This is a genomic window from Enterobacter sp. Tr-810, from assembly GCF_011752765.1.
GTDB classification, from domain to species: Bacteria; Pseudomonadota; Gammaproteobacteria; order Enterobacterales; family Enterobacteriaceae; genus Enterobacter; species Enterobacter soli.
Genome location: NZ_VWWW01000004.1, coordinates 227,266 through 431,825, shown reverse-complemented (window position 1 = coordinate 431,825; position 204,560 = coordinate 227,266). Strand labels below are relative to the sequence as shown.

Below are 204,560 nucleotides of genomic sequence, written 5' to 3'. Positions count from 1 at the left end.
TAAACTTCGTAATGAATTACGTGTTCACTCGTTGAGACTTGGTATTCATTTATTGTCCGAAGACATTAAGAATCCATGTCACTTTGAGTGCCCACACAGATTGTCTGATAAATTGTTAAAGAGCAGTGCCGCTTCGTTTTCGCTGCGGCGCGGGGTGTGCATATTACGCTTTCCCGCTACAGAGTCAAGCATTTATTTTCGCTTTTCTCCGGGATTCTTCAGCGACTTTCGCCGGAGAACCCTGCTGACCCGGCGGCTTACTTGCCGTTGTTCCGTGTCAGTGGAGGCGCATTATAGGGAGTTATTCTGAAGCTGCAAGTGCAAAGTGAAAATTATTTACTGACTGCTCATTTTCCAGGCGAAACGCACTCCAGACATTCATTTTCGCCTGGTTTTTAAACAAAAACGAGCCGCAAGCGGCCCGTTTTTGATGTTTTGTGACTTACTGCACTGCCACAATTCGATCGTCATTCACTTCCAGACGAATCACTTTTCCTGGAATCAGCTCTCCGGAAAGGATTTGCTGAGCAAGTGGGTTTTCGATCTGCTGCTGGATAGCACGTTTCAGAGGACGTGCACCATAAACAGGATCGTAGCCATTCTCACTAAGCAGTTTCAGCGCGTCATCAGAGATGTGGATTTCATAACCACGCTCTTCAAGACGTTTATAAAGACGCTGGAGCTGAATCTGCGCAATAGAAGCAATGTGTTTTTCACCCAACGGGTGGAATACCACGACTTCATCGATACGGTTAATGAACTCAGGGCGGAAGCTGTGGCTCACAACCCCCAGCACCAGATCCTTCATATGACCATAATCCAGTTCACCAAAACGTTCCTGAATCAAATCGGAACCCAGGTTAGACGTCATGATCACCACGGTATTGCGGAAATCGACGGTTCTCCCCTGCCCATCGGTGAGTCGTCCATCATCCAGAACCTGCAACAGAATGTTGAACACATCCGGGTGCGCTTTCTCCACTTCATCCAGAAGAATGACGGAGTAAGGACGACGACGTACCGCTTCAGTCAGATAGCCACCTTCTTCATAGCCAACGTATCCCGGAGGCGCACCCACCAGACGTGAAACCGAGTGTTTTTCCATAAACTCAGACATATCGATACGGATCATCGCGTCATCGCTATCAAACATAAAGTTTGCCAGCGCTTTGCAGAGCTCTGTTTTACCTACACCCGTTGGGCCAAGGAACAGGAATGAGCCAATCGGACGATTTGGATCAGACAAGCCCGCACGGCTACGGCGAATGGCATTCGATACCGCCTCAACAGCTTCATTCTGGCCGATAACCCGGTGGTGCAAGTCCTGCTCCATCCGCAGCAGTTTTTCACGTTCACTTTCCATCATGCGAGCGACAGGGATACCCGTCCAGCGCGCCAGCACTTCAGCGATTTCCGCATCGGTCACTTTGTTACGCAGCAGACGCATGGTTTTGCCTTCTGCCTGCGTTGCAGCTTCCAGCTGTTTTTCCAGCTCCGGAATTTTACCGTACTGAAGTTCGGACATCCGCCCCAGGTCACCTACCCGGCGAGCCTGTTCAATGGCGATTTTTGCCTGCTCCAGTTCTGCCTTAATCGTCTGAGTCCCCGAAAGCGATGCTTTCTCCGCTTTCCACTCTTCTTCTAACTCAGAATACTGGCGCTCTTTGTCATCCAGTTCCTCATTAAGCATATCCAGGCGTTTCTTACTGGCTTCATCAGACTCTTTCTTCAGCGCCTGCTGTTCCAGTTTGAGCTGAATGATTCGGCGGTCGAGTCTGTCCAGCTCTTCTGGTTTCGAGTCAATCTGCATACGAATACTCGACGCAGCTTCATCAATAAGGTCGATGGCTTTATCCGGCAGCTGACGATCGGAGATATAACGGTGCGAAAGCGTTGCCGCGGCAACAATAGCCGGGTCGGTGATCTGCACATGGTGGTGCAACTCATAACGCTCTTTCAGGCCACGTAAAATCGCAATGGTGTCTTCAACCGTTGGCTCAGCAACGAATACTTTCTGGAAACGACGCTCAAGGGCAGCATCTTTTTCTATATACTGACGATACTCATCGAGCGTTGTCGCACCGACGCAGTGAAGTTCACCACGCGCCAGCGCAGGTTTCAGCATGTTCCCGGCATCCATTGCGCCATCCGCTTTACCGGCACCGACCATCGTGTGCAGCTCGTCGATAAACAGAATGACGTTACCTTCCTGTTTTGCCAGGTCATTAAGCACGCCTTTCAGACGTTCTTCGAATTCACCACGGTATTTCGCCCCGGCCACCAACGCGCCCATATCCAGAGCCAGCACGCGGCGACCTTTCAGGCCTTCCGGAACTTCTCCATTGACAATACGTTGCGCCAGCCCTTCAACGATGGCGGTTTTACCGACACCCGGCTCACCAATCAAAACAGGGTTGTTTTTAGTACGACGTTGCAGTACCTGAATGGTACGGCGAATCTCTTCATCACGGCCGATCACCGGGTCAAGCTTGCCCTGCTCGGCACGCTCGGTCAGATCGACGGTGAATTTTTTCAAAGCCTGACGTTGGTCTTCGGCTCCCTGATCGTTCACGCTTTCACCTCCGCGCATTTTTTCAATCGCCTGAGTCACGTTGGCGGTTGTTGCTCCGGCAGTTTTCAGCAGGTCGGTCAAAGTACCGCGTGATTCAAGCACCGCCAGAACAAACAGCTCCGACGATATAAAGTTGTCGCCACGTTTTTGCGCCAGCTTGTCGCAAAGATTCAGTACACGCACCAGATCCTGGGACGGCTGAACATCACCGCCCGTTCCTTCTACCTGCGGCAAACGGCTCAGTGCCTGATCGATGGCCGCGCGTAACTGGCCAGCATTAATACCGGCGGACGTTAATAATGGACGTACCGAACCCCCTTCCTGATTCAGCAAGGCGCTCATTAGATGAAGAGGTTCGATGAATTGGTTGTCGTGCCCCAGTGCGAGGGACTGGGCATCGGCGAGTGCAAGCTGGAATTTATTAGTAAGACGATCCAGACGCATAACTCCTCCCATAACAGGTCAAATTTGCTACTGGAGATTAAATGAGGTCATCCCTCAATTATTCAAGGTTAATGACCTGAATTATGTGAAAAGAAAACGGCACGTACCGGATCGTCTTGATTCTTTAGGTTATATCAGCCAAATAAAACTTGCCATACGACCCGTCGTCTTGTCGCGGCGATAAGAGAAAAAATCACCCTTTTCGGTGAACGTACAGCGATCGCCACCGAAGATTTGCGTAATACCCACGCGATTCAGACGCTGGCGCGCAAGCTGATAAATATCGGCCAGATATTTTTCACCCACCGGCTGAAACGCGGTGACAGCTTGCGGGTCTTTATCCATAAAGGCTTCGCGTACCTCAGGCCCGACTTCAAAGGCGCGAGGGCCAATTGCCGGGCCAAGCCAGGCAATAATGTTGGCAGGGTTATCGGCGAAACAGGCGACCGTCTCCTCCAGAACCCCTTCGCACAAACCACGCCAACCCGCGTGTGCGGCCGCGACTTCGGTTCCGGACTGATTACAAAAGAGAACCGGCAGGCAATCGGCGGTCATCACGGCACACACTGTCCCGGGAGTATTACTGTAAGAAGCATCGGCACGTTTAGAAACATAGGGTTCACCCGTCAGTTTCAGTACGTCCTTGCCGTGCACCTGTTCGAGCCAGACGGGTTTTGACGGTAAGTTTCCGGCCGCAAACATACGCTTGCGGTTTTCCTCAACATGTTCCAGAACATCACCGCAATGCGCGCCGAGATTTAATGACTCCCATGCGCCCTGGCTTACCCCGCCGACGCGGGTCGAACTACAGGCGGCCACGCCCTCAGGCAGTGGCCACTCCGGGACAATCAGTTTGGTCATAACCAGTCCACCTGGTCCTTATGCTCTTCAAAATCAGCGCGTAATGCTTCGATAAGCTCCACCATATCCTGTGGGATAGGCGCGTGCCATTCCATCTGGATGCCGGTAATCGGATGGTAAAGACGCAGCATTGTTGCGTGCAGTGCCTGGCGGTCAAACTTACGCAGGACGCTGATGAATTCATCAGATGCGCCTTTCGGCGGACGCGGACGGCCACCGTAAACCTGGTCACCCACCAGCGGATGAGTGATGTGCGCCATATGGACACGGATCTGGTGAGTACGACCCGTTTCAAGGCGCAGACGCAGGCGTGTATGGATGCGGAAATGTTCCATAATACGGTAGTGCGTTACCGCCGGTTTCCCCATTGGGTGCACCGACATATGCGTACGTTTGGTTGGGTGGCGGCTGATAGGTTCTTCTACCGTGCCGCCCGAGGTCATATGACCAATCGCGACCGCTTCATATTCACGGGTAATTTCACGCAGCTGCAACGATTCCACCAGACGCGTCTGGGCAGGAATCGTTTTCGCCACCACCATCAGACCCGTGGTGTCTTTATCCAGACGGTGAACGATACCGGCGCGCGGTACGTCAACAATCGGCGGGTAATAATGGAGGAGCGCGTTTAACACTGTACCATCAGGATTACCGGCACCAGGATGAACAACCAGATCGCGCGGTTTGTTGATAACCAGAATGTCATCATCTTCGTAGACGATCTCTAGTGGGATATCCTGCGGTTCAAAACGCACTTCTTCTTCGATTTCAGCATTGATGGCGACAGCTTCCCCACCTAACACTTTCTCTTTTGGTTTGTCCCAGACTTTGCCGTTTACCATCACGCGCTGGTCAAGGATCCATTCTTTTATGCGTGAACGCGAATAATCAGGGAACAATTCGGCCAAAGCCTGATCTAAGCGTTGACCGAGCTGATTTTCGGAGACTGTTGCGGTGAGTTCTACTCGTTGTGCCATAAACTGCTTCTTCGTTTAACGTTGGGTTTTACGGCTTTGCCGTTTAATATAGTGTGCTATTGTAGCTGGTCTTAATCGGGAGCAGGAACAGAGTTTCTCCCGGACAAACATTTGAGGAAAGTCAAAACGTCATGACGCGCATGAAATATCTGGTGGCAGCGGCCACGTTGAGCCTGGCTTTGGTGGGCTGCTCCGGTTCAAATGAACAGGTCCCTGACAATCCGCCGAATGAAATCTATGCGACTGCACAACAAAAGTTGCAGGACGGTAACTGGAAACAGGCGATAACGCAACTGGAAGCGCTGGATAATCGCTATCCATTTGGTCCATATTCGCAGCAGGTACAGTTAGATCTTATCTACGCTTACTATAAAAATGCCGATCTGCCGCTGGCTCAGGCGACTATCGATCGCTTCATGCGTCTGAACCCGACTCATCCTAACATCGATTATGTCATGTATATGCGCGGTCTGACCAACATGGCTCTGGATGATAGCGCTCTGCAAGGTTTCTTTGGTGTTGATCGTTCCGACCGCGATCCTCAGCATGCGCGTGACGCCTTTAACGACTTCTCCAAGCTGGTACGTGGTTATCCAAACAGCCAGTACATTACCGATGCCACTAAGCGTCTGGTATTCCTGAAAGATCGTCTGGCTAAGTATGAATACTCCGTTGCTGAATACTACACCCGCCGTGGCGCATGGGTTGCCGTAGTTAACCGTGTAGAAGGAATGCTGCGCGATTACCCTGATACGCAAGCCACGCGTGACGGTCTGAAGCTGATGGAAAACGCATACCGTCAGATGCAGATGAACGCACAGGCTGAAAAAGTCGCGAAAATCATCGCCGCAAACAGCAGCAATACCTGACTTTCCGCTTAAAGCAAAACGGCAGCCCAATGGCTGCCGTTTTTTTATTCGTTTCTGTCATAAGCTGAAGCGGTTTAGCTTCAACACATCCTATCAACTATGGCCTCAATTTCTGAGTTCGACAAGGTAAAAATCGCCTCTTCCTGTCCTGCCTCACAAAAAAGATTCCCTGACAAAAACCGACAAAATAACGTGATCTAAATCACACATTTTGACATTAGGACAGGTATGCTGGAATCACCAAGACGGAAAGACAAGAGGTAAAATTTATGACAATGAACATTACCAGTAAACAAATGGAAATTACTCCGGCAATTCGCCAGCACGTCGCAGACCGTCTCGCCAAACTGGATAAATGGCAAACTCATTTGATTAATCCACATATCATCCTGTCCAAGGAGCCACAGGGTTTCATCGCTGACGCAACTATCAATACTCCAAACGGCCATCTGGTCGCCAGCGCTAAACACGAGGATATGTACACCGCAATTAACGATTTGATCAACAAGCTGGAACGGCAGCTCAATAAAGTGCAACACAAAGGCGAAGCCCGTCGCGCCACAACATCGGTGAAAGACGCCAGCCTCGCGGAAGAAGTTGAAGAAGAGTAATCCTTTAAATTGAGTGTACCGCCAACGCGCCTTCGGGCGCGTTTTTTATTGACAGGGTGAAAACAGTGCAGGTACTTTAACGGTATCAACCACAGGATGACTCAATGAAACTAACGCCGTTTTTCTTCGCATTCTTTTTTACCTTCCCCTGAATGGGAGGCGTTTCGTCGTGTGATAAAGAATGCGAAGACGAACAACAAGGCCTCCCAAACCGGGGGGCCTTTTTTATTGATAACGATAAAATGAGACAGGCAACACTATGACACCGGAAAACCCGTTACTGGATCTGCGAGTAAAAATCAGCGCGCTGGATGAAAAATTACTGGCACTGCTGGCAGAACGCCGCTTACTCGCTGTCGAAGTGGGCAAAGCCAAGCTGGACTCCCACCGCCCCGTGCGTGATATCGACCGTGAGCGTGATCTGCTGGAGCGCCTGATTCAGCTTGGAAAAGCGCACCACCTGGATGCCCATTACATCACCCGTCTGTTCCAGCTTATCATCGAAGATTCCGTTCTGACCCAACAAGCGCTGTTACAGCAGCATCTGAATAAAACCAATCCGCACTCTGCCCGTATCGCGTTTCTGGGCCCGAAAGGTTCGTATTCGCACCTGGCGGCACGTCAGTATGCAGCCCGCCATTTCGAAGAGTTTATTGAAAGTGGATGCGCGAAGTTTGCCGATATTTTCAATCAGGTTGAAACCGGTCAGGCCGATTACGCCGTAGTCCCGATTGAAAATACCAGCTCCGGCGCCATCAATGATGTCTACGACCTGCTGCAACACACCAGCCTGTCGCTGGTTGGCGAGCTGACTATTCCAATTGACCACTGTGTTCTGGTTTCAGGCTCCACTGACCTGAGCAACATCGAGACGGTGTACAGCCATCCGCAGCCGTTCCAGCAATGCAGCCAGTTCCTGAACCGCTATCCGAACTGGAAAATTGAGTACACCGAAAGTACCTCTGCGGCGATGGAAAAAGTCGCGCAGGCAAATTCCCCGACCGTTGCCGCACTGGGTAGCGAAGCGGGGGGCGCGCTTTACGGATTGCAGGTGCTGGAACGTAACCTCGCCAACCAGACGCAAAACATCACGCGCTTTGTGGTGCTGGCGCGCAAAGCCATTAATGTGTCCGATCAGGTCCCAGCGAAAACCACGCTGTTGATGGCCACCGGCCAGCAGGCAGGTGCGCTGGTTGAAGCCCTGCTGGTGCTGCGTAATCACAATCTGATCATGACCAAGCTGGAATCGCGCCCGATCAACGGCAATCCGTGGGAAGAGATGTTCTATCTTGATGTTCAGGCCAATCTGGAATCTGCATCCATGCAGAAAGCTCTGCGTGAGCTGGGTGAAATCACCCGCTCAATGAAAGTGCTCGGCTGCTATCCGAGCGAAAACGTTGTTCCGGTCGACCCGGCTTAACGTTCGATAAAGCGGCTTTTCTTCATCCCTGCCACGCTGACGGGCAGGGTGAAGATAGCCCCGGAAAGCGGATATTTCGCTGTCTCAGCCTCGTCCATATTTTCCCGGGTGGTTGTGATAAACAACGTTTTCATGTCGTCCCCGCCAAAGCAGACCATCGTCGGGCAACGAACCGGAAGCCGGTATTCCTCAAGCTGTTCACCCTCTGGTGAAAATCTGGCGATGCGCCAGCCATCAAACAGCGCGCTCCAGTAACAGCCTTCCACGTCCATCGCGGCGCCGTCAGGTATCCCCTCACCTTCCTTAAACCGCCGGAATACATCTCGTTTGCCAGGCTCACCCTGTTCGTCCAGCGGCGTGCGATAGATAACACCATTCGGCGTGTCAGAGGTAAACATCCATTGCTGGTCATGACTGAATGCCAGGCCGTTATGCCCGTGGATATCGCACTGAAGTACCTTCGGGGTCAGGTCGTTGTCGATACGCATCAGCATTGCGCCGTTATAGTCCCCAGGCCCCCAGAATGTCCCCGCATAGAAGCGGCCACGGTGGTCGGTTCCACCATCATTAAACCTCGCCAACTGCGGGTTGGAAGGGTTGTCGCACACCTTGCGCTGAAGTAGCCCGTGCTTATCCGTCAACCAGATGGCAGTTCGCATTGCGACAATAAAACCGCCGCGCTCTCGCAGGGCAAAACACCCCACCTCCTCATGAAATGACAGGACAGTGTGCTCAGCCGTTGGCAGGTGGTAACGATGGATCTCACCTTCCAGAATATCAGCCCAGTAGAGCGCATTTTCATCTTCGCTCCACGTTGGGCATTCCGGTAAGTGCCCGGTGTAGTTCAATAACAGCTGCGGTTCCATCATGTCATTTCCCCAAAAGAAAAAAGCCAGCATACGCTGGCTTTTAGTATATACATCATCACATTACTGGCGACTGTCATTTGCCTGGCGCAACAACGTGCGACTTTCGCTCTGGAAGCGCTGTGCATAATCACCGAACCAGTGTTCAACCTTACGGAAACTGTCGATAAATGCTTGTTTATCACCATGCTCCAGCAAGGTGATGGCTTCGCCAAAGCGCTGATAGTAACGTTTAATCAGTGCCAGGTTGTTCTCTGACGACATAATAATGTCAGCATACAGCTGCGGATCCTGCGCAAACAGACGCCCAACCATAGCCAGCTCCAGGCGATAGATTGGCGAAGAGAGCGCCAGCAACTGCTCAAGCTGAACGTTTTCTTCCGCCAGATGTAGGCCATAAGCAAAGGTTGCAAAGTGGCGCAGCGCCTGGATGAATGCCATGTTCTGATCGTGTTCAACCGCGCTAATGCGGTGCAAACGTGCACCCCATACCTGAATCTGTTCCAGGAACCACTGATAAGCTTCCGGCTGACGGCCATCACAATAGACCACCACCTGCTTGGCAAGGCTACCGCTATCCGGGCCAAACATAGGATGCAGACCCAGTACCGGGCCAGTGTGAGCGGCCAGCATCGCCTGCAATGGACCGTTTTTCACCGACGCCAGATCCACCAGAATGCAATCCTCCGGCAGCGAAGGAAGTTTCTCGATAATCTGTTCCGTCACATGAATTGGCACGCTAACGATCACCATGCCGGCATCTTTCATCAGTTCCGGTGCACGAGCCCAGTCCTCTTTTTCCAGAATGCGCACCTGGTAGCCAGAAAGCGTCAGCATTTTTTCAAACAGACGCCCCATCTGGCCCGCACCACCCACTATCACTACCGGGCGCAGCGATGGACAAAGGGTTTTGAAGCCTTTGTCGTTCTCGCTGGAATAGGACTCACGCATCACGCGACGCAGTACATCTTCAATTAAGTCTGGAGAAACCCCCAACGCCTGCGCCTCTTTACGGCGGGACGCAAGCATGGAAGCTTCACGCTCTGGTACATAGATAGGCAGGCCATATTGACTCTTTACCTCGCCCACTTCAGCAACCAGAGACATACGGCGTGCCAGCAGGTCCAGCAACGCCTTATCCACTTCATCAATTTGATCGCGTAATGCGGTCAATTCAGCAACCATAACTACCCTCTTATGCCAGACGCGTCGCCAGCTGGCCGTTCAAATCTTTGTGGATCTCACGCAGCAGTGCATCTGTGGTTTCCCAACTGATGCAGGCATCAGTAACAGACACCCCGTGTTTCATTGCGCTACGCGGTTGTTCAGATGACTGATTGCCTTCATGAATGTTGCTTTCAATCATCAGGCCGATAATAGAACGATTGCCATCTTTGATTTGCGCGACAACGGATTCAGCCACCGCAGGCTGACGACGGTAATCTTTGTTCGAGTTACCATGGCTGCAATCTACCATCAGAGCCGGACGCAGTCCCGCCTGTTCCATCTCTTTTTCACACTGGGCGACATCTGCCGGGCTGTAGTTTGGCGCTTTACCACCGCGCAGGATCACATGGCCATCCGGGTTACCCTGCGTTTGCAGCAGACAAACTTGCCCCGCCTGGTTGATACCCACAAAACGGTGTGGCATTGCCGCAGCACGCATTGCGTTAATCGCGGTTGCCAGGCTGCCGTCAGTCCCGTTTTTGAAACCAACAGGCATAGACAAGCCAGACGCCATTTCGCGGTGGGTTTGCGACTCAGTGGTACGCGCACCAATTGCAGACCAGCTAAACAGGTCGCCCAGGTATTGCGGGCTATTCGGATCCAGAGCTTCGGTTGCCAGAGGCAGCCCCATGCTGACCAGCTCAACCAGCAGGCGACGAGCAATCTTCAGGCCTGCTTCCACATCAAACGAGCCATCCATGTGCGGATCGTTAATCAACCCTTTCCAGCCAACAGTGGTACGTGGCTTTTCAAAATAGACGCGCATCACCAGATAGAGGCTATCGCTGACCTCCTCCGCTAATGTTTTAAATCGACGGGCATATTCAATGGCGGTTTCAGGATCGTGAATGGAGCATGGACCACATACCACCAGCAGACGCGGATCGCGCCCGGCGATGATGTCGGAAATGGTCTGGCGAGAGTGCTCAATTTGCTCCTCTTGCGCAATGCTCAGCGGGAATTCCGCTTTCAGTTGATCCGGGGTAATTAAAATCTGTTCGTCAGTGATATGTACGTTGTTCAGCGCGTCTTTTTGCATGATTGCGATCCTGTAGAGCTCGTTTGCGATAGTTGTTTTCCTCTAAGAGGTGAGACAACGATACCACAACAAGTAAAGATTTCAATCCAAAATACGTACACATTACTTTACAGAAGCCAATTTATTGCAAAAATCAGCCGATAAAAACGTAAACTTAAAATTACACTCCACTTATCTTCCGCCAGGCTATGCTGAAGAAAAAGGAGAATGTCTATGCGTTCAATCGCGTTAGCGTTACTGGCCCTGTCTTTATCAGGCTGCCAGATCAATCCCTACACCTTCCAGCCCGACTGGACAAGCCCTGACTGGTTTGGTGCGGGAAAAGAAGACGCCATGAACGGCGTGCCGGTTAAAGATAATCAGGCGCTGGCCGATAATTTTAACGATCCGAAAGTCGATCGTAGTGAATATCTCCGCGGTTATGCGGATGGTCAGAAGAAAGTTTGTGAAGAAGGATTTATTCACGCATGGGGTTTAGCAGGCAAATCATTTCCAGCCAGTTGCGATACCGTAGAAAATGCAGCAAAACTTCACGATGCCTGGCAACAAGGGATGGATGAAAGCATGAAGGCCAGCAGGCTTAATTGATTTTTATCTTTTACCATCGGAATAAATGTAACTGTGAGATTTAACCTAAGTCAACGTAGTTGCATTTCTGACATAATGACGGCTTTGACAAACAATGGTATTCTGCCGACAACTCTTAAGGACATCTATTTCCAGAGCGGTATGGCGGTTTCTGGTGAGAATTTCATTCTTGATCTCTTTGTACCGACTGACTCTGGCATTGATGCTGTTTCTTACTGCGGGCGCAACGGTTGCCGGAACGCAAACGGAAACCGATAAATCGGTGCGTTCAATTGTTTCGGGTATTGTGAGTTATACCCGGTGGCCAGTGCTTTCCGGCCAGCCGAAACTCTGTATTTACGCCACATCGCGCTACGCGCAGACACTCAGCCGCGAAGATGGGCATAGTGAGTTACCCTACACTCCTGCTATCGTGCGTAACGATCAGGAAGCACTGGCAGCCATGTGCGACGCTATATATTTCGGGACCGAATCCCCAGCCCAACAACTTGATTTAATAAGTCAGTATCAGGGCCGAGCGTTGCTATTAATTTCAGAACAGAATCCGGAATGTGTTATTGGAAGCGCATTTTGTCTCATTATAGAAGACGACCGGGTTAGGTTTTCCGTAAATCTGGATGCACTGTCTCGTAGTGGTGTAAGAGTCAGTCCGGATGTATTAATGCTTGCACGGAATTCGAAGCATGAATAAGGATTTCACTTCACCTCCACGCCCTACGTTTAAAAGAACATTGAGGCGTATCAGCATGATAAGCGTCATAATAACAATGACGCTTATATGGTTGTTGCTTTGTTTTGCTTCCGTAGTGACGTTAAAACAATATGCGCAAAAAAATCTCGAATTAACCGGCGCAACCATGAGCCACAGCCTTGAAGCCTCGCTGGTTTTCAACGACTCACTGGCCGCGAATGAAACACTCGCCACCCTCGGTAAGCAGGGACAATTTGCGGAAGCAGAAGTCCTCAATATCCATGAAAAACGTTTTGCCTGGTGGTCATGGAACCCTGAAGATAATACCGATACGCTGGGTGCGCTGGTCAGCCGCTGGTTGTTCCCAACCCCCGTTGCGCAGCCGATTATGCATAACGGCAATAAGATTGGTGAGATTCGCCTTACGGCGCGCGACAGCCTTATCAGCCACTTTATCTGGATGTCGTTTGCCGTTCTTACCGGCTGCATTCTTTTCGCCTCTCTGGTGGCATTAACCATTACCCGCTCTCTGCACCAGGGCATGGTCACCGCGATGCAAAACATTACCGATGTCGTCCATGACGTGCGCACCAACCGTAATTTCTCACGCCGGGTCAAAGAAGGCAGGATCGAGGAGTTCCACCGTTTCGGCGAGGACTTCAACAGCCTGCTGGACGAAATGGAAGAGTGGCAATTGAAGCTCCAGGCCAAGAATGCACAGTTACTGCGTACCGCGATGCACGACCCATTAACCGGCCTGGCTAACCGGGCGGCGTTTCGCAACAGCATTGCGGCATTAATGAATGACTCTTCCGCAAAATTGAACTCTGCCCTGCTTTTCCTGGATGGTGATAACTTTAAATTTATCAATGACACATGGGGACATGCCGCAGGCGACTGCGTACTTATTGAGGTCGCCAGCAGAATGGTGGAGTTCGGCGAAAGCCGCCATCAGTCGTACCGTCTGGGCGGCGATGAATTTGCGATGATCCTGTATGGCGTACATTCAGAACCCGATGTCCAACACATTTGTGCTGCACTGTCGCAGCAGTTTATCCGCCCGTTCGATCTGCATAACGGACACACAGCATCGATGTCACTCAGCATTGGCTTTGCTCTGGCGTGGGAAAATGCTTCGGTGGAAGCATTACTGGAGCAAGCCGACCGCAATATGTACCTGGTTAAAAACCAGCGTTCAAAAACAATATCCTAGAAAGGAATACGATATGTTAAAGCGATACCTCGCGCCGCTCTTACTGGCATCAATGGTTCTGGCTGGATGTCAGACCCCGCCACAAGGAAAATTCACCGCAGAGCAAATCGCCGCCATGAAGTCATACGGATTTAACGAACTTAATGGCGACTGGTCACTGGGGCTTTCTGACACCATTCTGTTCGGCAAAAATGAAGCGCAGCTGCGTCCTGAGAGCGAAAAACAGATCCAGACTATGGCAACACGTCTGGCTGCGACCGGCTTAACTCATGCGCGCATGGACGGTCACACCGACAACTACGGCGAAGATAGCTATAACGAAGCGCTATCGTTAAAACGAGCCAATGCCGTTGCCGACACCTGGGCAAAAGGCGCCAGCATCCCGCGCAGCAATCTCACCACCCAGGGATTAGGTAAAAAATACCCGGTAGTGAGCAACAGCACATCGAAAGGACGTGCTGAAAACCGCCGCGTTGCAGTGGTCATCAGCACGCCATAGACGTTATTTAACGGATGATTCGGCGAGCGACACATCTATGGCCGCTCGCCAGCGCAGCCAGTCAAACAAAATAAACAGCACCAGACTGCCTCCCATCACCGGAAGCGCCAGCCCAAGCAGTACACTCAAAACCACAGTGACTAACCTTCCCGGAAGCGATAACGCCAGCCAGCTCTGACAGAGTGTCTGAACCGGGTTTGCGCTCGACTGCGCAGGACGACGCATCCACCACAGGCGATATCCCCAAAGGATCATCACGCAGAGCGCCAGACCAAAAGCGATAAGCAAAAGCTGGTTTGCCAGACCAAACAAAATCCCCATATGGAAATCCACACCCCAGCGCGTCAGTTTAGCCATGAGCGGGAAATCGTCGAACCGGGTTCTGTCCAGTACCTGCATAGAGTGAGGATCAACCGACACGCTATCTACCTGAGTCGGCCAGCTGCGATCGATTTCGGTGACCGTCCAGGCTTGATTAGCTGCTTTGGCCGGGCGGATCTCCAGCTTACTGGCATCGATTCCTGCCTTTCTGGCGACATGTAACACACCGTCAAACTGCGTCAGATCCATGTCCATCTCAGGCATCACCATTCCGCCATGATGACCGTGATGTTCAGCGTGCTCATCCATCTGCTGAGGCGCACCTGAAAGCTGGGTGTTAACCTGCGGAGTGAGCCAGTTCATTTCAGCACGCAGTTTATCGACATTCCCCCCCGCCCACTGCGACCAGGTCAGCCCGGTTGCCGAGAACAGCAACATCCCGCCCAGCAAGATCCAGCCGAGCGTAACATGCAGGCGCCGACGGTTCTGGAAACGATTATTGATGCGGCGCTTTGGCCGGGTATAAAACCACAGAGCAATCCCCCCCAGTGCGGCAACCCACATCCATGAAGCAGCCAGCTCGCTGTAAAGCCGCCCGGTATCTCCCAGCATCAGGGAGGTATGCAGATAATCAATGGTCTGACGAAGCGGCAAAATTCCGCTGGTGCCGTATACCGTCAGATCGCCACGCACTTCAAGGCTTACAGGATCGATAAAAATCGCCCGATTCTCTGATGGCCCAAGTGAAGGGTCGGCGAACATCACACGCGTCGTTTCACCTTCTGTCAGGCCAGGGCGAACGGCATGTAGCCTCAGTTCCGGTCCCACGTTTTTTTCTGCCACGGCAATTTGTTCTGCCAGGGGCTGCGGTTCCCCCACCGCATCCGTATGAAGCGCGTGCCGGTATAACGCATTTTCCAGCTGCGGCGTTGCCACATACAGCGTGCCGGTCAGGGCAGCGAAGAAGATAAACGGGCCGACAAACAGCCCAATATAGAAATGAAGTCGACGCAGCAGGTTTCCCCATGCCGCGCGCGGAGTGCAGGTGGTCATACTTTTCCTTTTTAAGGCAAAAAGTTATCGAATATTTTTTTAAAGGGAAAAAGCAGACCAGCGCGGCGGCGCGCGGGTATCAGGATAAAGCCAGGGGAAAAAGTGCCAGTGGCTGACCGCCTGACGAGGCGGCTTCACCCGCAGTCTTTGCAGTACCACGCTGAGCAGGACGATCAGCGCAAGCATCATGCCCGGGACATGGGCTAACAGTACGCAGTAACCGCACGCTTCAGCATGATCGACAGGCATGGAGTGCTGCATCTCGCCATGATGCTCATCCATCGACATCATGCTCATGTCATGATGCATTCCCGGCATCGCACTCATGGGATCTTTTTGCAGCGAGACGGAGATAAGCGGCGCTACCACGATCAGCAGGATCGCAAACAGCGCGGTCAATGCCGCTGCGCGTTTCCAGTTATGCTGATGCAGTACGTTATCCACTTAGCCTCCACGGAAGAGGCAAGCATTGTAAATGATTTATGACGAAAGGGTTAACGCGTGAGATGCGATGAGATAAAAAAAGGGCCAGCCTTTCGGCCAGCCCTTTTTAACAGGATGTCGCTTAAGCGAATCTTAGTTCAGACGCTCTTTAATACGAGCTGACTTACCAGTACGCTCACGCAGGTAGTACAGTTTAGCTTTACGTACAGCACCACGACGTTTAACAGCAATGCTGTCAACTACCGGAGAGTGAGTCTGGAAGACACGCTCAACGCCTTCGCCGTTGGAAATTTTACGAACAGTGAATGCAGAGTGCAGACCGCGGTTACGAATAGCGATAACCACGCCCTCGAATGCCTGCAGACGTTTTTTGGAACCTTCAACAACCCATACTTTCACTTCCACGGTATCACCCGGACGGAAGGAAGGTACGTCCTGCTTCATCTGCTCTTGTTCAAGTTGCTTAATAATGTTGCTCATAATTTAATCTCTTATCCTGGGTAAACTGATATTTGGGGGCCTCAGGCCATCCCATCATGTTCATGCTGCTGGTGCGCGTGTTCAGTTTTGAACTCGGCCAGCAACTTTGCTTGCTCTTCAGTCAGAGCCAGGTTTTCCAGAAGTTCAGGTCTTCTAAGCCAGGTTCGGCCCAGCGACTGCTTCAGACGCCAGCGACGTATCTCGGCATGGTTTCCGGACAGTAACACTGCCGGTACTTCCATCCCTTCTAACACTTCAGGACGAGTATAGTGTGGACAGTCCAGCAATCCATCAGCAAAGGAATCTTCCGTTGCTGAGGCTTCATGGCCCAGTACGCCCGGAATGAACCGGGAAACTGAGTCAATCAGCGTCATTGCTGGTAACTCACCACCGCTGAGTACGTAATCGCCGATAGACCATTCTTCGTCAATCTCGGTTTGAATTACGCGCTCATCTATCCCTTCGTAGCGACCGCACACCAGAATCAGCTTTTGATTCGTTGCCAGTTCGCTCACGCCCGCTTGATCAAGCTTGCGTCCCTGAGGTGACAGATAAATCACCTTTGCGCCTTCACCTGCCGCGGCTCTTGCTGCTGAGATGGCATCCCGCAAAGGTTGCACCATCATTAGCATCCCCGGTCCGCCGCCGTAAGGACGTTCGTCCACGGTACGGTGCCGGTCATGAGCGAAATCTCGTGGACTCCAGCTCTCGATGCTCAGCAGGCCATTTTTTACTGCCCGGCCAGTTACCCCATAATCGGTAATCGCGCGGAACATTTCAGGAAACAGGCTAATTATGCCAATCCACATAGCGCCGTCTTTTACCGTTTTCAGGAGAATTTAAAAACCAGGATCCCAATCTACTTCAATAGTCTGAGTAGCGAGATCGACTTTCTTGATAACCTGCCCATCGAGGAACGGAACCAACCGCTCCTTGATGCCAAACGCATCTTTCAGGTTTGCCTTGATGACGAGAACGTCATTTGATCCGGTTTCCATCATATCAATGACTTTACCAAGACCATAACCTTCAGTGGTCACTACCTGGCAACCAATAAGGTCTTTCCAGTAGTAGCCATCATCCAGTTTCGGCAACTGCGACGAATCAACGACAATTTCACAATTAGTCAGCAGATTCGCGGCATCGCGATCGTCAACGCCTTTCAGCTTGATAACGATGTCCTGATTGTGGTGACGCCAGCTTTCCAGCTCGACCTCTTCCCACTTACCGCCTTTCTGGATAAACCAGGGCTGGTAATCAAAAATGCTTTCGGCGTCTTCGGTGGAGGAAAACACTCTGAGCCAACCACGGATACCGTAAGTAGAACCCATTTTCCCCAATACGATCGGTTCAACAGGTACTGGTGCGGCGTGTTGCTTGCTCATCATGACCACCGTGACAGATTAAGCTGCTTTGTTTGCTGCTTTGATCAGCGTAGCAACGCGATCGGAAACAGTAGCGCCCTGGCCAACCCAGTGAGCGATACGATCCAGATCCAGACGAGTTTCTTCTTCTGCGCCAGCGGCCAGTGGGTTGAAGAAACCAACGCGCTCGATGAAGCGACCGTTGCGTGCATTACGGCTGTCAGTAACAACAACCTGGTAGAACGGACGCTTTTTAGCGCCGTGACGTGCTAAACGAATAGTTACCATAACATCCTCTTGTGTGAATAAAACAACCGGGCCCCATCGAGGAACGGAGCCCGGGTGTCATATTAAAAGCCCGAAAATTTTACTGATTTCTGGGGAAATTGCAATCAGCAGTTGCGAAGTCTGCCAGAAAAGGCCGTCGGCGGTGCAGTCAGTTCGGTGCCGGCGTGCGCGCAGCCACCGGAACGTACACGTAGTACGTGAGGATGGCGAGCACACCCCGGTGCCGAAATGGCAAACAAGCCAGGCCGCTTAGCGGCCAGGGAATCCTGGGGGCATCATCCCCTTCATCCCACGCATCATCTTCGCCATGCCGCCTTTCTTCATTTTCTTCATCATGCGCTGCATGTCGTCGAACTGTTTCAGAAGACGGTTAACGTCCTGTACCTGCATCCCACAACCGGCTGCGATGCGGCGTTTACGGGAACCTTTGATGATGTCCGGGTTAGCGCGCTCTTTGAGGGTCATCGAGTTGATGATGGCCTCCATACGCACCAGCACTTTGTCATCCATCTGCGCTTTTACGTTGTCAGGGATCTGGCCCATGCCCGGCAGTTTGCCCATCAGGCTCGCCATGCCGCCCATGTTTTTCATCTGACGCAGCTGCTCCAGGAAGTCGGTCAGATCGAAGCCGTCGCCTTTTTTCAGCTTGCTGGCCAGCTTCTCGGCCTGCGCGCGGTCAACTTTGCTTTCGATATCTTCGATAAGCGACAGCACGTCGCCCATCCCGAGGATACGAGAAGCAATACGGTCCGGGTGGAACGGCTCCAGGGCTTCGGTTTTCTCACCCACGCCGAGGAACTTAATTGGCTTACCGGTGATATGGCGAATCGAAAGCGCCGCACCACCACGCGCATCACCGTCCACTTTGGTCAGCACCACGCCGGTTAACGGCAGGGCTTCGTTAAAGGCTTTTGCGGTATTCGCCGCATCCTGGCCCGTCATGGCATCGACAACAAACAGGGTTTCTACCGGGTTGATAGAAGCATGAACCTGCTTGATTTCGTCCATCATCGCTTCGTCAACGTGCAGACGACCGGCGGTATCCACCAGCAGCACGTCGTAGAATTTCAGCTTCGCTTCTTTCAGCGCAGCGTTAACGATGTCGACAGGTTTCTGGGCAACGTCAGACGGGAAGAAATCCACGCCAACCTGCTCTGCCAGGGTTTCCAGCTGTTTGATTGCCGCCGGGCGGTAGACGTCCGCAGAAACAACCAGCACTTTTTTCTTGTGCTTCTCGCGCAGGAATTTACCCAGCTTACCTACGCTTGTGGTTTTACCCGCACCTTGCAGGCCGGCCATCAGCACCACTGCCGGTGGCTGAGCCGCCAGGTTAAGCACCTGGTTCTCTTCGCCCATCGCCGAAACCAGTTCGGTACGAACGATTTTGACGAATTCCTGACCCGGGGTCAGGCTCTTGTTAACTTCGTGGCCAACCGCTTTTTCTTTAACGCGGTTGATGAAATCACGCACGACAGGTAACGCAACGTCTGCTTCGAGCAGCGCCATACGCACTTCGCGCAGCGTTTCCTTAATATTTTCTTCGGTGAGGCGTCCACGGCCGCTGATGTTGCGCAGCGTGCGCGACAAACGATCGGTTAAATTATCAAACATTGTCTCTCGCCTGAGGTAGAAACGTTGGGTCGCATTAGCGACACATACACAGAATTTTGCCGGAGTATAACATGAAGGCGGCTTTGTTGTTATGCAACGGTTGGAGCACGCGTCACGTAACGTTATACTGCTTCTCTTTCTTATTAAGACAACTGTCGACGCCTATATGCCTGTTTTCGCACTGATCGCCCTTGTTGCCTACTCTGTCAGCCTCGCGCTGATCATTCCTGGCCTGCTGCAAAAAAACAGCGGCTGGCGGCGTATGGCTATTCTTTCGGCGGTCATCGCACTGATAAGCCACGCTTTTGCGCTGGAATCGCGCATAATTCCCGGCGACGGTAGCGTGCAAAACCTGAGCGTGCTTAACGTCGGCTCGCTGGTCAGCCTGATGATCTGTACGGTGATGACCATCGTAGCATCCAAAAACCGTGGCTGGCTGCTGCTGCCGATTGTCTATGCCTTTGCGCTGATCAATCTGGCTTTAGCCACCTTTATGCCAAACGAGTTCATTACCCATCTGGAAGCCACGCCGGGAATGCTGGTGCATATTGGCTTGTCGCTGTTCGCGTATGCCACGCTCATTATTGCCGCGTTGTACGCGATGCAGCTGGCCTGGATTGACTACCAACTGAAAAACAAAAAGCTGGCCTTTAACCATGAAATGCCACCGCTGATGGTCATCGAACGTAAAATGTTCCACATCACCCAGGTCGGGGTAGTGCTGTTAACGCTTACGCTCTGCACTGGCCTGTTTTATATGAAAAACCTGTTCAGCGTGGAGAATATCGATAAAGCCGTCCTCTCCATCATTGCGTGGTTTGTCTATATTGTCCTGTTATGGGGCCATTATCATGAAGGCTGGCGCGGTCGCCGCGTGGTCTGGTTCAACGTTGCGGGTGCTGGCATTCTTACTCTTGCCTATTTCGGTAGCCGCTTCATACAGCAATTTGCTGGCTAAGTAACAAAGGAGTTCCCCCTGGAACACATCTCTACCACCACGCTGATCGTCACGCTGATCATCATGGTGGTCATATCTGCCTATTTCTCGGGCTCGGAAACCGGCATGATGACGCTAAACCGCTATCGGCTGCGTCACCGCGCTAAACAAGGTAACCGCGCCGCACGTCGTGTAGAAAAGCTGCTGCGTAAGCCGGACCGCCTGATTAGCCTGGTCCTCATCGGTAACAACCTGGTCAATATCCTCGCCTCGGCACTGGGGACTATCGTCGGGATGCGCCTGTACGGTAATGCCGGTGTTGCCATTGCCACCGGTGTGCTGACGTTTGTGGTGCTGGTATTTGCCGAAGTGCTGCCAAAAACCATCGCCGCGCTTTACCCGGAGAAAGTCGCCTACCCGAGCAGCTTCCTGCTGGCCCCGTTACTGATCCTGATGATGCCGCTGGTCTGGCTGCTGAATATGGTGACGCGTGTTCTGATGCGCATGGTCGGCATCAAAGCAGACGTCACCATTAGCAGCGCACTCAGCAAAGATGAACTACGCACCATCGTGAACGAATCCCGTTCGCAAATTTCCCGCCGCAACCAGGACATGCTGCTGTCGGTGCTGGATCTGGAGAAGGTCAGCGTTGACGACATCATGGTGCCTCGCAACGAAATCGTTGGTATCGATATCAATGACGACTGGAAAGCGATCGTCCGTCAGCTCACGCACTCACCGCACGGGCGTATCGTGCTGTACCGCGATTCGCTGGACGATGCCATCAGTATGCTGCGTGTACGCGAAGCTTACCGCCTGATGACGGAGAAAAAAGAGTTCACCAAAGAGATACTGCTGCGCGCTGCTGACGAGATTTACTATGTGCCGGAAGGCACGCCGCTCAGCACTCAGCTGGTGAAGTTCCAGCGCAATAAGAAGAAAGTCGGGCTGGTTGTCGATGAATATGGCGATATTCAGGGGCTGGTGACGGTAGAGGATATTCTCGAAGAGATTGTCGGGGACTTTACCACCTCAATGTCGCCATCGCTGGCAGAGGAAGTGACTCCGCAGAACGACGGTTCAGTGCTGATTGACGGCAGCGCCAACATCCGTGAGCTGAATAAAGCCTTTAACTGGCATCTGCCAGAAGACGAAGCCCGCACGATGAACGGAATGATTCTGGAAGCACTGGAAGAGATCCCGGCGGCAGGCACGCGGGTACGCATTGAACAATACGATATTGATATCCTGGACGTGCAGGACAATATGATTAAGCAGGTGAAAATCCTGCCTGTGAAACCACTGCGCGAAAGTATCGCTGAGTAATGTTGTAGGCCGGGTGTAAGGCGAAGCCGCCACCCGGCACTACGGAGCGGAAAATTACGCTTTCGCTTTCGCCACGGTCACCATAGCGGCACGAATGGTACGGCCGTTCAGGGTGTAACCTTTCTGCATCACGCCCAGCACTTTACCGGCTTCAACGTCTTCAGATTCCACCATAGCAATCGCCTGATGAACGTTCGGATCCAGCGGCACGTTGGTATCAGCAATCACTTCAACACCAAACTTGCGTACCACATCCAGCATGGATTTCAGCGTCAACTCGATGCCTTCAATCATGGCGGCGTTATCCGGGTTTGCTTTATCAGCCACTTCCAGCGCGCGATCCAGGCTATCGATAACCGGCAGCAGTTCGTTGACGAACTTCTCCAGCGCAAACTTATGCGCCTTTTCCACGTCCAGCTCAGTACGACGACGCAGGTTTTCCATTTCCGCTTTGATGCGTAACACGCCATCGCGCTCGCGATTCTGTGCTTCTACGACCTGGGCTTCCAGATTCGCAATTTTCTCATCGCGCGGGTCCACCTGCTCAGCAGAAGCTTCTGACTCTACGGCCTCAACTTCATCGTGCTGTTCCGTGATAATTTCTTCCGGGGCTTGCCCCTCAGGCGTTTTCTGTTCTTTACTACTCATGAATTTCTCCGCGTTTTTCTGCATTCATCTCGCTAACTTCGCTTATTATGGGGATCAGTTTCCGGGATTCAAGGGAACAAGACAGATTGTCATCATTCATTAGGCACAAGGACCTCCAGAAAATGAATAATCATTTCAAGTGTATTGGGATCGTCGGGCATCCGCGTCACCCTACCGCATTGACGACACATGAAATGTTGTATCGCTGGCTGTGCGCCAAAGGCTATGACGTGATGGTCGAACAGCAAATCGCGCAGGAGCTACAGCTCAAGAGCGTCAGAACCGGTACGCTGGCAGAAATTGGCCAGCAGGCGGATCTCGCCGTCGTGGTCGGCGGCGACGGCAACATGCTGGGCGCAGCCCGCACCCTGGCGCGCTACGATATCAAAGTTATCGGCATTAACCGTGGCAACCTTGGTTTTCTGACCGATCTCGACCCGGACAACGCCCAGCAACAGCTTGCCGACGTTCTGGAAGGCCACTATATCAGTGAGAAACGCTTCCTGCTTGAGGCACAAGTGTGCCAACAGGACTGCCAGAAACGCATCAGCACCGCCATTAATGAAGTGGTTCTCCACCCTGGTAAAGTGGCGCATATGATTGAATTCGAGGTCTATATCGATGAGATCTTTGCGTTTTCGCAGCGTTCGGACGGGCTGATTATCTCAACGCCGACGGGTTCTACCGCCTACTCGCTTTCTGCGGGCGGCCCCATTTTAACGCCGTCGCTGGATGCGATCACGCTGGTGCCCATGTTCCCGCATACGCTTTCTGCGCGTCCGCTGGTCATCAACGGCAGCAGCACCATTCGCCTGCGCTTCTCGCACCGCCGCAATGACCTGGAGATCAGCTGTGACAGCCAAATCGCGCTGCCTATACAGGAAGGTGAAGACGTGTTAATTCGCCGCTGCGATTACCACCTGAATCTGATCCACCCGAAAGATTACAGCTATTTCAATACATTAAGTTCTAAACTCGGCTGGTCAAAAAAATTGTTCTGATTTTGCATCCAGCACTTTACTGTATATAAAACCAGTTTATACTGTATGAAAACACAGTTATGGTTTTTCATACAGGAAAACAATTATGCTGGCACAACTGACCATCAGCAACTTCGCCATTGTTCGTGAACTTGAAATCGACTTCCACAGTGGCATGACGGCTATCACCGGGGAAACCGGTGCAGGTAAATCCATTGCCATTGATGCTCTCGGCTTGTGCCTGGGCGGGCGTGCTGAAGGCGACATGGTGCGTACTGGCGCAAACCGCGCCGATCTCTGCGCCCGCTTTTCACTGAAAGATACCCCCGCCGCTCAGCGCTGGCTGGAACAGAACCAGCTTGAAGATGGGCGTGAGTGTTTACTTCGCCGTGTGATCAGCAGTGATGGCCGCTCTCGTGGCTTCATCAATGGCACGGCCGTACCACTTTCCCAGCTTCGCGAGCTTGGCCAGTTACTGATTCAGATCCACGGCCAGCACGCTCACCAACAGCTTGTTAAGCCCGAGCAGCAAAAAGCCCTGCTCGACGGCTACGCGGGTGAGTATGCACTTACTCAACTGATGGCAGAACACTACCGCCAGTGGCACCAGAGCTGCCGTGAGCTTGCTCAGCACCAGCAACTGAGTCAGGAGCGTGCCGCACGTGCTGAGCTGCTTGATTATCAGCTAAAAGAGCTGAACGAATTTAACCCGCAGCCAGGGGAATTCGAGCAAATCGACGAAGAGTACAAGCGTCTGGCCAACAGCGGCCATTTGCTCTCAACCAGCCAAAATGCCCTGAACCTGCTGGCGGATGGCGAAGACGTTAACCTGCAAAGCCAGCTGTATAACGTACGCCAGTTAGTCACCGAACTGGCAGGCATGGACAGCAAACTTTCTGGCGTACTGGATATGCTGGAAGAGGCCGCCATCCAGATTTCTGAGGCGGGCGATGAACTGCGCCACTATTGTGAGCGACTGGATCTCGACCCTAATCGCCTGTTTGAGCTTGAGCAACGCATCTCTCGCCAGATTTCTCTGGCGCGTAAACATCATGTATCACCGGAAGAGCTGCCAACCTTTTATCAGAGCCTGCTGGATGAACAGCAGCAGCTCGACGACCAGGCCGACTCGCAAGAAACCTTAACGCTGGCGGTGAATCTACATCATCAGCAGGCGCTGGCGACGGCAAAACAGCTGCACGACATCCGTCAGCACTATGCGCAGGAATTAAGCCAGCACATCACCGAGAGTATGCACACGCTGGCAATGCCGCACGGTGTGTTCACGATTGATGTTCGCTTTGAAGAAAACACCCTGACGGCTGAAGGTGCGGACCGTATCGAATTCCGGGTGACCACAAACCCTGGTCAGCCCTTACAGGCCATTTCTAAGGTGGCGTCTGGCGGTGAGCTGTCCCGTATCGCCCTCTCCATCCAGGTGATTACGGCACGTAAAATGGAAACCCCGGCGCTCATTTTCGATGAAGTGGATGTGGGGATCAGCGGCCCAACGGCGGCCGTGGTAGGCAAACTGCTGCGCCAGTTGGGTGAATCCACTCAGGTAATGTGTGTCACCCACCTGCCGCAGGTGGCTGGCTGTGGTCATCACCACTTTATCGTCAGCAAAGAAACTGATGGCGAAATGACCGAAACGCACATGAAGCCTTTAGATAAGCGCTCGCGTTTACAGGAGCTGGCGCGCCTGCTGGGGGGAAGTGAAGTGACGCGCAACACCCTCGCGAACGCGAAAGAACTGCTGGCTGCCTAAACTTTTTCGGGATCTCAGAGTCATAGAGAACAACAAAAACGCCGCCAGACCAGTTTCAAAGTGGGGCAAGGTCTATTATCATCGGCATATTACATATGAGCCGCGTACTGCTCGGGCCCGAAAAGGAATCAAATCACTATGCGCTGTAAAACGCTGACCGCTGCCGCAGCGGTTCTTCTGATGTTGACCGCAGGCTGTTCCACTCTGGAGAAAGTGGTTTACCGTCCTGACATCAACCAGGGGAACTACCTTACCCCTAACGATGTGTCCAAAATCCGTGTAGGGATGACACAACAGCAGGTCGCTTATGCACTGGGAACCCCGATGATGTCCGATCCGTTCGGCACAAACACCTGGTTCTATGTATTCCGTCAGCAGCCTGGTCATGAAGATGTGACCCAGCAGACCCTGACGCTGACCTTCAACAGCAGCGGCGTGTTGACTAACATCGACAACAAACCTGCGCTGACCAAATAATCAGGTCAGAAATGCAAAAAGGTGCTCAATGAGCACCTTTTTTGTTTTCTTTTATCCCCTCGCCCCTCTGGGGAGAGGGTTAGGGTGAGGGGAACAAAACTACTTACCCGATTTCTCCGCACGCTGGCGACGCAGCTCTTTCGGGTCGGCAATCAGCGGTCGATAAATCTCCACCCTGTCGCCCTCTTTCAGCACACCTCCCAGTTTTACCGGGCGGCTGTAGATACCGACTTTGTTTTTTGCCAGATCGATATCACTGCGAAGCTCAAGCAACCCCGAGGCACGAATGGCGTCCTCAACCGTTGCATTCTCTTCAAGCGTAACGCGTTGCAGATACTGTTTTTCCGGCAGCGCGTACACCACTTCTACAGCAATCTTATGCGACACTGTAGACCTCTTTGGCCCGCGAGGTGAACGCCTGAACCATGTTTGAGGCCAGCTCTTTGAAGATACGGCCAAACGCCAGCTCTATCAGCTTATTGGTAAATTCAAAATCGAGATGGAATTCAATGCGGCAGGCGTCAGCGCTCAGTGGCGTAAACTTCCAGCCCCCCATCAGGGTTTTGAACGGGCCATCGACCAGATGCATCAAAATACTCTGATTATCGGTCAGCGTATTGCGGGTCGTGAACGTCTTACTGATCCCCGCTTTCGAGACATCCACGGCCGCCGTCATCTGCGTCGGGCCAGATTCCAGTACCCGGCTACCGGTACATCCCGGAATAAACTGCGGATAAGACTGAACATCGTTCACTAACTGATACATTTGTTCCACGCTGAAGGGGACAAGCGCAGTACGGCTAATCTGAGGCATAGCATTTTCCATGGTCACACAACGGACAAATAATAACATTTATCACCTGTTAAAAAAACGCTAAGCCTCATCTCGTGCTAATATAGCGCGTTAGACCTCACAGGACGCAATGAGGTGACTTTTTGAAATCAGATTACCGACGGCTTTACGACACCTATGACGAAGAAAAAAGCACATAAACCAGGTTCGGCGACCATTGCACTTAACAAGCGTGCTCGCCATGAGTATTTCATCGAAGAAGAATTCGAAGCAGGCCTTGCATTGCAGGGCTGGGAAGTAAAATCGCTGCGCGCCGGCAAAGCCAATATTGGTGATAGCTATGTGATCTTCAAAGACGGCGAAGCCTTTTTGTTTGGCGCAAACTTTACGCCGCTGACGGTCGCCTCTTCGCACTACGTATGCGATCCAACCCGCACCCGTAAGTTGCTGCTGAACAAGCGCGAGCTGGATTCCCTTTTCGGGCGCATCAATCGCGAAGGTTATACCGTGCTGGCCCTGTCTCTGTACTGGAAGAACGCCTGGTGCAAAGTGAAAATCGGCGTCGCGAAAGGTAAGAAGCAGCACGACAAACGTAACGATGCTAAAGATCGCGAATGGCAGGTCGATAAAGCGCGTATCATGAAGCACGCAGGTCGTTAATTTCAGGATACTTATTGAGCGATTCAATAAGTTAGCGTTCCGGGCTGGTATCCAGGAAGTGAAATCTGGTATACTCAGTTCAACACTATTGGGGCTGATTCTGGATTCGACGGGATTTGCGAAACCCAAGGTGCATGCCGAGGGGCGGTTTGCCTCGTAAAAAGCCGCAAAAAAATAGTCGCAAACGACGAAAACTACGCTTTAGCAGCTTAATAACCTGCTAAGAGCCCTCTCTCCCTAGCTTCCGCTCTTAAGACGGGGATCAAGAGAGGTCAAACCCAAAAGAGATCGCGCGGATGCCCTGCCTGGGGTTGAAGTGCTAAAACTAATCAGGCTAGTTCGTTAGTGGCGTGTCTGTCCGCAGCTGGCGTGCGAATGTAAAGACAAACTAAGCATGTAGTACCGAGGATGTAGAAATTTCGGACGCGGGTTCAACTCCCGCCAGCTCCACCAAAATTCTCCATCGGTGATTACCAGAGTCATCCGATGAAGTCCTAAGAGTCCGCACGGCGCAAGCCCTGCGGGCTTTTTTGTGCCCTCAATTTGTCCCGCGAAGTCCGAAGAGAACTAATTAAATCCGAACATTTTAGGCCCATTGATAGGCCCAACGAAAAGCTCTATTGTTTTCGTTGGGCCTAAACGCATGGAGACTCCCATGGCAAGAAAAACCAAGCCGTTAACCGATACGGAAATCAAAGCCGCCAAACCTAAAGATGCCGATTACCAGCTGTATGATGGTGACGGGCTTACTCTGTTAATCAAGTCCAGCGGTAGTAAGCTCTGGCAGTTCCGTTACTATCGACCTCTGACAAAGCAGCGAACCAAGCAGAGCTTCGGTGCCTACCCTGCTGTCTCACTTTCTGATGCGCGTAAACTCAGAGCCGAATCTCGAGTTTTATTGGCAAAAGATATTGATCCTCAGGAACACCAGAAAGAACAGGTGAGGAATTCACAAGAGGCCAAAATCAACACCTTCTTGTTAGTTGCCGAGCGTTGGTGGAATGTGAAGAAAGCCAGCGTAACAGAGGACTATGCCGACGATATCTGGCGTTCGCTTGAGAGAGATGTTTTCCCAGCAATCGGTGATATCAGCGTCACTGAGATTAAGGCTCATACTCTGGTTAAAGCTGTTCAGCCGGTTCAGGCCAGAGGTGCATTAGAGACTGTTCGCCGCCTTTGTCAGCGTATTAACGAAGTCATGATTTATGCGCAGAACACAGGCCTGATTGATGCGGTTCCCAGCGTGAACATCGGGAAAGCATTCGAGAAACCGCAAAAGAAGAACATGCCAAGCATCCGCCCGGACCAACTTCCGCAGCTAATGCAGACCATGCGTACTGCAAGTATCAGTGTGTCCACGCGGTGTCTGTTCATGTGGCAGCTTCTCACCATTACCCGTCCTGCCGAAGCCGCGGAGGCTCGATGGGATGAGATCGATTTTGATGCTAACGAATGGAAAATTCCTGCTGCTCGAATGAAGATGAACCGGGACCATACGGTTCCACTATCCGATGAGGCTCTCTCTATTCTGGAAATGATGAAGTCACTCAGTGGTGGCCGAGAGTTTATCTTTCCCAGTCGCATCAAACCAACCCAGCCGATGAACAGCCAGACTGTGAATGCGGCACTCAAGCGCGCTGGTTTAGGAGGCGTACTCGTATCTCACGGTTTGCGTTCTATCGCCAGTACGGCACTCAATGAAGAAGGATTTCCTCCTGATGTTATTGAGGCAGCACTGGCTCATGTAGACAAAAATGAGGTACGTCGCGCTTATAACCGTAGTGATTATCTTGAGCAACGGCGACCGATGATGCAATGGTGGGCTGATTTGGTAAGCAAGGCCGACAGCGGAAGTAGTGTTGAAAACGGGAAGAGGGTGTTCAAACTCGTTGGCTAAGTTTCTAGTTGGACTGGTTTGAATGACTAGTTTCCCTGTAAAAAATAGCATTAGCCCTGACCGATTTAGTAGGTAGATTACAATCGAATCAGGGTGGTCAGCTTTGACTCAAAAGGTCTCTTCGCTTTGCAAGTATAGCCAGAGCCTTCTCTTGACAAAATCGGTGTATCCTGTAATTTGATCGCGCGCTCCCCGGCTCTCGCGCGCGATCATACCTACACGCGCTTCTCAGGTATGTGTTTGATCTCAAAGGCATTTATGTCTGCGAGTAGGACAGGATTGTGAAGAGGGGGGACGCGCCCTAATTCTTCGTTGTTTTCCTATAAATGCTTTCCAGCCTAAGCTCTTGAAAGACTTTCTGCCTAATCAAAGCTCTTTCCTTCCAGTTGTCTTCATAGATGATTTGCTCATCTAGTCTTACATATACTACGCAGTTGCCTTTATCTGAGAAATGCACGTTTCTATACACCGCCAGCACTTTTCTATTTACGAAGATCTTGTTTCCATTCTGCACTGTTGTTCCAGGCAGAGTTTGGATCTGGTGCGGAGTTTTTCCGAGTATTTGTTTGGCAAATGGCAAGACTGTCAAGCTATCTCGAATATGCGATTGGGCTCGTGTTATTCTTGTTAGATGTCGCCATGCATAATTGCTGATGGATATCGTTCCAAGGCAGCTGGATACAATTCCTCGGATTTTAGAAAATCTAGGACGAGACCATTCTCGTACTTGAGCAGTAGTGGTGAATACTGGAACGGTAAACCTTCCCATTCCACGTATAGGTTCGCGCTGTTTATGTATAAGTCGCTCGATTTCAAATCTGGAGGCTGGTGTCAGAATGTGATTTTCAGAAACTGATAAGGTCTCAATTGGCGTTTTTTTGTCGATGAGCTTCCAGTAAATCTTTGTTTCTGGATCAAGGCGTACCCAAATTAAAATTACGGGTTGATTGGTAGCTTTCCACTTTCTCAAGTGATCTTTATCAATATTCTGTAAGCGCCATCGATTTTTTGTCGGCGTCCACCGCCCGAAGCTTGATCCGGTTTTAACTTGCACTGCTACTTGTGCGTGGGTTGGGCTGGGAAAATTGACTGGATACTTCAACTGAAGATCAAGGGCCCCTATTCCTTCTCCACGCATGGTCTCACGTAGAGCTTCTCCATTGAAAATTAGAGATAACACACTTGCAGCCAAATTCTCACCAGCATTGCCTTGGTCGAAATCAAAGATGTTCATCAAATTTCCGTGTAATTATCATGCTGAACTTATCAGCACTTTTGAATACAGCGACAGTAGAATCTAATCGACTGTCTAACACATATTAGGATCAACTTAGGGATGCTAGGGAGTGACTGCTGTGTGTTACGACAGCAAACACATGGCAGTTTTCTGCTTGTCTTGACAGGCTGTAAACGACCAATTGCATCCGTTCAAGAATGGACCAGGAAAATCCTAAGCCCCCGGTAAATGGGTGCTTTCTCGCCGCTTCAGCTCTTCCAATCTCCCCACCAACGCATTTTTATACTTCCCTGCCTGGCACGCCTCCAGCGCGGCCTCCGTTTGCTCGATTGCAGCCTCTGTTGCCCCCAATGCTTCATGGCATTTACTAAGCAACTCATGATAACTAGCGATGCGCTCAAGCCCTTTTTTATCGTCTTTGGCAAGCACAAGAGCACGTTCAGCGGTCTTCAATCCATCGCCAAGTTTGCCAACTCCTAATTCTGCCTCTGCCTTGCGATACAATAGCCAATGGTCCATGTTGAGGACTTCAGGCGGAATCTTCAAGATTGTATCCAACGCCTCATCCGACATTCCGGCTAAAAGGTACATTTTGGCGATTGCGCGTGCGTCATAACTCCTGAATCCAGGTTTACTCCCTAGTGCCGTCGCAAATACAACCCCGGCCGCCGTGATTCTATCGCGTAAATCAGTCTTTCCTGCTTCGCCTGCTGCTACTGCAGTATTACCAAGCGACTCGCACGCACTAATCCATTGGCTCTTATCAACCAATTCGGGTGGCATGGAGAGAATCTCTGGGAATCCCTCAGCCAGCGCCACGCAAATCTCCGGATGCTGATAGGCAAAAATGGAGGTGAAAGACAGGTAGGCCTCATAAAATTGGTCTAGTCCTTCTAAAGCCGACAGAGCAATCACATCTGCAAGAGACTGCACCTGCTCAGTATTGCTCACCGCCTCGTTGGCAACTTTCCAATAGGAGCGAAGTCGCGCGACGGATGCTAATGAGACTCGTAATGGAACATCCCACGGAGCTGCGATAACTCGCTCGACGAGAGTTTGCATTGCATGCGCTCCCGCCATTTTAATTGATTCGTCGGCCTTGTTCTGTGTCCCCATATGCGCAATCTGCAGATAAGTTGCATGCCACTCGGGACGAATCTCTAGAAGCTTTTGAAAGCAGCTCAGAGCCTCTTCAAATCTACCGCAGCGGCGCAATGCCTTGCCCTGATGGTGCAAAAGCTCGAGATTCTCTTCAGATGCTGGATCTCCTTGCTGAGCCTTGCCATATTCTTCTGCACAAGCACTGAAGTACTGAAGTCGAGCGTCATGATCCAGTGAATAGGCAAATGCCTCTTGCGCATCGATGACACAAAGCAGCTCTTGCAATGGCGCTCCGCAGTGAATACTTCGGCGATGAAGTTCCTGATCTTTTACAAGGTTACGGCCACTATCCAGTTGCAACAAAGCGTAAGTCAGCCAATCTGGCTGCTGGGTCTGACGTCGCTTATAGCTTTCCGTAAGCTGAGATGTGCATAAGTGAATCTGTCGAATTACACTAGGGAGCATCTCCCCCGAGTGCTTTTCAACATACTGCGAAACGGCGGTGGCAATGAGTTCGACATCTGGTTTGTCACGAACGGCTTGGCAGATGAGGTCGTGCACAGACAGAAGCCCTGGCGCGACTGCAGGTTTTAGTATCGACAGACGCTGAAGGTGAAACTTTACGGCGTGCCCTAAGAAATGCCCGAGAAACTTGGCGTCATTCGAGAATGATCCAGAGTTTGCAATCTTTTGCAGACCAAGGAGATATCTTGAGTCCAATCTCTGCAAGATATTGCCCATAATTGCTGCGCCATTACTATCTGAAATGACCTGCGGTTCGGCGAGTATTTCTTCATAGACTTCTTCGCGCGGTACGTTTTCGGCTTCGACCAGCTTACGAACAGTTGCGAGAATAAGGGGGGAGAATCTACAAGCCTCGATAAATTTTGCTGCTGTTGCACTTAGCCTATTACTGTCCTCGCCCAAAATGGCGGCAGCCACCTCCGCCGAGGCTGTAGGCATATGAAGCACTGATTTGCTCGCTGGATTGAGCTGTGAAGTTACTATTACATGACCACCTCGCTCGAACCCCTTCGAGAGATCATCAAGTGAGTTCTCGACTAACTCACGCTCCAAGCTGTCGATAACAAGCAACGTCTTATAGTTATTGAAGATGCCCGCCACATTAACAGCGACGCCACCTCTAGCGCGTTGAACTGAACTTAGCGAGGAGTCCGGCTTCCAGTCCCCCCCAGAGATCCATAAGTAGTTTTCGTAACGCGAACCTTCCTGATGCAGGTAGTCGATAGTCGCCTGCGTCTTACCAGAGCCGCTGATGCCGGTTAGTAGACAAACACGGTTTCCCTGAGCGAAGTGGTCGCGTATTGCAACCACCACAGCAGCATCGGAGACGTGATTTTCACATGATGCAGGAGCCTTGCCATAATAGGCATAGTTGTCGAGGTCTTGGGAAAAACCAGGGAAAAAACCGGTATAGAAAGCAGCAGCCGTGTGATTCTGCGTGGAGAACTCGAAGATTAGCCTTGCCAACTCGCGTGCATCAAGAATGTTAAGACGCTCTCCATGCTCCTGAGCGATCGCCGTGCAATTGAATTTCGCGCGAAAAGATTCTGGCTCCTCCTGGCTACATATCAGATAGATTTTTTGGGGCAACTTACCTGCTGCATGGTCAAGGACATGCTGAACATCTTTCTCGATCTTAGCGTAAGTCGTAACGGGGGCTTCGGGATTGTCGCCCTCTGTATCTTGCCCGGCTGACGCTTTGCTAACCTTGCCATGGAAGTACTCTTTCTCTGCGCTGTATTCACCGGCGACCGTGAAACCTTGCGAAAAGGTGTCGACAGTGTATCCAACAGGCCTATATTCTTTATTAAGCCCGTGATGGATTAGGCGATTTTCCTCGAGCAATTCAATGAGACTATGTCCAACGATTTCGAGAGAAGAAGCATCCAGCTCGACGACCTCGCCGATTAGGTTACCAATGATTCTTTTTTTAATAAGATCTGACTGCATATGCTTTCTCTCTCTCGAGTTAGGACCAGCCAGCTAAACGCTGATAAGCTGGGTACGACAGGTGGAAGTGCGGCTTCACGATAGTAACCACTCACCTGCATGGTAGCTAGTGCATGTAATTATTGGAAGTCAAGACTGTAAAGATTAACTGGCCGATACCCTCATAAGCGTCCGCTTTAGATTCCCCCAATGTGAGAATGCATGCGCCGATTTGCAATTTACGTTACTACGTAAAATGTGTCAGTGTTTGGCAGCCCCGCAAATCTGGAATTTACGCAACAGCATAGTTTTCGTCCATATTTCCGATACTGATTTCCGATACTGCTGACGCTTAAAAATGTGTCTCCATAGCTCCAGTAAGAACCGGTCGTTCGTGAACGTCAACTCTTGACACAAAGAGACAGTTACTGCCTCGATGAGTTTAAACTTGTATCGATTCAGTGATGCTGAACGGCGTGGATTTGAGTATGGCTGTTGACCTGCCCCCAGTATTAGATACAACCGTCAGTTAGTAATGTCGGTTTGTTTACCTTCACATTTTTCATTTCACCACCGTGCTGCAAACTCTGATGACGTTTGATAATTCAGGGCTGTATGTGGACGACACTCGTTATAATCCTGCCGCCAGTCATTAATGATTTTCCTGCCGTGAACGATATCGCTGAACCAGTGCCCATTCAGACATTCATCGCGAAATCGTCGTTAAAGCTCTCAATAAATCCGCTCTGCGTTGGCTTGCCCGGCTGGATTAAGCGTAACTCAACACCATGCTCAAAGGCCCATTGATCCAGTGCGCGGCAGGTGAACTCCGGCCCCTGGTCCGTTCTTATCGTCGCCGGATACACGCGCTTGTGATTAACATGAAGGCCTTCACGGCACAGTAACTGCCAGATACGGCGGTAGCCAAAACACCTGCGCTCCAGTGCCAGCTTAGTGATGCGCTCTGATAAATGCACATCAGCCGCCGGACGCTGAGCCTCATAGCGGCAGTTCGACATGGACAAACCTGTAAGCCTGCAGGCACGACGTTGCGACAGACCGGTCGCATCACACATAAACTTAACGGCTTCCCGCTTCTGGTCTGTCATCAGTACTTTCGCCCCAGAGCCACCTGAAGTGCCTCACTATCCAGCATCGGCAAGCAGCTTCTTGAGTCTGGCGTTCTCTTCCTCAAGCGACTTCAGGCGCTTAACCTCGGGTATCTGCTTTCACTCATGAACAGGCCTGGGAAGTTTCAGGCCTTTTTTCAACATCTGCGCTAATAAACAGAAAACTATTAGCTTGGACGTATTAGCTCAGATTTAAGGTGCCAGTGTTAACCAAACTTTCATCAAAAATTTTTTAGAGCATTTACACAATGCTAATAACGCAGCAAGTTATTGCTGCTCTCTCCAGTCCTTATTGTATAACAATTCATTATCGCTCAATTTAAGCACAGTGTGAGTACGCAATAATCCCTCTGCCATCGCCCCAAATTTTGGTGCTTCATCAAACGCAAGGAATATCTGCTTACGCTTCACTGATGCTAATATTCGAATGATGTTTCTTGTCGCTGGCACCTCAATATTCTTGTAGAGCACCGAGTCATGGATGATGAATGGTAGATGAGTGAGTGAAAGCATAGCGAGATCAAAGCCAACTAAACCAGCGTAAGCCTTCCCGGTACCTGTGTCTTCAGGAGAGATAAAACTGAATGAACTTGCACTTTTTATTCTAAGTTGCGACGCATTTCGCTTCGGCCCATAAACAACTTGATTGAAGCCTTTCAGTTTTTTATTCAATGAAGTCTCAATATCAAGAAAAATACTGTCGTAGATATCTTCCAGACGTTTTTTTGATAAAGATACATCTATCTTAATAGCTTCTTTTTTATCATAAAACTTGTTCTCTTCAGAGGCTTTGTCCACAAACTCTTTTAGCTCAAAAACTCGAGCAAACAAGTCATCCGGTGTTCCTTTGGAAGCTAAACTGGTACGTATATTGTCCTCTAAATCGCTAATTTCAACATTGAGATTTGATATCTGCTCAGAATATGAAGCAAGATCCTTCCTAAGCTCTTTCTGGACCGTTTTACTAATATTTTGGTGAAAAGACTCAACCAGTTCAAGTCGTTTAGCATCAACATTGGGGAAAAACTCCTGAACAAGAGCAATATTAGCACTCAATTTCGGTGTTATCCCTAAGAGATCTCGTTCGATACGGTCTTTTTTTGTCAGTATTTCGTTTCGTTGGTTAGCCAGTTGATTTTTCTGCTGTTGCAGTTTACGTAGGCTCTCATCGAAAAGTGCTTCATAAGCACTAAGAGCTCCTGTAAACCCCTGCTTTAAAGCTTCAATAGTATTCATCTTACTTGTAATAATACTTTGATTGGCCTTGTATTGAGTTTTATTAATCTTAGGTATTATTCCCTCACTCATCGACTTAGAAATGATTTTTTTTCTTTCATTATGTGCATCCAGAATAGATTTCTCTTCAGCTATATCATCTGAACGTTCAAAAAGATCGATAAGTCGTCCAATAGCAACTCCTGCGGCCTCTCTAGCATCACTGAAAAATGGTTGTTCTGGGTCCAAAGCACCTTTATTCCAGATTCGACTAAAAGGACTCACCAGCGAGCGAAAGCTATTTCTTAAATATTCTAAATCATATAACTTTTTAAGTTTAGCCGTGTATTCTTCAATACTTATCTTACCTGTAACTTGATAGTCCTTAGTACAAACCAGGATAATACTCGGTTCATTAGTTGAACGACTGAAAAAAGACTTCACCCCATTAAAATCAAATTCAAAAATATAGGCATGATGCCCCAATGACTTGATAATACCAGCCTTATCCTCCAGCAGTGACGTTCCTCCCATAGCAAAATCAATTATCATTAATGCAGAAGATTTTCCAATGGAATTTTTGGCATCATCATCACCAAGAATAACATTCAACCCAGCATGAAAAGATATTTCACCACGATTTAATAATGAACAGATTATTTTAGTCAGCATAATTTATCGTTCCAGTCGAGATATCAAAATCAATCAAACCTAAAACATAAAGGATGTCTAAAGCATGTAGACACTCTGAAACATCCTGGAACCTCCCCGCAGTTCTAACTAACAAATCAGATAATATCTCGCTTTTTTCTTCATTCTCTAAAATTACATGCATTTTGAAAATAGTGGACTCTTCAAGTGTTGTAAACTTAGTTGGAATTAGCATCGAATACCTCACAATTTTGAACAAAAAAAGAAGCAAGGATTTGAGATGCTAAAAGAGATTTTCCTGTTCTTGAACATATCCATGTTGAGATATAGTTAAAAATAAGATCTTTGTTTTCGGGATGCAGCCTTTCCATAACTAGATAATATGAATTTATTTGATTCTGCAATATTCTTATCGCCGCCTGATCCCGCTGCTCGATTAGACGAATATGGTTTCTGATTGGTACGAAAAAATCGATAACGTTTTTCCGAATCTCTCTCTTTTGTAAAGGACTGATACCAGTCTTAAGCTTTTCATTTAGTGAACTAACATCTAGTTTAGTTTCAGACAGGTCCCCATAACTTTCATCACCAGTAGCTATAAGATCCAATATCTCTTTAACCTCATCCTGAAGGACATACTGGGATGCGGTAAGCCTTGCCTGCGTCTCGCTAAGAAAGCCATCTTTAATATCACGGAGCCTAGAGTATTCTTCAATCTTAAAATCTTTGTCATACTTTGTGTGACAAGTTGGACACAGTAGAATCACGTTATCAAGAGCATTAATATCATCTGGAGCTGAATATCGTTCCAAAGCTTTTGCTTGTGCAGGGTTCGGGTTTAAAGGATAAATGTGAGCAATCTCATAACCGATAGTTGGATGTTTAGAGTTTGCCTTTTTAAACATCATAGATAGTCTACAGAGCGGGCAACATCCCCCTGTTTCCCCATACAAAATGCTATGCTCGTTAGCATGGTACTTGATCCTTGCTTTGGCCATTTCCTAAACCCCGTCCGATTTATTTAGATGTCCTTACCGTCATCTACATTCAAATAAGTGCAACGAGAGAATGAATCTCGCGCCACTGAGGCTTACAACTCAGCGTTCCAGTAACAACACAAGCTATTGATAAGCCACTGTATTTACTCCTAATTTATTAACGATAAAGATCCCAGAATTTGTAAACAAGCGCAAGAACAAAATGAGAACAGCCCCCCCTCCAGAGAGAGGGGTTACAGCCGATATGAGCATTCCTGCATATGCTACATTTTCGTTTCTTTAAGTGCATAAGGTGATCTGTGGCGATTCAGTGCGATATCTTCCAACTAATATCAAATATGTCTGAAGCATTATGTGATTATTTGTATTTCATCTTCAGCAAACCATTGACTCTCCTTGATTCGAGCCATTGCTGCAGCTGGATCGGACGACCAAAGCACTAAGGCGAGCGATTCTTGCGCCCTGCTACAAGTCACGTACAGCAAACGTAAAGTCCGGTCAATTGTTGTCTCCTTACCAGCCTCTGCATTCTTTTTATCTGTTGGACTTAACTGCGTACCACCAAAAATTTTGTCGTACTTGATGAGAGTCCCACCAGCAAGAGCATCATCCATTACAACCATGACGTGATTGAACTCAGAGCCTTTAACTACCTGATGTGTTGCGAGCTCTGAAATCCCAGCAAGGTAATTCCGATAGCACTTAAGTTGTTTCCATGGAGAAGCAAACAGTGCACACCATCCGCGGCGCATTCTGGTTTGCTTTGACTCATCCTCACCACGTCCAGGAGCTTGCGGGGCTGGTGACTTGTCGACATAAGCCTCTAGGAGTCGATGATCAACCTCGAATAAGTTTGCACTCAAGACTGGCGCTAACACCTCAGCGATCGTTGACTCAGAGTTGGCGCAAGCCATTGCAAATATCGCTATCGCCTCGAGCATTTCATCAGTACGTTCAACTCTTGCTTCTGAGTCCTCAGGCATATTGCCTAAACCGCCATAACGTCGAAAAACCTCGGTGGCCTTAAACTCATTAACGATTCCTTCATCACTGACGCAGGCTTCTAAATGCGCCAGCTCATTAAGCAAAATTTGTACTGTTGAAGGCCCCTTATTGTCCCCACTGCCAGATGGTGCTGCAGCGTTGGGATCTAACAGAACCATTGCCTCATAGACATCAAGAAACGAGCCACGAGTGGCGACAAGCTTATGCTCAAGCGCAAGCAACTGATATTGCCCTTGATTCCAATCTGCTAAACCACTAATTTCAAACATTCGCTCAGCGCACCAGCGTTCACTAAGCACTTTATCTTCTGGACTTCGTGATGTATCCCCCAAGAAGAGCCGAACCGTTCCACCAGCTTTTTCCGTTCGGGGATGTTGTGCTGACCCCTTTGTTGGTTGTGTCCTGCCTTCAAATTCAGTTTCCCAGATTTTATTAATCAGTGTGACTATCCGTCGTTGACTGCGATGATTCATTTGTAACTCAGGCGTTGCCCAGCTTTCCGGAACAATGCTTGGAAGATCGGCATGACCATCCATATAAATTCGTTGTCGATGATCTCCCAGCAGACCAAGAGTCAAATCTCTCTCACTTTTTTTGGCAAGCTCCATCAAGGAGTCCAGTACACCTTTCATCGTGTCCTGCGACTCATCAATCAGTATGATTGGATGTCGATCTTTGAGAATGGATTGGAGTGTTGGCTTATTTTGAAGCAACCAAGCTGTAGCATCGAGTACGTAATTGTGTGGTAGTGCACCAGGTCCATATGTATTGCGATCGGGATGGTATTTGAATACTTCAGTTGTCCGAAGAGCCTCGATTTCATTCGTGATTTCGTCAAGGTCACGCTGTTTTGCTGCAGTAATACCCCTCGGTTTCGCTTGTGCCTCTGCAGTCTCTTTAGCGAGTTGAGCTTCTTTTACTGCTATAAGGGACTCCCGAATGTCATCGTTGAACCCATTAATTAACTCCCAGCAAAACGAATGGATGGTAGACACACTGACTAAATTATTGTCCCCAAGACGTCTGTTGATTACAGAGACAGCATTCTTGGTGTAGGTCACAACTCTAATCGAACGCCCATACATCTTCAGGGACCGTGCTAATTGTCCCCCCTTCTCATGCTCAGTCACACCAGTAAGGCGACGCAAAACTTCTACCAAAGTTCGTGTTTTACCAGAACCAGCCCCTGCAAAAAGGAAGTAGTTACGGGGTGGTATGTCTGTAAGGTAGCCGCAAATCTCTTCAACTACCCCTGCATCGCGATCATTGTCGTCAAGGGCTGATGAGTTAGTCATGGCATCACCTCCTTGCTTGGCTCAAGCTGTGTCTGGAGCCATTCCAATGCATCCTCGATATATTTAGGACAGACTATCGGCTCATCCGCAGCAACCATTTCAAAGATACTTGCGGCAAAGTCTCCTTTATTAAAAGATCCATGCATTAATTTATGCAGAGCTGCGAGCAGTTCTGGAATATTATCATTTTCAGCGACCTGTCTTGCTACTGAGCCCAGTGCTCCCTTCGGCGGTTTGATTTGCTTCCCATCGCCATCGACTTTTTCATCAATAAGTTGCTTAAACCAAGGGATATTTCTCAGAATTAGAGAGTCTTCAAAAGTACTTGGCCATTGACCATCAGCTTCAACTACAGGCAACTGCCATGCAAAACGTACAGAACACTCGGCAATTTCTTTCCAGACAAGATGCTCATTTTTCGGGTTCTTGTAATCCTCAAGCTGTTGCAACTTAGGGTGCCATCCGCGAAGAGTCGGGTTCCCACATTGCAGTCCGGGTTGTCCTGTATTAGCCACAGCAACTAAGGTTGTAGTCGGATCCCCATTTTTTTTAGGCTTACCTGGTCTTTCTTCAACTGGATCGATATCAGTAATAATTACAGTTGGAATACGGAGTCTTTCAACGAGAGCTCTTAGCCGATGAGCATGGCTGCCACCAATATCAAGGAAGGACAGATAGCGACTGTTGAGTGTTGCAAAATCTCTTTCAATGAAAAGAGGTAACAGCATTCGTTCAGCAACCCCCTCGACAAAGATTGCAGCATTGGCAAATAAAAGATCTGTGTGTTGAACGCGAAAATAACGTTCAGCGAATTGACGGGTTGTTTTATCATCACCAAAAACTTGCCCAAGATTAACCACCTCAGTGGTAGGCATGTTTTGTTCTTCACTCTTGGCAACGCGGCGAACATATCGTAGCCGGTCAAAATTCTCAGCATGAGCTAAATGGCTAGAATGAGTACTGATAATCAGTTGGCTTTTAAGACCTGACTCATCGCTACCGTTAGGACTGATGAGCTTATGTGCCTTACCCGAGAAAATACGTTGTACCTGTACGTGCAAATGAGCCTCGGGCTCCTCAATCATAACCAGATGAACAGGTGCGGGAGCGCCCTTTTCAGGATTTAGGCGAGCAGCTTTGAAAGAAACTAGTTGGTAACTAAGGGACTGTAAATTCTGATAACCGAGACCAATGGAATATTCCGGGAGAAGCTCTTCTAGTGAATCCTTCTGCATGCTGTATTGAACAGCTGTCCCATGGTCGAGTAATTCGGCTGTCTGTATGCGCGTTCGGAAACGAATCTCTTGGGGGTCATGCAAGCCGGGGTACCCAAGCTCTTTAACCTCTTCTACCGATGGACCAATAGCCTCATGAATCTTTTTATCTAGTTCCTGCTGGGCATCAGCAACAGCTTTTATGAGGTCAGCTCGGTGCCCATGACCTGTTGCTGCCACATTAAGATGCTGTCGAGCAAATTTGAGAAGCTGATTGGAGAATAAACCTATGCGATGGGTGCCAGAAGCAGACCGGGAATCAGCTTCCTCACTACCAAGGCCACGCTGTGCAGCCACAAAGTCTACTTTTATAAGTTTCTGAAGATGCTTACGATCAATTGGGCTTGAGTCAGCATCCAGTACCTGGCTAACGTAGGTCTTTATCCCGTCCAAAGGGTTGTTATCGGCATCTAACTTGTAGGCCCGAACTTGGCCGAGTTGAGAAGGTTCTCGCAGCCAAAAATCAAGAAGATCAATCGGCCACGCAAGCGAATCCTTTCCCATATCCTTCACAGGTATTCTCGTCAGGTGATACTTCCAAGCCAACTGCTTCAGATCCTCAATGTTCGTAGCAGGTTCCAGACGCAATCGGACACCTACCCCGCCCCCCTTCCAACTGAATTTTGACAAGAACGGGGAGACATAGTGGAACATGCCGGCCTTAGCATCGAACCATAGATCTAGCGTTGGCATCGCCGAAATTAAGGTTCCAAGTTGCTCTTCCCATTCACCTTCGGATGCGCCAGACGTAGACGGGTCTTCTTCTAATGCGTCCCAAACTCTTCCAAGTTCCCGCAATTTTGGCCATTGAGAAACACTGATGTCGAAAGCACCAAATGACGAGCCATCTGCGAGGAAGTGGCGCAGCGCTGCCAGAATTGATGTTTTGCCGCTATTATTAGCACCGACGAGAATAGTAGTCTTAGGATCAATCTCAAGCTGGACCTTACCAAGTCGGCGGAACTGGCAAAGCTCAACAAACCGAAGGGATATCTGTCCAGATAATGATGTAGTGGCGTCTGCTGCTGACATTGTGGCTCCTCTCAATCCGTATAGGGACGCGCCAACCTGTAGCAGCTTAGCGCCACGCCGTAAGCTCGAGTCCTTCCACCTTGATGCTGTTGAGGCACAATTAGAAAGAATTGACACGGCAAGTCATATTACCGCTTCGCTAAAAAATGCCAATCCTTAAATATACTCTAACTGATTCATGTCACAGTGTTTTTGGGCATCGGGTTAGCAATCGGCATGGCCTGTAGATTCGCGTAATGACGTAAACCCACTTGTTTAAGAACTATGTTCAAATATAAATCCTTCCTGAGAGTGATCCTCCCCCAGCGCCAGAAGGCGCTGATAAGTACCAGCAGACACATAAAACAGTTGTTCGACGGAACACTGATGTTGCATGACTACGACGGTAAGGCTGCAGAGGCTTTGGCCATGATGCGTGCGCCGAGCAAAATGACGAAGACGGGGATGCTTGAAGGCCTGTGTATCGCCTGAACGAGAATCTTTTACAGTGGACTCGCCTTAAATTTTATTTATCCAGCAAAGTCTTGATAACCATCAAACTCCAGAGCCATGTCGTAACAAATATTGTCATTAAGATACCAGGGGAAGATGCATGGCTGATTCAATAAAAGGACATAATAATATCGAATTTTAGAGTAACTATTTTTTCTTATCGTTTTATGCCGCAAATACAAGTTTCTAGCTGATACACTAAAACCAAACCCCATAAACTTAGATCTGATTTTTTCTGAAATTGTAAGACTATTATTACCCTCGTAATAAATCGCCAATTCTGGTTCTACCCAACGGCTAACCTCAATATCAAATGCTCCCAGTGTTCCCAGCCAGCTTCCCTGCGTACCATCAAACATTCGTTTATGAAAATAAAATCTGCTCATATTTTTAAGAAGTTTTTTAGCATCTAAACCCGAAACATCGTTTTTACACTGAAAAACCACAAAGGAACCAGGCTTATCTTCCAGCAACCAAACATCAACAAGTCTTTTATAGTAATCAGCTACGTTCTTTCGCTCTGTAAAGGACATTCGGAGATCTGCAGCGGGTAAAACAAGAGTACCATTTTTATTGAGGGAGGTTATCACCTGTACTGCTCTTTGCAGCATCTTAAACTCAAAAAGTAAGCCTGTACGAATGAACAAAAGTGATAATTCTGAATCAGACCTCTTCACAAATTGGTCACGATGACGTGAGTATTTTCCACATAAAACAATACCCTGACTCACCAACTCACGATAAAAAAAGAGAGGTGCATCAGGATATTCCAGCGCATAGCAACATTCGGTAAGACGATATCTGATAAAACGCGGCATGGTAGATAATATCTTATCATTAAATAACTCTTCCGTTGCCTGAAAAAAGAAATCCCTGTCGACACCATTAAAATCAGCAATATTGCAAAGTAAAGCGATACTATAATTTCGGTTGTGTTCAACCAATTGCTCGAGAAGTTCTCTGTTATAAGGTGCACCACCATCAACACCTTTATTATTGTGCTCAACTATATCCGAAAAATAGTTGCTATCAATAGACAAGTGGACTTCGAGTGCACTCAGTAAATAATGCTTGGCTATCTGGGCCTGTTTTGCAGTTATCCCTGCCTTCTGAAGGATACTATTGATTCTGCCAAAAATACGGCGATACCACTCTTCTGCAACGGGGTCTGCGCATATGAGACTCATCATCACCTGACTGAAGTGAAGACTGTCGATAGCATCAAACGCTGCTTTCTGTACGGATGTTGTGGCTGGCATAAGTTAGTGTCAAAAAAAGTAGTTAATAATTGCCAATTTTAGACACTATTCGACTTCATTACCATCCATCGTATACCAGCCAGTCGGCTCAGGTATTGAATAACGGAGAGCCGTTATTAAACCAATAACTTACATCCATATAGTTCAATGAGGTAGAAAGATGACCACCGACGCCCAGACGGTAAAAATCCTACGCATGCGAGCAGTTGCGGCCAAACTCGGCATCGCACGCTCCACCATCTACGACTGGCTTAATGCCAAATCACCACGCCATGACCCGGCGTTTCCTAAGCCCTACCCCTTAGGTAAGCAATCCGTTGGATGGCTAGAGTCCGAACTGGATGAATGGGTTCTCCAGCGCAGAGCTGCATAGACCCCACCTCTCGTTTCACAAGGCGAGGTGTTTTCACCGACGCCCCCATAATCCACCTCAACTGTATGCCCTTATCCTGCGGGATAAGGCGCATCAGTTGCGTTTCATGACATAAACTCAGGATAGGTAATATGACTTACAACCCAATTACGACTCTCTCTCAGCTGGTAAGCCAGTCAGAGGAATCGTCCCTTCCCATCACAGCCTTCCCGCAAATCTTACAAGATGTTATTCGCTATCTTCAGGATGGCAGTAAATATTCAGCCGTGTTAGCAGCCAGCACGGTATTAGCTGCCGTCTCAAACAGCTGCCAGTCACTGATTGAGGTTTTCAATAACAATCACGGCTCATCAGAGCCGACAGCACTTTACTTTATGACACTTGGTGAATCGGGTTCAGGAAAAACGACCCTCAGCAAACTGGTTATGAAACCCTATGATGCATTGAAGGCTGAACTGGCGCAGGAATACCTGGAAAGACTGGCCACCTATGGACGTGATTTTGCCGTCTGGAAACCAGAATTGCAGGCTCTGGAAAGCAAACTCCGCACCGCAATCAAAAAGGATGACAATCCTGAGGACATCCAGGCGAGGTTACAGCAACATATCGCTCGCAAACCCATTCAACCGATTATGCCAATCCTTGTATACAACGACACCTCGCTTGCGGCTCTGCTTGATGGGTTGAGCATATATCCGAGCGCTTTTTTACGGTCTGAAGAAGGAAGTCGCTTTTTCGAGCATTGCACTATCGCTCAGCAGGCATTCTATAACGAGGCCTGGGATGGAGGGGTTTATGATTATAAGCGCAGCAATCGCGAGCCCTGTAGTTTCAAACCAACACTGACGGTATCGCTCATGTTGCAGCCATCTCTTTTTCTCAGTTATATGAAAAAACATGGAGCTGAAGCATTAGACAGTGGTTTCTTATCTCGCTTCCTGTTTGCCAGCATTCCATCCAACAATAATTATCCTTCCGGAGGCATGAGCTATCGCTACCGCCAGGATACGTTTTCCCGTGATGAGGAAGCTTTATGCGCTTTTCATACCCGGATTACTGCATTGCTGGCAAAACAAAAAGAACTTATTTGGTCCGCGGAAGTAAAGAAGAAAACACTCAAACTCTCACCTGATGCGGTTGCATATTGGGAAGGTAAACACGATGAGTGGATTTCAAGAGCAATGACTGAATCGTCATGGTCATTCATTAAGTCGATGGTAATGAAAGCAAGTGGGAATACTTTGCGCATCGCTGCATCGCTTCACTACTTCGTTAATCAGGACGATGAGACTATTTCTCTGGATTCTCTTCATCGAGCAGCGGCTATTATGGAATGGTATCTCAGTCATACTGCAGAGTGGTTTTATCAGTTCACTCCACAATACAAATTCCAGCAAGACGTTCAGGAGCTCACCAAATGGATCCATAATAAATTCGCATCCAACAATGGTTTGCCGTTCAAAAAGAATTACGTCATCAAATATGGTCCGTACAGGTTTCGCCGGAGTGATATACTGGAGCCACTTTTGGACTACATTATGAGTACTGGTATATTTGCCTACATCCACAAAGCCCCTCCTCATTCGGCGGTGTATATTACCTGGCGTATGCCTAATGGATACTTCGCCCCTATTGCAGAACACAACGCAAATAAATACTCACCACCAAAACAAGATGATAACCCCATTAGCTAGCCGTTCTCAAATGTACTGCTGACACTAATTTTAATTTTTTCGCAATGATGCATAATTGTTATCAATAACCCGTATTCAAAGGCTCGTGATACTCAAGTATCAACGAGCCTTTTCTTTTGAAAAAGTTTCCGGTGTCTGTTTTAGCTCTGCTACCATCGCTACAGTAGCGAGCTGTAGCGGTATTTTGAAAGATATCCGCAGTGGAAATAGATCAAATTGCTCAATTATCATCCATCACTGGCTATGACATTTCAATCGCTACAGGCCTGCTACAACAGATTACAGCGTACGCATGTTAACGTTTTGCTAAGAATAAAACCGCTACAACGCTGCTACAGCCTCTTTAAAATCGCAATATATCCATACCAGTGAATAATCAGGACTGACTACAACCAAAATTACGCATGCCATCAGAACCGTCTTTGGTGGCGAGTTTAGTCAAATACGACAAACTGCGTCCCAGTTGACCGTAATAGTATTCAAACTTCTCACCATTTTTATCCAGTCTGAAATCTCCCTCCTTAACAAAATGCACAAGTTGATAATGCTTCTGATAGTCAGGCGTGACATTGAGACTCAGCGTTCTCATCCAGGCCTCCATAATCATTAATGCCAGGTTATGGATATAAAGTCCTTCTATGGGATAATAGGTACCCGCATTACAGTAAACATCATTATTCAGCATCAATGCCACATGGTAATGCTTCTTGCCTTTTTCCTCACCAAACTCTCTTGACCAGACATATCGAACATTACAGGAGCGAATACGTTTTCCCTGTGCGGCTTTACGTTTCTGTGTATGCTCAATCTGAGATTTTAAAGATTCAATAAATTTTGTTATTAATTTAGGATCTGCCTTGTAATACTCATAGTTCTCATCAGGTAATCTCAAGATGATATTTAACACAAACGTCCTTGGGTATTCCTGTAAAGACTTATCAAGTGTTTCACGAATACGATCCATATGATGCTGATTACTTATCCCGAAGGGACTGATGAATATTTTCACTTTTAACTCCTGATATTAATCATCTCAATATCATTTTCTGGATATGTAAATAACTACTATTTTTATATTCAAAATTATTGCCATAGGAGAGTGATATAGATTGTCATGATACTAAATACAGTACTTCTTTATTATTATAATACCAATCAGCCACAAATATTCTCCTGCATGTTAAAATTGCAATAGAAGAAGGAAACAACTAAAAACGTCAATTAACCTACATAATATATCCAGTAATTACTCCGAAGTTAGTACCTTTAAAACAACTAATACAAACCTGTATTAAAGTTGTTGATTCTTAATATCTTGATTAGAACGTATCCCAAAAAATTTCACACCTATATCACTCAAACGAACCGCAACAGACATTCGTTTCCGGCTTGTATCTTGTTGATCTGTGGCACCGATCGATACTCAAATCATGATAGTCAAAAACTATCAATTACATTCTATTGATCGTTTTTATAATAGATAATAGCGATCAATTTCAGAAAACCGATCTGTATTAACGATTATCCCATCCCCTGCCAAATGCATACGATTGGATAGCCTCAGACAAAGCTCAAAGGCCATTTTTATCTTATAAAACACTCAGTAAGGATTTTTTTATGTTGAAGATAACCTCTGCACTGTTCTTGAGTGCCACGCTGTTCAGCACCGCTTCGGACGCCATGGGCCGGGAGCAACATTGGGGTAGCTGGTTTGGCACTATCAATGTGATGGAGTTTGAACTTAACACCGACAACAGCGCAGGTGAACGCCTGACTCTGACCTGCCGAGACAATCAGCTGGTCGTGGGTTACAGCGCACCAGATAAAGCTCATGCGGAATTTCCCGACGACGGACAAAAAACGGTGGGACTGAATATCAACGCAGTGCATTACCAGCCTGGCGAGGCGGCCTTTATGGCGCTTAAAAATACAAATGATGATGGTCAAATTGAAGTCACCCAGATGAACGAGCCGTCATCTCACCCCTTTAAAGCAGTTGGGCTGCATGACGCGTTGCAGGACCTGACCTGGGAAGACTGCATTAGCCATTAATCCCCTCTCCAACTACAAATTCACCCGTATCGTTAACAATAATGAATAAGGATGTCTTTATGTCGACATTACTCTCACGCCTGGTTTTACTCCCGATCCTTTTGTTCCCGGCACTTAGCTTTGCCATCACTATCCAGGGGCATATTCACCCTGAGCGGTACACCTTCTTTCTGACGGAAAACGGCGGTGAAATGCTGCGTGATATGAACAATGAGGCAGTCAGCGTCAAACTCAACAATAAAGCCGGTTTCAACGCTGAGGCGCAAAATATGGCTGCGGCGGCAAATATATCTCCCTTGCTGTATGCCGCCTCACCGCTTGAACAGAACTTTATCCGCTACGACGGAAAGCCTGTAAAAGCCCTGACTTGCCTCATCACCACCCGCACCATGCCGGGCCAGAATAAAAATTATGCATGGGAGGAAACCTACTGCCTGGATGAAACCGGTGCGGCCTACATTAGCACTAAAGGCTGGCCGTCTCGCACTATTTTCAGTAAGAGCTGTGTCGTGGGCGCTGCTGATTGCCCTGTTTACCTGAGCATGAACAACGACCCGCCAACCTTGCGTAATGACTCGGTGCAATATGTTCCTTACAGCCGCGAGCGCGTAGGTGGGCAGAAAGAACGTTATCCTGAGCCAAAACCAACGCCTGCGGAAACCGTCGCAGAGCAGGACGGTTATGTGGTGAATTTTGTTAAATCCAGTAACTGCGCCGACAGCAAGCTCATTGTGAAAAACACAAGCTCAGGGAAAAGCGCTGTAATTGCAGGACTCAATGGGTGCACGTTTGATCCAAAGACCAATGCAGTCATCATCTTTACCCAAAATGAATACGTCGGCGTTTACAGTGGCCCCACTAACGCTTCTCAGGAAATAGCCTCCGCAGATCTTCCCTAATCACTCACCCTGTCCGGTATACGCTTCCTGCGATGCCGGACATCTTATGGACTTACCAATGAAAAACGCAAAATCGCCGGACGATACCGTGCCAGAAGAGCAACCGCTGGATCTGACCTGGCCCGTTGTTTTCAGTGTCACCGGACTCACGCTGCTGCGAAGCAAATCGGTTGTATGCCAGACGCTCGGGGCCACGCTGACCACACTCAGCCTGATACGCCTTATAAAAAAACTCGCCACCCTTGCCTGAAAAATTCGTTGTCAGGAAAGCGGTCTATATCTGCGCCTAAAACTCAATCGCTGAAGAAATATCGAGGCTGGCTGCAACGCGCTGCTATCAACGGACTCTGCGCCGTTGCAGAGGACACACTCAATGATGATGTCTTTGTGTTATCAGTATGCAGCAAAGTCTACCGGCACTTACCGCTGCCCATCCAGAGGATCGCTACGTGCGAATGGTGTCTTCGATACCTCCAGTACGGCAAGCCCATGATTCTGAGGCGAATACAGCGTCTTCGGGCCTACAGCGACAATTCGCCTGCGTTACCTGACGATAAAGCAGCAGGACAGCAGGAACAAACCCCGCCCCAGCACTGAATACTTTCCCTCAATCCAGAACCACTCTTCGGAGTGGTTTTTTATGCCCATTCAAAGGAGATACCCATGAGATTAGCCAGCCGCTTTGGCCGTATAAACCAGATACGCCGAGACCGACCTCTGACCCACGAAGAGCTGATGAGTCATGTCCCAAGCGTTTTCGGGAGTGACAAGCATGAATCTCGTTCAGACCGTTACACCTACATCCCGACCATCACCATCCTCGAAAGCCTGCAGCGGGAAGGCTTTGAGCCGTTCTTTGCCTGCCAGACGAAGGTTCGCGACCAGAGCAAGCGGGAGCACACCAAGCATATGTTGCGTCTGCGTCGAGCCGGACAACTTATCGGGCATCAGGTGCCGGAAATCATTCTTCTCAACAGCCATGACGGTTCGTCGAGCTACCAGATGCTACCGGGACTGTTTCGTGGCGTCTGTACTAATGGTCTGGTCTGTGGCCAGTCATTCGGGGAAGTGCGGGTACCGCATAAAGGTAATGTCGTCGAGAAGGTAATTGAAGGGGCTTACGAAGTGCTCGGGGTCTTTGACCGGGTGGATGAGAAACGCGATGCAATGCAGTCACTGGCGCTGCCTACACCAGCCCAACACGCAATGGCGAATGCCGCACTGAAGTATCGCTTTGGTGAGGACCACCAGCCGGTCACGGTATCGCAGTTGCTGACCCCGCGTCGTCGGGAGGACTACAGCGATGACCTGTGGACCGTTTATCAGCGCGTGCAGGAGAACCTGATGAAAGGTGGTCTGTCAGGGCGAACCGCACAGGGGAAAAGCAGCCGCACCCGGGCTGTTACCGGTATTGATGGCGATATGAAGCTCAACCGCGCCCTGTGGGTTATGGCAGAAAACATGCTCGAGTTTTTCGGGCGTTAAACAACCGTTCCGGCATAAGGAGAAAGTTTAATGAATACACAAAACATTCAGCTCGCTGAGCAGACAGCTATTGCGGCCTCAGTGGTCCCTGACGACTTACGTATAGGCTTCTGGCCGAAGCACTTTGGCTCCATCCCACAGTGGATAACCCTTGAGCCTCAAATCTTTGCCTGGATGGATCGACTATGTACCGATTATCACGGTGGTATCTGGAACTTCTCGACGCTCAGTAACGGTGGCGCTTTTATGGTTCCTGAGGCAGAGCACGATGAGAAGTGGACATTGTTCAACAGTATGAACGGCAACGGTGCGGAACTTACTGACGAAGCTGCGGGGATAGTCGCTTGCCTGATGGCATACAGCCATCACGCGTGCCGTACCGAATGCGATGCGATGACTGAGCATTATTATCGCTTACGAGACTTCGCGCTGAGCCATCCAGAGTGCACCGCCATTATGCATCTCATTGACTGAGGAAAGCCGAACATGAGTACCGCAATATCCCCACTGTTATCGCAGCCTGAACTCTTGCCGGTGTCGGTCATGGCTCAGCATGGCTGTTTACTCCCTACGACTTCCGGACTGACACCATACGCCCAGCGGACCATTCGCCGCGCTATCAACCTGCTGGATAAATATCTGCGTCAGCCCGGTATAGCCTTTACCTCAAGTACTGCAGCCCGTGACTGGCTCCGGTTACAACTGGCCAGACAGGAGCGGGAAGTGTTTATGGTGCTCTATCTCGATAATCAGCATCGTTTACTGGAGAGTGAAACGCTGTTTGCCGGTTCGGTAAACCATGTGCAGGTTCATTCCCGTGAGGTGGTGAAGTCGGCGCTTCGTTTCAATGCTGCAGCTGTCGTGCTGGCGCATAACCATCTCTCCGGCGATCCGGAGCCCAGCAAAGCCGATCGCCAGTTGACGGACAGGCTAAAGGAGGTGCTGGGACTAGTCGATGTGAAGACGCTCGATCACCTGGTTGTCGGCCAGGGTGGCATTGTGTCGTTTGCAGAACGAGGCTGGATATGAAAACCATCAGTAAACGCCAGGCCATGGCCTTGTACCGACAGCATCCAGACTCCCGGCTGTTTCGCTTCTGTACCGGCAAATATAAATGGACAGGCAGTATATGCCATTATGCTGGCCGGGAAGTTCAGGACATACGCGGCGTTCTGGCCGTGTTTGCTGAACGTCGTCAGGACCGCCATGGTCCCTATGTCATTCTTCGAAGTGTCACTCTCAATTAATCCTTCCCTTTAATCAGGAAAAATAATGAACAATCACTCAGAATCCGGTACTAAGCCGGAGAGTCCCGCCCGCCAGTTGTGGGGACTGAAGCGCGATATAACACCTTGTTTTGGGGCTCGTCTGGTTCAGGAAGGCAACCGACTGCACTATCTGGCTGACCGAGCAGAATTTAGCGGGGCGTTCACCGATGATGTTGCAATGCGCCTTGACCAGGCATTTCCGCTCATGATGAAACAACTTGAGCTGATGCTGACCAGTGGAGAACTTAACCCTCGCCACCAACACTGCGTTACGCTATACCACAACGGCCTCACCTGCGAAGCCGACACACTCGGCTCCTGTGGCTATGTCTACATTGCTATCTATCCTGAGCAGACTGAGCTGCAATAACCCCCTGCTTATTCCCTTAACATCACAGAGTAAACATAATGCAAACCATATCATCACACCCGACACGGGCGACTCAGCCCTGCCTGTCACCTGTTGAAATCTGGCAGCGGCTGCTAACTTATCTGTTGTTGCAGCACTATGGCCTGACACTGAATGACACACCGTTCAGCAATGACTCCACCATCCAGGAACATATTGATGCTGGAATATCGCTCAGTGATGCAGTGAACTTTCTGGTAGAAAAATACGGGCTTGTCCGTATCGATCGGAAAGGATTTTCGTGGCAAGAACAAACTCCGTATCTTTCCGTAGTGGATATTTTGCGAGCAAGACGCTCTACCGGCTTGTTAAAAACTGACGTGAAATAAACGCTTAAATACAGAGCAGACTAAAGGAAAGCAAAATGCTAATCTCGTAGACAAAGAGACCTCTGCTGTAACCTCCCCTCCCCTGCAAAAAACCTGACATTTTCTTTTAGGACCAACAATGGGACCAAAATGAAAATTGAATTGATTATTAGCACATATAAAACAAATAGTTATAAAACCAATTCAGACTCCGCCAGCCCACCAAAATTCTCCATCGATGATTACCAGAGTCATCCGATGAAGTCCTGAGAGCCCGCACGGCGCAAGCCCTGCGGGCTTTTTTGTGCCTGTCGTTTTCCGAGAACATCCGGCTAAATCCAGTGATTATTGGTATACGGTAGGATGTATACCTAAAAGCGTATACCAATTCATGAAGGAGCGGTCACAGTGGCATGGACAACACGCTCCCTAATTACCGAAGTTCTGTGCGCCAAAGCGTTAGAGAAGGTTCTAACGCTGCATGATGGCGATGGGCTTTTCCTGATAGTGAAAACCAGCGGAAAAAAGCTCTGGCGTTTCCGTTATCAACGTCCGGCAACAAAGCAGCGAAAAATGATGGGGCTACCCTTTCGCTTGCTGATGCCCTAGGGTTACGAACTGATTACCTTGCCTTATTAGCCAAAGGAATCGACCCGCAAGTTCAAGCTGAAGTTGCAGAGGAACAGCAGCAAGATGTGCTCGAAGTGATGAAACCTATCAGTGCTCATCGAGAGCATGTTTTTCCTAGCAGAAATGACCCAAAGCAACCGATGAATAGTCAGACCGCTAATGCTGCAATAAAGCGGATTGGCTATGGCGGCAAACTAGTTGCCCACGGGCTACGCCCTATCGCAAGTACTGCAATGAATGAAGCAGGTTTCAATGCGGATGTAATTGAAGCGGCTTTAGCTCATACTGATAAAAATGAAGTTCGAAGAGCTTATAATAGATCTACATATATAGAGAAAAGAATAACACTTATGGATTGGTGGGGAACGGAAGTAAAGAACCTATAACTAAAGGCGCGTTTTTACACGCCCTTTATTTTAACGTAAACAGCATTTTTTATACTTTTTGCCACTCCCACAGAAACATGGTTCATTTCTCCCAGGACGCTTTGCTTGAGTCATAACACCACCAATTTTGACAAGAGTGTTTTGAAGTCGGCCAGGCTCAATAACGCTTTCAATCTCGGATGAATACTTCCATTCAAAATCCAGCATAACCCCATAATTTACATTATATGTTTTAGGTGTAACATGTATGCCAATCCATTTTTTTACTTTAGTTATGTATTTTCGTTTTAAACAATGCCCGTACAATTGTTTTTCTGCAGCGCCTTTATTATAGTAATTACAATGAACAGTAAAACCAGCATCTCCAATTACAGTAGAAAAATCATGGTGTTTTTCATCTATTGAAGATAAGAAAATTGTTTTTCTGGCAATTTGATTAATATCCTCAATAGAGTCACTATCCAAAGAAAGCAAGAGCAAACCTAGTTCCACTGCCAACTTATGATTTTCAGACTCCAATGATTTAATTATTTTTCTAATAAATCCATCTTGGTGCATTGTTAAAATACCATCAGGAGTCTGTTTACCTGCTATCCCCCTCCTACGGGCTAACATAGCGATATCGAGATCAGCACATATATCGTCATGTAACATGACAAGACCGTATTCTTCATCAATCCATAAATTTTGTTTTAAATGCAAAGAAAAAACTGTTAATTCATGAGAAGAAAACACTCTCATATTATAATTCGACCGACGGTCAATGTAAGATAAAAAATGCAGAGGTGTATCCAAAAACTCCGTCAGAACATCTAAAAGAAAAACATCCATTATGAATGGTGGGTAAATTCCATCGGTAACTGTTGTATTTAAGTACTGACGGGTCTGAAAACTTAAAGCCGGATAATGTTCAGATATAATTGGAACAATATAACATCTTGAAACAGCAGAAATGAGGTTAAACCGTTTGAAACTTTGATCAGCTAAGCTTGCGCCAGATAAAATGAGTTGTGCACAGGATACACCTTGATCATAAGCATCCTGTATCGCACATTTAAAATCTTTTTGAATTGCGTTGTCATTCCCTTTCCGAGCCTCAATAGTCAATTTTTTGGACTTTGCTTGATAAATTATTACTGAATCAGAAAAGGATACAAGCACGTCTATTTCGCCCAGTGTTTCATTGTTATCATTAACAATAAACACATTCTTAAAGACATTCCCCGCACCAAAAACCGAGATCATTTTCCTAAATACATAATCCTCTACAAACTGACCTCGATGCTCTGCAGATATTGACTTGTATTTTTTGTCGTTATTCATCCAAAAAAATGGTGTTTCATATATAGACTGAGCCAAGGAATAAGCGGAAAAACAGAAGTATGTGTTATTCACACATATGATTGGCCTGGCATTATAAACATTAAAACTGCTCATATCACAAAAATTCTCATTAGAGAGTTTTTGTGATGAAAACAAATCAACAATAGCTTTCACCTTACTGCTAATCAAGCCGGTTTCGGTAGCTATTAAATCAATTGAAAGTTCGTAAACCTTCAACAACCCTTCATTAAACACTCCTAAACCACGCCTTAAAAAATTACTAACTTGCCTTCCTATTATTGACTCTATACATCGCCCAACAGAAACCATTTCACTACATGAAAACCCGATACACTCTAGGAACCATGAATTATCCTGAGCATATTTTTCCTCTGCCATATCTAGGTATTGAAAATCGTATGCAGATTCTCCTGAGTAAAAAACACTCTCTTTTATCATCTTATTGTCGTATTCACCATCCCTATCACCAGAATACATGGCACTATGCAAAACAGCCAAAGATGAGTTTACATCTTCGGTCAATTGAGACAATACAGCCTCACCAGGATATGCCATATTAACTTCGGACTTTAATAATAACCCTGCAATAGTAGAAATTTCAGTTCTTATCAATCTTTCTTTTTCGTACAAATGCTGCATATCCGTGGAGGAAAGCTCCTCCTCATAGAAAGTTGTATTATTCATACAACTCAATAACGCTAACACATGAATAAATCCGTCAGAAGAACACAATGATTCCAGTTTGGAAAAAATCTCAGACTCTGATTTTTGTATCATGAATACCCTCTCATATCCTTAATATTATTTATTCAACATAGTTAGTTTTTAAAGCCCCAGTATCATACGCCATTTTAAATTTTAATAAATTGATTCAACGTGCGCGCGCAATGCTCTCCCCGCCCCGCCTGCCCGCTTAATGGGTCGCTTTTAATGCAGGTGCATGGGTGGCCTCAGACCGCGCTGGCGCTGGCGGGGAAGTCAGGGACGTGAGAACGGATGCATGGCTTAATTCGGGAAAAAGAGCGGGATTTACGGTTTTTTTGACGGGCTACAGCGCTGCCAGTTCAGCGCGTTTTCGGACGTAATTCTGGTTTTGCGCAGGTGTGAATTTTTCACGATTATCATCCCGCGAAGCCACGTCAAGTCTGAATCCGATGGCTGTTAAAATGTCATTATCCTGCGCAGAAAAATTAATTTTTTCACCGGCGGCCAGCCAGACATTAAGTGCCTCGCGCAGATAGTCGACCGAGTGCTGCATGGCGCAGTTTCTGACAGCGGGATGCTGGCTGTTATAACCCATTAATTCAGGCGCGAGCGCTGCGGCCAGCCCACCCCCTCTATTGGCAATCACCAGAGTCGACCGATGAAGTCCTGAAAGCCCGCACGGCGCAAGCCCTGCGGGCTTTTTTGTGCCTTCAATTTGTCCCGCAAAGTCTGATGCCAACGAATTAAACCCGAACCTTTCAGCCATTCATAGGAAATTTTCTTTGCCGAAATAGATCGATTAACCTGACATTTAGCATGACATCAAGTAACGAAATTACTACGCGGTAGTCCTACAGGATTATGTAATGATCAGAATGGTATCAGAACGAAACTTCTTCCAATGTGAATCAGCAGGTTATCTTCCTTCTGAATCGAGGGGGAGCTATGCGGGGGAATCGGCGCGTTTAGAAGACAACATAATTTTATGCCCAATAAGCATAGTGCTGAGAGCATTTTCTAAAAATTTCATCTAAAGCTCCACTGTACAGTAATAACAAACACCGAGGGTATTATCAAACCAACATCCATACCAAAATATGATGTGAAATTATACTGAAGCCCATGGTAAATATAAGGTGAGAAACCAACCCCAGTCACTTTTTTAAAGTCATGATAAGAACCATGGTCACCACAATCGCTAAAGGCATCAAAGAAGAACTCACCTACATACCCATATATCCCTTTGAAAACCAGTCCATCGCCAAGATTCGCCCAATCTTTTCTGACTCCAGCAGCTAAGCATCTGTCATTAAAGCTATTATTCATAGTGCCAAGAATATAACTATATTCTGATTGTTCTGAAAATTTTCGCTCTACTGATATAAATTTGTTGTCAAAATGTTCTGTATATTGCCCATGATTATGCGTCAAATGGTAAACATAAGATCCTGTGTTTATCGAATAAAGATTTATGTCATCTGCCTGACAAGTGAATGTCGCTAACCATACCGCCCCGCATAAGTAATGACGTATATCTGGTTTGATTTTATTCTCATGCTTAGTGTTCATGGTTAGGCTCTTAAAGAGTAAATGTTTTACATTTCAAAGAACTTTAAAGTCGTTTGTGATAGCAGGTGGATGTAATGTTTTACATCCACCTGCGTGGTGATATTTGTTTTAGCGTTCCACAACTCTCCATCGCTTCGTTAATTGTTTTTCCACTTCAACAATCAAGAACATAATGAATCCAATACTGAACGTTATAACCCAATACCGGAACGGCAGCGCTTCGGTGCCAAACAGCATCTGCATGAACGGTGCGTAAATGATAAGAATTTGTAGCGCTAACAGTACGCCGCTCACGATCCAAATCCCTTTATTCGCCAGCAGGCCTTTGCTCAGTGAGAAGCCGTCATTCACGCGGCAGTTAAGCATGTAGAACCACTGTGCGGTCACCAGGGTTTGCAGCAGCACGGTACGGATAAATTCAGCTGAGTAACCGCGCGGCTGTAGCCAGGCTTCCAGCACGAAGGCGCTGATGGCAATCATCAGACCGACAAACACCACGCGCCAGATGGCGTAGCCGTCCATAACATGGAGATTCGCCTTACGCGGTGGGCGGTTCATGATGTCCTTCTCGCCTGCTTCAAACGCCAGGCCAAACGACAGCGTTGCCGATGTCGCCATGTTCATCCACAGGATCAGGACCGGCGTCAACGGGATCAGGTTCCCCGCCAGCAGTGCAATGATGATCAACAGAGCCTGTGCGATGTTGCTGGGGATAACGAACAGAATGGTCTTTTTCAGGTTATCGTAAACCCGCCGTCCCTCATGTACCGCACGGGCAATGGTGGCAAAGTTGTCATCCGTTAACACCATGTCGGCGGCTTCCTTGGTGACTTCCGTCCCTTTAATCCCCATGGCGATCCCCACGTCCGCCCGCTTGAGCGCCGGGGCATCATTGACGCCATCCCCGGTCATGCCCACCACTTCCTGTTTACTTTGCAGGGCCTGCACAAGGCGGAATTTATCTTCCGGGCTGGTTCGCGCGAAAATATCGTATTGCTGCGCGGCGTCGCTCAGTTGACGATCGTCCATCGCCTCCAGCTCGCGTCCGGTGATGGCGCTTGCGGCGTTACCAATACCCAACATTTGCCCAATGCTCATTGCCGTTTGCGGGTGGTCGCCGGTGATCATTTTCACGCGGATCCCCGCTTGCAGGCAGTCGGCAATGGCGGTAATGGCCTCCGGACGCGGCGGATCCATCATTCCGGCAATCCCAAGCAGGATCACGCCATCCTGTAGATCTGGATGATCCAGCTCTCGTTGCCCGTCGCGAGCGGGTTTCCAGGCCGCAGCCACCATGCGCAGCCCCTCACGGGCATACTCTTCAATCTTCCCTTCCCAGTAAGGCTGATCGAACGGCTGTAGTCCGTCATTCGTCTGCTGGAACTGACAGAGGCGGAACAGGACGTCCGGCGCGCCGGTAATCAGAATCACCTCTTCATCGCCAAGACGGTACAACGTGGACATGTATTTATACTGCGAATCAAACGGGATTTTACTGCGCATTTCGGTATCGAGCGGTGGAATCGGGATTTTCGCCGCCAGCACCTTCAGCGCGCCCTCGGTCGGCCCCCCGGTGATTTTCCACAGTCCCTGCTCGTCTTTGATCAACTGACTGTCGTTACAGAGGTCAATGGTGCGCAGATAGCGTTCCAGCAACGACCCCTGCGTTACGCTGACGGGCGTCGGGTCATCAACGGGGTGAATATTCCCCACCGGTTCGTAACTATCGCCCTCCACACGATAAGTCGTGTCAGCGGTAATCACCGCTTTGACCGTCATTTCGTTCATGGTCAGGGTGCCGGTTTTATCCGAACAGATCACCGTCATCGCACCCAGCGTTTCCACCGTAGGCAGCTTACGGATTATGGCCTTGCGACGCGCCATAGCCTGTACGCCAAGCGAAAGGATGATGGAAATAATGGCCGGCAGACCTTCCGGCACCGCGGCAACAGCGAGGCTGATGAGCGACAACACCAGCTCGGAAACCGGCATATCCCGGAACAGAAGACTAAAGACAAACAGCACCACCATCATCACCAGGATAGTGATGAAGATGGTCTTACCGAGCTTATCCATCTGCACCATCAGTGGCGTACGGTGTTTTTCGATATCGGACATCATCTGGTTGATATGGCCAAGCTCGGTTTCGCCCCCGGTCGCCACCACCACGCCTTTCCCGCCGCCGGAGCTGACGGTGGTGCCGGAATAGAGCAAGTTATACCGGTCGCCCAGAGGCAATTCCCCGCTTAACGCATCGCTGTTTTTCTCAACAACGGTGGATTCACCAGTCAGAATGGCCTCCTCCACGCGCAGGTTATGCGCTTCAATCACACGCAAATCCGCAGGAATACGATCCCCGGCACGGATCACGACGATGTCCCCCGGGACCAACGTCGTGGTGGGGATCGTTTCATGATTACCTTGTCGAACCACCACGGCTTCGCTGGAGAGCATATTGCGAATACTTTGCAGCGATTTTTCTGCATTGCTCTCCTGGATATGGCCAATCAGCGCGTTAACGATGGCCACCCCGAGGATGACAAACATATCTACCCACTGGCCCATAAAGAGCTTGAGTAGCGCAGCCACCAGCAGAACATAAATCAGCACATCGTTAAAATGGGCCAGGAAGCGCAGCCAGGCGGGCTTGCCCTTTTTCTGCGGTAAAGCATTCTCACCATACTGCTGGAGGCGGGCCGATGCCTCAGTGCTGCTCAGCCCCTCCACGGCGGAGCTGATATTCGCCAGGGTGTCGTCAACAGTTTGTTGATAATAAGGACGTTCAGGTTTTCCTGTTTTCATCGTTCCTTCCTCAGGTTCTTTTCAGAAATCACCTTGCTTTCATGTAATTAACGAATAACAAAAACAGGAACATGTGCGTAACGCACAATACTTGCCGCCTCTGACCCTAACAGATGGGTTTGAATATTGGGATTTCGGGAACCGATAATAATTGCCCCGGCAGCAAGTTCATCCGCAAGCTTAATAACCTCATCGCGAACATTCCCGCTACGGACATGGAGATGAACACGTTCTGCTGGCAGATTCAGTTTTTTGACCAGGTCAGCCAGTTTTTCTTTCGAATTATTAATCATATATTCATCCATCTTGCGCGCATCTGAAATAAAACCACGCGTCAGTTCGGCTGAAAACCTGGGCATGACATGCAGCAAATGAATGTCACCCGATGCGCTTTGCGCCAGAAACTGTGCATGGTGCAACGCTTTATCCGCCAGGCCCGTCTCGTAAACATCCACAGGAACCAGAATATTTTTATACATATCGAGCACCCTTTTTATAACCAACACGGTAGTGAGAGAAGCAATAAAACGCATTAAATGCAGGGGGTTACCCTTAATGCCAGTTACGGAAAAAAGAGATGAGTGATATTAAACGTAGCACAGGAATATCAGGTTTAATGCTTACCCACTGATATTGGTTATTTAACATTTATCTTTTCTCCAACTATGCTCATAGAAAGATGCTCCTTACGGCGCATGGAGGAATGAATGTACGGTTTAAGCCTTTTCCGTCTTGGTTTGTTTATCGCGCTTGCCATTATTGCCAGCACGGCAATTGGCCTATTTACCTATATGGTTGTCACTGTTCTGGCTGAATAGTGTCACTCCCTGCCCTTGCTACGGAATAAATAAAACAGTTATTTATTAGGGGAATACAGTGAACCGCTACCTCTCTCTTTTACCCTTCGTTATGTTAACGCTCACGGCGTGCGACCCGAAACACGAGCAAGCTTCTCCCCTGCCGCGAATGGTAAAAGTGGCGGAGGTGACTGTCCCCGGTCATGCCCAGCAGCGTGTTTTCCCCGCCCGCATAGAGTCGGGTGATGCAACAGATCTTTCCTTCAAGCGCGCAGGTCAAATTGAAGCGCTCGATGTACGTCAGGGTGCCGCCATCAAACAGGGGCAACAGCTTGCCAGACTGAACGCCCGTGAAGCCCAGCAGCGTGTTAACGACAGACAAACGGCAGCGACGCTGGCCCAGCGGCAATTCGATCGCTTCCAGACGCTGGCTGGTCGCCAGGCGATTTCGAAGGCCGAAATGGACGTGCAGCGCGCGAACCGCGATTCGGCGAATGCGGCGTTGCAGATTGCCCGAGAAGAGCTGAATCAGATGACGCTCGTCGCCCCCTTCAGCGGAACGGCGGCCAGCGTGCATGTGCGAAACCATCAGGTGGTGTCTGCCGGTCAACCCATTGCGACCCTGACCCGCACCGACCTGCTGGACGTGGTGTTTAGTATTCCTGAGAACCTGTTCAAAACCTTTGATATCCGTAACGCGCAGTATCGTCCCGTGGTGCGAATTAACGCCTTCCCGGATCGGGAGTTTACCGCTGTCTACAAAGAGCACTCGGGCAGCAGCGACAGCAACACCCTGACCTGGCAGGTCATCCTCACCATGCCGCGCCCTGATGATTTTCCCGCCGTGGGAGGCGTAAGCGGTACGGTGACGATCAATTTAACCAACCTCCCGGCTGGCGCTGGCGCTCAGGCGCTGGTCGTACCGGTTGAGGCAGTCTTTAACCCGGACAACAGCCCACGTAATGAACCGCACGTCTGGGTCGTGGCCGGGGAAGGTGACGCACTCCATCTTGAAGACCGCAAGGTCAGCGTGGGGCAAGTGACCGCAGAGGGTGCGGTGATCACCAGCGGGCTTAAGGCCGGTGAGCGCGTGGTGGCGGCAGGTGTGGGTGAGCTTCATGCTAAGCAGCCGGTGCGTATCTGGACGCGTGAACGGGGACTGTAATGGATATCTCTCGTCAGTTTATCAATAACCCCATTCGCGTCTGGCTGACAATCCTGCTGCTGGGTGTGGGGGGCATTTTCGCCCTGCTCAACATCGGCAGACTGGAAGATCCCGCCTTTACCATCAAAACTGCCGTGGTCATCACCCACTATCCCGGCGCCTCTGCTGAGCAGGTTGAAGAGGAGGTTACGCTGCCGCTGGAGAATGCCCTTCAACAGTTGCCTTATCTGGATAATGTCAGCTCTATCTCTTCAAACGGCCTGTCGCAAATCACCGTGAACATTGCCTCACGCTATCATTCGAACGAACTGCCGCAGATCTGGGACGAACTGCGCCGTCGCGTGGGCGATGCTTCGCGCCAGTTCCCGCCCGGCGTCGTTACGCCCTTTGTAAATGACGATTTCGGCGACGTGTTCGGCTTTTTCTTCGCAATTTCTGGTGATGAATTCAGCAATCCAGAACTGGTGAGATATGCCGAACAGCTGCGTCGCGAACTGATTCTGGTCCCCGGCGTCGGTAAGGTTGCCATCGGTGGGGCCATCAGCCAGCAGGTCAACATCGATATATCACTGACCAAAATGGCCGCGCGCGGCATTACGCTGAACCAGCTTTCCGCCCTGCTCAGCAGGCTTAACGTCGTTTCCAGCGCCGGAGAAATCAGCTCCGGAACAGAATCCATTCGCCTGCATCCGACCGGTGAGTTCGAAAATCTTGACGAGCTGGCAGATCTCATCATCACCCCTTCCGGCACCGGGGCGGCAACGCGGCTGCGGGATATCGCCACGCTATCGCGCGGGCTGAACGAATCGCCGGCCAGTATCTATCATGCCAACGGCAGAAAAGCCGTCACCATGGGCGTCTCGTTTATTCCCGGCGTGAACGTGATTGATGTGGGTCACGCGCTGGAGGCGAAGCTAAACCAGATGTCGGCGGAAAAACCGGCAGGGATACACATCGACCTGTTCTACGATCAGGCCGCCGAAGTGGGCCACTCTGTTAACGGTTTTATTATTAACTTCCTGATGGCGCTGGCGATTGTCATCGGCGTGCTGCTGATCTTTATGGGCGTGCGCAGCGGGATCATCATCGCCTTTTCCCTCGCGCTTAACGTGCTCGGCACGCTGCTGATCATGTATCTGTGGGGCATTGAACTACAGCGCATCTCGCTCGGCGCCCTGATTATCGCCCTCAGTATGCTGGTGGATAATGCCATCGTGATTGTTGAAGGGGTGCTAATTGCGCGTCAGCAGGGCTCCCCGCTGTTGACCGCCATTAACTACATCATCCGTCGCTCCGCCCTGCCGCTGCTGGGGGCGACGGTGATCGCCATCCTGGCGTTTGCGCCTATCGGGCTGTCGCAGGATTCGACCGGGGAATACTGTAAATCCCTGTTCCAGGTACTGCTGATTTCCCTGATGCTGAGTTGGTTTTCGGCGCTCACCATCACGCCGGTGATGATCAAGTGGTGGTTGTTTAAAAACGACAGCGCACCCGAAAAAAGTGACGAGTCAGACCCTTACGACAAACGCCTCTACCGCCTTTACCAGCGCCTGCTGAATACGTTGCTGCACTGGAAAGCACCGACGCTCATCGTGATGGCGGCGTTGCTGGCCGCGTCAGTCTGGGGTTTCGGCGCCGTGCGGCAAAACTTTTTCCCGTCGTCAAATACGCCGATTTTCTTTGTCGACCTCTGGTTACCCTACGGCACCGATATCAAATGGACCGAGAAAATGACCAGTGATATCGAGAAAACCATTAACGGCCAGCCGGGCGTAGAAACCACCGTTTCAACCATTGGCCAGGGCAGTATGCGGTTTATTTTGACCTACAGCGGACAGCGGCAGTACAGCAACTACGCGCAGATCATGGTGCGCATGGATGACCAGCGCAACATCTCCGCACTGACGCGCCACGTCGATGAGTACATCGCCCGAAACTACCCGCAGGTCAATGCCAGTACCAAACGTGTGATGTTTGGCCCCTCCGGCGACAGCGCCATTGAAGTGCGCATCAAGGGCCCCGACCCTGACAGACTCCGTCTGATTGCCAGCCAGGTGGACGATATTCTGGCGCGCGACCCGGCCACCGCAAGCGTAAGAAATGACTGGCAAAACCGCAGCAAGGTGATCCGTCCGCAGTATGTCGCCGCACTGGGACGCGAGCTTGGCGTAGATAAGCAGGACGTCGACAACGCGCTGGAGATGAATTTCTCCGGCAGTCGTGCGGGGCTGTATCGGGAAGGCAGCGACCTGCTCCCGGTCGTGGTACGCCCGCCGGAAAGCGAGCGACTGGACGCAAATCACCTGAACAACGTGCTGGTCTGGAGCCAGGCCCGACAGCAGTATATCCCGCTGAGTAACGTCGTCAGCCGCTTCTCGCTGGAGTGGGAAGATCCACTTATTCTGCGCCGCGACCGCTCGCGGGTGCTGACGGTTCAGACCGACCCCGATTCGCTTAGCCAGCAAACGTCAGGTGACATTCTCGCCCGGGTGAAACCACAGATTGACGCCCTCGCCCTGCCCCACGGCTACAGCATTGAGTGGGGAGGCGATGCAGAAAACTCCAGCGAAGCACAGCAGGGGCTCTTCACCACGCTGCCGATCGGGTTCCTGGTGATGTTTGTCATCACCGTTTTGATGTTCAGCTCGGTGAAAAACGCCGTCGCCATCTGGCTGACCGTGCCTCTGGCGCTGATTGGCGTCACGCCGGGATTCCTGGTAACCGGTATTCCGTTCGGCTTTATGGCGTTGATTGGTCTGCTGAGCCTGAGCGGGATGCTGATCCGCAACGGCATTGTACTGGTGGAAGAGATCGAGCAGCAGAAAGCGCATAAAGACCAGCATGAGGCGATCGTGTATGCCGCCACCTCGCGCCTGCGTCCTATCTTGCTCACCGCATTTACCACCGTTCTGGGGCTGGCGCCGCTGCTGCTGGATGTTTTCTTCCAGAGCATGGCCGTTGTGATTATGTTCGGACTTGGGTTTGCTACAATCCTGACGCTGCTGGTACTTCCCGTGATTTATGCGTGCTTCCATCGTAAGGACAAAGCGGAACAACAATGAATGCGACAGGCCTGAACATTATCAAGACGCTGGGCTGTATGACGGCGGTCACCTTCTTCACCATCTACAATACCTGGGATCATTATGATTATGACTATCACTGGATCCTGGGATTTTTAACCTTTATCTCGACCATTGCCACGCCGCTGTTTTTTGTGGTCTCGGGCTATCTCGACGGCCAGTCCCGGCACGGCACCCGCTGGCAGTTGGGCAAGATTAAAAGCCTGGTGATAGTCTTTCTGTTCTGGATAACGATCTACTACCTGTGGGAACCGTATCAGCGCGGGTATTTAATCCAGCCGTGGTTCGTATTTGCGTTTGTCGTGATTTACACTTTCCATCCGGCGGTGGAGTGGCTCAGCCAGCGGCGCACGCTGTTCTGCGGCGTGATTGCCTGCCTGCTTCTCTTCTCCTACGGGTATGATTTGCTTTCAGCGCTCTATCCGAACGTCCACGTCTTTTCCCTTTCGCCACAGTACCGCCTGTGGACGTGGTTACTGTTTTACCTGACAGGGCAGCTTTTCTGCGATCCCAACATCGCCGAGTGGATAAGCCGCAGGAATGTGGTCAGGGCCGCGGTTATCGCCATCCCGTTTATTTATCTCTTCACCTGGTTTTACGAGCGCCACTTCTTTTTTGCCCTGTTCAAAGCTGACAGAAACGCTTTTATTCTCACGGGCTCGCAAATCTACATTCTGATCATTGCGCTGGTGATCGCGGCGAACGGCGTGCGCTTTCGCCGCAATGCAGAATTCAAAGAATCCATTCTGGCCGCCATCAGCAAAACGATGACCGGCGTGTACATTGTGCACTACTCGGTGTTTCACCTGCTGACGGCGCTATTCCCGGTGACATCCCTCGGTATGAAGTTGACCCTGATCGTGCTCACTTTCATCACCTCGGTACTGTTCTCCATGCTGGTGCTTTCTAACGCCGTAGCAAAAAAGGTAATCACCCTTTAAAAGCCTAAGCGCAACCAGGCAAAGAGCACGTTACCGTTGTTATAGGTTCCGGGAATATAGGTGAACTGGACGGTAACGCGCTTATACCCGGCAGAGAACAGCGGGAAGATAAACGGCAAGGGCACATAGTTTGCAAAATCATCGCGCGCCGTGATCCCCGCAGCGGCACCGAGCCCAAGCCGGAAGTCTTTGGCATTATCCAGATACCAGCCCTTCTCCCAGCCATAGCCCATCGCGGGCTGCCATTCATTGTGCGAGTCTTTGAACATCATCGCGAAAAGCGCGCTCCAGTTGCCCTCTTCGTTATAGCGGGAGACACCCAGCCCGCCGCCCCACGGCATTTCGTTGTATTTGTCCGTTTTTTCTTTGTCGTACATAAAGCGGGCGTGCCAGCTCAAAAATGGCAGGTAGAGATCGTAACGTTGAGGCTGCTCCCAGGTTTGCGAAATATCATCCGTCAGCGCATTCCACCAGCCGCTGATGCGCTGTTCACCATAGACGCCAGGCTCCGCATGAAGCGGCGCGACGAATAAAAACAGGACCATCCAGAATACCGAAAAGGTGCGTTGCATCATTATTCCCTCAGCTTAATTCACGCAGCGGTCACTATTACTGTAAACCATTCAACACTAATTATATCGCCGCTGGTGTAGATGAAATTTATCTCTTCAGCATCTTTGCAGACATTCCGCGCACCAGCCCCCACGTCTTTAAATTTCTGCCAACCCTCCGCCATTTATGGCAAACAGCCAAAGGCGGCACGACGACCATCTCTATATAGTTGTCCTTAACACAACACTAACACCCGCCCGGGTGCAGTAGAGGTAGTCATGCGTAACGTTGAATTGAACGCGGCCGTTCGTGCTGAAATAGAAAAAGTGATCGAAGTCTCCGCCTACCTGTGGCAACGCGAATGGGCAGAGCGTAATGGTGGCAACATCTCGGTAGATTTGACGGATATCTTCGGTGAAGTCCCCTTCAATCTTGACCAGTTCCCGCACTGCCCGCTGTCGATGGTGGGTGGTAGCAGCGCCTTCCCGGCCGACAGCGCTGGTCATATTTTCTTTGTGAAAGGTACCGGGGAACGCATTCGCGAACTGCGCGACCCGACACTCGCAGGTTGTGTGCTGCGTATTGACGACAAAGCACAAGGTTATCACCTGCTGTGGGGCGGTCGCGGTCAGTCTGATTACAAACCCACCAGCGAATTTATCTCTCATGTCGAAATCATCATGGATAAACAGCGCGCTGGCCGTCCTGACCGCTGTGTGGTGCACACGCATCCACTTGAGCTTATCGCCCTTTCCCACCATCCAAAATATGCCCATGACAGCAAAGCCTACACCCAGGCCTGCTGGCAGATGCTCCCGGAAGTGCGCGCCTTCGTTCCGCGCGGTATTGGCATCGTTCCTTACTGTATGCCAGGCAGTCAGGTAATGGCGGATGGCACAACCACACAGCTGCGTCATCACGATGTGGCCATCTGGGAAAAACACGGCGCCGTCGCCACCGGTATTGATGCGTTGCAGGCCTTTGATTTTGTCGATGTCGCCAACAAAGGTGCCAAGCTGCATTTGATGTGTCTTGCAAGCGGCTTTGAGCCTGAAGGCGTAAGCATGAACGATATGCGCGAGCTGGAAGAGACGTTCGGGCTTTAATCCTCCAGCAAGCAACAATGCTGTTCCCCGCAGGCAGTGTAAGAAATACACTGCCTGCGTCGTATTGCCCCCTCCCCTCTATCCGCGTCGCGGTACAAATTACCCGAAGAAATAATCACACAGGTAAATAACAACGCGCCTGAATTACCAAATAATAATAATCTAAAATACTAAATTGATTTATATCAAGGCTCTTTAAAGCAGCAGGTGGAAAATCATCAGCACTAGGAAAATTCTTATCTGATAAATAATGGAACTGGATAGAGAATAATATGGACATTACCCTCCAACACCTTGATTTTTGTGCGCAATCGCTGGCAATTATGGATGAGATTACGCACGATACGCATCTCGCTACTGACCACGGTAAAGAGGCAAAAACGATGCTGAAAACCTACGCAGTATCAACCTCTGCGGCCATGAAACGGCTGAACAAAGTGTTCCTCAAAAAGGGGCAGAAAGTTCACAAAATACGGGATAAACGCGCCCAGGACGTACTGGGTAAATATTGCATAAAAGATATCATGACCGGCGATATTATTTCATTCTCCAGCCAGCTGACCGACTGGTTAAAAGAGGAGTGGCTGCTGGGGTATGAGGAGTTCGTCACCGACGAAATTACCAACATGGATGGATATCAACAATGTACAGGCCAATAGTGGTTGTTCTGTTCATTCTCCTGACGCTCGCGGCCCTGGTCGAAATAGGTTATTTAACACTCGGGTGATCAGGTACTGAAATATCATGCGCGGGAAGTCGCTGACCATTTACAGTTTTTTCCTAAAGCCTTCCCGACATTCATTATGCCATTCTTAATCACGCTCATAATACGAAAACGTTAATTGAGGATGAATGATGAAAAAAACAATTATTGCATTATCTGCCGTTCTGCTGGCTTCTCCTGTTTTTGCCGCGACCACACATGCAACCGACGATACCGTTGCTGCCGCTGCGGCTAATGCCAACGATGCGAAGCAAAAGCTGCACGAAGAGCAGAACAAAGGCGAAGAGCTTAAGCTGAAAAAGCAACATGCCGCTGAAGGTAAGAGCGATAGCTTTTCCAGCAAGGTGAGTGAAGACTCCCAGAAAGCCTGGCATAAAACCAAAGAAGGCACCGAGAAAGGTTGGGATGCAACCAAAGAAGGGGCTGAAAAAGGCTGGAACAAAACCAAAGACGGTGCAGCCGAGCTGGAAAAGAAAGTCACTGAATAATGTCCGGAAAGGTCGCGAAAGCGGCCTTTTTTATTTCCCCGCCCTTTTCCCTTTATCCCGCCAGAAACCGCTACTATTGAAGCGTAAAGACCGCACGTTCTTCATCCCCTGAAGAGAGGTACACGCCGCCTGAAAGTAGACCCGGCTTTTTATGCCAGGTTTGCTGCTGCGGGCTGAATAAAATCTCTGCTCCAGGCGTTAACACTATGCCGGATTGATGGAGAGCCTTGTATGACGCGTTTTGCCACCCTGTTGATTGTCATTTTATTCAGCCCGATGCTGCTTGCGGCACCCGTTCACTATGACATCGACCAGCAGAAAACAGGCATTGTGCTGTCGTGGCGTGCATTTGGCGGGATCCTTTCCCAGGCGTGGCTGAAGGACGTCACCGGAAAAGTCACCCTCGATCCTGATAACGAATTTAATGACCAGATCCAGGTGACGATCCCGGTGGCGACGCTGGTGGCGTCCAACAGCCTTCTCACCTGGCAGCTCAAAAGTAATATGTTTTTCGACGCCGCGCGCTACCCGACAATCGCCTTTATCAGCGACCGGGTCGTTTCCCTTCAGAAGGGGCATTTTCGGGTGTTTGGCGTGCTGGACGTGAGGGAGATACGTCGTCCGGTCATTCTGGACGTCGCGCTTGAAGAGCAATCTCCGTCGTCTTTGACGCTGAATGCCACCACCGCCATCTCGCGTTCGGCATTTGGTCTGGACCGCTTTGCGCTGGTTGTGGACGACCGCATTGCTATCGATATCAATATTGGCGCGCATCCGCAACCCGGGTCAGCCAATCACCCGCAGTAGCGCCTGCGCCGTTGCCTGGAGTTCGGAGGCCGGGTTTCGGCCAATCAGGACATACTGATACCCGCGATGATTCCACCAGGCAAGGTTCATGCTGTGCCGTTTTTCCTGTTTAACCGGCGTTGTATCCCCTATTTCCGTGGCGGAAATACACAGCGCCATCGGGCCATAATCGTGATGGAGCCAGGCAATCTGCGCAATCGAGGTGCTTTCGTAACGTAAAATACGCACCATCTTCAGTTCTGCCCCCGGCAGCATCAGCTGCTGTTCATTCAGTTGCAGCCCCAGATCCTGCGCGGTGCGGGCCAAACCACGTTTAAGCACCGGCGCGGCGCTGTCGGCGTCCACCAGCGTTTCGGTACTGTAAAGCGACATGTATTGCGCCTCCAGATCGCGGATCTGCGCACTCTCGTCACCCTCTCCCGACGTTGTTCGCACCAGATATCCCACGCCGGTTCCCAGCACCAAAAAGCTCAGCGATGCCGCAATCAACGCACGGCGGCTGACGCGTGCCTGCGGCGGTGGATTGGCGACCAGATGTGCCTCCAGCCGTTCCTGCATTCGGGCCAGCGGCGCTTCATCAAGTAACGGGGCAAACGCACGTTGATAATCCTGATGGCTTTTGCGTAATTCTTCCGTACGCCCGGCAAGCTGCTCATCATGTTGCAGATACTGTTCAAACTGACGCGCATCCTCGCTTTCCATCTCGCCATCCAGCCAGGTGACAATGGCATCGTCGTGATACGGGGGAGTAAAACGGGTCGCTTTCAAGAGCGTTTCTCCTTTGCAGTGGGCGGCAGGTCAAACGACTTCACCAGCGTCGCGCGCGCGGTGGCTAAACGGCTCATGATCGTGCCAACCGGCACCGCTAACGTCTCCGCGGCCTCCTGATAGGTAAAACCTTCGACATACACTAAAAACACGGTATTGCGCTGCGCCTCGGGAAGCGCATTCACCCGCTGCATAATTTGCCGGTAACGCAGGCTGTCATCGTTGCTTTCGCGGGTATCTGGCGCTTCCAGTTCATCGCTTTCCACAAACCCCTGTCCCTGACGGACACGGCGCGCGCGCAAATCGGACACCCATATCGAATGCAGAATAGAAAACAGCCACCTGTCGATGCGCGTACCCGGCGTAAACTGCGCGCTCTTTTCGAGCGCGCGCACGCAAGTGGACTGAACCAGCTCTTCGGCAATATCACGATTTCGCGACAACACCAGCCCGTAGCGCCACAGGCGCGTCAGGTGTGCTGCAAGCTGCTGGCGAACGTCACTGGTTGTGATTTTCTGCTCCTCCCACGGGACTCAGGACTCAGGGTGCCCGTTAATGGCGGCCTGCAAATCGCGATACTCTTCGCAGCTTTGGCCGCATATACCGGCAATAACTTTCAGCTGTTCTTTTGCGAGGTCAGGGCGACCTTTTACCATCCAGGCTTCGCCCAGGTATTCCCGGGCTTTGGCGTAGTTAGGCTCCAGGGCAAGCGAACGCTGGTAATAGCCAATCCCCTCATCCGTACGGCCAAGCTTACGTGTGGCGTAGCCCCGGTAGTTCCAGGCTTCTGCCGTATTGCTGTTTTTCAGGGTATCGAGCAGGTTCAGCGCCGCCTGATACTCGCCTTTTTTCGCCAGATGATAGGCATAGTTGGTTTTGTCCTGATCGCTCAGACTGCTGGTTTTATCAGGTACACATTTCTGGCTTACGCTGTCGTAGACCTGCCCGGACGGGCAATCAGGCGTTTTACTCTCAGTACTATTATTACCCATCGCCAGCGCAAGTGGGGATTGCAGGAAAAGCACCAGTGCTGAAACGGCCAGGTAACGAGTCGTGGTCAACGTGTTCATGTTCTGCTCCATGATGAATGCACAGTGGATGTTCATGCCGTTAACGCGCAGACTGGATTTTTTATTCATCATCGGGTGCATTTTTTTCAGCGGAAAAACGAAGCGGTACCCACAACAGGCAATGTGTATTTTTAATACATATTCATGCTAATTATGATTTAAAAAAATGTGCTAGCAGATTATATTTATCACGCCACTATACGATTAAATAATTTAAAACATAATATATCATATTCTCCCATTAATATAATGAGGCTTAAACATCTGTTAAGCTGCCGTTAAGTACTATATAAATAAAATAAGCCAGCATCACAAAAACAAGGCTCCCTATCGCAAATTCATCACTTTACCTCTAGAGCTATAACGGCATAAAACAAACATAACCAACTGATAGTTAATGATAAACATGTCACCATCATTATCCCCCTCATTCGACACTTATTCGCTGGCGCTAAATTTGCGCAATCGTCTTTTTATAGCTATATCCTTTTTACAGGCAATTAAATAATAACAACATTCATGAAAGGGCTTTACCGAAAAATAAATACTGAGAATATCGCCATCGACACCAAATAATATGTTTTACGCGCATAGCCACTCTTCAAACTGGCGGGCCTCGCTCGCTCTGAAGAAACCAAAAGAGAGTTGCTAATCCAAATAGCATCGCTGCCGGGAGCCGTTACCCTATGAGCAAAATATCTGTCATCTCAAAACTGACTGGCGTGGAGTCAACCACAGAAGGCGCTCAGGTCACTCTGACCCACTCTTCTGTCATTAAGCTTCACCTTGAGCGCTCCGATATTGATCACTTTGCCCGCAGTAGCAACGATCTGGTTATCACCCTGCACTCCGGTGAAACCATCACCATTAAAAACTTCTACGTTGCGGATGCGCAGGGACTTAGCCAGCTGGTACTTGAAGAAGATGGCGGCCTGCTGTGGTGGGTTGATGATCCTGCGGTGGTGCATTTCGAATCCATCGCCTCCACGGATGCGCTGCTTGCCGCGGCGGGTACTGAGTCCGCAACCGGTGGTGCCGTGTGGCCCTGGGTACTTGGCGGTGTGGCCGCGGCAGGGGGCATTGCCCTTGCCGCAGGTGGTGGTGGCGGCGGCGGTGGTGGCGGTCACAGTAGTGGCGGCAATGGCGGAAACCCTGGCACCGATCCAACAGATCCCACTACGCCTGTAGACCCGACCGATCCTGATACCACCGCCCCTGCGGCCCCGACGATCACCGGTGCCAGTGATAATGTTGGCTCAATTCAGGGGGCACTCTCTCGCGGTCAAAGCACCGATGATACGCGCCCTACCTTCAGCGGTGTGGCGGAAGCCGGCGCGAAGGTGACGATTTATGATAACGGTAAGGCCATCGGCACCGTGACTGCGGGCAGCGACGGTAAATGGCAATTCACCCCCTCTTCAGATTTGGGCGAAGGCGCGCACAGCATTACCTCAAAAGCCACCGATAGCGCGGGTAACACGGGTCCTGCGTCTCCGCCATTTACCGTGATAATAGATACCACACCACCCGCCACACCCGGCGTGCTGAGCGCCAGCGATCACACAACTTCCAGCGCCATCCCGATCCTGAGCGGCCAGTACACCCATGCTGGCAAGCCCGTGTTGAGCGGAAAAGGTGACCCGGGCGATACCATCACCCTGTATGACAAAGGGGTGAAAATTGGCGAAACCACGGTAGATGCGAAAGGTAACTGGAGCTTTACCCCAGGTAAGGCGCTTTCAGAAGGCGCGCACTCCTTGACGCTCACTGAAACCGATCCCGCCGGGAACACCAGCGGCATGTCCAAACCCCTGAGCTTTATTATCGACACTCAGCCACCTGCCACCCCGGTTGCGCAGATTAACGGCACGGGGGATCAGGTCACCGGCACGGCCGAAGCGGGCAGCATTGTGACCATCAAAAACAGCGCCGGAACGGTGATTGGGACTACCACCGCAGACGGGACTGGCCACTTCACGATTACGCTCTCTCCTGCCCTCACCAACGGTGAAAAGATATCGGTAATCGCCACTGACGAAGCCGGTAACCCGAGCGCCCCGGCAAGCCTGAATGCCCCGGACACCACACCACCGGCTATTCCTGATGGCGTCGCAGTATCTCAGGATGGTGCTCACGTTACCGGTACAGCCGAACCGGGCAGCACCATTATCGTGAAAGGGGAAAATGGCCAGCAAATTGGCACAGGAACCACCGACAATAACGGTCACTTCGACGTGACCATTTCCCCGCCGCAAAAAAACGGCGAGCTGCTGGACGTCACGGCAACTGACGGCGCAAACAACACCAGCCAGCCTGCCCATGCCACCGCGCCCGATACCACCCCACCGGCCGCGCCAACCGACCTGGATGTCTCATCAGATGGCACAGTGCTAACCGGTAAAGCGGAAGCGGGCAGCACCGTCACCGTGACCAACAGCACGGGCACCGTGGGAACCGCGCTGGTGGACGATCAGGGTAACTTTACAATCACGCTCAACCCGGCGCAAAACAACGGTGAAACCTTAACCGCGCGGGCAACCGACCCGGCAGGCAATACCGGCGATCCGGCCAGCACCGTTGCGCCCGACACGACACCGGCGCAAACGCCAGAGATCATCGGCGTGACCGATAACGTCGCTGACTTCACCGGCAGCGTGGCGAACGGCGGCATCACAAACGACAACCACCCTACCATCTACGGTAAAGGCGAAGCAGGCACCACGCTGGATCTGTACACCAACGGCAATAAAATTGGCTCGACGGTTATTTTGCCTGACGGGACCTGGAGCTTCCCGGCGGATGTGCATCTGGTGGAAGGCGGGAACGTCATTACGGCAAAAGCGGTAGACAGCAAAGGCCAGGAGAGCGGCTGGTCCGCCACCTGGAGCATCACCGTTGATACCCAGGCACCAAACACCCCTGTGATCAGTCAGGTGATTGACGATGCCGCGGCCAATACAGGGAACATTACCAGCGGGCAGCTCACCAACGACACCACCCCAACCTTTAACGGCACCGGGGAGGCCGGTGCAACCATTAACATAATGGAAAACGGCAATATCATTGGCACTGCGCTGGTTGCGCCAAACGGGTCATGGACATGGACACCGTCCGGTGCCTCTGCCTTCACCACCGGAACACACAACCTGAGTTTTGTGGCCGTGGATGCCGCGGGTAACCACAGCACCACCGCCGCCAGTTTTGTGCTTAACCTCTCAACGGTGGCCCCTGGCACACCGACAATTGATAACGTCACCGATGACGTGGGCAGCGTGAAAGGCCCGGTCACCAGCGGTAAGCCGACCGATGACACCCAGCCCCTTTTCGAAGGGAAAACGGATGTGGGTAGCACTGTTGCTATTTACGATGGCAACAAGTTCCTGGGTAACGCCACGGTCGACGCCTCCGGCAACTGGAGTTTTACGCCGTCTCTGCCGCTTGGCGAAGGGTCGCACAGCATTACGGCGGTCGCCACTAATGCCGCCGGGAACACAACCACCTCCAGCGCGTTTAACGTGGTGGTCGATACCATTGCGCCAGATGCCCCGTCCACCCCGGTGGTCACCGTAAACCCGGACGGCACGGACGTCATACTCCCGCCGGGGCAGCCAACCCGTGATACCACGCCGACCCTGAGCGGAACAGGCGAGAAAGGCGATGTGATCACCATCTACAACGGCAGCACACCGCTGGGTACTGCCGTGGTTGATGATAATGGCCACTGGAGCTGGACGCCTGCCACGCCGTTACCGAACGGAACCTACAACATTACCCTGACCGCCACCGACAAAGACGGCGCGGGCAACGAGAGCGCCGCCTCGCACGGGGCGACCATTATTATTGATACCGATCCGCCGGCCACGCCGTCGGCCCCGACCATTACCGATAACGTGGATGCCTTTACCGGGGTGATCGCCAACAACGGCACCACCAACGATCCGCGCCCGGTACTGAGCGGCACGGGTACAGCGGGCGATGTCATCACGATTTACGACGACTATAACGGCACCAAAAGTCCGATTGGCACGGCAACGGTCGATACCAACGGCAACTGGAGCTTCCAGCCATCAACGCTGGGCCAGGGGGATCACACCTTTAGCACCACCGCCAAAGACGAAGCCGGAAACGTCAGCGCGAGCGGCGCGCCGATTACCGTGACGGTCGATACCTTAGCGCCCGCACAGCCTTCCGATATCAGCATTAACGTGCAGGGCACGACGCTTTCCGGTACGGCCGAAGCAGGCTCTACGGTGGAAATCCGCGATGCCAACAACAACCTGATTGGCACCGGCACTGCCGATTCCAACAACCACTTCAGTATCACCCTGACCAGCCCACAGACGTCAGGGAATAACCTGACCGTGACCGCCGAAGACAAGGCCGGGAACACCAGCGATCCTGCCAGCTACCAGGTCACGGGCACCGTTCAGCCACCCACCATCGACACCATTATCGATGACGTTGGCACCCTGGTCGGTAACGTGAAAGGCAGTACTTCGGACGATACGCTGCCGGTACTGAACGGTACGGCTGCCGCAGGCAGCACCGTAAACCTGTACCAGGACGGGGTTCTCCTGACCAGCTTCACGTTGGGCGCCAGCCAGACGAGCTGGAGCTTCCAGCTGACCACGCCGCTTTCTAATGGCACACACAACTTTACCGCCACGGCCACGGTGGGTTCTGCCACCAGCGATCTCTCCGCCACCGCCAGCGTCACTATCGATCCGATTTCTGTGGGCATTCCGGTTATCGATGCCGTCACTGACAATGTTCCGCCTTACACCGGGCCGCTGACCAACGGGCAGTCCACTAACGACAACACCCCAACCCTGAGCGGTACCGCAGGCGTGGGTGATACCATCACCGTCTATGATAACGGGCTGCCGATCGGCATCGCGTTAGCCTTGGCAAATGGGGCATGGTCCTTCACCCCGGGTACGCAACTGGATGGGCTTCACACCTATACCATTACCGTGACTCACCTGGGCATTACCAGCCTGCCTTCCGATCCGTTTGCGGTGGTGATCGACACCACAGCACCGGCTAAACCGACGATTGATACCATCACCGACGACGTCCCGCTGAACGTGGGTGGCATCGACAAAAACGCGTCTACCAACGACACCACGCCAACCCTGAGCGGTAAAGCCGAAGCAGGCAGCACGGTGACCATCAGCGACAACGGCACGGTGCTGGGTACGGCGCTGGCCGACGTCAGCGGCAACTGGACCTTTACACCGTCGAAAGCGCTGGGAGACGGCCAGCACAGCTTCACGGTGGTGGCAACCGATCCGCTGGGCAACCAGAGTACGGCGTCGGACAACTACGACATTACCATCTCAACCACCGCGCCCGCGCAGCCAACGCTGGATGCAGTCTATGACGATGTGCCGGGAAGCGTGGGTAATCTCACTAACGGCCAGTTGACCAACGACAACCTGCCGACCCTGAGTGGTACGGGCAGCGAAGGCAATGTCATTCACATTCTGGATAACGGCGTGCAGATAGGCACAGCGATCGTGACCGGTGGCGTCTGGAGCTTTACCCCAACCACAGCGCTGGGTGATGGCGTGCATAACCTGCGTATTTATGCCAGTGACGACGCGGGTAACGTGTCCACCACCACGCCTGTTTTCGCCATCACCGTCGATGCCACAGCACCGGCCACACCTGCCGTCACCGGCGTGCTGGATGATGTCGGTTCGATTACCGGACAGATAGCGGCCAGCGGTCGCACCGATGACAACCGTCCGACCCTGAGCGGCACCGGGGATGCAGGCAGCACAATTCATATCAAGGATGGCGCAAACGAAATCGGCACCGCTGTGGTCACGGCGGGGGGCACATGGACCTTTACTCCGACCGCCAATCTGGCCGACGGGCTGCATAACCTGGTCATCACCGCCACCGACCCGGCCGGGAATACCAGCACCGGCAGCACAACCGTGACCTTCACGGTAGATACCAGCGCGCCTGTAGCTCCGATAATCTCAAGCGTCATCGACAACGTGGGCACGACGGTGACCCTGGGCAATGGCGATTCCACCAACGACACCACACCATCCTTTAGCGGCACCACGGAAGGCAACGCCCTGATCACCGTTTACGACAATGGCAAGCAGATTGGCCAGATCGCGGCAGACGGTACAGGGAGCTGGAATTACACCCCCGCCGCACTGGCAGAGGGCAGCCACAGCTTCACCTTCACCGCCACCGATGCGGTCGGAAACGTTGGCCCGGCTTCCCCACCGTATGTGCTGGTGGTTGACCTGACGCCACCTGCCGCACCGGCCATCACCCAGGCAGTGGATGATTTCGGCACCATTCAGGGGCCACTGGGCACCGGGCAGCTCACAGATGACGCGCAGCCTCTTCTGAAAGGCACCAGCGAGCCGCTCGCCACGGTCAACATCTATGACGGAGCCACGCTCATCGGTACGGCTAACGCCGATATCAACGGCAACTGGTCGTTGCAGCTGAGCAGCAACCTGAGCGAAACCACCCACAGCTTCACGGCACGGGCGGTCGATGCTGCCGGTAACATCAGCAACCCGTCTGCTCCGTTCCTGCTGACCGTCGATACCACGCCGCCCGCTCCGCCGGTTATCGTCACCGTGGCTGATGACGTAGGCCCGAACATTGGCAATCTCACCAACGGCCAACTGACAGATGACAACAAACCGACCCTGAGCGGCACGGCGGTGGCAGGCTCGGTGATCCGAATTTACGATGGCAGCACCCTGCTGGGCAGCGTAGTCGCCACCAACGGCAGCTGGAGCTTTACCCCAACCAGCCCGCTTACGGATGGTTCGCACACGCTCAGGGCCACCGCCAGCGATCCGGCAGGCAACGCCAGCGGTGATTCAAATACCTTCACCCTGGTGGTGGATGCGACCGCACCGAACGCGCCAGCCATTACCTCCATCGTGGACGATGTGGGCAGCATCACCGGGCCAGTGACCAGTACAACCCCGACCAACGACACGCAACCTACGCTGAACGGCACCGCAGAAGCCAACAGCGTGGTGAGAATTTACGATGGCACCACGCTTGTCGGCCAGGTTACCGCAGATGCAAACGGCAACTGGAGCCTGCCGCAAACTACCACCATCCTCAACGACGGGCAGCATAACTTTACGGTTACCGCCACGGATGCAGCGGGCAACACCAGTGCCGCATCCCCTGTCGCCTCTATTGTGGTGGATACCGTTGCGCCATTGGTGCCGGGCGGGCTGGCGGTGGTTAATGTCGGGACTCGCGTAACGGGTACAGCGGAAGCAGGCAGCACCGTGACCATTACCACCAGCGGCGGCACGGTGCTCGGCACCGCCACGGCGGACGGTAACGGCAACTTTACCGCCACCATCAACCCACCGCAGACCAATGGTGAAACGCTGCTGGCCTTTGCCACCGATAAAGCAGGCAACGTCGGGCTGTCTTCCCCGGTCATCGCACCGTTTACCACTCTGCCGGGCGCACCGGTCATCAACACCGTGACCGATGATTTCGGTACGGTGAAAGGCACGCTGAGTAACGGGCAGAGTACCGACGACACCACCCCAACGCTTGCGGGGACCGCGCAGCCAGGCTCAACGGTGACCCTGTTTAACAACGGGGTGTCGATGGGCACGGTGGTTGCGGACGTAAACGGTAGCTGGAGCTTTACCGCGCCCGCCCTGAGCGAAGGCACGCATACGTTCACGGCAACCGCCTCCAACGGCACCGGCACCGGCCCGGTTTCGGGCAGCATTGCTGTGGTCGTGGATACCACCGCACCAGGCATCCCGACCGGCACCTTTAACGCCGATGGCAGCGTGCTGACCGGCCAGGCCGAAGCGGGCAGCACGGTCACCATACGCCTGCCGGATGGCACCACCTACACGACGACCGCCAACGCCAGCGGTGTCTTCACTCTAACCTTTGCCAACAAGCAAACCGAAGGGGGAACACTGACGCTGAACGCGACCGATGCCGCAGGTAACACTTCACTGTCGGGGCAGGCCATCGCCCCTAACCTGCCGCTGTCTGCCGCGAATAACCTCGACGAGCTGAACTTCACCACCACGGCGACGGTGACCGATGCCCAGTACAGCGATTACGGGCTGCTGCTGGTGGGCGCAGTCGGCAACGTGCTCTCGCTGCTGGGGAACAACAGCGCGCAGGTCACCTTCAACATTGATCCGGGGGCGTCGGCCAATATCAGCATTAACGCCTACGGGACGGGCGCGGTGCTCAGCCTGCTTAACACCATGCAGATTGTGGTGCAGCACTGGGATGCCACCAACAACGTCTGGACCACGGTGGTGGACTCCGGGAATGGCAGCACGCTGAATCTGTTAACCCTCGGGGCAAACGGGGTTTCCCTGAACCTGACCGGGCTTTCTGAGGGGCAGTATCGGGTGCTGACCTACAATACCAGCCTGCTGGCAACCGGTGCTTACAGCAGCCTTGATGTTGACGTCACGCAAACCAGCGCGGGCACTATTGTCGGCACCAACCTGAACGTTGCGGGTAACGTGATCACCGACAACGATGCCGTCTCCGGCAGCGACAATGCACCATCCGGCACGCTGGTTACCCAGGTGACGAACGCGCAGGGCCAGACCATTGCGATCAATGCCACCGGCACCACCGTGGTTCACGGTCTGTACGGTGATTTGACCATCAGCGCCAACGGGACTTACACCTACACGCTGACCACCACCAGTGCCAGCGCCAACGGCCGCACGGAAAACTTCACCTACACCATCGCGCACAACGGATCTACCGCCAGCGCCCAGCTGGTGATTTCGCTCGGCACCAGCTCTGGCGCGACGGTCGCCCACGCCACGGCGGTGGATGACGCGGCAAGCTTCACCTTCGATACCAGCGTTCATGCCATCGACAACGGAACATCATCCCAGGGCGGGTTCACGGTGGTGGGTGTCGGGCTGGGGAATGTGCTCACCCTCGACGTGCTGAGCAACCTTAGCAACCCGATTATCTATAACGTCGATCAGGGCACCACCCGCACCATGACCTTGCAGGCAAGCGTTGGTGGGGTCGCCATCGGCTCGGTGTTTGACCTTTACGTCTATAAGTTCAACGCCGCGACCCAGACCTACCAGCAGTATCGTTACGATAAAAGCTGGCTGACCGCGCCGCTGCTGGGCGGCACATCCGGCAAGCTGACGCTGGATCTCCCGGCCGGGCAGTATCTGTTCCTGCTGAATACCGCATCGGGGATCACCGCCCTGACTGGCTACACCCTGAACGTGCTTGAGGATCACGTTTACACGGTGTCCAGCACCGACGGTTCCACCACCGGCAACGTGATGGCGGACGACATCCTGCCAACCGGCGTGACCGCCACGGTCACCGAGGTGAACGGCGTTCAGGTTAGCGCAACGGGCACCACAACCATTCAGGGGCTGTACGGCACGCTGACCATTGATTCGCAAGGTAACTACAGCTACACCCTGAAAGCCGGCACCGGGGCAGACAAAATCCGCACTCCGGATACCTTTGTCTACACCATTACCGACTCGACCGGGCACAAGGACAGCGCGTCGCTCAACATCACCCCAACGCCGCACGCGCTGGATGCCATCAATGATGTCAGCAAACTGGTGACCGTTGATGCCACACAGCACATCGCGGCCTGGAGCGATACCTCCGTCGGCAGCGCAAGCTGGACGGCGGCCCTGCTGAGTACCACCCGCGCCTCCGGCAGCGGCTCCTTTACCGTCGACCCGAATACCGCGCTGCACAACGTGGTGCTGCATTTTGACATCGCATCCTTGCTGCCGCTGGGCGGGTTAGGTGTCACCTGGTCGATTACCCTGCAAGGGGCTTCTACGCCGATTGCTTCCAACTCGTTTACCGGTGGCTCCACCACCATTAACCTGAGCGGGCTGGATCTGGATGCCGGGACATACATCCTGAACTTTACCGGTACGGCGGGGCCACTGGGTATAGGGGGGATCACTATCACGCCATACGTGACGGGCACCTCGGTGTTCCTCAATAACTTCGAAACCACCGCCGGGCACCTGGTGACGGGCAATATCTACGATGGTACGGATTCGCAAGGGGCGCTGGATCAGCTGGCATCGGTGAACACCCGTCTGAGCATCACCGGCTATGACGGTCATGTCACCACGCTTGATCCGTACACCACCAGCAACGCCAGCGCGTCGATTGTCGGGCATTACGGCACGCTCTCTATTGGCGTGGACGGCAGCTATACCTACACGCTGAACAGCGGGATCTCACTTGCCACCATGACCAGCAAGGAGGTCTTCAATTACACCCTGACCGCCGCCAACGGCCAGACCGATACCGCCTCGCTGACCATTAACCTGTCTCCGCAGATGACCAGCACCAACCACAACGACATCATGACCGGCAGTGCCTATGGCGACACGCTGATTTATCACGTGCTCGATACCACCACGGGCGCCGGAACCGGGGGCAACGGTACCGGCGATCACTGGACCAATTTCTCGGTATCGCAGGGGGATAAGATCGATATCGGCGATTTGCTGGTGGGCTGGAACGGCCAGACATCTACGCTCGGTAACTATGTGTCCGTCACCACCAGCGGAAGCAACACCGTGATTTCCATCGACCGCGACGGCACAGGAAGCGCCTACGCCAAAACCACACTGGTCACCCTGGATAATGTTCAGACCACCTTCGACGAGCTTGTGAATCAGCACCACAACATCATTACCTGACAGCAGCGAATAATGACCCGGGCGCTCGCCGCCCGGGCATAGACAACATAAAGCGGTACTTTTTTATTAGGGACAAGACATGAGAAAAAGATGGCCTCGCTGGTGGCTCTCGTGCTGCCTGTTTTCTGTACCCGTGTTGCCTGCTCAGGCGGTGGTGATCAACGCCGAACAGCTGAGTGCTGAGCAGGAACTTCCCTCTCTTGAAGGCCGTGTTGCGCTTCCGGCCAGCAAAACGCCGCCGGGCGTATTGAACCTGGATGATGCCGTCGTTCGTGCCGTAAGCTGGCATCCGGCCATCAGCGAAGCGGTGGGAAAACTCTTCCAGCAATCAGAACAGGTCGATGTCGCCAAATCGAAATACTATCCGCAGGTTAACGCCGGGATGGATAACGGCTACACGCATAATGGCAGTGATTCCGGTTTTACCCCTTCTCTGGTGCTCTCTCTTTCGCAAATGCTGTATGACTTCGGCAAAGTGGCAAGTCAGGTGCGTGCCGAAAACGCCGGAGTCGCACAGCAGCAGGCCAATGTGCTGGTCAGTATCGATACCATTGCCCACGACACGGCTACTGCAATGGTGCAGGTTCAGACCTGGCAACAGATGGTTGAAACCGCCAGAGAGCAGCTGGATGCCCTGAATGCAATCGGCAAGCTCACCCGCCAGCGTAACGACGAAGGGGCGACGTCGCTCTCAGACGTGGTGCAAACCGATGCCCGTGTTGAAGGCGCACGCGCACAGCTGATGCAATATCAGGCCAACCTGGACAGCTCGCGCGCCACGCTGATGAGCAACCTCGGCTGGAATAGCCTGGGCGCCATCAGCAACGATTTCCCGGACAAAATGAAACGCAGCTGCGACATCGCCGAGCCTGACGACCGGCTGGTGCCTGCGGTGCTGGCGGCCTGGGCGCAGGCGAATATCGCGCAGGCCAACCTGGACTACGCCAACGCCCAGATGACCCCGACCGTCTCGCTGGAGCCGGAAGTTCGCCACTATCTGAATGACAACTATGCGGGACACGGTTCGCTGGATCGTACTCAGTATTCCGCGTGGGTCAAAGTCGAGATGCCGCTCTATCAGGGCGGCGGGTTAACCGCGCGGCGCAATGCAGCCGGACACGCGGTCGAAGCGGCGCAGTCCACCATTCAGCGCACGCGGCTGGACGTCAGACAAAAACTGCTGGAGTCTCGCAGCCAGGTAATGAGCCTGCTGAGCACATTGCAGATCCAGTCTCGTCAGGAAACGCTCAGCGTGCGCACCCGCGAGCTCTACCAGCAACAGTATCTTGAGCTTGGCTCACGCCCGCTGCTGGACGTGCTAAACGCCGAACAAGAGGTCTATCAGGCGCGTTTTACCCAGCAGCAAACGCTCGGCCAGTTGCATCAGCTCCAGCTGAACTGCCTGTACAACACGGGCCGTATGCGCCATGCCTTCAGCCTGGATAACCGCACGATCCAGTCCGTGGAGATCCAGCCATGAAACACATCGACCCATCGCAAAACGAACCGATTACGGATCAGGCCCTGACGCACTGGGCCCAGGCATTTAGCCATGTTGCCGATCACTACCGGGTAGCTTGTTCTCCCGGCGCGCTGGTAGCGGACGCTCCGTGGCTCAGCGGCAAACCGATGATCAATGCCCTCACCCTGCTGGCGCGCGAAGCCGGGCTTTCGTTCCAGCTTTTGCACTCCACGCAGGACGCCATCAACAGCTGGCGTTTGCCGCTGGTGGTTGAGCTAAAAGAGGGCAAGATTGGCGTGATTGAATATTTTGACGGCGAAGACACGCTGGAGATCTGTTTTATCGACAGCACGGCGCAAACTAACCGCCTTTCCCTTCAGGCGCTGCTGCCTGCCATTCACCATGTTGCCGCCCTGCGCCCGCTGGCGGCCTTAAAAGACAGCCGCGTGGATGCCTATATTTCGAAGTATCGCCCCGACTGGCTCTACCGGCTGGTGATGCGCGACCTGCGCCCCTACACCTGGGTGATGCTGGCGGCTCTCTTTATCAACCTGTTATCGCTTTCTGGCGTGGTCTTTTCGATGCAGGTGTATGACCGGGTGATCCCCGCCCAGTCGTACCCCACTCTGTATGTGCTGACGATTGGCGTGCTGATTGCCACCCTGTTTGGCTTTGTGCTGCGTATCGCCCGGGGGCACATTATGGATCTGCTGGGCAAACGTGCCGATTTACGCGTTTCAGACCGGGTCTTCGGCCACGCCCTGCGCCTGCGTAACAGCGCAGTTCCTCGCTCCACCGGCAGTTTTATTTCGCAGTTGCGCGAGCTGGAGCAGATCCGCGAAATGGTCACCTCGTCGACCATCTCCACCATTGTCGACCTGCCCTTCTTCCTGCTGTTTGTGGTGGTGCTGGCGATCATCGCCCCGCCGCTGGCGTGGATTGCCCCGGTCGCCGCCGTGCTGATGGTATTGCCCGGCATTTTGTTGCAGAAAAAGTTAGCGGCACTGGCAAAACAATCGGCCCATGAATCCACCCTGCGCAATGCGGTACTGGTCGAGAGCGTTCAGGGGCTGGAGGACATCAAGCTGATGCAGGCGGAAAACCGCTTCCTGCAACAGTGGAACAGCTACATCCAGATCACCGCAGAATCAGGTCTGCGCACCCGCGAGCTGAGCCAGGGGCTGATCAACTGGGGGATGACGATCCAGAGCCTGGTCTACGCCGGGGTGATCGTCTTTGGCGCACCGATGGTTATCGAAGGCTCCTTAACCACAGGTTCCGTGGTTGCCGCCTCGATGCTGGCCTCGCGCATGATTGCGCCGATGGCAACGCTGTGCGGCGTGCTGGCGCGCTGGCAGCAGGTGAAAGCTGCCAAAGAGGGCCTGGACAGCATCATGCAGTTGCCCACCGAAAACCTGCGAGAAGACACCCCAATTCGCCAGGATGTTCTGCGCGGGCACTATCTATTCGATCAGGCGCAGTTTCGCTACCACCCGGAAGATCCGCGCATGGCGCTGCGCATCAACCGGCTGGAGATCAAACCCGGGGAGAGCATCGCAATCCTCGGGCGCAATGGCGCGGGTAAATCGACGCTGCTACAGGCGCTGGCAGGCGGTATGGAACTGGCCAGTGGCGAGCTGCGGCTGGACAACCTCAGCCTGCCGCATCTGGACGTGGCCGACCTGCGGCGTAACGTGGGCTTTATGACCCAGAATGCGCGGTTATTCCACGGTACGCTGCGCGAGAACATCACGCTGGGGATGCCACGCGCCACCGATGAAGAGATTATTAATGTGCTGGAGATGTGCGGTGCGGCAAGCTTTGTGCAGAAGCTGCCAAAAGGGCTGGACTACCCGATCATGGAAAATGGCGTGGGACTATCTGGCGGTCAGCGGCAGTCCATTTTGCTGGCGCGAATGCTCCTGCGCGATCCCAATATCGTCCTGCTTGATGAACCCACCGCCTCCCTCGATGAACATACCGAACGCGAGTTTATTCAGCACCTGAGCCAGTGGCTGGGCAACCGCACGCTGGTTGTTGCCACGCACCGTGTGCCCGTACTGGAACTGGTTGAGCGCGTGGTGGTGCTGAAAGAAGGGATGCTGGTCATGGATGCGCCGAAAGCGCAGGCCCTCAACAACAGCCGAATGCAGCAACAGGCGAACGGACGGGAGTGGAAAAATGAAAACCAGTCAGCATGATGCCGCAACGATGGATGATCTGGACAATACGCTTGATTCGGAAAGCGGCTATTCCGGTGCGCGGCGCATTGTACTGTGGACACTCCTGCTGTTTATCGTCACCGGCGTGTGGGCATGGTTCGGGATGCTGGATGAAGTCTCTACCGGAACCGGCAAAGTGATCCCAAGCTCTCGCGAGCAGGTGTTACAGTCGCTCGATGGCGGGATCCTGGCCGGTCTGAGCGTGCATGAAGGGGATCAGGTTCAGGCGGGCCAGGTACTGGCAAGGCTCGACCCGACCCGTTCTGAGTCCAACGTGGGGGAAAGCGCTGCCCGCTACCGCGCCTCGCTGGCGTCCAGCGTGCGGTTAACCGCAGAAGTTAACGATCTGCCGCTGGTTTTTCCTGAATCATTAAAAGCCTGGCCCGACCTTCTCGCCACCGAAACCCATCTCTACAAATCCCGCCGCGCACAGCTTGAAGACACCGTGCGCGAACTGAACTCGGCGCTGAGTCTGGCGAATAAAGAGCTGGCGATAACGGAGCGTCTGGTAAAAACCGGCGCCGCCAGCCACGTTGAAGTGCTGCGCCTTCAGCGGCAGAAAAGCGACCTGGAACTGAAGCTGACAGACGTACGCTCGCAGTATTACGTGCAGGCGCGCGAGGCGCTGTCAAAAGCCAATGCCGAAGTGGACATGCTCTCCGCCATTCTTAAAGGGCGTGAGGATTCCGTTACCCGTCTGACGGTACGCTCCCCGGTTCGCGGCATTGTGAAAAACATCAAAGTCACGACCATCGGCGGCGTGATCCCGCCAAACGGCGAGCTGATGGAGATTGTCCCGGTGGACGATCATCTGCTGATTGAAACCCGACTCTCGCCGCGTGACATCGCCTTTATTCACCCCGGGCAAAAAGCACTGGTGAAGATAACCGCCTATGACTACGCCATTTACGGTGGTTTGCACGGGGTGGTGGAAACCATCTCCCCGGACACCATTCAGGACGAAGCCAAACCGGAAGTGTTTTATTACCGGGTGTTTATCCGCACCAGCCAGGATTTTCTGGTCAATAAAGCGGGAAGGCATTTTTCGATTGTGCCAGGGATGATCGCCACGGTGGATATCAAAACCGGCGAAAAAACCGTGCTGGATTATATGATTAAGCCGTTTAACCGGGCGAAAGAGGCGTTGAGAGAGCGGTGATTTTGGTTTTCTCCCTCTCCCTGTGAGGAGAAGTCATACGAGCACGGACGGCTCCCTCTCCTCTTTGGGGAGAGGGCTGGGGTGAGGGGGAACATACAGCTCAGGTGGTCATTCCGTTCACTTTACGTTCCTTGCTACTCTGTCAGCACTTTACACGTGAACGTGCCAGGGTAGCTCACCGCCGCTACCCTGGCGACCCGGGCTCCCGGCAAGAAAATCGCCGCTTCGCGGTGACCCTCAGCGTTTGCTCCAGGCTAATCGGGGACGGGCGGATGAAACGTCCCTGTAAAGCCGCCCTCGCCGCGCATCCATGCGCGTCGCCCCGGCCTTCCGTAAACGCTTCGGCGATTTTCAGCCGGACCATGGCATCGCGGTAATCCTTTTATTTCAATGGCGTAATATCATCGCTGGGTAAAGACAAAAATGACTGAGGAACCCTCAGCCCTGTGGTTGAGGGCAACAGACCGCAGGTATTTGCAACGTCATACATCTTTTCTGAAGCCGCCTCGCAGGTTTCAACTTCTCCTGTCTCACCCTCTTTTTCGTAAGGTTATTCGAGCGTATGTTTCTTCCACGCCAGCAAAATCTGGCGTCGGGATTGGCATCCTGGTTAAACTTAATGGTGGCGCGGACTTTTTTGCGCCATGCGTCTGGTTACATCTCAATGGTGGGCTGGACGGGGGCGTCGCAAGACGCGCCGGTATCCATTAAGGCCGGTAATGCCAACTCCGTTCAGTCCTGCCACCCTGGAAATTGGCATTTCCGGTGGCGGTAAAACATCACTTAATGGATTAAACATCATGAATACCAGTAACGCGCTTTTCACTACCCCATTCGATCACAACACCAACTTCATCGACCTTGCCGACAACTGCGAACGGTTTTGCGAGGCTCTGGTAGAAGAAACCGATCCCGCAAGAAAAATGGCTCTTTGTGGCCGTCTTGCCACCAGCCTCGCCCTGCTCCGCCCCATGCTGCTGGAGCCGGTTCCTGAATATTTACAGGAACGTCTTACCGTGGATGCTTTTCCCTTCATTCGCCCCCAATTTGCCCCTGAGCCAGATCAGCACTGCCGTTACTGCGAAGAGATCACTCAATTGCTCATTAGCGGCGTACTTGCACCCGAAGCCGCGCGCGTCATGGGGGATTTACTGTTTGAACTGACCGGATATTTTGCCGATCAACTGAAAGAACCTCGCTGGCTGAGAACGGACGCTGGCGTGGCATTGCTGGGTTAAATGTAAAAGCCGGGTGGCGGCTGCGCCTTACCCGGCCTACTCGATAAGCGATTAAATAACTTCATTAAAATAAAACGCTTACAGCGACTCCATGGTCCGGCCAAAAATCGCCGAAGCCGTTTGTTCCCCCTCACCCTAACCCTCTCCCAAAAGGAGAGGGGACAGTCCGTGATCGCATTCCCTCTTCCACAGGAAGCGAGCATCAGACCACACTATTTTTCACATATATAAACAAGGTATTAATCATGGATCTACGTATACCCACCGGACCAGGCGCTGATCGCCAATAAAATCCCCCTTACCGCTGATATGGCTTCCCGTCTCGCAAAGACATTCAACACCAGTGTCGAATTCTGGCTGAACCTACAGAAAAATTCTGATAACCCGCGGTAATAATCCGCCACCAGTAACACACCAACCACCACGTACCTGCTACGATAAACCACACTCATTTTTCAGGAAGAAACCATGCGTCAACGTACGATTGTCTGTCCGATCATTCAGAACAACGGGGCTTATCTGCTGTGCAAAATGGCCGATGACCGTGGGGTATTCCCCGGCCAGTGGGCGCTTTCCGGTGGCGGGATGGAGCCAGGAGAAACCATGGAGCAGGCGCTGCGCCGTGAAATTTGCGAAGAGCTGGGCGACGCACTGGAAATAACCGACGTGAAGCCCTGGGCGTTTCGCGATGATATCCGCGTGAAAACTTACGCCGACGGCAGCACGGAAGAGATTTATATGATTTACCTCATCTTCGACTGCTACAGCGCCAACCGTGAAGTGACGTTTAACGAAGAGTTTCAGGAGATAGCCTGGGTACAGCCGGAGTCGCTTAAAACCCTGGATCTGAACGAAGCCACGCGCATCACCTTCGCCCAGAAAGGGTTGCTGTAATCCTCACGCGGGTACGCGGGCGAGAAAAACGCTCGTGTACCGGATAAATTTACCAATAAACACCCCGGCAAACACCCCACCGGAGGCAATTGCAAAGGCGCTCATGGCGGGCTGTTGCAGTGTTTGCGGCGAAATGGCGCTCATCACACCCAGCACATATTTCACCAGAAACGCCAGCATCATAAACGGCAGCGCGGTATAGTCGGCCGCTCGGGAAATACTGCGCGGTGCGGCAGCTCGGGCAATGGCTGTAGACCGAATCAAAACGTACCCCAGCGCGGCCCCCGCCAGAATACCTGCAACCCACAACGCAAGCGTTGTCACGGTAATCTGGCGGTAGATAACCAGATCATAAATATCCCATACCAGAAAAATGGCGGGAACAATCGCGAGTTTTTCCAGGGTGACCGTGGCAGGCTTGCGCGCCCGGATCCCGCGAGAGATAAGAAACACAAACAGCACCCATACCCAAACGGGCGTATGAGTCAGAATACCATTCAGGAAATCGAACATGGCGCTCACCGCGTGTTATAGCGACCGTTATCGCATCGGATAATTATTGCGCAAATTAATCCGGACGCAATCCCGATCAGGTTATTTGAACGTCACGGTAAATGTGGCTGTCGCGCTGTAATCACCAGGAAGCGGTGCATTCGTCGTCCAGACAAATCCTGCATAGTAATCGTGCGTAAGCTGCTCCCCACTAATCACACCAATGGACTGCGGTGTGTTCAACGCAATACGCGGCTCCATCAGACTATTGGCGGAAATAATGAAACCAAAACCACTGCTAGCCGTTGGCATAATAATTACGCCATCTTTTACCGGATTCGTTGAACTTAGCGTCATCAGCAGCGTCTCACCGGTGCAAGTTTTGCCGCTGGATTCGCGGGTTAAATCCACCTGAAGGGTAAAAGGCTTGGTTTTTTCTAGCTTACCCGGCGTGGCCCAGCTTCCGTTGATCGTCCCGAAATCGAGCGTGTCCGGCACCAGCAACACTTTCGGTGTGCAGGCCAGAAACGTGATTTTATCCAGCCCGGTGATGGTCAGGTTAAAGTTGCCATCTTCAGTTACCGTTCCGCCCCGTAAGCCACCTACGCCATCCACCTGGAACAGCGACAGGCTGACATCCCCCATCACTTTGCCATTTGCCGCCGCGGGACGCCCTGTGGTTTTAATGTAAACCTGATAGGTAAGTGAGAAGGTCTGCGACGTGGCAGGTGAAGAGCATCCCCCTTTCCCGTCAGACTTGCACACCGTGCCGGGGCCGATTTCAATTCTTTCGCCTTTTTTCAACTTATAATCGACATTTCTGAAAGTAATGCCAATCTCTAGCGAATCGTGCACATTCTTCACCGCATCCTTCGGATCCAGCCATAGATAGGCACTTTCGCCTTGTGGGTATTTGTCCGTGTCAGAGCAGGTAAACATCGCAGTAATAGGCGATGAAACCCATATTTTGGTGTTGGTGCCAAAATCACCTACGGATGCCTTTATCACGCTATCAATAGCGACATATTGGCTAACCGAGCCTTGCGCCTTGCAGGTTAGCGCCATCACGGTGGAAGAAAATAACCCGAAGCAAAAGACCACGACGGCGTAGACCAGGTATCGTCCCTGAATTTGCATTGCGCTCTCCTTTATCGACAAATTGCGTTCATTTCGTGATAACCCGCTTTTGCCTGATTATCCGGATGTTCATCCGGAAGCTTAATGCGGCACTGTTCGTCAGCACCTGCGCCCCAGCGAATCGTGATCTCTTCACCTGCCGTTACGCCGGAAACAAAAATATCCCCGTCAGTCCCGACGATGCCATTGTTACGCTCGCCACGGCTATAGGCTTGCGCCCCAACCGGGGGAACGCTGTTATCCGGGAGCTTGCTGTGGATCAGCACGCTGTCCCCTCGCCAGGTTTCAAAGGTGACCCGCGTGATAGCACCCCGGGTAGGTACGTTATTCTGCGTCGCCACGGGCACGTCAAGATCGTCCGGGAAATCACGGGTATTTAACGACCAGGCATTGTTGCGGTACGGGATCGCATTCGGCGCAATCGCATAGCCCGAATCGTTAATCCGCACGCCTGTCTGATGCTCAACGCCCACACCTTGCGCATTTTGCGCTTCAATTAAGGTAAACGTGGTTCCCGGCGGCTGCGACAGCGTCACCCCACCGCGGTGAGCAACAATGCCTCCCGCCAGGTTCATACTCGTTTGCTGCACATTTTCCGCCGTGGAGTAGCCCAGCCACAGATTCCCGGCTCCGCCCCGATACCCCATGCTCAGATCGCCTGCCGTTCGTTCCGAATCATTCTGCTCAACCTGCATGGCATAGCTGAGACGGTTATCTTCCAGCATTGATCCGCTTAAACCAGCTGATGACGACACGTTACCAGCACGATCGGCATGAAGATCGGTGGTCACCGTCGCCGGATGGCTGCCAAAGTTCAACGGTAGCGACAACCGCAGATTGACGCTGCTGTCATTTGAGAAGTAGTGGTTTCGGGTGTTCTGGTAATAAAGGCTCCAGCTCACATTACCCAGTCGTGAGGCAAAACCGGACTGAACCGTGGTGTCTTTTCCCGCCTCTTTCCAGTAACTTTGCTGGCTGAATGTCAGATAAAACTGGCTTATGTCGCCAATCTGCTGGCTCATCGAGATATCCAGCCGCGCTTTTTTGGTCGCATAGTCGGTTTCATAACCAACCTCAGGCTTCGAAATGACCCACTCAGAATCGTTCATACTGGTGTCGTCCCAGTAATACGTTTTGTACCGACCATTATCCCAGCGACGACGCTCCTGAACGGATTCCTGAAAGTCGTAATAGCCAGAAGAAGAGTAACGGTAACCCGCTACCTGAAAATCCGTTCGGGAGTCCATAAATGACTTGGCGTAGAGGAAACGCGCACTGCCCCCCTGCTCAGCATCACCGCGTGCCAGGCGCGTATCCGATAAAGAGAGATCGACCGACACTGCGCCAAAATGCCCCATATTTTTGCCGACACCCAGCGCCGCACTCCGATAATGCTCGGCTGAAAGCAGGCCACCAGAAAGAGTGATCGAGTCGCTTGCCCCATAGGAAAGCTGGCCTTCCGCAAATGCCGGGGCATAACCATCAGCACCGTCGTGATACTTCCCGGCAGCGATATCATAGTTCCACTGACCGTTTCGTATCAGGCCTGGCAGAACGGTATAAGGGATCACCATGTTCGTTCTGCGCCCGTCGGTTTCGATAATCGTGATGTACAGATCGCCACTCTGGCTAACCGGAACGACGTCATCAAAAGCAAACGGCCCTGGCGGAACGTTAGTGGAGTAGATCAGGTATTTATTCTGACGCACCTCCACACGGGCGTTGCTTTCCGCCACGCCTCTGACGACCGGCGCATAGCGTGACTGACTCTCTGCGCGCATCATGGGCTCCGACGCCAGTTGGGCTCCACGAAACGGAATGCTGTCGAAGAGCGCCGTTCCGGTGCTCGCCTGCCCAAGCAGCAGGCGGCTCTTGAGCGAAGGGATCGCCCTTTCTGCCCATGAAGAGACATTTTGCCAGTAACTCGACTCCCCGCTTCGCTTAGTCAGATTCGCCATATGACGCAATCGCCATGCGCCAATGTTGATGCCATTATTCAGATAAAGATAAGCGTATTGACTCTCCTGACCACCGCTCTTGTTGTTGCTTGCCACGAGGTTGTAGTTCACAAAAGCGGCGTTAATACCGTCGTCGTAACGCGTCGAGGAGACAGCCCCTTTCGGCTGAGTGAGCATATTCAACTGAGGGACCTGAATATCCAGCCGATGCTCCGCCATCGTGAACCCTATCGACGCCCCGTTAATTCGCTGTTCGAGAGGGTAGCAACTCTCTTTATCGTCGGCAGGTATCGCGACTGACCAGGCACGAAGCTGCTCCGCGCTAATGCAGGGGTGGAGCATGTTGTCGGCTTTATCCTGCAAAATCTCGACGTCACGCTGTTCGACCAGTTTCTGGTTTACATATATATCGAGTGAATAGGTTCCGGGAATAATACCGGAGTCAGGATCAATCAAATTGATGAAAGATTGATCCCCATTACCGTGGAAAAAAGAGGTGTTGTACTCGCTCTGAGCCGCACACTCGGTGCCAGAAACCAGCAAAGAGGTGAGAGCACACAGGGGAATCCATGCTCGTTGCATAATGGTTCATCCATGACATTATTAAATAACCCGCAACGGTGGCTTAATTTATATTGACGTCAACAATGCCGCCATAGTCATTAATATAGGTTAAGCCAACAATCCGCGATCCTTTTGGAAAAGAGATGGTTTCACTACTAAAAGGTAAAACCATAGGTGCACTCATTTTTAATTGCTTTGATTTAGGAGGCTGAATAATTAATTGACTCAGGCTGATATGCAATGGCCCGTCATTTTTAACGTTCAAAGAATCCGTTTTCTTTATAAATTTTAAATGACTTACCTGCTCCTCAAGCGTGGTTTTTAAACCCACTGGACGATAAAAAAGTTTGAGACGTGTCCGGATAGCCAGTTGCATTACATTTGGCTCGCTGGCGCGAGGAGGAATTTCTTGTACGTTAATCCAGTACAGACTTTCTCGATCGCTCGGCAATCCCTTACCGGAGTAAATAAAACGCAACACGGCAGATTGATCGGATTTTACTTTCAGGACCGGTGGAGTCACCACCATCTCTTTCCCGGGTTTATCAGAATCTTCATCAAGCCATGTCTGAACGATATAGTTCTTCTCCGACGCATTATGCAGCGTCAGGGAAGCGGATTTGTACTCACTCGAATAAATAACCCGCGAACTCTCAATCTGGATAGCTGAAAAGGCCGATACGGAATACAACACCAGTAAACCAATAATGAGCGACTTCATAATACCACCCTAAAAAGCAGGCCCGAAGGCCTGCTCCTGCTATTGCTGAACAATGGTGAAATTAGCCGTTGCGTTTGCTTCCCCGGTGGTAAGCGCAGCCTGGTTGTAGGCGTAATAGTTGGCTTTCAGGAAGAATGTTCCACCGCCCTGATCGTTTTCAGTAATCGTAATGCTGGCATCATCTTTATCCAGCGTCTTGGATAAGGTGATATTATTATCTGAAATATCCTTGATCTGAATCCCCACCCCTTTCGCCGTAGTGCTGGCGCTGGTGTTTTCTAAATCAAGAATGTTCGGTTGACCAGACGGGCTCGTTCCATCGAGCACGAGATAGTAAGTTCCTGGCTGGCAGTTCGTCAGGTTGATGGCAAAACCGACTTCAGGACCATTGGCATCTTTTAACAGCGTTTCCTTCGGTATTGTACCCATAGGTACGGTAATCTCGGCCTTTTCCGCGCCAGAAATCTGGCATGTTGAGGAACCAATTTTACCAATGAACTTCAATTTACCGTCCGCTGCATGAGCGAAAGAGGTAGCGAGTCCCAACACAACCATGGCCGCGCAAAGTGATTTTAATTTCATATACAGCTCCTTCTGTTTTTTACAATAAATAACGGGCGAACACCGGGTTATCATCCTTTCCTGGCTGAAACACGATTTTCAGAATGCCTTTACATCCGTAGTGAGATAATTATAAAGCCCTGTCAGGCTATCAACATGTAACTTGGTATAAATATTCCGGCGGTGAATGCTGACCATCTTCTCGCTAATATCGACCTGCCGGGAGATCTCTTTATTTCCCTTCCCAGTGATAATAAAAGGCATAAGATCAATTTCTCTGTGCGTGAGAGTTGCTTTTTTCTTAATCATCGCCCAGGTTTTATTGGTTACGGATTTTGAAATAATCTGCCCGGCGTTATCTTTAATCATGAAACTACTTATTTTTTCACGAGACTCACTATTATCAATCAAAAAATCCGCAACAGAATCAAGTACAATATTCTCAGTAACGTCAACAATTCGTTCATTGGCTGTAATGATAAGAATATTATTTAATACGTTTTTGCGCTTTAATTTCAATAGCAGAAACAACAAATCATGACTGGCGAAAGCGTAATCAACTATAATCGTTACTGGAGATGCCATTGCGATATCAGGCAACATACCTTTCGCTTTTTTAAAGCTCAAAAAAAAGAGTTCGCGTTTCTCTTTAGAACAGGTTTGTATGATTTCTTTAAGCCCAATCCTGAACCAGGAATTATCAGATACACAAATAATCATCGTCCATAGCCTTATAATGATCCATGTATAACATTCCGCGAATAGAGCCTGTGAATAGATTTACCCCTGTGCTACTGCAAAAAAATCACCCAGCCACTGTGCTTATTCCATATGACATTATTCAGATCAAAATGAATGAGATGCAAATAAGAATATGGGCACCAAGTGTAAGAGCAATCCTAAAAATGATGCTACAAAAAGTGCGATCCTTAGAAAAAAATTACGACAAATTAGTTAGTTAGAATATGTTAATTTAAGTATAACCATTTTAATACAATCCAAAAACATGGTTGAGGCATGATCCTGCGCAAATTAATGTGAAGTTTTTTAAAACACTACTTTGCCTTCACAGATTAAATTACATGCAGAATCATGCCTCCACGCTGAATTACAGCGATATTTTCAGTCGTCTTACGGCCTCTTTCAGCTGCTCATCCGTTGGCGTAACGAATGACATACGCAGCGTGGTGTGATCCGGTTCGTTGCAGTAGAAGAATTCACCCGGCACAAATACGACACCGTTGCTGAGCGTTTTTTCCAGCCAGCGGGTGGTATTGATGCCGTTATTCATCTTCGCCCAAAGGAACATACCGCCTTTTGGCTTATGGAATGACATCACATCGCCCAGTTCCGCTTCCAGCTCACTGGCGAAGGTCTGATATTTCTGGCGATAGGCTTCGCGAATCATTTTAATTTGATCTGCCAGACGGCCGGTTTTCAGATATTCATAGGTCATCAGCTGCGACAAGGTGCTGGTATGCAAATCGGTCGTCTGTTTCAGATTCACCACCGCGCGTTTCAGCCACTCAGGTACAAGCACCCAGCCCACGCGAGTTCCCGGAGCGAGGATTTTAGAGAAAGTGGAGGTATAAACCACGTTCTCTTCGTTGCCAATATCTTTGGCATGGGCAATCAACGGGCGGAAGACTTCGTCGGTGTAATTAATTTCGCTGTACGGATCGTCTTCAATAATCACGAAGTCATAACGCAGGGATAATTCCACCAGCTGCTTACGACGAGCTTCAGACAGCGTTACACCGCCAGGATTACCAAAGGTCGGGACAATATAAACCGCTTTGATGGTCTTTTTAGCCACCAGTGCTTCAAGCTCATCAACAATCATGCCGTCGCCGTCGGTACCCACCGATTCAAACTGCGCCTGCGCCAGTCCAAATACCTGCAAAGCAGCCAGATACGTAGGACGTTCCACCACGACGATATCGCCTGGGTTAATTAATGCGCGGGCCAGCACATCAAGGGATTGTTGCGAACCGGACGTAATAACCACGTCATCAGCATTACAGGTAATTCCACGGCCAATACAAATCTGTTGAATCGCCTCGCGCAGACCCGGAACACCCTCTGTCAGACCATACTGAAAGGCCTCACCAAAATGCTGTGATAAAACAGCATCTGCGGCAATTTTAAGGCCTTCGTGATCGAAAAGCGCCGGATTAGGAATACCACCGCCCAGCGAAATCACTCCCGCCATTTTGCTATGTTTTAATAATTCACGGATGGCAGATGATTGCAGGCCTTGTGCACTGCTGGCGAGTTTATTAACAGACATTCTCTTGTAACCTTATTTTTTATGATGTGCTCAATCTTAGTATCACATGCAAATCGCTTTGATAACCCTTTTCAGCGCTGGCCGCACGAATGTTCTGCCTGCAAGTGCGTCAACCCCCACCACAAGGCAGAATAACCCACCAGAAAAGTAAAAATAAACCACATTAAAACCTACTCACCCCTTCCCTGCCCACAATCAGGAAATGGGCGGGGAAATAACATCATCAATCGTGGTGAGGATATATTTTCCCTCAGCGCACCAAACGCAAATATATTCCCCGATTTCACCTGACCTACCAGATTTAAGGATATTCAGGCTCGGAATCTTCCGAGCTTTAGGATTAATCCCCCTTTTATTACCTCGCCAATATTTAAACAATCTTACACAAATTCACATTGCATCCTTTTTTCTTACATTGCGCGGAACGTTTGATGATAGCCCGACAAAATATAGCGATAATAATATCCACAGCCACTGGCCTGTCTTTAATGCTCTCTGCCCATGCTGCCGAGCCGAATGATCAGTTTATTATTCAGCAGCAACGTCAGAAAGCACTTGAGCAGCAACTGACGCCGCCCGTCCCGGATGTGCGTCTTTCGGAGCCATCATCAAGCTTTGGCAGGATTGATTTCCCCACCGAAACGCCCTGCTTCCCCATTCAGCGTGTCGCGCTGAGCGGCCAGGATGCCCTTCCCCACTGGCTACCCTTGCAGCGTATTGCCGATCAGGCTCAGGGGCGCTGTCTTGGCGGCAAAGGCATTAACTTGCTGATGAGTACGATGCAAAACCGCATTGTCGATCACGGCTGGATCACCACCCGCGTTCTGGCGCCCTCGCAGGATTTAAAAAGCGGCACGCTGAAGCTGGCGATCGTCCCGGGCTATGTCCGCCACGTGACGCTCACCAAAGAGAGCGACGATTACATCCAGCTATACAGCGCCTTCCCGGCCCACGAGGGCAATCTGCTGGATCTGCGTGACATTGAGCAGGGGCTGGAGAATTTACAGCGCCTGCCCACCGTGGAAGCCAGCATGGAGATCCTGCCCGGCGAAAAACCCGGCGAGAGCGACGTGGTGATCACCCGTAAGCAGAGCAAGATGTGGCGTCTCGGGCTGTCGCTGGACGACGCAGGAACCGAAACCACCGGGCGCTACCAGGGCGGCGTCACCTTGTCCCTGGATAACCCCTTCTCCCTGAGCGATCTGCTGTATGTCTCCGCCAGCCACGACCTTAACGACAAGAGCGGCAAGGGCAGCAAAAACTACACAGCGCACTACTCGGTGCCGTTTGGCTACTGGATGCTGGGGGTGACCGGCAGTGATTACGACTATCACCAGACCATCGCCGGGCTGAACGGGGATTACCGCTACAGCGGTAAAAGCAAAAACCTCGACGTGCAACTCAGCCGCGTTCTGCATCGTAGCGGCTCGCAAAAAACCACCTTCACGTACGACGTGCTGGCACGCGAGACGCGCAATTACATCGACGACACCGAAGTGGGCGTGCAGCGACGTCAGACGGCGGGCTGGCGCGTGGGGCTGGAACATCGCCACTACATCGGCCAGGCCACGCTGGACGCGGGCATCAGCTACCAGCGTGGTACGCGCTGGTTTGGTGCCCAGCCAGCCCCGGAAGAATTTACTGGCGATGCCACCGCCCTGAGCAAAATTACCCAGCTCAGCGCCCAGCTCGATCTGCCGTTTGACATCGGCTCGCAGAACTTCCGCTACAACGTGCAGTACCAGCGCCAAATCAGCAACACACCGCTGACGCCGCAGGATCAGTTTGCCATCGGTAACCGCTGGACGGTGCGCGGCTTTGACGGGGAACGCACCCTGAATGCCAGCCACGGCTGGTACGTGCGTAACGACCTGGCCTGGAGCACGCCGCTGCCAAACCAGGAGCTTTATCTTGGCGCGGATTACGGTGAAGTGGGCGGTTACAGCTCGGACTACCTGATTGGCAAACATCTGGCAGGCGGCGTGGTGGGGCTGCGCGGCAGCGCCTTCAACACCGGGTATGACCTGTTTGCCGGCACGCCGTTCTCGAAGCCGGATGGGTTCACCACCAGCAATCTTACCCTCGGCTTTAACCTCAACTGGAGCTGGTGATGCGCATCGGAAATCTGGATATCAAAGCCCCGCTGATCCTCGGCGGTGAAGAGAGCGAAGCGGAAGTGCTGGGTGCTACCGTCTGGCTGTGGATGCACTCGCCCATGCACCGGGATGCGCCCCTGCACGCGCTGCCAACGCTGCTGCTGCCCATTATCAAACGCCGCCAGTACGTCCTGATCAGCGAAAACGAACGCCCGGTGTTTTTCCTGAGCTGGGCCTGGCTTAACGAAGAATCGGAAGCGCGCTACCTCACCCGCCCGTCGATTGAGATGAAAGAAGAGGACTGGGACAGCGGAGACCGGATGTGGTTTTGCGACTGGATCGCCCCCTTTGGCCACACCAGCGCCATCAAAAAACTGATCCGCGATGACATCTTCCCTGACCACTGTTGGCGCGCGCTCTATCACCGTGGGGCAGAGCGCGGCAAACGTGTCGTGATGTTCCACGGCGGACACATCAGCCGTACCACCGCACGCGAATGGCAACTGAAACACCCGCTCACCGTCAATCTGCCGGAAGCGCTGAAAGGAACGAACCATGAATAAGAACCTGTACCGGATTGTCTTTAACAAAGCGCGCGGCATGTTAATGGTCGTGGCGGATATCGCCCGCTCTGGCCGCGCCGGTTCGTCCCGCTCATCCGGCATCGGTCACACCCATAGTCGTCTTGTCGGCAAGGTGAGTGCCCTGAGCTTTAGCCTGTGGATGGCAATGGGAGCCATACACAGCGCCGAAGCGGCCATTGTCGCTAACAGCGGTGCACCAAAAAACCAGCAACCAACGGTCATCAAAAGCGCCAACGGCACGCCACAGGTGAACATTCAGACCCCGTCCAAAGCCGGGGTATCACGCAACAACTACACCCAGTTCGACGTGGATAAAAACGGCGCGATCCTCAATAACTCCCACAAGAATGTGCAGACCAACCTTGGCGGCATGGTGGCGGGTAACCCCTGGCTTGCCAAAGGGGAAGCCAAAGTGATTCTGAACGAAGTGAGCTCACGCGACCCGAGCAAACTCAACGGCATGATCGAAGTGGCCGGGAAAAAAGCGCAGGTGGTGATCGCCAACCCGGCGGGTATCACCTGTAGCGGCTGCGGTTTTATCAATGCCAACCGCGCCACGCTCACCACCGGCCAGGCGCAGATGAAAGACGGCAACCTCACCGGTTTTAACGTCGAGCGCGGTGAAGTAGTGGTGGACGGCAACGGGATGGATACCTCCGGCGCAGATTATACCGATATCATCGCCCGCTCGGTGAAGGTCAACGCCGGGCTGTGGGCGAAGGATCTGAAAATCACAACCGGGCGCAACAAGGTCGATGCCGCCCATGAGAAAATCGAAAAAGGCAGCGATGATGACGCCACGCGTCCACAGCTGGCGGTGGATGTTTCCAGTCTTGGCGGCATGTACGCCGGTAAAATCCGCATGGTCGGCACCGAGCGTGGCGTGGGCGTGCGCAATGCCGGCGCCATTGGCGCGCAGGCTGGCAACGTAACCCTCACCGCCGATGGCCGAATCGAAAACAGTGGAACCCTTCGCGCCAGCGACAGCGCAGCCCTGCGTACCGCTGGCGAGGTATCCAACACCGGTGTGCTGACGGCGGCAAACAACGTGCAGGTCAATGCAGCAAGCCTGACCAGCAGCAAAGAGAGCGTTCTGGCCGCCGGGGTGAACACCGACGGCAAGCTTGCGGATGCCGGTGATTTGCAGCTGACGACCAGCGGGCAGCTCAGCGCCCACGGCCAGACACTGGCCGGGGGTAACCTCAGCGCCAGTGGTCAGGGCGTGGATGTGAGCGGCAGCCAGACTCAGGGTAAACGTGTCACCCTGAACGGTGGCGCGCAGGATGTAACAACCGCCAGCGCCAACGTCAGCGCCAGCGAGCTAACGGTCCGTACCGGTAAAATGCTCAATAACACCGGCGGTACGCTGAGCGCTGAGACGGTGAACGTCAGCGCTCACGATCTCGTGAACCAGAAAGGCAAGCTGCTCCAGAGCGGCAGCGGCGCGCTTGCGGTGACACTGCCGGGCAATATTGATAACCAGCAGGGGCAGATTGGCGCGGCGAATGGCGTGCAGCTCGGCGCGGGTACGCTTAACAACACCGAAGGCCAAATCGTTGCCGTGGCGGGGAAAACCGGGCTTGATACCGGCAGCCTGAATAACGAGCAGGGGCTGATTTCCGCCGCCGCAGGCGACGGCGAAATTCGCAGCCAGCAAAGCGTAAACAACACCAAAGGGCGTATCGAGGCGGCAAAAACCCAGCACATCAGCGCGGGCGACGTGAACAACCAGCAAGGGGTGATTGTCGCCAGCGGCACTACCCTCGCGCTGGGCAGCGGCACGCTTGATAACCGCTCCGGCTCCCTGCTTTCTCAGGGCGCACTCAATGTTGACAGCGGCGCTATCAATAACCAGGACGGCTTCCTTGCCAGCGACGGTAATTTTGCGCTTAACAGCGGGGATGTGGATAACACCCGCGGCCAGATTGGTGCGAACCAGAGCCTGAATGCCACCTTTGCCGCGCTGCACAATAGCGGCGGTGCCGTGAAATCGGTCGGCGCGATGACGCTGACTGGCGGCGATCTTGATAACACCGGCGGCACCACCTTCTCGGGTGCCAGCCTCGCGTTCACAGGCGATACGCTGAACAACACCAGCGGGCAGCTGGCGGCAGCCGATGGCCTGTCGCTGAACGCGGCGAGCCAGCTGTTTAACACCTCGGGCGTGCTTCAGGGCAACGGCATTAACCTGACCACTGGCGCACTCGATAACAGCGCCGGGACGCTCAACAGCCTGGATGCACTAAACCTCTCGGCAGGCAGCCTGAACAACCAGGCGGGCACACTTGCCGCCACGGGTGCGGCCGATATCGCGGCAAACAACGTAGATAACCGCAGTGGTGGGCGCATTATCGGCAAGTCGGATGCCGCACTGCACACCGACAGCCTGCAAAATGGCGGCGGGCAGATCCAGACCGTTGGCGACCTGTTGCTCGACAGCGCCAGAGGCCTGGTCGATAACGCGTCCGGGCTAATCCGCAGTGGTAAACAGCTGACGGTCACGGCGCTTAACGTTATCAATCAGAACACCCAGGGCGAAAATCAGGGGCTGGAGGCGCAGAATGTTGCCCTCAATTCAGAGACGCTCGACAACCAGAGCGGCAGCATTCTGGCGAACAACGCGCTGGCGATCCGCAACAACGGCGTGCTGAACAACACCGCCGGTGTCCTGTCATCAGCGGGTACGTTTGATGCCAGCGGCAGCGGGCTGAACCTCATCAATGGCGGCGGTACGCTAAAAGCCGGTGAAAACCTGAACGTGCAGGCCGATACTCTCGATGGCAGCGGACAGCTGTTATCGCTCGGGAATATGACCCTGAGCAGCGCAAACAGCGTCGCCCTCAGCGGCAGCACCCTTGCCAACGGCAATCTCACCTTCACCACGCCAGGGGACATCACCAACAGCGGTAAGCTGATGGCAGGCAGTGCGCTGAATGTGCAAAGCGCCAATCTCACCAACGTTGCCAGCGGTGAAATTAATGCCGGAAGCACCACCCTGAATGCCTCCGGTACGGTGCTGAACTACGGCCTGATCGACGGCATTGCCACGCGAATCAACGCCGACACTCTGACCAACATCGGCACCGGACGTCTTTATGGCGACACAGTGGGCGTCAACGCCATCACCTTCAACAACCTGGCGGAAAACGGCACGGCGGCCACGCTTGCCGGTCGCGAGCGCGTGGATCTGGGCGTGCAGACCCTGAACAACAGCGGCCACGGGCTGATTTACAGTGCCGGGTCGATGCGCATTGGCGGCGCGCTGGATGAGAACGGTACGCCTGTTGGCCGCGCGGTGGCCATCAACAACCACAGCTCAACCATTGAATCTGCTGGGGATATGGCCATCGCCGCCTCGCAGATCAACAACATCAACGATAACTTCTCAACCGAAGTGGCGCTGGTTTCACAGGAACAGCTGACCGAATACCAGCACACCGGCTCGACCAGCCGCTGGAAAGCGGGTGATGAAGGCGTCTGGGTTGACGGTAACTCTTCCGATGGCCTGCGTAACCTCAACACCCCGGAAAAGAGCGGCCACGGTAACGATAACTTCAACCAGTACGACTACACCCGTACCGTTGAAGAGACACGCATCAAAGAGAGCGACCCGGCGAAGATCCTCGCGGGCGGCAATATGACCCTGACGGGCGACCGCCTGTTTAACGATAAGAGTCAGGTTGTCGCAGGCGGTACGCTGCTGATTGACCAACTGGGCAGCGTGCAAAACGACGATGTACCCGGCGTGCGCTATACCACCGATAACGGCAGCGTGACCCATTACTACCGTATTCGCCACAAAGGTGATGACGAACAGGGGCGCAGCAGCACCGCGTACACTCCACCGACGGCGATCCAGAGCATTGCGCTGAAGCCAGGCCAGCTTGTGAGCAACGGCAGCGTAGAGGGCAGCAATCTCAGCATTACCCCGCTGGTGTTGCAGGGAACCAATGTGGCGATTGGTCAGGCGGCAGGCGTCAACGCCACGCCTGAGCAGACCGTCTCCCCGGGCGAACCGGTGACGCCGCCTGCCGGGCAGCAGTTTGAAGTGACGCCTGCCGACGGTGCAATCCGCATTATCGGCCCGAACACCACCCTGCCGGACAACAGCCTGTTCAAGGTCAACCCGAACGCCGACGTGCCGTATCTGGTGGAAACCGATCCGCGCTTTACCAACGAACGGCAGTGGCTTGGCAGCGACTACATGCAAAATGCCTTCACGGACGATGGCGATAACACCCTGAAACGCCTGGGTGATGGTTATTACGAGCAGCGTCTGGTGCGCGAACAGGTGATTGGCATTACCGGGCAGCGTTATCTGGATGGCTTCAGCAATGACGAAGATCAGTATAAATCGCTGATGGACAAAGGGATCACCTTTGGCAAGCAGTACTCACTGAAGCTGGGCGTGGCGCTCACGCCAGAGCAGATGGCGCTGCTGACCGGCGATATCGTCTGGCTGGTCAATACTCGGGTCAAAATGCCGGACGGCTCAATGCAGACCGTGCTGGTACCGCAGGTTTACGCCAAAGTGAAACAGGGGGATATCGACGGCTCCGGGGCGCTGATTGCCGGGAATAACGTGTCGATGAAGCTCAACGGCGATCTGTTTAACAGCGGAACCATTGCCGGACGTAAAGTGCTGCAACTGGATGCGGACACCATCACCAACCAGTCCGGCACTATTCAGGCCACAGACGTGAACCTGAACGCACGTACCGACATCAACAACATCGGCGCAGCCATTGTGGGCGACAACAGCGTGCTGGCTAATGCCGGGCGCGATATTAACGTCACGACCACCACTACCAGCGGGCAGAGCGTTAACGGCGAAAACAGCTTTACCCGCACCACCATCGACAGCGTTTCCGGCATTTACGTGCAGGGCGACGACGGTAAGCTGGCGCTCCAGTCCGGGCGCGATATTACGCTCACCGGGGCGCAGGTGATCGCCAGCGGCGAAAACGGTAAAGCACAACTGGTGGCCGGGCGTGACCTGAACCTGAACACCGTCACCACCGCCAGCAGCGACAATCTGGTCTGGGATGCGGATAACACCCTCAAACAGAGCAGCACAGACCACAACGCCAGCACCGTACAGGGCGTGGGCGGCGTCGCGCTGGCAGCCAATAACGACATCAACGTGCGCGGGGCGCAAATCACCTCAGACGGCGCGCTGACCGCTGCCGCGAAGCATGACGTGAACATCGAAGGCGTGCTCAACGACAGCCAGCTTGATGAGAAACATAAAGTGGTGGGCGGTAACGGCTTCTTATCTAAAACCACCACCAAAACCCGCGACACGGTAGACCGACAAACCGTTCAGGGCAGCGAACTGAGCGCAGACTCGGTGAACATCGCTGCCGGAAACGATCTCACTGTGGCGGGCAGCAGCGTGGTCGGCTCGGGCGACGTGGCGCTGCGGGCAGGCAACGATTTAACCCTCACCAGCATGGGCGGACGCAATAACGAAACCCATCTGAAAGAGGAGAAAAAATCGGGGCTGATGTCCTCCGGCGGCATTGGCTTTACCGTGGGCTCACGTAAAGAGACAACCGACCAGGCAAGCCAGGCGCTGGCGGGACAAGGTTCGACGATCGGCAGTCTGAATGGCGATACCGTCCTGCTGGCGGGTAACAACTACCGCCAGACCGGCAGTACGGTGGCCTCACCGAACGGCAACGTAGCGATCCAGGGTAAAAACGTCACCATCGAGGCGGCGCAAAATACCTATGCCTCACAGTACAAACGCACCGTTGAGCAGAAAGGCTTTACCCTCGCGGTGAACGTACCTGTGGTGCAGGCGCTACAGAGCGTGATTGCCTCCACGGAGAAGGTCGGGCAAAGCAAAGACGATCGCATCAACATGATGGCCGCCGCTAACGCCGCGTGGGACAGCGCCCGCGCTGCCAACACCATGATGAATGCCGCTCAGGGCGTGATGGCAAACGGTGCACAGGCGGCGGCGCAGAACGTCAGCGTCTCGTTGACCTACGGCGAGAGCAAGCAGACCCACACCCAGACCAACGACAGCACCACGGCGCTGGCCAGTAAAGTGAATGCCGGGAAGCAGGCTGTGGTGGTCGCCACCGGCGGCGAGCAGTCTGACATCAATATCATCGGCTCGGACGTCAGCGGCAAACAGGGCACCACGCTGTTTGCGGATAACGACATCAATATTCTGGCGGCGCAGCAGGAGAGCCACGACCGCAGCACCGACAACTCCAGCGGCTGGAACGCCGGGATAGCGGTGAGCTATGGTCAGGGCGGCGCATCCTTTGGCGTCACCGCAGGCGCCAACAAAGGCAAAGGTTACGGCAACGGGGATGAAGTCTCCTGGCGCAACAGCCACGTGGGCGATATGGACAGCCAGACCCGCATCATCAGCGGCGGCGACACCACCCTGCGCGGCGGGCAGTTGCTTGGCAAGGGCGTAGATATCACCGCCGATAACCTGTACATCGAAAGCCTTCAGGACACCATGACCTACAAAGGCGAGCAGAAAAGCATGGGCGGCCAGGTCACGGTGGGCTACGGCTTTGCGGCATCGGGCAACTACGGCCAGTCGAAAGTGAACGCGAACTACGCCTCGGTACAGGAGCAGTCCGGCGTCTTCGCGGGTAATGATGGCTATAACATCAACGTGAAAGGCAATACCGACCTGACAGGCGGGCTGATTACCTCCAGTGAAAGCGCCGAGCTTGCCGGGAAAAACCAGTTCAGCACCGGCACGCTGAGCTGGCGTGACGTTCACAACACCTCGGAATTCGAAGGCAACGGCTTTGGCATTGGTGCCTCGGTCAGCAACAACCCTGACACCGGAAAAGATAAAAATGTCACCTTCGGTATCGGTCACGACAGCGGGAACGACAGCGGCACCACCCGCAGCGGGATTAACACCGGTAATATCACCATCACCAATCCGGACTCGCAGCAGCAGGCTGTCGATGGCGTGAAAACAGATATCACCACCGAAACCGCCGCGGCGAACTCAGGGGCGATTAAGAACAACTTCGACAGAGACGAGGTGTTTAAAGAGCTGAACCTGCAAGTCAGCGTGACGCGTGATTTCAAAGAGAATGCGAATCGCCAGATTGGCGAGTATCTCGATGACAAGCAGGCCGCTGCGCGTAAAGATCTTCAGGACGCCATCGATAAAGGCGATAAAGCGAAGCAAGATGCTGCGATCGAAGATATATACAAACTGCAATATCAGCGCCGCTTCCTGCAAACACTGGTTGGTATCGTTGCCGGGTCGCCGGATGCTGCGATAACCCAGGGCACGCTGTCGCTGGCGGCGACGAAAATGCGCGAAGAGACGCTGAAAAACTCCCTGCTCTTCCCGGGGGTTGTCGATAAAGACGGCAACGTGATCAGTAATGTTTCCGGCCCAAGCGACGGACTGTACGACGGCGTTAAGCTCGGGGGCGTCCGCGTTGGCCTCGACTTCATCTGCGGCGATAAAAACATCCGCTGCGTAAATGATGAGAATAACAATAACGCCCTTGTTCTCGACGACAAAGGCCGGGTTCAGTACAAAGGGGATGAACGTCATAAGACATTCGACGCCCTGCTGGAAGACCAGACGTTATCTGCCGGGCTGTACGGCCCGACCGGCGGGTTCCAGGGCGGCGTGGGGATGATGAACTCGTGGACCTATTCGCCTGGCTCCTTCCTCGACGATCTGGTGGAAAGCTATGCCGGTACCCATGATTTGGTGGGCGGCCAGCTGCCCGGTTTTTATGATGGTGAAGGGAATACCGCCCGGGGTCGCAGCCCGCTGGCTGACGTAGCGGCCAATACCTGGACCATCGCAGCGATTCCGATTGCCACACCGTTTGCCATGAGCGAACTGGTGTCGCCTGAGCTGCTGCAATTTATTTTCTCAACCTCTCAGTAAGTGAGCGAAACATGAAAAAAAGTCTGCTGGTTCTGTTGCCCCTCCTGCTCACCGGCTGCGTGGTGGGCAATATGGACTCAACCGATTATCAGTACGTGAAATACGCCCAGACCTTCCAGAAGCTGGATAAAACCGGGCGTACCGACACCGCTCAGCGCAAAGAAGATCTTTACAGCTGCGGGGTGCCCAGAAGAGCCAATCTGGATGACGGCAGCTGGAACGGCGGCAGCGCCCGGCCTGGGCAAACGCTTCAGGAAGTGGTTGCCAGAGAAGAGAAAATCTCAAGCTGTATGAAAGCGAAAGGCTACAAGGTCTACGGCTACGATGAGTGCGGCCCGCTGAAAGCCCCGACCGGGCTGTGCCCGAATTAACTTTATCACCTTATTTGGCGTGGATTACCCCGCCTGTATTGCCGGAGCTTTCCGGCAATCATTTAAAAAAACAACGAAAGGATGACGGTAAATGAAAAAGATATCTCTGGCGGTATTGATTGCGGCAAGCCTGGCAAGCGGCGCTGCTCTGGCGGATAACCAGACTGTTTCTGTTGGTTATGCGCAGAGCAAAATCGAAGACTTCAAAAATATCCGCGGCGTGAACGCGCAGTATCGCTACGAGTGGGATTCCCCGTGGAGTGCAGTAGGCTCATTCACCTATATGAGCGGCGATCAGGATGACCATTATTATGTAGATTCCGACTCGGTGAAAAATCACATTGAAGCGAAATATTACTCCCTGCTGGTTGGCCCGGCGTACCGTATTAATGAGTACGTTTCCCTGTATGCGCTGGGTGGCTTTGCACACACCAAAGCCGACGTTGACACCAAGTGGGTGAACGCTGGCGATGGCTTTACCCAGAAAGAGAGCCGCTCCGAGAAATCGACCTCTTTCGCTTACGGCGCGGGCGTGCAGTTTAATCCAACCCCGGAGCTGGCGATTAACGTCGGCTACGAAGGCACGAATGCGGATCTGGACGGCAATTACGCTATCAACGGCTTTAACGTGGGCGTGGGTTATCGTTTCTGACAGGTGCGGCCGGGTGGCGGCTACGCCTTACCCGGCCTACGGTCCAGATATTATGCAGGCACGGCAACAGGCAATGCCTGCATAATATGCGCAATAAACTGCGAAAGTTTTGGTAACGGGCGTAAATCCTGTCGCCAAAGCAGATGCACCGGCCTCGGTTCCGGGGTGTAATCCTCAAGCACCCGCACCAGCCTGCCGCTCGCCAGCTCTTCCGCCACCAGCACCTCCGGTTGCAGGAGTAACCCCGCCCCCGCTCTTGCCGCCATGCGCAGCCCGTAGCCGTCGTTACATCTCAAGATAGCATCGCGCTTCCAGCGCACCTCCCCTTCCACGCCCGGCAGCCGCCACTCGTTGCGCGCGGTCCAGACCGTGTGCGACAAACACAGGTGATCCACCAGGTCGGCGGGCGTTTGCGGTGTGCCGTAACGGGCCAGATACTCCGGTGCGGCGCAAATCACCATCCGGTACGGGCAGAGGTATTTTGCCACCAGGTCATCGTGATGGATGTCGCCAATACGAATGGCCAAATCAACACCTTCGTCCACCAGATCCACCATCCGGTTAGTCAGATCCAGCTCGACCCGCACTTCCGGGAAACGCTGTAAAAACGTGGCGGTAAGCGGGGCTACCACGCAGCCACCGAACGACGTGGGCGCGGATACCCGCAAGGTTCCGGCGGGTGTCGCACGCAGACGCTCAACGGCGCGTTCTGCCGCCGATACCTGCTCCAGCACCCGCTTTGCTTCGTCAAAATAGACACGTCCGGCGTCAGTCAGGCTCTGGCGGCGGGTGTTTCGCTCGAGCAGGCGCGTACCCAGTTGAGACTCCAGCAACGCAATGTACTTTCCGACCATCACCGCCGACATCTCAAGGCGCGATGCGGCAAGGGTGAAACTGCCGCATTCCACCACCGCGATAAAGGTCTCCATGCCGCGAAGCTTATCCATATTGCAAACCTCTGGTTAGTAATCATCTAACTTTAGCCCAGTTTATCTGACTTTTTATTTATTAAAGAATGAAGGCTCACAACATAAGGAGTCTGCTATGAAAATCGTCATTATTGGCGCCAGCGGTACGGTCGGTCGCGCAGTAACGGAAGCGTTAAGTCTTCGCCATGAGGTTATCCGCGTGGGGCGTACGCAGGGTGATTATCAGGTGGATATCACCTCGCAGGAGAGCGTGCAGGCGCTGTTTGAAAAAATCGGCCCGGTGGATGCCATTGTCTCTGCCAGCGGGGGTTTACACTTCGGCCCGCTCGCCACGATGAAAGACAGCGATTTCAACCAGGGCTTGCAGGACAAGCTTCTGGGGCAGGTGCGCCTGGCGCTGACCGGCCAGCACTACCTGAACGAGGGCGGCTCTATTACCCTGATTAGTGGCATTGTGGCGCACGAACCCATTGCTCAGGGGGTAAATGCCACCACGGTAAATGCCGCACTGGAAGGGTTTGTCCGTGCGGCGGCCTGTGAACTGCCGCGCGGTATTCGTATCAACCTGATTAGCCCGACGGTGCTTACCGAATCCGCCGAAGCGTACGACGGTTTCTTCCCCGGTTTTGAAAGTGTACCAGCGGCGACCGTGGCCCAGGCCTATCGCCGCAGCGTGGAAGGCGTGCAGAGCGGGCGGGTGTATAAGGTGGGTTATTAAGCCTTACGGGCAGCGACTCATACCCGCATCGGGAATGCCGGGTGTCGCTGCGCTTACCCGGCCTACATAAGGATCGTGCGGCCTGATGCCCTCACCCCAACCCTCTCCCACAGGGAGAGGGAGAAATGCACATCAGCCCACCGCCCCCCAAACAAGGTTGCCGTTATGGAAGGTCGCAGTGCGTGGGGAAATGCGCGCTACGGCTTCGGCGGAACAGGAAGCATCCACCAGCACAAAACTGGCATCGTCCTGCGCTTTTGGCCACACGCGCTCACCTTTGTCGTTGAGCGGCAGCACATCACCGGTGGCGATACCCAGTGCGCGGGAAAGGGTTTGCTCGTTCGGGCGAATATATAGCTGGGCGTAAAGGTTCGCTTTTTCCAGCATGTCGCCCAGGCCGTACGGCGACCAGTGGTCGATCACGCTGTCGGTGCCCGTCATCACAAACACGCCTTTATCACGCAACTGCTTCAGCGGCATGTGCAGAGTGCCAATCGGCACGGTGGAGGCAATTGTCACCTGCTGCGCCGCCATGCGGGTGGCAATTTCATCCACCTGCTGCTCGTTGAGCGTGGCCAGCGCGAAAGCATGGCTGATGGTCAGCTTGCCCTTCAGCTCAGGCGTTTTCTCCACCGTTTCGACCATGTAATTCACCGCCGCAACGCCCGCTGGGCTGGTTTCGTGCAGGTGAATATCCACCCCTTTGTTGTAGTCCAGTGCAATCTGGAACATGGTGTCGAGGGATTTTTCCATCGCGCCATCGACGTTGGTAGGATCAAGCCCGCCAACATAGTGCGCCCCGGCCTGCATCGCTTCGCGCATCAGCTTCTCGGAATGGGATAACAGCAGCCCATGCTGCGGGAAAGCGACAATTTCACAGTCAAAACCGGGCTTGCGCCGGGATAATACGGCTTGCAGGTTTTCCAGATTTTTCAGGCCGGACACCGGTTCAATATTGCAGTGGCTGCGGGCAATGGTGGAGCCTTTCGACTGGATCAGGTCGATCAGTTTTTCCGCTCGCTCCTGGGTATAAGGTTGCAGCTCTGGCAACAGTTTCTGCTCCAGGCGGATCATGTCCTGGATGGTGGTCCCGGCCGGGCGATTCAGCGAACGCCACGGGCCGCCGTAAAACGTTTTATCCAGGTGAATGTGCATGTCACGCATCGCCGGAAGCATCAGTTTGCTGCCCGCATCGTAGTGCGGCAGCGTGGCATCGGCGTGGCTTTTGTTATCCCGCAGGGCGACTATTTTCCCGTCTTTGATTTCCAGCGTTTTCAGCTCGGTGCGGGTGCTGGTCGCGACGCTGCCGTCGAAATTGAACCCGGCTTCCAGCAGGACGTTATCCAGATAGTAGTGTTTTGCGGTGATGCTCATGGGTTTGCCTGTCTCACAGATTTGCTTCGCGGGATCCGCAGCATACGCGACAGAGCCGGTAGCACCAAACAGAGCGCAGGCAGTGACCATTTTGCCGCTCTGGCTGATAAATTCACGGCGGCTTTTATTCTCACTCATCTTTTCTTCCTTTTGCTTATGCATTCACAATGTGGGTGCCGGTTTCACCGCGCAACGCCGCGGGCAGGCAGTCCGGCGAGGTGATCACCACCCGTTTGCCGCCATGGTGCAGGAATTCCAGTGAGGCGACGATTTTCGGCAGCATACTGCCCGCCGGGAAATGCCCCTCTTCCATATAGCGTGTCATCTGCGCCACGTTTACCGTATCCAGTGCCTGCTGAGTCGGCTTACCGAAGTTCACGCACACTTTTTCCACACCAGTGGTGATAACCAGCACATCCGCGCCGATCTCGCGCGCCAGCAGCGCGGTGGAGAGATCTTTATCGATCACCGCATCCACGCTCTGGTAATCCCCCTGCTCGGTGCGAACGACCGGAATACCGCCGCCACCGGCGCCGATCACCACAAATCCCTTTTGCGTCAGCGTTTTGATCGCATCGGCCTCAACGATACGTAACGGCTGCGGTGAGGCCACCACGCGGCGATAGCCCCGGCCAGAATCCTCTACAAAATGCCAGTCCGGGTGTGCCAGCTGTAATTCGTCGCGTTGTGCTTCACTGAAGAACGCGCCGATGGGCTTGGTAGGATGGGTAAAGCCGGCATCGTTTTTATCCACCTCTACCTGTGTGACCACCGTTACCGCCTTTTTCTCGCCACGCGCGGCAAGGCGGTTGTTTAACGCCTGCTGGATCAGATAGCCGATCCCGCCCTGAGTATCTGCCACGCAGTTCGCCAGCGGAGTCAGCGGCAACCCTTCACGCTCGTGGGCGATTTCCGCCCGGCGCAGATCCAGCCCCACCTGTGGGCCATTGCCGTGGGTGAGCACAATGTCGTAATCGGATGCCAGCATCTCCAGCACCGACTCCGCAACGGCTTTAACCGCCTGCGCCTGATGTTCAATCGACTGGCTGGCGTTATCTTTGATAATGCTGTTGCCGCCGATGGCAACGACCATGAGCTCTTTCATACGTTTTCCTTCATCACGGTGCGGTATGTTTCCCCTCACCCCAGCCCTCTCCCCAAAGGGGCGAGGGAGTTAACGTCCCCTCTCCCCTTTGGGGAGAGGGTTAGGGTGAGGGGCAAAGTTTTAGGACTCAGAAACCGGTGCACTTGTGCTCGCCACTTCGCGGCTATCAAGCACATGCTTCACGATGAACATGCCACCCATCATCAGATACGCGGTGACGAACATCAGCGAACTGCCTTCGGCAAAGCCCACTACCGGCGCGTGGATCACGCCAAACAGTGCCAGCAGCGCACCAACAGCGGCAGCAATGGCGCCACGCAGCGGTTTATTGATGATGGAGAAGATGGCGATACAGCCCCAGAGCATACTGGCGAGCGGAGCACCGTTGCCCAGATGGACCAGTCCTTCGTAGTAGATGCCTTTGCTGTGCAGCACGTCGGTACCGATTTTCGCCGCATTGGTTCCCGCTGCCCCCATCACGCTGTTCATCATGGTCAGCGCCCAGTTGGCTATCCACGGGAACAAGCAGATGAAGATAACGGGCACCTCCACTTTGGGCGTTTCCCTCACCACCTGGTTGGCGGTCACCACGCCGATAAACACCAGAATCGGCACGATGGCGGTCATCGGAATAATGGCGAGCATAAACGCCCCCAGCCCGAACAGCGGTACGATGAACATGGTCACACCGGATGCCAGCGTATAGCCGATGCTCGCCCCCATGGCTTTCCAGCCTGCGTGACCCACGTAGACCGTCACCGGGAACGGGTTACCCATCAGACAACCCAGCATCGACGCCAGACCGTTCGCCAGCATCACCTTGCGGGTCGGGTATTCATCCCCTGCCGCGTGGGCGCTTTCGATGTTTTCCAGGTCAAAGATGTAGTTTGCCAGCCCCAGTGGAACCGCTGATGCCAGGTACGGCAGCGCGTGCGGCAGCCCTTGCAGGAAGCCTTCCACATGCACTTGCGGCGGGTTAAAACCAAACGACGACATAGACGCTTTAATCGCTTCCGGGCTTTGCAGGCCGGAGATCCACGCCAGAGCCGTACCGGCAATTAACAGCAGAAGGCCGGTCGGGATTTTGGCGAAGATCGGCTTTTTGCCAAACCAGTTAATGAAGATCAGCAGCAGTACGATGAACGACACGGTCGGCGCTTCGAACGCCTGGAGCATCGGGTTCATCGCCAGCAGCAACAGACCCAGCCCGGACAGACACGACAGCAGCACGGTGCGTGGGATCATCTTGCGGATGGTTTCCCCTAAAAACGAACCGCCCGCCAGGATCATCGCTTCCACGAAGCACCACACCAGACCAATCTGGATGGCAAAATCCGCATCGCCGGTTTGCTGATAGACCGGCATCAGCACCAGGAAGGTCACGGTAAAAATCGACGGAGCACTCGGACCGGACGGCAGCGCGGTAACGTCGTTACGCCCGGTCTGGCGCGCCATTTGCAGGCCAAACCACGCATAGCAAATGCTCGCGACCAGTACCGCCAGCCCGAAGGCTGGCGCGATGCGTCCATAAACAATCTCTTTCGGGATGCCGACGACAAAAATGAGCAACCCCATCATGGTCAGCAAATTGGTCAGGTTGTTGGTCATCAACCCGAAATATGCCGCCCAGTCACCTCTTTTCCACTCCAGTTTCATGTTTTTCATGGATGCTTGCCTTATAAAAAGTAGCGATCGCGGAAGGTCAACAGCGCCTTTTCAAAACAGCTAAATGGCGGGTGAACGATGCCCGCCCCAATCATGCCGATACCCGCATCTTTGTGGGCAATCGCGGTGTTGATCACCGGTAAAATGCCACTGCCTGCCACTCTGGTGATGTCGATGGCGGTCGGGATGCCCATAAACGAGAGCAGCGGAATGGTGACGTTCGGGTTTTCGCCGAGGGTGATTTCCCGCATCTGGCGGGAGAAGTCGATAGCTTCATCCACCGTGCCGCCCACCAGCGCCACAATCGCCGGGGCCGTTGCCATTGCAAAACCGCCGATACCGTAAGTTTCCGTGATGGCGCTGTCGCCGATATCCAGACCGGAGTCTTCCGGTTTGTAACCCGCAAACATCGGGCCAATCACCTGCTGCGCCGGGCCGGTGAACCACTGCCCCGGCAGGCCGGAAATACGCAGGCCGAATTCATAGCCGTTACGCGCCATGGTGGTGACCACGGTGCTGTACTCAATGCCGTGGGCGGCATCCAGGGCAGCTTTACACATCGCCATCCACGTTGGGCCAGAGAAGTAATCGCTGCTGGCGACAAACTCGAACACTTCACGCTGTTGTTCCACCGTATAACCCGCCTGAATAAGGCCCGGCGTCAGCGCCTGGATCAGCAGCGTGGTGCCCGCGTTGTTACGGTTGTGGCACTCATCGCCCATGTGCAGGGCCTGCGCCAGCATTAAGCGCAGATCGATTTCGCCGATGATTTTCATGGCATCGCGCAGCATCGGGCCGAGCACGTCACGCATCCAGTTCAGACGGTCGATCACGCTCTGGTCATTGGCGCCCATACGCAGAATTTTTGCCATCTGCTCGCTTAAGTTAGTGAATGCGCGGTTACCGTAGGTTTTGTTTTCGACGATATGCATGAACATCGAGGCTGAGGTAACACCCGCCATGGAGCCTACGCAGTCGTGTTCGTGGCACGGCGAGAAGGTGATCTCACCGGATGCCGCCAGCCTGGCCGCGTCTTCCAGGTTTTTCGCCAGCCCTTCAAACACCAGCGCGCCGGTGACCGCCCCTTTCATCGCCCCACACATGTTCTCCCAGGAGACAGGCGGGCCCGCGTGCAGAATGGTGGTACGGGTCATGCCCGGCACCACGTTTATCGCCTGGTCGTAGCCCACCAGCACCGGATGTGACTGAATAATGCGCTCAAGGGCAATCTTATTGGCGGCAGCAATTTTGTCGGCCAGCGGTTTGCCCGCCAGTTGATCCAGCGCTTCCACGACCTGCATATTGCCTTGCCCCGGCGGCGTCCAGTCCAGCTGAGTCACGGGGACATGCTGCTTTTTGAGGTCGTCACTGAACATCGCAATGCCGACGTTAATCACGTTCAGCGGCTGATTAAATAAAGTCGTCATTATGCTTTCTCCCCTTTGCAGACAAATTCGCGTGCCAGTAATCCGGTGTTGGTGCTGCTGCTGGCCCAGATAACGCCGGCATCGGTCAGAAGCTGGCACTGCTGAGCCAGTGACGGTGTGTCCTGGTCTGTACCGAGCACGTAGCCGAGGATCTCCAGCGGACGGTTATCGGCCTTCGCAATGGCCTGCGCCTCTTTAATGGCGTCGATCATCACCCCCACCGGATCTTCATGCGCGCCAAAGCCCAGCACGAAGTCCATCACAATCACCCCCACTTCCGGGTCGCGAGCTTCCTGTAACAGGCGGCTGATGCGGTTGGTCGGGTCGATCATCGGGTGCGGTTTACCGTTGGTGAAGTCGTCGTCGCCAAAGTCGAGGAAGGTATGGGCCTTACTGACGTTAATGTCGCTGAGACGTTTCGTCGGGTCCGGCTGAATGTTGCTGTAGACGTCGTCGAATTTATCGAGCGCGGCGAACATCGCTTCATCGCACAGCGTGCCGCCGCAGAACAGGCCGCGAATGTATTTTTGCTGTGGGGTCAGACGGGCGCGCACCTCTTCAATCAGCGGCCAGTTGAGCGGATGCAGATCAAGGGACTCTTTTTTGATACCGGTCAGCAGCACCGCTTTCAGCGCGGCTTCCTTGGTGCCACGGGCAAACTGTAATCCGTCTTCATCAGCAGGAGGGGCATTACGGCCGAGGAAGCACGCGATCACAGGTTTGCGGCAGGCGCGCGCACGTGCCAGCACTTTTTCTGCCACCGCAGGCGCAGGCGGCTTGGAGATGAGCGCAATCACCTGCGTGGCGTCGTCGGCTTCCAGCATGTCGATGGCATCGAGCATCATCAACCCGCCAATTTTTTCACTCAGATCGCGGCCACCGGTCCCAATCAGCTGTGACACGCCGCCGCCGAACTCATGAATTCGCACGCTCAACTCCTGGCTGCCGGTGCCGGACGCCCCGACGATACCAATCGGCCCACGGCGCACCGCGTTGCCAAAGCACAGCGCCGCGCCGTTAATAATGGCGGTGCCGCAGTCAGGCCCCATCATTAACAGCCCTTTCTGGTGGGCCAATTGCTTAAGCGCCAGCTCGTCGTCGAGGCTCACGTTGTCAGAAAACAGCATCACGTTGAGATCGTTTTCCAGCGCCTGACGCGCTTCGCGGGCGGCAAAGGTGCCGTTCACCGAAATCACCGCAAGGTTTGCATCGGGGCGATGGGTTTTAGCACTGGCAAGGGTGGCATAGCGTGCTTCATGGCTGCCGCCGCTCTCTTTGCGGGTGAACAGCGCTTCAATGGCGGCCAGCGTTTCGTCATTCGCCGCAGCGCCTTTAATGACAATCATCAGGTCGCCGTTTTTGGCTTCAGCTAATTCAGGCGTTAACAGCCCAAGATTTTTCAGTACGCCTTTATTCATTTCCGTCGCCATCGCCACAAATGCCTGTTCAACGCCCGGCAATTTATTGGCTTTGGTGGAAACCGACATTAATGAGACGGAATCAAAATAAGTATTCTTTTTTATCACGATTTTCGTTGGCATTATTTTTACCTGTATGAGGATAAAAGGGGGCCGCCACCGTGCAAAAGGCACGACGGTAAAATGCTGTGCTTATTCATGGCCAGCCCGGTCAGGCTGGCCGGTTTATTTATGCGCCAGCTGCCAGCAGCAATTCAGCGATTTCATGGAAGCCTTTTTCCCGCGCCAGTTCGAGCGGGGCTTTACCGTATTTGTCGGTCATGTGCGGATTAGCGCCGTTATCCAGCAGCAGCTTTACAATTTCCTGCTGCTTTGCGCCGCCATCGTTGAGAACAATGGCCTCCAGCAGCGGCGTCCAGCCCACGAAATTCGTGTGGTTAACGTTGATATCGGTCAGCGCCAGCAGTTCACGTACAATTTCAACGTGGCCTTTTTCGCTGGCAGGCGTGATGCCCACACCGCCAAAGCGCGTCAGCCTTTCCAGGTCAGGGCCAGCCGGAAGAACAATGCGTAACAGGGTTAAATCGTTGGTCAGGCAGCTAATCAGGAAGGGGTTAAAACAGGTATTATCCTGTTTATCAATATCCGCCCCGGCAGCAATTAAATGCTCCACACAGGCGTATTGTTTATTCAGGCTGGCAATAATAATGGCGGTTCTTTTCTGGCGGTTAGTGGCATTGATATCCACGCCTTTATCCAGACACGCTTTTAGCGCGTTGATATTCCCTTGTTCTGCCGCCAGCAGAAATTCAGTAACGAGTTCATTTGCAGACATATTCAGACTCCCGACGTTTTCATTTCTGATGACCTGAGAATAGCAACAGCCCCTTCAGAAAAGAATCCGCTTAAATATCATTCACCGGAACATGACAGATTGTTGAATAAAAATTAATAATTGAGCCAAAACGTGCGCCGGTACAATGTTTTTCTTATGTTTGCCTGCTTTTGATGGCGGAAAACAGCATTCTGCTTATGTCTCTCAATCCCTTGCTGTGCGCGGCTCACAATAAATTTCAGGAAGTGTGATGCTGCTCAAATCAGTTGTAACGTCAGTGTTAAAATCTGTTCAAAACTGGTTGCTCCTGGGGGAGATTACAAATAGATTCAACAATGCCGCGCTGGCCTGTTAGCCTGGAGCCTGATGATGAATTCCATTTTTACCGAAGAGAACCTGCTGGCCTTCACCATGGCGGCACGCTACAGCAGCTTTAGCAAGGCAGCAGAAGAACTGGGCCTGACGACATCGGCCATCAGCTACACCATCAAACGTATGGAAACCGGGCTGGACGTGGTGCTGTTTGTGCGTAACACGCGAAGCATTGAGCTTACCGAATCCGGATTTTATTTTTACCGGAAAGCCACCGACCTGCTGAACGACTTTCACGCCATTAAGCGCGGGATAGATACCATTTCCCAGGGTATCGAAGCGCGGGTGCGCATCTGCATCAATCAGCTTTTATATACACCGCGCCACACCGCCAGGCTGTTACAGGTACTGAAAAAGCAGTTCCCGACCTGCCAGATAACCGTCACCACCGAGGTATACAACGGCGTCTGGGATTCCATCATTAATAACCAGGCCAATATCGCGATTGGCGCACCGGATACCCTGCTCGACGGTGGCGGGATTGATTACACCGAAATCGGCGCTATCCGCTGGGTGTTTGCCATTGCCCCGGAGCACCCGCTGGCGTTCACGCCTGAGCCGATAGCCGAAAGTCAGCTGCGCCTGTATCCGAATATCATGGTAGAAGACACCGCGCACACCATTAACAAGAAAGTAGGCTGGCTGCTGCACGGGCAGGAAGCGATTCTGGTGCCGGACTTCAACACCAAATGTCAGTGTCAGATCCTCGGAGAAGGGATTGGTTTTTTACCGGAGTATATGGCGCGGGATGCGGTGGAAGACGGGCTGCTGGTGACGCGGCGTATTAATAACCCACGCCAGGATTCGCGCATGTTGCTTGCCACACAACATGCAGCGACCGGCCAGGTCACACGCTGGATCAAACAAGAGTTTGGCCCTCAGGGTGTGCTGACCGGAATATACAGTGATTTGCTCTGGCGCGCTTAATCGCGGGTTTGTACCCAGAACGCGTGAATAAGACCCGGAATATAGCCAAGTAGCGTCAGAATGATGTTCAGAATAAACGCCCAGCCAAAACCTTTACCTAACAGCACGCCCAGCGGCGGCAGGATGATCGTGAAAACGATACGCCAAAAACCCATACAGACTCCGTGCAAGCTCATTCATTAAAGATAAAAGAGGATACCCTCTAAGCGTAGTCAGTTTAGCGGGTGGTACTTCTCTGCGTTGGCCTTTTACCCTCTTTTACGCTTTTGACACTGGCTTAATCCACGCCTTTAGTTTAGCATTTACTTAATTAAGAAAAAGCTAAACTAACATGACTGAACTCGAACAACTCCAGGCCAGCGCTGAGCAGGCCGCTGCACTCCTGAAAGCGATGAGCAACGCCCGCCGGTTGCTGATCCTGTGCACGCTGTGCGGTGCGCCGGGCACCAGCGCGGGCGAACTGGCGCGTGCCACGGGGCTTAGCGCATCAGCCACCTCGCAACATCTGGCGCGAATGCGTGAAGAGGGGCTTATCGACAGCACCCGCGATGCCCAGCGCATTCTCTATTTCATTAAAAACGATGCGGTGAATCAGCTCATCAGCACCCTGAAAACCCTTTATTGCCCGTAAGGAGCCGCAAATGTCACTCCCGCTTATCTCCCCGCAGCAGGCGAATGCGCTGATTGCTGAAGGCGCAACGCTGATTGATATTCGTGATACCGATGAATATGCTCGGGAGCATATTCCGCTTGCCCGTTCCGTTCCGCTGGATACGCTCCCTGCCGGGCTTCAGACCCAGCCGGGTGAAACGGTTATCTTCCACTGCCAGTCGGGGGCGCGTACCTCGGGCAATGCAGCGCGTCTTGCGCAGGCGGCATCATCCGCACAGGCGTATGTGGTTGAAGGCGGAATTCAGGGCTGGAAACAGGCCGGGTTGCTGACCGTTGAAGACACATCACAGCCGCTCCCGCTGATGCGCCAGGTGCAAATTGCTGCCGGGCTGTTGATTTTGTGCGGAGTGGTGCTGGGATATAGCGTCTCCAGCGGCTTTTTCCTGCTCAGCGGTTTTGTCGGTGCCGGGCTGCTGCTTGCCGGGCTGAGCGGCTTTTGCGGAATGGCGCGTCTGCTGAAAGTGATGCCGTGGAACAGACGTACCTCATAAGCAGTAATTCATTGAATACACTGTACCCTGCGCCAGACGTGGGCTAAGGTGAAGAACACCACAATGATGAGGAGGTACTATGTTTTCAGTCGGCGATTTTGTGCAACCACGTATGGGCGGCCCAAAACTAAAAGTGATCGAAGTGAATGGCGAGAGCATCGTGGCAGTACAGGCCAGCAATGAGCAAGGCGAGAAATTTACGCTGAAGGCGGCGGATGTCACCCTTTATACCGAAGACGGTGATTTCGGCGTCTGCTAAAGAACGCAGCCGGGCGGAACCTTCCGCCCGGCACACGAATTAAATCAGGAAATCATCCAGTGATTTACCGTTTGCCAGTGCGCTCGCAATAGGTTTTGGCGTGCGGCCCTGACCGGTCCAGGTTTTTTCTTCACCGTTAACGTCGATGAAGCGATATTTTGCTTCACGCGCTTTACGTTTTTTCGCCTGTTGACCCGCGTTGCTCGCTTCAGAGCCCAGCAGATCGGCTGGAGAAATACCGTCAGCTTTCATTCGTTCCAGCAGAGCATTAATTTTATCCTGCTGTTCAGCACGTTGCTGTTCGAATTCAGCCAGCTCGTTACGTTTTTCTTCAGTAACGATCCTGACTTTTTCCAGCATCTCTTCAAGCGCTTCAATAGAGAATTCACGCGCCATTGCACGAAGTGTGCGGATATTATTAAGATTCTGTAACGTCAAAGACATATTAATGGAAAACCTTTTATTTGTGATAAATCGAAAAATCAACTGACAGAATAATTCATTTCCCCTGCAATATCCACCCATCGAAACTTAAAGCCATTATTGTAAATGTTTTAAAATATAATTTTGGATGCCGGTTATGTTTCCAGGAGGAAGCTTTATTTCTCTGGAGGATAATGGCTCGCGTAACAGTATAAATCGCATCGCGTTGCTCCCCCTGCAAACAAACTGAATATTAATGCATTTATAATGAATAAAACAAAGTCTTTTTTGGCAGGATTTTTATCTGCAAAAACGAATAATGAAGAACAATCATCATGGAATGGTCGGTTTTCACACAAACCAAAGAATGCCATGCTGAACACCGCACCCGGTGCAAAAACCGACTCATGCAAAAACAACTTAACACGCTGATTTAAAAACAAATAAAATAGCATGAGAGAGAAAATAGCGAGGCGATTAACAAATACACAATTTCAGAGAATATTGTGGACAAAAAGGCAATAAATAAAAATTAATCACTAATTGTTAGTTTCAAACCAGAGATATACTCTATACACGTCAAACAAACCAACCTAAAGCACTAAAGGCTGAACGGTAAAGCCCCATTATTATGTTCTTCTCAAGGAGTTCAGACATGTTCTCACCGCAGTCTCGCCTGCGCCATGCGGTAGCGGATACCTTCGCGATGGTTGTCTACTGTTCCGTCGTGAACATGCTGATCGAAATATTCCTCTCCGGAATGTCCTTCGAGCAATCACTTTCTTCTCGCCTGGTGGCTATCCCGGTGAACATTATTATTGCATGGCCTTACGGATTATACCGCGATGCAGTCATGCGTCTTGCACGCCGTATCAGCCCGGCAGGTTGGGTGAAAAACCTGGCCGACGTGCTGGCCTATGTCACTTTCCAGTCACCGGTTTATGTCGCGATTTTGCTGACCGTGGGCGCAGACTGGCATCAAATCGCCGCTGCGGTAAGCTCGAATATCGTGGTGTCGATGTTGATGGGTGTGGTGTACGGCTATTTTCTCGACTACTGCCGTCGACTGTTTAAAGTCAGCCAGTACAACCAGGCTAAAGCGTGATGTATCGCGACTGGCGCATTGCCAGTCGCACGCTTACTGCTGTTCGCCGAACAGTCCCTTCAGAAAACGCTCCAGCGCCATGCGAGAGCTGAAACCATGCGGAATACCATAATGTTCATGCGTTTCACCGCCTAAATAGAGCGGGAATTGCTGGTAGTGATCGCAGGTTTTTATATCCGAGGCAGGCTCAGCAAATGAGAGACTTCTGTCTTTCAGCGTCGGGTGAATAATGAGAGCAGTGCGCCCCATTCTGGCTTCACGGTTGACGTAAACATAATTCTCGCCGCGGCGATATCCATAGGCTTTTGATGTCACTTCGTCCATGGTAAATCCCGCTTTTTCAAGAACGCGCGCCACCTCATCGGGTCGTAAATACATATTTAATCCTCGTTATCTTTTCCTGCCCGGCAACCTTACAGTATTCAGCATTAGCAACGCTTTCAGAATATTCCATAAACCGCCTGATTAGTCGTGACTCGCTTCAGATAATAAAATCCTGGGCTAAACTCAATGAGAATGCAAAATGACGGAGGATCGCATGTTTAACAGACCGAACCGAAACGATATAAACGACGACGCTCAGGATATTCGTAATGATGTCAGCCAATTAGCGGACACGCTGGAGGAAGTGCTGAAATCCTGGGGGTCAGATGCGAAGGACGAAGCAGATGCCGCAAAACGTAAGGCTCAGTCTCTGCTGCGTGAGACCCGCGCCAGAATGCATGGCCGCTCTCGTACCACGCAGGCCGCCTGTGACGCAGTCAGTTGCGCCAATACCTTCGTCCGTGAAAAACCGCTCTGCGCGCTTGGCACGGTGGCGGCAGTCGGGATTTTTGTCGGCGCCCTGCTCAGCCTGCGTAAATAACCCACAATGAGATGTGCGTCAGCCCCGGTTTGCCCCTGGCTCCGGGGTTTTTCTTTACCTACCGGCTGAAAATACCGTACAGCCTGCCCTGCCCCGCTGTGCTCATCATCGTGGCGATATTCATCTAAATTTCCCATATCTTGTATGGTTGAAACTTATCACAACTACATCTAGTATTCCCTTTAGCAAGATACACACAACCTGACGCGACAATTCGCGCCACTCCTTTATTCTAAATGGAAATACGAATCATGAGCATTATTATTTACACTCGTAACGATTGTGTTCAGTGCCACGCCACAAAACGCGCAATGGAAAGCCGCGGCGTCCAGTTTGAGATGGTAAATGTCGACCTGGTCCCGGATGCTGCCGACACCCTGCGTGCGCAGGGCTTCCGTCAGCTGCCGGTGGTGGTCGCCGGAGAAACCAGCTGGTCTGGCTTCCGCCCGGACATGATTAACCGAATCGCCGCTCAGGCCGCCAGTGCATGAGCGGGCTGGTCTACTTCTCCAGCAGCTCGGAAAACACGCTCAGATTTATTGAGCGCGTCGGGCTGCCTGCGATACGTATTCCGCTCAATGAGCGTGAGCGTATTCAGGTAGACGAACCTTACATCCTGGTGGTACCGAGCTATGGCGGTGGCGGGACGGCAGGGGCCGTTCCCCGCCAGGTAATCCGCTTTCTAAATGATCCACAGAACCGGCAGCTTATTCGCGGCGTAATTGCCGCAGGCAATCGTAATTTTGGCGATGCGTTTGGCCGTGCCGGTGATGTCATCTCTCAAAAATGCGGCGTGCCGTATCTCTATCGTTTCGAACTGATGGGGACACAGCAGGACGTAGAGAACGTGCGTAAAGGAGTGAACGAATTTTGGCAACGACAACCGCAGAACGTGTAATTCAGACCGCGCCGGATTACCACGCATTAAACGCCATGCTTAACCTCTACGACAGCGAGGGGCGCATTCAGTTTGCTAAGGACCATGAAGCGGTAGATGCTTTTTTTAGCGCCCACGTTCGCCCGAACAGCGTCCATTTTTCCAGCCAGCATGAACGCCTCGACTATCTGGTTAAAGAGGGTTACTACGAAGAACGCGTGCTCACCCGTTATTCCCGGGACTTTGTCGTGACGCTATTTGAACGCGCCCATGCCAGCGGCTTTCGTTTCCAGACATTCCTCGGCGCGTGGAAGTACTACACCAGCTATACCCTGAAAACATTCGACGGCAAACGCTACCTGGAAAGTTTTGAAGATCGCACCGTGATGGTGGCGCTGTCGCTGGCGCAGGGGGATGAAAAACTGGCAGAACAGCTGACGGATGAAATCCTGTCGGGCCGTTTCCAGCCAGCTACCCCGACATTCCTGAACTGCGGCAAAGCCCAGCGCGGTGAGCTGGTGTCATGTTTCCTGCTGCGCATTGAAGACAATATGGAGTCGATTGGCCGCGCGGTGAACTCGGCGTTACAGCTTTCAAAGCGCGGTGGCGGCGTGGCGTTTCTGCTCTCTAACCTGCGTGAAGCAGGAGCACCTATTAAACGCATTGAAAACCAGTCCTCCGGTGTGATCCCGGTAATGAAAATGCTGGAAGATGCCTTCTCTTACGCAAACCAGCTTGGCGCGCGTCAGGGTGCCGGTGCGGTTTATCTGCACGCGCACCACCCGGACATTCTGCGATTCCTGGATACCAAACGCGAAAACGCCGACGAAAAAATCCGTATCAAAACCCTGTCGTTAGGGGTTGTTATCCCGGATATCACCTTTACGCTTGCGAAAGAAAATGCAGAGATGGCGCTGTTCTCGCCCTACGATGTTGAGCGTATTTACGGAAAGCCTTTTGGCGATGTGGCCATCAGCGAGCTTTATCACGAGCTGGTCGCCGACGATCGCATTCGTAAAAAATACATTAATGCCCGCGACTTCTTCCAGACGCTTGCTGAGATCCAGTTTGAGTCTGGTTATCCGTACATCATGTACGAGGACACGGTGAACCGCGCGAACCCGATTGCCGGGCGCATTAACATGAGCAACCTGTGTTCCGAGATTTTGCAGGTTAACAGCGCCTCCACCTATGACGAAAATCTGGACTACGACCAGACCGGAAAAGATATTTCCTGCAACCTGGGCTCGCTGAATATCGCCCACACGATGGATTCCCCGGACTTTGGCCGTACGGTGGCGACCGCCATCCGCGGCCTGACGGCGGTGTCTGACATGAGCCATATCCGCAGCGTGCCGTCCATTGAGGTGGGGAATGCCGCATCGCACGCCATTGGCCTCGGGCAGATGAACCTGCACGGTTATCTGGCGCGCGAAGGAATTGCCTATGGCAGCCCGGAAGGACTGGATTTCACCAACCTCTATTTCTGTACCATCACCTGGCACGCGCTGCATACCTCGATGCTGCTGGCCCGCGAGCGTAACCAGCGTTTTGCAGGCTTTGAGCAGTCCCGCTATGCCAGCGGCGAGTATTTCCATCAGTATCTGGAAGGCGACTGGCAACCCAAAACAGAGAAAGTCCGTGCGCTGTTTGACCGTGCCGGTATCGTCCTGCCCACACGTGAAATGTGGCTCCAGCTGCGCGATGAGGTCATGCGTCATGGCATCTATAACCAGAATTTGCAGGCCGTGCCGCCAACCGGGTCTATCTCGTACATCAACCACGCCACCTCGAGCATCCACCCGATTGTGTCGAAAATTGAGATCCGCAAAGAAGGGAAAACCGGGCGCGTTTACTACCCTGCCCCGTTTATGACCAACGAAAACCTGGCGCTGTATCAGGATGCCTATGAAATCGGCCCGGAAAAGATTATCGATACCTACGCCGAGGCGACAAAACATGTGGATCAGGGGCTGTCACTCACGCTGTTCTTCCCGGATACCGCCACCACGCGCGATATCAACAAGGCACAAATCTACGCCTGGAAGAAAGGTATCAAGACACTGTACTACATTCGCCTGCGCCAGCTGGCGCTGGAAGGTACCGAAATCGAAGGCTGCGTGTCCTGCGCGCTGTAAGGAGAAAGGATGAAACTGTCACGAGTTAGCGCCGTTAACTGGAATAAAATCCAGGACGACAAAGACCTGGAGGTATGGAACCGCCTGACCAGCAACTTCTGGCTGCCGGAGAAAGTGCCTCTTTCTAACGATATTCCTGCCTGGCAGACGCTAAGCCACGCCGAGCAGCAACTGACGATCCGCGTCTTTACCGGCCTGACGCTGCTGGATACTATTCAGAACACAACAGGCGCACCCGCGCTGATGGCCGATGCGCTGACGCCGCATGAAGAGGCGGTGATGTCGAACATCAGCTTTATGGAGGCGGTTCATGCCCGCTCCTACAGCTCTATTTTTTCAACATTGTGTCAGACCAAAGATGTGGATGAGGCCTACAGCTGGAGTGAAGCGAGTGAGTCACTCCAGCATAAAGCCCGGCTGGTGCTGGAGTATTACCGTGCCGATGAACCGCTGAAGAAGAAAATTGCCAGCGTATTTCTGGAATCGTTCCTGTTTTATTCCGGTTTCTGGCTACCAATGTACTGGTCAAGCCGGGGCAAACTCACCAACACGGCAGATTTGATTCGCCTGATCATTCGCGACGAAGCCGTTCATGGATATTACATTGGCTATAAATATCAGAAAGGGCTTGAGAGTATTAGCGAGGCTAAGCGCGAGGAATTAAAAGGATTCGCGCTGGATTTGCTGATGGATCTCTATGATAACGAGCTACGTTATACCGAAGAGCTGTACGCCGGAACCGGCTGGGAAGAGGATGTCAAAGCCTTCCTCTGTTACAACGCCAATAAAGCGCTAATGAACCTCGGCTATGAAGCGCTGTTCCCGCCAGAAATGGCCGCGGTGAACCCGGCAATTCTGGCAGCGCTTTCACCCAATGCCGATGAAAACCACGATTTCTTCTCCGGGTCAGGCTCGTCATATGTGATGGGCAAAGCGGTGGAAACCGAAGACGAGGATTGGGATTTTTAACGGTTATTGCCCTCCCCCCAAAGGTTGAGGGTTGCCCGCAAAACAATACGAGCACGTACAGCTCCCTCTCCTCTTTGGGGAGAGGGTTGGGGTGAGGGGGAACATACGGCTGTGGTGGTCATTCCGTTCACTTTATGTTCCTTGCTACTCTGTCGCCACAATACCCGTGTACGTGCCAGGGTAGCTCACCGCCGCTACCCTGGCGACCCGGGCTTCCGGCAAGAAAATAACGATCATTAATTAAATATAAATCCCATAATTCTCCCCGCAATATTTCCCTGACATCTATACTGTAATTCCACCGTCATATTCGTCTGAATCATTGCGATTCAGACGAAATTTCCCGACCGCGCGACAAAAATCTCAGAAAAATTCAACACCCGCTCAGCCCTTTACTCATGGGAAATTCAGCGATTTGGTCTTCGGCAAAATTCGTGCCATAAGCGGACTGAGGGTTGTCTCAGATTCTGAGTATGTTAGGGTATTGTCAGGTAATTATTCCAACTGGAAACCATATCGACACAATAAATAACGGGAAATACTCTATTGCATGGCAATTAAATTAGAAGTTAAAAATCTCTATAAAGTATTTGGCGAGCATCCACAGCGTGCGTTCAAATATATTGAAAAAGGACTTTCAAAAGAGCAAATTCTGGAAAAAACAGGGCTATCGCTTGGCGTTAAAGACGCCAGTCTGGCCATTGAAGAAGGCGAGATTTTCGTCATCATGGGGTTATCTGGTTCGGGTAAATCCACTATGGTTCGCCTTCTCAATCGCCTGATTGAACCCACCCGTGGGCAGGTACTGATTGATGGTGAAGATATTGCCAAAATATCAGATGCTGAGCTCCGCGAGGTGCGCAGAAAAAAGATTGCGATGGTGTTTCAGTCATTCGCCTTAATGCCACATATGACGGTGTTAGATAATACCGCATTCGGCATGGAATTAGCGGGAATTCCAGCCCAGGAACGGCAGGAAAAAGCGCTGGATGCATTACGCCAGGTTGGGCTGGAAAATTATGCTCATGGCTATCCTGATGAACTATCGGGCGGGATGCGACAACGCGTTGGATTAGCCCGCGCATTAGCGATAAATCCCGATATATTATTAATGGATGAAGCCTTCTCGGCACTCGATCCATTAATTCGTACCGAGATGCAGGATGAACTGGTAAAACTGCAAGCTAAACACCAGCGTACGATCGTATTTATTTCCCACGATCTTGATGAAGCGATGCGTATTGGCGACCGTATTGCCATTATGCAAAACGGCGAAGTGGTGCAGGTGGGAACACCGGATGAAATCCTTAATAATCCGGCCAACGACTATGTGCGCACTTTCTTCCGTGGCGTGGACATCAGCCAGGTATTTAGCGCAAAAGATATTGCCCGCAGATCGCCAAACGGCATTATTCGCAAAACGCCAGGTTTCGGCCCGCGTTCTGCGCTGAAGGTCTTACAGGATGAAGATCGTGAATTTGGCTATGTGATTGAACGTGGTAATAAATTTGTAGGCATTGTCTCCATCGACTCCCTGAAAAAAGCGCTTAGCGAAAATCAGGGACTCGATGCGGCGCTTATCGCGTCTCCGCTTGCGGTCGACGCCGAAACACCGCTCAGCGAGTTGCTCTCCCATGTCGGTCAGGCACCCTGCGCCGTGCCGGTTATAGGGGAAGAACAACAGTATGTCGGCATCATCTCCAAAGGGATGTTGCTTCAGGCTTTAGATCGCGAGGGGGCAAACAATGGCTGATCAATCAAACCCGTGGGGAACCACAGAAGCCGCAGACAGCGCAGCACAATCTGCCGATGCCTGGGGCTCATCAACGCCTGCGCCAACTGATGGCGGCTCGGCAGACTGGCTCAACAGTGCGCCTGCACCTGCGCCAGAACACTTTAATATTATGGACCCGTTCCATAAGACGCTGATCCCGCTGGATAGCTGGGTCACGGAAGGGATTGACTGGGTGGTGACTCACTTCCGCCCGGTGTTCCAGGGGATCCGTGTCCCTGTGGATTACATCCTGAATGGTTTCCAGCAGTTGCTGTTGGGGATGCCGGCACCTGTCGCCATCGTGATATTTGCCCTGATTGCCTGGCAGTTTGGTAGCGCAGGCATGGGGATCGCCACGCTGGTCTCCCTGATTGCCATCGGCGCGATTGGTGCATGGTCACAGGCCATGATCACCCTGGCACTGGTGCTGACCGCCCTGCTTTTCTGCGTGGTGATTGGGTTACCGCTGGGGATCTGGCTGGCGCGCAGCCCGCGGGCAGCGAAGGTCATCCGCCCGCTGCTGGATGCGATGCAAACCACCCCGGCGTTTGTCTACCTGGTGCCTATCGTGATGCTGTTCGGGATCGGGAATGTGCCGGGCGTGGTGGTCACCATTATTTTTGCCCTGCCGCCGATTGTTCGTCTGACGATACTTGGGATCAACCAGGTGCCAGCCGATCTTATTGAGGCTTCACGCTCGTTCGGTGCCAGCCCGCGCCAGATGCTGTTTAAAGTTCAGCTCCCACTGGCGATGCCAACCATTATGGCAGGCGTTAACCAGACGCTGATGCTGGCGCTCTCCATGGTGGTTATCGCCTCGATGATCGCCGTTGGCGGTCTTGGTCAGATGGTACTGCGAGGCATTGGCCGCCTCGATATGGGGCTTGCCACCGTAGGCGGCGTGGGCATTGTGATCCTCGCTATTATTCTTGACCGCCTGACGCAGGCTGTCGGTCGCGATTCACGCAGTCGCGGCAACCGTCGCTGGTATACCACCGGCCCTGTCGGGTTAATCACCCGCCCATTCGTAAAATAAGGAACAACGATGCGACATAGCGTACTTTTTGCCACAGCGTTTGCCACCCTTGTCTCCACCAGCACATTTGCGGCTGACCTGCCTGGCAAAGGCATTACCGTGCAACCGGTTCAGAGCACCATTTCTGAAGAGACCTTCCAGACCCTGATTGTCAGCCGCGCGCTGGAAAAACTGGGTTATACGGTCAAGACGCCAAGTGAAGTGGATTACAACGTGGGCTACACCTCTATTGCCTCCGGTGACGCCACCTTTACCGCCGTAAACTGGCAGCCGCTGCATGACGATATGTATGCCGCTGCGGGCGGTGATAAGAAATTCTACCGTGAAGGCACCTTCGTGACCGGTGCAGCGCAGGGTTATCTGATCGACAAAAAAACCGCTGACCAGTACCACATCACCAACATTGAGCAGCTTAAAGACCCGAAAATCGCCAAACTGTTCGATACCAACGGTGATGGCAAAGCCGACATGATGGGCTGTTCACCGGGCTGGGGTTGCGAAGCGGTAATTAACCACCAGAACAAAGCGTTCGACCTGGCTAAAACCGTCGACGTGAGCCACGGTAACTACTCCGCGATGATGGCCGACACCATTGCTCGCTTTAAAGAAGGCAAACCGGTTATCTATTATACCTGGACGCCGTACTGGGTCAGCGACGTGCTGAAGCCGGGTAAAGACGTGGTGTGGTTGCAGGTTCCGTTCTCTTCTCTGCCGGGTGAGCAGAAAGATATCGACACCAAACTGCCAAACGGCATGAACTACGGCTTCCCGGTGAACACCATGCATATTGTGGCTAACAAAGCCTGGGCTGAGAAAAACCCGGCGGCCGCGAAGTTGTTCTCGGTGATGAAACTGCCGCTGGCGGACATTAACGCGCAGAACGCCATGATGCATGAAGGTAAATCCTCTGAAGCAGACATCAACGGCCACGTTGACGGCTGGATCAAAGCCCACCAGCAGCAGTTTGATGGCTGGGTGAAAGAAGCACTGGACGCGCAGAAGTAAAAACGATCCCCTCACCCCTCTCCCAAAAGGGTGAGGGGTTAACCGCACAAACCCACACATAACAATCCCCCAACATTCACAATCATTGGTTATCATGGTTTCTGGAAAAATAATCACTTAACTTACGATCCCAGAATCTGATGACAAAAAATCCACAAGGGCTTAGCCCGGCACTGATCCTGTTAATGTCCGTGGCGACCGGTCTTGCCGTCGCCAGTAACTACTACGCGCAACCTCTGCTCGACACCATCGCCCGCGCTTTCAGCCTGTCTGCCAGCTCCGCAGGTTTTATTGTGACGGCGGCTCAGCTCGGCTATGCCGCGGGCCTGCTGTTCCTGGTGCCACTGGGCGATATGTTTGAGCGCCGGATGCTGATTGTCTCCATGACGTTACTCGCCGCAGGCGGGATGCTGATCACCGCCAGTAGCCAGTCCTTAGCCATGATGATTGTCGGCACTGCCCTGACCGGGCTGTTCTCCGTTGTGGCGCAGATCCTGGTGCCGCTGGCGGCAACGCTCGCCTCGCCGGAAAAACGCGGCAAAGTGGTGGGTACCATTATGAGCGGCCTGCTGCTCGGGATTTTGCTGGCGCGTACCGTGGCCGGTCTACTGGCAAGCCTTGGGGGCTGGCGTACCGTTTACTGGGTGGCCAGTGTGCTGATGGTTATCATGGCGCTCGCGCTGTGGCGTGGACTGCCGAAAGTGAAGCAGGAAAACCACCTGAATTACCCGCAACTGCTGGGCTCCGTGTTCACGCTTTTCACACAAGATAAACTGCTACGAACCCGCGCACTTCTTGGTTGTTTCACCTTTGCCAACTTTAGCATTCTGTGGACGTCGATGGCTTTCCTGCTGGCCTCGCCGCCCTTTAACTATTCTGAAGGCGTGATTGGCCTGTTTGGTCTGGCGGGCGCAGCCGGTGCGCTGGGTGCGCGTCCGGCTGGCGGCATGGCGGATAAAGGTAAATCTCACCTGACGACAACTTCCGGGCTGATTTTACTGCTGCTCTCCTGGGCGGCTATCTGGTTTGGGCATTCCTCCGTGCTGGCGTTGATCGTCGGTATCCTGGTGCTCGACCTCACCGTGCAGGGCGTGCATATCACCAACCAGACCGTGATTTATCGCGTCAAGCCGGAGGCACGTAACCGCCTGACCGCAGGTTACATGACCAGCTATTTCATCGGCGGCGCGGCAGGTTCATTAATTTCAGCGTCGGCATGGCAACACGCTGGCTGGGCGGGTGTTTGCAGCATCGGGGCAATTGTTGCGGCACTCAATCTGCTGGTGTGGTGGCGCGGATTCCATCGCCAGGAGGCGATTTCTTAAGCTTTACATTGCATTGGGACGTCTTAGGGTGTTAAGGCGTCCCTATGTCTGTTAAGGTTAGCGTAATCATTTATCCCAGAAATTTTAATGTGGCTGACATATTAACAAGCAGCATGAATAGCTCATACCTGTTGGCTTATCCCGGTCCTCACATCCCGTCTTCCAGGGGCTCACGCCCACTCTTTTTTGTGCTCACCGGGTCATGGATTTACCCGGCGCTTTCTGATGGTGACATACGTTTGGCGGATATAACCGCACAAATAATTCATTTACATTATTTGTCACTATCGTTACTATATCGGCTGTAATTAATGAGGTTATGCCCAAATGGATAGTTCGTTTACGCCCATTGAACAAATGCTTAAATTCCGCGCCAGTCGTCATGAGGAGTTTCCGTATCAGGAAATTCTGCTGACCCGCCTGTGTATGCACATGCAGGGGAAACTGCTGGATAACCGTAATAAGATGCTGAAAGCTCAGGGGATTAACGAGACGTTATTTATGGCGTTGATTACGCTGGAGTCTCAGGAAAACCACAGCATTCAGCCGTCTGAGCTGAGCTGCGCGCTGGGTTCGTCCCGTACTAATGCCACCCGTATCGCTGATGAGCTGGAAAAACGCGGCTGGATTGAGCGCCGTGAAAGCGACAACGACCGCCGTTGCCTGCATCTGCAACTGACCGACAAAGGTCACGAATTCCTGCGTGAGGTGCTGCCACCTCAGCACAACTGTCTGCATCAACTCTGGTCTGCCCTCAGCACTGCCGAGCGCGATCAGCTTGAGCACATCACTCGCAAACTGCTCACCCGTCTGGATCAGATGGATGAAGACGGTGCCATCCTTGAGGCGCTGCGCTAACGCGACGACACGCTCGAACATCCAGATTTAAAAAAGAAAACTGACAGGCCAGCACGTAACACTGCTGGCCTTTCTGACAACAGGTCGGCTCAGCCGATGTGAAAATAAGAAGATCGTGGAGAACAACAATGAGCGCAAATGCGGAGAACACAACCCCGCAGCAACCGGCCAACAAGAAAGGCAAACGTAAGAGCGCCCTTCTTCTGCTGACCTTGCTCTTTATCATTATTGCTGTGGCATATGGGATCTATTGGTTTTTAGTATTGCGTCATGCTGAAGAAACAGACGATGCATACGTGGCAGGAAACCAGGTACAAATTATGGCGCAGGTGTCGGGCAGCGTGACGAAAGTCTGGGCTGACAATACCGACTTTGTGCAACAAGGGGATGTGCTGGTCACACTTGACCCGACTGATGCCCAACAGGCATTTGAAAAAGCACAGACAGAGCTGGCATCCAGCGTCCGTCAAACCCGCCAGTTGATGATCAACAGTAAGCAACTTCAGGCCAGCATCGATGTGCAGAAAACCGCACTGGCGCAGGCACAAAGCGACCTGAATCGTCGTGTTCCTCTCGGTACTGCCAACCTGATTGGCCGTGAAGAGCTGCAACACGCGCGTGATGCCGTTGCCAGCGCCCAGGCGCAGCTGGATGTTGCTATTCAGCAGTACAACGCCAATCAGGCGATGGTTCTGGGGACTAACCTGGAAAACCAGCCTGCGGTAAAACAAGCTGCTACCGAAGTGCGTAACGCCTGGCTTGCGCTGGAACGTACCAAGATTGTCAGCCCGATGACTGGCTACGTCTCCCGTCGTTCCGTACAGCCTGGCGCGCAGATTAGCCCAACCACTCCGCTGATGGCGGTAGTACCGGCTAACAATCTGTGGGTGGATGCTAACTTCAAAGAGACGCAGCTTGCGCATATGCGTATCGGCCAGACGGCAACCGTCATCAGCGACATCTACGGTGACGACGTGAAGTACACCGGTAAAGTGGTCGGTCTTGATATGGGTACAGGTAGCGCGTTCTCCCTGCTGCCTGCGCAGAACGCCACCGGCAACTGGATCAAAGTGGTTCAGCGCTTGCCTGTACGTATCGAGCTGGATCCAAAGCAGCTGGCAGATCACCCGTTGCGTATCGGCCTGTCTACGCTGGTCACGGTTGATACCGCGAACCGCGAAGGTCAGATCCTGGCAAGCCAGGTGCGAAGCAGTCCGGCTTATGAAAGTAACGCCCGTGAAATTAGCCTCGATCCGGTCAACAAGCTGATCGATGACATCGTGAAAGCAAACGCCGGTTAATCCGAGGTGAGCGTTATGCAACGGCAACAACCGCAAAAACCGCTGGAAGGTGCGCAACTGGTCATTATGACCATTGCGCTATCACTGGCGACATTCATGCAGGTGCTGGACTCCACCATCGCGAACGTGGCAATTCCAACAATTGCCGGGAACCTGGGCTCGTCACTGAGCCAGGGGACGTGGGTGATTACCTCATTCGGGGTGGCAAACGCCATCTCGATCCCCATTACCGGCTGGCTGGCGAAGCGTGTTGGTGAGGTGAAGCTGTTCCTCTGGTCGACAGTCGCCTTTGTTCTCGCGTCCTGGGCGTGCGGCATGTCCACCAGCCTGACGATGCTGATTTTCTTCCGCGTTATTCAGGGGATTGTGGCCGGGCCGTTAATTCCGCTGTCACAGAGTTTACTGCTGAACAACTACCCGCCCGCTAAACGCTCTATCGCGCTGGCACTGTGGTCGATGACGGTGATCGTCGCGCCGATTTGCGGCCCTATCCTGGGTGGCTATATCAGCGATAACTATCACTGGGGCTGGATCTTCTTTATCAACGTACCGATTGGCGCCATCGTGGTTATGATGACGTTACAGTCGCTGCGTGGCAGAGAAACGCGAACCGAGCAGCGGCGAATTGATGCCGTGGGGCTGGCTTTGCTGATCCTCGGTATCGGCAGCCTTCAGGTTATGCTCGACCAGGGTAAAGAGCTGGACTGGTTCAACTCGCAGGAGATCATCATCCTGACGATTGTCGCGGTGGTGTCGCTAAGCTTCCTGATTGTCTGGGAGTTGACCGACGATAACCCGATAGTCGACCTGTCGCTGTTTAAGTCGCGAAACTTCACCATAGGCTGTCTGTGTATTAGCCTTGCCTACATGCTCTACTTCGGCGCCATTGTTCTGCTGCCGCAGCTGTTGCAGGAGGTATATGGCTACACCGCAACCTGGGCGGGTCTGGCCTCTGCGCCGGTAGGGTTGATTCCGGTTCTGCTGTCGCCGATTATCGGCCGTTTTGCCCATAAGCTCGACATGCGTAGGCTGGTGACGTTCAGCTTTATCATGTACGCCGTGTGCTTCTACTGGCGCGCGTATACGTTCGAACCGGGAATGGACTTTGGCGCCTCTGCGTGGCCGCAGTTTATTCAGGGCTTTGCGGTGGCGTGCTTCTTTATGCCACTGACCACCATCACGCTTTCCGGCTTACCACCTGAGCGCATGGCGGCGGCATCGAGCCTGTCGAACTTTACCCGAACGCTGGCGGGCTCCATCGGGACATCGATCACCACGACGCTGTGGACTAACCGTGAATCAATGCACCACGCCCAGCTAACGGAAGCGGTGAACCCGTTCAACCCAAACGCTCAGCAGATGTATACCCAGCTGCAGGGAATGGGGATGACGGAGCAGCAGGCGTCAGGCTGGATAGCCCAGCAGATCACCAACCAGGGCCTGATCATCTCAGCGAACGAGATTTTCTGGATATCGGCTGGGATCTTCCTCGTCCTGCTGGGGCTGGTGTGGTTTGCCAAACCCCCGTTTGGTGCCGGTAGCGGCGGCGGTGGGGCGCACTAGTCCTGTGCGCTGGCCGCCTTACCCGGCCTACAAAACCCGTAGGCCCGGTAAGCGTAGCGCCACCGGGCAACTTCCGCGGTTGTCCAAAACGCGACAGCGATTGTCCGTTCCGATAAAGCAGCGCTCCTGAAATCGATTCACGATAGTGAAAAGACAACAGGAGCGCATCATGCTGAACACACCCGCCGACAAATACCAGCCTTACCCTGCGATTTCCCTTCCCGACCGTCGCTGGCCGGAGCAACGCATCACCCATGCCCCACGCTGGCTTTCCACCGATTTACGTGATGGTAATCAGGCGCTTGCCGAGCCAATGGACAGCGCGCGAAAGCTGCAGTTCTGGGATCTGCTGCTGAGCTGCGGATTTAAAGAGATTGAAGTGGCCTTCCCGTCAGCCTCGCTGACCGACTTTAACTTTGTCCGCCAGCTGATTGACGAAAACCGTATCCCGGATGACGTTACCATTCAGGTGTTAACCCAGGCGCGGGAAGATTTAATCCTTCGCACCTTCGAGTCCCTGAAAGGCGCGCGTCAGGCAACAGTGCATCTCTATAACGCTACCGCCCCGCTGTTCCGCCGCCTGGTGTTTGGCATGGAAAAAGCGCAAATCGTTGAGCTGGCAACACGCTCCACGCGGCTTATCCGTAAGCTGTGTGAAGATAACCCTGAAACCCGCTGGCAGTATGAATACTCCCCGGAAACTTTCTGCTTTACCGAGCCGGAGTTTGCGCTGGAGATTTGTGAAGCCGTGGCGGAGATCTGGCAGCCGTGCGCCGAACGCCCGATGGTTATCAACTTACCGGCCACCGTCGAAGTCAGTACCCCGAACGTGTATGCCGACCAGATTGAGTATTTCTGCCGTCACTTTAGCCGACGCGGTGACGTCTGTATCAGCGTTCACCCGCATAACGATCGCGGTACCGGTGTCGCCAGTGCGGAGCTGGCGGTCATGGCAGGTGCCGACCGCGTGGAAGGCTGCCTGTTTGGCAACGGCGAGCGCACAGGAAATGTCTGCCTGGTCACGCTGGCAATGAACCTCTATAGCCAGGGGATAAGCCCAAATCTGGACTTCAGCGATATGAATCGCGTGGTCGAAGTGGTGGAGAGCTGTAACCAGTTGCCGGTACATCCGCGGCATCCGTGGGCGGGGCGTTTGGCCTACACTGCGTTTTCCGGCTCACATCAGGATGCCATCAAGAAAGGGTTTGATGCCCGTAAACCTGACGAGCGCTGGGAGATGCCCTACCTGCCTGTCGATCCGCAGGACATCGGCTGTACGTATGAGGCGGTTATCCGCGTGAACAGCCAGTCGGGTAAAAGCGGCAGCGCATGGCTTATCGAACAGAATCACGGCCTGAAACTGCCCCGCGCGTTACAGCAGGATTTTAGCCAGCACGTTCAGCAAGAAACCGACAATCACGGCAAAGAGATGACGCAGAACGCGCTGTGGCAGCTTTTCCGCAGCCGTTACGGGCTGGTTGCAACCCCACGCTTCGCGCTGCAAACTTATCGCAGTGAAAGTCAGCAGGATGGGCAGTTACGCTTAACCGCCACGGTGGCTACCGGCGGTGGGACACGTCAGTTGGAGGGGCAAGGTAACGGGCAGTTATCGGCAGCCGCCAATGGGCTCAGCCGCTGGCTCAACACCCCGTTTGTGATTAAGGATTATCACGAGCATTCGCTGGGGGAGCGCAGCGATAGCCGCTCGGTGGCGTATATCCGCTGCCTGTTCCAGGACGGCAGCAGCCGCTGGGGCGTGGGAATAGACAGTGACGTGGCGCGCGCATCCATTCAGGCGCTGTTCAATGCCGTGGGTTAGTCGTTCCTGAAATAATCGCTGGGTGACATTCCCATCACCCGGCGAAACATCGCCGTAAACGCGCTGTGGCTGCCGTATCCCAGGTCCAGCGCAACGCGCAACACCGGCTGACCTTGTGCCAGACGTAGTAACGCCTCCATGAGACGTGCCCTTCTCACCCATTCGCTATAGCTTAACCCGCTCTGCTGCTGGAAATGGCGATTCAGGGTACGCTCACTCATCCCCAGGATGCTCGCAGCCTGAGTGCTGTTCCAGCTCTCTCCCGGCGTTTGCCGGATTTTCTGGCACAGGTTGCGTAAAGCCTCACTTTCCGGCTCCGGCAGGTGAAACGGCAGCACCGGCATAATGCGGATTTCATCCAGAATCAGCTCATACACCCGTTCATCCCGGCTGCCGGGTGCGTAGGTTTCAGGAAGCGTAAGGGAGGTGAGGATCAGCTCGCGTAACAACGCAGAGATCTGCACGATCTGACACGACGCAGGGAGATCGGCTCGCGCCAGCGGATCGATAAACAGCGTTCGCGCCGCGACATTGCCCGTAATGCGAATCGCGTGCGGTGTGCCGGCCGGTAGCCAGACGCCACGCCCGGGGGGGACAACCCAACAACCTGAAGCGGTATCTACCCTCACCACGCCGCTCAGGCTGTGCAACAGCTGGGCGCAGTCGTGCTGATGCCACGGCTCGCTGGCACCATGAACATAGTCATGCGCAAAAGGAACAAGTGGGCGATGGGTAAATGAGAAGGTTGTGGCTGTGGTCATGGAGTCAAACACCCCTCACCCTACCCTCTCCCTCAGGGAGAGGGAAAAGGCGCACTAAATGTGCAGCTCCTGCAATTTGTCTTTCGGCAGGGCCAGCTCTTCATTGCTGTTTACGCGAACGTCACGTTCGATAATATGACGCGCGATCTCCTGTGCTTCTTCCAGAGAGTGCATCTGGTAAGTACCGCACTGATACACGTTCAGCTCAGGGATCTGGTTCTGCTCTTTAACTTTCAGCACGTCCTGCATTGCCGCTTTCCACGCATCTGCGACGCGGGTTTCTTCCGGCACACCAATCAGGCTCATGTAGAAACCGGTACGGCAGCCCATTGGGGAGATGTCGATAATCTCAACACCGTTGCCATTCAGGTGATCACGCATAAAACCAGCGAACAGGTGCTCCAGAGTGTGAATACCTTTTTCTGGCATCACTTCTTTGTTTGGCACGCAGAAGCGCAGATCGAATACGGTGATCGTGTCGCCGTGCGGGGTATGCATGGTCTTTGCCACACGTACAGCAGGTGCTTCCATACGGGTATGGTCGACAGTAAAGCTATCTAATAACGGCATACGCCACCTCCGATAGTGATTTTTTTTAAAATAAACTGAACTCTTCTACAGAATGCGCGTCTGAGTATATGAAAGACGCGCATTTGTTATCATCATCCCTGAATTCAGAGATGTATATTTTGGCCACAGCGATGTGGCCTTTTTCTTTTGTCTCAGGCGTTCTTCGCCAGAAATGCGTCAAACGACTCCGTATCTGCCGCTTCCACCTCTTTCTGACGCACCAGTGATGCTTCCCGCTCGGCAACAAATTCCGCTTCGCTCAGGATCTCTAACGGTTCCTGCCGCAACATTTCACGGTATTCTGCGCCCAGCGCGCGCCCTGTACCACCAATGCCCTGATCAATCATAGAACGCAGAATACGCGCAGAGAACGTCAGTTCAGGGTTATCAAAGCTTTCAACCAGCTGGTCGCACACTTTCTGATACTCATCACCGCCATAGACACTATCCATCGTCTGCGCGACGCGCTTCAGGTCACGGAACAGATCTTTACCCACTTTAGCCAGCGGGAATTGTGCCGTTTCACAGCCGATACCCAGCGTCAGGCCCGGCTTGCGCCCTTCCAGAATCACACGATTCCAGTTAGTGCGGGTACAAAGCAGTTCGTCAGAACTCATTTCCGGCGCATCCGCCAGCACGCACCAGACCATAAACAGATCGAGGAAGCGAACCTGCTGCTCATCCACGCCGATTGGCGAGAACGGGTTGATATCCAGTGAACGCACTTCGATGTATTCGATTCCGCCACGCTGCAATGCATCAGACGGCGTTTCTCCGCTTCGCGTCACGCGCTTAGGACGAATTGGCGCATACAGTTCGTTCTCAATCTGGAGAACATTACTGTTGATTTGCAGGCGTTTACCGTCTTTCTCGAGGCCGATTTTTTCGTACTCTTCCGACGGCGTTTTGATCGCCCGCTTCAATCCTGCCACATATTCATGCAATTCGTTAAACGTAATACCGAGATTGCTTTGCGATTTATTGGTATAGCCAAGATCGCTCAGGCGCAGAGACGTCGCGTACGGTAAATAGTACATACCGCATTCGGTCTTCTCGAACGGCAATGTGGTCGGTTTCCCTTGCAGGAACGACGAGCAAATAGCCGGCGAAGCACCAAACAGATAAGGAATGACCCAGCCAAAACGGTAATAGTTGCGGATCAGGCGGAAATAGCCCGCTGAAATCGCTTCTTTATCCGTTTCACCACACTTTGCCTGCCAGAAAGCCATCGGCAGAGAGAAATTGTAGTGCACGCCAGAGATAGTCTGCATCAGAGCACCGTAACGGTTTTTCAGCCCTTCACGATACAGCGTTTTCAGACGGCCAATATTTGAGGTGCCGTACTGAGCAAGCTCAATCTCCTGCCCCTGCTCGATATAGCACGGCATACTGAGCGGCCACATACGCTCATCACCCAGGTTACGGGCGGTATAACGATGAACGTCACGCAACAGCTTCAGCATATGATCGATATCGTCATCTACTGGGGTAATAAACTCCAGCAGCGCTTCGGCGAAATCAGTTGTGATCCATTTATGTGTCAGCGCCGAGCCCAACACCTGTGGGTGGCCCGTTGTCGCTAAGCTACCATCTGCGTTTACACGCAGCGTTTCTCGCTCAAGACCACGCTGAATACCCTTCAGAGCCTGAGGGTGGTTTTCCAGCCAGGCCAGCGCCTGTGATACGTCCGGGATCAAATTGACCTCCCGCCTGTCAAAGTAATGTTACTCAGCATAATTGTAATGGTTGACGATTGAAGGTCGCGTATTCATTCCACCAATTAGTGCCACCACGTCATACCCTGTAGTGTTACCCATGCCACGAGAACATAGCGCAACGCCTTGCCAAGGCACAAAAAAAAGAGCACCGGCCCCCAGGAGATGCGCATCCATCCCGCCAGCAGGCACAGCAAATCACCTATTACAGGCATCCAGCTTAATAACAGCGTGGCAGCGCCATAGCGTTTTAGCCAGCCAACTGCCTTTTCCTGCCAGCGCGATTTTTCACGCAGCGGAAAGAAACGCCCAAGAATAACGTTAGTCAGCCCTCCAAGGCTATTACCCATTGTTGCTATTAATACCAGCAACCACGGCTGACTCACTCCCGATAACAGCATGGCGACCAGCACAACCTCGGAATTACCCGGTAGAAGTGTGGCGCTTAAAAAACTGCTGGCGAATAGTGACGAAAGTGACAGCAGGTCACTCACAGAAGACGGACATCCACTGCATCCATGCCAGCATCGCGTGCGGCTTGCAGACCAAAATCTGCATCTTCAAAAACAACGCATTTAGCCGCAGGCACACCCATTAGCTCTGCACAAAGCAGAAAGGTGTCCGGTGCGGGTTTGTGGTTTTTAACATGATCGGCGGCAACCACAGCAGAAAAATAGTGACGCAAGCCAAGATGGCTGAGTAGCGCCTCTGCGATTGCACTTTCACTGCCCGTCCCGACCGACATAGGGCGACGCCCATGCCACTCTTTCACCACATCAATTAAGGGCAAAGGACGAACCGTGTCTAAAAGCATGGCTTTTACTGCATCTGTTTTTTCGCGCGCGAGCTGGTGCGGGTCGAGATCGGCCTGATTCAGTTCAATCACCGCCTCGGCAATGCGCCAGGTGGGGGAACCGTTGAGGGCAACCATAGACTTCAAGTCGAAACGCATCCCGTATCGGCCCAGGACTTCAGTCCAGGCTTTGCGGTGTGTGGGTTCGGTATCCAGGATGGTGCCATCCATATCGAAGATCAAACCGTCATACTGTGCGTACATCGTGCTCTCGCTAAACGATTAACAAGACATTACTTTATCGTAAACGGTGGTTTTTGTCGCTGACAGAGAGAATGATTACTGACGGAACGTCGAAGGAATAAACAAAGAGGGGATAATGGTGCATCCGGGAGGATTCGAACCTCCGACCGCTCGGTTCGTAGCCGAGTACTCTATCCAGCTGAGCTACGGATGCATCGGGATTTACTACTGTACTACTCGATACTCATATCACTTCGAAGCAATATGAAGTAATAGATGGTGCATCCGGGAGGATTCGAACCTCCGACCGCTCGGTTCGTAGCCGAGTACTCTATCCAGCTGAGCTACGGATGCATCAGGATTTACTGCTGTACTGCTCGATACTCATATCACTTCTAAGCAATATGAAGTAATAGATGGTGCATCCGGGAGGATTCGAACCTCCGACCGCTCGGTTCGTAGCCGAGTACTCTATCCAGCTGAGCTACGGATGCATCAGGATTTACTACTGTACTACTCGATACTCATATCACTTCGAAAGCAATATGAAGTAATAGATGGTGCATCCGGGAGGATTCGAACCTCCGACCGCTCGGTTCGTAGCCGAGTACTCTATCCAGCTGAGCTACGGATGCAAAATGGCGGTGAGGCGGGGATTCGAACCCCGGATGCAGCTTTTGACCGCATACTCCCTTAGCAGGGGAGCGCCTTCAGCCTCTCGGCCACCTCACCACACAACGCCTCTTTCGAGTGCTTCAAGTAACTCGTTAAGAGCTTCTCGTCGCTGCGTGGCGCATATATTACTTTCTGGGACTTATAAGTCAAACAATTTTCCACATGCTTTTATCGTTTGCACAAATCACACGCAATTCGCATGTAAAAGCCGCAAAGAGGGTGTTTTATAAGCGGATTTTGCAGGGTTCTTCGCAGTATTCATGAGGCATAGCGCCGCTATTGGTAAGAGATAAGGCAAAGAGAAAGGCGAAAAAGCGAGCAGTTGAAATCGAATGGTAACTTTAGGCAGGAAGAATGTCTGGAAGGTTGCGTCTCGCCAGACAGCGAGACGCGATAATATCAGTAACTGGACTGCTGGGATTTTTCAGCCTGGATACGCTGGTAGATCTCTTCACGGTGGACAGATACTTCTTTAGGGGCGTTTACGCCGATGCGTACCTGGTTGCCCTTCACCCCTAAAACTGTCACGGTGACCTCATCCCCAATCATGAGGGTCTCACCAACTCGACGAGTCAGAATCAGCATTCTTTGCTCCTTGAAAGATTAAAAGAGTCGGGTCTCTTGTATCCCGGCATTATCCATCATATAACGCCAAAAAGTAAGCGATGACAAACACGTAAAGTGTAAGCAGTCACGGCATCACATTCTGTTAAACGTAAGTTTAGCCGATATACACAAACTCAACCTGACTTTATCGTTATCGATAGCGTAGTGAACAAGACGCCATAACGTTGCCGCTATGACGTCTGCTTACGCTTTGTAGTTATTACAGTTTTGCGCTTACCCAGCTTTCAACGCTGGCCAATGCCGCAGGAAGTGCCGCTGCATCCGTACCACCGGCTTGCGCCATGTCCGGACGACCACCACCCTTGCCACCCACCTGCTGGGCGACCATACCAACCAGTTCCCCTGCTTTAACGCGGTCAGTCACATCCTTAGAGACGCCCGCAATCAGAGAAACCTTACCTTCTGCCACTGTCGCCAGAACGATAACCGTTGAACCGAGCTGGTTCTTCAGATCGTCGACCATAGTGCGAAGCATCTTAGGCTCAACGCCTGCCAGGTCACTGACCAGCAGTTTGACGCCTTTAATCTCTACCGCTTTGCTGGAGAGGTTTGCACTTTCCTGCGCAGCTGCTTGTTCTTTCAGCTGTTGCAGTTCTTTTTCCAGTTGACGCGTGCGATCCAGCGCAACACGCACTTTCTCGCCCAGGTTCTGGCTATCGCCTTTCAGCAACTGTGCAATATCATGCAGCTGGTCGCTCTGCGCGTGCAGGCTGGCAATTGCACCTTCGCCGGTAACCGCTTCGATACGACGAACACCCGCCGCAGTACCAGACTCAGACACGATACGGAACAGACCGATATCACCGGTGCGCGCTGCGTGAGTACCACCGCACAGTTCGGTAGAGAAATCGCCCATGCTCAGTACGCGAACACGTTCGTCATATTTCTCGCCAAACAGCGCCATAGCGCCTTTCTTCTTCGCCGCATCGAGATCCATGATATTGGTTTCGATGGCCAGGTTACGACGGATCTGCGCGTTCACCAGATCTTCAACCGCGCGGATTTCAGACGGTTTCATCGCTTCAAAATGCGAGAAGTCGAAACGCAGCACTTTATCGTTAACCAGTGAACCTTTCTGCGCAACGTGCGTACCCAGAACATCACGCAGTGCGGCGTGCATCAGGTGCGTAGCGGAGTGGTTCAGACGAATGCGCGCACGGCGTGCTTCGTCAACGTTCGCCTGAACGCCCTCGCCTACTTTCAGTGAACCGGAAACCAGTTTGCCCTGGTGTCCAATTGCCTGACCGTATTTCTGGGTGTCAGTCACGCTGAAGCTAAAGCCGTCGCCTTTCAGTTCGCCTTTATCGCCAACCTGACCGCCGGATTCCGCATAGAACGGCGTTTTGTCCAGAATAACCACGGCGTCCTGACCCGCGCTGATGCTGTCTACGGATTTACCGTCAACAAACAGGGCAGTCACTTTGCCGGTCAGTTCCAGATTGTCGTAGCCTTTGAACTCGGACGCACCATCAACGCGGATCATCGCGTTGTAGTCAGCGCCAAAACCGCTGGACTCGCGCGCACGACGGCGTTGCTCTTCCATGGCGGCTTCGAAGCCCGCTTCGTCAACTTTGATGTTGCGCTCGCGGCAAACGTCAGCCGTCAGGTCAACCGGGAAGCCGTAGGTGTCGTACAGACGGAAAGCAGTTTCGCCATCCAGTGTGTCGCCCTTAAGTTTCGCCAGCTCTTCGTCCAGCAGCGCCAGGCCGCGTTCCAGAGTACGTGCAAACTGCTCTTCTTCGGTTTTCAGAACATGCTCAACCTGCGACTGCTGGCGTTTCAGTTCGTCACCTGCCGCACCCATCACGCTTACCAGAGGGCCAACAAGTTTATAGAAGAAGGTGTCCTTCGCGCCCAGCATGTTGCCGTGACGAATCGCACGACGAATGATACGGCGCAGCACGTAGCCACGGTTTTCATTCGACGGGATCACGCCGTCAGCAATCAGGAACGCACAGGAACGAATGTGGTCGGCAATTACGCGCAGCGATTTATTGCTCAGATCGGTCGCACCGGTCACTTCCGCCACGGACTTAATCAGCGTGTGGAACAGGTCGATGTCATAGTTGGAGTTAACGTGTTGCAGAACCGCTGCAATACGCTCCAGACCCATACCGGTATCAACGGACGGTTTCGGCAGAGGTTCCATCGTGCCATCGGCCTGACGGTTGAACTGCATGAAGACGATGTTCCAGATCTCAATGTAGCGATCGCCATCTTCTTCCGGGCTTCCTGGAGGGCCGCCCCAGATGTGGTCGCCGTGATCGTAGAAGATTTCGGTGCATGGGCCGCAAGGACCGGTATCACCCATCTGCCAGAAGTTGTCAGACGCGTATGGCGCGCCCTTGTTATCACCGATGCGAATAATACGTTCGCGCGGGATACCCACTTCTTTTTCCCAGATTTCGTAGGCTTCGTCATCGGTTTCATAGACGGTAACCCACAGACGCTCTTTCGGCAGCTTGAACCAGTTTTCACCGGTCAGCAGTTCCCACGCGTACTGGATAGCATCGTGTTTGAAGTAGTCGCCGAAGCTGAAGTTACCCAGCATTTCGAAGAAGGTGTGGTGACGTGCAGTGTAACCGACGTTTTCCAGGTCATTATGTTTACCGCCCGCACGCACACAACGCTGTGAGGTTGTCGCACGGGAATAATTACGCTTGTCGAGACCAAGGAACACATCCTTGAACTGGTTCATCCCGGCGTTGGTAAACAGTAAAGTCGGGTCGTTATTCGGTACCAGGGAGCTGCTGGCAACAACCTGGTGTCCTTTACTATGGAAAAAATCGAGAAACGCCTGACGGATCTCAGCGGTGCTCTTGCTCATAATTATCCTGAAATCAAGCTAACGAAATGTCGCAGCCAGTCTGTACCTGTAATCAGTTGGACAGACCAGCTACTGGAAAAAGTGGGAATAAGATAAGTTTTCTTGGGAGGGAAGTAAAATCCCTCATGCGTTCAATCGGCAAAATTACGCCATATATCCTGAATATCTTCCATCAGGAAGCCGCGATAGAGCAAAAAGCGCTGGATTTTAACTTTTTCTGCAAACTCACGCGGCAGTGGCTCGCCGTATTTGCGAATTGCCTGATCTCTCGCGAGTTCTCCCCACGCGATATCGCATTCGCGCATGGCCTTTTCGCTTGATTCACGCGCGATCCCTTTTTGGTTAAGCTCCTGGCGAATACGCGCAGGGCCGTAGCCTTTACGGCTGCGGCTGGCGATAAACCGTGCGACAAAGCGGTCATCATCCAGATATTGATGCTCATAGCACCAGGCTATAACCCGGTCGTAATCTTCCGCTGTGGCATCAATCTCTTCAGGGCCATTTTTGCCCATCACCGGGGCTGCGAGTTTACGCCGTAACTCTTGCTCGCTGTGGTCGCGCACGGCCAGAATACGCACCGCGCGATCCAGTAACCGCGCATAGGCAGGGCGACGAGTTGTGGGTTCGGTCATACAAAACCTGCTGGTTCAGAAATGCAAAAAGGGCCGCATTCGCAGCCCTTCATTTTTAAACGAGAGAATTAAAAGTCTTCGTTAGTTTCTTCAACGTCCGCGCCATCAACCGCGAAATCAGGCGTTGAATCCTGGTTATTCAGCAGCAGCTCACGAACTTTCTTCTCAATTTCTTTCGCCGCAGCCGGGTTATCTTTCAGCCAGGAGATAGCATTCGCTTTACCCTGACCAATCTTGTCACCGTTGTAGCTGTACCAGGCGCCCGCTTTTTCAATCAGCTTCTCTTTCACGCCCAGGTCAACCAGTTCGCCGAAGAAGTTGATACCTTCACCGTAGAGGATCTGGAATTCAGCTTGTTTGAACGGTGCAGCGATTTTGTTCTTCACAACCTTCACGCGGGTTTCGCTACCGACCACGTTCTCGCCCTCTTTCACCGCGCCGATACGACGGATATCAAGACGGACAGATGCGTAGAATTTCAGCGCGTTACCACCGGTGGTGGTTTCCGGGTTACCGAACATCACACCAATTTTCATACGGATCTGGTTGATGAAGATAAGCAGCGTGTTGGATTGCTTCAGGTTACCCGCCAGCTTACGCATTGCCTGGCTCATCATACGTGCCGCGAGGCCCATGTGAGAGTCACCGATTTCGCCTTCGATTTCCGCTTTTGGCGTCAGTGCAGCAACGGAGTCAACCACGATAACGTCAACAGCACCGGAACGAGCCAGCGCGTCACAAATTTCCAGCGCCTGCTCACCTGTGTCTGGCTGAGAACACAGCAGGTTGTCGATATCAACACCCAGCTTACGGGCATAGACCGGGTCCAGCGCGTGCTCGGCATCGATAAACGCACAGGTTTTACCTTCGCGCTGTGCAGCTGCAATAACCTGTAAGGTCAGGGTCGTTTTACCGGAGGATTCTGGCCCGTAGATTTCTACGATACGGCCCATTGGCAAACCGCCAGCGCCCAGTGCGATATCCAGAGAAAGCGAACCGGTGGAGATGGTTTCCACGTCCATGGAACGGTCTTCACCCAGGCGCATGATGGAGCCTTTACCGAATTGCTTTTCGATCTGGCCCAGTGCTGCCGCCAACGCTTTCTGTTTGTTCTCGTCGATAGCCATTATTACTCCTGTCATACAGTAAATACGTTTACGTATTTACCGGGGTGAATTCTGTTCTGTTGGTGCAATTATACTGTATGGTCATACAGTATCAAGTATTTTGTAGAAATTGTTGCCAGAGCGTTTTTAACGCATATTCCGTTGCCTGACGACGCACGCTTTCGCGATCGCCGCTAAAGCATTCACGGCGGGTGATCCCCTCGCCTTTCGAGGTTGCAAAACCAAACCACACGGTGCCAACGGGTTTTACATCGCTGCCGCCGTCCGGCCCGGCAATGCCGCTGATCGAAATGGCATAATCTGCCCGTGCTGCTTTAAGGGCACCAATGGCCATTTCGATCACCACCGGCTCACTGACTGCGCCATGCTGTTCGAGTGTGGATTCACGCACACCAATCATCTGTGCCTTCGCTTCATTACTGTAGGTCACAAAGCTACGCTCAAACCAGGCGGAACTGCCCGCAATATCCGTAATCACTTTCGCTACCCAGCCGCCAGTACAGGACTCTGCCGTTGTTACTGTCGCACCGCGCTGCTTTAACGCCAGCCCTACCACTTCGCTAAGCTGCATCAATTCATGGTCAGTCATTATCGCTCCAGGCCTTTGAAAAACGTGCAGCACAAGATAACACTTTCTCGTCGGATATGGGGATGAGGTTCAGGTTTTACGAGGGGGCTTCAGAAAAAAGCCGATGCGGACGCACCGGCTTCGGGGGTTCTTATTTCATGCTGTCGGCGATGGTATCAACATTGTGGCGAAACGCCTTAACGTAGGTATCCGCTACACCACCTTTTGCCGACAGCGCTTCAGGGTAGAGTTCGCCTCCTGGTTGCGCGCCTGTCGCACTGGCAATCTGTTTCACCAGCCGTGGATCGAGCTGGTTTTCCATGAACCAGGTTTTCACGCCATCGGCTTTTATCTGGTTGATAATCTCAGCCACCTGCGCCGCGCTGGCTTCGCTCTCAGACGACAGTCCTTGCGGAGCCATAAACGTCACACCGTAGGCTCGGCTGAAATAGCCAAAGGCATCATGGCTGGTCAGCACTTTGCGCTTTTCCTGCGGGATCTGGCTAAAGCGTGATTTAGCCCAGCTATCCAGTTGGGTCAGTTGTGCGATATACGGCTTGCCGGTGCCTTCCAGCGCAGCTTTATCTTCCGGGTCGGCCTTCACCAGCCCATTCAGAATATTTTGCGCATACAAAGCACCGTTCGCCGCGCTGTTCCACGCATGTGGATCCGTCACGGTTTTCCCGTCTTCTTCCAGCGTGTGTGTTTTCACACCGGCCGATGCCACTACCAGTTGGCCTTTAAAACCAGAGGCCTTCACCAGACGGTCAAGCCATCCCTCCAGCCCCAGGCCGTTCACCACGACTACATCAGCCTTGCTCAGCGCGGCGCTGTCTTTGGGTGACGGCTCGAAGGTATGCGGGTCACCATCCGGCCCCACCAGCGTTGTCACGTTTACGTTTTTGCCGCCGACTTCCTGGGTGATATCTCCCAGGATCGAAAAGCTGGTCACCACATTGAGCGTTTTCGCCATCGCAGTGTGCGACATCATTCCGAGCGCGAGCGCCACGACTAATCCTGTACGTTTCATTTTTTCCCCTTGCGTTAAAAAAGCGCGCGCAGACTGCCAGCCAGCCTGCTGCGCGTGCCAAATAAAACCGAAATAAAGAACAGCGCACTGGCGGTCAGTACGATGGACGGCCCGGCGGGTAAACTCACCGCCCAGGAGAGGCTTAACCCCAGCCATGCACAAAAAATACCGCTAATACCGGCCATCAGGAGCAACCCTGGCAACGTACGTACCCAGCAGCGCGCCGCTACCGCAGGCAGCATCATCAGCCCGACCGCCATCAGCGTGCCGAGCACCTGAAAACCAGCCACCAGATTGAGTACCAGAAGAGCGAGAAACAGGCCGTGCAACAGGCCAGGCAGCCAGCGGACGTTAACCTGCAACCAGGCGGTGTCGAAGGCTTCCGTCACCAGGCCACGATAAAAAACAGCCAGCGTAATCAGGGTGAAGATGCACACGCCCGCCACGAACATCGCTGCGTCGTTATCCACCGCCAGAATGGAGCCAAACAGCAAATGCAGCAGGTCAACGTTTGAACCGCGCAGCGACACCAGCGTGACGCCCAGCGCCAGCGAGCCAAGATAAAAACCGGCAAAACTGGCATCTTCTTTCAGCGGTGTGCGGCGGCTGACCAGGCCAGCCACCAGCGCCACCACGATCCCGGCGATAAAGCCGCCGAGACTCATCGCCAGCAGTGACATCCCGCTCAGTAAGTACCCCACCGCCACACCGGGCAAAATCGCGTGCGACAAGGCATCGCCCATCAGGCTCATGCGGCGTAACAAAAGAAAGACCCCGAGCGCCGTGGTGCTGACAGACAGCGCAAGGCACACCACCAGCGCGCGGCGCATAAAGCCGTACTCAATGAACGGCTGGAAAAAGAGATGCCAGATCATGCCACCCTCACCCGTTCGGTTTGAAATAAAGGGATCTCAGAATCCAGCCGTAACGTTTGCGGGAAGTGGCGCGCCACGCGCTCGCTGTCGTGCAGCACCGCCAGTAGAGTTTGCCCCCGCTGGTACATCTCCAGCATTAGCGACATCAGCACGTTGCAGGTTGCTTCATCAACGCCGGTAAAGGGTTCATCGAGCATCACCAGCGGGGCCTGCTGTACTAAAACGCGGGCAAATAACATGCGCTGAAACTGGCCTCCAGAAAGTTCATCAATAGTGGAAAGCGCCATCGACTCCAGCCCCACCCGCTCAAGCGCGCTGGCGACACGTAGCCGCGCACCTAGTCGTAATCCGGCCAGCAGCGAGATCCCCGGCCAGCAGCCCATGCTGACAACGTCCTGCACGGTGAGCGGAAATTGGGCTTCAAGGGCATGACGCTGCGCAAGCCAGCCGATCACCGGGCGTTTTCCCTGCCAGTGAAAGCGGCCACTCACCGGCGGGATAAACCCGGCGAGCGTTTTCAGTAACGTCGATTTCCCGCAGCCGTTGGCACCGACAATAGCGGTCATGCTCCCGCGTTCAATGACGCCGGTAATGGCCCGCGTGACAGGCTGGCGTTCATAGCCCGCAGTCAGTTGATTCATAACGATCATGGCAAGGCCACCGCCCAGCGCACGGCCAGCCCGATAAAGACGATAAGCACCAACGCCAGCAGAAATCGCGTCAGTGCAGAAAGGGAGAAAAAGGACGTTGACATCTCAGCACCACATCAAATGTTATAACATAACAATAATGAAAGATAATTAAGATGTAAATGAGAGAGATAAAAGGGAGTGTGGCGAAATGTTTCTGCGGGAAATAGATGCGCGCGGATGCCCTCACCCCAGCCCTCTCCCACAGGGAGAGGGTGAATAAGATGACTTACTGGCTAAACGGAGACGCCGCTGGCGTACGCGCCTGTGATACCGCCAGCCCCAGCTGCCACACCGCCATTGCATAATGGGTGCTGTGGTTATAACGGGTAATGGTGTAGAAGTTCGGCAGCCCGTACCAGTACTGATAACCCGTACCAATATCCAGACGCAGCAGGCTCGCCTGTTGTGCATTACCCAGCGATTGCGTTGGCGTTAAGCCCGCCGCGGCCAGCTGCGAGATGCTGTAGTTGGTTTTGAAGCCATTTTCCAGACCCGGAGCCTGACCATTCGCCTGCACGGCAACCTGGCCGCCCTGTACCCAACCGTGCGCTTTGAAGTAGTTTGCCACGCTGCCGATGGCGTCCACCGGATCCCACAGGTTGATGTGACCATCACCGTTAAAGTCGACGGCGTACTGTTTATAGGAAGACGGCATAAACTGGCCATAACCCATTGCCCCGGCAAACGACCCTTTCAGATCCAGCGGATCGTCCTGCTCGTTACGCGCCATCAACAGGAAGGTTTCCAGCTCAGATGAGAAGTATTCGGCACGACGCGGATAGTTAAAGGAGAGCGTTGCCAGCGCATCCAGGATGCGGGTTTTACCCATCACGCGACCCCAGCGGGTTTCAACGCCAATGATCCCGACGATAATTTCAGGCGGCACGCCGTACACCTGCCACGCGCGGTTCAGGGCATCTTCATACTGGTTCCAGAACACTACGCCATTTTGCACGTTGTCCGGGGTAATAAACTGTTTGCGATAGCGCAGCCATGCGCCATTCGGCCCGGTCGGCACCTGTGCGGTTGGGGCTTGTCTGTCCATCAGACGCAGCACGTAATCCAGACGTTTTGCCTGGGAGAGGATCTCATGCAGCTGCTGTCTGTCAAAACCGTGTTTGCTCACCATTTTATCGATGAACTGCTCGGCCGCCGGGTTATTCGCGAAGTCGCCGCCCATCTGCATCGTGTTGTGCTGAGGCTCCAGCAAGAATCCCCCTGAAGGCGCACCAGCTGTGGGCTGAGCGGTTTCAGTTTTAGGTTTGCTACTACAGGCAGAAAGCAGAATAAGCGCAGGTAACAGCGCTGCATAACGACGCTTGAACATGGGACATCCATTTAACGAGTTCGACAAGATGCCAGTATGGTAAAGCATCCCCGACTCCTCAAGGAAGCGGTACTCGCGCCCACCGCCAAATCTTTACGCTCCCCAACGCAAATCTGCGCTTTTTTCAACCAAAACAGCTTTCACCTGCCCATTAACTTTCAAAATAATACATTTTTCTTTCATTGTGAGATCTGATTAACACTTTAAAACCTTTCAAAGTGATTATTATTAGCCGCAGTTATACAAAAACAAGAAGCCCCACAGGAGAGAAGAATGATAGATACCATCACCCACGGCGCCGAGTGGTTCATCGGGCTATTTCAGAAAGGCGGAGAAGTGTTTACCGGCATGGTGACCGGGATCCTGCCGCTGCTGATAAGCCTGCTGGTTATCATGAACGCGCTGATTAACTTTATCGGCCAGAAACGCATTGAACGCTTTGCCCAGCGCTGCGCCGGGAATCCGTTATCCCGTTACCTTGTCCTGCCCTTCATTGGCACCTTCGTGTTCTGCAACCCAATGACCTTAAGCCTCGGCCGCTTTATGCCAGAGAAATACAAGCCGAGTTATTACGCCGCCGCATCCTATAGCTGCCACTCGATGAACGGCCTGTTCCCGCACATCAACCCCGGCGAACTGTTTGTTTACCTCGGTATTGCCAGCGGCCTGACGACGCTTGGCCTGCCGCTTGGCCCGCTGGCGGTGAGCTATTTGCTGGTTGGCCTGGTCACTAACTTCTTCCGTGGCTGGGTGACCGACCTCACCACCGCAATTTTCGAGAAAAAAATGGGCATTCAGCTTGAACAAAACGTCCAGCTTTCAGGAGCCACAGCATGAGCCGTATTCGTATTGAAAAAGGAACGGGCGGCTGGGGCGGCCCACTGGAACTCGACGCCACGCCGGGTAAAAAAATTGTTTACATCACCGCGGGTACACGCCCGGCCATTGTCGACAGACTGCGTGAATTGACCGGCTGGGAAGCGGTAGACGGTTTCAAAGAGGGCGAGCCGCCAGAGTCCGAAATCGGCGTTGCCGTTATCGACTGCGGCGGCACCTTGCGCTGCGGCATTTACCCAAAGCGCCGTATCCCGACCGTAAATATCCACTCTACCGGGAAATCCGGCCCGCTGGCGCAATACATCGTTGAAGACATTTATGTTTCCGGCGTGAAAGAAGACAACATTCGTCTGGCTGATGGTGCTGCCCCGCAGAAAACAGAGGCGAAAGCGGCGCCGCGCGATTACGACACCAGCAAGAAAATCACCGAGCAGAGCGACGGCCTGCTGGCAAAAGTCGGGATGGGGATGGGCTCGGCAGTAGCGGTGCTGTTCCAGTCCGGGCGCGACACCATCGACACCGTGCTGAAAACCATCCTGCCGTTTATGGCATTCGTTTCAGCGCTTATCGGCATCATCATGGCATCAGGTCTGGGCGACTGGATTGCCCATGGTCTTGCCCCGCTTGCCAGCCATCCGCTTGGGCTGGTGACGCTGGCGCTGATCTGCTCCTTCCCGCTGCTGTCGCCGTTCCTCGGCCCGGGCGCGGTGATTGCGCAGGTGATCGGCGTGCTGATTGGCGTGCAAATTGGTCTGGGCAATATTCCCCCACACCTTGCCCTGCCCGCCCTGTTTGCCATTAACGCCCAGGCGGCGTGTGACTTTATCCCGGTTGGACTTTCGCTTGCCGAAGCGCGCCAGGACACCGTGCGCGTTGGCGTGCCATCGGTTCTGGTGAGCCGCTTCCTGACGGGTGCACCGACGGTGCTGATTGCCTGGTTTGTCTCTGGATTTATTTATCAATAAGAGGTTCCTGTGATGACCGTGATTTACCAAACCACCATTACCCGCATCGGCCAGAGCGCGGCCGATGCGCTCAGCGACCAGATGCTGATTACCTTTCGCGAAGGCGCACCGGCGGATATCGAAGAGTTCTGTTTTATTCACTGTCACGGCGAGCTGAACGGTGAACTTAAGCCCGGCAGCCAGCTGGAGCTAGGTGAAACACGTTATGCAGTGACCGCCGTTGGCGATGTGGCGGAACAAAATCTGCGTGAACTGGGGCATATCACCCTGCGGTTCGACGGCCAGCCGCAGGCGGAATATCCCGGCACTGTTCATGTGGATGGCCCTGTTCCGCAGGCTGTTACCCCGGGCTGCACATTAAAATTTGTTGCGTAATTAAAGGAGAGAAATATGAGTCAGGTTGCCGTTGTCATTGGTGGGGGACAAACCTTAGGAGAGTTCCTCTGCCGTGGGCTTGCCGCAGAAGGTTACCGCGTGGCGGTTGTCGATATTCAGAGTGAAAAAGCCGCCCGCGTGGCGGACACCATTAATACCGAATTTGGTGAAGGGATGGCGTACGGGTTTGGCGCCGATGCCACCAGCGAGCAGAGCGTAATGGCGCTTGCCCGCGGCGTGGACGAAATTTTTGGCCGGACTGACCTACTGGTTTACAGCGCCGGGATAGCCAAAGCGGCGTTTATCAGCGACTTCGCGCTGGGCGATTTCGACCGCTCCTTGCAGGTGAATCTGGTGGGCTATTTCCTTTGTGCTCGCGAGTTTTCTCGCCTGATGATCCGCGACGGTATTCAGGGGCGCATCATCCAAATCAACTCAAAATCCGGCAAAGTGGGCAGTAAACACAACTCGGGTTACAGTGCAGCCAAATTTGGTGGTGTAGGGCTGACGCAATCTCTGGCGCTGGATCTCGCCGAGTACGGGATCACCGTGCACTCACTGATGCTGGGCAACCTGCTGAAATCACCGATGTTCCAGTCCCTGTTGCCACAATATGCCACCAAGCTTGGGATTAACGCTGATGAAGTCGAGCAGTATTACATCGATAAAGTGCCGCTGAAGCGCGGCTGCGATTATCAGGACGTGCTGAATATGCTGCTGTTTTACGCAAGCCCGAAAGCCTCTTATTGCACCGGACAGTCGATTAATGTGACCGGTGGGCAAGTGATGTTCTGATCGAGCGGCCTGATGCCCTCACCCTAACCCTCTCCCACAGGGAGAGGGAACACAACAAGGAGCCAACATGGTAACCGCACTCATCACCGTCGCCGCTATCGCCTGGGTCTGCCAGATGGCGTTTGGCGGCTGGCAAATTCATCGGTTCAACCGCGCGTTTGATGCATTGTGTCAGAAAGGCCGCGTGGGTGTCGGGCGCTCTGGCGGGCGCTTCAAACCGCGCGTGGTCGTGGCGATAGCGCTGGATGAACACGACAATGTCTGCGATTCGCTCATTATGCGCGGGATAACGGTTTTTGCCCGACCGGCGAAAATCCAGGCAATTAACGGCAAATCGTTGCAGGAATTGCAGCCTGATGTGATCTTTCCCCATGATTCACTCTGTCAGAATGCACTATCATTAGCGCTTAATCTGAAACATGGATAATTTCGTTGTGAACGCTATAAGCTTGCGAAATTATCATTTTGCAACTTAAGGAACAGAGCGCCTATGAAACCACGTCAGCGGCAGGCGGCCATTCTGGAGCATCTGCAAAAGCAGGGAAAATGCTCGGTAGAGGAACTGGCGCACTACTTTGACACCACCGGCACAACGATACGCAAAGACCTGGTGTTGCTCGAAAACTCCGGTGCCGTCATCCGCACCTACGGCGGAGTGATGCTCAATAAAGACGAAGCCGATCCTCCTATAGATCACAAAACGCTGATCAATACCCACCAGAAAGCGCTGATTGCAGAAGCTGCCGTGAAATTTATCCACGATGGCGACTCTATCATCCTTGATGCTGGCAGCACGGTGCTGCAGATGATCCCGATGCTCAGCCGCTTTAACAACATCACCGTGATGACCAACAGCCTGCATATCGTCAACGCCCTGTCGGAGAACGACTGCGAGCAAACCATCCTGATGCCAGGCGGGACGTTCCGTAAAAAATCGGCCTCATTTCACGGCCAGCTGGCAGAGAATGCCTTCGACCACTTCAGCTTTGATAAACTGTTTATGGGGACGGATGGCATCGACCTGAACGCCGGGGTGACCACGTTTAATGAGGTTTTCAGCGTCAGTAAAGCCATGTGTAACGCCGCACGGGAAGTCATTTTGATGGCAGACTCGTCGAAGTTTGGCCGTAAAAGCCCCAATATTGTGTGCAGCCTTGAAAGTGTCGATAAGCTGATTACCGATGCGGGCATCGATCCGGCGTTTAAGAAAGCGCTGGAAGAGAAAGGAATCGACGTTATCGTAACCGGAGACAAAGATGAGTGATTTTCTGTTAAACGCTGGCCGCCAGACCTTGCTACTCGAATTACAGGAAGCGAGCCGCCTGCCAGATCGCCTGGGCGATGATTTTGTCCGTGCGGCGAACACCATCATTCAGTGTGAAGGCAAAGTGATCGTCTCCGGTATGGGCAAATCCGGCCATATCGGTAAGAAGATTGCCGCCACGCTTGCGAGTACCGGAACACCTGCGTTCTTTGTTCATCCGGCAGAAGCGCTGCACGGCGATCTGGGGATGATTGAAAGCCGCGACGTGATGCTGTTTATCTCCTACTCCGGCTCGGCAAAAGAGCTGGATCTCATCATTCCGCGCTTGCAGGAAAAAGCCGTTGCCCTGCTGGCAATGACCGGAAAATCCCGCTCGCCACTGGCGCTGGCGGCAAAAGCGGTACTGGATGTTTCCGTAGAGCGTGAAGCCTGCCCGATGCACCTTGCCCCTACTTCCAGCACCGTAAATACCCTGATGATGGGCGATGCGCTGGCGATGGCGGTTATGCAGGCGCGCGGCTTTAATGAAGAAGATTTTGCCCGCTCTCACCCGGCAGGCGCACTGGGCGCACGGCTGCTCAATAAAGTGCACCATCTGATGCGCACCGACGATGCCATTCCACAGGTCACACTGGATACCAGCGTAATGGACGCGATGCTGGAGCTGAGCCGTACCGGGCTTGGGCTGGTTGCCGTCTGCGATAACGGCGGTTTTGTGAAAGGCGTCTTTACCGACGGCGACCTGCGTCGCTGGCTGGTCGGCGGCGGCAAGCTGGAATCGCAGGTTTCTGAAGCGATGACCCAGGGCGGGCTAACGCTGAACGCAGAAAGCCGCGCCATCGAAGCCAAAGAGGTGCTGATGAAGCGCAAAATCACTGCCGCCCCGGTGGTGGATGAGAGCGGCAAGCTGTGCGGTGCAATCAACCTGCAAGATTTCTATCAGGCCGGGATCATCTAGCCTTTCAGACCCAGACGTTTCGCCAGCCGGTGCAGGTTGGCGACGTCCGTTTCCAGTGCCCGCGCGCACGCCGCCCAGCTGCGGTTATTTTGCTCCAGCGCGCGGGTGATCATCTGCCGTTGAAACTCTTCCGTTGCTTCACGCAGGTTCTCGTGACTGATTTCCGGGATGTCCTGCGTCACAACAGGCGTGGTTTCATCATGCAGCGCAAAGTGACGAGCGTGGATCACCACTTCATCTCCTGAACGCGTAGCCCGCGCCAGCACGACCGCACGGTGGATGGCATGTTCCAGCTCGCGCACATTGCCCGGCCAGCCGTAACTCAACAGATGTGTTCTCGCCCCGGGGCTTAACACCACGCGGGAAAGTCCCATTCGCAGGCGGCACTGTTCACAGAAGTAACCTGCCAGCAGAACCACATCCTCACCACGCTCGCGCAGCGCCGGTACGGAAAGCGGGAAGACGCTCAGACGGTGGAACAGATCGGCGCGGAAATTCCCGGCCAGCACCTCTTCACGCAGGTCGCGGTTGGTCGCTGCCAGCACGCGCACGTCCACTCTTAAGCTGCGATCGTCCCCCACGCGCTGAATATCGCCATACTGCAGCACGCGCAGCAGTTTGGCCTGTAACGACAAAGACAGCTCGCCAATCTCGTCGAGGAACAACGTGCCGTTATCCGCCATTTCGAACTTACCGCTGCGGTTGCTGATGGCTCCGGTAAACGCCCCTTTGACGTGACCAAACAGCTCACTTTCCGCCACGCTTTCCGGTAGTGCAGCGCAGTTGAGGTACACCAGCGGGTTCACCGCGCGCGGAGAGGCTTCGTGAATCGACTTTGCCACCAGCTCTTTACCGGTGCCGGTTTCACCGAAAATCAGCACGTTCAAATCAGATGCCGCCACAATGTCGATCTCTTTTTTGAGCTGCATCATACCCGGTGAAAGGCCGATCATCTCGGTGTGGGTCACCTGTTCAAACGCCGCCGGGCTTCCCGGCAGAATGTTCTGGCTCTCCAGCTGTTCAATCAACAGTGCATTGTTCAGCGCGCCGGACGCCAGGGCCGCAATCAGCCGCAGCTCTTCGTCGCTAAAGGTATCGAACTGATCCGGTGACATACCATCGAGCGTCAGGGCGCCAATCAGGTTCTGCCCGGCAAACAGCGGCAGGCCGATACAGGCGTGTACTTTGAGACTCTCCTGCCCCGGGATCAGCCCATCATAGGGATCAGGCAAGTCACTGTCGGCAGGGAAACGCACCACATCCCCCGCACGGGCGATGGTTTCCAGGCGCGGGTGGCCTTCCAGCGTAAAGCGCCGCCCCAGCACATCCTGGGCCAGGCCGTCGATAGCCAGCGGAATAAACTGCCGCCCTTCGTAACGCAGCAGCGCCGAGGCATCACATTCCAGCACATCGCGCAGCGTGGAAATCAGCCGCTGAAATCGGTCCTGATGACCAATACCGGTTTGCAGTTCAATGGCGATCTTCGCCAGTACGTTCACAGAAAAGCTCATTCCGACCTCGCTGTCATTTTGACAATGCATAGTGTCATATTGACAGCTTTTAAGATAGTCATAATGACTACCCATTACGGATGATAAATAATTAAATTAATACAAATCAATAACATAAAAAGTTGGCACGCAACTTGATATAGCTAAAACAGCTTATTTGAAAACGCCGTATTAATTGAGGTTGCTATGTCTATTCTGGTTAAAAATAACATTCATTGGGTTGGCCAACGTGACTGGGAAGTGCGTGATTTCCACGGGACTGAATACAAAACGCTGCGCGGCAGCAGCTACAACAGCTATCTCATCCGTGAAGGTAAAAACGTTCTGATCGATACCGTCGATCACAAATTCAGCCGCGAGTTCGTGCAGAACCTGCGTAGCGAAATCGATCTGGATGCTATCGACTACATCGTCATCAACCATGCAGAAGAAGACCACGCCGGTGCGCTGACCGAGCTGATGTCTTACATCCCGAATACCCCGATTTACTGCACCACCAATGCTATCGACTCTATCAACGGTCACCACCACCACCCGGAGTGGAACTTCCACACCGTGAAAACGGGTGACTCACTGGATATCGGTAACGGCAAGCAGCTGATTTTCGTTGAAACGCCCATGCTGCACTGGCCGGACAGCATGATGACCTACATGACCGGCGACGCGGTATTGTTCAGCAACGATGCCTTCGGCCAACACTACTGTGATGAACGCCTGTTCAACGACGAAGTGGATCAGGCCGAGCTGTTCGAGCAGTGCCAGCGCTACTACGCCAACATCCTGACCCCATTCAGCCGTTTGGTGACGCCAAAAATCACCGAGATCCTCGGCTTCAATCTGCCAGTAGACATGATTGCCACCTCTCATGGCGTGGTCTGGCGTGAAAACCCAACCCAGATCGTTGAGCTGTATCTAAAATGGGCGGCGGATTATCAGGAAGATCGCATCACGATTTTCTACGACACCATGTCCAACAACACCCGCATGATGGCGGATGCGATTGCCCAGGGCATCAACGAAGTTGACCCGAACGTGGCGGTGAAAATCTTTAACGTGGCCCGCAGCGATAAAAACGACATCCTCACCAACGTGTTCCGTTCCAAAGGCGTGCTGGTGGGGACTTCCACCATGAACAACGTGATGATGCCGAAAATCGCCGGTCTGGTGGAAGAGATGACAGGCCTGCGTTTCCGTAACAAACGCGCCAGCGCTTTTGGTTCACACGGCTGGAGCGGCGGCGCGGTTGACCGCCTGTCTACCCGCTTGCAGGACGCCGGTTTTGAGATGTCCATGAGCCTGAAAGCCAAATGGCGTCCGGATATCGATGCACTGGAAATCTGCCGCCAGCATGGTCGCGAGATTGCACGTCAGTGGGCGCTTGCTCCACTGCCAGACGCCACGGTCAAAACCCCCGAACAGCAGGAAGCCTGCGCCTGTGCGGCTGCCGCGGCGGCAAATCTCGGCCCGCGGATGCAGTGCAGCGTTTGCCAGTGGATTTACGACCCGGAACTGGGCGAACCGTTGCAGGACGTCGCACCTGGAACACCGTGGAGCGATGTCCCGGACAACTTCCTGTGCCCTGAATGTTCACTGGGTAAAGACGTCTTTGACGAACTGGGTACGGAGGCAAAATGAACAACGGGATCGTGATCATCGGCTCAGGCTTTGCCGCCCGCCAGCTGGTGAAAAATATCCGCAAACAAGACGCGAACGTGCCGCTGACGCTTATCGCTGCCGACAGCATGGACGAGTACAACAAGCCAGATTTAAGCCATGTTATTAGCCAGAATCAGCGTGCAGAAGATCTCACCCGCCAGACAGCGGGAGAGTTCGCGGAGCAATTTAACCTGCGCCTGCTTCCCTATACCTGGGTGACGGATATCGATGCCGCCGCGCATGTCGTGAAGAGCCAGGATAAAACCTGGCAGTACGACAAGCTGGTGCTGGCATCAGGTGCGGCTGCTTTTGTCCCACCGGTTGAAGGTCGCGAGCTGATGGTGACGCTGAACAGCCAGCAGGAATATCAGGCGAACGAAACCCGGCTGCGGGACGCACTGCGGGTGATGATTGTCGGCGGTGGCCTGATTGGCACCGAGCTGGCGATGGATTTTTGCCGCGCCGGGAAAGCGGTCACCCTGGTTGACCATGCCGCGAGCATCCTTTCCGCACTGATGCCAGCAGAAGTGAGCAGCCGCTTACAACACCGGTTGACCGATATGGGCGTGCATCTGCTACTGAAATCTCAGCTGCAAGGCCTGAGCAAAACCGAAAGCGGAATCCGCGCCACGCTTGACAGTCAGCGCAGCGTAGAGGTCGACGTGGTGATTGCCGCAACCGGCCTGCGCCCGGAAACCGCGCTTGCCCACCGTGCGGGCGCAGAAACAAATCGCGGCGTGAAGGTCGACAGCTACCTGCAAACCACACAGCCGGATATTTATGCCCTGGGTGACTGCGCAGAGATCAACGGACAGGTATTGCCTTTCCTGCAACCTATTCAGCTCAGCGCCATGTATCTGGCAAAAAATCTGCTCGGGACCAGTGCACCGCTGAAATTACCCGCCATGCTGGTGAAGGTAAAAACGCCTGAATTGCCGCTGCATCTGGCTGGCGAAACCCAGCGACAGGATTTGAACTGGCAGCTGACCATTGAGCCGCAGGGCATGGTGGCCCGCGGCGCTGACAATGACGGGCAGCTACGTGCCTTTGTGGTTAGTGAAGATCGGATGAAGGAGGCTTTCGCACTGTTGAAATCGCTGCCCGCTTAGTTTTCAGCCTGTTACCACGCTTACTTAACCTTAGGATTTTATTATCCGCAGCCCCGATGTCCCGGGGCTTTTTTTTGCGCATCCTATTCACCATATAAATACAAAAAAGATAAATCATGGTTTACAGTCCTTTGTTTATTACACTCATCAATATATAAATGCGGAACACCTGAAAAACAGCACCCTGTTTTATTCCCTGTTCCCGGCATAGTCTACTCCTGTATTCACTTACCGGAGACATCACATGGCTGCTTTTACAAAAGAACTCAACTATCTTGCCACCTATTTTAAACAGGCAAAGCAAAAAGAACGCATATTATTTCGCTGGCTTTATCTTAGCCCGGAAGCGCGCATTGAACGCCTGCGGGAACTGATGATGCCGGTGAGCAATAATAAACGGTGATGCCCTGCAGCGCAACGTATACCCGACCTGCTAACCCCGCAAGCGTGTTCTGGCACTGAGGTACCGGGGAAGCAGGTAGGCTCGCCGTCCATATTTTATGGCAGTAAAACCGGAACTAATTATTTATCACTTCATTGTTTATATAGAAAAATACTCACAACAAAAATCAACCAAAAATTAATTTACCTCACATCACATTTTTATTTCTTACGCTTTCACATTAAAATAAAAGCTGTTATTTTTCGACGTGAATTAAGTCATCTTTTCGGAACACACTCTATGAACGCATTTAGCTATTTACAGCGTCTGGGCAAAGCCCTGATGCTGCCTATCGCAACCTTGCCCGTTGCGGCAATATTATTACGACTGGGTCAGCCCGATGTCTTTAATATTCCGTTTATCGCCAGCGCGGGCGGCGGCATTTTTGACAGCCTGCCGCTGCTGTTTGCTCTGGGGATTGCCATCGGTCTGGCAAAAGACAACGCGGGCGCGGCGGCACTGGCGGGGGCCGTGGGTTTCCTGGTTCTGACCAAAGCCACAGCAGTGATTAACTCGTCAATTAACATGTCGTTTTTTGCCGGGATTATCGCAGGCGTTGTCGCGGGCCACTGCTACAACCGCTTCAGCGACACTAAACTGCCTGACTTCCTCGCCTTCTTTGCCGGTAAACGCCTGGTGCCGATCATGACCGGGCTTATCTGCCTCCTTATCGCCTGGGTTTGCGGTTACGTGTGGCCTTCCGTTCAACACGGAATTGATACCTTTAGTCTGCTGGTTTCCCGCAGCGGTGAGCCTGGCTGGTTTATCTACGGCGTGCTTAACCGCGCGTTAATTCCCTTCGGCCTGCACTACATTCTGCACTCGGTCTTCTGGTTCAGCCTGGGCGACTGCCTGAAGGTGACCTATGACGCGGCAAGCGCAGTACATAACATCTGCCTGGCGCCGGACGTGGTGAAAGGCCTGGTGGTTGGCGGCGCAGTACCAGGGATCGATGGCTCCAGCATTACGCAGATTGCCACCGACCTGACCCGTGGCGACCTTAACCGTTTCTTCGCTGGCGACCCACACGCAGGCGTATACATGGCATGGGCATACCCCATCTTTATGGGCGGCCTGCCTGGTGCCGCGCTGGCAATGTACTTCGCTGCGCCAAAAGCACGTCGCTCCGCCGTAGGTGGGATGTTGCTCTCGGTGGCCCTGACGGCATTCCTGACCGGGATAACCGAGCCTATCGAATTCTCCTTCCTGTTCCTCGCCCCTGCGCTGTATGCCCTTCACGCGGTGCTGGCGGGTGTGAGCATGGTCATTGCCAACAGTCTGGGGGTATTGCACGGCTTTGGTTTCTCAGCAGGACTTATCGACTTTGTGCTGAACTGGGGGCTCGCGACTAAACCATGGATCCTGATCCCACTGATTGCCCTGTTCTTTGTTATCTACTTTGTGGTGTTCAGCTTTGCCATTCGTTTCTTTAAGCTGAAAACGCCAGGCCGTGAAGAAGATGAAACCGTGACGGGTGAATCGGACGATCAGCGTGAAGCTATCGCGCGGTACATCACCGCACTCGGCGGCAAAGATAACCTGAAACTGGTTGATGCCTGCATCACCCGCCTGCGTTTAACCCTGGGTGATAACAGCGTGCTTGATGAGCCTGCGCTGAAAGCGCTGGGGGCTAAAGGCATTCTGAAAATGGGGACTCAGAACGCACAGGTGATACTGGGGCCACAGGCTGAAAGTATTGCGCTAAAAATTAGGGCACAGCTCGACAGCTAAGCAACACTCGCTTTCCCTCTCCTCTTTGGGGAGAGGGAAAGCGAGGATATAAAACCGGAACACTTTACTTAACCAGACCTTATTTATTCCGTAAAACACCCTACACTCTCAGCATCCCTTTTTGTCAGCGGAATGCCCTCATGCGCCAGCTTCAGAAAATCCGTCAGTATCAACGGCTTTATCAGCACTACGGAGCAAATCCGAAGCCAACAACCATTGCAGAGGTTGCCGAAACGGCCCTGTGCAGCGAGCGCCATGCGCGCACCCTGTTGCGCCAACTCACGCAGAGCGGATGGTTAAGCTGGAGCGCACAGCCAGGGCGCGGGCATCGCGCCATCCTGCACTGCCTGGCAACCACCAGCGAACTCAGCGCACCGCTGATGCACGCCTGCCTGGAAAAGGGAGACTATCAAAGCGCGTTGCAACTGGCAGACGGTGATCCGGCCAGCCTGCATCACATCATCACCCCTTTTCTGGGGGGAAAATGGCTTAAGCACCAGCCGACCCTGCGTATTCCCTGGTATCGCCCACTCACCTCGCTTTATCCGGCGTTGCAGCGCCGCCGCGCGGAGCAACACATTATCTGTGCGGTACATGCGGGACTGACACGCTACACACCCGGCCAGCCACACCCCGTGCCAGACCTGGCGCACCACTGGGAAACCCGTGATAACGACCTCTGCTGGCGGTTTTACCTGCGCAGCGGTGCGCACTGGCATAACGGTCAGGCCATCAGTGACGAAGATATTCTTGCAGGAGTGCAACAGCTGCTGGCCGATCCGGCGCGCAACGCGGGGCTTAAGCATGTTCATCAGGTTTCGCTTGCTGCCCCGTGGTGTCTTGATATTACCCTGCACGCGCCGGATGCCATGCTCGCGCATCGTCTGGCACACCACGTCTGTCGATTGCCTCATCCGCAACAGCCGGAAATCGGTGCCGGGCCGTTTGCCATCGCCCGCCATCACTCCCACTATTTACGCCTGGAGCGTCAGCCCTGGTACTTTGCCGCCCACCCGCTTTTGCACGCAATAGAGTTCTGGCGAACCAGCGCCGGGGCGCAGAAACCGGCCTGGATAACCGTCGGAAAAGGGAAAAGCGCTCAGGAAGCCGCCTCTTCCACCAGCGGTGGCTTCGCATGGTTAATGGTAAATACCGCGCTGGCGCGGCCGCTTGCCGACTGGCTGCGTCAGGAAATTGTCTTTATGAGCCAGCGCAACTTCGCACAGCGTGACGATCTGCAAACCCGTACCGAAGTCCTTCCCGGCCTGCAAACACCGTTGCTCCCGACAGCCCCAGACGTCCCGTTACCCCCCGCGTTAAGCCTGGTTTGCTATCACACACCGGAGCTTCGCGAGCTGGCCGATACGCTTCATGCGGCGCTGAAAAAACGCCATTGCACGCTGACTGTCGCCTGGAAAGACCGCGATGAGTGGCACACTCCCGGCGCGCTGGAGCAGGCCGACCTGGTGCTGGGGGATTATCTGGCGGGCGAGTTACCGGGCTTTGCCCTGGCGGAATGGTTTACCGATGAACCCGCGTGGGCCACCGCACTTGGCGACGCCCGCTGGCAGGAAGAGAAACAGCAGCTGATGGGATTTTGCGAAAGCGAAGAGCGCCTGAACACGCAGCTCGTCCCCTTTTTCCGGCGTCTGCTGGAGAGCGGCGCCTGTACGCCGCTGTTCCACTATCGCTATCGCATTAACACCATGGAAAACGTTCAGGATATTGTCCTGACCGCAGGCGGCTGGCTGGATTTCACCCGCGCCTGGCTGCCCCCGGCGATGACTCAGGAGCGCACAACCAGTGCATCGTAACCGCGCCAGCGGTAGTTGAGCATCGAGACAAGCCAGCAGACGACAAACAGCCCAACCACCACAAACCCGGCGTTACCGAGATTGTCATTAACCGCGCCAATGACATCCCAGATACCGCCGCTCAGGGCAAATTTATCCATCAGTAAACCGAGCGCTTCCAGCCCGCCAATAAACAGGGCAACCACCACGGAAGTGCCGGTGATGGTCATGTTGTAATAGAGCTTACGCTGCGGTTTGTTGAACGCCCAGCCGTAGGCTCCCACCATCAGCAGATTATCAAGAGTATCGACCAGTGCCATCCCGCTGGCGAACAGCGCCGGGAAGATCATAATAGACCAGACCGACATACCGTTAGAGGCGCTGGCGGCAGAGATCCCCAGCACGCCGATTTCGGTCGCGGTATCAAACCCAAGCCCAAACAGGAAACCGACCAGATACATCTGCCAGCTTTTGTTCACCAGGCGGAACGTGGTGCCAAACAGCCAGTTCATCACCCCACCCGTAGCCGGAAGCGTGACGTCGCCATCCATCGTCTGACCATTTTTCAACGCCTGAAAATTGCGCCAGACACCGCGCAAAATCACCATATTGACCAGCGCCATTGCCAGCAGAAATGTCGCAGATACCGCTGTCCCGATCAGGCTGCCCGTCTCATGAAACCAGGCCATGTTTTTCTGAAACGCCGTGGCGGTAGCCGCAATCGCCACCGAAGCCAGCACCACAATAGTGGAGTGGCCCAGCGAGAACCATGCGCCCACGCCAGAGGGCCGCTGACCCTGCTGCATCATCTTACGCGTCACGGTATCAATGGCCGCGATGTGGTCGGCATCAACTGCGTGACGCAACCCGTAACACCAGGCCAGCAGGCTTGCCGCCATCAGCGCCGTACTGCCACTGAAGGTGCGCCACGCCCAGCCCCAGGCGAGCAGATTGGCCATCACCAGAGCCAGCAGCAAAAACGCTGCGCGCGGTTCGTTGCGTAAGAGTCGTAACATTTTAAGTCCTTTGTGAACATGACCGGGCCGCAGCAACCACTGCCTGCCCGAAGGAGATAGCCCCGTCACCTGCGGGCAGGTGACACGGCAAAAGAAGAGTAAAGTCAGAAAGATAATGACGCAGGCGCACACGCAGCAGGCGGTTATGTAACACCCCGCCGCTACAGCACACCGTGGAGAGGGACGCGCGCCGGGCGTGGAAGGCGGCGAGTTCTGCCAGCCCTTTTGCCAGCGCATCGTGAAACGCCCACGCGCGTTCGCACGGTTCGGCCTGCCAGTCCAGCCACTGTTGCCAGAAGACGCTCAGCGCCAGGTTGCCGTTTATCACCGGCAGCGTGACCGGATGTGCAACAGCTGTGCAGCGGGCAGCCAGCGCTTCCAGCTGACATGCTGCTTCACCTTCATAGCCCTGCACATCTGGCGTGATATCCAGCGCGCAGGCGACGGCGTCAAACAGCCGTCCGCATGACGATGCCCGTGGTGTATTGATGCCGTGTGAAATCGCCGTTGCCAGCAACGGCCAGTTTTGCGCCTGTACCGCGTGAGTCTCCCTGCGCTGCTGCCAGCCCGGCACAAACGCCAGGCAGTGTGCGAGTAAATTGCGCCACGGCTGAACGGCCGCCAGATCGCCGCCAGGCAGTGCCACCGCAGGCAGCCCACCGAGATGCTCGCAGTCACGATAGTTCACCCGCAAACATTCCCCGCCCCACAAGGCACCGTTTTCACCCATGCCGATACCGTCCAGCGTCAGAGCGATAACATCACCGCCGTCGAGCGGCCAGCCGTTTTCCGCCAGGCAAGCGGCCGCGTGGGCGTGATGATGCAGTACCGTTTCGGTGGCCAGTGCCTGTTCATCTGCCCAGCGCCGGGCGCGGTATCCCAGGTGCGCGTCACACACCACGCGCACAGGTTGAAACGCATATATTTGCTGCATCACCGCCAGCGCGGTGCGCCACTGGTGCTCCACGCCGTCATCACTGAGATCGCCAAAATGCTGGCTCATCACCGCCTGATTGCCGCGCACCAGACAGAAGGTGTTTTTCATCTCAGCCCCCAGACACAACATGGCGGGAATACCATTGAATCCGGCAGGCAACGTGATGGCATCCGGCACAAAACCGCGGGCACGACGCAGCATAGCGCCATCCGCATCCACCACGGAATCATCCATCCGTTGCAGGATGTCACGGTTATGCAGCAGAAAACCGTCGGCAATATCCCTGAGCTCGTCCAGCGCTTGCGCATTGGTGATGGCCGGGGGTTTGCCGCTGAGATTCCCGGAGGTCATCACCAGCAGGCTCTGCACATCCGCCATCAGCAGATGCTGGAGCGGATTCGCCGGTAGCATGATGCCGACACAATCCAGACCCGGTGCTATCGCCTCAGGCAGTTCAGGCAGCCAGGCTTTTGGCGTAAGCACAATGGGTGCCGCGGGTGAACTCAGCAGGTGACTGACGGATTCAGGCAGGCCATCAGTATGGGGGATCATAACCGCCAGGGGTTTTGTCGGGCGCTGTTTTCGCGCCCGCAGCCGCGCCACGGCCCGCGGATTTTGTGCGTCACAGGCCAGGTGGAAACCGCCCAGACCTTTGACGGCCACAATCCCGCCGTCTCTCAGCATTGCAACGGCCGCCGCCAAAGCCTGCTCGCGCGTGGCGTGCGTGTTTTCGCCGCACCATTCAAGCTGTGGCCCGCACTCCGGGCAGGCGACAGGCTGCGCGTGGAAGCGCCGGTCGGCAGGATTGCGATACTCTGCTTCACACGGCGCACAGAGCGGAAACCCGGCCATCGCCGTGGCCGGACGGTCGTACGGCATGGCGCGGATAATGGTAAAACGCGGGCCACAGTGGGTGCAGTTAATAAACGGATAGCGGTTACGGCGCTCGCGCGGATCGCGCATTTCTGCCAGACACGCCGGGCAGGTGGCGGCATCCGGCACAATCTGCGTATCCATCGCCCCGCCCGCGCTGTGGCGGATGGTGAAACCGTCAGGGGCGTTCGACCACTCAAACGGCTGGGTCTGGATCGCATCGATACGAGCCAGCGGTGGGCACAGCTGGCGCAGCCTTGCGGTAAAGTCCCCCCCATTACCCGCAAGACGCACCAGCACGCCCTGTCCGTCATTGCTGACATCGCCCGCCAGCCCGAGCTGGTGCGCCAGCTGCCAGACGAAGGGACGAAACCCAACGCCCTGCACTTTTCCGCGCACCCGCACCTGTATGCCGTTACAGCTCATCGCGGATCAAAACAGCATGGACGAAGAGGTGTCGAACGCCGCACGACGACGTTTTTCGGCGCTCATCTGTTCGAGCTTGTTACGATCGACACACACCAGCGCGTGCGTCGGGCAAGCTTCCATGCAGGCCGGGCCCGTTTCACGGTGATGGCACAAATCGCATTTGTTGGCTTCGGCTTTATCTGCCCGAACGCTCAGCCCCATGCCGCTGTTGCGCACAACCGGGCGAACCACCACTTCCATCGCGCCGTAAGGGCACGCCACCACGCAGGTTTTGCAGCCAATGCAGCGCTCCTGCATCACATGGACAAAGCCTTTTTCACGTTTGATAGCCCTGTTAGGGCAGACATTGGCACAGGGTGCGTCTTCGCACTGGCGGCAAATAGCGGCCGTAGAAATATTTACGCCCTTGATAACGTGAATACGCGGCAGGAAGGATTCAGGGGTGAGTGATGCGCAATCCTGATCCGCCTGATGCGATACCACGCATGCCACTTCACAGGTACGGCAACCAATGCACTTACTGGCATCGGCCATAATAAAACGGTTCATCTGCTTCTCCAGCATAACAGTCATGCGCGGAAACATTCATAAACCGTGCCAGTTTTTAAATTACTGATTTGTATTGATTTAAAATTCAGGCGGGGACTGTCATCGTCACTTCTGACGATGACAGATGTCGATGTCAACGATGCGGGCCGTCGATGACAGAGTCGCGTAGCACCAGCTCCCCGGAGAAAGTTTGCTGACAGGTGAACTCACCGTCATCCAGCATAAAGATCAGGCGGCTAATGGTTTCTTTGATCATCTCCGTGACCGGCACGCGTACGCTGGAGAGCGACGGCACCATGTAAGGCGCAATGGCTACATCATCAAACCCAATCACCGACACTTTCTCAGGCGTAGCGATGCCGCTATCGTGCAGCTGCTTCATGGCGCCGATGGCCATATCGTCATTGCTTGCCACCAGCGCCGAAAATGTTTCGCCCCGGGACAGAAGCTCCGCCACTGCTGCCGCACCGCTCTCTGGGTTCCACCGTCCCTGGGCAATCAGCGTCGGGCGCAGCGGAATGTCGTGCCGGGCCAGCGCCTCTTTGTAGCCCGAAAGACGCTCAATCCCGGTAGGCGAATCCAGTGAGCCGGTGATAAACGCAATTTCCCGGTGCCCTTTCTCAATCAGCTGCCCGACCGCCGCCTGGCATGAGGCTTTATGATCGGACCAGACGCAATGACTGCTATTTTTTCGCAGACGACGGTTGAGCACCACGATGGGCTGCTCGCATTTTTCGATGATCTCGTCCATCTCATCCACGCTCAGGAAACGCGGATAAATAATGACCGCATCGCAGCGCATATCCAGCAGATACTGAATCGCCTCACGCTCTTCATCCGCGCTGTGCTTACCGTCCGCCAGGATCAGCTGTCGCCCCTTTTCTTCGGTCATCCGGGCAGCATGGAACAGTAACTCGCTGAAGTAAACGCCATGATACAGGGTGTTGGTCACCACCAGCCCCAGCGTTTGCGTGCGTTTGGTTGCCAGGTTGCGCGCCAGCAAATTGGGGCGATATCCACTCTCTTCAATCGCCTGGAACACCCGGTCTTTGGTCTCCTGGCTCACGTAGCCATTTCCCGACAACACCCGGGAAACCGTCGCTTTCGAAACGCCCGCCCGCTTCGCCACTTCCAGCATCGTGGTCATGTTTTTATTCCGTCTGAAACTGATGGGGCGCAGTGTACTGCACCGCAGGAAAATTGTCGCAGCGGCAATGTCACGCTTTCAACACCTCAAAGTGATCATCATCACGAATATAAAAAATGCACAAAATGTGATCTTGTTTCATTCAAAGAAACTCATGATGATTATGTGGAACCGGTTTCCTACATTTCTCACAACGATAACAGGTAACAATCCGATGGCCAAAAATTATGCCGCGCTGGCGAACGATGTTGTCAGCGCGCTTGGCGGCAAAGACAACATCGTCGCCGTCACCCACTGCATGACGCGTCTGCGTTTTGTCCTGAAAGAGGAAGCCCTCACCGACGCCGCTCGCCTGAAAAGCATCAGCGGCGTACTTGGCGTGGTGCGTAACGATAACCAGTGCCAGGTGATCATTGGCAACACCGTTTCCCAGGCATACCGTGAAGTCGTCAGCCTGCTGCCGACGGAGCTGCAACCTGCCGTGCCCGAAGGCCCGCAAAAGCTCACCTTCCGCCGTATTGGCGCGGGGATCCTCGATGCGCTGATCGGCACCATGTCCCCGCTGATCCCGGCGATCATCGGCGGCTCGATGGTCAAACTGCTGGCGATGATCCTGGAGATGACCGGGGTTTTGCCAAAAGGTGCGCCAACGCTCACCATTCTGACCGTGATCGGCGACGGGGCGTTCTTCTTCCTGCCGCTGATGGTGGCGGCCTCTGCGGCGGTGAAATTCAAAACCAACATGTCGCTGGCGATTGCCATTGCGGGCGTGCTGGTCCACCCGAGCTTTATCGAACTGATGGCGAAAGCGGCGCAGGGTGAACACGTCGAGTTCGCGTTTATCCCGGTCACGGCGGTGAAATACACCTACACCGTGATCCCGGCGCTGGTAATGACCTGGTGCCTGTCGTATATCGAACGCTGGGTTGACCGTATTACCCCTGCCGTCACCAAAAACTTCCTCAAACCGATGCTGATTGTGTTGATTGCCGCCCCGCTTGCCATCGTGCTGATTGGGCCGCTTGGGATCTGGATCGGCAGTGCTATCTCCGCGCTGGTTTACACCATTCACGGCTACCTCGGCTGGCTGTCCGTGGCGATTATGGGCGCGCTCTGGCCGCTGCTGGTGATGACCGGGATGCACCGTGTGTTTACGCCGACTATCATTCAAACCATTGCCGAAACGGGCAAAGAAGGGATGGTAATGCCGTCAGAAATTGGCGCCAACCTGTCGCTCGGCGGCTCGTCGCTGGCGGTGGCATGGAAAACCAAAAACCCGGAACTGCGTCAGACGGCGCTGGCGGCGGCGGCCTCTGCCATTATGGCGGGTATCTCTGAACCGGCCCTCTACGGCGTAGCGGTCCGCCTGAAACGTCCGTTGATTGCCAGTCTTATCAGCGGCTTTATCTGCGGCGCGGTGGCCGGGATTGCCGGTCTTGCCAGCCATTCGATGGCCGCACCGGGGCTGTTTACCAGCGTGCAGTTCTTCGACCCGGCGAATCCGATGACTATCGTTTGGGTATTTGGCGTAATGGCGCTGGCCGTGGTGCTGTCGTTTGTCCTGACGTTAATACTCGGCTTTGAAGACATCCCGGTTGAGGACGAAGCAGAAAAAGCGCGCGCCCTGCAAACCGCACCGGTTCAGGCCAAAGCAGCACAAGCATAATTTTATAGCGAGGTAAAAATGTCTGTTTTTCCACAAGGATTTTTATGGGGCGGCGCACTGGCTGCCAACCAGAGTGAAGGTGCTTACCGTGAAGGCGGTAAAGGGCTGACTACCGTCGATATGATCCCCCACGGCGCAAACCGTCTGGCGGTGAAGGTCGGTAAGGAAAAACGTTTTTCGTTACGTGACGACGAGTTTTACCCAAGCCACGAGGCGATTGATTTTTACCATCGCTATAAAGAAGACATCGCCCTGATGGCGGAAATGGGCTTTACGGTGTTCCGTACTTCGATTGCCTGGAGCCGCCTCTATCCGAATGGCGATGAGCCGCTGCCAAACAAAGAGGGTATTGCCTTTTACCGCGCAGTGTTTGAAGAGTGCAAAAAGTACAATATCGAGCCGCTGGTGACGCTGTGCCACTTCGACGTGCCCATGCATCTGGTAACGGAGTACGGCTCCTGGCGTAACCGCAAAATGGTCGATCTGTTCGCTCGTTACGCCCGCACCTGCTTCGAAGAATTTAACGGTCTGGTGAAGTACTGGCTGACCTTCAACGAAATCAACATCATGCTGCACAGCCCGTTCTCGGGTGCGGGGCTGGTGTTCGAAGAAGGTGAAAACGAAGATCAGGTGAAATATCAGGCTGCGCATCACGAACTGGTGGCAAGCGCACTGGCGACCAAAATCGCCCACGAGGTGAACCCGGAAAACCAGGTCGGCTGTATGCTGGCAGGCGGCAATTTCTACCCGTATTCCTGCAAGCCGGAAGACGTGTGGATGGCGCTGGAAAAAGACCGCGAGAACCTGTTCTTTATCGACGTGCAGGCGCGCGGTAGTTACCCGGCCTACTCTGCCCGCGTGTTCCGCGAAAAAGGGGTGGTGATTGTTAAAGAGCCTGGCGACGACCAGTTGCTGAAAAACACCGTCGATTTTGTGTCGTTCAGCTATTACGCCTCCCGCTGCGCCTCTGCGGATATGAATGCACAAAACACCAATGCAGCGAACATCGTGAAATCTCTGCGAAACCCGCACATCGAGGTGAGCGAATGGGGCTGGGGTATCGACCCGCTGGGTCTGCGCATCACCATGAACATGATGTACGACCGTTATCAGAAACCGCTGTTCCTGGTAGAAAACGGCCTCGGCGCGAAGGATGTGATTGAGGCAAACGGTGAGATTAACGACGACTACCGCATCAGCTACCTGCGCGAGCATATCCGCGCAATGGGCGATGCCATTGAAGACGGCGTACCGCTGATGGGCTACACCACCTGGGGCTGCATTGATCTGGTGGCGGCCTCTACGGGCGAAATGAGCAAGCGCTACGGGTTTGTGTACGTTGATCGCGATGATGCCGGGAACGGCACGCTGGACAGAAAGCGCAAAAAATCGTTCTGGTGGTATAAGAAGGTGATTGCGAGTAACGGGGGGGATCTGGCGTAGCCTGTTGCCCTCACCCCAACCCTCTCCCGCAGGGAGAGGGAGATGGGTTTTGTAGGCCGGGTAAGGCGAAGCCGCCACCCGGCACCTGCTCAGAGCCTGGCAACCCCCCCATCCCCAACCCACGCCCCCAGCCGGGAATAGACCACCTCCACCGCCTCTTTCACCGGTGGCGTCATGGGGTAATAAAAGCCCACGATATCCGGCTGAATGCCCAAAAACAGCACCTCGCCCACGTCGTCCTTAATCTGATCGACCAGGTAATTGAGCGGCATGTTGTGGGTCGTCATCATAAACATCTCTGCGATATCGTCGGGGTCGATAAGGCGAGTTTCACCGGGGTTGAGCCCCATATCGGTGGCATCGACAATCAACAACCTTTCCGGATGCAGTTTACGGATCGCCACCACGTCATTTTCCGGGGCGCTGCCGCCGTCGATAACCACCCAGTTGCCCTGCGGGTTCGCGGCACACATTTCCGCCAGCAGCGGGCCTGCGCCGTCATCTCCCATCATGCTGTTGCCAACACACAGTAAAACGTCAGTCACGTAATCTCCTCACCATCAGGTAGATGGCGCTTTCCTGATGAATATCATGCAGCATCCCAAGCAGGGTTTTGCTCCACGCCTGCTGTTCAGGGGTTTGTCGTCTGATGGCCGCGTCGAACGCATTGGCAAGCATCGCAATATGGTTAGCATCGATAACAATCTCGCCGTATTTCGGCACACCTTCCATTTTGCGCCGCGCCGTGCTGCCCTCTTCCAGCGTGGCTATCCATGCCAGATACTCGGGCCACGGGCAGCTTAACGCCGCCTCCAGGCAGTCGATCACCCCCAGGTGGTGACCAATCGCCAGGCTGTAATAGACCACCTGCTGCGCCGCATCTGGCGTGGCATCGTTCTCATCAATAAACTTACGGCTCAACTGACTGAACACCACCGTTTCACTCATCGGATACGCGCCTCATCGACAATGCTGTTCAGGTTCCCGACAATCTCATTCAGACGCGGATCGTTTTCCGCCTCCAGCCAGCGCGCCACCTGATGTTCGCCCTGACTGAGCAGACGCAGATAATCGTCGGCAATCTGGCGGCCATAGCGATAGCCCGCCAGTTTTCGCGCCATGCGGTCGACCTTCACGCGCAGCGGTTGCACCATATCCGGATGCAGAATGGTGGCAGGCTGGCTGTCGAGTTCACCTGGTGCACGAGCGTGGATCTTCTGCTCCAGCAGGCCGAGCGCCATCGCAAATCCGTACAACGTTGCGGCAGGCGTTGGCGGGCAACCCGGAATATAGACATCCACCGGGACAATTTTGTCAGTGCCGCCCCACACGCAGTAGAGATCGTGGAAGATACCGCCACTGTTGCCGCACGCGCCGTAAGAGATGCAGATTTTCGGGTCCGGCGCGGATTGCCAGGCACGCAGCGCAGGCGATCGCATCGCGCGGGTGACCGCCCCGGTAAACAACAGAATGTCGGCATGACGCGGGGACGGTACCACTTTGATGCCGAAGCGTTCTGCATCAAACAGCGGCGACAGCGTGGCGAAAATTTCAATTTCACAGCCGTTACAGCCGCCGCAGTCCACGCGATACACGTAGGCCGAGCGTTTGATTTTTTTCAGCAGCGACGCCTTCATGCTGGCGATGGATTCGTCCACCGTCATCGGCACCGGAATGCCGTTATCGTCGCGTGGGCCGAGTAAGTTTTCCATCAGCTGGCCTCTCTCATATGACGGGTTAAATCGATGCGGTCAGACGGCAGCAGGCATTTCTGACGTTTGCATTCCGGGCAGGTTTCAAAGCTTTCCCGGTGGTGCTCTGCGCGGACGTCACCGTTGTGTTTTAACAGCGCAATGGCGTAGTCGATCTCTTTTTGCACGGCAAACGGACGGTTGCAGACACGGCAGCTACACAGCGCAAAACGCGACTGTTGCAGGAAATCCTCTTTCTTCCATACCGCCAGCTCGTATTCCTGAGAAAGACGGATCGCCACCGTTGGGCACACCTCTTCGCAGCGGCCACAAAAAATGCAGCGCCCAAGGTTGAACTGCCAGGCAAGCTCGCCAGTTTTCAGGTCCGTCTCCACCGTCAGGGCGTTGGACGGGCAGGCATTCACGCAGGCGGCGCAGCCGATGCACTGCTGCGGATTGTGCTCTGGCTTACCGCGAAAGTTTTTATCCACCGGCATCGGCTCCAGCGGATAACTGCTGGTCTGGGTGCCGGTTTTGATGACTTTTTTGATAAAGGTAAACATGACGAGTCCTTATTTCAGCGGCGAGTTTTTACGCTCGATGCTGTAGCGCTCAAGCTCTTTGTACGGCACCACCTGGCTTTTCTTCTTACGCACATCCACCACCGTCATACGGTCGGTGCAGGAGTAGCACGGGTCGAGACTGCCGATGATCAGCGGCGCATCAGACACGGTGTTGCCGCGCAGCATATAGCGCAGGGTTGGCCAGTTGGCGTAGGTTGCCGCACGGCAGCGCCAGCGGTAGAGCTTCTGGTTGTCGCCGGTCATGCTCCAGTGGATGTCGTCACCGCGTGGCGCTTCGGCAAAACCAAGGGCAAAGCGGTTTGGAATATAGGTGAAGCCTTCCACCATCAGCGGGCCGCCAGGCAGGTTATCCAGGCCGAAGTCGATCATATTCAGCGCGGTGAACACCTCGTTGATACGCACCTTCAGGCGAGAAATCACGTCGCAGCCCTGTTCGCTGTGTACCGTCATCGGCAGCAGACCGTAGCCCACAAACGGGTGATCCGCGCGGGTGTCACGGGCGTGGCCGCTGGCGCGTACCATCGGGCCAACGTTACTGAAATCGCGGGCAATGTCAGGATCAAGACGGCCAATACCGACAGTACGCTGCTCGATGTTTGGCGTGCTGAGCAGCATATCCACCAGATCCTGCACATCGCGGCGCATCTGCTGCGCAAGCAGGCGGGTCTGGATCATGTCGTCTTTCAGCAGGTCACGGCGGATCCCGCCGATCAGGTTCAGGCCGTAGGTTTTACGCGCCCCGGTGAGGATCTCCGCCATCTTCATTGAGGCTTCACGCACGCGGAAGAACTGCATGAACCCGGAGTCGAAGCCGACAAAGTGACAGGCCAGGCCGAGGTTCAGCAGGTGCGAGTGCAGGCGTTCCACTTCAAGCAGAATGGCGCGGATCATCTGCGCGCGCTCTGGCACCACAATTCCCATGCCGTTTTCCACCGAGGTGGTGTAGGCGGTGCTGTGGGCAAAACCGCAAATACCGCACACGCGATCGGAGAGGAAGGTCACTTCGTTGTAACCCATGCGGGTTTCCGCCAGCTTTTCCATGCCGCGGTGGACATAGAACAGGCGGTAGTCGGCGTCGATAATGTTCTCGCCGTCAACGAACAGACGGAAGTGCCCCGGTTCATCAGAGGTGACGTGCAGCGGACCAATCGGCACCACGTTGTTCTTTTTACTGCCCAGCTCGTTGATGAATTCGTAAGTTTCGCTGTCGGTGGTCGGTGCCGGGCGCTGACGATAATCCATACTGTCTTTACGCAATGGATAGAGTTCGTCCGGCCAGTCGTCTGGCAGCACCAGACGGCGTTCATCCGGCAGACCGACAGGCACCAGGCCGTACATGTCGCGCACTTCACGTTCGCCCCAGACGGCGGCAGGCACGCGCGGCGTAACCGACGGATACTCCGGTTTGTTCGGGTCCACTTCGACGCGCACGGTAATCCAGCACTTCTCGAACTGTTCCATCGACATCACGTAGTAAACCGCATAGTTCCCGCACAGCTGACGTTCATCGTTCCCGAACAGCACGGAGAGCCAGCCGCCCTGCTGGTAATACAGAAACTCCACCACCTCTGGCAGGTAGTTCACCTTCACGGTGAGGGTTATCTGGTCTTTGGTCTGCCAGGACTCTTCCAGCACGACGCCGGGAAAAGCCTGATGCAATGCGGCGAGATACTGCTGACCTTTTTTCTCTTCAGACATAAAAATTCTCTTTAATCACGCCACCAGCAAGGAGACGAATGCTAAAAATGCAAAGCCAAAACCGGCCCAGGTGATACGGGACGTCGCCACAAAACGCAGACGCGCCATGCTGTTTTCAAACAGCGCAATCACCAGCACGCCAATCAGCAGCTTGAGGACGGCCACAACCACTGCCAGTACCAGGCCGCCAGCGGTAAAGTGCGTCATCTGCCCCCACGGAAAGAAAACGCCTACAAACATTTGCAGCACCACCAGCTGCTTGAGGCTGATGCCCCACTTCAGCACCGCAAAGCCGTAGCCGCTGTACTCGGTCAGTGGCCCTTCCTGCAATTCCTGCTCTGCTTCCGCGAGGTCAAATGGCAATTTGCCCATCTCAATAAAGGTGGCGAACGCGCAGGCGCACAGCGCCAGAACCAGCGGAATGGAACGTGCTACAGGCCAGTGGTAGACGGTATCGGTGATAAAACTGATATGAGTCGAACCCGCTACCTGCGCGGCAACCCACAGCCCCAGCAGCAGGATCGGCTCAACCAGCACGCCCAGCATCGCCTCGCGGCTGGCGCCAATACCGGTAAACGGGCTACCGGTGTCCAGGCCCGCAATGGCAAAGAAGAACCGCGCGATGGCAAACAGATAGATAAGGGTGATCAAATCGCCCAGCACCGGCAGCGGAGAGCCAACGGTCACCACCGGCAGCGCGGTGGCGATGGTCAGCATGACACCCACCATCACAAACGGCGTCAGGCGAAACACCCAGCCTGCGGCATCGGGTGCAACGCTCTGGCGGGTGAGCAATTTGAACAGGTCGCGATACTCCTGAAGGACACCCGGCCCGCGACGGTTATGCATCCGGGCGCGCAGCACGCGGCTCACCCCGGAAAGCAGTGGCGCAATGGCGAATAACACCAACGCCTGAAGTAATGCCAGTAACAGACTCATGTCAGGCTCCTCGTGAAATCACAATCACCACCAGCACTGCCAGCTCGATAACCGCCAGACGGCGGAACAGCGCAGGCACGGCAGCGCTCTGCCAGCCAGGGATCCACGCCACCGGGTTCAGCCAGTGACGCAGCTTCAGCACGGCGGCAAAGTTCTCTTTCACCGGCATGGCAAAGCCGTGGGCGGTGATCACCATGGATTGCTCGTGTTCATAACCGCAGGCCCACGCCGCACCGCGTGAGCGGGAAGAGAGACGGTCGCGTTTGAAGAACAGCATCAGAATGAATGGCAGTAGCGGAGTGGCAATGAGCAGCAGCGCAATCATCGGCTGAGAAACGGTGGTGTGCGCTGTCGTAAGCGGCAGCGGTATCGCACTACCCAGCAGCGGCAGCAGCCACGGCGCAGCTACACCACCGATAACGCAGCACAGCGCCAGAGCGACCACGCTTGCCGCCATCAGCACCGGTGCGCAGCAGGCCTGTTCTGCCTCTTTCGTGCGCGGTGCGCCGAGGAAGGTCACGCCATAGACTTTCGCCATACACATCACCGCCAGCGCGCCGGTGATAGCCAGCCCCACCGCCAGCAGCGGGCCGAGCAGACGCGCAATAAATGCATCACTCTGGCCGAGTGCGAAGAAGGACTGGTAAATAACCCACTCACCGGCAAAGCCGTTCAGCGGCGGCAGCGCGGCCATCGCCATCAACCCCACCAGCATGGCAAGGGAGATAACCGGCATCTTTTTGCCAATGCCGCCCAGTTTTTCGATATCGCGATGGCCGGTACGAAACCAGACGCTACCCGCGCCGAGGAACAGCGTGCTTTTAAACAGGCTATGGTTGACGAGGTGATACAGACCACCGATAAACCCGGCGGCAATCAGTGCAGGCTGGTTCAGCGCCAGGCCCGTTACGCCCGCGCCAAGACCGAGCAGGATGATGCCGATATTCTCCAGGGTGTGATACGCCAGCAGACGCTGAATGTTGTGTTCCATCAGCGCGTACAGCCCGCCGACAAATGCGGTCACCATACCCGCCAGCAGCAACACCACGCCCCACCACAGCGGCGGCTGCCCGCCCGCAAGCGACAGCGTAAGAATGCCGAACAGCCCAACCTTCATCACCACGGTGGAGAACAGCGCCGCCGCCGGAGCTGAGGCATTGGCATGGGCCTGCGGCACCCAGCCGTGCAGTGGGATAATCCCGGCCAGCAGACCAAAGCCCACCACGCCCGACAACCAGATGTCAGCGCCAAACGGTAACTGCTGTGCCCGCTCGTTCAGCAGGGCAAAATCCAGGGTGCCGTAGCGTTGCCACACCAGCCAGCAGGTTAGCGCCAGCAGCAGCGTGCCGAGTCGCCCCAGCGCAAACCACAGCTTGCCGGAACCACTGCACCCGGTCAGGAACACGCCGCACAGGGCCATGATTTCAGCCATCACCACCAGCGCGCCCAGGTTGCTGGCAGTCACGGTGCAGACCGCCGCTGCCATCAGCACATTCACCAGCAACCCGTTCGCTTTGGTGCTGTGATGGCGATGCCAGTCAATATTAAACAGGCTGATAAACAGCCCGCACAGGCCAAAGGTCACCAGCCAGATGGCATTCAGCGGGGTTACCTGAACCGCGTGATGCACCAGCGGAATGATGGCTTCAACGGATTGCCCGCCGAGCAGAACCACCCCACCCGCAGCCAGAGTCATCAGGCTGCCTGTCGCTCCGCCGATCCCTGCTATCCAGCCGCTCAGGGTTTTATGGAACGAAAAAATCAGCGCCAGAACGGCTGCGGCGGCAAACCAGGCCACAGCGCTGTTAATCATCGTCACTGCGTTCATTTCGCCCCCTCGTTGAATTCCTGAAGCAGCGAAAGATCGCCAAAATCGGTGTTAATCGTCAGCTCACGCTTACGCTTGCTGGTACGGGCGATATCGCGAATATTGACCAGAATGAGCGCTTTGGTCGGGCAGGTGCGCACGCAGGCCGGGCCTTGTTCATCAAAGCTGCACAGATCGCACTTCACCGCGATGGCACGTACGCCGGGAACCCAGTCCAGCAGCGTACTGACGCGTGCCGGAGCCGGTGGCGCTGGCGGCGCTTTCGGGGTATTGGCATTCGCCGGAATATGCAGCGGGCGGCTGCCGGAAAACTCAATTGCTCCAAACGGACAGGCAATACCGCACAGCTTGCAGCTTACGCACAGGCTTTCATTGAGCTGTACCGCACCATCAACACGGGTGATGGCATTAACAGGGCAGACACCCGCGCACGGGGCATCTTCACAGTGGTGGCAGAGCTGCGGCGCAGACTCTTTTTCATTTCGCATGACGCGCAGGCGCGGCATTGACTGCAATCCGTGCAGGCGGTGTGTTTCCGAACACGCCGCTTCACAGGTTCGACAGCCGATACAGACCGTCGAGTCGGCAATTACAAAACGGTTCACCGGGTAATCCTCTGGTGATGGTCATTTTTGACGAAAATCTGTCTTATCGACACTTCTCGACACGCAATACTCAGGCAACGTTTGCCGATGGATTTCCGTTCATCAGCTGTTGCAGGTTGACCGGTAAATCGTGCTCAACCGCGCTGTACAGGCCGTTGTAGACCGGCGCGATTTTTTCCAGGTAATGTTCCAGCACCTGCTGACGATCGCGGTTGCTGACGTGGCCATCAACCATGCCATCGGTCATCAGCTGCGCCTGCGCAATGCGTTGTTTATCCCCGTCTTTTGTCTCGACGTAATACTCGATGGTGTGGCTGTTGAAGCTGTCCGCCAGGGTGACGTAAATCGTGAAGTGTCCGAACAACACAAAGCGCATATCGCCCTGTGCCGCACAGCTCATGGCATGGTGTAGCCGGGCTTTCGACAGGGTGATCCCCTGAACCAGAGAATTGCAGTAAAGATGCCACTGCTCCTGTAACTGCTGATGCCGCTGCGCGATGTAATCCGCTTTTTCGCTGATTTCCCAAATAGTCATGTCAGATATCCGGTTAATGGAGATTGCGGCTATTAAGCAGATTCCATGCCAGTTTTTAATGCATTGATTTTTAATACATTAAATACAAAACACACGACTGAAATGGCAGTGTCGACGTGTCATTTCGACAGGGTTGACATCGTCACGCCTTAACAAAAATCAAGATGGCATCGTTATTGCATTAAAGGCGCAATTCACTGAGGAGGCGTCATGCACGAAATCACCCTCTGCCAACGGGCTCTGGAATTAATCGAACAACAGGCAGCACAACACCACGCAAAACGCGTGACCGGTGTCTGGCTGAAACTCGGCGCGTTTTCCTGCGTCGAAACCAGCGCCCTCACCTTTTGCTTTGAGCTGGTGTGCCGCGACACGCTGGCGGAAGGCTGCCAGCTTCATATTGAAGAACAGCAGGCGGAGTGCTGGTGCGAACAGTGCCAGCAGTACGTCACGCTGCTGTCGTCGAAAGTACGAAGCTGCCCGCAGTGTCAGAGCACCGGGCTGCGCATCGTGGCCGATGACGGAATGCAGATCCAACGCCTCGAAATCGAGAGGGAATAATTATGTGTAGTACCTGCGGTTGCGCCGAAGGCAACCTCTATATAGAAGGGGATGAGCATCATCCTCACTCTGCGTTTCGCTCCGCGCCCTTCTCTCCTGCTCCCCGTCCATCAGGAGCCTTTACCGGTCTGGCCTTTACGCCCACGCAATCCGCTGACGGCGACCTGCATTACGGCCACGGCGAAGCCGGCACGCACGCGCCAGGCATCAGCCAGCGGCAGATGCTGGACGTCGAAATCAACGTGCTTGATAAAAATAACCAACTGGCTGCGCGCAACCGCGCCCGTTTTGCCGCCCGCAAGCTGCTGGTGCTAAACCTGGTCTCCAGCCCGGGTTCTGGCAAAACGACGCTGCTCACCGAAACGCTTAAACGCCTGAACGGACGCGTTTCTTGCGCGGTTATCGAAGGCGATCAGCAGACGGTTAACGATGCCGCGCGTATTCGTGAAACCGGCACGCCGGCCATTCAGGTGAACACCGGCAAGGGCTGCCATCTTGATGCCCAGATGATTGCCGATGCCGCGCCGCGTTTGCCGCTGGCGGATAACGGCATTCTGTTTATTGAGAACGTGGGTAACCTGGTCTGCCCGGCGAGCTTTGATCTGGGTGAGCGGCATAAAGTGGCGGTGCTGTCGGTGACCGAAGGGGAAGACAAGCCGCTGAAATACCCGCATATGTTTGCCGCGGCATCGGTGATGCTCCTTAACAAAGTCGACCTGCTGCCATACCTGAATTTCGACGTCGATAAATGTCTGGCGTATGCCCGTGAAGTGAACCCGGATATTGAAATCCTGCTGGTGTCCGCCACTGGCGGGCAAGGTATGGATAACTGGCTGAACTGGCTGGAGAGCGAACAATGTGCATAGGCGTCCCGGGGCAAATCCACGCGATTAACGGCAATCAGGCCAAAGTAGACGTGTGCGGCGTGCTGCGCGATGTCGATCTGACGCTGGTTGGCAGTGCGGATGAAAACGGTGCGCCCCGCACAGGCCAGTGGGTGCTGGTACACGTTGGCTTTGCCATGAGCGTGATTAACGAAGCAGAAGCGCGCGACACGCTGGATGCCCTGCAAAACATGTTTGATGTGGAGCCTGATGTCGGGGCGCTTCTGTACGGCGAGGAGCAATAACCATGCGTTATGTTGATGAATATCGCGCGCCCGAACAGGTGATGCAGCTCATTGAACACCTGAAGATACGAGCAAAACATCTGCGCTACACTGCCGAAAAACCGCTGCGCATCATGGAGGTGTGCGGCGGGCATACCCACGCCATCTTTAAATTTGGCCTCGACCAGCTGTTGCCGGACAACATCGAGTTTATTCACGGCCCGGGCTGCCCGGTGTGCGTACTGCCAATGGGACGCATCGACAGCTGTATCGAGATTGCCAGCCAGCCTGACGTGATTTTCTGTACCTTTGGCGACGCCATGCGCGTGCCGGGGAAAAATGGCTCGTTACTCCAGGCCCGAGCGCGGGGAGCGGACGTGCGTATCGTCTACTCGCCGGTAGATGCCTTAACGCTGGCCGCTGATAATCCCACGCGGAAAGTCGTCTTTTTCGGCCTGGGTTTTGAAACCACCATGCCTGCAACGGCCATCACCTTACAGCAGGCCAAAGCGCGAAATATCAGCAACTTTTTCTTTTTTTGCCAGCACATTACGCTTATCCCGACCCTGCGCAGCCTGCTGGAAGAGCCCGGCAACGGCATTGACGCGTTTCTGGCGCCAGGGCACGTCAGCATGGTCATCGGCACAGAGGCTTACGGGTTCATCGCCAGCGACTTTGATCGCCCTTTAGTGGTCGCTGGTTTCGAACCTCTTGATCTACTGCAAGGCGTGACCATGCTTGTTGAGCAGAAAATAGCAGCCCTGAGTACGGTGGAAAACCAGTATCGCCGCGTGGTCCCGGATGCCGGGAATGTGCTTGCCCAAAAAGCCATTGCTGAGGTCTTCAGCGTGGAAGGCGACAGCGAGTGGCGCGGCCTGGGATTGATTGCCGAATCGGGTGTGCGCCTAACGTCTGCATACCGTGCGTTCGATGCCGAAGCCCATTTCCACCCGCAACCGCAACAGGTTTGCGACGATCCCCGCGCCCGCTGTGGCGACGTACTCACCGGTAAATGCAAACCACATCAATGCCCGTTATTTGGCAACACCTGTAACCCGCAAACTGCATTTGGCGCACTGATGGTTTCATCAGAAGGCGCGTGCGCTGCGTGGTATCAGTATCGCAATCAGGAGTGTGAAGTATGAACAGGGTAGAAATGGCGCACGGTAGTGGCGGACAAGCCATGCAGCAGCTCATTAATCAGCTGTTTATGGACGCCTTTAACAATCCCTGGCTGGCCGAGCAGGAAGACCAGGCGCGCATCTCTCTCTCTACCCTCACCGCTCAGGGCGACAGGCTGGCGTTTTCTACCGACAGCTACGTTATCGACCCGCTGTTCTTCCCTGGCGGCGATATTGGCAAGCTGGCCGTCTGCGGTACAGCAAACGATGTGGCGGTCAGCGGCGCAATTCCGCGCTTTCTCTCCTGCGGCTTTATCCTTGAAGAAGGGCTGCCAATGGACACCCTGAAGGCCGTTGTCGCCAGCATGGCATCCACTGCACAGGAAGCAGGGATCGCCATCGTGACCGGGGACACCAAAGTGGTCCAACGCGGCGCGGCAGACAAACTGTTTATCAACACCGCCGGAATGGGGGCCATTCCTGCTGATATTCACTGGGGTGCGGGGCAACTGACCCCCGGCGATGTGTTGCTGGTCAGCGGAACGCTGGGTTGCCACGGCGCGACGATACTCAACCTGCGCGAAGGCCTGGGGCTGGATGGCGAATTACGCAGCGACTGCGCCGTGCTGACCCCGCTTATTCAAACCCTGCGTTCATGCCAGGGCGTGAAAGCCCTGCGCGATGCAACGCGCGGCGGCGTTAATGCGGTGGTGCATGAGTTCGCAGCAAGCAGCGGATGCGGTATTGAACTGACCGAGCGCGGACTACCGGTCAAACCCGCAGTACGGGGGCTTTGTGAACTGCTTGGGCTGGACCCGCTAAACTTTGCCAATGAAGGCAAGCTGGTGATCGGCGTGGAACGCCAGGCCGCCGAAGCGGTGCTGGCACAATTGCGTGCTCATCCCTCAGGGAAAGAAGCCGCGATTATCGGTGAAGTGGTTGAGCGCAAAGGGGTGCGCCTGACCGGGCTTTATGGCGTTAAACGTACGCTGGATCTGCCGCACGCCGAACCTTTACCCCGAATTTGCTAGAACCGCGCCAAAAGCGGACAGCACAGGATTTTCTCTTTTTTTGCCAGTTTCAATTGGAAAGCAATGATGCCGTATACACCGATGAGCGATCTTGGACAGCAGGGCCTGTTCGACATTACGCGCACTCTTTTACAGCAGCCGGACCTCGGCTCGCTGAGCGATGCCCTGACGCGGTTGGTCAGGCAGTCTGCACTGGCGGACAGCGCTGCAATTGTGCTCTGGCATAGCGGGAGTCATCGCGCGAGCTATTTTTCCGCGCACGACAACGGCAAACCCTTTCAGTACGAAGATGAAACGATCCTGGCTCATGGTCCGGTGCGGCGGATCCTCTCCCGCCCTGAAGCCCTGCATTGCAGCTTCGACGAGTTTCGCCAGGCCTGGCCGATGCTTGCAGAGAGCAACCTGTATCGTCCTTTCGGGCACTACTGCCTGCTGCCGCTGGCGGCTGAAGGGCATATTTTTGGTGGCTGCGAATTTATCCGCAAAACTAACCAGCCCTGGAGCGAGGCGGAGTACGAGCGTCTGCATACCTTTACCCAGATTGTGGGCGTGGTGGCAGAGCAGATCCAGAACCGCGTGACCAACAATGTCGACTTCGACCTGCTCAGCCGTGAACGCGACAACTTCCGCATTCTGGTGGCGATCACTAACGCCGTGCTCTCGCGCCTGGATATGGACGAGCTGGTCAGCGAAGTCTCTAAAGAGATCCATCACTATTTCAAAATAGATGCGATCAGCATCGCGTTGCGGGGACACCGCAAGGGCAAACTGAACATCTACTCAACGCATTATCTCGACGAAGCCAATCCAGCTCACGAGCAGAGTGAAGTGGATGAAGCAGGAACCCTTTCTGAACGTGTGTTTAAGAGCAAAGAGATCCTGCTGCTCAATCTGAACGAACGCGATGCACTGGCACCCTACGAGCGATTGCTGTTTAACACCTGGGGCAACAAGATCCAGACGCTGTGCCTGCTCCCGCTGATGTCCGGCAATACCATGCTGGGCGTGCTGAAGCTGGCACAGTGTGAAGAAGGCGTGTTCAACACCGCCAATCTGAAGCTGCTGCGCCAGATTGCCGAACGTATTTCCATTGCGCTGGATAATGCGCTGGCTTATCAGGAAATTCATCGCCTGAAAGAGCGGCTGGTGGATGAAAACCTGGCCCTGACGGAACAGCTCAACAACGTCGACAGCGAGTTCGGTGAAATCATCGGCCGCAGCGAAGCGATGTACAGCGTGCTCAAGCAGGTCGAGATGGTGGCGCAAAGCGACAGCACGGTGCTTATCCTGGGGGAAACCGGGACGGGCAAAGAGCTCATTGCCCGCGCGATCCACAATCTCAGCAACCGCAACAGCCGCCGGATGGTGAAGATGAACTGCGCCGCCATGCCTGCGGGCCTGCTGGAAAGCGATCTCTTCGGTCATGAACGTGGTGCCTTCACCGGTGCCAGCAGCCAGCGGCTAGGTCGTTTTGAGCTGGCGGATAAAAGCTCGCTGTTCCTGGACGAAGTGGGCGATATGCCGCTGGAGCTCCAGCCCAAGCTGCTGCGCGTGTTGCAGGAGCAGGAGTTTGAACGCCTGGGCAGCAATAAGCTTATCCAGACGGACGTGCGGTTGATTGCCGCCACCAACCGCGATCTGAAAAAAATGGTCGCAGACCGCGAATTTCGCAGCGACCTCTATTATCGCCTGAACGTCTTCCCGATTTATCTGCCGCCGTTGCGGGAACGTCCGGAAGATATTCCTCTTCTGGTGAAAGCCTTTACCGCGAAGATTGCCCGCAGGATGGGGCGCAGTATCGACAGCATTCCTGCCGAAACGCTACGCACGCTCTCGTCGATGGAGTGGCCGGGCAACGTGCGCGAGCTGGAAAACGTCATTGAACGTGCCGTGCTACTGACGCGCGGCAGCGTGTTGCAACTCTCCCTGCCCGAAGTGACGATGCCTGAAGAACCGCTGGTCGCGGCCGAAGTAGCACAGGCGGGCGAAGACGAATTCCAGCTGATTATGCGCGTGCTGAAAGAAACCAACGGCGTTGTTGCGGGACCGAAAGGCGCTGCGCAGCGCCTCGGCCTGAAACGGACCACGCTGCTGTCACGAATGAAGCGACTGGGTATTGATAAAGAGAGCCTGGTGTAACCGATGATACCGGACGTACCTGTGGTATAAACTCTTCAGTACGTCCAACTTTCATCTGTTCTACAGGAGGTAACATGTCTGTTTCAGCACGTAACCAGCTAACCGGAACCGTTAGCGCAACGTCGCATGGTGCGGTTAATGATGAAATCGAATTAACGCTGGCCGGTGGCGCTAAACTGGTGGCTATTGTCACCACCAGCAGCAAAGAGGCACTGGGTCTGGTGCCAGGAAAAGAAGCTATCGCCCTTATCAAAGCACCGTGGGTGACCCTGGCAACCGAAGATTGCGGTCTGAAGTTCTCTGCCCGTAACCAGTTTGCCGGTGCCATCAGTAAAGTGACCGAAGGTGCCGTTAACGCTACCGTTCATGTACAGACGGATGCCGGTTTTGAAATTGTGGCGGTCGTGACCAATGAAAGCTGTGAAGAGATGCAGCTCGCGACCGGTAAACGCATCATCGCCCTGATTAAAGCCTCCGCGATTCTTATCGCAACCCGCGCGTAATTCCCCTCTGCCGTGCACCGCACGGCATTTTCACCACCCCATTAAAAAATCAATAATAACAATGCGTTAATGCGAATTATTGACACTAAATATATTACATTGTATAAAACCCAGCCTTAATAATGAGTTTCATTTGCATTAAAAATTCATACCAGGGTCATCAATAATAATTTTAATGAAGGGTAGCGTTTTATGAAAAAGGTCATCTGCGCACTGGGAATGGCGTTCGCATCGGTCGGTTCTGCTCTGGCAACAACATATCCTCTCACTATTGAAAACTGCGGCTATAAAGAAACATTCACCAAAGCGCCCGAGCGCGTTGTTGCCCTGGGGCAAAATACCGTCGAGATCCTCTTACTGTTAGGTCTGCAAAAAAACGTCACCGCCAGCGCATTCTGGCCGACAAAAGTATTACCGGCGCTGGCTGAACAAAATGCAAAAATTAAAACGCTGACGGTAGAAATCCCTACCCTTGAATCCATCCTCGCCCAAAACCCTGATTTCGTTCCTGCACAGCTGCCGCTGCTGCTCGGGCCAGAAAGTAAAGTCGCAAAACGCGAAGACCTGGCTACCGTGGGGGTGAACAGCTATTTATCCCCAGGCATGTGCGCCACCAAAAAAGCCGCAGGTGATATGTACGGCAGCCGTCAGAAGCTGTGGGATATGACCTATCTCTATAAAGAGATTGAAGATTTCGCCACCATTTTTAATGTGCAGCCTCGCGGTGAAGCATTAATTGCCGACTTTAAAAAACGTGAAAACGATTTGCGTGCTGAGTTTGGCAAAAATAAAAAAGATCTTTCGTTTGTTTTCTGGTTCTCCAGCGCCTCACCTTCTGCTGATGCCTACGTCGGCGGTAAAAACAGTGCATCCGGTTTTATTGCCAACGTTCTGGGTGGGCATAATGCCATTACCTCTGAAACAGAGTGGCCAACGGTGAGCTGGGAAAGCGTTATCGCCGCTAACCCGGATGTCATTGTCGTTTCCAGTCTGGACCGCAACCGCTGGGCGCTCGATAACGCAGAGGAAAAAATCAAATTCCTGAAAAGCGATCCTGCCGTCAGCCAGATGGATGCCGTTAAAAAAGGTCATATCGTAGTGATGGACGGCCAGGCAATGAACCCGACTATTCGTACCCTCTACGGTGCTGAACAGGTGGGCGAGCAGCTCAGAAAACTGGGGCTTAACTGATGACCGCTGTTGTTCAACAGGCGCGACAGGGATTCATCCTGACGACCTCGTGCTTGCTTTCCATCGTGCTGTTGTTCCTGGTGATCGCCGTTGGCGTCAGCGTGGGTGAGCTTTCTATTCCACTGCGAAACGTCTTTTACGCCATCAGCAATAAAATGGGGCTGACCGCAGTCCCGCTTAACCGCATTTATGAAAGCGTGATCTGGGATTTTCGCCTGAGTCGTGCGCTGGTGGCGGCGTGCTGCGGCGCGGGCCTCGCAATTTGCGGGGCGGTGCTGCAAAGCCTGTTGAAAAATGCGCTGGCTGAGCCTTACGTACTGGGCGTGTCTGCGGGGGCCTCAACAGGCGCAGTATCGGTGGTGGTATTAGGTATCGGCACCGGCGCGGTGTCCCTCTCGGCGGGCGCATTTGCCGGGGCGTTTGCCGCCTTTGTCTTCGTGGCGTTCCTGACGAATGGCGCGCGCGGCGGCAACGAACGCACCATTCTGGCGGGTGTTGCGGCGTCTCAACTTTTCAACGCCATTACCGCCTACACCATCAGCACCTCTGCAAGCGCGCAGCAGGCTCGCGACGTGATGTTCTGGCTGCTGGGCAGTTTCAGTGGCGTGAGATGGCCTGAGTTTCAGCTGGCGCTGGTAGTCGTTCTGGCCGGGCTGGCGGTGTGCCTTTATTACTCCCGTGCGCTGGATGCCTTTACTTTTGGCGATGACGCCGCCGCGTCACTGGGCATTGCCGTGCCCTGGGTACGCCTGATCCTGTTCACCACCACCGCGCTCATCACCGCCACCATTGTCAGCATGGCAGGCTCCATCGGCTTTGTCGGGCTGGTTGTGCCGCATGTGATGCGCTTCTTCTTTGGGCCGTTGCATCGCATTCTGCTTATCGCCAGCGCGCTGGCCGGTGCCATTCTGATGGTGTTGGCAGATATTGCGTCGCGTTTACTGATTGCGCCGCAAAGCCTGCCTGTAGGCGTTGTCACCGCCCTGGTTGGCGTGCCTTTCTTTGCCGTTATCATCTACCGTTCAAGGAATAAGTGATGAGTATCACCGCTGAAAATATTACCTGGAAGGTGGGCAATAAAGTCATCGTCAACGATGTCTCGCTGAACATCGCACGCGGGGAAACCGTTGGGCTGCTTGGCCCTAACGGCTGTGGTAAATCGTCACTTTTACGTGTGCTGGCGGGGCTGCGTCGCCCGGATACCGGTTGTGTGAAGCTCGACGGGCAGAACATCGCCCGGATGCCCAAAAAACAGCTTGCCCGCCGCGTGGCATTCGTTGAACAGCATGGCATGACCGATGCCAACATGCGGGTGCGTGATGTGGTGAAGCTGGGGCGCATCCCGCACCATTCGCCCTTCTCCAACTGGAGCGCGCAGGATGATGAAACCGTTACTTCCGCCCTGCAACGTGTAGATATGCTCGATCGCAGCGAACAAGGCTGGCTGAGCTTATCCGGCGGGGAGCGCCAGCGCGTGCATATCGCCCGTGCCCTGGCGCAATCGCCCACCGAAATCCTGCTGGATGAACCGACCAACCACCTGGATATTCATCACCAGATCCAGCTGATGCATCTGATAAGCGAGTTGCCGGTAACCAGTATTGTGGCGATTCACGACCTCAACCATGCTGCGATGTTTTGTGATTCACTGATTGTGATGCAAAAAGGGCACATCATTGCCACCGGGACACCGCAGGAGATCCTGAGCGAAGAGCTGCTCTGGGAAGTGTTCCGGGTCAAAACCAAAATTGAGATCTCTGCGTACCATGGCAAAAAGCATATCCACTTCATTGTTTAACGCCGGGTAATACGCATGTCCCTGTTTTCTTTACGCCCTGCGACAACGCTCTGGCCGCCCGTGTTACTGGGCAGCCAGTTCGTTTTTAATATTGGTTTTTACGCGGTTGTCCCCTTTCTGGCGATTTTCCTGCGTGACGATTTGATGCTCTCCGGCGGGCTTATCGGGCTGGTTCTTGGGCTGCGAACATTCTCGCAGCAGGGCATGTTTATCGTCGGCGGTGCGCTCTCAGACCGGTTTGGCGCCCGGGTGATTATCCTCTGCGGGTGCCTTGTCCGCATCGCGGGGTATCTTCTGCTGGCGTTTGGCCAGTCCCTGTGGCCCATCATTCTGGGGGCATGTCTGACGGGTATCGGTGGCGCGCTTTTCTCTCCGTCCATTGAAGCACTTCTGGCAAAAGCGGGGACGCAAAGTGAAGCAAAGGGCAAGCGCAGCCGCGCGGAGTGGTTTGCGTTGTTTGCTGTATGCGGAGAACTGGGTGCTGTACTCGGCCCGGTGGCAGGTGCCCTGCTTACCGGGCTTGGCTTTCGACAGGTTGCTCTGGCAGGTGCAGGCGTCTTTGTGGTGGCGCTGATTGTGCTGTTTTTTTGCCTTCCTCCTGCTCAGCGCAGTAAGCAGACGCTGGAGATCCACCCATGGTGGAGCACGTTTCGCCAGCCACGTTTTGTCGCTTTTATCATTGCCTACAGTTCGTGGCTGTTGAGTTACAACCAGCTTTATCTGGCGCTGCCGGTGGAAATAGAGCGTGCTGGCGGTAGTGAGAAAGATCTTGGCCCGCTCTTTATGCTGGCTTCGGTGCTGATAATCCTGTTTCAGCTGCCGCTTGCCCGTTTCGCCCGTCAGGTGGGGGCTGTCAGAGTCTTACCGGCGGGATTTCTGCTGCTGTCGGCATCGTTTGCGAGCGTGGCCCTGTTTGCTGCCCACCCGCCACCGGAAGGCTGGCTGAGGCTTCTGCCTGCGGGATGTTTTGTGACGCTACTGACATGCGGGCAAATGCTGCTGGTGCCGTCCGCGAAAGATCTCATCCCGTGGTTTGCGAAAGAGTCTACGCTTGGCGCTCACTACGGTGCGCTCTCCACCGCCGGGGGCTGTGCGGTGCTGGCGGGGAATTTACTGTTCGGCAGTCAACTCGATCACGCGCTAACGCCGTCACCACAGGCTGTTTTCCCCTGGTTACAGCTGGCGTTTTTCCCTTTATGCAGCGCGGTGGCCCTGGTGTTTATCTGCCGTCCGATGCGTGCGGCACTGGCTTCCCGGGCGTAGGTTTACTGTTTTTTTGGCCGGTATTTTTCCGGTAATTCAGGAACCGGGCGGCGATCGTCAATCAGATGGCGGAGAGTCAGGATGGGGTGTCGCCAGAGCATTCGCGGCCCGGCCCAACGCATCACCTGCTTCATCTCTTCACGTTTTGCCGGCTGGTAGCAGTGGACGGGGCACTGCTTGCAGGCGGGCTTCTCCTCACCGAAGACACATTTATCCAGGCGTTTATCTGCATAAGCGTTAAGCGCCTGATAATGTCCTTCTTCTTTCAAAGCCTGTGGGCACTTGTTTTCATACAGCGCGATCATTTTAGCGATCGTCTCTTTTTCTCGTGCGATGCGTTTTCCAGACATGGCGGATCACCCAACAATAACGTGCATTTATAATACCCTTTTATGCTCCCGATTTCAGCCGTTGCATTCCATTTGCTGAAGACGCCTTCCAGTTTTACGCCTGCCCGCCGCAATATTTACTGGTATTTTATACAGTAAATATCATCGTCACGTTGTGCTTAACTACCGGAGCGCGTATGCAAGAGATCGCTATCACCAAACCCTATCGCCACTTAAAGGTCGGTTACTTCAGAAAGCGTCACGAAGACCGTAAAACCAAAATCCCGACCCGCTATAGCGTCCACGCAGCGCTGAGCCTGAAAGGGGACTGGCTGGAAAAAGCCGGATTTACCACAAACTCTCAGGTAAGAGTGGGCGTTGAACATGGAAAAATCGTCATTGAGTTAATGGCGGAAGGCGTCTCGTAAACACGCGACATTTTTCTGCGCCGCGCCATTTTTTCATGCGACAATAGAGGGAACTAACGGCCAATGAGCCGCTCAAAGCTCAATATTATCAAAGAAATGGATATCATAACTCCATGACCACAATCGACAATTTCGACGCACATACGCCCATGATGCAGCAGTACCTGAAGCTTAAAGCTCAGCATCCGGAAATTCTGCTTTTTTATCGTATGGGCGATTTTTACGAGCTTTTTTATGACGATGCGAAACGCGCATCGCAGTTGCTCGATATCTCCCTGACCAAGCGTGGCGCATCGGCAGGTGAACCTATCCCGATGGCGGGTATTCCGCATCACGCGGTAGAAAACTACCTGGCGAAGCTGGTGAACCAGGGTGAATCCGTCGCCATTTGCGAACAAATTGGCGACCCGGCCACCTCAAAAGGCCCGGTAGAGCGTAAAGTCGTGCGCATCGTCACGCCCGGGACCATCAGTGATGAAGCTCTGTTGCAGGAGCGCCAGGATAACCTGCTGGCCGCCCTCTGGCAGGACGGCAAAGGTTTTGGCTACGCCACGCTGGATATCAGCTCCGGGCGTTTTCGCCTGAGCGAACCAGCGGATCGCGAAACGATGGCGGCCGAATTGCAGCGCACAAACCCGGCGGAGCTGCTTTATGCCGAAGATTTTGCGGAAACATCACTGATTGAAGGTCGTCGTGGATTACGCCGTCGTCCTTTATGGGAATTCGAAATTGATACCGCCCGTCAGCAGCTAAACCTGCAATTTGGTACGCGTGATCTGATCGGTTTTGGTGTTGAAAACGCACCGCGCGGCCTGTGCGCTGCGGGTTGCCTGCTGCAATATGTGAAAGATACCCAGCGTACTGCCCTGCCGCATATCCGCTCAATCACCATGGAGCGTCAACAGGACAGCATCATTATGGATGCCGCGACGCGCCGTAACCTGGAGATCACCCAGAATCTGGCAGGTGGCGTGGAAAACACCCTTGCTTCGGTGCTCGACAGCACGGTGACCCCGATGGGCAGCCGAATGCTCAAGCGCTGGCTGCACATGCCAATCCGCAATACGGAAACGCTGATCGGCCGCCAGCAAACCATCGCCGCCTTGCAGGACCGCTTTAGCGAATTACAGCCGGTGCTGCGTCAGATTGGCGATCTGGAACGTATTCTGGCGCGTCTGGCCTTGCGCACAGCGCGCCCGCGTGATTTGGCGCGAATGCGTCACGCCTTCCAGCAACTGCCTGAGCTGCGCGCTCAGCTTGCAGAAGTGAACAGCACGCCGGTGCAAACGCTGCGGGAAACCATGGGCGAGTTTACAGAACTCCGTGAATTGCTCGAACGCGCCATCATTGACGCGCCACCGGTACTGGTGCGCGATGGCGGTGTTATCGCCCCGGGCTACAACGAAGAGCTGGACGAATGGCGCGCGCTGGCAGACGGCGCAACGGATTACCTCGATAAACTGGAAATCCGCGAGCGTGAGCGTCTGGGACTCGACACCCTGAAAGTGGGCTATAACGCGGTTCACGGATACTATATTCAGATCAGCCGTGGCCAGAGCCATATGGCACCTATCCACTACGTGCGCCGCCAGACGCTGAAAAATGCCGAGCGCTACATCATCCCTGAACTGAAAGAGTATGAGGACAAAGTTCTCACCTCGAAAGGTAAAGCACTGGCACTGGAAAAACAGCTGTATGACGAGCTGTTCGACATGCTGATGCCGCACCTTGCCGACCTGCAATTAAGTGCTGGCGCGCTGGCAGAACTGGATGTGCTGGTGAACCTGGCAGAACGAGCCGATACGCTTAACTACACCTGCCCGACCTTTACCGACAAACCCGGCATTCGCATTGCCGAAGGGCGTCACCCGGTGGTGGAACAGGTGCTGAACGAGCCATTCATCGCCAACCCACTGAGCCTTTCGCCGCAGCGAAGAATGCTGATCATCACTGGTCCGAATATGGGCGGTAAAAGTACTTACATGCGCCAGACTGCGCTGATTGCGCTTCTGGCCCATATCGGCAGCTACGTTCCGGCACAAAAAGTAGAGATTGGCCCGATTGACCGCATATTTACCCGTGTGGGTGCCGCGGACGATCTGGCAAGCGGGCGCTCAACCTTTATGGTGGAGATGACCGAAACGGCCAACATCCTGCATAACGCAACGGAACACAGCCTGGTGTTGATGGATGAAGTAGGACGAGGTACCTCAACCTATGACGGCCTGTCACTGGCGTGGGCGTGTGCTGAAAACCTGGCGAACAAAATCAAGGCGATGACGCTGTTTGCGACCCACTACTTTGAACTAACTCAGCTGCCAGAAAAAATGGAAGGTGTGGCAAACGTCCACCTCGATGCGCTGGAGCACGGTGATACCATCGCCTTTATGCACACCGTGCAGGATGGCGCAGCCAGCAAGAGCTATGGTCTGGCCGTTGCGGCGCTGGCTGGAGTGCCGAAAGAGGTCATCAAACGTGCACGTCAGAAACTGCGCGAGCTGGAGAGCTTGTCACCCAACGCTGCGGCGACACAGGTTGACGGTACGCAGATGTCACTGCTGATGCCTGCGGAAGAGACGTCACCGGCCATGGAAGCACTGGAAAATCTCGACCCGGATTCTCTGACGCCGCGTCAGGCGCTGGAGTGGATTTATCGGTTGAAGAGTCTGGTTTAGTTCTCTGCGGTCTGTTTTGCCGGGTGGCGGCTTCGCCTTACCCGGCCTACAAAACCCGTATGCCCGGTAAGCGCAGCGCCACCGGGCTTTTTTTTACAGCAGCGGCGGAATGGTCGGCACCTGCGGTGCGTCATCAATATCCTTCTGCGTCATTCGAAACGCTTCCGGATAGTGCTCGCGGCTGGTACGGCGTAGCGGTTCAGTATCACGCCAGGTATACAGACAATGCTGGCACTGGTAGACAGTCCAGACATCCTTCACCGGGGATGTCGCCATCACTTCAATATGCTCATCGGCACAACGTGGACAAATCATGTTTTCCTCCTTATTGGCGAGCTGCGAGCATCGCGGTCAGTTTTTCAGCCCAGGCTTTGGTTTCAGGTAAATCTTGTACCGGCTGGCTATAGTGGCCACGGTTGTCCGGTGCGACAGGCGTGGTGGCATCGATGATCAGCTTGTCGGTGATCCCTGCCGGGCTGGAGCCTGGGTCAAGTTCAAGCACCGACATGTTTGGCAGCTGTACAAGATCACCCGCTGGGTTAACTTTCGATGACAGCGCCCACATCACCTGCGGCAGATTAAACGGATCGACATCCTCATCCACCATAATCACCATCTTCACGTAGCCCAGGCCGTGTGGCGTAGTCATGGCACGTAACCCCACGGCACGGGCAAAGCCGCCGTAACGCTTTTTGGTGGAGATGATCGCCAGCAGACCGTGGGTATACATGGCATTCACCGCCTGCACTTCCGGGAATTCAGCTTTAAGCTGCTGGTAGAGCGGCACGCAGGTTGCCGGGCCCATCAGGTAGTCAATTTCAGTCCACGGCATCCCGAGATAGAGCGATTCAAAAATGGGTTTAGTGCGATAAGAGACTTTATCAATACGCACGACGGTCATATTACGACCACCGGAATAGTGGCCGGTAAATTCACCGAATGGCCCCTCGATTTCGCGTTTTCGCCCCTCAATCACCCCTTCGAGGATAACTTCAGAGCCCCACGGCACGTCGAACCCGGTCAGCGGTGCGGTCGCGATGGGATACGGGCTTTCACGAAGCGCGCCTGCCATTTCGTATTCCGACTGGTCGTATTTCAGCGGCGTTGCCCCCATCAGGGTAATAATCGGATCGTTGCCCAGCGTGATCGCAATCGGCAGATCCTCCCCGCGCTCTTCCGCTTTATGCAGATGCAGAGCGATATCGTGCATAGGAACAGGTTGCAGGCCCAGTTTGCGCTTGCCCTTGACCTCCATACGGTAAATCCCGACGTTCTGCTTACCGAAATGGTCCGGGTCAAGCGGATCGCGTGATACCACACAGGCTTTATCAAGGTAAAAACCACCGTCACCGTCGTTCAGGCGAAATAGCGGCAGAATATCGAACAGGTTAATGTCCTCGCCATCCACCGTATTTTCGGCCCAAGCCGGGTTAGCGCGGCGCTCAGGTGCAACGGGGAATTTATCCCAGCGGCGAATAAATTCGTCTATCTGGCTCTTCACCGGCGTATTTGCTGGCAGACCCATTGAAATCGCATGGTTTTGCCAGGAGCCGATGGTGTTCATCACCACGCGGGCGTCGGTAAAGCCACGAATGTTGTCAAACCACAGTGCAGGTGCGCCGTCGCCAATGCGCCCGGTAGCGTTGGCCGCTGCCGCCAGATCGGGTTCAGCGTTGACCTCTTCCTCAATTTTCAACAGCTGCCCTTGCTCATCGAGCGCCTGGAGGAAGCTTCTCAAATCATCAAATGCCATCTTTGTTCTCCTGTGAAAAATGTCTGGCCTCCTGCAACCCGTTCCAGCGGCGCGCTTTTTTGTGCTCCAGACCAAACTGGTCAAGCACACGCGTCACAATATGCTGGGTAATGTCATCGGCGGTTTGCGGGTGGTTGTAATACGCGGGCATGGGCGGCACCATTGCCACGCCCATACGGGAAAGTGCGAGCATGTTCTCCAGATGGATCGTGCTGAGCGGGGTTTCACGCGGAACCAGCACCAGCTTGCGTCCCTCTTTCATCACCACATCAGCAGCACGGCCCACCAGCCCTTCGGCGTAACCTGCGCGAATACCGGCAAGGGTCTTCATGCTGCATGGAATAACAATCATGCCGTCGGTGCGAAACGAGCCGGACGAGATAGTCGCGGCCTGGTCGGCCGGGCTGTGGACAACATCTGCGAGCGCAGCAATATCCTGAGCGGAATACGGCGTTTCCAGCTCAATGGTTGTTTTTGCCCACTTCGACATCACCAGATGCGTCTCCACTTCTGGCATATCGCGCAGCGCCTGAAGCAGCGCCACGCCGAGCGGTGCGCCAGTCGCCCCTGTCATCCCAACAATCAATCTCATGCTTAACCTCGTCATTTCGTTCGCATACGAACATATTATGTAAACTACGCCCAGATCCTTAACCTGACAAGCTCGTTCGCACACGATCACACAAAATGTTAAAAATGGCCGCGTTAAATTCTCCGGAGATAACGGATATTATAGAGACGTCATTTTTATGCCGGAGAGTTCATGGAACTGAGACAAGAAGCGTTCCACCTGTTACGTCAGCTTTTTCAACAGCATACTGCCCAATGGCAGCAAGCATTACCGGAGCTCACTAAGCCACAGTATGCGGTGATGCGCTCTGTGGCCGAAAACCCGGGTATCGAGCAGGTGGCCCTGACCGAAGTTGCGGTCAGCACTAAAGCCACACTCGCAGAAATGCTGAGCCGCATGGAAACGCGCGGGCTGGTGAAACGCGAGCACGATCCTGCGGACAAGCGACGTCGTTTCGTCTTTTTGACGCCAGAAGGTGAAGCCCTGCTTGAAAGCAGCAAACCCGTGGGCAATCGCGTTGATGAGGCATTCTTAGGACGCTTAACCGATAACGAACGCCAGCAGTTCGCCGCGTTGATCCACAAGATGATGAAGGAATAAGCATGACACATTACGAAAGCGAAATTATCGATGCGCATGTCGCCATAGAGGACTGGTTTGGCCGGGGTGAAGGGGAATTTGCCGCACTGCTCTCCCGCTTCCGCCAGGACTTTATGATGATTGCCCCAAGCGGCGCGCACTTTGATTACGCGGCTCTGGCAAGTTTCTTTGAAAGCCTGGGTGGAAGCCGTCCGGGTCTGAAAATCGTCATTGATGAGTTAACCACGCTGCAAACCTGGGACAACGGGGCGGTGCTTCACTACCGTGAAACCCAGACGCGCCCGGACCTGCCCGTCAACGTGCGCTGGTCAACCGCGGTGCTTAATCAGGAAGGCGATCGGATCGTGTGGCGCCTGTTGCACGAAACCACGCAGCCATAGCGCAAAAGAAAAAGGCCCGTCTCACGACGGGCCTTTTTTGACGAAAGGTTGCTTATTCGCGGAACAGCGCTTCAATGTTCAGTCCTTGCCCTTGCAGGATTTCCCGCAGGCGACGCAGACCTTCAACCTGAATCTGACGAACACGTTCACGGGTCAGGCCAATTTCACGGCCGACGTCTTCCAGTGTCGCAGCTTCATACCCCAGTAAACCGAAACGACGTGCCAGCACTTCACGCTGTTTGGCGTTCAGTTCGAACAGCCATTTGACGATGCTCTGTTTCATGTCATCGTCCTGCGTGGTGTCTTCCGGGCCGTTGTCTTTTTCATCGGCCAGGATGTCCAGCAGCGCTTTTTCGGAGTCGCCACCCAACGGGGTGTCAACTGAGGTAATGCGCTCGTTGAGACGCAGCATACGGCTTACGTCATCAACCGGTTTATCCAGTTGCTCGGCAATCTCTTCCGCACTTGGCTCGTGGTCCAGTTTATGGGACAACTCGCGCGCGGTACGCAGATAAACGTTCAACTCTTTGACGATGTGAATCGGCAGGCGGATCGTACGGGTCTGGTTCATAATAGCCCGTTCGATGGTCTGACGAATCCACCAGGTTGCGTAGGTGGAGAAGCGGAACCCGCGTTCCGGGTCAAACTTCTCTACTGCGCGGATGAGACCTAAGTTGCCCTCTTCAATCAGGTCCAGCAAAGCCAGACCACGATTGCCGTAACGACGGGCAATCTTCACGACCAGACGCAAGTTACTTTCAATCATGCGACGGCGTGAGGCTACATCACCACGCAAAGCACGACGTGCGAAATAGACTTCTTCTTCGGCCGTTAACAGTGGGGAGTAACCGATCTCCCCAAGGTAAAGCTGAGTCGCGTCCAGTACACGCTGTGTGGCACCCTGCGATAGCAGCTCTTCTTCAGCTAAATCGTTATCACTGGGTTCCTCTTCTACTAAGGCTTTTTCGTCAAAAGCCTCTGCTCCGTTCTCATCAAATTCCGCATCTTCATTTAAATCATGAACTTTCAGCGTATTCTGACTCATAAGGTGGCTCCTACCCGTGATCCCTGAACGAGACACTCTGGCTGGAATGTCCCGTCAAATTATCGCTGCGGTAAATATTGCAGCGGGTTTACGGATTTCCCCTTGTAACGAATTTCAAAATGCAAGCGTGTAGAACTGGTACCGGTGCTACCCATAGTAGCTATTTTTTGCCCCGCCTTAACTTCTTGTTGTTCCCGGACCAGCATTGTATCGTTATGGGCGTAGGCACTCAGGTAATCATCGTTATGTTTTATGATAATAAGATTACCGTAACCGCGCAGAGCGTTACCGGCATACACAACGCGCCCGTCTGCGGTCGCGATGATAGCCTGTCCCTTACTCCCTGCGATATCGATCCCTTTATTTCCACCTTCGGTAGAAGAGAAGTTTTCGATAACCTTGCCGTCAGTTGGCCAGCGCCATGCAGAGATTGGCGAACTGGTGGATGAACTGCTGGCAGTCGGTTCGGTAGAGCTAACCACAGGTGCCGTAACCGGTGCTGTGACAGTCGTCGCAGTCCCTTTATTATTCGGCAACATTTTGTTAGCACTCTGATCACCTGAATCCTCAGAATACGTAATTACTGGTTGCGAAGCAACCACTGTGCTGGATTTTTGTGCAGGCTTCACACTGTTGTTTTGCGCAGTCACGTCGGCCGCTGAAACCGTGTTGCCAGGCGTGAGTGGCGTACCTGTCGCGTTGCCGACCTGGAGCGTTTGCCCCACTTCCAGACCATACGGCGCCTGGACGTTATTGCGCTGCGCCAGGTCACGGAAATCGTTCCCGGTGATCCAGGCAATATAGAACAACGTATCGCCGCGTTTCACGGTGTAGGTGCTGCCACCGGTGTAGCTGCCTTTCGGAATATTCCCGTATTTTCGGTTATACACGATGCGGCCATTTTCGGTCTGCACCGGTTGTTCCACAGGCTGAATCTGTGTCGGCTGCGAAACCGGGCGCTGAACGGGCTGAATTTGCGGCGTCTGTTGAACCGTCGATGTGCCCATTTTAGGTGGAGGGGTAATCAACATTCCGCCGGACGTACTACCCGAGCTGCTGTTCCCGCCTACGGAGCTGACCGGCGCAGGTGCATTACCAGAACTTGAACAGCCTGCCAGCCATAGCGAAACCAGCGATAATGCCGCAACACGGCTGATGGTGAATTTAGGGCTTCCCGCGCTCATTTATCCCCCAGGAATGTGTTAACTACCAGTGACTTAAAAATAACCGTGATGGCACGAACCTTTTGCGCCACACCATACGCTGAATTTGCCTTAATAACCCTGGATAATTCTGAGTCTCAGGCCAGTTCTCCCTTCACAAGAGGCACAAAGCGCACGGCTTCCACAGTATCGATAATAAACTCGCCGCCACGCCGACGAACACGCTTCAGAAGCTGTTGTTCATCACCCACGGGCAGGACAAGAATGCCGCCTTCATCCAGCTGCGATAAGAGTGCTGCCGGGATCTCAGGCGGCGCTGCCGTCACGATAATGGCGTCAAACGGGGCGCGAGCCTGCCAACCCTGCCAGCCATCACCATGACGTGTCGAAACATTATGTAAATCAAGTTGTTTCAGGCGACGACGCGCCTGCCACTGTAAACCTTTAATTCGCTCGACCGAACAGACATGGTGAACCAGATGCGCCAGGATCGCGGTTTGATAACCCGACCCGGTGCCAATCTCCAGCACGCGGGATTCTGGCGTCAGCTCCAGTAATTCCGTCATGCGCGCCACCATGTAGGGCTGCGAAATAGTCTGGCCCTGCCCGATAGGCAGCGCCACATTTTCCCACGCTTTGTGTTCAAACGCCTCGTCTACAAATTTCTCACGCGGAACCTGGGCGAGCGCATCCAGCACATGCTCGTCAGCGATCCCCTGAGCGCGTAATTGTTCCAGAAGAGTTTGTACACGTTTGCTTACCATTGCGTGTTCACTCCAACGCGATCCAACCAGCCCGACACTACATCATGCGCGTTATAAGCGGTTAAATCTACGTGCAATGGCGTAACCGAAACGTACCCTTCATCCACCGCGGCGAAATCGGTATCCGGCCCGGCATCGTGTTTTTCGCCTGGCGGTCCAATCCAGTAAAGCGTATTACCACGCGGATCCTGCTGCGGGATCACCTGATCGGCCGGATGGCGGCTCCCGCAACGGGTTACGCGAATACCTTTGATTTCATCCAGAGGCAGGTCAGGGACGTTGATATTGAGAATACGGCCCGTACGCAACGGTTCACGGTTGAGCGCGCGCAAAATGGAACAGGTGACTGCCGCTGCCGTGTCGTAATGCTTGTGGCCGTTTAACGAAACCGCCAGTGCAGGAAATCCCAGATGGCGGCCCTCCATTGCGGCAGCAACCGTGCCGGAATAGATAACGTCATCACCCAGATTCGGGCCAGCATTGATACCGGATACGACGATATCCGGGCGCGGGCGCATAAGTGCATTCACGCCCAAAAACACGCAGTCCGTCGGTGTGCCCATCTGGACAGAAATGTCGCCATTTTCAAAGGTAAAGGTACGAAGTGACGACTCCAGCGTCAATGAGTTAGACGCCCCACTGCGGTTACGATCAGGCGCCACAACCTGCACATCGGCAAATTCACGCAGGGCTTTCGCCAGCGTCTGAATGCCTGGGGCGTGGATCCCATCATCGTTACTCAGCAATATTCGCATAGTCACCCGACGTGTTGATAAGTTCCCTGACAACACTGGTGGCAAAGCTACCTGCCGGCAGCCAGAAGCGTAACTCGACGGTTACGTCATCCCACCAGTTCCAGCTCAGCTGTTGCGGGTAGAGCAGCATCGCGCGGCGTGCTGCTTCGACTTTTTCCCGCACCAGCAATGATTGTAATTCTGGCGCATCCGCCACGGCGGACTGCTCAGCAGCCAGCGCTTCTCCCTGAGTTCCCCACTCGCCCGTGCCGGGCAATGCAGCAGTAATCATCAGGGATTTGGCCTCCACGCGCGACTGCACATCGGCCATTTCTTCGGCCGTTGCCACAAACCAGCTCCCGCGTCCCGCTAATTGTAGCGCATCGCCGACAACAACTTGATTCGCGTCCGGTTTTTTCAGTCGTTCGCTCACAATTTGATTAAACAACGCGCTTCGGGCTGCCGACAACCAAAAACTGCGTTTATTCCTGTCACGAACCGGGGCATCGCTTTGCGCCCAGCGCAGCGCGCCCTGAAGGTTACTGCCGCCGATACCGAAACGCTGCGCACCAAAGTAGTTCGGCACGCCCTGCTCGCTAATGGCATTCAGCCGTTTTTCAACGTCGTCGCGGTTCGTGACCTCACGTAGTACCAGCGTAAAGTCATTACCTTTCAGTGCCCCCAGGCGCAGTTTGCGCTTGTGGCGGGCATATTCCAGCACTTTACAGCCTTCAAGCTCAAATTTGCTTAAATCCGGCATCCCGTTGCCCGGCACGCGCGCGCAGAGCCATTGTTCGGTGACCGCATGTTTATCTTTTTGGCCGGCAAAGCTCACTTCACGGGCGTGGATTTTCAAAAATTTAGCCAGCGCATCCGCCACAAAGCGGGTATTGCAGCCGTTTTTCAGGATGCGAACCAGGATGTGCTCGCCTTCCCCGTCCGGTGCGAAACCTAAATCCTCGACGACGACAAAATCTTCCGGGCTGGCTTTCAGCACACCGCTACCCAGAGGTTTGCCGTACAGGTACGTCAGGTTGTCGAAGTCTGTCATTTTGCCGCCTTCACCAGAAGCGCCACGGCCTCACAGGCGATACCTTCACCGCGGCCGGTAAAGCCGAGTTTCTCGGTGGTGGTGGCTTTAACGTTAACGTCATCCATATGGCAGCCCAGATCTTCGGCAATGAATACGCGCATCTGCGGGATGTGCGGCAGCATTTTGGGTGCCTGAGCGATGATCGTTACATCGACGTTGCAAAGGCTGTAGCCTTTAGCCTGAATACGGCGCCAGGCTTCGCGCAGCAGCGCGCGGCTGTCAGCCCCTTTGAACGCCGGGTCGGTGTCCGGGAACAGTTTACCGATATCGCCGAGCGCGGCAGCGCCCAGTAGCGCATCGGTTAATGCGTGCAGCGCCACGTCGCCATCAGAATGCGCCAGCAGCCCTTTTTCATAAGGAATACGTACGCCGCCAATGATAATTGGGCCTTCTCCGCCAAAGGCGTGTACATCAAAACCGTGTCCAATTCGCATTATGCCTTCTCCTGATGGGTCGAACGGGTAAGATAAAATTCCGCGAGCTGTAAATCTTCAGGACGTGTCACTTTTATATTATCAGCACGTCCTTCAACAAGCGTTGGGTGAAAACCGCAATACTCCAGCGCCGAGGCTTCATCAGTGATGATGGCACCTTCTTTAAGCGCACGCGTTAAGCAATCGTGGAGTAACTCGCGGGGGAAAAACTGCGGCGTCAGCGCGTGCCACAAATCAACGCGCTCAACGGTATGGGCGATCGCCTGTTTGCCCGGTTCAGCACGTTTCATGGTGTCGCGCACCGGCGCGGCCAGAATACCGCCTACCGTACTTGTTTCGCTCAGCGCCAGCAGGCGTGCAAGGTCGTCCTGATGCAGGCATGGGCGCGCGGCGTCATGCACCAACACCCACTGCGCGCCTGCGGCAGCCTGAATGCCCGCCAGCACAGAGTCGGCGCGCTCTGCGCCGCCATCAACAACGGTAATTTGCGGGTGATTCGCCAGCGGCAGTTCAGCAAAACGAGCATCGCCGGGGCTGATGGCGATAACGACGCGCGTCACCCGTGGATGCGCCAGCAGCGCCGCCACGGAGTGCTCAAGGATCGTTTTATCGCCAATTGAGAGGTATTGCTTTGGACATTCTGTCTGCATACGCCGGCCGAAACCTGCGGCTGGCACCACGGCGCATACGTCCGAAAAAGTAACTGCCATGTCGTAATCCTGGGCCTGATTATCGATTGTTTTGTGCTGAGCCCTGATTGCGTTTAGACGCATCCGGT

183 protein-coding genes, 5 tRNA genes, 1 other RNA gene, 3 pseudogenes and 1 other annotated feature (1 of these 193 running past the window's edge) are annotated in these 204,560 nt (G+C 53.7%); of the genes and pseudogenes, 95 read left to right on the top strand and 97 right to left on the bottom strand.

From position 1 onward, the window contains the following. Positions 1-442 precede the first annotated feature (442 nt). The 3 genes from clpB to rluD all read right to left on the bottom strand — a co-directional run bounded on the left by clpB (position 443) and on the right by rluD (position 4,854). Positions 443-3,016, bottom strand: a complete 2,574-nt coding sequence (clpB, locus tag F3J30_RS14810) for an ATP-dependent chaperone ClpB (protein WP_166717709.1) — start codon at positions 3,014-3,016, stop codon at positions 443-445. A gap of 129 nt (positions 3,017-3,145) precedes the next feature. Beyond that, positions 3,146-3,877 (bottom strand): purine nucleoside phosphorylase YfiH, encoded by a 732-nt coding sequence (yfiH, locus tag F3J30_RS14805; RefSeq protein ID WP_014071394.1) that lies wholly within the window; start codon positions 3,875-3,877, stop codon positions 3,146-3,148. Continuing rightward, positions 3,874-4,854: a 23S rRNA pseudouridine(1911/1915/1917) synthase RluD gene (gene rluD / locus F3J30_RS14800; RefSeq protein WP_014071395.1), complete on the bottom strand. Its 981-nt coding sequence runs from the start codon at positions 4,852-4,854 to the stop codon at positions 3,874-3,876. The genes yfiH and rluD overlap by 4 nt, the downstream gene beginning before the upstream one ends. Positions 4,855-4,985: 131 nt before the next feature. On the opposite strand from rluD, the gene bamD reads away from it, so the two are divergent. The 4 genes from bamD to pheA all read left to right on the top strand — a co-directional run bounded on the left by bamD (position 4,986) and on the right by pheA (position 7,754). Next, a complete protein-coding gene (gene bamD / locus F3J30_RS14795; protein ID WP_014071396.1) occupies positions 4,986-5,723 on the top strand; it encodes an outer membrane protein assembly factor BamD in 738 nt (245 codons plus the stop codon). A 269-nt stretch (positions 5,724-5,992) separates the two neighbouring features. Beyond that, on the top strand, positions 5,993-6,334 hold the full coding sequence (raiA, locus tag F3J30_RS14790; protein ID WP_014071397.1) for a ribosome-associated translation inhibitor RaiA: 342 nt from the start codon (positions 5,993-5,995) through the stop codon (positions 6,332-6,334). Between the two features lie 103 nt (positions 6,335-6,437). Next, positions 6,438-6,563, top strand: a sequence feature (Phe leader region). After that, positions 6,439-6,486 carry a pheA operon leader peptide PheL gene (pheL, locus tag F3J30_RS14785; protein ID WP_100249759.1) on the top strand — a complete coding sequence of 16 codons (48 nt, stop codon included), beginning with the start codon at positions 6,439-6,441 and terminating at the stop codon, positions 6,484-6,486. It overlaps the preceding feature by 48 nt. 30 nt (positions 6,564-6,593) lie before the next feature. Then, on the top strand, positions 6,594-7,754 hold the full coding sequence (gene pheA, locus F3J30_RS14780) for a bifunctional chorismate mutase/prephenate dehydratase (protein ID WP_166717708.1): 1,161 nt from the start codon (positions 6,594-6,596) through the stop codon (positions 7,752-7,754). Here the strand turns inward: pheA and F3J30_RS14775 are convergent. From F3J30_RS14775 to aroF, 3 genes are read right to left on the bottom strand one after another with little or no spacing between them, the layout of a single operon-like run. Further along, positions 7,751-8,623 carry an SMP-30/gluconolactonase/LRE family protein gene (locus tag F3J30_RS14775; protein ID WP_166717707.1) on the bottom strand — a complete coding sequence of 291 codons (873 nt, stop codon included), beginning with the start codon at positions 8,621-8,623 and terminating at the stop codon, positions 7,751-7,753. The genes pheA and F3J30_RS14775 overlap by 4 nt on opposite strands. Before the next feature lie 60 nt (positions 8,624-8,683). Further along, positions 8,684-9,805, bottom strand: coding sequence for a bifunctional chorismate mutase/prephenate dehydrogenase (tyrA, locus tag F3J30_RS14770; RefSeq protein ID WP_166717706.1), 1,122 nt, complete (start codon positions 9,803-9,805; stop codon positions 8,684-8,686). A gap of 10 nt (positions 9,806-9,815) precedes the next feature. Further along, positions 9,816-10,886: a 3-deoxy-7-phosphoheptulonate synthase AroF gene (gene aroF, locus F3J30_RS14765; protein WP_014071401.1), complete on the bottom strand. Its 1,071-nt coding sequence runs from the start codon at positions 10,884-10,886 to the stop codon at positions 9,816-9,818. A 213-nt stretch (positions 10,887-11,099) separates the two neighbouring features. On the opposite strand from aroF, the gene F3J30_RS14760 reads away from it, so the two are divergent. The 4 genes from F3J30_RS14760 (at position 11,100) to F3J30_RS14745 (ending at position 13,877) form a co-directional block, all read left to right on the top strand. Beyond that, a complete protein-coding gene (locus F3J30_RS14760) occupies positions 11,100-11,474 on the top strand; it encodes a DUF2799 domain-containing protein (RefSeq protein ID WP_014071402.1) in 375 nt (124 codons plus the stop codon). A 154-nt stretch (positions 11,475-11,628) separates the two neighbouring features. After that, complete coding sequence (locus F3J30_RS14755) at positions 11,629-12,165, top strand: YfiR family protein (RefSeq protein WP_348771120.1); 537 nt, start codon at positions 11,629-11,631, stop codon at positions 12,163-12,165. Further along, positions 12,158-13,378 (top strand): diguanylate cyclase DgcN, encoded by a 1,221-nt coding sequence (dgcN, locus tag F3J30_RS14750; protein WP_166717704.1) that lies wholly within the window; start codon positions 12,158-12,160, stop codon positions 13,376-13,378. Before F3J30_RS14755 ends, dgcN begins: the two co-directional genes overlap by 8 nt. Before the next feature lie 13 nt (positions 13,379-13,391). Next, the gene (locus F3J30_RS14745; protein ID WP_166717703.1) at positions 13,392-13,877 is read left to right on the top strand and encodes an OmpA family protein; all 486 of its coding nucleotides are present in this window, start codon (positions 13,392-13,394) and stop codon (positions 13,875-13,877) included. 3 nt (positions 13,878-13,880) lie between these two features. Here the strand turns inward: F3J30_RS14745 and F3J30_RS14740 are convergent, their stop codons facing one another. The 7 genes from F3J30_RS14740 to ffh all read right to left on the bottom strand — a co-directional run bounded on the left by F3J30_RS14740 (position 13,881) and on the right by ffh (position 19,438). Beyond that, the gene (locus tag F3J30_RS14740) at positions 13,881-15,251 is read right to left on the bottom strand and encodes a PepSY-associated TM helix domain-containing protein (protein ID WP_166717702.1); all 1,371 of its coding nucleotides are present in this window, start codon (positions 15,249-15,251) and stop codon (positions 13,881-13,883) included. Positions 15,252-15,290: 39 nt separating this feature from the next. Then, positions 15,291-15,695, bottom strand: coding sequence for a DUF2946 domain-containing protein (locus F3J30_RS14735; protein ID WP_166717701.1), 405 nt, complete (start codon positions 15,693-15,695; stop codon positions 15,291-15,293). Between the two features lie 132 nt (positions 15,696-15,827). Then, entirely contained in the window at positions 15,828-16,175 is a 348-nt protein-coding gene (gene rplS / locus F3J30_RS14730; protein ID WP_002914145.1) for a 50S ribosomal protein L19, read from the bottom strand. A 41-nt stretch (positions 16,176-16,216) separates the two neighbouring features. After that, positions 16,217-16,984, bottom strand: coding sequence for a tRNA (guanosine(37)-N1)-methyltransferase TrmD (trmD, locus tag F3J30_RS14725; RefSeq protein WP_014071408.1), 768 nt, complete (start codon positions 16,982-16,984; stop codon positions 16,217-16,219). Between the two features lie 30 nt (positions 16,985-17,014). After that, complete coding sequence (gene rimM / locus F3J30_RS14720) at positions 17,015-17,560, bottom strand: ribosome maturation factor RimM (RefSeq protein ID WP_166717700.1); 546 nt, start codon at positions 17,558-17,560, stop codon at positions 17,015-17,017. An 18-nt stretch (positions 17,561-17,578) separates the two neighbouring features. Beyond that, positions 17,579-17,827, bottom strand: a complete 249-nt coding sequence (gene rpsP, locus F3J30_RS14715; RefSeq protein WP_003863133.1) for a 30S ribosomal protein S16 — start codon at positions 17,825-17,827, stop codon at positions 17,579-17,581. A 249-nt stretch (positions 17,828-18,076) separates the two neighbouring features. After that, the gene (ffh, locus tag F3J30_RS14710; protein WP_014071410.1) at positions 18,077-19,438 is read right to left on the bottom strand and encodes a signal recognition particle protein; all 1,362 of its coding nucleotides are present in this window, start codon (positions 19,436-19,438) and stop codon (positions 18,077-18,079) included. 166 nt (positions 19,439-19,604) lie between these two features. Here ffh and F3J30_RS14705 point away from each other — a divergent pair, with 166 nt between their 5' ends. After that, entirely contained in the window at positions 19,605-20,396 is a 792-nt protein-coding gene (locus tag F3J30_RS14705; RefSeq protein WP_003863130.1) for an inner membrane protein YpjD, read from the top strand. 18 nt (positions 20,397-20,414) lie between these two features. Further along, a complete protein-coding gene (locus tag F3J30_RS14700) occupies positions 20,415-21,701 on the top strand; it encodes an HlyC/CorC family transporter (protein WP_041162107.1) in 1,287 nt (428 codons plus the stop codon). Positions 21,702-21,755: 54 nt separating this feature from the next. Here the strand turns inward: F3J30_RS14700 and grpE are convergent, their stop codons facing one another. Next, positions 21,756-22,349 (bottom strand): nucleotide exchange factor GrpE, encoded by a 594-nt coding sequence (gene grpE, locus F3J30_RS14695; RefSeq protein WP_166717699.1) that lies wholly within the window; start codon positions 22,347-22,349, stop codon positions 21,756-21,758. A gap of 122 nt (positions 22,350-22,471) precedes the next feature. Here grpE and nadK point away from each other — a divergent pair, with 122 nt between their 5' ends. The 3 genes from nadK to bamE all read left to right on the top strand — a co-directional run bounded on the left by nadK (position 22,472) and on the right by bamE (position 25,574). After that, a complete protein-coding gene (gene nadK, locus F3J30_RS14690) occupies positions 22,472-23,350 on the top strand; it encodes an NAD(+) kinase (RefSeq protein WP_041162108.1) in 879 nt (292 codons plus the stop codon). Between the two features lie 85 nt (positions 23,351-23,435). Next, positions 23,436-25,097, top strand: a complete 1,662-nt coding sequence (recN, locus tag F3J30_RS14685; RefSeq protein WP_014071414.1) for a DNA repair protein RecN — start codon at positions 23,436-23,438, stop codon at positions 25,095-25,097. Positions 25,098-25,235: 138 nt separating this feature from the next. Beyond that, positions 25,236-25,574 (top strand): outer membrane protein assembly factor BamE, encoded by a 339-nt coding sequence (gene bamE, locus F3J30_RS14675; RefSeq protein WP_014071415.1) that lies wholly within the window; start codon positions 25,236-25,238, stop codon positions 25,572-25,574. Positions 25,575-25,673: 99 nt separating this feature from the next. Here bamE and F3J30_RS14670 read toward each other — a convergent pair whose 3' ends face one another. Together F3J30_RS14670 and F3J30_RS14665 are read right to left on the bottom strand one after the other, a co-directional pair. After that, positions 25,674-25,961, bottom strand: a complete 288-nt coding sequence (locus F3J30_RS14670; RefSeq protein WP_166717698.1) for an RnfH family protein — start codon at positions 25,959-25,961, stop codon at positions 25,674-25,676. Then, entirely contained in the window at positions 25,951-26,388 is a 438-nt protein-coding gene (locus F3J30_RS14665; protein WP_041162109.1) for a type II toxin-antitoxin system RatA family toxin, read from the bottom strand. Before F3J30_RS14665 ends, F3J30_RS14670 begins: the two co-directional genes overlap by 11 nt. 156 nt (positions 26,389-26,544) lie before the next feature. On the opposite strand from F3J30_RS14665, the gene smpB reads away from it, so the two are divergent. From smpB to F3J30_RS14650, 3 genes are all read left to right on the top strand, one after another. Next, positions 26,545-27,027: an SsrA-binding protein SmpB gene (gene smpB, locus F3J30_RS14660; protein ID WP_014071418.1), complete on the top strand. Its 483-nt coding sequence runs from the start codon at positions 26,545-26,547 to the stop codon at positions 27,025-27,027. A 90-nt stretch (positions 27,028-27,117) separates the two neighbouring features. Then, positions 27,118-27,480, top strand: a transfer-messenger RNA (tmRNA) gene (ssrA, locus tag F3J30_RS14655). Positions 27,481-27,682: 202 nt separating this feature from the next. Then, a complete protein-coding gene (locus F3J30_RS14650; protein WP_137469059.1) occupies positions 27,683-28,924 on the top strand; it encodes an integrase in 1,242 nt (413 codons plus the stop codon). 301 nt (positions 28,925-29,225) lie between these two features. On the opposite strand, the gene F3J30_RS14645 is transcribed toward F3J30_RS14650, so the two are convergent. The 9 genes and pseudogenes from F3J30_RS14645 to F3J30_RS14610 all read right to left on the bottom strand — a co-directional run bounded on the left by F3J30_RS14645 (position 29,226) and on the right by F3J30_RS14610 (position 43,566). Next, complete coding sequence (locus F3J30_RS14645) at positions 29,226-30,158, bottom strand: DUF4365 domain-containing protein (protein WP_101506694.1); 933 nt, start codon at positions 30,156-30,158, stop codon at positions 29,226-29,228. 216 nt (positions 30,159-30,374) lie between these two features. Further along, positions 30,375-33,236 (bottom strand): tetratricopeptide repeat protein, encoded by a 2,862-nt coding sequence (locus F3J30_RS14640; RefSeq protein ID WP_166717697.1) that lies wholly within the window; start codon positions 33,234-33,236, stop codon positions 30,375-30,377. Positions 33,237-33,782: 546 nt separating this feature from the next. Then, positions 33,783-34,441: pseudogene (locus F3J30_RS14635) on the bottom strand (integrase core domain-containing protein); the annotation flags it as partial. Positions 34,442-34,612: 171 nt separating this feature from the next. Then, a complete protein-coding gene (locus tag F3J30_RS14630) occupies positions 34,613-36,232 on the bottom strand; it encodes a DUF2326 domain-containing protein (protein WP_086527712.1) in 1,620 nt (539 codons plus the stop codon). After that, positions 36,222-36,395 carry an ABC-three component system middle component 7 gene (locus F3J30_RS22730; protein ID WP_307720221.1) on the bottom strand — a complete coding sequence of 58 codons (174 nt, stop codon included), beginning with the start codon at positions 36,393-36,395 and terminating at the stop codon, positions 36,222-36,224. The genes F3J30_RS14630 and F3J30_RS22730 overlap by 11 nt, the downstream gene beginning before the upstream one ends. Positions 36,396-36,429: 34 nt before the next feature. Continuing rightward, positions 36,430-37,209 (bottom strand): ABC-three component system protein, encoded by a 780-nt coding sequence (locus F3J30_RS14625; RefSeq protein ID WP_086527710.1) that lies wholly within the window; start codon positions 37,207-37,209, stop codon positions 36,430-36,432. A gap of 350 nt (positions 37,210-37,559) precedes the next feature. Beyond that, complete coding sequence (locus F3J30_RS14620; protein WP_047059530.1) at positions 37,560-39,509, bottom strand: UvrD-helicase domain-containing protein; 1,950 nt, start codon at positions 39,507-39,509, stop codon at positions 37,560-37,562. Then, the gene (locus F3J30_RS14615; RefSeq protein WP_047059529.1) at positions 39,506-41,815 is read right to left on the bottom strand and encodes an AAA family ATPase; all 2,310 of its coding nucleotides are present in this window, start codon (positions 41,813-41,815) and stop codon (positions 39,506-39,508) included. The genes F3J30_RS14620 and F3J30_RS14615 overlap by 4 nt, the downstream gene beginning before the upstream one ends. 509 nt (positions 41,816-42,324) lie before the next feature. Beyond that, positions 42,325-43,566 (bottom strand): hypothetical protein, encoded by a 1,242-nt coding sequence (locus F3J30_RS14610; protein ID WP_166717696.1) that lies wholly within the window; start codon positions 43,564-43,566, stop codon positions 42,325-42,327. Between the two features lie 160 nt (positions 43,567-43,726). Here F3J30_RS14610 and F3J30_RS14605 point away from each other — a divergent pair, with 160 nt between their 5' ends. Together F3J30_RS14605 and F3J30_RS14600 are read left to right on the top strand one after the other, a co-directional pair. Beyond that, entirely contained in the window at positions 43,727-43,939 is a 213-nt protein-coding gene (locus tag F3J30_RS14605; RefSeq protein ID WP_166717695.1) for an AlpA family phage regulatory protein, read from the top strand. 131 nt (positions 43,940-44,070) lie between these two features. After that, complete coding sequence (locus tag F3J30_RS14600) at positions 44,071-45,633, top strand: YfjI family protein (protein WP_166717694.1); 1,563 nt, start codon at positions 44,071-44,073, stop codon at positions 45,631-45,633. A gap of 376 nt (positions 45,634-46,009) precedes the next feature. Here the strand turns inward: F3J30_RS14600 and F3J30_RS14595 are convergent, their stop codons facing one another. Continuing rightward, positions 46,010-46,642: an inovirus Gp2 family protein gene (locus tag F3J30_RS14595; protein WP_252478096.1), complete on the bottom strand. Its 633-nt coding sequence runs from the start codon at positions 46,640-46,642 to the stop codon at positions 46,010-46,012. 608 nt (positions 46,643-47,250) lie between these two features. Between F3J30_RS14595 and F3J30_RS14590 the strand changes: the two genes are divergently transcribed. The 10 genes and pseudogenes from F3J30_RS14590 to F3J30_RS14545 all read left to right on the top strand — a co-directional run bounded on the left by F3J30_RS14590 (position 47,251) and on the right by F3J30_RS14545 (position 53,070). Next, the gene (locus F3J30_RS14590) at positions 47,251-47,685 is read left to right on the top strand and encodes a hypothetical protein (protein ID WP_166717693.1); all 435 of its coding nucleotides are present in this window, start codon (positions 47,251-47,253) and stop codon (positions 47,683-47,685) included. 59 nt (positions 47,686-47,744) lie between these two features. Then, a complete protein-coding gene (locus F3J30_RS14585) occupies positions 47,745-48,584 on the top strand; it encodes a hypothetical protein (RefSeq protein WP_166717692.1) in 840 nt (279 codons plus the stop codon). A 58-nt stretch (positions 48,585-48,642) separates the two neighbouring features. Further along, complete coding sequence (locus F3J30_RS14580) at positions 48,643-48,834, top strand: hypothetical protein (protein WP_041412185.1); 192 nt, start codon at positions 48,643-48,645, stop codon at positions 48,832-48,834. Positions 48,835-49,247: 413 nt separating this feature from the next. Beyond that, the gene (locus tag F3J30_RS14575; RefSeq protein ID WP_166717691.1) at positions 49,248-50,069 is read left to right on the top strand and encodes a DUF932 domain-containing protein; all 822 of its coding nucleotides are present in this window, start codon (positions 49,248-49,250) and stop codon (positions 50,067-50,069) included. A 30-nt stretch (positions 50,070-50,099) separates the two neighbouring features. Further along, positions 50,100-50,543, top strand: a complete 444-nt coding sequence (locus F3J30_RS14570; RefSeq protein ID WP_015673487.1) for an antirestriction protein — start codon at positions 50,100-50,102, stop codon at positions 50,541-50,543. Between the two features lie 12 nt (positions 50,544-50,555). Beyond that, positions 50,556-51,098 (top strand): DNA repair protein RadC, encoded by a 543-nt coding sequence (gene radC / locus F3J30_RS14565; protein WP_166717690.1) that lies wholly within the window; start codon positions 50,556-50,558, stop codon positions 51,096-51,098. Further along, entirely contained in the window at positions 51,095-51,316 is a 222-nt protein-coding gene (locus tag F3J30_RS14560) for a DUF987 domain-containing protein (RefSeq protein WP_109948919.1), read from the top strand. Before radC ends, F3J30_RS14560 begins: the two co-directional genes overlap by 4 nt. A gap of 25 nt (positions 51,317-51,341) precedes the next feature. Next, positions 51,342-51,707 carry a type IV toxin-antitoxin system YeeU family antitoxin gene (locus F3J30_RS14555; protein WP_166717689.1) on the top strand — a complete coding sequence of 122 codons (366 nt, stop codon included), beginning with the start codon at positions 51,342-51,344 and terminating at the stop codon, positions 51,705-51,707. Positions 51,708-51,745: 38 nt separating this feature from the next. Next, a complete protein-coding gene (locus tag F3J30_RS14550) occupies positions 51,746-52,075 on the top strand; it encodes a TA system toxin CbtA family protein (protein WP_166717688.1) in 330 nt (109 codons plus the stop codon). Positions 52,076-52,462: 387 nt separating this feature from the next. Next, positions 52,463-53,070, top strand: a pseudogene (locus tag F3J30_RS14545) (tyrosine-type recombinase/integrase). A 30-nt stretch (positions 53,071-53,100) separates the two neighbouring features. Here F3J30_RS14545 and F3J30_RS14540 read toward each other — a convergent pair. The 5 genes from F3J30_RS14540 to F3J30_RS14520 form a co-directional block, all read right to left on the bottom strand. Next, the gene (locus tag F3J30_RS14540) at positions 53,101-55,191 is read right to left on the bottom strand and encodes an SEC-C metal-binding domain-containing protein (RefSeq protein WP_211053260.1); all 2,091 of its coding nucleotides are present in this window, start codon (positions 55,189-55,191) and stop codon (positions 53,101-53,103) included. A gap of 271 nt (positions 55,192-55,462) precedes the next feature. After that, a complete protein-coding gene (locus tag F3J30_RS14535) occupies positions 55,463-55,885 on the bottom strand; it encodes a phage polarity suppression protein (protein WP_282097533.1) in 423 nt (140 codons plus the stop codon). Positions 55,886-56,145: 260 nt separating this feature from the next. Continuing rightward, a complete protein-coding gene (locus tag F3J30_RS14530) occupies positions 56,146-56,688 on the bottom strand; it encodes a hypothetical protein (RefSeq protein WP_166717687.1) in 543 nt (180 codons plus the stop codon). Between the two features lie 108 nt (positions 56,689-56,796). Further along, on the bottom strand, positions 56,797-59,490 hold the full coding sequence (locus tag F3J30_RS14525; RefSeq protein ID WP_166717686.1) for a cation-transporting P-type ATPase: 2,694 nt from the start codon (positions 59,488-59,490) through the stop codon (positions 56,797-56,799). 47 nt (positions 59,491-59,537) lie between these two features. Continuing rightward, positions 59,538-59,969 (bottom strand): universal stress protein, encoded by a 432-nt coding sequence (locus F3J30_RS14520; protein WP_014071422.1) that lies wholly within the window; start codon positions 59,967-59,969, stop codon positions 59,538-59,540. Between the two features lie 397 nt (positions 59,970-60,366). Here F3J30_RS14520 and F3J30_RS14515 point away from each other — a divergent pair, with 397 nt between their 5' ends. The 3 genes from F3J30_RS14515 to F3J30_RS14505 are packed head-to-tail and all read left to right on the top strand — an operon-like array spanning position 60,367 to position 65,476. Next, complete coding sequence (locus F3J30_RS14515) at positions 60,367-61,452, top strand: efflux RND transporter periplasmic adaptor subunit (RefSeq protein ID WP_348771119.1); 1,086 nt, start codon at positions 60,367-60,369, stop codon at positions 61,450-61,452. Then, positions 61,452-64,514: an efflux RND transporter permease subunit gene (locus tag F3J30_RS14510; RefSeq protein ID WP_166717685.1), complete on the top strand. Its 3,063-nt coding sequence runs from the start codon at positions 61,452-61,454 to the stop codon at positions 64,512-64,514. The genes F3J30_RS14515 and F3J30_RS14510 overlap by 1 nt, the downstream gene beginning before the upstream one ends. Beyond that, positions 64,511-65,476 carry an acyltransferase family protein gene (locus F3J30_RS14505; protein ID WP_166717684.1) on the top strand — a complete coding sequence of 322 codons (966 nt, stop codon included), beginning with the start codon at positions 64,511-64,513 and terminating at the stop codon, positions 65,474-65,476. The genes F3J30_RS14510 and F3J30_RS14505 overlap by 4 nt, the downstream gene beginning before the upstream one ends. On the opposite strand, the gene pagP is transcribed toward F3J30_RS14505, so the two are convergent. Next, positions 65,473-66,048, bottom strand: a complete 576-nt coding sequence (gene pagP, locus F3J30_RS14500; RefSeq protein WP_166717721.1) for a lipid IV(A) palmitoyltransferase PagP — start codon at positions 66,046-66,048, stop codon at positions 65,473-65,475. The genes F3J30_RS14505 and pagP overlap by 4 nt on opposite strands. A 258-nt stretch (positions 66,049-66,306) precedes the next feature. Here pagP and rhaD point away from each other — a divergent pair, with 258 nt between their 5' ends. From rhaD to F3J30_RS14480, 4 genes are all read left to right on the top strand, one after another. Then, a complete protein-coding gene (gene rhaD / locus F3J30_RS14495) occupies positions 66,307-67,134 on the top strand; it encodes a rhamnulose-1-phosphate aldolase (RefSeq protein ID WP_014071428.1) in 828 nt (275 codons plus the stop codon). A gap of 272 nt (positions 67,135-67,406) precedes the next feature. Continuing rightward, entirely contained in the window at positions 67,407-67,793 is a 387-nt protein-coding gene (locus F3J30_RS14490; RefSeq protein WP_166717683.1) for a hypothetical protein, read from the top strand. 196 nt (positions 67,794-67,989) lie between these two features. Then, on the top strand, positions 67,990-68,346 hold the full coding sequence (locus F3J30_RS14485) for a hypothetical protein (protein ID WP_014071430.1): 357 nt from the start codon (positions 67,990-67,992) through the stop codon (positions 68,344-68,346). A gap of 231 nt (positions 68,347-68,577) precedes the next feature. Beyond that, a complete protein-coding gene (locus F3J30_RS14480) occupies positions 68,578-69,153 on the top strand; it encodes a YceI family protein (RefSeq protein WP_166717682.1) in 576 nt (191 codons plus the stop codon). Here the strand turns inward: F3J30_RS14480 and F3J30_RS14475 are convergent. Genes F3J30_RS14475 through F3J30_RS14465 form a run of 3 tightly spaced genes read right to left on the bottom strand, consistent with a single transcriptional unit; the run spans position 69,133 to position 70,991 of the window. Beyond that, a complete protein-coding gene (locus tag F3J30_RS14475) occupies positions 69,133-69,921 on the bottom strand; it encodes a hypothetical protein (protein WP_166717681.1) in 789 nt (262 codons plus the stop codon). The two genes, F3J30_RS14480 and F3J30_RS14475, sit on opposite strands and share 21 nt — an antisense overlap. Further along, positions 69,918-70,394: a sigma-70 family RNA polymerase sigma factor gene (locus tag F3J30_RS14470; RefSeq protein WP_211053274.1), complete on the bottom strand. Its 477-nt coding sequence runs from the start codon at positions 70,392-70,394 to the stop codon at positions 69,918-69,920. Before F3J30_RS14470 ends, F3J30_RS14475 begins: the two co-directional genes overlap by 4 nt. 60 nt (positions 70,395-70,454) lie before the next feature. Then, a complete protein-coding gene (locus F3J30_RS14465; protein ID WP_041162273.1) occupies positions 70,455-70,991 on the bottom strand; it encodes a tetratricopeptide repeat protein in 537 nt (178 codons plus the stop codon). A 686-nt stretch (positions 70,992-71,677) separates the two neighbouring features. Between F3J30_RS14465 and F3J30_RS14460 the strand changes: the two genes are divergently transcribed. The 7 genes and pseudogenes from F3J30_RS14460 to nudI all read left to right on the top strand — a co-directional run bounded on the left by F3J30_RS14460 (position 71,678) and on the right by nudI (position 88,684). After that, positions 71,678-81,709 (top strand): BapA/Bap/LapF family large adhesin, encoded by a 10,032-nt coding sequence (locus F3J30_RS14460; RefSeq protein ID WP_166717680.1) that lies wholly within the window; start codon positions 71,678-71,680, stop codon positions 81,707-81,709. A gap of 79 nt (positions 81,710-81,788) precedes the next feature. After that, positions 81,789-83,189 (top strand): TolC family outer membrane protein, encoded by a 1,401-nt coding sequence (locus F3J30_RS14455; protein WP_166717679.1) that lies wholly within the window; start codon positions 81,789-81,791, stop codon positions 83,187-83,189. Next, on the top strand, positions 83,186-85,372 hold the full coding sequence (locus F3J30_RS14450) for a type I secretion system permease/ATPase (protein ID WP_166717678.1): 2,187 nt from the start codon (positions 83,186-83,188) through the stop codon (positions 85,370-85,372). The genes F3J30_RS14455 and F3J30_RS14450 overlap by 4 nt, the downstream gene beginning before the upstream one ends. A 10-nt stretch (positions 85,373-85,382) precedes the next feature. After that, entirely contained in the window at positions 85,383-86,552 is a 1,170-nt protein-coding gene (locus F3J30_RS14445; RefSeq protein WP_166717719.1) for an HlyD family type I secretion periplasmic adaptor subunit, read from the top strand. 800 nt (positions 86,553-87,352) lie between these two features. Continuing rightward, positions 87,353-87,790, top strand: a complete 438-nt coding sequence (locus F3J30_RS14435; protein WP_166717676.1) for a hypothetical protein — start codon at positions 87,353-87,355, stop codon at positions 87,788-87,790. 273 nt (positions 87,791-88,063) lie between these two features. Further along, positions 88,064-88,171: pseudogene (locus tag F3J30_RS22665) on the top strand (addiction module antidote protein, HigA family); the annotation flags it as partial. A gap of 87 nt (positions 88,172-88,258) precedes the next feature. After that, positions 88,259-88,684, top strand: coding sequence for a nucleoside triphosphatase NudI (gene nudI, locus F3J30_RS14430; protein WP_166717675.1), 426 nt, complete (start codon positions 88,259-88,261; stop codon positions 88,682-88,684). 3 nt (positions 88,685-88,687) lie between these two features. Here nudI and F3J30_RS14425 read toward each other — a convergent pair whose 3' ends face one another. The 7 genes from F3J30_RS14425 to F3J30_RS14395 all read right to left on the bottom strand — a co-directional run bounded on the left by F3J30_RS14425 (position 88,688) and on the right by F3J30_RS14395 (position 96,407). After that, entirely contained in the window at positions 88,688-89,197 is a 510-nt protein-coding gene (locus tag F3J30_RS14425; protein ID WP_166717674.1) for a DUF6622 family protein, read from the bottom strand. Between the two features lie 81 nt (positions 89,198-89,278). Continuing rightward, positions 89,279-90,313, bottom strand: coding sequence for a fimbrial protein (locus F3J30_RS14420; protein ID WP_166717673.1), 1,035 nt, complete (start codon positions 90,311-90,313; stop codon positions 89,279-89,281). Positions 90,314-90,324: 11 nt separating this feature from the next. Further along, the gene (locus F3J30_RS14415) at positions 90,325-92,853 is read right to left on the bottom strand and encodes a fimbria/pilus outer membrane usher protein (RefSeq protein ID WP_166717672.1); all 2,529 of its coding nucleotides are present in this window, start codon (positions 92,851-92,853) and stop codon (positions 90,325-90,327) included. Positions 92,854-92,896: 43 nt separating this feature from the next. Beyond that, the gene (locus F3J30_RS14410) at positions 92,897-93,556 is read right to left on the bottom strand and encodes a molecular chaperone (RefSeq protein WP_014071445.1); all 660 of its coding nucleotides are present in this window, start codon (positions 93,554-93,556) and stop codon (positions 92,897-92,899) included. Between the two features lie 39 nt (positions 93,557-93,595). After that, a complete protein-coding gene (locus tag F3J30_RS14405) occupies positions 93,596-94,138 on the bottom strand; it encodes a fimbrial protein (RefSeq protein ID WP_166717671.1) in 543 nt (180 codons plus the stop codon). A 78-nt stretch (positions 94,139-94,216) separates the two neighbouring features. After that, complete coding sequence (locus F3J30_RS14400; protein WP_166717670.1) at positions 94,217-94,837, bottom strand: LuxR C-terminal-related transcriptional regulator; 621 nt, start codon at positions 94,835-94,837, stop codon at positions 94,217-94,219. Between the two features lie 388 nt (positions 94,838-95,225). Further along, positions 95,226-96,407: a PLP-dependent aminotransferase family protein gene (locus tag F3J30_RS14395; protein WP_014071448.1), complete on the bottom strand. Its 1,182-nt coding sequence runs from the start codon at positions 96,405-96,407 to the stop codon at positions 95,226-95,228. Positions 96,408-96,895: 488 nt separating this feature from the next. Here F3J30_RS14395 and F3J30_RS14390 point away from each other — a divergent pair, with 488 nt between their 5' ends. From F3J30_RS14390 to F3J30_RS14370, 5 genes are all read left to right on the top strand, one after another. Then, entirely contained in the window at positions 96,896-98,518 is a 1,623-nt protein-coding gene (locus F3J30_RS14390; protein WP_211053259.1) for a ShlB/FhaC/HecB family hemolysin secretion/activation protein, read from the top strand. Beyond that, positions 98,518-99,066 carry a toxin-activating lysine-acyltransferase gene (locus tag F3J30_RS14385; RefSeq protein ID WP_014071450.1) on the top strand — a complete coding sequence of 183 codons (549 nt, stop codon included), beginning with the start codon at positions 98,518-98,520 and terminating at the stop codon, positions 99,064-99,066. The genes F3J30_RS14390 and F3J30_RS14385 overlap by 1 nt, the downstream gene beginning before the upstream one ends. Next, on the top strand, positions 99,059-106,987 hold the full coding sequence (locus F3J30_RS14380; RefSeq protein WP_166717668.1) for a hemagglutinin repeat-containing protein: 7,929 nt from the start codon (positions 99,059-99,061) through the stop codon (positions 106,985-106,987). The genes F3J30_RS14385 and F3J30_RS14380 overlap by 8 nt, the downstream gene beginning before the upstream one ends. Positions 106,988-106,998: 11 nt before the next feature. Beyond that, positions 106,999-107,358: a hypothetical protein gene (locus F3J30_RS14375; RefSeq protein WP_014071452.1), complete on the top strand. Its 360-nt coding sequence runs from the start codon at positions 106,999-107,001 to the stop codon at positions 107,356-107,358. A 91-nt stretch (positions 107,359-107,449) separates the two neighbouring features. Next, positions 107,450-108,010 carry an Ail/Lom family outer membrane beta-barrel protein gene (locus F3J30_RS14370; protein WP_166717667.1) on the top strand — a complete coding sequence of 187 codons (561 nt, stop codon included), beginning with the start codon at positions 107,450-107,452 and terminating at the stop codon, positions 108,008-108,010. Positions 108,011-108,060: 50 nt separating this feature from the next. Here F3J30_RS14370 and F3J30_RS14365 read toward each other — a convergent pair whose 3' ends face one another. Further along, entirely contained in the window at positions 108,061-108,957 is an 897-nt protein-coding gene (locus F3J30_RS14365) for a LysR family transcriptional regulator (RefSeq protein ID WP_166717666.1), read from the bottom strand. 97 nt (positions 108,958-109,054) lie between these two features. Here F3J30_RS14365 and F3J30_RS14360 point away from each other — a divergent pair, with 97 nt between their 5' ends. Continuing rightward, entirely contained in the window at positions 109,055-109,657 is a 603-nt protein-coding gene (locus F3J30_RS14360; RefSeq protein ID WP_166717665.1) for a short chain dehydrogenase, read from the top strand. 132 nt (positions 109,658-109,789) lie between these two features. Here the strand turns inward: F3J30_RS14360 and F3J30_RS14355 are convergent, their stop codons facing one another. The 6 genes from F3J30_RS14355 to F3J30_RS14330 form a co-directional block, all read right to left on the bottom strand. Next, entirely contained in the window at positions 109,790-111,169 is a 1,380-nt protein-coding gene (locus tag F3J30_RS14355; protein WP_166717664.1) for an amidohydrolase family protein, read from the bottom strand. Between the two features lie 16 nt (positions 111,170-111,185). Continuing rightward, positions 111,186-112,136 carry a carbamate kinase family protein gene (locus F3J30_RS14350; protein WP_166717663.1) on the bottom strand — a complete coding sequence of 317 codons (951 nt, stop codon included), beginning with the start codon at positions 112,134-112,136 and terminating at the stop codon, positions 111,186-111,188. A 120-nt stretch (positions 112,137-112,256) separates the two neighbouring features. Further along, positions 112,257-113,801: a xanthine permease gene (locus tag F3J30_RS14345; protein ID WP_166717662.1), complete on the bottom strand. Its 1,545-nt coding sequence runs from the start codon at positions 113,799-113,801 to the stop codon at positions 112,257-112,259. Positions 113,802-113,812: 11 nt separating this feature from the next. Then, complete coding sequence (locus F3J30_RS14340; protein ID WP_211053258.1) at positions 113,813-115,228, bottom strand: DUF1116 domain-containing protein; 1,416 nt, start codon at positions 115,226-115,228, stop codon at positions 113,813-113,815. Next, positions 115,228-116,769, bottom strand: coding sequence for an acyl-CoA synthetase FdrA (gene fdrA, locus F3J30_RS14335; protein WP_166717661.1), 1,542 nt, complete (start codon positions 116,767-116,769; stop codon positions 115,228-115,230). Before fdrA ends, F3J30_RS14340 begins: the two co-directional genes overlap by 1 nt. Before the next feature lie 106 nt (positions 116,770-116,875). Then, positions 116,876-117,481, bottom strand: a complete 606-nt coding sequence (locus F3J30_RS14330; RefSeq protein ID WP_166717660.1) for an ankyrin repeat domain-containing protein — start codon at positions 117,479-117,481, stop codon at positions 116,876-116,878. Positions 117,482-117,850: 369 nt separating this feature from the next. Between F3J30_RS14330 and F3J30_RS14325 the strand changes: the two genes are divergently transcribed. Next, a complete protein-coding gene (locus F3J30_RS14325; RefSeq protein ID WP_014071462.1) occupies positions 117,851-118,780 on the top strand; it encodes a LysR substrate-binding domain-containing protein in 930 nt (309 codons plus the stop codon). On the opposite strand, the gene F3J30_RS14320 is transcribed toward F3J30_RS14325, so the two are convergent. Further along, the gene (locus F3J30_RS14320; protein WP_002903230.1) at positions 118,777-118,935 is read right to left on the bottom strand and encodes a YqaE/Pmp3 family membrane protein; all 159 of its coding nucleotides are present in this window, start codon (positions 118,933-118,935) and stop codon (positions 118,777-118,779) included. The two genes, F3J30_RS14325 and F3J30_RS14320, sit on opposite strands and share 4 nt — an antisense overlap. 176 nt (positions 118,936-119,111) lie before the next feature. Between F3J30_RS14320 and F3J30_RS14315 the strand changes: the two genes are divergently transcribed. From F3J30_RS14315 to F3J30_RS14305, 3 genes are all read left to right on the top strand, one after another. Further along, entirely contained in the window at positions 119,112-119,411 is a 300-nt protein-coding gene (locus F3J30_RS14315; protein ID WP_014071463.1) for a metalloregulator ArsR/SmtB family transcription factor, read from the top strand. Between the two features lie 10 nt (positions 119,412-119,421). Then, on the top strand, positions 119,422-119,943 hold the full coding sequence (locus F3J30_RS14310) for a rhodanese family protein (RefSeq protein ID WP_166717659.1): 522 nt from the start codon (positions 119,422-119,424) through the stop codon (positions 119,941-119,943). 79 nt (positions 119,944-120,022) lie between these two features. Then, complete coding sequence (locus F3J30_RS14305) at positions 120,023-120,202, top strand: hypothetical protein (RefSeq protein ID WP_166717658.1); 180 nt, start codon at positions 120,023-120,025, stop codon at positions 120,200-120,202. Between the two features lie 39 nt (positions 120,203-120,241). Here the strand turns inward: F3J30_RS14305 and stpA are convergent, their stop codons facing one another. After that, on the bottom strand, positions 120,242-120,646 hold the full coding sequence (gene stpA, locus F3J30_RS14300; protein WP_014071466.1) for a DNA-binding protein StpA: 405 nt from the start codon (positions 120,644-120,646) through the stop codon (positions 120,242-120,244). A 634-nt stretch (positions 120,647-121,280) separates the two neighbouring features. On the opposite strand from stpA, the gene alaE reads away from it, so the two are divergent. After that, positions 121,281-121,730, top strand: coding sequence for an L-alanine exporter AlaE (gene alaE / locus F3J30_RS14295; protein WP_014071468.1), 450 nt, complete (start codon positions 121,281-121,283; stop codon positions 121,728-121,730). A 33-nt stretch (positions 121,731-121,763) separates the two neighbouring features. Here the strand turns inward: alaE and F3J30_RS14290 are convergent, their stop codons facing one another. Beyond that, positions 121,764-122,108, bottom strand: coding sequence for a DUF2002 family protein (locus tag F3J30_RS14290; protein WP_014071469.1), 345 nt, complete (start codon positions 122,106-122,108; stop codon positions 121,764-121,766). A gap of 160 nt (positions 122,109-122,268) precedes the next feature. On the opposite strand from F3J30_RS14290, the gene F3J30_RS14285 reads away from it, so the two are divergent. The 13 genes from F3J30_RS14285 to leuA all read left to right on the top strand — a co-directional run bounded on the left by F3J30_RS14285 (position 122,269) and on the right by leuA (position 137,260). Continuing rightward, a complete protein-coding gene (locus F3J30_RS14285) occupies positions 122,269-122,595 on the top strand; it encodes a DUF883 domain-containing protein (protein ID WP_014071470.1) in 327 nt (108 codons plus the stop codon). Between the two features lie 251 nt (positions 122,596-122,846). Beyond that, a complete protein-coding gene (gene nrdH, locus F3J30_RS14280; protein ID WP_014071471.1) occupies positions 122,847-123,086 on the top strand; it encodes a glutaredoxin-like protein NrdH in 240 nt (79 codons plus the stop codon). Continuing rightward, positions 123,083-123,493 carry a class Ib ribonucleoside-diphosphate reductase assembly flavoprotein NrdI gene (gene nrdI, locus F3J30_RS14275; RefSeq protein WP_014071472.1) on the top strand — a complete coding sequence of 137 codons (411 nt, stop codon included), beginning with the start codon at positions 123,083-123,085 and terminating at the stop codon, positions 123,491-123,493. Before nrdH ends, nrdI begins: the two co-directional genes overlap by 4 nt. Further along, the gene (nrdE, locus tag F3J30_RS14270; RefSeq protein WP_166717657.1) at positions 123,466-125,610 is read left to right on the top strand and encodes a class 1b ribonucleoside-diphosphate reductase subunit alpha; all 2,145 of its coding nucleotides are present in this window, start codon (positions 123,466-123,468) and stop codon (positions 125,608-125,610) included. Before nrdI ends, nrdE begins: the two co-directional genes overlap by 28 nt. Before the next feature lie 9 nt (positions 125,611-125,619). Then, a complete protein-coding gene (gene nrdF / locus F3J30_RS14265) occupies positions 125,620-126,579 on the top strand; it encodes a class 1b ribonucleoside-diphosphate reductase subunit beta (RefSeq protein WP_014071474.1) in 960 nt (319 codons plus the stop codon). 550 nt (positions 126,580-127,129) lie between these two features. Then, positions 127,130-128,332: a glycine betaine/L-proline ABC transporter ATP-binding protein ProV gene (gene proV, locus F3J30_RS14260; RefSeq protein WP_166717656.1), complete on the top strand. Its 1,203-nt coding sequence runs from the start codon at positions 127,130-127,132 to the stop codon at positions 128,330-128,332. Continuing rightward, a complete protein-coding gene (gene proW, locus F3J30_RS14255) occupies positions 128,325-129,389 on the top strand; it encodes a glycine betaine/L-proline ABC transporter permease ProW (RefSeq protein WP_166717655.1) in 1,065 nt (354 codons plus the stop codon). The genes proV and proW overlap by 8 nt, the downstream gene beginning before the upstream one ends. A gap of 9 nt (positions 129,390-129,398) precedes the next feature. Then, complete coding sequence (gene proX / locus F3J30_RS14250; RefSeq protein WP_014071477.1) at positions 129,399-130,394, top strand: glycine betaine/L-proline ABC transporter substrate-binding protein ProX; 996 nt, start codon at positions 129,399-129,401, stop codon at positions 130,392-130,394. Between the two features lie 140 nt (positions 130,395-130,534). After that, positions 130,535-131,719 (top strand): MFS transporter, encoded by a 1,185-nt coding sequence (locus F3J30_RS14245; RefSeq protein WP_166717654.1) that lies wholly within the window; start codon positions 130,535-130,537, stop codon positions 131,717-131,719. Between the two features lie 327 nt (positions 131,720-132,046). Further along, positions 132,047-132,577: a transcriptional repressor MprA gene (mprA, locus tag F3J30_RS14240; protein WP_014071479.1), complete on the top strand. Its 531-nt coding sequence runs from the start codon at positions 132,047-132,049 to the stop codon at positions 132,575-132,577. 128 nt (positions 132,578-132,705) lie between these two features. Beyond that, positions 132,706-133,878, top strand: a complete 1,173-nt coding sequence (gene emrA, locus F3J30_RS14235) for a multidrug efflux MFS transporter periplasmic adaptor subunit EmrA (protein ID WP_166717653.1) — start codon at positions 132,706-132,708, stop codon at positions 133,876-133,878. Between the two features lie 15 nt (positions 133,879-133,893). Then, positions 133,894-135,441: a multidrug efflux MFS transporter permease subunit EmrB gene (gene emrB, locus F3J30_RS14230; RefSeq protein ID WP_014071481.1), complete on the top strand. Its 1,548-nt coding sequence runs from the start codon at positions 133,894-133,896 to the stop codon at positions 135,439-135,441. Positions 135,442-135,610: 169 nt separating this feature from the next. Then, a complete protein-coding gene (gene leuA, locus F3J30_RS14225) occupies positions 135,611-137,260 on the top strand; it encodes a 2-isopropylmalate synthase (protein ID WP_166717652.1) in 1,650 nt (549 codons plus the stop codon). On the opposite strand, the gene F3J30_RS14220 is transcribed toward leuA, so the two are convergent. The 19 genes from F3J30_RS14220 to mltB all read right to left on the bottom strand — a co-directional run bounded on the left by F3J30_RS14220 (position 137,257) and on the right by mltB (position 151,722). Then, the gene (locus tag F3J30_RS14220) at positions 137,257-138,021 is read right to left on the bottom strand and encodes a helix-turn-helix transcriptional regulator (protein WP_166717651.1); all 765 of its coding nucleotides are present in this window, start codon (positions 138,019-138,021) and stop codon (positions 137,257-137,259) included. The genes leuA and F3J30_RS14220 overlap by 4 nt on opposite strands. 54 nt (positions 138,022-138,075) lie before the next feature. After that, complete coding sequence (luxS, locus tag F3J30_RS14215) at positions 138,076-138,591, bottom strand: S-ribosylhomocysteine lyase (protein WP_014071484.1); 516 nt, start codon at positions 138,589-138,591, stop codon at positions 138,076-138,078. 152 nt (positions 138,592-138,743) lie between these two features. Next, positions 138,744-140,288 (bottom strand): glutamate--cysteine ligase, encoded by a 1,545-nt coding sequence (gene gshA / locus F3J30_RS14210; protein WP_166717650.1) that lies wholly within the window; start codon positions 140,286-140,288, stop codon positions 138,744-138,746. An 83-nt stretch (positions 140,289-140,371) separates the two neighbouring features. After that, entirely contained in the window at positions 140,372-140,800 is a 429-nt protein-coding gene (locus tag F3J30_RS14205; RefSeq protein ID WP_166717649.1) for a YqaA family protein, read from the bottom strand. Continuing rightward, positions 140,797-141,363, bottom strand: coding sequence for a fructose-1-phosphate/6-phosphogluconate phosphatase (gene yqaB / locus F3J30_RS14200; RefSeq protein ID WP_166717648.1), 567 nt, complete (start codon positions 141,361-141,363; stop codon positions 140,797-140,799). The genes F3J30_RS14205 and yqaB overlap by 4 nt, the downstream gene beginning before the upstream one ends. A gap of 116 nt (positions 141,364-141,479) precedes the next feature. Beyond that, positions 141,480-141,556 (bottom strand) — tRNA-Arg (locus tag F3J30_RS14195). Positions 141,557-141,619: 63 nt separating this feature from the next. Beyond that, positions 141,620-141,696, bottom strand: a tRNA-Arg gene (locus F3J30_RS14190). Positions 141,697-141,759: 63 nt separating this feature from the next. After that, positions 141,760-141,836: transfer RNA gene (locus F3J30_RS14185), tRNA-Arg, on the bottom strand. Positions 141,837-141,900: 64 nt separating this feature from the next. After that, positions 141,901-141,977: transfer RNA gene (locus F3J30_RS14180), tRNA-Arg, on the bottom strand. Between the two features lie 4 nt (positions 141,978-141,981). After that, a tRNA-Ser gene (locus F3J30_RS14175) sits at positions 141,982-142,074 on the bottom strand. A gap of 342 nt (positions 142,075-142,416) precedes the next feature. Beyond that, entirely contained in the window at positions 142,417-142,602 is a 186-nt protein-coding gene (gene csrA, locus F3J30_RS14170; protein WP_000906486.1) for a carbon storage regulator CsrA, read from the bottom strand. A gap of 241 nt (positions 142,603-142,843) precedes the next feature. Further along, a complete protein-coding gene (gene alaS, locus F3J30_RS14165) occupies positions 142,844-145,471 on the bottom strand; it encodes an alanine--tRNA ligase (protein ID WP_014071488.1) in 2,628 nt (875 codons plus the stop codon). Between the two features lie 131 nt (positions 145,472-145,602). Then, entirely contained in the window at positions 145,603-146,103 is a 501-nt protein-coding gene (gene recX / locus F3J30_RS14160; RefSeq protein WP_014071489.1) for a recombination regulator RecX, read from the bottom strand. Between the two features lie 68 nt (positions 146,104-146,171). After that, positions 146,172-147,230 (bottom strand): recombinase RecA, encoded by a 1,059-nt coding sequence (gene recA, locus F3J30_RS14155; RefSeq protein ID WP_014071490.1) that lies wholly within the window; start codon positions 147,228-147,230, stop codon positions 146,172-146,174. A 91-nt stretch (positions 147,231-147,321) separates the two neighbouring features. Then, complete coding sequence (gene pncC, locus F3J30_RS14150; protein ID WP_014071491.1) at positions 147,322-147,819, bottom strand: nicotinamide-nucleotide amidase; 498 nt, start codon at positions 147,817-147,819, stop codon at positions 147,322-147,324. Between the two features lie 130 nt (positions 147,820-147,949). Beyond that, complete coding sequence (locus F3J30_RS14145; protein WP_166717647.1) at positions 147,950-148,828, bottom strand: metal ABC transporter substrate-binding protein; 879 nt, start codon at positions 148,826-148,828, stop codon at positions 147,950-147,952. 14 nt (positions 148,829-148,842) lie between these two features. After that, positions 148,843-149,703, bottom strand: a complete 861-nt coding sequence (locus F3J30_RS14140) for a metal ABC transporter permease (protein WP_014071493.1) — start codon at positions 149,701-149,703, stop codon at positions 148,843-148,845. Beyond that, on the bottom strand, positions 149,700-150,353 hold the full coding sequence (locus F3J30_RS14135; RefSeq protein WP_166717646.1) for an ATP-binding cassette domain-containing protein: 654 nt from the start codon (positions 150,351-150,353) through the stop codon (positions 149,700-149,702). The genes F3J30_RS14140 and F3J30_RS14135 overlap by 4 nt, the downstream gene beginning before the upstream one ends. Before the next feature lie 268 nt (positions 150,354-150,621). Continuing rightward, entirely contained in the window at positions 150,622-151,722 is a 1,101-nt protein-coding gene (gene mltB, locus F3J30_RS14130) for a lytic murein transglycosylase B (RefSeq protein WP_168162138.1), read from the bottom strand. A gap of 273 nt (positions 151,723-151,995) precedes the next feature. Here mltB and srlA point away from each other — a divergent pair, with 273 nt between their 5' ends. The 7 genes from srlA (at position 151,996) to gutQ (ending at position 156,916) form a co-directional block, all read left to right on the top strand. Then, positions 151,996-152,559, top strand: a complete 564-nt coding sequence (gene srlA / locus F3J30_RS14125) for a PTS glucitol/sorbitol transporter subunit IIC (protein ID WP_014071496.1) — start codon at positions 151,996-151,998, stop codon at positions 152,557-152,559. Next, the gene (locus F3J30_RS14120) at positions 152,556-153,524 is read left to right on the top strand and encodes a PTS glucitol/sorbitol transporter subunit IIB (RefSeq protein ID WP_166717645.1); all 969 of its coding nucleotides are present in this window, start codon (positions 152,556-152,558) and stop codon (positions 153,522-153,524) included. The genes srlA and F3J30_RS14120 overlap by 4 nt, the downstream gene beginning before the upstream one ends. Before the next feature lie 12 nt (positions 153,525-153,536). Further along, the gene (gene srlB / locus F3J30_RS14115; protein ID WP_014071498.1) at positions 153,537-153,899 is read left to right on the top strand and encodes a PTS glucitol/sorbitol transporter subunit IIA; all 363 of its coding nucleotides are present in this window, start codon (positions 153,537-153,539) and stop codon (positions 153,897-153,899) included. A 15-nt stretch (positions 153,900-153,914) separates the two neighbouring features. Continuing rightward, positions 153,915-154,694 (top strand): sorbitol-6-phosphate dehydrogenase, encoded by a 780-nt coding sequence (gene srlD / locus F3J30_RS14110; RefSeq protein ID WP_014071499.1) that lies wholly within the window; start codon positions 153,915-153,917, stop codon positions 154,692-154,694. Between the two features lie 67 nt (positions 154,695-154,761). Beyond that, positions 154,762-155,121 carry a transcriptional regulator GutM gene (gene gutM, locus F3J30_RS14105; protein ID WP_166717644.1) on the top strand — a complete coding sequence of 120 codons (360 nt, stop codon included), beginning with the start codon at positions 154,762-154,764 and terminating at the stop codon, positions 155,119-155,121. 63 nt (positions 155,122-155,184) lie between these two features. Continuing rightward, positions 155,185-155,958 (top strand): DNA-binding transcriptional repressor, encoded by a 774-nt coding sequence (locus F3J30_RS14100; RefSeq protein WP_014071501.1) that lies wholly within the window; start codon positions 155,185-155,187, stop codon positions 155,956-155,958. After that, on the top strand, positions 155,951-156,916 hold the full coding sequence (gutQ, locus tag F3J30_RS14095) for an arabinose-5-phosphate isomerase GutQ (protein ID WP_014071502.1): 966 nt from the start codon (positions 155,951-155,953) through the stop codon (positions 156,914-156,916). The genes F3J30_RS14100 and gutQ overlap by 8 nt, the downstream gene beginning before the upstream one ends. Here the strand turns inward: gutQ and norR are convergent. Next, positions 156,913-158,427, bottom strand: coding sequence for a nitric oxide reductase transcriptional regulator NorR (norR, locus tag F3J30_RS14090; RefSeq protein WP_014071503.1), 1,515 nt, complete (start codon positions 158,425-158,427; stop codon positions 156,913-156,915). The genes gutQ and norR overlap by 4 nt on opposite strands. 186 nt (positions 158,428-158,613) lie before the next feature. Between norR and norV the strand changes: the two genes are divergently transcribed. The 5 genes from norV to F3J30_RS14065 all read left to right on the top strand — a co-directional run bounded on the left by norV (position 158,614) and on the right by F3J30_RS14065 (position 165,179). Further along, complete coding sequence (gene norV, locus F3J30_RS14085) at positions 158,614-160,062, top strand: anaerobic nitric oxide reductase flavorubredoxin (RefSeq protein ID WP_166717642.1); 1,449 nt, start codon at positions 158,614-158,616, stop codon at positions 160,060-160,062. After that, positions 160,059-161,192, top strand: coding sequence for an NADH:flavorubredoxin reductase NorW (norW, locus tag F3J30_RS14080; protein ID WP_166717641.1), 1,134 nt, complete (start codon positions 160,059-160,061; stop codon positions 161,190-161,192). Before norV ends, norW begins: the two co-directional genes overlap by 4 nt. 244 nt (positions 161,193-161,436) lie before the next feature. Next, the gene (locus tag F3J30_RS14075) at positions 161,437-161,595 is read left to right on the top strand and encodes a hypothetical protein (RefSeq protein ID WP_014071507.1); all 159 of its coding nucleotides are present in this window, start codon (positions 161,437-161,439) and stop codon (positions 161,593-161,595) included. A 279-nt stretch (positions 161,596-161,874) separates the two neighbouring features. After that, on the top strand, positions 161,875-163,365 hold the full coding sequence (nagE, locus tag F3J30_RS14070) for an N-acetylglucosamine-specific PTS transporter subunit IIBC (protein ID WP_166717640.1): 1,491 nt from the start codon (positions 161,875-161,877) through the stop codon (positions 163,363-163,365). A gap of 140 nt (positions 163,366-163,505) precedes the next feature. Then, the gene (locus F3J30_RS14065) at positions 163,506-165,179 is read left to right on the top strand and encodes an SgrR family transcriptional regulator (RefSeq protein WP_166717639.1); all 1,674 of its coding nucleotides are present in this window, start codon (positions 163,506-163,508) and stop codon (positions 165,177-165,179) included. On the opposite strand, the gene F3J30_RS14060 is transcribed toward F3J30_RS14065, so the two are convergent. The 4 genes from F3J30_RS14060 to F3J30_RS14045 form a co-directional block, all read right to left on the bottom strand. After that, the gene (locus tag F3J30_RS14060; RefSeq protein ID WP_166717638.1) at positions 165,152-166,174 is read right to left on the bottom strand and encodes a HoxN/HupN/NixA family nickel/cobalt transporter; all 1,023 of its coding nucleotides are present in this window, start codon (positions 166,172-166,174) and stop codon (positions 165,152-165,154) included. The two genes, F3J30_RS14065 and F3J30_RS14060, sit on opposite strands and share 28 nt — an antisense overlap. 1 nt (position 166,175) lies before the next feature. Continuing rightward, the gene (hypF, locus tag F3J30_RS14055; protein ID WP_166717637.1) at positions 166,176-168,410 is read right to left on the bottom strand and encodes a carbamoyltransferase HypF; all 2,235 of its coding nucleotides are present in this window, start codon (positions 168,408-168,410) and stop codon (positions 166,176-166,178) included. A 6-nt stretch (positions 168,411-168,416) separates the two neighbouring features. Beyond that, entirely contained in the window at positions 168,417-168,962 is a 546-nt protein-coding gene (gene hydN / locus F3J30_RS14050; protein ID WP_166717636.1) for an electron transport protein HydN, read from the bottom strand. Between the two features lie 133 nt (positions 168,963-169,095). After that, on the bottom strand, positions 169,096-170,133 hold the full coding sequence (locus F3J30_RS14045; RefSeq protein ID WP_348771122.1) for a LacI family DNA-binding transcriptional regulator: 1,038 nt from the start codon (positions 170,131-170,133) through the stop codon (positions 169,096-169,098). Positions 170,134-170,323: 190 nt separating this feature from the next. Between F3J30_RS14045 and ascF the strand changes: the two genes are divergently transcribed. After that, positions 170,324-171,775, top strand: a complete 1,452-nt coding sequence (gene ascF, locus F3J30_RS14040; protein ID WP_041162276.1) for a PTS cellobiose/arbutin/salicin transporter subunit IIBC — start codon at positions 170,324-170,326, stop codon at positions 171,773-171,775. A gap of 18 nt (positions 171,776-171,793) precedes the next feature. Then, a complete protein-coding gene (locus F3J30_RS14035) occupies positions 171,794-173,218 on the top strand; it encodes a 6-phospho-beta-glucosidase (RefSeq protein WP_166717634.1) in 1,425 nt (474 codons plus the stop codon). A gap of 89 nt (positions 173,219-173,307) precedes the next feature. On the opposite strand, the gene hycI is transcribed toward F3J30_RS14035, so the two are convergent. The 9 genes from hycI to hycA form a co-directional block, all read right to left on the bottom strand. Further along, positions 173,308-173,763 (bottom strand): hydrogenase maturation peptidase HycI, encoded by a 456-nt coding sequence (gene hycI / locus F3J30_RS14030; RefSeq protein ID WP_166717633.1) that lies wholly within the window; start codon positions 173,761-173,763, stop codon positions 173,308-173,310. Beyond that, the gene (locus tag F3J30_RS14025; protein ID WP_014071517.1) at positions 173,756-174,166 is read right to left on the bottom strand and encodes a formate hydrogenlyase maturation HycH family protein; all 411 of its coding nucleotides are present in this window, start codon (positions 174,164-174,166) and stop codon (positions 173,756-173,758) included. The genes hycI and F3J30_RS14025 overlap by 8 nt, the downstream gene beginning before the upstream one ends. Continuing rightward, complete coding sequence (locus F3J30_RS14020; RefSeq protein WP_166717632.1) at positions 174,163-174,930, bottom strand: NADH-quinone oxidoreductase subunit B family protein; 768 nt, start codon at positions 174,928-174,930, stop codon at positions 174,163-174,165. Before F3J30_RS14020 ends, F3J30_RS14025 begins: the two co-directional genes overlap by 4 nt. After that, positions 174,930-175,472: a formate hydrogenlyase complex iron-sulfur subunit gene (locus tag F3J30_RS14015; RefSeq protein WP_166717631.1), complete on the bottom strand. Its 543-nt coding sequence runs from the start codon at positions 175,470-175,472 to the stop codon at positions 174,930-174,932. Before F3J30_RS14015 ends, F3J30_RS14020 begins: the two co-directional genes overlap by 1 nt. A 9-nt stretch (positions 175,473-175,481) precedes the next feature. Then, positions 175,482-177,191, bottom strand: coding sequence for a hydrogenase large subunit (locus F3J30_RS14010; protein WP_014071520.1), 1,710 nt, complete (start codon positions 177,189-177,191; stop codon positions 175,482-175,484). 15 nt (positions 177,192-177,206) lie between these two features. Beyond that, positions 177,207-178,130, bottom strand: coding sequence for a respiratory chain complex I subunit 1 family protein (locus tag F3J30_RS14005; protein WP_014071521.1), 924 nt, complete (start codon positions 178,128-178,130; stop codon positions 177,207-177,209). 1 nt (position 178,131) lies between these two features. Further along, entirely contained in the window at positions 178,132-179,958 is a 1,827-nt protein-coding gene (hycC, locus tag F3J30_RS14000) for a formate hydrogenlyase subunit 3 (protein ID WP_166717630.1), read from the bottom strand. After that, positions 179,955-180,563 (bottom strand): 4Fe-4S dicluster domain-containing protein, encoded by a 609-nt coding sequence (locus F3J30_RS13995; RefSeq protein WP_166717629.1) that lies wholly within the window; start codon positions 180,561-180,563, stop codon positions 179,955-179,957. Before F3J30_RS13995 ends, hycC begins: the two co-directional genes overlap by 4 nt. Before the next feature lie 70 nt (positions 180,564-180,633). Then, positions 180,634-181,098, bottom strand: a complete 465-nt coding sequence (hycA, locus tag F3J30_RS13990; protein ID WP_014071524.1) for a formate hydrogenlyase regulator HycA — start codon at positions 181,096-181,098, stop codon at positions 180,634-180,636. A gap of 210 nt (positions 181,099-181,308) precedes the next feature. On the opposite strand from hycA, the gene hypA reads away from it, so the two are divergent. From hypA to F3J30_RS13935, 11 genes are all read left to right on the top strand, one after another. Continuing rightward, the gene (hypA, locus tag F3J30_RS13985; protein WP_166717628.1) at positions 181,309-181,659 is read left to right on the top strand and encodes a hydrogenase maturation nickel metallochaperone HypA; all 351 of its coding nucleotides are present in this window, start codon (positions 181,309-181,311) and stop codon (positions 181,657-181,659) included. Between the two features lie 2 nt (positions 181,660-181,661). Then, the gene (hypB, locus tag F3J30_RS13980; RefSeq protein ID WP_166717627.1) at positions 181,662-182,525 is read left to right on the top strand and encodes a hydrogenase nickel incorporation protein HypB; all 864 of its coding nucleotides are present in this window, start codon (positions 181,662-181,664) and stop codon (positions 182,523-182,525) included. Beyond that, on the top strand, positions 182,516-182,788 hold the full coding sequence (locus tag F3J30_RS13975) for a HypC/HybG/HupF family hydrogenase formation chaperone (protein ID WP_166717626.1): 273 nt from the start codon (positions 182,516-182,518) through the stop codon (positions 182,786-182,788). The genes hypB and F3J30_RS13975 overlap by 10 nt, the downstream gene beginning before the upstream one ends. A 2-nt stretch (positions 182,789-182,790) precedes the next feature. Then, the gene (gene hypD, locus F3J30_RS13970; RefSeq protein ID WP_166717625.1) at positions 182,791-183,912 is read left to right on the top strand and encodes a hydrogenase formation protein HypD; all 1,122 of its coding nucleotides are present in this window, start codon (positions 182,791-182,793) and stop codon (positions 183,910-183,912) included. Continuing rightward, positions 183,909-184,919, top strand: a complete 1,011-nt coding sequence (hypE, locus tag F3J30_RS13965; RefSeq protein WP_166717624.1) for a hydrogenase expression/formation protein HypE — start codon at positions 183,909-183,911, stop codon at positions 184,917-184,919. The genes hypD and hypE overlap by 4 nt, the downstream gene beginning before the upstream one ends. Positions 184,920-184,985: 66 nt before the next feature. After that, positions 184,986-187,058 (top strand): formate hydrogenlyase transcriptional activator FlhA, encoded by a 2,073-nt coding sequence (gene flhA / locus F3J30_RS13960; RefSeq protein WP_166717717.1) that lies wholly within the window; start codon positions 184,986-184,988, stop codon positions 187,056-187,058. Between the two features lie 74 nt (positions 187,059-187,132). Then, a complete protein-coding gene (locus F3J30_RS13955) occupies positions 187,133-187,561 on the top strand; it encodes a TOBE domain-containing protein (protein WP_166717623.1) in 429 nt (142 codons plus the stop codon). A gap of 192 nt (positions 187,562-187,753) precedes the next feature. Beyond that, positions 187,754-188,752: an ABC transporter substrate-binding protein gene (locus F3J30_RS13950; RefSeq protein ID WP_166717622.1), complete on the top strand. Its 999-nt coding sequence runs from the start codon at positions 187,754-187,756 to the stop codon at positions 188,750-188,752. Continuing rightward, complete coding sequence (locus F3J30_RS13945; protein WP_166717621.1) at positions 188,752-189,789, top strand: iron chelate uptake ABC transporter family permease subunit; 1,038 nt, start codon at positions 188,752-188,754, stop codon at positions 189,787-189,789. Before F3J30_RS13950 ends, F3J30_RS13945 begins: the two co-directional genes overlap by 1 nt. Next, complete coding sequence (locus F3J30_RS13940; protein WP_166717620.1) at positions 189,789-190,550, top strand: ABC transporter ATP-binding protein; 762 nt, start codon at positions 189,789-189,791, stop codon at positions 190,548-190,550. The genes F3J30_RS13945 and F3J30_RS13940 overlap by 1 nt, the downstream gene beginning before the upstream one ends. 15 nt (positions 190,551-190,565) lie before the next feature. Continuing rightward, complete coding sequence (locus tag F3J30_RS13935) at positions 190,566-191,813, top strand: MFS transporter (protein ID WP_166717619.1); 1,248 nt, start codon at positions 190,566-190,568, stop codon at positions 191,811-191,813. 2 nt (positions 191,814-191,815) lie between these two features. Here the strand turns inward: F3J30_RS13935 and F3J30_RS13930 are convergent, their stop codons facing one another. Continuing rightward, complete coding sequence (locus F3J30_RS13930) at positions 191,816-192,163, bottom strand: nitrous oxide-stimulated promoter family protein (protein WP_166717618.1); 348 nt, start codon at positions 192,161-192,163, stop codon at positions 191,816-191,818. 176 nt (positions 192,164-192,339) lie between these two features. Here F3J30_RS13930 and F3J30_RS13925 point away from each other — a divergent pair, with 176 nt between their 5' ends. Together F3J30_RS13925 and mutS are read left to right on the top strand one after the other, a co-directional pair. After that, the gene (locus tag F3J30_RS13925) at positions 192,340-192,570 is read left to right on the top strand and encodes a SymE family type I addiction module toxin (protein WP_014071537.1); all 231 of its coding nucleotides are present in this window, start codon (positions 192,340-192,342) and stop codon (positions 192,568-192,570) included. Positions 192,571-192,683: 113 nt separating this feature from the next. Then, positions 192,684-195,245, top strand: coding sequence for a DNA mismatch repair protein MutS (gene mutS / locus F3J30_RS13920; protein WP_166717617.1), 2,562 nt, complete (start codon positions 192,684-192,686; stop codon positions 195,243-195,245). Between the two features lie 93 nt (positions 195,246-195,338). On the opposite strand, the gene F3J30_RS13915 is transcribed toward mutS, so the two are convergent. Genes F3J30_RS13915 through F3J30_RS13905 form a run of 3 tightly spaced genes read right to left on the bottom strand, consistent with a single transcriptional unit; the run spans position 195,339 to position 197,590 of the window. Next, entirely contained in the window at positions 195,339-195,560 is a 222-nt protein-coding gene (locus F3J30_RS13915) for a non-oxidative hydroxyarylic acid decarboxylases subunit D (RefSeq protein ID WP_014071539.1), read from the bottom strand. A gap of 10 nt (positions 195,561-195,570) precedes the next feature. Then, complete coding sequence (locus F3J30_RS13910) at positions 195,571-196,998, bottom strand: non-oxidative hydroxyarylic acid decarboxylases subunit C (RefSeq protein WP_166717616.1); 1,428 nt, start codon at positions 196,996-196,998, stop codon at positions 195,571-195,573. Beyond that, positions 196,988-197,590 (bottom strand): non-oxidative hydroxyarylic acid decarboxylases subunit B, encoded by a 603-nt coding sequence (locus F3J30_RS13905; RefSeq protein WP_166717615.1) that lies wholly within the window; start codon positions 197,588-197,590, stop codon positions 196,988-196,990. The genes F3J30_RS13910 and F3J30_RS13905 overlap by 11 nt, the downstream gene beginning before the upstream one ends. 171 nt (positions 197,591-197,761) lie before the next feature. Between F3J30_RS13905 and F3J30_RS13900 the strand changes: the two genes are divergently transcribed. Both F3J30_RS13900 and F3J30_RS13895 read left to right on the top strand, forming a co-directional pair. Then, entirely contained in the window at positions 197,762-198,169 is a 408-nt protein-coding gene (locus F3J30_RS13900) for a MarR family transcriptional regulator (protein WP_166717614.1), read from the top strand. A 2-nt stretch (positions 198,170-198,171) separates the two neighbouring features. Continuing rightward, a complete protein-coding gene (locus F3J30_RS13895) occupies positions 198,172-198,549 on the top strand; it encodes a DUF4440 domain-containing protein (RefSeq protein ID WP_166717613.1) in 378 nt (125 codons plus the stop codon). A 52-nt stretch (positions 198,550-198,601) separates the two neighbouring features. Here the strand turns inward: F3J30_RS13895 and rpoS are convergent, their stop codons facing one another. The 8 genes from rpoS to ftsB form a co-directional block, all read right to left on the bottom strand. After that, positions 198,602-199,594 carry an RNA polymerase sigma factor RpoS gene (rpoS, locus tag F3J30_RS13890; protein WP_013098493.1) on the bottom strand — a complete coding sequence of 331 codons (993 nt, stop codon included), beginning with the start codon at positions 199,592-199,594 and terminating at the stop codon, positions 198,602-198,604. A 59-nt stretch (positions 199,595-199,653) separates the two neighbouring features. Further along, positions 199,654-200,778: a murein hydrolase activator NlpD gene (gene nlpD, locus F3J30_RS13885; protein WP_166717612.1), complete on the bottom strand. Its 1,125-nt coding sequence runs from the start codon at positions 200,776-200,778 to the stop codon at positions 199,654-199,656. A 116-nt stretch (positions 200,779-200,894) separates the two neighbouring features. Beyond that, on the bottom strand, positions 200,895-201,521 hold the full coding sequence (locus F3J30_RS13880) for a protein-L-isoaspartate(D-aspartate) O-methyltransferase (RefSeq protein WP_014071545.1): 627 nt from the start codon (positions 201,519-201,521) through the stop codon (positions 200,895-200,897). Further along, complete coding sequence (surE, locus tag F3J30_RS13875) at positions 201,515-202,276, bottom strand: 5'/3'-nucleotidase SurE (RefSeq protein WP_014071546.1); 762 nt, start codon at positions 202,274-202,276, stop codon at positions 201,515-201,517. Before surE ends, F3J30_RS13880 begins: the two co-directional genes overlap by 7 nt. After that, entirely contained in the window at positions 202,257-203,306 is a 1,050-nt protein-coding gene (gene truD, locus F3J30_RS13870) for a tRNA pseudouridine(13) synthase TruD (protein WP_166717611.1), read from the bottom strand. Before truD ends, surE begins: the two co-directional genes overlap by 20 nt. Continuing rightward, positions 203,303-203,782 carry a 2-C-methyl-D-erythritol 2,4-cyclodiphosphate synthase gene (gene ispF, locus F3J30_RS13865; protein WP_014071548.1) on the bottom strand — a complete coding sequence of 160 codons (480 nt, stop codon included), beginning with the start codon at positions 203,780-203,782 and terminating at the stop codon, positions 203,303-203,305. Before ispF ends, truD begins: the two co-directional genes overlap by 4 nt. Next, a complete protein-coding gene (gene ispD / locus F3J30_RS13860; protein WP_014071549.1) occupies positions 203,782-204,492 on the bottom strand; it encodes a 2-C-methyl-D-erythritol 4-phosphate cytidylyltransferase in 711 nt (236 codons plus the stop codon). Before ispD ends, ispF begins: the two co-directional genes overlap by 1 nt. A 19-nt stretch (positions 204,493-204,511) precedes the next feature. Then, a protein-coding gene (gene ftsB / locus F3J30_RS13855; protein WP_003862095.1) for a cell division protein FtsB crosses the window boundary here: on the bottom strand, positions 204,512-204,560 show its 3' end. Its footprint extends 263 nt past the window's final position; only the last 49 of its 312 coding nucleotides appear in the window; its start codon lies off the right edge, out of view — the gene reads right to left on this strand; the stop codon is at positions 204,512-204,514.

Excerpts from the sequence above, each read along its gene's own strand:
- F3J30_RS13955 (WP_166717623.1), top strand. The coding sequence starts at position 187,133 with ATGTCTGTTTCAGCACGTAACCAGCTAACCGGAACCGTTAGCGCAACG.
- hypA (WP_166717628.1), top strand. The coding sequence starts at position 181,309 with ATGCACGAAATCACCCTCTGCCAACGGGCTCTGGAATTAATCGAACAA.
- F3J30_RS14625 (WP_086527710.1), bottom strand. The coding sequence starts at position 37,209 with ATGGCCAAAGCAAGGATCAAGTACCATGCTAACGAGCATAGCATTTTG.
- F3J30_RS13925 (WP_014071537.1), top strand. The coding sequence starts at position 192,340 with ATGCAAGAGATCGCTATCACCAAACCCTATCGCCACTTAAAGGTCGGT.
- F3J30_RS14360 (WP_166717665.1), top strand. The coding sequence starts at position 109,055 with ATGAAAATCGTCATTATTGGCGCCAGCGGTACGGTCGGTCGCGCAGTA.
- F3J30_RS14245 (WP_166717654.1), top strand. The coding sequence starts at position 130,535 with ATGACAAAAAATCCACAAGGGCTTAGCCCGGCACTGATCCTGTTAATG.
- srlB (WP_014071498.1), top strand. The coding sequence starts at position 153,537 with ATGACCGTGATTTACCAAACCACCATTACCCGCATCGGCCAGAGCGCG.
- F3J30_RS14650 (WP_137469059.1), top strand. The coding sequence starts at position 27,683 with ATGGCAAGAAAAACCAAGCCGTTAACCGATACGGAAATCAAAGCCGCC.
- F3J30_RS14485 (WP_014071430.1), top strand. The coding sequence starts at position 67,990 with ATGAAAAAAACAATTATTGCATTATCTGCCGTTCTGCTGGCTTCTCCT.
- F3J30_RS14420 (WP_166717673.1), bottom strand. The coding sequence starts at position 90,313 with ATGCAAATTCAGGGACGATACCTGGTCTACGCCGTCGTGGTCTTTTGC.
- nagE (WP_166717640.1), top strand. The coding sequence starts at position 161,875 with ATGAACGCATTTAGCTATTTACAGCGTCTGGGCAAAGCCCTGATGCTG.
- F3J30_RS14560 (WP_109948919.1), top strand. The coding sequence starts at position 51,095 with ATGAAAACCATCAGTAAACGCCAGGCCATGGCCTTGTACCGACAGCAT.
- emrA (WP_166717653.1), top strand. The coding sequence starts at position 132,706 with ATGAGCGCAAATGCGGAGAACACAACCCCGCAGCAACCGGCCAACAAG.
- emrB (WP_014071481.1), top strand. The coding sequence starts at position 133,894 with ATGCAACGGCAACAACCGCAAAAACCGCTGGAAGGTGCGCAACTGGTC.
- nudI (WP_166717675.1), top strand. The coding sequence starts at position 88,259 with ATGCGTCAACGTACGATTGTCTGTCCGATCATTCAGAACAACGGGGCT.
- F3J30_RS14035 (WP_166717634.1), top strand. The coding sequence starts at position 171,794 with ATGTCTGTTTTTCCACAAGGATTTTTATGGGGCGGCGCACTGGCTGCC.
- hycC (WP_166717630.1), bottom strand. The coding sequence starts at position 179,958 with ATGAACGCAGTGACGATGATTAACAGCGCTGTGGCCTGGTTTGCCGCC.
- F3J30_RS14445 (WP_166717719.1), top strand. The coding sequence starts at position 85,383 with ATGGATGATCTGGACAATACGCTTGATTCGGAAAGCGGCTATTCCGGT.
- bamD (WP_014071396.1), top strand. The coding sequence starts at position 4,986 with ATGACGCGCATGAAATATCTGGTGGCAGCGGCCACGTTGAGCCTGGCT.
- ffh (WP_014071410.1), bottom strand. The coding sequence starts at position 19,438 with ATGTTTGATAATTTAACCGATCGTTTGTCGCGCACGCTGCGCAACATC.
- nadK (WP_041162108.1), top strand. The coding sequence starts at position 22,472 with ATGAATAATCATTTCAAGTGTATTGGGATCGTCGGGCATCCGCGTCAC.
- F3J30_RS14385 (WP_014071450.1), top strand. The coding sequence starts at position 98,518 with ATGCGCATCGGAAATCTGGATATCAAAGCCCCGCTGATCCTCGGCGGT.
- F3J30_RS13905 (WP_166717615.1), bottom strand. The coding sequence starts at position 197,590 with ATGAGATTGATTGTTGGGATGACAGGGGCGACTGGCGCACCGCTCGGC.
- hydN (WP_166717636.1), bottom strand. The coding sequence starts at position 168,962 with ATGAACCGTTTTATTATGGCCGATGCCAGTAAGTGCATTGGTTGCCGT.
- F3J30_RS14520 (WP_014071422.1), bottom strand. The coding sequence starts at position 59,969 with ATGTATAAAAATATTCTGGTTCCTGTGGATGTTTACGAGACGGGCCTG.
- truD (WP_166717611.1), bottom strand. The coding sequence starts at position 203,306 with ATGACAGACTTCGACAACCTGACGTACCTGTACGGCAAACCTCTGGGT.
- proX (WP_014071477.1), top strand. The coding sequence starts at position 129,399 with ATGCGACATAGCGTACTTTTTGCCACAGCGTTTGCCACCCTTGTCTCC.
- F3J30_RS14760 (WP_014071402.1), top strand. The coding sequence starts at position 11,100 with ATGCGTTCAATCGCGTTAGCGTTACTGGCCCTGTCTTTATCAGGCTGC.
- F3J30_RS14575 (WP_166717691.1), top strand. The coding sequence starts at position 49,248 with ATGAGATTAGCCAGCCGCTTTGGCCGTATAAACCAGATACGCCGAGAC.
- F3J30_RS14400 (WP_166717670.1), bottom strand. The coding sequence starts at position 94,837 with ATGATTATTTGTGTATCTGATAATTCCTGGTTCAGGATTGGGCTTAAA.
- F3J30_RS14315 (WP_014071463.1), top strand. The coding sequence starts at position 119,112 with ATGACTGAACTCGAACAACTCCAGGCCAGCGCTGAGCAGGCCGCTGCA.
- alaE (WP_014071468.1), top strand. The coding sequence starts at position 121,281 with ATGTTCTCACCGCAGTCTCGCCTGCGCCATGCGGTAGCGGATACCTTC.
- recX (WP_014071489.1), bottom strand. The coding sequence starts at position 146,103 with ATGACCGAACCCACAACTCGTCGCCCTGCCTATGCGCGGTTACTGGAT.
- rhaD (WP_014071428.1), top strand. The coding sequence starts at position 66,307 with ATGCGTAACGTTGAATTGAACGCGGCCGTTCGTGCTGAAATAGAAAAA.
- gutQ (WP_014071502.1), top strand. The coding sequence starts at position 155,951 with ATGAGTGATTTTCTGTTAAACGCTGGCCGCCAGACCTTGCTACTCGAA.
- tyrA (WP_166717706.1), bottom strand. The coding sequence starts at position 9,805 with ATGGTTGCTGAATTGACCGCATTACGCGATCAAATTGATGAAGTGGAT.
- F3J30_RS13895 (WP_166717613.1), top strand. The coding sequence starts at position 198,172 with ATGACACATTACGAAAGCGAAATTATCGATGCGCATGTCGCCATAGAG.
- mltB (WP_168162138.1), bottom strand. The coding sequence starts at position 151,722 with ATGTTCAAGCGTCGTTATGCAGCGCTGTTACCTGCGCTTATTCTGCTT.
- F3J30_RS14285 (WP_014071470.1), top strand. The coding sequence starts at position 122,269 with ATGTTTAACAGACCGAACCGAAACGATATAAACGACGACGCTCAGGAT.
- F3J30_RS14510 (WP_166717685.1), top strand. The coding sequence starts at position 61,452 with ATGGATATCTCTCGTCAGTTTATCAATAACCCCATTCGCGTCTGGCTG.
- pncC (WP_014071491.1), bottom strand. The coding sequence starts at position 147,819 with ATGACTGACCATGAATTGATGCAGCTTAGCGAAGTGGTAGGGCTGGCG.
- mutS (WP_166717617.1), top strand. The coding sequence starts at position 192,684 with ATGACCACAATCGACAATTTCGACGCACATACGCCCATGATGCAGCAG.
- hypD (WP_166717625.1), top strand. The coding sequence starts at position 182,791 with ATGCGTTATGTTGATGAATATCGCGCGCCCGAACAGGTGATGCAGCTC.
- proV (WP_166717656.1), top strand. The coding sequence starts at position 127,130 with ATGGCAATTAAATTAGAAGTTAAAAATCTCTATAAAGTATTTGGCGAG.
- F3J30_RS14740 (WP_166717702.1), bottom strand. The coding sequence starts at position 15,251 with ATGACCACCTGCACTCCGCGCGCGGCATGGGGAAACCTGCTGCGTCGA.
- F3J30_RS14570 (WP_015673487.1), top strand. The coding sequence starts at position 50,100 with ATGAATACACAAAACATTCAGCTCGCTGAGCAGACAGCTATTGCGGCC.
- F3J30_RS14140 (WP_014071493.1), bottom strand. The coding sequence starts at position 149,703 with ATGATCTGGCATCTCTTTTTCCAGCCGTTCATTGAGTACGGCTTTATG.
- aroF (WP_014071401.1), bottom strand. The coding sequence starts at position 10,886 with ATGCAAAAAGACGCGCTGAACAACGTACATATCACTGACGAACAGATT.
- F3J30_RS14330 (WP_166717660.1), bottom strand. The coding sequence starts at position 117,481 with ATGTCTGCAAATGAACTCGTTACTGAATTTCTGCTGGCGGCAGAACAA.
- surE (WP_014071546.1), bottom strand. The coding sequence starts at position 202,276 with ATGCGAATATTGCTGAGTAACGATGATGGGATCCACGCCCCAGGCATT.
- F3J30_RS13915 (WP_014071539.1), bottom strand. The coding sequence starts at position 195,560 with ATGATTTGTCCACGTTGTGCCGATGAGCATATTGAAGTGATGGCGACA.
- F3J30_RS14480 (WP_166717682.1), top strand. The coding sequence starts at position 68,578 with ATGACGCGTTTTGCCACCCTGTTGATTGTCATTTTATTCAGCCCGATG.
- F3J30_RS14365 (WP_166717666.1), bottom strand. The coding sequence starts at position 108,957 with ATGGATAAGCTTCGCGGCATGGAGACCTTTATCGCGGTGGTGGAATGC.
- F3J30_RS14620 (WP_047059530.1), bottom strand. The coding sequence starts at position 39,509 with ATGACTAACTCATCAGCCCTTGACGACAATGATCGCGATGCAGGGGTA.
- F3J30_RS13940 (WP_166717620.1), top strand. The coding sequence starts at position 189,789 with ATGAGTATCACCGCTGAAAATATTACCTGGAAGGTGGGCAATAAAGTC.
- F3J30_RS14345 (WP_166717662.1), bottom strand. The coding sequence starts at position 113,801 with ATGAAAAACATGAAACTGGAGTGGAAAAGAGGTGACTGGGCGGCATAT.
- F3J30_RS14290 (WP_014071469.1), bottom strand. The coding sequence starts at position 122,108 with ATGTATTTACGACCCGATGAGGTGGCGCGCGTTCTTGAAAAAGCGGGA.
- F3J30_RS14435 (WP_166717676.1), top strand. The coding sequence starts at position 87,353 with ATGAATACCAGTAACGCGCTTTTCACTACCCCATTCGATCACAACACC.
- recA (WP_014071490.1), bottom strand. The coding sequence starts at position 147,230 with ATGGCTATCGACGAGAACAAACAGAAAGCGTTGGCGGCAGCACTGGGC.
- F3J30_RS14605 (WP_166717695.1), top strand. The coding sequence starts at position 43,727 with ATGACCACCGACGCCCAGACGGTAAAAATCCTACGCATGCGAGCAGTT.
- F3J30_RS14370 (WP_166717667.1), top strand. The coding sequence starts at position 107,450 with ATGAAAAAGATATCTCTGGCGGTATTGATTGCGGCAAGCCTGGCAAGC.
- grpE (WP_166717699.1), bottom strand. The coding sequence starts at position 22,349 with ATGAGTAGTAAAGAACAGAAAACGCCTGAGGGGCAAGCCCCGGAAGAA.
- F3J30_RS14455 (WP_166717679.1), top strand. The coding sequence starts at position 81,789 with ATGAGAAAAAGATGGCCTCGCTGGTGGCTCTCGTGCTGCCTGTTTTCT.
- pheA (WP_166717708.1), top strand. The coding sequence starts at position 6,594 with ATGACACCGGAAAACCCGTTACTGGATCTGCGAGTAAAAATCAGCGCG.
- F3J30_RS14425 (WP_166717674.1), bottom strand. The coding sequence starts at position 89,197 with ATGTTCGATTTCCTGAATGGTATTCTGACTCATACGCCCGTTTGGGTA.
- leuA (WP_166717652.1), top strand. The coding sequence starts at position 135,611 with ATGCTGAACACACCCGCCGACAAATACCAGCCTTACCCTGCGATTTCC.
- norR (WP_014071503.1), bottom strand. The coding sequence starts at position 158,427 with ATGAGCTTTTCTGTGAACGTACTGGCGAAGATCGCCATTGAACTGCAA.
- F3J30_RS14450 (WP_166717678.1), top strand. The coding sequence starts at position 83,186 with ATGAAACACATCGACCCATCGCAAAACGAACCGATTACGGATCAGGCC.
- rpoS (WP_013098493.1), bottom strand. The coding sequence starts at position 199,594 with ATGAGTCAGAATACGCTGAAAGTTCATGATTTAAATGAAGATGCGGAA.
- rluD (WP_014071395.1), bottom strand. The coding sequence starts at position 4,854 with ATGGCACAACGAGTAGAACTCACCGCAACAGTCTCCGAAAATCAGCTC.
- F3J30_RS14465 (WP_041162273.1), bottom strand. The coding sequence starts at position 70,991 with ATGAACACGTTGACCACGACTCGTTACCTGGCCGTTTCAGCACTGGTG.
- rplS (WP_002914145.1), bottom strand. The coding sequence starts at position 16,175 with ATGAGCAACATTATTAAGCAACTTGAACAAGAGCAGATGAAGCAGGAC.
- nrdI (WP_014071472.1), top strand. The coding sequence starts at position 123,083 with ATGAGCGGGCTGGTCTACTTCTCCAGCAGCTCGGAAAACACGCTCAGA.
- F3J30_RS14590 (WP_166717693.1), top strand. The coding sequence starts at position 47,251 with ATGTTGAAGATAACCTCTGCACTGTTCTTGAGTGCCACGCTGTTCAGC.
- F3J30_RS14395 (WP_014071448.1), bottom strand. The coding sequence starts at position 96,407 with ATGTCTGTTAATAAACTCGCCAGCAGTGCACAAGGCCTGCAATCATCT.
- clpB (WP_166717709.1), bottom strand. The coding sequence starts at position 3,016 with ATGCGTCTGGATCGTCTTACTAATAAATTCCAGCTTGCACTCGCCGAT.
- F3J30_RS14325 (WP_014071462.1), top strand. The coding sequence starts at position 117,851 with ATGAATTCCATTTTTACCGAAGAGAACCTGCTGGCCTTCACCATGGCG.
- F3J30_RS14075 (WP_014071507.1), top strand. The coding sequence starts at position 161,437 with ATGGCTGCTTTTACAAAAGAACTCAACTATCTTGCCACCTATTTTAAA.
- F3J30_RS14580 (WP_041412185.1), top strand. The coding sequence starts at position 48,643 with ATGAAAAACGCAAAATCGCCGGACGATACCGTGCCAGAAGAGCAACCG.
- srlA (WP_014071496.1), top strand. The coding sequence starts at position 151,996 with ATGATAGATACCATCACCCACGGCGCCGAGTGGTTCATCGGGCTATTT.
- F3J30_RS14305 (WP_166717658.1), top strand. The coding sequence starts at position 120,023 with ATGTTTTCAGTCGGCGATTTTGTGCAACCACGTATGGGCGGCCCAAAA.
- norW (WP_166717641.1), top strand. The coding sequence starts at position 160,059 with ATGAACAACGGGATCGTGATCATCGGCTCAGGCTTTGCCGCCCGCCAG.
- F3J30_RS14355 (WP_166717664.1), bottom strand. The coding sequence starts at position 111,169 with ATGAGTGAGAATAAAAGCCGCCGTGAATTTATCAGCCAGAGCGGCAAA.
- ispD (WP_014071549.1), bottom strand. The coding sequence starts at position 204,492 with ATGGCAGTTACTTTTTCGGACGTATGCGCCGTGGTGCCAGCCGCAGGT.
- F3J30_RS14460 (WP_166717680.1), top strand. The coding sequence starts at position 71,678 with ATGAGCAAAATATCTGTCATCTCAAAACTGACTGGCGTGGAGTCAACC.
- recN (WP_014071414.1), top strand. The coding sequence starts at position 23,436 with ATGCTGGCACAACTGACCATCAGCAACTTCGCCATTGTTCGTGAACTT.
- srlD (WP_014071499.1), top strand. The coding sequence starts at position 153,915 with ATGAGTCAGGTTGCCGTTGTCATTGGTGGGGGACAAACCTTAGGAGAG.
- hypF (WP_166717637.1), bottom strand. The coding sequence starts at position 168,410 with ATGAGCTGTAACGGCATACAGGTGCGGGTGCGCGGAAAAGTGCAGGGC.
- nlpD (WP_166717612.1), bottom strand. The coding sequence starts at position 200,778 with ATGAGCGCGGGAAGCCCTAAATTCACCATCAGCCGTGTTGCGGCATTA.
- hypB (WP_166717627.1), top strand. The coding sequence starts at position 181,662 with ATGTGTAGTACCTGCGGTTGCGCCGAAGGCAACCTCTATATAGAAGGG.
- F3J30_RS14145 (WP_166717647.1), bottom strand. The coding sequence starts at position 148,828 with ATGAAACGTACAGGATTAGTCGTGGCGCTCGCGCTCGGAATGATGTCG.
- F3J30_RS14665 (WP_041162109.1), bottom strand. The coding sequence starts at position 26,388 with ATGCCTCAGATTAGCCGTACTGCGCTTGTCCCCTTCAGCGTGGAACAA.
- F3J30_RS14380 (WP_166717668.1), top strand. The coding sequence starts at position 99,059 with ATGAATAAGAACCTGTACCGGATTGTCTTTAACAAAGCGCGCGGCATG.
- F3J30_RS22730 (WP_307720221.1), bottom strand. The coding sequence starts at position 36,395 with ATGCATGTAATTTTAGAGAATGAAGAAAAAAGCGAGATATTATCTGAT.
- smpB (WP_014071418.1), top strand. The coding sequence starts at position 26,545 with ATGACGAAGAAAAAAGCACATAAACCAGGTTCGGCGACCATTGCACTT.
- F3J30_RS14645 (WP_101506694.1), bottom strand. The coding sequence starts at position 30,158 with ATGAACATCTTTGATTTCGACCAAGGCAATGCTGGTGAGAATTTGGCT.
- F3J30_RS14020 (WP_166717632.1), bottom strand. The coding sequence starts at position 174,930 with ATGGAAAACTTACTCGGCCCACGCGACGATAACGGCATTCCGGTGCCG.
- F3J30_RS13975 (WP_166717626.1), top strand. The coding sequence starts at position 182,516 with ATGTGCATAGGCGTCCCGGGGCAAATCCACGCGATTAACGGCAATCAG.
- F3J30_RS13935 (WP_166717619.1), top strand. The coding sequence starts at position 190,566 with ATGTCCCTGTTTTCTTTACGCCCTGCGACAACGCTCTGGCCGCCCGTG.
- F3J30_RS14410 (WP_014071445.1), bottom strand. The coding sequence starts at position 93,556 with ATGAAGTCGCTCATTATTGGTTTACTGGTGTTGTATTCCGTATCGGCC.
- F3J30_RS14550 (WP_166717688.1), top strand. The coding sequence starts at position 51,746 with ATGCAAACCATATCATCACACCCGACACGGGCGACTCAGCCCTGCCTG.
- F3J30_RS14490 (WP_166717683.1), top strand. The coding sequence starts at position 67,407 with ATGGACATTACCCTCCAACACCTTGATTTTTGTGCGCAATCGCTGGCA.
- luxS (WP_014071484.1), bottom strand. The coding sequence starts at position 138,591 with ATGCCGTTATTAGATAGCTTTACTGTCGACCATACCCGTATGGAAGCA.
- hypE (WP_166717624.1), top strand. The coding sequence starts at position 183,909 with ATGAACAGGGTAGAAATGGCGCACGGTAGTGGCGGACAAGCCATGCAG.
- F3J30_RS14555 (WP_166717689.1), top strand. The coding sequence starts at position 51,342 with ATGAACAATCACTCAGAATCCGGTACTAAGCCGGAGAGTCCCGCCCGC.
- ascF (WP_041162276.1), top strand. The coding sequence starts at position 170,324 with ATGGCCAAAAATTATGCCGCGCTGGCGAACGATGTTGTCAGCGCGCTT.
- yqaB (WP_166717648.1), bottom strand. The coding sequence starts at position 141,363 with ATGTACGCACAGTATGACGGTTTGATCTTCGATATGGATGGCACCATC.
- rpsP (WP_003863133.1), bottom strand. The coding sequence starts at position 17,827 with ATGGTAACTATTCGTTTAGCACGTCACGGCGCTAAAAAGCGTCCGTTC.
- hycA (WP_014071524.1), bottom strand. The coding sequence starts at position 181,098 with ATGACTATTTGGGAAATCAGCGAAAAAGCGGATTACATCGCGCAGCGG.
- F3J30_RS14745 (WP_166717703.1), top strand. The coding sequence starts at position 13,392 with ATGTTAAAGCGATACCTCGCGCCGCTCTTACTGGCATCAATGGTTCTG.
- F3J30_RS14705 (WP_003863130.1), top strand. The coding sequence starts at position 19,605 with ATGCCTGTTTTCGCACTGATCGCCCTTGTTGCCTACTCTGTCAGCCTC.
- F3J30_RS14530 (WP_166717687.1), bottom strand. The coding sequence starts at position 56,688 with ATGAACACTAAGCATGAGAATAAAATCAAACCAGATATACGTCATTAC.
- nrdF (WP_014071474.1), top strand. The coding sequence starts at position 125,620 with ATGAAACTGTCACGAGTTAGCGCCGTTAACTGGAATAAAATCCAGGAC.
- F3J30_RS13945 (WP_166717621.1), top strand. The coding sequence starts at position 188,752 with ATGACCGCTGTTGTTCAACAGGCGCGACAGGGATTCATCCTGACGACC.
- gutM (WP_166717644.1), top strand. The coding sequence starts at position 154,762 with ATGGTAACCGCACTCATCACCGTCGCCGCTATCGCCTGGGTCTGCCAG.
- F3J30_RS14600 (WP_166717694.1), top strand. The coding sequence starts at position 44,071 with ATGACTTACAACCCAATTACGACTCTCTCTCAGCTGGTAAGCCAGTCA.
- F3J30_RS13880 (WP_014071545.1), bottom strand. The coding sequence starts at position 201,521 with ATGGTAAGCAAACGTGTACAAACTCTTCTGGAACAATTACGCGCTCAG.
- F3J30_RS14535 (WP_282097533.1), bottom strand. The coding sequence starts at position 55,885 with ATGGCTGAAAGGTTCGGGTTTAATTCGTTGGCATCAGACTTTGCGGGA.
- pagP (WP_166717721.1), bottom strand. The coding sequence starts at position 66,048 with ATGCAACGCACCTTTTCGGTATTCTGGATGGTCCTGTTTTTATTCGTC.
- F3J30_RS13910 (WP_166717616.1), bottom strand. The coding sequence starts at position 196,998 with ATGGCATTTGATGATTTGAGAAGCTTCCTCCAGGCGCTCGATGAGCAA.
- F3J30_RS14585 (WP_166717692.1), top strand. The coding sequence starts at position 47,745 with ATGTCGACATTACTCTCACGCCTGGTTTTACTCCCGATCCTTTTGTTC.
- F3J30_RS14015 (WP_166717631.1), bottom strand. The coding sequence starts at position 175,472 with ATGTTTACCTTTATCAAAAAAGTCATCAAAACCGGCACCCAGACCAGC.
- flhA (WP_166717717.1), top strand. The coding sequence starts at position 184,986 with ATGCCGTATACACCGATGAGCGATCTTGGACAGCAGGGCCTGTTCGAC.
- F3J30_RS14615 (WP_047059529.1), bottom strand. The coding sequence starts at position 41,815 with ATGTCAGCAGCAGACGCCACTACATCATTATCTGGACAGATATCCCTT.
- bamE (WP_014071415.1), top strand. The coding sequence starts at position 25,236 with ATGCGCTGTAAAACGCTGACCGCTGCCGCAGCGGTTCTTCTGATGTTG.
- F3J30_RS14390 (WP_211053259.1), top strand. The coding sequence starts at position 96,896 with ATGCTCTCTGCCCATGCTGCCGAGCCGAATGATCAGTTTATTATTCAG.
- F3J30_RS14220 (WP_166717651.1), bottom strand. The coding sequence starts at position 138,021 with ATGACCACAGCCACAACCTTCTCATTTACCCATCGCCCACTTGTTCCT.
- F3J30_RS14415 (WP_166717672.1), bottom strand. The coding sequence starts at position 92,853 with ATGCAACGAGCATGGATTCCCCTGTGTGCTCTCACCTCTTTGCTGGTT.
- F3J30_RS14640 (WP_166717697.1), bottom strand. The coding sequence starts at position 33,236 with ATGCAGTCAGATCTTATTAAAAAAAGAATCATTGGTAACCTAATCGGC.
- F3J30_RS13930 (WP_166717618.1), bottom strand. The coding sequence starts at position 192,163 with ATGTCTGGAAAACGCATCGCACGAGAAAAAGAGACGATCGCTAAAATG.
- F3J30_RS13950 (WP_166717622.1), top strand. The coding sequence starts at position 187,754 with ATGAAAAAGGTCATCTGCGCACTGGGAATGGCGTTCGCATCGGTCGGT.
- F3J30_RS14310 (WP_166717659.1), top strand. The coding sequence starts at position 119,422 with ATGTCACTCCCGCTTATCTCCCCGCAGCAGGCGAATGCGCTGATTGCT.
- stpA (WP_014071466.1), bottom strand. The coding sequence starts at position 120,646 with ATGTCTTTGACGTTACAGAATCTTAATAATATCCGCACACTTCGTGCA.
- alaS (WP_014071488.1), bottom strand. The coding sequence starts at position 145,471 with ATGAGCAAGAGCACCGCTGAGATCCGTCAGGCGTTTCTCGATTTTTTC.
- raiA (WP_014071397.1), top strand. The coding sequence starts at position 5,993 with ATGACAATGAACATTACCAGTAAACAAATGGAAATTACTCCGGCAATT.
- F3J30_RS14775 (WP_166717707.1), bottom strand. The coding sequence starts at position 8,623 with ATGATGGAACCGCAGCTGTTATTGAACTACACCGGGCACTTACCGGAA.
- radC (WP_166717690.1), top strand. The coding sequence starts at position 50,556 with ATGAGTACCGCAATATCCCCACTGTTATCGCAGCCTGAACTCTTGCCG.
- F3J30_RS14320 (WP_002903230.1), bottom strand. The coding sequence starts at position 118,935 with ATGGGTTTTTGGCGTATCGTTTTCACGATCATCCTGCCGCCGCTGGGC.
- dgcN (WP_166717704.1), top strand. The coding sequence starts at position 12,158 with ATGAATAAGGATTTCACTTCACCTCCACGCCCTACGTTTAAAAGAACA.
- F3J30_RS14540 (WP_211053260.1), bottom strand. The coding sequence starts at position 55,191 with ATGATACAAAAATCAGAGTCTGAGATTTTTTCCAAACTGGAATCATTG.
- mprA (WP_014071479.1), top strand. The coding sequence starts at position 132,047 with ATGGATAGTTCGTTTACGCCCATTGAACAAATGCTTAAATTCCGCGCC.
- trmD (WP_014071408.1), bottom strand. The coding sequence starts at position 16,984 with ATGTGGATTGGCATAATTAGCCTGTTTCCTGAAATGTTCCGCGCGATT.
- F3J30_RS14525 (WP_166717686.1), bottom strand. The coding sequence starts at position 59,490 with ATGAAAACAGGAAAACCTGAACGTCCTTATTATCAACAAACTGTTGAC.
- F3J30_RS14405 (WP_166717671.1), bottom strand. The coding sequence starts at position 94,138 with ATGAAATTAAAATCACTTTGCGCGGCCATGGTTGTGTTGGGACTCGCT.
- F3J30_RS14505 (WP_166717684.1), top strand. The coding sequence starts at position 64,511 with ATGAATGCGACAGGCCTGAACATTATCAAGACGCTGGGCTGTATGACG.
- F3J30_RS14340 (WP_211053258.1), bottom strand. The coding sequence starts at position 115,228 with ATGACGACTTTATTTAATCAGCCGCTGAACGTGATTAACGTCGGCATT.
- F3J30_RS14120 (WP_166717645.1), top strand. The coding sequence starts at position 152,556 with ATGAGCCGTATTCGTATTGAAAAAGGAACGGGCGGCTGGGGCGGCCCA.
- F3J30_RS14630 (WP_086527712.1), bottom strand. The coding sequence starts at position 36,232 with ATGCTGACTAAAATAATCTGTTCATTATTAAATCGTGGTGAAATATCT.
- F3J30_RS14025 (WP_014071517.1), bottom strand. The coding sequence starts at position 174,166 with ATGAGTGAAACGGTGGTGTTCAGTCAGTTGAGCCGTAAGTTTATTGAT.
- F3J30_RS14350 (WP_166717663.1), bottom strand. The coding sequence starts at position 112,136 with ATGAAAGAGCTCATGGTCGTTGCCATCGGCGGCAACAGCATTATCAAA.
- F3J30_RS14375 (WP_014071452.1), top strand. The coding sequence starts at position 106,999 with ATGAAAAAAAGTCTGCTGGTTCTGTTGCCCCTCCTGCTCACCGGCTGC.
- F3J30_RS14610 (WP_166717696.1), bottom strand. The coding sequence starts at position 43,566 with ATGCCAGCCACAACATCCGTACAGAAAGCAGCGTTTGATGCTATCGAC.
- nrdH (WP_014071471.1), top strand. The coding sequence starts at position 122,847 with ATGAGCATTATTATTTACACTCGTAACGATTGTGTTCAGTGCCACGCC.
- F3J30_RS14135 (WP_166717646.1), bottom strand. The coding sequence starts at position 150,353 with ATGATCGTTATGAATCAACTGACTGCGGGCTATGAACGCCAGCCTGTC.
- F3J30_RS14010 (WP_014071520.1), bottom strand. The coding sequence starts at position 177,191 with ATGTCTGAAGAGAAAAAAGGTCAGCAGTATCTCGCCGCATTGCATCAG.
- F3J30_RS14065 (WP_166717639.1), top strand. The coding sequence starts at position 163,506 with ATGCGCCAGCTTCAGAAAATCCGTCAGTATCAACGGCTTTATCAGCAC.
- ispF (WP_014071548.1), bottom strand. The coding sequence starts at position 203,782 with ATGCGAATTGGACACGGTTTTGATGTACACGCCTTTGGCGGAGAAGGC.
- csrA (WP_000906486.1), bottom strand. The coding sequence starts at position 142,602 with ATGCTGATTCTGACTCGTCGAGTTGGTGAGACCCTCATGATTGGGGAT.
- yfiH (WP_014071394.1), bottom strand. The coding sequence starts at position 3,877 with ATGACCAAACTGATTGTCCCGGAGTGGCCACTGCCTGAGGGCGTGGCC.
- rimM (WP_166717700.1), bottom strand. The coding sequence starts at position 17,560 with ATGAGCAAGCAACACGCCGCACCAGTACCTGTTGAACCGATCGTATTG.
- F3J30_RS14060 (WP_166717638.1), bottom strand. The coding sequence starts at position 166,174 with ATGTTACGACTCTTACGCAACGAACCGCGCGCAGCGTTTTTGCTGCTG.
- F3J30_RS13900 (WP_166717614.1), top strand. The coding sequence starts at position 197,762 with ATGGAACTGAGACAAGAAGCGTTCCACCTGTTACGTCAGCTTTTTCAA.
- proW (WP_166717655.1), top strand. The coding sequence starts at position 128,325 with ATGGCTGATCAATCAAACCCGTGGGGAACCACAGAAGCCGCAGACAGC.
- F3J30_RS14005 (WP_014071521.1), bottom strand. The coding sequence starts at position 178,130 with ATGAGTCTGTTACTGGCATTACTTCAGGCGTTGGTGTTATTCGCCATT.
- norV (WP_166717642.1), top strand. The coding sequence starts at position 158,614 with ATGTCTATTCTGGTTAAAAATAACATTCATTGGGTTGGCCAACGTGAC.
- fdrA (WP_166717661.1), bottom strand. The coding sequence starts at position 116,769 with ATGCCAACGAAAATCGTGATAAAAAAGAATACTTATTTTGATTCCGTC.
- F3J30_RS14100 (WP_014071501.1), top strand. The coding sequence starts at position 155,185 with ATGAAACCACGTCAGCGGCAGGCGGCCATTCTGGAGCATCTGCAAAAG.